We start from the raw sequence: 175,515 nt of genomic DNA on the forward strand, positions 1-175,515 counted from the left end.
GATTCGGCGGGATCGATACGGGTGCGCAGCACGACGCTGTTGGCGTACGGGCCGATCGCGTCGTCGAGTTCGCGCTCGTCACGGCCGCGGACCGAACTGCCGAGCACGATATCGCTGACCGCGGCCGAGCGGGACAGCAGCACCGCGAAGGCGGCGCGCACCACGATGAATTCGGAGACTCCGGCGCGGCGCGCGATATCGGCGACCCGGCGATGGGTGCGGGTCCCGATCTCGAATTCGTGCACGCCACCGCCCGCCGCCCCGGGCTGCGGATCGGCGGAGGCGAATTCCAGGCGCGGCGGCAGACCGGCGAGCTGTTCGCGCCAGTAGGCCAGACCGGTCGCCGCGGGTGACTCCGGGTCGGCGATATCGCCGAGTTCGGCCCGGCGGGCCAGGTAGTAGTCGAGGTACTGCACCGACAGCGGCTGCCACAGCGGCCGCGAGCGATTACGGCGGCCCAGGAAGGCGCGCAGCAGATCCCGCAGCAGCAATCCGGCCGAGACCTCGTCGGCGAGGATCCGGTGCACGACCACCGCGACGATATGGTCGCGGGGCCCGATCTCGGCCAGCGCGAAACGCACTGGGACCTGTTCCGGGTCGGCGACGTCGAAATCGGTACGCGCCAGCGCGGCCAGCCAGTCCGCCACCTCGTCGGCGGGCAGCGGATCCGCGACGACCTCCGGTACCGCCTGCTCCCGCGGCAGCACCACCTGATGTGGCTCCCCGCCGGCGGCCGGCGGATACACCGTGCGCAGCGTCTCGTGCCGGTCCACGACATCGGCGACGGCCGCCTGCATGGCCGTGGCGTCCAGCGTGCCGGACAGTTTCATCGCGGCGGTGACGGTATCGGCGACGGTGTCCGGTGCCGAGTGGTTGCGTTCCCAGAGGCGGCGCTGGCCGGGGGAAAGCGGTATCGGATCCGGACGTTCCACCGGGGCTTCGGCGGCAGGTGCGGGGTCGGCGATCTCCGGACCCCGATCGGCCGGGGTACCGGGGCCCGGCCACAGCGGGCCCGGACCGGCGGGGGCGGCGCCGAACGGTGCGGCGGCCGAGATCGCGGTCGCCGAGCCGGCGGGCACCCCGGGCCGCGGGAGCCCGGGATCGTCGGGAGCGGGAATAGCGGGCGGCCGGGAATAGGACTCGGCCGCCGGTTCTTCCGGACCCGACAGCGGGTTCTCGTAGAACGCCAGGGCGTCACCCGCCGACCGGGACGGCGCCGGCGCGGTCGCCCGGCCCGGCACACCGGCCGGTTCGCCCGGAGTCGGAAGCTGCCGGCCGCCGCTCAGCCAGTCGTCGGCGGCCGGCGGCCGGGGCGCGGCCGGTTCGTGGGCGGGCGCCGATTCCGGTGGGTTCGCGGCACTCCGGTGATCGCGTCCGCCCAGCGTCTGCTGCCGGTCGGGCATCTCCAGATAACCGCGTCCGGGCAGGTCCAGATCGCGCTTCGCCGAGGCGAGCCGGTCGTCGGGCTCCCGTTCCGGATAGGCGGCGGTGGCCTCGCGGATCGGCAGGCTCTCCTCGTAATCGGGTAGTGGGTCGTATCGCGCCGACCGGCCGGGCACGTCCTCGGGCAGGCCGGCACCGGCGACCGCCGCGGCCTCGGGGCCGTCCGGTTCCCCGGTACCCGGCGCCATCACCCGGCCCACATACTCCATTTCGCCGCCGGCGATGCGGCGCACCAGATCACCGGTGCGGTAGAGGCGGGACCCGTCCGCGGCCAGCGGATCGGCGACCAGCAGTTGCGCGGTCCGGCCGGGACGCCGGCGATAACCGCGGGCCAGCTGCGGCCCGCCGAGGTAGAGCTCGCCCACGGTGCCGTCGGGTACCGCCGCCAGCCGCTCGTCCAGGATATGGGCCGTCACGCCGCGGATCGGCGTACCGAGCGTGGGCGGGCCGCCGGGCGCCAGCGGGGAACTGATATTGGTCATGATCGTGGCCTCGGCCGGACCGTAGCCCTGGTAGAAGGCGCGGGTCAGGCCGCCGCCCACCGGGATCGCCCAGCGCCCGACCAGTTCCGGCGGGCACGGCCGGCGACCGGTCACCACGACGCTCAGTTCGTCGAGCCCCGCCGGATCGATCGCGGGTAACGCCTCCGCGGGCAGATACGCATGGGTCACCCCGGTGCGCCGCAGCAGGGCGGTGAGTTCGTCCGGCGCGTTCACCAGCGGCGACACCACGACCATGGTCGCCGCGCCGCCGAGAGCCAGCAGCAGTTCCAGCACCGCCGAATCCGAGGGCAGCGGGGCGAAGTTCAGGGTGCGGTCCTCGGGTTCCACCCGGTAGCGGCCCTGCTGTTCGGCGCACAGCCCGGAGAGGCCGGCCTGGGTGACCACCACACCGTCCGGTGAGGTCTCGCCGTCACTGGCGTAGCTGATGTAGGCCGGATGCTCGGCCCGCAGCGGGCGGATGCGATCGGCATAGGTGACCGGGTCGGCGGAGAACTGTTCCAGCGTCCGGGCGGCCTCGATCGTGTCGACCTGCAGCCATTCGACCTCATCGGGCAGCTCGTTGCGCACCCAGGACACCGCCAGGCCGTAGACCGCGCCGGCGTCGACCAGCAGATGCGCGAACCAGCCCGGCGGATAGGCCGGGTCGATGGGGACGAACCCGGCCCCGGTCTTGGCGACCGCCCACACTGCCAGCACCGCGTCCAGCGAACGCGGGATGGCCACCGCGACCAGATCCTCCGGGCCGATACCGCGGGCCATGAGCGCCCGGGCCAGCCGGCTCGACCAGGCATCCAGATCGGCGTAGCTGACCTGCTCCAGGGGACCGGTGCCGTCGGCGAGAACGAGTGCGGCGCCGTCCGGATTGGTCTCCACGGCATTGGCGATCAGCTGCGGCAGAGTGGTCACGCGGGGCCGCCGGGTTCGGTGGGGCCGGGTCCGGACTGGCCGCGTCATACCGACTTCGCCCTCCGGACGTGGTCACACCGCGCACCGACTACCGCATCCATCTGTCCGCCTCGCCTGCCTATCGCACTTCACCGCCGCGCCGTACCGTGGCCGCGGCTTGGATGCAGCCTGCCACAATGCGCCGCCGCCCGGTATGGCACCCGGCAGGTTACCGGCCCGGACCGCCGACAGCTACACGTCATCGGGCGTCGTCGCCGCTCGGTGCCCGTTTCGCCCGGTACCGCCCGGGCCGGGCCCGCCCCGGCGCGACGCTATTTCAGCCGCTCGGCCAGCCACGGGCCGATGATCGACAGGGCATCCGGTGACGTCATCCCGGCGTGCGGGACAGGCACCGGATATTCGGTGACCGTGCCGGAGACATAGGGCTGCCAGTCCTGCGCCCGGGGCGCCGGCCCGCCGGGCCCGGGGGTCGGGACGGCGGCGCCGAAGTAGTCCACCGCGCCGTCGAACACTCCGGGCCGGTATCCGGCGATCAGCTCGGCCGAACGCACCGCCACCCGGTACACCTGCCGCAGCCGCTGCGGGGTCATCCCCACGAGGTCGGCCGGGATCAGCGCGTGCAGCCGGGCCAGCGCCTCGTCCGAGAGTTCACGGATATCGGCGCCGGCGCCCAGTATTTCGGCGCCGATGCCCAGTTCTCCCAGCGCTTGACGTACCGCGTCCTCGAAACCGGCGGTATCGGGGTCGGGATGGCTGTCCAGCAGCGCCAGCAGTTCGACGGTCTGCCCGGACTGCTGCAGTCCGGTCGCGATCGCGTGCGCCAGCACCCCGCCCAGCGACCAGCCGAGCAGCCGGTAGGGCCCCTCGGGCTGGACGCGCCGGATCTCGGCCAGATAGCGGGCGGCCACGTCGCCGAGCGAATCGGGTGCGTAGTCCGGTTCGGTGAGCGCCGGCGACTGGATACCGTAGATCGGCTGCCCGGCCGGGAGTTCCCCGGCCAGTCCGGCATAGCACCAGGCCAGACCGTACATCGGGTGGATGGCGAACAGCGGCGCGGCGGAACCGGTTCCGCGGATCGGCAGCAGCACACCCAAACCGGCCTCGGCGGCATCGGGTTCCGCGTCGCCCGTGAGCCGGGCGGCCAGCCCGGCCACCGTGGCGTCGCCGAAGAACCACTGCACCGCAACGGGAATCCCGGTCCGCTCGCGCAGCGCCGCGACGGCGCGGGTGGCGAGCAGCGAATTGCCGCCGAGCCCGAAGAAATCGTCCTCGGCGCCGATATCCTCGGCGCCCAGCAGATCGGCGAAGGTCGCGGCCACCAGCTGTTCCATCGGCGATTCGGGGGCGCGGGCGCCCGCGCTCCCGACGACCGCCGGCGCCGGCAGCGCCGCGCGATCGAGTTTGCCGTTCGGGGTGAGCGGCAGGGCGTCGAGCACCACGACGGCGTCGGGAACCATGTAGCCGGTCAGGAATTTCGCGACCGCGTCCCGGATCTGCGCCGGATCGAGCACCGCCGGCCCGGCGGGGACGACGTAGCCGACGAGCCGGTCCCCGGCCTCGCCGCCGCGCACCGTCACCACGGTCTGGTCGACGCCCGGGCAGCGCAGCAACGCCGCCTCGATCTCCCCCAGCTCGATCCGGAAACCACGCAACTGCACCTGCTGATCGCCGCGGCCCGCGTATTCCAGCCCCGGCCGGTCCGGCCGGGGTGACCAGCGGCCGAGATCACCGGTGCGGTACAGCCGGGATCCCGGGGCGCCGTAGGGGTTCGCGACGAACCGGGTGGCGGTGAGTCCCGGCCGGCCCAGGTATCCGCGCGAGAGCTGCGCGCCGGAGACGTACAGCTCGCCCGGCACGCCCACCGGGGCGGGCCGCAGCCGGTCGTCGAGGACATAGGCGTTCAGGCCCGGCAGTGCCCGCCCGATCCCGCTGCTGCTCTCGGCGGTTGCCGTCTCGTCCAATTCCAGGAAGGAGACGTGCACGGTGGTCTCGGTGATGCCGTACATGTTCACCAGCTGCGGGGCGCCGGCCGGATGCCGGTCGAACCAGCGCGCGAGTTTGCGCGGATCCAGCGCCTCACCGCCGAAAATCACATAGCGCAGCGCGAATTCGGCGGGCGGGGCCTCACGGTCGGCGGCCTCGAGTTGATAGAACGCGGAGGGGGTCTGATCGAGCACGGTGACCCGTTCCCGGATCAGCAGATCGCGGAACTGTTCCGGCGAGCGCGAGGTCGGATAGTCCACCACCACGACCGAACCGCCGGTCGCCAGCGCCGCCCACAACTCCCATACCGAGAAGTCGAACGCGTAGGAGTGGAACAGCGTCCACACATCGTCGGCGCCGAAATCGAAGAGCGGCCGGGTGTTGGCGAACAGCTCCACCACATTGCGGTGCGCGACACCCACGCCCTTCGGGACTCCGGTGGAGCCGGAGGTGTAGATGACGTAGGCGAGGCTGTCGGGCCGCAGTGGCGCACGGCGGTCGGCGTCGCGGATCGGATGGTCGGCGAACTCCCCGGTCTCGGCGATCAGCACCACCGGCAGGTCACCGGCAGGTACGAACGCCTGTTCGGCCGCGGTGGTGAGCAGGCAGACGGGCGCGGCGTCGGCGAGGACGAATTCCAGGCGTTCGGCCGGATACCCGGTGTCCACGGGCAGATACGCCGCACCCGAGAGCAGAACGCCGAGCAACGCGACCGGAAGATCCGCGTCGCGCCCGACCGCCACCGCCACCAGCGATTCCGGACCCGCGCCCCGGGCGATGAGCGCCCGCGCCACCCGGTTGGCCCGGCGATGCAGTTCGGCGTAGGTCAGGGTGGTGTCACCGGCGCGGATCGCGGTGGCCGCCGGCCGCCGCCACAGCTGTTCGGCGATCAGATCGGGCAGGGTGGCGCCGGGCACCCACGCACCGCGGGTGTTCCAGGCGCGCAGGACCCGGTCGGCCTCGCCGGGCGCGAGCAGATCGATATCGCCGGTCACCGTCGCCGGATCGGCCGCGATCGCGGTGAGCAACCGCACGAACCGGTCCGCGATACCGCGCACGGTGGCGGCGTCGAAGAGATCGGTGGCATAGGTGAACAGGGCCGTCATCGGCCCCTCGGCGGCGGCCTCGGCGATGGTGACCTGCAGATCGAACTTGGCCGGCGGTTCCCCGGAATCGAACCCGGAGACGGTGAGTCCCGGCAGTTCGAGGTCGGTACTGCCCAGGTTCTGGAAGGTCAGCATCACCTGGAACAGCGGATGCCGGGCCGCCGAACGGACCGGGTCGAGCAGTTCCACCAGCTGCTCGAACGGCAGATCGGCGTGCCCGAAGGCGCCGAGGTCGGTGGTCCGGGTGCGGGCGAGCAGATCGGAGAAGCTCTCCCCCGGATCGACTTCGGTGCGGAGTACCAGCGTATTGACGAACATGCCGATCAGATCGTCGAGTTCGGCCTCACCGCGCCCGGCCACCGGGGTGCCCACGGCGATATCGCGTGTTCCGGACAGCCGCGCGAGCAGCAGTGCGAGCGCCGCGTGGATCACCATGAACGGAGTGGCGTTGTGCTGGGCGGCCACCGTTTCCAGCCGCGCCCGCAGCTCCGCGCCGATCTCGCGGCCGAGGGTTTCGCCCCGGTAGGACGCGACGGCGGGCCGGGCGCGGTCGGCGGGCAGCGGCAGTTCCTCGGGCAGCCCGGCCAGGGTCTCGCGCCAATACCGGGATTGCGCGCCGAGCACGCTGCCCGGATCGGTCTCCGCGCCGAGCATGGCCCGCTGCCAGACGCTGTAGTCGGCGTACTGCACCGGCAGCGGGGTCCAGGCCGGGGCCGCGCCGCCGCGACGGGCGGCGTAGGCGGTGATGAGGTCGCGGGTCAGCGGGCCCATCGACCAGCCGTCGGTGCTGATGTGATGGGCGACGAAGACCAGGACGTGATCATCGGCCGCCAGGCTCAGCAGCCGCACCCGGAACGGCAGTTCCCGGGTGACGTCGAAGCCCTCGGACACCGCCGACCACACCGCCCCGGGCAGCACCGTCTCGTTCACCGGCAGGGCCGGCAGCTCCACCGGGACGGCCGCGGCGATCCGCTGGACCGGACCGTCACCGGTCTGCGGGTAGGTGGTGCGCAGGATCTCGTGGCGGCGCACCAGATCGGCCACCGCGTCGCGTAGCGCGCCGGTATCGAGATCACCGGTGAGCCGGATGACCACCGGGATGTTGTAGACGGCGGAGGTGGTGTCGAACTGGTTGAGGAACCACATCCGCTGCTGGGCAAGCGACAGCGGAACCGGGTCGGGCCGGGCCCCGGCGACCAGCGGCGGACGTCCGCCCTGTCCCGCCTGGGACTGCGCGCGAGCGGCCAGGCCGCTCACCGTGGAGGCCTCGAACAGGGTCCGCACCGGCAGCCGGGTGTCCAGCGCGGCGCCGAGCCGCGCGACGATCCGGGTGGCCAGCAGGGAGTTTCCGCCGAGTTCGAAGAAATCGTCGTCGGCGCCGACCCGCTGGGCGCCCAGCACCTCGGCGAACACGCCGGCGACCAATTCCTCGACCGGTGTGCCCGGCGCCCGGAACCCACGCGCGGCGAATTCCGGGGCCGGCAGTGCCTTACGGTCGAGTTTGCCGTTGCTGTTCAACGGCAGTTCGCCGAGCACCACGAACGCCGCCGGCACCATATAGGAGGGCAGCGCCCGGGTGAGCGCGGTGCGCACGGCGGCGGTATCGATCTCCGCGCGCGCCCCGTCCCGCTCCGCGGCGACCAGATAGGCCACCAGCCGCTCACCGGCGCGGGAATCGGCCACCGCCACCACGGCGGCCCGGGCGATATCCGCCGACGCCAGCAGCGCCGCCTCGATCTCGGCCGGTTCGATCCGGAATCCGCGGACCTTCACCTGGAAATCGGTGCGGCCGCGGTATTCCAGTTCACCGGCCGCGTTCCAGGCGGCCAGATCACCGGTGCGGTACATCCGCGCACCCGGGGTGCGCGGATCCGCGACGAATCGCTCCGCGGTGAGTTCCGGGCGGCCGAAGTAGCCGCGCGCCAATTGCGCACCGGCGAGGTACAACTCGCCGGTCACACCCGGGGGCACCGGGTGCAGGCGCGGGTCGAGAACCTGGACCCGGCTGTTCCATTCGGGCACCCCGATGGCCACGCCGAGTTCGTCGGCGGCGGTGACCCGGTGGACGGTGATCGATACCGCCGCCTCGGTGGGCCCGTACAGGTTGTACAGCGCGGTATCCGGGCGGTCCGCGAGCACCCGCTGCGCGGTGGCCGCGGGCAGGGCCTCACCGATGGCCAGGATCCGGCGCAGCGATTGCGGGATGCCGTCGGCGGCGAGGGCGTCGAGCATCGACGGCACCACGTGCAGGGTGGTGACGCCGGTCCGCCGCATGAGGTCGTTGAGGTACACCGGATCGCGATGGCCGTCGGGCGCGGCGATCACCAGCGTGCCCGCGCAGGCCGGCCCGGACCAGAACTCCCAGACCGACAGGTCGAAGGTGGCGGCGGTCTTGAGCAGGAACGTATCCACCGAGCGCAGCCCGAATTCGGCCGTCTTCCAGGCCAGCTGGTTCACGATGGCGGAATGCGGGACCGCGACGCCCTTCGGCCGGCCGGTCGACCCGGACGTGAAGATCACGTAGGCGGTGTTGTGCGATCGCAGCGCGCGCACCCGGTCCCGGTCGGTGATGGGCGCGTCGTCGCCGTCGTCCGGCTCGTCCACGGTGAGCACCGGCGCCACGCCGGTCGTGAAACCCGTGGCGGTATCGGTGAGCACCGCGACCGGTGCGGCGGTCTCGAGGATGTAGTCGATCCGTTCCACGGGCTGGTCCGGATCCACCGGGACATACGCGCCCCCGGCGGCGGTGACGGCGTACATACCCACCACCAGATCGGCCGAACGCCGCATGGCCAGCGCGACCCGGTCCTCCGGGCCCACCCCCTGCGCGATCAGCCGCCGGGCCAGTCGCCGCACCCGGCCGCCCAGCTCGGCGTAACCGATCCGGGTCCCGTCAGCGGTGACCAGCGCCGCGGCGTCGGGCCGGGCCGCGACGGCGCGGTCCAGGACACCGGCCAGGGTGTCCGGGGTGTCGACGGCGTGCCCGGTGGCATTACGGCCCACCAGCAGTTCGTCACGTTCGCTCGGGTCGAGTAGATCGATATCGCCGACCACCGACTCCGGATCGGCGACCAGGGCGCCCAGCAACCGGTGCAGCCGCGCCACCAGGGTTTCGACGGTGGCGGCGTCGAAGAGGTCGGTGGCATAGGTGAGGAACCCGCCGATACCGGCCGGTTCGCCCGCGGCGTCGTAACCGTCGCCGACGATGAGATGCAGATCGAACTGGGAGACCCGCAGTTCCGCGTCCACCGGGGCCACCGAGAGACCGGGCAGTTCCAGCGCTTCACGGGCCACGTTCTGGAACGACAGACCCACCTGGAACAGCGGGTGATGGGCGGTCGACCGCGGCGGGTTCAGCACCTCCACCAGCCGTTCGAACGGGATATCCGCATGCCCGAAGGCGGCCAGATCGGTGACCCGCTGCCGTTCCAGCAGCGCGGCGAAGGTCTCGCCGCGTTCGATCCGGCTGCGGAATACGACCGTGTTGACGAACATGCCGATCAGGTCGTCGAGTTCGCGTTCGCCGCGTCCGGCGACCGGGGTGCCGACGGCGATATCGTCGGACCCCGACAGCCGTGCCAGCAGTACCGCGAACGCGGTGTGCACCACCATGAACAGGGTGGCGTTGTGCGCGCGGGCCAGCCGCAGCAGCGCGGCATGCGTATCGGCGTCGATCGCCACCGCGACCCGGTCGCCCGCCATCGACGCGACCGCCGGCCGGGGCCGGTCGGTGGGCAGTTCCAGGACATCCGGTACCCCGGCGAGGGTTTCGCGCCAGTAGCCGATCTGCCGGGCGGCCACCGATTCCGGATCGTCGTCGGAGCCGAGCACCGCGCGCTGCCACACCGCGTAATCGGCGTATTGCACCGGCAGCGGCGCCCAGCCGGGGGCCGAACCGGCACTGCGCGCCGCGTACGCGACCATCACGTCACGGACCAGCGGCGCCATCGACGAGGCGTCCGCGGCGATATGGTGCACGACCACCGCGAGCACGTATTCGGGCTCCGAACCGGCCGGGAGGTCGGCGATCTCGAGCAGCCGCACCCGCACCGGAACCTGTTCGGTGACATCGAACGACGCGGCGGCGAGGGCATACACCTGTGCCGGCACACCGGCCGCGTCCACGCGATGGGCGGCGGTATCCAGCCGCACCCGCCCGGCGGGCAGCACCGACTGCACCGGGCCGTCCGCCGTTTCGGGGTAGACGGTGCGCAGCACCTCGTGCCGGGCCGCGACATCGTGCAGCGCCTCCCCCAGCGCCGCGATATCCAGGCTGCCGGTGAGGCGCAGCGCGAACGGCAGGTTGTAGGCAGCCGATCCCGCGGCGGCGGCCGCGTCCTCGCCCTGATCGAACCGGTTGAGGAACCACATCCGCTGCTGCGCCAGCGACAGCGGCAAGACCTCCGGACGTTCGATACCGGCGAGGGTGATTCCGCGCCCGTCGTGGGTCTGCGATTCCACGACCGCCGCCAGCGCGGTGACGGTCGGGGTTTCGAACAGCGCGCGAACCGGCACCGTCGCGCCGACCGCCGCGCCGAGCCGGGCCACCGCCCGGGTGGCGACCAGCGAGTTACCGCCCAGCGCGAAGAAGTCGTCGTCGGCGCCGACCCGGGTCACGCCCAGCACCTCGCCGAACACTCCGGCGACGATCTCCTCCACCGGAGTGGCCGGCGCCCGGAAATCACGTCCGGTGAATTCAGGGGCGGGCAGCGCCTTGCGATCCAGCTTGCCGCTCGGGTTGAGCGGGAAGGCGTCCAGCACCACCAGCGCGGCGGGAACCATATACGCGGGCAGCACCTCACCGAGCCCGGCGCGCACCGCCGTGGTGTCGATACTCGCGCCGGGTGCGGGCACCACATAGGCGACCAGCTGGTCACCGAGGTCGGAGGCGGTCACCAGCGCCACCGCCTGGCTCACCACGGGCTCGGCCAGCAGCGCGGTCTCGATCTCGCCCAGTTCGATCCGCTGGCCGCGGAACTTCACCTGGAAATCGGTGCGGCCCTGGTAGTCCAGCACCACCGATCCGGTTTCCGGATGGACGCGCCAGGTGACCAGGTCGCCCGTGCGGTACATGCGGCGGCCGGTATCGAACGGGTCGGCCACGAACCGGTCGGAGGTCAGATCGGGGCGCCGGGTGTAGCCGCGGGCCAGCTGGTCACCGGCCAGGTACAACTCGCCGGGCACACCCACCGGAACCGGCCGCAACCGGCCGTCGAGGACGTAGACCCGGCTGTTCCACTGCGGCAGGCCGATCGGGACCGAACGGGCCGGCGACCGCTGCGCCGGCCAGTAGGTGATGGATACCGCGGCCTCGGTGGGCCCGTACAGATTGTGGACCGCGGCGCCGGTGACGGCGCCCACCGCGGCCACCGTCTCCGGCGGCAGCGCCTCCCCGATCACGAAGATATCGCGCAGGGTCGGGCAGCTACCGGGCGTGGTGTGCGCGGCGAAGACGGTGAGCATGGACGGGACGAAATCGGTGACCGTGACACCGTGCGCGGCGATGGCCTCGGCCACGTAGACCGGATCGCGATGGCCGTCCGGGGTGGCCACCACCAGCGCCGAACCGTCTCGCAGCGGCATGAAATAGCCCCACAGCGAGACGTCGAAGGTGGTCGCCGTCTTCTGCAGGTACACATCCCCCGGACCCATCGGGTACTCGTGCAGCATCCAGGCGATCTGGTTGGCGATGGCGGCATGCGGGACGGCCACACCCTTCGGGCGCCCGGTGGACCCGGAGGTGAAGATGACGTAGGCCGGATGCTGCGGACGCAGCGGACCGCGCAGTTCCGCCGGCCGGATGGGCCCGGATTCGTAGGGCGCGGTATCGAGTTCGTCGAGCGCGAGCACCGGCGCGCCGGACGGCAGCCCGGCGGCGGCGTCGGTGGTAGCGAGCACCACGAGCGGGCGGGCGGTATCGAGCACATGGGCGATACGTTCGGCGGGGTGGTCGGGGTCGAGCGGAACGTAGGCGCCACCGGCGGCCACGATCGCGTACATACCCACGACCAGGTCCAGCGACCGCCGGATCGCCAGCCCCACCAGGACTTCCGGCCCCACACCGCGCTCGATCAGCAACCGGGCCAGCCGGTTCACACGGGCGTCGAACTCCGCGTAGGTGAGGCGTTCGGATTCGTAGACCACCGCCACCGCGCCGGGATGAGCGGCGGCCGCGCGCCGGTAGCCGTCGAGCAGCAGTTCCGGAGGCAGCGGATGCGCGGTGTCGTTCCACTCGCGCAGGATCCGCAGCCGTTCGGGCTCCGCGAGGATTTCGATCTCGCCCACCGGCCGGTCCGGGTCCGCGAGCACCGCGTCCAGGACGCGCAGCAGCCGGTCGGCGAACTCCGCGACCGTCGCGCGGTCGAAGAGTTCGGTGGCATAGGTGAACATGGCGCCGAGGCCGCCGTCGTCGCGCGGGCCGATGGAGAGTTGCAGATCGAATTTGGCGACGGCGCCGTCGAATTCGACCGCCTGCACGGAGAGCCCGGGCAGTTCCAGTGCCGGGGTCTCCATGTTCTGGTAGAACAGCGCCACCTGGAACAGCGGGTGATGGGCCTGCGACCGCACCGGGTCCAGGGCCTCCACCAACCGCTCGAAGGGGAGGTCGGCGTGGGTGAACGCGGCGAGGTCCGATTCGCGGACCCCCGCCAGCAGCTCGGCGAAACCGCGCGCCGGATCGACCTCGGTGCGGAGCACCAGGGTGTTCACGAACATGCCGATCAGATCGTCGAGTTCGCGTTCGCCGCGGCCCGCGACCGGGGTACCGATGGTGATATCGCCGGTCGCGGACAGCCGCGCCAGCAGGACCGCGAGCGCCGCGTGCACCACCATGAACACCGAGGCGCCGGCGGCCAGGGCGAGTTCTTCGAGCCGCGCGCCGGTCGCGGCGTCCACCTCGAACCCGTGGATCGCGCCCGCTCCCGAGGCCACGGCGGGCCGGGGGCGGTCCGCCGGGAGGTCGAGGCGGTCCGGGATACCGGCCAGCCGCTCCCGCCAGTAGGCCAGCTGCGCCGCGGCCACCGAACCCGGATCGTCCTCGTCGCCGAGAACGGCCCGCTGCCACAGCGTGTAGTCGGCGTACTGCACCGGCAGCGGCGCCCACTGTGGCGCGTCTCCGGAGGTCCGGGCCAGATAGGCGGTCATCAGATCGCGGACCAGCGGTCCGATCGACGAACCGTCGGCGGCGATATGGTGCACCACCACCGAGAGCACATAGCCGGGTTCGGCGCCCTCGATACGGGCCAGCGCGATCCGCAGCGGCACCGCGGCCGCCACATCGAATCCGGTGAGCGCCTGGCCCACGATCCAGGTGTCGAGTTCGTCCGCCGCGATCGGCCGCGGGGCGAGTTCCGGAGCGACCCGTTCGGCGGGCAGCACCACCTGATGCCCGGCACCGTCCACCTCCGGGTACACGGTGCGCAGCGATTCGTGCCGCCGCAGCACATCGGTGAGCGCGGCCTGCAGCGCGGCGATATCCAGCGCACCCGAGAGCCGCACCGCGAACGGGATGTTGTTGGCCGCCGACGCCGGATCGAACCGGTTCAGGAACCACATCCGCTGCTGCGCCGGGGAGAGCGGGACACTGTCCGGGCGTTCCTTCGCGAGCAGCGCCGGGCGCCCACCGGTACCGCTCAGCTCGGCCAGTTTCGCGGCCAGTGTCGCCACGGTGGACGCCTCGAAGATCATCCGCGCCGGGACCCGGGCGTCCACCGCCGCCCCGAGCCGGCCCGCGACCTGGGTGGCGATGAGCGAATTACCGCCCAGCTCGAAGAAATCGTCGTCGGCGCCGATCGGATCGGCCGGGTTCAGCAGATCGCCGAATACCTCGGCGACCCGCTTCTCCAGACCGGTTTCCGGCGCCCGGTAGGTCTTGGTGCGCAGTTGCGGGGCGGGCAGCGCCCGGCGGTCGAGTTTGCCGACCGGGGTCAGCGGGATCTCCTCCAGCACGGTGATTCCGGCCGGAACCATATGCGCGGGCAGCCGGCTCGCCGCCAGCGCGAGCAGCTCCTCGGTATCGACGGCGTATCCGTCGGCGGCGTGCACATAGGCCGCCAGTACCGTCGCCCCGCTGTCGACCTCGTGGCCGACGGTGACCGCGAAATCCACCGACTCGTGGCTCGCCAGGACCGCGTCGATCTCGCCGAGTTCGATCCGGAACCCGCGGATCTTCACCTGGAAATCGTTGCGGCCCAGGTATTCCACGGTCCCGTCCGCCAGGCGGCGGACCAGATCACCGGTGCGGTAGAGCCGCGATCCGTCCTCGCCGAACGGATCGGCCACGAATCGCGACGCGGTCAGGCCCGGCCGGGCGTGGTAGCCGCGGGCCAGCTGCGCGCCGGTGATGTACAGCTCGCCGGTGACACCGGTCGGCACCGGTGAGAGCCGTTCGTCCAGAACGTATTCGGTGATCCCCCGGGTCGGCGCGCCGATGACCACCGTATCGCCGGGGGCCAGCGGATCGCTGATATTGGTCATGATGGTGGTCTCGGTGGGGCCGTACCCGTTGTAGAACTCGCGCGGCCGGCCGTCGGCCAGGGTCCCGGCCCAGCGCCGCACCAGATCCGGCGGGCAGGCCTCGCCGCCGGCCACCACGACCCGCAGCTCGTCCAGGTTCGCCGGATCCAGCGAGGCCAGCGCGGCCGGGGTGATGAAGGCATGGGTCACCCGCTCGCGGCGCAGCAGCCCGGCCAGTTCGTCCCCGCCGAACACGGTCGGCGCGGACACCACCATGGTCGCGGCGCCGCCCAGCGCCAGCAGCAGTTCCAGCACCGACGCGTCGAAGGACGGCGAAGCGAAATGCAGGGTCCGGGAGGAGGTGTCGACCCGGTAGCGGTCGTGCTGCTCGGCGCAGAACCCGGCCAGTCCGGCCTGGGTGACCACGACGCCCTTGGGGGTTCCGGTGGAACCGGACGTGTAGATCACATAAGCGGGGTGTTCGGCGCGCAGCGGGCGCACCCGATCGGCGAAGGTCACCGGATCGGCGGATTCGGCCGCCAGCCGCTCGGCGGTCTCGGCGGAATCGAGCCGCAGCCACTGCACCTGGTCGGGCAGGCCGGCACCGGAGTCGCCCGCCGACAGCCCGAAGACGGCACCGGAGTCGGTGACCATATGCCGCACCCGGTCGATCGGGTAGTTCGGGTCCACGGGCACGTATCCGGCGCCGGTCTTGGCCACCGCCCAGACCGCGACCACCGAATCCAGGGACCGCGGGATCCCGACGGCGACCAGGTCCTCGGGACCGATCCCGCGGGCGATGAGCAGCCGGGCCAGCCGGTTGGACCGTTCGTCGAGCTCGGCGTAGGTGAGGGTCGCGAGGGTGGCGCCGGCGTCGGCGTGCACGACCGCGATACCGGTCGGGTTCGTCTCCACCGCGGTGGCCATGAGCTGCGGCAGCGCGGTGAGCCGGGGCCGTCGGGTGCGGGTGGGCCGGGTGCGTGCGGGGCGGGTCATACCTGCCTCACACCCTGGACGTGCTCACACCGCTGTCCGACTACCGAACCCATCTACCTGCCTCGTCTGCCTCGTCGCCACCGCGGCGCACCCGGCGCGGCACAGCGCCGCCGCGGTACTCGCGTCGTGTTCACGCTCGCTGTGTTGTTCGCTCGCGTCGCTATCATTGCATCGGTCCGGTCCCGGACGGCCGTTACCGGCCGCCCCGGACCGCTATCGGCCCAGCAGTGCGGGCAGAGCCAGCACGGTCTCGATCCCGGACCACGCCCCACCGGGGTTCTCGTCCTCGTCCAGGATCAGCGCGGTGAGATCCTCCAGCGCGTCCGGGTCGAGCGCGCGCAGTCCCGCACCGCCGGTCCACAGATGGGTCACCCATTCACCGGCGGGTGTGGTGGTCCCCGGCTCGCCCGGGGTCAGCACCACCGAGGCGCCCGCCGCGCCCGCCGCCACGATCTCGAGCACCGCGGCCGGATCGTCACCGCGACCGTAGCGATAGGTCCGGGATTCGTAGCTGAGGTCCGCGGCCGCGTGCACCTGGGCGACGGCCGCCGCCAGCTGGTCGTAGCCGGCCCGCCATCCGGCGGCGTCCACCGCGACCGGGTCGGTGCCACGCAGCGGACGCACCCGGTGCGCGTAGGTCACCGGGCGCGGCGATTCCGCGGCGATTTCGGCGGCCACCGCCGGATCGTCGAGGACCAGCCATTTCACTCCCGGCACCGCGGGCGCGGGTCCGGCGGCCATCCCGGTCTCCACCACCAGATCGGCCACCGCCTCGGTATCCACGGCATCCGCCGGAACCAGCGCCGCGCCCGCCTTGAGCACGGCCCAGGTGGCGATCACCGCGTCGGTACCGCGCGGCAGCGCGGTCACCACCCCGGTGCCGGGACCGCAGCCCCGGGCGATCAGCACCCGGGCCAGCCGCGAGGACCTGGCATCCAGTTCCTGGTAGGTGAGCAGTTCCTCACCCCACACCACCGCCGGACCGTCGGGATCGTCCTCCACCGACGCGCTCAGTGTCTGCGCGAGCGCGGTACCCGCGGTGGCGGCCGGAGCGGCCGGTTCCGCGGTCGCGGCGGGCCGCTGCCGTTCGGCTTCGTCGAGGATATCGATATCGCCCACCGGCATCCGCGGATCCGCGGCGACCGCGGCGAGGATGCGTTCCAGCCGGCGCCCGAACGAGCGGGCCGTCTCCTCGTCGAACAGATCGGTGGCGTAGGTCAGCGCGGCCTGCAGTTCGCCGGGGGTGCCGTCGGCTTCGCGGCCCGGGTCGATATCGATCTGCAGATCGAATTTGGCCGCGAGGGTGCCCTGCCCCAGCCCGCGCACCGTGAGCCCCGGCAGCTTCAGCGTGGCCTGCTCGTTGTTCTGGAACGACAGGACCACGCCGAACAGCGGGTTGTGCGCGGTGGCCCGGCCCGGCGCCACCACCTCCACCACCCGTTCGAACGGGATATCGGCGTTGGCGAACGCGGACAGATCCGTTTCCCGGGCGGCGTCGAGCAGTTCGGTGAAGGTGAGCGTCGGCCGCACCCGGGTACGCAGGGCGAGGGTGTTGACGAACATGCCCACCAGGTTGTCCACCGCACGCTCGCCGCGCCCCGCGATCGGCGTGCCGACGGCGATATCGTCGGACCCGGTGAGCCGGTGCAGCAGCACACTCACCGCGGCGTGCATCACCATGAACAGGGTGGCGCCGCGATCGCGGGCCAGCTGGTCCAGCGACCGGTGCACACCGGCGTCGACCGCGAACCCGACGGCGCCGCCCCGCATGGACGGCAGCGCCGGGCGGGGCCGGTCCAGCGGCAGTTCCAGTTCCCCGGACAACCCCCGCAGCTGTCCGCGCCAGTAGTCCAGCTGCCGGGCGGCGACGGAGTTCTCGTCGGCGTCGTCGCCGACCACCGCGCGCTGCCAGATCGCGTAGTCCGCGTACTGCACCGGCAGGGGCGCCCAGCGCGGCGATTCACCGCTGACCCGCGCCAGGTACGCGGTCATCAGATCGCGTGCCAGCGGTGCCAGCGAGGCGCCGTCGGCGGCGATATGGTGCACCACCAGCGCGACCACATGCTCGTCCTCGCCGGTGGTGAGCAGCAGGCCGCGGATCGGTGCCTGGGCGGTGACATCGAATCCGGACCCCAGCAGTTCGCCGATCCGGCTCAGCGCGTCGTCGGTTTCGGTGACCTCGAGACCGCCGCGCAGCACCTGGGCGACCGGCAGGATCTCCTGATAGGGCAGCCCGTCCGGACCCACCGGGTAGCGCGTGCGCAGCGATTCGTGCCGTTCCAGCACATCCGACATGGCGTAGCGCAGCGCCGAAATATCCAGTGCCCCGGTGAGTCCGATGGCCAGCGGGATGTTGTAGGCGGCCGACTCCTGGTCGAACTGGTTCAGCAGCCACATGCGGTGCTGGGCCAGGGAGAGCGGGATCCGTTCCGGCCGGTCCACCCGGTCCAGTACGGGCCGCGGGGTCGCCGGGCCCTCGCCGGGCACCACCGCGGCGGCCAGCGCCGCGACGGTCGGCGTCTCGAACAGTGCCCGCACCGCGATATCGGCCGACAGCGCTTCGTTGATCCGCGCCACCGCCCGGGTCGCCAGCAGGGAGTTACCGCCGAGGGCGAAGAAATCGTCGTCCGCGCCGACCCGTTCGGCGCCGAGCAGATCGGCGAAGACCTCGGCCACCACCGTTTCCACCCGGCCCGCGGGCGCGGTGTAGGGCACCTGGCTCACGACCGCGGAATCAGGCAGCGCCGCGCGATCGAGTTTTCCGTTGGGGGTCAGCGGCAGGGCGTCCAGCACCAGCACCGCGTCGGGAACCATGTAGTCGGTGAGGAATTCCGCGACCTGTTCGCGCAACCGGGCCGGATCCGGCGCGTCTTCCTGATCGGCGGCGGGCACCACATAACCGAGAAGCCGGTCCCCGGCGTCGCCGTCACCGCGCACCAGCGCGACCGCCTGGCCCACGCCCGGGCAGCGCAGCAGTGCCGCTTCGATCTCGCCGAGTTCGATCCGGAACCCGCGCAACTGCACCTGCGCGTCGCCGCGACCGGCGTACTCCAGATTGGCCCGGCCGCCGAACGCGGCCCAGCGCCCGATATCGCCGGACCGGTACATCCGGGAACCGGGCTCGCCGAACGGGTTCGCCACGAAACGGGTCGCGGTCAGGCCCGGGCGATCCAGGTAGCCGCGGGTGAGCTGGTCACCGGCGACATAGATCTCCCCCGGCACCCCCACGGGCGCCGGATGCAACCGGTCGTCCAGGACGAAGGCGTCCAGGCCGGGCAGCGCCCGCCCGATCACGCTGGCCGGGTTGTCGATGAGCTGATCGTCGAGCGCCAGGAACGAGACGTGCACCGTGGTCTCGGTGATGCCGTACATATTGACCAGCCACGGGGATTCGGTGCCGCCCGCCGCGGGTCCGCCGTGCCGCTCGTACCAGCGCCGCAGCTGGCGCAGGTCCAGCGCCTCGCCGCCGAATACGATATAGCGCAGCGCCAGCGCGCCGGCCGCGTCTCCGGCGCCCGCGACCCGGTCGGCCTCGGCGAGCTGATAGAACGCCGACGGCGTCTGGTTGAGCACCGTCACCTGTTCGCGGACCAGCAACTCCCGGAACTGTTCCGGCGAACGGGAGGTCAGGTAGTCGACCACCACCACCGAGCCGCCGCTGGCCAGCGCGCACCACAGTTCCCACACCGAGAAGTCGAAGGCGAAGGAGTGGAACAGCGTCCAGACGTCGGCGTCGTCGAATTCGAACAGCAACTGGGTGTTGGCGAACAGCTCCACCACATTGCGGTGCGCGACGCCGACACCCTTCGGGACTCCGGTGGACCCCGAGGTGTAGATGACATACGCCAGGTTGCCCGGACGCAGCGGCGCCCGCCGATCCGAATCGGCCACCGGGGCCGGGGAATGGTGGGCGGTGTCCTCGATGAGCACCACCGGGGTCTCCCCGGCGGGGACCGCGTCCAGCTCGGACCCCGTGGTGAGGATCGCGGCCGGGCGGGCGTCGGAGAGAATGAATTCCAGCCGGGCCCTCGGGTAGGTCGTATCGATCGGCAGGTACCCGGCCCCGGCGAGCAGCACACCCAGCAGCGCGACCGGCAGTTCCTCGGTACGCGGCATCGCCACCGCCACCAGGGTTTCCGGGCCCGCGCCGGCCTCGATCAGCCCGCGCGCCACCCGCGCCGAACGCGCCAGCAACTCCTCGAACGTGACGGTGGTGTCGCCGAAGCGCACCGCTCGCGCCCGCGGCCGCAACCGGGCCTGGGCCTCGATCAGGTCGACGAGCGTCACCGGCGGGACCGAGGCCCCGGCGCTGTTCCATTCCCGCAGTACGAGTTCGCGCTCGCCGGGGGCCAGCAGGTCGATATCGCCGACGGTGGTCCCGGGGTCGGCGGCCACCGCCGCCAGGACCCGAAGCAGCCGGTCGGCGTGATCGCCCACGGTCGCCGCGTCGTACAGATCGCGGGCATAGGTGAAGGTCAGGGTCGCGCCGGCGCCGGTATCGATCAGGTCGACCCGCAGGTCCAGGGTGCCGGGCAGATCGCCGGGCTCCTCGTCGGCGGCCAGCAGGACCTGGAAGGGCGGATGCCCGGCGACGGTGCGCACGGTGTCGATCAGCGACCCGAGCCGTTCGCCGCCGCGCCCCATGGTGCCCAGCGCCGCGCCACGCGCTTCCCGCGCCGAGGTCAGCAGCGCGTCGAAACTCAGCGCCGGATCCACCTCGGTGTGCAGAACGGCCAGGCCGGCCGCGGAATCGTGCGCGGTGAACGCGCCCACGGCGATATCGCGGGCGCCGGAGAGGCGGGCGAGCAGTGTCGCCAGACCGGCCTGGACCACGGTGAACGCGTTGGTGGCCCGCTCCTGGGCCACGGCGTTCAGCGCGTCGAGCAGGCCGGCGTCCAGTTCCCGCGACACCTGTCCGCTGCGCCGCGACGGCGCGGCCGGACGCGGCCGGTCGGCGGGCAGTTCACCGTGCCCGCCGAGGGCGCCGGGGGCGCGCCACCAATCGGGCGCCGGCAGTGCCATCGCTTCCGCGGGCACCGCGAGCAGCTGACCCACCAGCGCGTGCAGCAGGGCGCTGAGCGCCTGGGCCGCGGTTTCGGCGACGGTATCGCGCCGGTACCACAGCCGCAGCAGGAGCCGGTCGGCCGCTTCCACCACCAGGGTCACCGGGTAGTGGGTGAACGTCTGGGAGGTGAGATCCAGGATCTCCAGGCCGTCGATACCGCCGCCCGCGGCCCGCAGACCTTCCGCGTCCACCGGATAGGACTCGTACGCCAGCAGCGTGTCGAACAGCCCGGCGGTCCCCGGGGAGATATCGGCGAGCCCGAGATAGTGGTGTTCGAGCAGGGTGGCCTGTTCGGACTGGATACGGGTGAGCAGATCCCGCACCGTCCACCCGGGCTCGAAACGCACCCGCACCGGGATGGTGTTGGTGAACAGGCCGGCGATCTCGTCGACCCCGCTCAGCTCCGGCGGCCGGCCCGAGACCACCGCGCCGAAGACGATGTCCTCGCGGGCGGTGAGACTGGCCAGCAGCAGCGCCCACAGCGCCTGGACCACGGTGTTCACCGTGACCCCGGCCTCCGCGGCGTAAGCGGTCATCGCGGCCGTCTCGGTCTCGCTCAGCGCGAGATCGAGTTCCCCGACACCGGTTTCCGGTTCGGCCGGGGCGGCGAGGACCGCGGCGAGTTCGGTCGGCCGGGCGCCCACCAGAACTTCCGACCAGCGGTGCCGGGTGGCCTCGGCGTCCTGGCGGGCCAGCCAGGTGAGGTAACCGCGATAGGCGGGCGCCGGCGGCAACGCCGAACTGTCGCCGCGCAGCGCGTAGATCGTGAGCAGATCCTTCAGCAGGATCGGCATCGACCAGCCGTCGAACAGCAGGTGATGGGCGGCCAGCGCGAAATGGGTACGCCCGGACACCGTGCGGAACACTGTGATCCGCAGCAGCGGCGCGGTCCCGATCTCGAACCGGGTGAGCCGCTCGGCCTCCAGCAGTTCGGGCATCTCGTAGTCGCCGACATTGTCGACCACCCGCCACGGCACCTCGGCGTGCTCGGTGACCAGTTGCACCGGACTGCCGTCGGCGGCGGTCACGAACGCGGTGCGCAGTACCGGATGCCGGTCCACCAGCCCCTGCGCGGCGGTATGCAACCGCTCCAGGTCGACGGCGCCGCCGAGTTCGATGGCGAACAGCATCACGTAGTCGTCGGGGCCACCGACGGTGAGCTGGGAGTGGAAGAACAGCCCGGCGCCCAGCGGCGACAGCGGCAGTACCTCGGCCAGACCGGGATAGGCGGCGCGCCACGTGTCGAGTTCCCCCTGCCCGACCCGCACCAGCGGCAGATCGGACGGGGTCAGACCACCCGCTTCCGGGTCCTGGGTGTGGCGGGCGATCGCGGTGACGGCGGCGAGCCATTCGTCGGCCAGATCGCGGACCGCGGGCTCGTCGAGCAGATCGGCGGCGTAGGCGAAGGAGACGCTGATCCCGCCCCCGGCCGCGGCGATGGCGTTGATATCGATCACCATGCCCGCCGGCATGCCGCGATCGAATTCGGCCTCGAATTCACCCAGGTCACCGGTGGGCAGCCAGGCCGTATCGTCGATTCCCGCGGGAACATCGCCGGCGGAGACCCGGCCCAGGTAGTTGAAGCCGATCTGCGCGACCGCTCCGGCCCCGAGATCGTCGCCGGTTTCCGGCGCGAGCCCGCGCAGCAGTCCGAAGCCGATACCGCGTTCCGGCACCGCCACCAGCTGTTCCTTCACCGAACGCAACAGCGCGGCGGTCGATTTACCGCCTGCCAGCGCCGCCCGCGGATCGATATCGGAGAGGTCCAGCGCCACCGGATACGCGGTGGTGAACCAGCCGACAGTGCGGGTGATATCGGACCCCGGCAGCACGGATTCCTCCCGGCCGTGCCCTTCCAGGCGGATCCGGGTGACCGCGCTGTCCACGCCGCGCCGGATGCGCCAGTTGCGCACCGCCAGTGCCAGTGCCGCCAGCAGCGGGTCGTTGACGCCGGTCCGGTACAGCCCGGGAACCTCGGTGAGCACCGTTCCGGCGATATCGGCCGGCACCTCCACCGCGAACCGGCGCACGGTCGCGTAGGTGTCGACGGCCGGATCCAGCGGGCGGGAGCCGATCAGCGGATCGGGGGTGGCGAGCACCTTGCGCCAGTAGGGAAGCTCACCGGCACGCTCGGCATCGGCGGCTGCCTCCACCAGACCGTGCGCCCAGCGCCGGAACGAGGTGCCGACAGCGGGCAGTTCGGTGCGCAGCCCCTGCGACACCTGCGCCCACGCCAGCACCAGATCGGAGATGAGGATGCGCCACGACACCCCGTCCACCACATAGTGGTGCACGGCGATGAGCAGCGCGTCGCGCGCGTCCGGCCGGCGCAGCCAGGTCACGGCGACCATCCGGCCGCCCAGCGGATCCAGTTGCGCCACGGTCGAACTCATCGCTGCGCCGGCCAGTTCGGTCACCTCGGCGGCACCGCTGCCCGCGGGCACCTCCACCTCGGAGACCAGCGCGCCCGCCGCCGTCGGCTGCGATTCGGGCACCTCGAGCCGGTACCGCCCGTCCTCGGCGACCAGTCGCGCACGCAACATATCGTGGCGGTCCATCACCGCGCCCAGCGTCGCGGCCAGGCCGGCGCGATCGATACCGTCGGGCAGTGCCAGCGCCATACTCTGCGCGAATCCGGGATGAACCCCCTCGCCCAGGTATTGGGCGAGGATCGGGGTCAGCGGCACCTCGCCGAGACCGCCGCCGGGGAGTTCGGCGAGCCGCTGCACCGCGGAGGCGTCGCCGGATACCGCGACCTTCGCGAGTTCGGCGACCGTCCGATGCTCGAACACATCCTGGGGGGTGAACAGGATTCCCGCGTTCCGGGCCCGCGATACCAGCTGGATGGACAGGATACTGTCGCCGCCGAGCGCGAAGAAGGGATCGTCCGCGCCGACCTCCTCCAGCCCGAGTACCTCGGCGAACAGGGTGGCCAGGCGGGTTTCGAGCTCACCGGCCGGCGCCCGGGAACCACTCGATTCGAAGACCGGTTCCGGCAGCGCCGCGCGGTCGAGTTTGCCGACCGGGGTCAGCGGGATCTCGTCGAGCACCACGAACGCGGCCGGGATCATATAGGAGGGCAGCGATTCGGCGAGGAACGCCGACAACTCCTCGCCGCCGACCGTGGCGCCCCGCCGCGGCAGCACATAGGAGACCAGCGCCGTCGACCCCGACGGCAGCGTCTTGCCCATGGTCACCGCGTAGTCGAGACCGGGATGGCGGGTGAGCGCGTTGTCGATCTCACCCAGCTCGATCCGGAATCCACGCACCTTCACCTGGAAATCGGTGCGGCCGAGGTATTCGATGTGCTCCCCGTGCGGGGTGTCGATCCGGCGCACCAGATCGCCGGTGCGATACATCCGGGTACCCGGCGCCCCGAGGTCGGCGCCGAACGGCCCGGCGACGAAACGTTCCGCGGTGAGCGAGGGGCGGTTCAGATAGCCGTGCGCCAGCGGCGGACCCGCCAGGTACAGTTCGCCGACCACGCCGGAGGGCACCGGGCGCAACCGCGCGTCGAGTACGAAGACCGCGAACCCGCTCAGCGGGGTGCCGATGGTGATGGTCTCGTCCGGATCCATCACGCCGGTGCTGGTCGCGAGGATGGTGGCCTCGGTGGGGCCGTAGGAATTGACGAACGCGTGTTCCCGCGACCAGCGGCCGACGAGTTCGGGCCCGAACTTATCGCCCACCGCGACGACCATCGTGAGATCGGTGAGCCCGGTCGGGTCCACCGATTCCAGGGCCGCGGGGGTGGAGATCATATGGGTGACCCGCTCGCGGCGGGCCAGATCGGCCACTTCCTGCCCGCCCAGCACTCCGGCGGGCACGATCACCAGGGTCGCGCCGCTGGTGAAGGTGAGCAGCAGCTCCAGGACCGAGACATCGAAGTTCGGGGAGCACAGATGGGTCACCCGGGAATCGCTGGTGATCCCGTAGTGCTCGTTGGCCGCCGCGACCACCAGCGCCAGGCCGCTGTGCGAGACCAGCACGCCCTTGGGCTTACCGGTGGACCCGGAGGTGTAGATCACATAGGCCGGATGACGTTCGTCGAGCAGGCGCACCCGGTCGGCATAGGAGATGGGGTGACTCGGCCGCTGCGCGATCCGTTCGGCCTGCACCGGATCGTCGAGTTCGACCCAGTACAGGGACCGGCCGAGGGCGGACCGGTGTTTCGAGGTGGTGAGACCCAGGACGGCGCCGGAGTCGGTGGCCATATGGTCGATCCGGTCGGCGGGATAGCTCGGATCGATGGGGACGTAGGCCGCGCCCGTTTTCGCGATGGCCCAGACGGCCAGCACCGATTCCAGGCTGCGCGCGATACCGATCGCCACCACATCGCCGGGACCGATACCGCGTTCGATGAGGTCGCGCGCGAGCTGCGATGACGCCTCGTCGAGCTGCTGGTAGGTCATTTCCCGCTGATCGGCGGGTTCACCCGTCGGGTTGTAGCGGATCGCCACCTCGGAGGCGGCGGATTCGACCGCGGCGGTCAGCAGCTGTCCGAAGAGCGGGCTGCCCGAGCGGCGCCGACGGCTACCACGCGAAGAACGACGGGCAGTTTCCATTCGAGTGCAATCACCTCTCGCGTCGAGCCAGGACCCCGGCCACCCCTGCGTGCCCGTATGACGGAGGGGCATCTCGACAGGGGCCGGCGCGGTCTGGCCATCATATCGGGAGCGCCCGGTGTGGCCGCCCGGGGAACGAAACCGGCGGACGCTGTCTGCCTATCCCGGCACGCGCCCGCCGAATCGTTTCCGCGTGCTACATCGTCGCCGCGTCGCCCGGTGTTGCAAACCGGCCGCTACCGGTGAATCAGGTCACAACCAGCCGCGGCGAATCGCCTGTACCCCGGCCTGGAACCGAGTGCTGGCGCCGAGGCGTTCGAGCAGGCGCGCGGTGCGCCGGACCACCGTACGCCGCGACATCCCGAGCCGGCGCGCGATCGTATCGTCGGTCGCGCCCATGCTCATCATGGTGAGGATCGCCCGGTCGCGTTCGTCGAGTTCATCGGCCGCGGGCCGCACCGAGATCGGTGCGGACAGGGTCCACAGCACGTCGAAGCTGCGCGTCAGCATGTCCAGCAGCGGCGAACCGCTGATCCGCAGGGCCATCGGATCCGGCCGGCGTTCGTCGGTGTGCAGGACGAGGCTGGCGCGTTCGTCGTCGGCGATGATGAGTTTGAACGGCGGATCGGGCAGTGTCCGGGCCTGGGCTCCGCGCGCGTTGGTGGCCAGGGTGTGGCGCAGCCGGTCCGCGTCCTGGTAGATCGTGTCCTGGTAGAGGATCCGGTATCGGACGCCCTCGGCCATCCGGGCCTGCTTCAGCTCGGAGATCCGGCTGTCGCGTTCGGGATCGCTCAGATGCGGACTGCGGTCGACCATTTTCACGGATTCGCCGGCATTGGCATGCAGCGCCTCGAAATCGGCGAGCAGTTCGGCCCGTTCGAAAACGGGTACCACCACGCCGTTCCAGCCCTGCGAGCGCCGCACCGAGCGGAAGGTCTCGCTCAGCCGGGCCGCCGCGGCGTGCATGGTGCTGATCTGCTGACGCCGCCGCCGGGCCTCGGCCTCGGACAGCGATTCCGGTGCGTGCGCGTCCCAGCGGGCGGTCCCGTCGGGATCGGTGATCCGGACCGCGGCCCGCAGGCCACACAGCTCGGCCAACGCGGTTTCGGTATCGGTTTCCGGCAGCCCGGTGTGCCGGGCGATCTCCACGAGTGCCGACCTGGGCCGATGCACCAGGGTCGCGTAGACGCGACCGTGGATCGAGTCGGGTTCGAAGATTTCGGCCAGTTCGGTCACGCCGGGAGTTCGCAGTTCTGCCTGCAACCCCGTGGGGGTGGCAAGTATCGGACGTTCGAGGGAGCTCGTCGAGCTCAGTGCGAGGGACCCCACTCCAGCGGCACCCCCTTGGAAACCATCCAGTTCATCGGATCGATCTTGTTGCCACCCTGGTCCCAGATCTCCAGATGCAGATGCGGGCCGGTGGAGTTGCCGCGGTTGCCGACCGTGGCGATCACATCGCCGGCCTTCACCCGCTGCCCCTGCGTGACATACATATCGTTGACATGGCCGTAGACACCGGTGGTGCCGTCGTCGTGCAGCACCCGGACCCACATACCGAAACCGGACGCGGGCCCGGCCTCGATCACGGTGCCGTCCGCGATCGATTTGATGGGCGCGCCGAGCGCGTCGGCGAAATCGAGGCCGTAGTGCATCGAGCCCCAGCGGCTGCCGTACTGCGAGCTGATGGCGCCGGCCACCGGGCGCACTACGGTGGCGGGCGCGAACTGCTGCTGCAGCTGATGCAACTGCTGTTCGGCGTGTGCGAGCGGGGCGGCGACCTCGGGCGGCAGGTTCTGCAGACCGAACGGCGCGGACACCGGCGCCGGGGCCGCGATCGGCGCGGCCCGCACCGGCGCGGGATCCGCGGTGGGGGCGGGCGCGGCCATCTTCGCGGCGACCGGTGCGGCCTGCTCGGGCGCCGGGGCGACCGATTCGGCTTCGAGGGTGTCGTCGTGCCCGCCGCCGGGCAGCAGCGGCGCGGCGTAGGCGAGCGCGGGAGCGAGCTGGGAGGCGGTGCCGATCAGCGCACCGGCCGCGACAGCGGCGCCGGCGGCGGCACGAACCTTTTCTCCCTTGGTGGCATCGGCTCGGTGGCGACGCGGACGGGCGGTGACTTCGTCGCCGATCAGGCTCATCACGGTGATAGAGCTTGGGCCTAGTCGATGATGCGCCAAAGGTCCGTCCTCGCTATCCGGTCAACATGATCACGAATGCCGTGTACGACCCCAGCTACTTCGGCAATTGCTCCGACTTCTGGTGAACGTAACGTTTCGGCATCCGCTGTGACGGTAACTCTACCGCCCCGTGACCATATCGCAACCTTTCCGAAAAACAAGCTGGTCAGAGCGGCGGAAACGAATGTGAAACGGTTACGATCGCCCCATTTTCCGTGATATTTCCACACCCCTGGACAGCGCCGCCACCCACCCCGGGAACGGGGCAGCAACCCCGCCCCCGTGGCGCACCCCGAACCCACACGGCGGGTGTCACACCACCCCCGGGCACCACCCGCGAATCACGGGCAATAGCTCCGCTACCACGAAAAACATGACCCTCGAACAACTTTCGCCGCCGATTCACTGCTATTGACAACCAATTTCGATTAGACTCGGCCGGGCAGATCTGCCGCGGAGTTCCGCACCACCAGTCACAGACCCAGTGCACCCAGGAGGTCACCGTGTCCCTAGATGTCCCCACCGCTTTACTGGAACGCGCCGAGCGCGGCGAGATCGACGACGCCGAATTCGTCGAATGCGTCCGCACCTCGCTGCCCTACGCATGGGAGGTCGTGAGCCGCGTCGCCGGCGAACTGGGTTCCGGCACCGCCGAATTCGCCGACAACGAGACCGAACCGCCGGACGAGACCGCCCGCGGTCAGCTGCTGCGGGCCCTGGCCTCCGATGCCATCCGCGGCGGCCTGGAACGGCATTTCGGCGTGAAACTGGCGTTCCAGAACTGCCACCGCGTGGCCGCGTTCCCGCTGGCCGCCGTCGGCGGCGAGACCTACAACCGGTTCATCAGCCCCCGGAACCAGCTCCTCAACCAGAGCCCGGAACTGCGTAACTGCTGACTGCGTCCGTTCCCCGGCGCGAAGGGATTCGCGCCGGGGAACGCCCCGCCCGTCAGCGAACGGTCGTCACCTCCAGCTCACCGTCGGCGTGCCGCGCCCGCAGCACCTTCTTGTCGAACTTGCCGACACTGGTCTTGGGCACCTCGGCGATGAAGGTCCAGTACTCCGGCAGCTGCCATTTCGCGAACTTCCCGGAGAGGAATTCGCGCAGTTCCTCCGGAGTCACCGTCGCCCCCTCGGCCGCCACGATGGCCGCCAGCGGGCGTTCGTCCCATTTCTCGTCCGGGATACCGATCACCGCCGCCTCGGCGACCGCCGGATGCCCCATCACCGCGTTCTCCAGGTCCACCGAGGAGATCCACTCCCCGCCCGACTTGATCACATCCTTGGACCGGTCCACCAGCGTGAGGTAGCCGTCCGCGCTGATCTTGCCGACGTCACCGGTGCGCAGCCAGCCGTCGTCGAACTTGCCCGGATCCACCTCCACCCCGTCGGGCGCGTAGTAGGAACCGGTGATCCAGGCGCCGCGCACCTCGACCTCGCCCAGCGCCTGCCCGTCGTTGGGCACCACCGAGCCGTCGTCACCGACGAGGCGGGCCTGCACGCCGGCCGGGAACCGCCCCTGAGTGACCCGGTACGCCCACGCCTCCTCGCCGGTCACCCCGTGCGGCGGTTGCGCGACACTGCCCAGCGGTGAGGTCTCGGTCATGCCCCAGGCGTGGATCACTTGCACGCCGTGCTTCTCCTCGAACGCCTTCATCATCGCCGGCGGCGCGGCCGCACCGCCCACCACCACCGAGCGCAGATGCGTGATGTCCTGCGGCGCCGCGTCGAGCGCCGCGAGCACCCCGCCCCAGATCGTCGGCACCGCCGCCGCGAACGTCGGCTTCACCTGGGCCATCATCTCCAGCAGCGGCGCCGGCTGCAGGAAGCGGTCCGGCATCAGCACATTCGCGCCCGACATCAGCGCCGCGTAGGGCAGCCCCCAGGCATTGGCGTGGAACAGCGGCACGATCCCGAGCATGGTGTCGCCGTTGCCGATTCCCATCGAGGACGGGGTGGTCGCCTGCATGGCGTGCAGCCAGTTGGACCGGTGCGAATAGACGACCCCCTTCGGGTCGCCGGTGGTGCCGGAGGTGTAGCACATGGCCGCGGCCGTCCGCTCGTCGAGCACCGGGAAGTCGTAGGTGGCGGGGTATTTCGCCAGCAGTTCGGCGTAATCGTGCACCGTGACGCCCTCCGGCGCCGCGACCGCCGCCACATCGCCGTTGACCACGATCACGTGCCGGACCGTTTTCAGATGCGGCAGGTACTGACCGAACATCGGCACCAGGCTCCCGTCCACCAGCACCACCTGGTCTTCGGCATGGTTGGCCACGAAGATCAGCTGTTCGGCCGAGAGGCGGATGTTCAGCGCGTGCAGCACCGCGCCCATGGCCGGGATCGCGATATAGGCGAGGAAGTGCTCGTTGTTGTTCCACATGAAGGTGCCGACCCGGTCGCCCTCGCCGATGCCGAGATCGGTCAGCGCGTTGGCCAGCCGGGCCGAATCGGCGCCGACCTCGCGATAGGTGGTGGTGCGGACGCCGTCGCCGGTCCAGGTGGACACCGTGGAATCACCGAGGAATGTGGACGCGTAGCGCAGCAGATTCGCCAGCGACAACTGGTCGTCCATCATCGTGCTCAACATCGGGAAAACCCCTCACTATCTCTGGGTGGCGGACGGTGGTGATGTGAGCCGGCCCGCTTCCGGGTGAGACATAGAAGTGAGCATGACTCACATCACACAGCCGCAGACTACCGTGCAGTAGCCACCCGCGGTGACGGTAGGAGGAAACGGGGGAATATCTCGAGCGCGCAGGTCAGCGGGGGTGAAAGTGAGGCGGGTGCCCGCAATATCGGACACGGGATGAGACGCAGCACCCGCGACGCCCCCTGCGGGCCACCGGCACTGCGCCATCGCCGCCGAGCACTCGTCTGTGATAGCCGGGATTTCGGCTCACTGCCAAGTCAGATAACGGAATGACATCCAAACGAGACACAGTCCGGACACGTGTACCAACTGGTAGGACGAATTCCGCCCAGCGGAACACTCCGACCACCCGTTATTGCGAGGAGACACCAAAGTAGTACTTAAGTCTGCCCTCGCTTACATATGCACGGGCACCCGGAAATCGTGGCCGAAAATATGGATTCGTTGTCCGTGCTTCTCTTCGATCGGCACCCCCGCCGCCCTACCCTTGGAGAATGACATCGCCGTCGATCATCATCATCGGGGCCGGGTTCGGTGGCCTCGGCATGGGGCTCGAGCTCCTGCGTTCCGGTATCAGCGATTTCACCATCGTGGAACGCGCCGAGGACTTCGGCGGCGTGTGGCGGGAGAACACCTACCCGGGCGCCGCATGTGACGTCCCCTCCCCCCTCTACTCCTGGTCGTTCGAACCCCGCAGCGATTGGCCCCGGCGCTTCTCCGAGCAGGCCGATATCCACGACTACATGCGACGAGTCGTCGGCAAATACGACCTCGAACGCAAAATCCGCTTCGGCACCGAGATCAGCGACGCCGAATACGACGAGAAAACCGCCACTTGGCAGATCCGCACCACCGCCGGCGATACCCTCACCGCCGACGTCCTGATCTCCGCCGTCGGCCAGCTCTCCCGCCCCGCGATGCCCGCCATCCCCGGAATCGACACCTTCGCCGGCCCCGCCTTCCACTCCGCCGAATGGGACCACACCGTCGATCTCACCGGCAAACGGGTCGCCTGTATCGGCACCGGCGCCAGCGCCATCCAATACATCCCCCGCATCCAGCCGCTCACCGAACACCTCACCCTGTTCCAGCGCTCCGCCGCCTGGGTGCTGCCCAAGGCCGACGCCGCATACGAACCCCGCCACCACGCCGTCTTCGAATACCTCCCCCCGATCCGCTGGGCCGAACGTTTCGGCTGGTGGATGTTCTTCGAGGTGATGGCCCTGGCCCTCACCGACCTCCAGGGCATCCAGAAACCCGTGGTGAAGGTCGCCGACGGCCACCGCGCCCGCCAGGTCCCCGACCCGATCCTGCGCGAAAAGCTCACCCCCGACTACGCCCCCGGCTGCAAACGCGCCCTCTTCTCCAACGACTATTTCCCCGCCCTCGCCCGCCCCAATGTCACCGTGGAAACCAACGCGATCACCGAGATCACCCCGACCGGCGTCCGCACCGCCGACGGTATCCACCACGAGGTCGACGTCATCATCTACGGCACCGGCTTCAAGGGCACCGAATTCCTCGCCCCCATGAACATCTACGGCACCGAGGGCCGCAAACTCGCCGACACCTGGGCCGCCGAAGGCGCCCGCGCCTACCTCGGCGTCTCCGTCCCCAAATTCCCCAACCTGTTCATGATGTACGGCCCCAACACCAACGTCGGCTCCGGCTCGATCGTCTACATGCTGGAATCCCAGGCCCGCTACATCCGCCAAGCCGTCGAATACCTGGCCGCCAACCCCCGCCGCGGCGTCGCCGCCCGTGCCGAAACCGAACAGCGCTGGGACGCCTGGCTCCAGAAACGCCTGAAGGACACCCCCTGGAACTTCTGCTCCAGCTGGTACCGCAATGCCTCGGGCCGCATCACCAACAACTGGCCGGGCGCCACCGTCCTCTACCGCTGGAAAACCCGCCGGTTCGACCCCTCCGACTACGAAACCACCCTCGCCTCCTGAGGGGTCCGGGCCGGTCGGGCGACGATGCGGCCCCCGGCCGGGTCACCCGGTAGACTCCTGCCCACTGGCCGTCGGCCGGGCCCTCGTAGCTCAGGGGATAGAGCACCGCTCTCCTAAAGCGGGTGTCGCAGGTTCGAATCCTGCCGAGGGCACAACATCTACGCAGGTCGGGCGGGCTTCTTCTCGGAACCTTCCACGCCCGACGCTCCCCTAGTCCGCAGCGAATCCAGTTCGGGCCGAATCAAGGGCGACGGCGCTGCGCGCCGCCGCCGCATTACGGCCCGCAGCGGCTGGGCTACGCAGGCTCCGCCCACCGGCGCGCCGGTGCGTCGGCCACGCGCTACGCCGTCACCACCTGAACCGAGATTGCTGAATTTTCGATAACCGAGAAGTGTGGGCACGACGAGCGCCGTACCCGGCCTACCTCCCGCAGTCCAGGCGTGGTCCTACCGACCCCTCGGTCGACCGGCCGTGGTCCTATGTCAACGACCGGACAACGGCGTCTGTGGAGCTCGCGTCGCGCAAGTTCGGTACTGACCCGGGCTTCACCAGTGATTCTGATGCTCTCCCCAGTCTTCCTGCTCGGTCCAGTGCGGAGACAGTACTTCACCGGATCTGTTGATTTTCAGAGGCTTTCGCTTGACATAGAAGTGGGGGGTTCTTACCTTAGAAAGGTCGCGCCCGACAACTGCGGGCACTGCACACTGGGAACCGTCCGAGTGGCCCTTCTGGGGCCGGGGAGACGGCTGGGCAAAGCAGTCAATGCTGTGGATGCCCCGCCGGTCACCGCGTGCTGTGCATCAATGGTGACGAGACGCAGCGCGGACGATGCAATGCCCCCGCGTGCCGCTAATGAGCGGGCAGGGCTTCCGGATTTAGCCGGAATGACCTAGTGGCAAGCAGGTTTGGAGCTATCATGGCGACGCTCATTTTCTCCGATTCCGGCGACTCTCAGCACGAGTCAAATCCTCATCAGCAAGGTGCGGTTCCCGCTGCGGTACAGACGGTCTCGCTCGATGTCGGCGGAGAGCCACTGGAAGTAGTGAATTTCAAGAGCACACTACCGATTTCGACTACCGCGAAGGATCGCAATACCTTTGTTCGCGCCGCGGAAGCGGTGGGATTGCTCGACGAAGATGGTCGACACGCGGTGGCGCGGGCGCTGGTCCGGCCGGAAGCTGCCGCCCCGTTGATCAAGAATGGCCTGTTGGTTACTGAGACAGTCGAGAAGGCCACTCTCAGCCAGGTTCCCGGACATGTATGGACGACAGAATTGTGGCCATTGCTGCAGCCTCGGACCGAAGCCGAGTCGCTGACCGTGGCACGGCCGAAGGTGTCCGGCACTCTCGACTGTGCCGGTAACCCGCTGGCCGAGCTGGCACTCACGTTCAAGAACGTGCAGCACCTCGCCGACTATATGCACCAGACGATCGTTCACACACGCCGGACGGGAAACGATTACGCACCATCGATCCTAGCGAGACGCGTCGGCAGGCCAGTCTTGGCGCATGTCGTGCGGCTGGAGTTTGAGGACGGTTTCCACCCGTTCCAGGTCTTGGCCGTGCGCGATGGCTTGACTCGGCTCGTCTGTGCGATCGCAGCCCGCTTGGGCGATGATGCCGCTCCGGATGAAATTGCCGCCCGAATGATCAGCGATTTGCTTGCCACAGCACCCCCAAGGGCCGGCAAGGCGCCCGACCCCTCGCAGGATCACGCTCGCGGTCGCGAACGAGTCGCCAGCGAACTGCGGGCCCACTTCACCGCTGGGGTCGCGACCGGCTCCCCGACCGAGGATGCGGTGCGGATCGGGCAGACGTTCACGCTTCCGGCGCAGATCTATGTCGACGTCAAGGCGACGCCGACCGCGATGCTGCCAGCGGATGAGGTATTCGCTGAGGCGATCAGAGCGGTCGTCGGCTCTATCCACACGGAGTTCCGAAGTTGGGACACCGCCGCGCAGGCTATCGATGTCGGCGAGAGAGCGCTGGTACGAGCCCAGCACACTGGTCATCTCGAACAGGACGTAGTCAAGCTCGCGACAGGAGTGCTCGGCCCGGAGTACACGAGTCGAGTGTTCGGCGACAACACCATTCCCAACACTGCCCTCTGGCGCGCGACCTACTTGATCAGTGCTGTGTCGCAACCCAAAGCATACGAGGCACTCAAGAACCAGCTCCGATCGCTGCTCGGAATGACCAAAATCCACAACAAGCGATTCGCCGGCTATCTCGGGCCGTTGGTAGACATTCCATGGCGATCCACCAAGGGCCGCAGCCTCCAGCCCGCTCGACGCGCATGGAGCAGTGGTGGCCCAATCCCATTCACCTTGTTCGGGACCGATTGGGAGCCAGTGCCAACAGATGATTTCCTCTCCCTGGTACCACGATCACTGGACGGCGATGCGAATGCTCGACGAACCCTCCAGGTAGCCGGCGGCGTGGCCCTCGTTGCCGATCGGCTGCTCGCGAGTAACATCGGCAGTGCTCTGAACTCCGGCACAGTCCCGTTCCGCGCCGAACCGAACGACATCATCGCGAAGTTGAGTGCACTGGACAACGTTGTCGGCCTCTATCAGCTCGCCTATGCTGCCAATCTGTTCCGGTCCGACCAGCCGGCCGTAAACTCTTTCAGCGAAAGAGACTTTCGGGATCAAGGCAACCTCCCTGCCAACATCTACATGGTGCCATCGGTCAATCCTGCGGACCCGAGCCAAGTTCTCCTTGATGCCGCTGGGCAGCCCAGACCGCTGACCCAGTTCGAAGTCGTGCGCATGTCCGACCCCGAACGAGCTGCCCAAGCAGTCGCCGAGGCCAATGTAGAGAGCCAAGAACTTTACACGGTGCCGCAGAGCCCAGAAGCCCGGGCAAAGGCCCTCCGGCTAAAGCTGAGGACAGACTTGGAAATCCTCGACGACACCCTGTCCAGCTTGCTCGGACTCGCTGTGGGTGGGTCGGTACTCGGCAGTCGAGACGACTGGTCCGAAATGTCAACTCGGGCACAGAAGATAAGTTCACAGATCACCGTTCACGAACCCCCCGAGGAAGACGACTACCACTCCAGCGAGACCGACGACGACTACGATGATGATGATGATCTGACGGAGAACTAATGGAGTGATTGCGGATCCCTCCTCATCGAGAGGGATCCGCAATCCGAAGCGGTCGTGACCAGACGAACTGCGACGAATCCGCGAACTTGTCTCACCGACAACTGCAGGCTTGACCGCCGACAATCGACTCGATATCACTTGGAGGTTCGGTGTATCCCGGCCGTGCAGGTCACCGCTGTCACCAAGCACGCAGCGACCCTGTTCCCAGCGCAAGAAGAAGGCCAGTTGCCGACCTCGGAGGGTTGCTCACATGGCAGTTCTCGGCGGTGAGTGCGGTGCGTCTTCACGTTCTGACGATGCCGGTGATCCCAGGATTCGACATCGGCCACGGCGCTCTGTCGGTGCTGACGGTCGACTCCCCGGTCAGCGACGCCTCCGAGGCCCAGGAATTCGTCGATGCAACGCAGATAGCCGCTCCAACCGAATTTCAACTGGCAGGTCAGTTAGCCCAGGAGGAGTGCATCGAGCCATTCGACCGTAACGAGCCAACCTGCACTTCCGAGACCCAAGGCCTCCAAGCATCTCTGAAGAGACTCAGCTTCAGTTCGCTACAGCCCCCACTGAAGATCATCGACCGTTGTCTGTGTGAAGGCACACATCAGGTGGCGATCATGCACCATTTCGGCGACAGTGACCGCGAGCTTGACGGACTCGGTCTAATCTTCATCTGCAGCATCGCCCACGAGCGGTCGCGGGTTGATACAGAGTCCGGCGAGAAATGGGACCACGTTGAGTAAGCCGGCACGACCGACTCCATTGACGGCGCGGCGACCGGGCCGTCCTACTGCACGACCGGACCGCAAGCGGGAATCCGAGGACCACTACCAGACTTTCATCCGCTTCGATTCCGACCGAACATCCATGGACTTCATTGTCCGCGAGTTCAAGGAATGGGTGCGGAGCAAGGGATGGCAGCAGCCAGTCGCCGAACCTGGCGTACGAGAACAGGATGAGTACCGCCTGGGCGTGACTCGACAGTCACTGCCCACAGACGAGCTCATCCGGTTCCGCTGGTCCGAGACCCGAGCAGACAACACTTGGCGCACCGAACTCGCTGCCCATACCAGCCGATCAGGTGACGGATGGTTCCTGCTGCAGGTCCGTAACCAACACGGCTGGTTTGTCGACGCACCAAGGATCGCCCGAGAACTCGTCGAAGGCTTGACCATCAAGCCCAGCGAGTCGCTACAATTGGCCCGCACCGCGCAGCAGGTGCCCTACTCGGGAATCGTCGAACTCGTCGCGCGCATCCAGGCGCCCAAACGTCACGGCCTGATATTCGTCGCCGGAACTAATGACCAGCTGCCTTTCGATATTTTCCTTGAGAAAGCCAGGAAGTGGTCGAAGGAGCTCACCGCGCAAGCTGAATTCGCGGTGCTCGATCCCGTCGCCACTGCGGAGTTCCGGCGTCTCGCCGGCGAGCAACATGCGGTGGCGGCAGGCACGATCCGTAACTTTCTGCCGGGTACCGACTTCGATGACCCCGACGATGCCCTGAGGCATCGCTATTTGGCAACCGCTACTCTTACCAAACTTCCTGACCGTGCACTGCAACAGTTGCTTGGGCGGATTGCCCGCCGGCACGCCGCGACCCACAAACTACCCAGAGACCTGGTTGCAGGCCTGCGCACTCTGGACCGGCTTGAGAACAAACTCGTCCTCAAGGGCAGCATAGCCACGGACTACGATAATCCTTCGGCGCTGCCCCTCACGAACCCGGCTATCGAGCCGGCCTCGTCCTTACTTCCTACTGCACCTCTTATAACGTCGACCGCAGCGGCACAGACCACAGCACGGGTGCCAGTCAAAGACCTCGATACCGGTGATGATGCATCGACCGATAACGACACGGAAAGAATGCTGCCCGAACCGACCGCGGGCTCGGTCCATGCCGCTACATCGGCGACAACGCTCAGCGATCCCGAGCTCGCGCTGGTTCGGGAGGTCTTCGGACTCACCACCGTCACTCGAGACGCACTACAAGCAATTAAGATTCGTGCCGATGCAGACCACAATACAGCTACCCTGCTACGTGCCGACCGGCTGGTCGACGAGAAACAAGAAGAGATCAACCATCTTGAGGACCTCCTAAGCGAACGCAACGACGGCATCGAGCAATTGGAATACCAGCTGGGCCTGGAGACTGAGGAACGTCAGAGACTCACCGACACCACCCAGTCGCAAAAGCTGGAAATCTCCTTTCTGCGACGGCAACTCGCCGAGGCCGGTGCCTATAACGTTGTCGTTCCGGCGCCCGAGCGCACCGAATACCCTGGCTCCTACCTGCAATTGCTGGACCAGCTGGAGCAACTCTCACCGAATGGGATCATATTTTCTGGCGACCAAGACATCTGTGGCAATCTCGATCGTCACGACGCACACGGCACGACTGCCAACGTCGCCTGGGAAGTGGTCTTGACCCTCCGCGACTACCTCCGGGCCCGCACCGACAACCTTTCCTACAGAAACGTCCATGCGTATCTGAGCGACCCGCCTCCCGGCTATCGCACAGTTTCGTTAGGAAAATTCGCTTCCAGCGAGTCCCCGAAGACGATGCAACAGTGGGGCTATGAACGCATCTTCCCTGTGCCCACATGCGTGTCGCCATCCGGAGACATCACCATGCAGGCCCACTTCCGCCTCGGACGCGGCAGCCAGATCAGTCCTCGCCTTTACTACCTCGACAACTGGTCCACAGACCGCAAAATCTACATCGGTTATATCGGCCCCCACCTCACCAATACCAAAACAAGCTGAGATCTCTGACCTCCAGCCTATCCAACGTGCAAGGAAATCCGGCATTTCCGCGCGACCGGAGCGGCCGCGCCCGATCGACGATCGAGACCTCGATCAGAGGAAGGAAAAAGATGCCAGGACGCAATGTTGCCAGCCATAACGTACGAGCTGAAGAACCTAAACACGGGGGCTACTGTCCGACGCATCGTCCACCAGCGGGATTTTCCCTCGCCCGAGGGTATCGATCGAAACGTCGTGATATGCAAGTACTCAGACCATATACATATCGACAATTACCAGGCGTTTTCCAGTTGCCCATGTTCTGTGTGTCCTGCCGAGGGCACAACCCGTCAGCGCCTTTGCGCAGATCAGTGCGGAATTGTCATGTCGCAGCTTCGATTTCTGAGGGATTCCAGTTACCGGTTCAGCTCAAGATTTCGACCTCTATGCCGGGCAAAGCCCTAAGTTCATTATCTCGCATGCCACCGGTCTTCTTGAGAGCAACGCCATCGAGTTACTTGATTCAGTGACAGATGCCTTCCCTGCGAACGCCTACCCAGGAAACGTATTCAAGAACCGTACCCGGGTCGACGAACCACTAAAGGATGCAGGGATTGCCTAGGGACTTGCCATGCATGCCTTACGGCATCGAAGATCATATCGAACGATTTCAGCCTGTGAGCCGGACGCGACACGCAGCCGGAGTCTTTACCAGCAGCAAACACGCCAACGTACGAGCGCGGGCTGCCCTCTAAGTACCATACCGAGCGCGCGTGGTCAGACAAGAAGTCTAGCGGTCCTCGTCTACCAGGTTTTGCGTCAATTCACATATGCACCCTGGCTGCGAAATCGTCTAGCGCGCGGACAGCCTGACATTCCTTCCATGGCGTGAGCAACGTCCGAGTTTCGCGGTAGACCTCACGCAGGCGCGGTGACGTATTCACTTTTGCCAGCTCCAGTGAATATGCCATCGCGTCGCAGGCGCGTTCCAGATCGTCGGGTGCGACCAGCTTCGCGAAGTGCAGGTGTGCCAGTGCCCGGTCTCTCGTGTCGGTCTCGGGGATCCGGCCGATAGTCGATTCGATGGTTGATACTGCCGCCTTGGATTCTCCAGCCATCTCCAAGCTTCGGCTGGACAGAAAGCCGGTGAGCCACGCGCTGTGGTAGTAGGTGTAGGACTTGTCCGGGGTGGTTTGCTCAATATGCTCACCGGAGATTCGGTCGAGTAGCTGCCACGCTTCACTGGTCCGGCCGACGTATGCGTAGGCCTGTGCTGTCTGAAGCCGCCGATAGTCGGCCACTCGGGGGTCGGCGACAGGCAGCCGCATGGTCGCTTCGGCGAGGTCGGCGGCGAGTCGGTGACGGCCGGTCCATAGTGCGAGCTGCACCCTATGGCACATAAGGCCTGCCGCAACGTCGATGCTGCGGGCGGCGGTGGCGTGATCGTGGGCATCGGTGAAGAGACGATCGGCGTGCGCGTATTCCCCGGTGTCCCACATTGCCCACGCTTGCGAGCCGATCGCCTCGGCGGTCAGCGACTGCACATCCTCACGCAGCGGTGACGGACAGTCGCGCAACAGGGCCAGGCAGGTTTGGACATGTGCCGTGATGATGGGTTGCGCTGCAGCCGAACCGAGTTGATCATCCAGCAGCATCGCTGCGTGCACCGTCGTCCGAAGATGCTCGACAGCGGCAGCCGCGGTCCCGGACGTGCCGGGCAGCGCGGCGGCCCCGATTCCCAGTGCGGTCGCGAGACCGAATTGCCTCCGGTTGATCATGTCGTGCTCCTCCAGTAGGGCCTGGAACCGATTTTGCTCGCTATGCGGTGCGGTCGCCAGGACACGGTCCAATCCGGCCGAACCCGCAGCGCTGACCTCGGTGTCGTGCGCGCGCTCCCACGTACTGACGGTTCGCTGGTCGAACTCGACGGCTTCTGCCAATTGGCGCTGGGTCATCCGGCGCGCTTTACGCAGCAGCCTGACCGTCGCGCCTGTCCAGACAACTACCTCCACACTTCCCCCATTGGTAGGAATTGGTCAGAGCTTCCGACTCCTTACCTTCCCCCGAAATACCCGGTTCCGGCAACGTTTTCAGCCATGAACAGGGCAATCGGAATGACTCGGCGAGATGTGTATGGCGGTGGCGTGGATATCCATAAGGTGGCCGAACGCCACGACTTCCGGCTCGTTTGGACGATCTGGCTCGACACCGGGCCACTAGCGACTGCGCTGATTGTGTCCGCCGCGATCTATGAGCACGACGCCGCCGCTGTTGTCGTTCCGTCTTTCGAGCATGCCGACGCGGTTCGGCACACCATCACAGACCTCGCGGCGCTCGTGACCCCGATGCAGGTCTATCCGCGCGGATACCGTTGGCCGGTGGTCGAGCTGTGACCGTGGCCGACCTCGTCCTGTGGCTGCTGGTGCTCGCACTCCTCGCCCTGACCGTCATCTGGTTTCGGCCCACATAGCGGCAGCGATGTCCCTGCCGCGTGGTCCAGCAGACGAAATCACGACATACTCGGCGGGGCCAGGCATTCTGGTGCGCCGATCTGGAAGGTATCGGATGCCCACCACCGCACGCGCCCATCCGAACCAGTTGCCGAACGCCTCGAGCGAAGGGCGTATGGCACGGTGACGCACGATTCGCGTCGAAATTCGCTGTCCTCATCCGCCGGCCCCGAGCCCGCGTGGGAGCGCCGCCTGGATCTCCGCGACCGCGGCCAGCTGCTCGTCGAATACGGCGGGGTCGACCGCGGCGATTCGCAGGAGGATGTGCCGCGCACCGGCTTCGGCGAACCGTCCGAGCCGGGCGACTATATCCGGGCCGGTCATCATCACCTGGATTCGTGAGACGGACTCCAACGGCATGCGATAGGTGGCCTGGCAGTACTCGTCCAGCGCCTTCGCGCCCCGCTGCGCGTCGTCGTCCACGAACACGGTCGCGAACAGAGCCGGGGTGACCGGCCGCGTCGCGGTGTCACTGATCGTGCGCAGTGCGGTCGCGTAATCCGCCGGGTCGGGCGGGTAGGGCAGCCAGCCGTCGTACAGTCGGGCTGTGCGACGCAGCGCGGCTGGGGTGATGCCACCGAGCCAGATCGGCGGGCCGCCCGGGCGTGCGGGTGCGGGCACTTCGGGCAACCAGTCGTAGTGCAGCACCTTGCCGTGGAACGACCCCGGATTCCCGGTCCACAGTTCACGCCACAGCGCGACCGTATCGTCGAGCCGGGAGAAGCGGGTACGGAAATCCACCCCGACCAGCTCCAGTTCCTGCTCGCTCAGGCCCGGAAAACCGGCACCGACGCCGACCACGAGACGACCCTCCGACAGCAGGTCGAGAGAGCTCAGGGTCACCGCCGCGTGCACCGGGTGCCGGTAGGCGGGCATCAGGACCGCTGTACCGAGCGTGATCCGTTCGGTCGCCTGGGCGACGGCGGACAGCAGTGTGAGCGGTTCGATCCTGGCGCGGACGAGGGAGTCGCCGGCCCAGACGGAGTCGAAGCCGAGCCTCTCGGCTTTCACAGCGGTCTCGACCAAGGCTTGTGTGGAGCCGCCCGCACGGAGTTGGGCCTGGCCCGCCGGAAGGAGAAGTCCGTATTCCATGTGGTCAACCGTCGCCCGGCGAGGGCATGCGTTCAATTCCCTGGAGGGAATATGCTTCGCTCTGCTCATGAATGCTTTCGGTGCCGCTCTGAAGGACTGGCGGTCGCGGCGGCGGCTGTCGCAACTCGAGCTCGCGCTGCGGGCGGGCACCACGCAGCGGCATGTGAGCTTCATGGAAAGCGGGCGGTCCTTGCCGGGGCGCGGCATGGTGGTGCGGGTCGCGGAATCTCTGCAACTGCCGCTGCGGGAACGGAACGCACTACTGCTCTCGGCCGGCTACGCACCGAGTTATCCCGAGACCGACCTGAACGATCCGGCGCTGCGGCCGGTGATGGGCGGGCTGCGGCGGCTGCTCGCCGGGCACAGTCCGTATCCGGCGATCGTGGTGGACCGGTTCGGCGATCTGGTCGCGGCCAACGACGGGATCGGCATACTCACCGAGGGCGCCGCGCCGGAACTGCTGGAGCCACCGGTGAACGTGCTACGCCTGGCATTACATCCACGCGGTATGGCGCCGCGGATCCTGAACTTCGACGATTGGGCGCACCATGTGCTCGAACGGCCGAGGCAGGACAACGCCCGCGCCCCGCACGAGCGGCACCTGGCGATGCTGGCCGAACTCGCGAGCTATGTACCGCGCCCGCCCGCGACCGGCACCGGGCATCTCGGCTTCGCGGTCCCGATCCGCCTTCGGTCTCATCTGGGCGAGCTGAGCCTGATCACCGCGATCACCACTTTCGCCACCGCGGTGGATGTCACCATCTCCGAGTTACGGCTGGAGACCTTTCTGCCTGCCGATTCCCGAACCGCGGACGCATTCGAGCGAAAAACCAGGGAGGTCGGCTGATTCGAGTGCGCCGGCCGGTGGCGTTACTCGGGCGTGGGCGGCAGCGTGAGGCAGAACGGGTGACCGGAGGGATCGAGAAGCACACGCCATTTGCCCGGTGCGGGCTGGACATCCGGCTTGGTCGCACCTATGGATATTGCCGCGGACTCCGATTCGTCGAGATCGGTGACGAACAGGTCGAGATGCATTTGTTTGGGGATCGTATCGTCCGGCCAGTCCGGAGCTCGGTGATCGTGAACGCGTTCTATCGTGATCGCCACCCCTTTCGCCTGCAGCACCACCAGTTCCGCCGATTCGTGGATGGGTTTCAGATCGAGGAGGTCGCGATAGAAGTGGCCGAGCATGATCGGATCATCGCTGTCGAGTGATATCGCGGCCAATCGCGCTATCGCCATGGATGCCCCCTGCAGGAATCGAAGATCGTTTCGAGGTCGACGTATCGAACGATTGCAACCCGCATACCGGCCGCACCATTCCGGCAGGACAGACGCCGACCTCACCACCCTGCGCGCCCGCGACCTCACCCCCGCGACCAGGGTGCTTCTCGTCCTGCAGAAAATCGCACCACACAACCCAGGGCTGGGCCGCGATATGCTGGACTGGCTCGAAGACCTGCGCGCATTGGAGTCCGGCCCGGACCCCCTCGGCGACTACCTGACCGTCCTGACCTACATCATGACCGTCGGCGACACCGCCGAAACCGAGCTCGCGACGGTATTCGAACAACTCGGCCCGCGCGCGAAGGAGGCGATTGTGACCACAGCCGAAACCATCGAAGCTCGCGGAGAGGCGCGCGGCGAAGCTCGCGGAGAGGCGCGCGGGCGCGTGCTGGGGCGTGCCGAAGGTAGGGCCGAACTGCTGATCGAGCAGATGACGGTCAAATTCGGCCCACTTCCCGCCGCCGCGGTCCGCCGAGTACGCTCGGCCGATCCGGACCAGGTGCGGACCTGGTCCGCGCGGATACTGACCGCCGCCACTCTCGACGAGACGCTCGCCTGATCCCGAACCGATGTCGCGGGTTCCGGCGTCGCCATGACCGTCACGGTCCTGCTGGGCGGTGACGTCATGCTCGGCCGCGGCGTCGATCAGCTGCTGCCGCACGCCGGGCGCCCGGAACTACGGGAGCCGGTTGTCCGGGATGCCCGGCGCTACGTCGAGTTGGCGGAGCAGGCCAACGGGCGGATTCCGCGGCCGTACCGGTTCGCCGACCCCTGGGGCGAGGTGCTCGGCATCCTGGATGCGCTCGCGCCCGATGTGCGCCTGGTCAATCTGGAGACCGCGATCACCGCGGGCGGTGATTTCGCGGCGGGCAAAGGGGTCCACTACCGGATGCACCCCGGCAATCTCCCGGCGCTGACGGTGTTGCGGCCCGATGCGTGCGCGCTGAGCAACAATCATTCGCTGGATTTCGGTATCGAAGGGCTGACCGGCACTCTCGGCGCGCTGGCCGGTGCGCATATCCGTACCGTGGGTGCGGGAGCGGATCTTGCTGCCGCCCGGCGGCCGGCGACGGTACCGGCCGCCGGTGGGCGGGTACTGATCGCATCGGTATCGACGCTGTCCAGCGGTGTACCCGCGGACTGGGCCGCGGGCGGCGACCGTCCGGGCGTGTGGTTGATCGACCAGCCCTCGGTCCGGCACGCCGACGAGGTGGCCGCGCGGTTGTCGGCCGACTCCCGCCGCGGCGACGTGACCGTCGTGTCGGTGCACTGGGGGCCCAACTGGGGCTACGGCACCGGCCTGAGTGAGCGGCAGTTCGCGCACCGGCTGATCGACTCCGGCGTCGATATCGTGCACGGGCACTCCGCGCACCACCCGCGCGCGATCGAGTTCTACCGGGGCAGGCCCATCCTGTACGGCTGCGGCGATGTCATCGACGACTACGAAGGTATCGGCGGCCACGGTTCCTACCGGCCGGAGCTGCGGTTGCTGTATCTCGTCACCGTCGAGCCCGGCGGCCCCGCCGCGGTGCGGATGTTGCCGCTGCGCGTCCGGCGGGTCCGGCTCGAGCGGGCCGAGACGGCCGAGGCCCTGTGGTTACAGGCCGTGCTCGCCGATATCGGACGCCGCTTCGGTACCCGGATCGGGACCGGGCGGGACGGCTTGCTCACCGCATACCGCGCGGGGTGAAACCACAGCGCGGAAGTCGATGCGCTGTGAGCGAGCACCGATCTCGCGAATTGGTTGGCGGTCAACGGAATCGGCGGTCGATACTGCTCGGGATCTGGTGTGCCGAGGATCTGTCGAATCGAGGGTGAGTACGTGAGGCCGCTGCTGGCATTCGTCGTGACCGTGCTGGTCGGTAGTGCGTCGCTGGTGGGGCAGCTACCCCACGCATCCGCGGAGCCGCCGGGAGTCTCGGCGCCGTCGCCGCTGCAGGAGTGGATCGACTCTACGATTCCGGCTCCGCCGCAGATCGCGGGCGCCGAGGCCGAGACGTCGTTGTGGCGCGGGGTGTTGCCGTCGGCGACCGGCGACCCGGTATTCGATACGTGGCCCGCCGACCTCGCGGCCTTGTCGCCGGGGCAGATCATCGAAACCCATGACGTCACCCCGACGACGGCCGTGCGAATGGCCACGCCCATCGCGCGGGCGACGCTGCTGAAGTTCCGGTCGACCTCCGCGTCGGGCGGCCCGTCCTTCGGGACCGCGACCCTGATCGTTCCGGCGGCCGCGTGGCCCGGGCCCGGGCCACGGCCGGTGGAGGTGAACGCGATGCCGATCAATTCGCTCGGCACGCACTGCACCCCCGGGTTCCAGTTGTCGCACGGACTCCTGGATCGGCCCAACAACGATTTCCCGGTGTTCCTGCCGTCGGTGTGGTGGGCGCTGAGCAAAGGTCACGCGGTCCTCATGCCGGATCACGAGGGCCCGCTGATGGCCTATGCCGAACCCAATATCGCCGGGCACGTGATGCTCGACGCCATCCGGGCCGTGCGCGCCCATGCGCCGGCCGAATTCGGTACCAGCCGATACGTGGCCATCGGCTACTCCGGTGGCGCGATCGCCGCCTACGCGGCGGCGATGCTGCTCGACGAGTACGCGCCGGAGTTGCGCGATGTCCTGACGGGCGCGGCGGCGGGTGGTCTGGTCACCGACAACGCGAGCGTGGCCCACCAGTTCAACGGCAATATCTCGTCCGGGATCCTGCTGACGGTGGCGCTGGCGGTCGCGCGCGAACGGCCCGAGATCCTGCGGCAGATGAACCACCTCGGGCAGTGGGTCGCGACCTCGCCGGTGCGCGATATCTGCGGCGACGCCTCCGGCCCCCTGGGCGTGGTCGGCATACCGATCGATGTCGCGGCCAACAGCGCGAATGTGCTCGACAGTCCGTTCGCCGCCGATATTTTCGAGCGGATGGACCTCACCGGCCGGACCTCGGCCGTACCGCTGTACATCTATCACGGCCTGCACGATCCGTGGATACCGCTCGACGACGCCGAAACCATGTACCGGCAACAGTGCGACCGCGGTGTCTCCGCGCTCTTCCGCGTCGTCGGCGGTGAGCATCTGATCGGTTACCTCAGCGGCTACCCCGAACTCGGCGGGTGGATCGACGCGCGCCTGCGGGGCGCACCCGCGCCGAGCGAATGCTGAGGTAGCGGCCGCCCGGACCGGCGCGTGGCCGCGCGCCGCCCCGGGGGCCGGGGAGGCGGATATCCGCTACGTCAGTACGGGTAGTCCCGGAACGTCATCACGCCGCCGACCAGCACGATCACCGCCGTGAGGATGTAGACCGTGACGCGGAACCACATGGGGCCGTAATAGCTGACCGCCATCGACGCACCGAGCGCAGCGAGAATCAGCACCACTCCGTAGAGAGGTGTGCGTTGCTCCCTGTCGGCCATACCAACAGTGTCCTCCGCCCGCGCTACGGGTGGCAACATCGCATCGGCGCAGGTGGTGGCCATTCCGGCGATCGGATCACCAGGCCACGGTGCCCGCGTCGTCGAAGAAGCCGCCGCGGGGGCCGTCGTCGGGCAGGGTGGCGAGGCGCAGGGCGATCGCGGCACCCTGTTCGGGCGTTCGCGGCGCGGCGAAACCGGTGAAATCGGTGGCGACATAGCCCGGGCAGGCCGCGTTCACGATCACTTTCGTATCCGCGAACCGGCGGGCGTACTGGGTGGTGATGCCGTTGAGCATCGACTTCGACGGTGCGTAGGCGGCCATGATCGGACCGGTCCGCAATGTCAGCGACCCCATATTGCTCGACATGTTCACGATGCGCGGCGAGGTCGCGCGGCGCAGCAGCGGCAGCATCGCGTTCGTCACCCGAACGACCCCGAATACGTTGGTATCGAGCACGGTTCGGAGAACATCGAGGTCGAGGGTGGTCGGATCCTGCGCGGCGTGCTCGGTGCGCCCGCCGATACCCGCGTTGTTGATGAGCACGTCCAGCCGGCCGGGCGTGCGGTCGAGTGCTGCCGCCGCGGCGGTGACGCTGTCGTCGGAGGTGACGTCCAGAGCGACGCCGAACGCGTCGAGACCCGCGGCCCGCAGGCGTTCGACGGCGGCCGCGCGCCTGGCATCGTCGCGGGCGCCTACCGCGACGGTGAATCCGAGCGCTCCGAGCCCCTGTGCGATGGCGAAGCCGATTCCCTTGTTCGCGCCGGTGACCAGCGCGATCTTCGTATCGTTCACGCTGTCCATGCTCGGCACACCGAACGGGGCTGTCCAAGACCGGTTGAATCCGCTGTGATACCCACCGGGTATCAGCTTGCTAGACTGCCGGTGTGCGCGATCTCGAAACCCGCGAACTCCGGTACTTCGTCGCCGTCGCGGAGGAACTGCATTTCGGACGCGCAGCGGTGCGGCTGGGGATCGCGCAGCCGCCGCTCTCCCGCGCCATCCGCCTGCTCGAACAGCGACTCGGCGTCCGGCTGCTCGACCGGGACCGCCGGGGTGTCAGGCTCACCGACGCCGGTGCGGTGCTGCTGCGTGAGGCCCGGTCGGCCCTCGACGCGGTCGCGGCGGCCGCGCGGCGAACGCGGCGAGCCGGTGATCCGCGGCGGTCGCTGGTGCTGGTGACGAAGGCCGGGGCGTCGCACGAACTGCTGCGACGCCTCCTCGACGCGGCCGCCCGGGAACCCGACGCCGCGCCGGTCGATGTGCTGCTGTGCGAGGTCGGTGAGCAGGCGCATCGGTTGCGTGACGGGAGCGCCGACGTGGCGATCATGCACCGGCCCGTCGACGACCTCGCCGGGTTCGACACCGAGGACCTCCACACCGAGGACCAGGTCGCGATCGTGCCCGCGGTGCATCCGCTCGCGTCGCGCGCCCAGCTGACGACGGCGGAGGTGAGCGCAGTACCGGACCTGCCGATCGCGCGCTGGCCCCGGCTCGACGGGTCCTACCCGGACGGGCCCGGGCCCGAGGTGCATACCCAGTCGCAACTCGCCCAGCTCGTGGCGCTCGGCCGGACGCTGCTGGTCATCCCGGCGTCCAGCCGGGCCTGGCAGTGGCCGGAACACGTCGCGGTACCCGTCGTCGACGCGCCTCGCATCACCACGGTGATCGCGTGGCCGCCGAACAGTACGTCACCGGATATCGCCGCTCTGGTACGCACCGCGGCCGGACTCCGGGATGTACCGCTGCCCACCTGAATCGGCGGAATCAGCCGAGTACCCGCGCACCGAGCACCGACAGCATGCGCAGTTTCTCGTGACTCTCGGTGCCGGGAATCGCGGTGTAGACGAGCAGTGCGTGGGCCTGCCCCGGATCCACCAGGCGCTGGCAGGTCAGTTCCAGGGCGCCGACCTCGGGGTGCACGAAGTGTTTGACATCGCGCGGCCGTATCCCGACCTCGTGTTTCTCCCATACCGTCCGGAACTCCGCGCTCTCGGCGCGGAGCAGATCGGCGAGGTACTGGGCCCGGGAATCGGGCCCGCGCAGGGTCGCGATCTCACGGAGCCCCGAGACGTACATGCGGGTGAGGAATTCGTGCTGATCGGGGGCGTAGAGCTGCCGGGAAGCCGGATCGGTGAACCATCGGTAGCCGATACTGCGGGCGTTGCCCGTGTACCGTGCGGCGTCGCCGTTGAGCGCGATACCGGGCGGGGTCTGCCGCAGGGTCTCGCCGAGTTCGGTGACGATCTCCGCGGGGGTGTCGGTCAAGCGGTCGAAAACGCGGAGCAGACCCGGACCGATGTGGTCGCTGGTTCCACCACGGGCGGGCGGATTGTGGCCCGCGAGCCGGAACAGATGGTCTCGCTCGTCGAGCGAGAGGTGCAGGCCCTGCGCGATCGCACCGAGCATCTGGCTCGACGGCTGCGGCCCGCGCTCCCGTTCGAGCCGGGAGTAGTAGTCGGCCGACATATTGCACAGCGCCGCGACCTCCTCGCGGCGCAACCCGTCGGTCCGGCGGCGGGAGCCGCGCGGCAGACCGACGTCCTCGGGTTGCAGGGCACGGCGGCGGCTGCGGAGGAAATCGGCCAGCCCGACGCGATCGATCATCGGCACGTTCCTCTCTCGCGGTCTGATTGCGTTTCTACCACCTGCGAGAACAGCCGGCCTCGGCCTGACGATCCCCCCATCGGCGGGCGCGGCGGTGGCCGGCCGAGCCTGGGATCGGCAGGCCGTGGATGCGGTCCCGGCGATGCGGAAACCTCGGGGTACACGCCATTGGCCGCAGCACGAAGGAGACCCACCATGGCTCGCGATACGGATATCGCCATCCCCGGCCTGTCCGGGAAACTCGCCGTCGTCACCGGTGCGAGCGACGGGATCGGGGTCGTGATCGCGCGCCGGCTCGCCCAGGCGGGCGCGGAGGTGATCATGCCGGTCCGCAACGCGGCCAAGGGCGAGAACGCCGCGGGACGCCTGCGTGCTCTCGTCCCGGGCGCGACAGTCACCACCCGGCCCCTCGATCTGTCCTCGCTCGACTCGGTCGCCGCCCTCGCCGACCGCCTCGTATCGGAGGGCCGGCCGATCGATATCCTCGTCAACAACGCCGGTGTGATGACACCACCGAACCGGCAGGTCACCGCCGACGGTTTCGAATTGCAGTTCGGCACCAACCATCTCGGGCACTTCGCCCTCACCCGGGGACTCCTGCCGCTGCTGCGCGAGGGGCGGGCCCGGGTCACACAGCAGACGAGCATCGCGGCGCGCAGCGGAGCGATCAACTGGGACGACCCGAACTGGGAACACGAGTACGACGGCCGCGAGGCCTACAGCCAGTCGAAGATCGCCGTCGGCCTGTTCGCCCGGGAACTCGATCGGCGCAGCACCGCCGCGGGGTGGGGAATCACCGGCACCCTGGCCCACCCGGGGGTCTCGCCGACGAATCTGCTCGCCGCACAGCCCGGGATGGGCCGGCAACGCGATACCGTCGCGGTCCGCGCCATCCGTGCGCTCTCCAGGATGGGCGTTCTGGTCGGCACCGTCGAGTCGGCCGCCCTGCCCGCGCTGCTCGCCGCGACCGGCCCCGATGTACGAGGCGGTGAGTTCTACGGACCGAGGGGCCCGGGCAATCTCGGCGGGCGGCCCGGCCGGCAGGAGCTGTGGCCCCCGCTGCGCCCGATGGACGAGGCCCGCAGGCTCTGGGAACTCTCCGAGCAGCTGGCCGGCGCCCGATTCCCCGCCTGATCTCCGAGGGTCCGGGCCCGCGGCACTGCCCGGCCGGGGCCGTTCGGCCTAGGATTTCGTGAGTGGGACTGCTGTTCGGGACACGGGCGTCGGATTCGGCGTGGGTCGAGTCCGTGTGGACGTGTCGCAGCGAGCAGGTCTCGGAGATGACCTCGGTCGCGTCCGAGACCTGGGGGCTGGTGTTCTGGGAGCAGTCCGGGAAAGCCCACGCGGTGATCACCGGCCCCGAGAGCCGCACCGGGACCGCGCCGGTACCCGAGGGCGCGGGGTTCGTCGGGATCCAGTTCGCGGTCGGTACGGCCCTGCGCACCACCGCGACCTCGGCGCTGGTCGACGGCGGGATCGTGCTGCCCGAGGTGACCGGCCGGACATTCTGGCTCGACGGCGCCCGCCGGGAGACGCCGGGACCCGACGACGCCGAGGCCTTGGTCGACCGGCTCGTCCGCGAGGGCGTCGTGGTCCGGGATCCGGTGGTGGCCCGGACTCTGCGCGGTTCGCCGCCGGCGGTGGGTGAGCGCACGCTCGAACGCCGCTTCCGGGCGGCGACCGGACTCACCCAGGGCGCGGTCCGGCAGATCGGGCGGGCCCGCACCGCGGCGCTGCTGCTGGCCTCGGGCGAAACGGCGGCCGATGTGGTCGGCAAACTCGAGTACTACGACGAACCCCACCTGGCGCGGGCGCTGCGGCGCTACGTCGGGCGGACGGCCCGGCAACTACGGGCCGGAACCGGCGGCGCGATCGCCCTCGACCCGGGTCAGCGCACGACCTCGTAGACGAGTTTGGACACTCCGTTGGCATAGCTCGCGGATTCGCGCAGCCGCAGCGTCTGCTTCTCGCGGTCGGATCGGTCGAACAGGCTCTTCCCCGCGCCCAGCAGCACCGGGAAGACGAGCAGGTTGTAGCGGTCGATCAGATCGGCGGCCGACAGCCGCCGGGCCAGTTCGGCGCTGCCGTGGATGTAGATCGGGCCGCCCTCGGTCTGCTTCAGTTTCGCGACGTCCTCGGCCGATCGCAGAATCGTGATCTCACCCCACCCGTCGATCAGGGCATCGTCGGTCATTTCGCTGGACACCACGTATTTCGGCAGATCCTTGTACGCGGCGTGGTCCTCGGAATCCCGCCAGATCGGGGCGAAGGCCTCGTAGCTGCGGCGGCCGAACATGAGCGCGGTGGTGTCGGCGAGTTCTTCGCCCTTGAGCGCGAACGCCTCGGGCACGAATTCGGTCTCCATCACCCAGCCGCCGCTGCGATGCCCCTCGACCGTGCCGCCCGGCGAGTCCACGACGCCGTCCAGCGACATGAAGCCCGTGTAGACGAGTTCGCGTGTCATCAGTTCCTCCTGAGTGTGGGGCATCGGATTCTGCCTGTGGTCAGCCTAGGAACCGCTGCGGCCGATGTCTTGGACGAAACCGACACCGTCTGTCACACCCTCGGGGTTGACTGAGCGCACCAGCACGAACGACCCACTGCTCGGACCGGCACAGGAGGCAGTATGAGCACACCGGCGGCGGATACTCCGGCGGCGCGGCATCGCGAGGACGCGGCCCGGTTCACCGAACTCGTCGAATCGGCTTCGGACCGGGATTGGGCGCGGCCCAGCCCGGTCCCGGAATGGACGGCGCTCGATATCGTGGCGCATCTCGTCGAATGGTCCCGGGGTTTCCTCGGGGGCGCGGGGCTGGAGTTCGCGTCGCTGGATATCGCGGCCGATCCCGCCGGGGCGTGGAAACAGCACGTCACCGATATCCAGGCCGTGCTCGACGACCCGGGCGGGCGAATTCTGCGTAACCCCAATACCGGCGACCTGCCCGTGGACGAAGCGATCGACACCTTCTACACACCGGATATCTGGATGCACACCTGGGATCTGGCCAGAGCCCTCGGCCGCGAGCCCGATCTCGGTGAAGAGCGCTGCCGCAGTGCGCTGGCCGGTATGGAGCCGATGGACGCGGTACTGCGTGCGAGCGGACAGTTCGGTCCCGCCGTGGCCGTCGACGACACCGCCTCCGCTCAGGACCGGCTGATGGCGTTCATCGGCCGGGATCCGGCCTGGCGGGCGCTCTGAACCGGCCCCGGAGGAATGGATCTACGTGAAGGTCACCCGAGACGTCGGAGAACGATATCCAAAAGCGGTGCAAACGCCGTACTCGTGGCCGAAAGCGACTACAACTCGCTGATGGATCGTTGTCGTGCAGGTGGGCGCGCACTACGAGGGCTGATTCGGGCCCGACCGGCGTCCCGGGCCCGGCCGGTTCCGAGCCGGAGTCCGCGCCGATCAGGGATACATCGACGCGAGTAGTGAGCCTTCCCGGGGAAGCAGTCGCTCGGCGCCGCGGGCGATAACGGGGGCATCGCCGGTGAGAACGACGGTGCAACCGGTCGGCAGGGCCAGGTAACCGATGACGGCCGGTTTCACCATCGCGAGTTCGTAGAGGGTCGCCGCGCGCAGGGTGTTGTCGGTGTGCCGGTGGATCGCGCCCGAACAGCCGATGAACCAGCCCGATTCCGAATCGTCGTGCGGGTAGCGCTGCATCAGAACGGAATCGGTGGTCGCGCCGAAGGCCTCGCAGGTCATGGCGAGCTGCTGATGGTTCGGGAAATCCAGTTCGGGTTCCAGTCCGACGCTCCTGGCGACCTCGCGCTGGAACCACAACTGCTCCAGGGCCTGTGCCGCGCCCGCGACCGGCGCCGGGGGAAGTCGCGCGAAGTCGGGTTCGCACAGCCCGAGGGTGCCGTCGCCGCGGTCCGTCACGGAACAGTCCAGCCAGCCGATACCGACGGTCTCGCCGACCGGGAACCGGCTACCTTCCCGGATGGACTCCTCCAGCCCGGACAGCAGCCATTCGACACCCGGACCGTAGACGGGGTCCGGCCGGTACTCCAGGGTGAACTCGGCGTGGCCGGCGACACCGGCTGCCGTCCTCCGCTGCTCCACGGTTCTCCGATCTCGCGGGATCCGGTCGGATTCGGGTGCGGCGATCGCGCCGAAGCCGACATCTCACTACGAATCATGCCGGAGGACAGCCCATCACGCGCGTCGGTCGCGCGAATATCGGCAGCGGGCCGGCCGCGGGTATGCCCGGTAGCGGGTCAGGCCGGCGGCGGCGTCCAGCAGGTCCGCAGCCCTGATTCGGCGCGGCGGTCGACGAGTTCGATCCGGAAGCCGGCCGGGTTGGCGAGGAAGGCGAAGAACAGGCTGCCGTCGGGCATCCGGCGCGTGGCCTCGACATCCCAGCCGTGCTCGACGAGCCCGGTGAGGTCGCCGACGACATCGTCGGAGAAGTAACCGATGTGGTGGACCCCGCCGCCGGGGACCGGCTCCCACAGGGTTCCGGCGATCGCGCGTACTACTTCCAGACGCGGTTCGTCGATCGAGAACACGCAGGTGAGGTCGAACTTTCCGGGGCCGTCCGGACCGGAGGCCTCGATGGTGCTGCCGACGGTGCGGCCCCAGCGGTAGCCGAGGGTCGCCGTGAGCGCCGCCGTGGTGGCCTCGATATCGGTGGTCACGATGCCCACATGGAACTGGTCCCGGGGCTTCATTTCCCGCACCTGCCGCGCACCGGTCCGGGAGCTACCGGAGGTCTGTTCAGAATTGCATTCTTGAGCACAAGAAGCATATTCTCACTTCAGGAGAAGGGTTGCAACGGTACGGCGACCTGCCGTGCCGGTACACCTTCGCGCACACCACACCGGACGACGTGAGGCGGCAGATGCAGACGAACCCGACCCCGGAGTCCGCCGGGACAACACTGGCCGGAAAGGTCGCGTTCGTGGCGGGAGCCAGCCGCGGTATCGGGGCGGCCATCGCCGAGCGGCTGGCCGGGGCGGGAGCGGCGGTCGCGGTCGCGGCCCGTTCCGAGGCCGAGGGCACCGTACCGGGCACGATCCACGCGGTGACCGAACGAATCACCGCCGCCGGCGGCCGGGGACTCGCGGTGTCCTGCGATGTCACCGATCCCGGATCGGTCGAGGACGCGGTGGCGCGGACGGTAGCCGAACTGGGTGGTATCGACATCCTGGTCGCCAATGCCGGGGTGCTGTGGCTGGGTCCGGTCGAGACGACCCCGCTGAAGCGGTGGCAGTTGTGCCTGGATGTGAACCTCACCGGGGTGTTCTCGGTGACCAAGGCGGTGATCCCGCGGCTACGGGCCCGGGGCGGCGGGTCGTTGATCGCCATCACCACCACCGGCGTCGATATGGTCGACCGCGGCGCGAACGCCTACTGGGTTTCCAAGGCCGCCGTCGAACGGCTGTATCTGGGTTTGGCCGCCGACCTGCGCGCGGACAATATCGCGGTCAACTGCCTGAGCCCGAGCCGAGTGGTACTCACCGAGGGCTGGCAGGCGGCGGGCGGCACCCGGGAGATTCCACCGGAGATGGTGGAACCGGCCGAGACCATCGCCCGGGCGGCGGTCCTGCTCGCCGCCCAGGACGCCGCCGGTATCACCGGTACGGTCCAGCGGTCACAGACCCTGATCCCGGACTGAACCGGCCCGCGGACTATTCGGCCCCCTCGGCACGTGCGGCCAGAAACTCCTCGAAGGTGATCCGTCCGTCCGCATGCTCCACAGCGAGGTGCAGGCCGGAGCGGAAATCGCGAATCACCTTACCGGGCAGCGGCACCGCCACCACCGGACGGCGACGGCCGATGATCCGCAGATACGCGCGCGCCAGGTCGGTGACGGCGCGGACCTGCGGACCGCCCATATCGGGAACCCGCTCGCGGGGTGGTCCCTCCGCGAGGGAGACGAGGCTGTCGGCCACCTCGAGGACGTCGATCGGCTGGAAGGACACCTTCGCCGGCACGGCGAGTACGGGCGCCCACCGCTGGATATCGAATATCTCGGCGATCAGGTCGTGGAATTGGGTGGCCCGCAGGATCGTCCACGGGAGTTCCGAGTGCTGGATGAGCGCTTCGCATTCCGCTTTGGCGCGGTAGTAGCCGAGGGCGTGACGGTCGATGCCGACTATCGACAGGTACACCAGATGCGGCGAGCCGGAGGTTCGCGCGGCCTCGATCAGGGCCTCGGTCGCGGCGATATCGCCGCGGCCGTTCGTCGTCGCCAGATGGACGACCGTATCGATACCCGCGACCGCCGCGTCCAGCCCGCTACCGGTGCCCAGATCCCCCACCGCCCAGGTGTGTTCCGCCGGAGCGTGTTCGGACCGGGTCAGGACCCGGACGTCGTGCCCCGCGGCGAGCAGCCGCGGCACCAGGGCCCGCCCGAGCCGTCCAGTTCCACCGGTCACCAATATCCGCTTCGTCATCGGCACCTCCGTGAGGGATGCGAACAGCCTCGCAGGACGGGCGGCCGGACAGCGGGCGCCGCGCCGACGCATCCGCGGGCCGGCCGGGCCGCCGATGCCCGTATGCGGATCGCCTCAGGCGAGTGAGTCGTCGTATTCGGCGGTCAGCGGCCCGCCGGCGTCGCCGGTGTTGACCACCCCGGCAGGCTCCACGAGTACGGCGTGTACCTCCCCCGTCGCGACCGGGCAGTGTTCGACGCCCCTGGGTACCACATACAACTGGCCCGGGCCCAGGTGGACGTCGCCGTCGCGCATCCGGATGGTGAGTTCGCCCGCGACCACGAGGAAGAGTTCATCGGTGGTTTCGTGGCGGTGCCAGACGAACTCACCCTGCAGTTTGACCACTTTGATCTCGTAGTCGTTGAGCCGGGCCACCACCTTCGGGGACCAATGCTCGGAGAACGACGAGAGTTTGGCGGCGAGATCCACGGCAGCTTTCGACATGATCCGATCCTGACACCACTCGGGTCCTCGTGCTCCGGCGGCTAGGCTGGCCGCGGAATATCCGCGAGCGGGAGCAGATGAATTGAGCACCAGTCCGGGCGGGTGGCCGCCGCAGCAGCACACCGCACCCAACCGCCGGCTCCTCGTCGTCCTGACTCCCGTCCTGGTGCTGGTGCTGGCCGTCGCCGCGATCGGTATCGGGCTGGTGGTGCGCACCGCGACGGCCGAGGAGATCCCCGGCCTCGCGATCCCCGCGGCCGGCGAAGCGGCCCCGGCGAATGTCACCGCCGACGGCGCGGTCGTGGTCGGCGACCCGGGTGCGAAGGTGACGGTCCGGGTCGTCATGGATCTGCAGTGCCCCGTCTGTCAGGCCTTCGAGGAGTTCAACGGGGCTGTGCTGGCGGACGCGGTCCGCGACGGCACCGCCGCGGTCGAATACAGCGTCATCTCCTTCCTCGACCGGGCCAGTACCACCGAGTACTCCTCCCGGGCCGGTAACGCGTCGTTCTGCGTCGCGAACACCGGCGTGCGGGACTATCAGGCCTGGCTGGCGGAGATGTTCGCGCAACAGCCGCCCGAGTACAGCGAGGGCCTGCCCGACAGCGATCTGATCGATATCGCCGGATCGACCGGCTACACCGACCCCGCGGTGGCCGACTGCGTCACCGGCCGGTCCTACGACACCTACCTGAAGGCGAAGACCCAGGAGGTTCTCGACGGCGGCGTGAGCGGCACGCCCACCGTCTATATCAACGGCGCGGAGGTCACCGACCGGACCGCCCTGATGACCCCGAACGGCCTCGCCCCCCTCCTCGCCGCCGCCCGCTGAGTCCTCCTCACCTTCGACGCGCGCCTCGCGAAAGGTGCTGCGCAAACGATGCCCGAGGTCGAGATCACCGTCTTGTGAGCCGGGGAACGCGGATCCGGCCGATCCGCGCGATCCCCGCCGGCGGCGTACGTATCAGGCCGGCGTCAGCTTCGTATCAGGGGCGCCGCCGACAGTGTTCCCATGAACACCACAGCGATCGCGGCTTCGGGGCTGCGGAAGGCATACGGGGACAAGACGGTCCTCGACGGTATCGATCTGACCATCGGTGCCGGCACGATTTTCTCCCTGCTCGGCCCGAACGGGGCGGGGAAGACGACGACGGTGAACGTCCTGACCACCCTGTTGAAGGCCGACGGTGGCAGCGCGACGGTCGCGGGGCGCGATATCGCGTCCGAGACCAGGGCGGTGCGGGCGTCGATCGGGGTCACCGGGCAGTTCGCGGCGGTGGACGACCTGCTGACCGGCCGGGAGAACCTGGAGCTGATGGCGGATATCCACCGGCTGCGGGGTGGCGACCGCAAGCGGGTGGTGACCGAGCTGCTGGACCGGTTCGAACTGGCGGATGCGGCGGGTAAGCGGGCCGCGACCTATTCCGGTGGCATGCGCCGGAAACTGGATCTGGCGATGACCCTGGTCACCCGGCCGGAGATCGTTTTCCTGGACGAACCCACCACCGGGCTGGACCCGCGCAGCCGGCGCACCATGTGGGAGATCGTGCGCGACCTGACCTCCGAGGGTGTGACGATCTTCCTCACCACCCAGTACCTGGAGGAAGCCGATCAGCTGGCCGACCGGATCGCGGTACTGGACCAGGGCCGCATCGTCGCCGAAGGCACCGCCGACGAACTGAAACGGCAGATACCCGGGAGCTATATCGGACTGCGGTTCACCCGGGCCGGTGAACTGGACATCGCGGCCCGGATCCTGCCCGACGGCGCCCGCGACGACGAATCCCTGACTCTGCGGGTACCGGGCGACGGTGGATCGAAATCGCTGCGCCGCATTCTGGACCGGCTCGACGAACACACGCTCGAGGCGGCCGAGATCTCGGTGCACACCCCCGATCTCGACGACGTTTTCCTCGCTCTCACCGGACACTCGACCACGGAGGTCACCACATCATGAGCACCCTCACCGCGCCGCTGGCCGATTCGTCGATCATGCTGCGCCGCAACTTCAAACATATCGCCCGCACACCCGTCACGGTGTTCAACGCAGCGTTCATGCCGGTCGTGATGATGCTGATCTTCGTGTACGTATTCGGCAGCGCGTTCGACGTCGGCGGCGACTACATCGACTACGCGGCGCCGGGAATGCTGCTGCTGGCCATCAGCTACGGACTGTCGGGGACCGCGGTGGCGGTGAGCTCGGATATGTCCAAGGGCATCATCAACCGGTTCAAGGTCATGGACGTTTCGCGGGGCGCCGTCCTGACCGGCCATGTCGCGGCCACCATCCTGACCAACGCGGTGGCGATCGTGGCGATCCTCGCCGTGGCGTTCGCACTGGGGTTCCGGCCTCCGGCGACCGCGCTCGACTGGCTGGGGGCACTGGGCATCCTGGCGGCCACATCGTTCGCGGCGTCCTGGCTGACGGTCGCGCTGGGGATGGCGGCCAAGACCCCGGAATCCGCGGGGATGGGCGTGGTGCCGCTGATCATGCTGCCGTTCCTCAGCACCGCGATCGTCCCGGCCGAGAAGATGGGCCAGGGTGTGCGGCAGTTCGCGCAGTATCAGCCGTTCACACCGATCATCGAATCCCTGCGGGGATTCCTCGGCGGCAACCCGTCCGGCGGGTACACCGCCGCCGCGCTCGGCTGGTGCGCGGGGTTCGCGATTCTCGGTTATCTGTGGTCGCGGTCGACGTTCAACAAGCGAGCGTAGTCTCGGCCAGCTCCGGCCAGCTCGCCCGCGCACCCTCCGCCATCGCCTCGGTGAAGCCCGCTTCGCCGAGGCGATCTCGTGCGATCCGCTCGATCCGGGCGATATCGGGACGGGACAGATCGGGCAGGCCGCGAACGGTGGCGCTCGCCGCGAGCAGCCGTGCCGCCTCCTCGTTCTGCCCGGATCGCAGCGCCAGATCGGCTATACCGACCAGAATCCCGGCGATCAGGGGCGCATGGCCGGATTCGACGGCCTTCCGGAACGCGGTGGTGTGGTGTGCGCGGGCATCGCCGATCTCGTCGGCGAGGTATCCGAGCAGATCGTGGATCGCCGCAGCGTTATGCGGTTGGCCGGCCTCCTCGCCGAGGGCTGTGGTCGCGACCTCGATCTGCCGAAGCGCCTCCGCGGTATCGCCGGTCCAGCGCGCCAGTTCCGCCTTACCGAGCGCGAGTTCGGCCAGGGCAGTGGACCACGAGGCCCGGTCCGCGCACTTCTGTGCCTCGTCCATCGCGGCCGCGCTCGCATCCGAATCACCCAGCATCCGGTACAGCTGGGCTTGGCGCACCCGCATCCGCACCGCGTCCTCCACCGCGCCGACCTCGGTGACCACCGCGATCGCCTCGTCGTAGAGTTCGCACGCACCGGCGAAATCACCGCGGATGCCCATCCGGTCACCCAGTTCGCTCAATGCGAACGACATCCCCCACCGCTCACCCAGCGCCCGGAACTCGGCGAGGGCCGCCGCGAGATGGTCATCGGCCTCCCGCCCACCGTGACCCAGTACAGTGCGCAATTTACCCAGTTGCAGCCGGGCCAGCGCCCGGACCCACGGATCGTCATCGGTGACCAGGGGTTCGAACGCGGGCAGCAACTGATCGGGACCCGCCAGCATCCGTTCCAGCGCACCGGTGAACGCCAGCGTCGGATGCCCGGACCGCCGGCCCCGGCCGAACCGATAGGCCTTGTGGATCCATTCCTGCACCTGGGCCTCGCCACTGCGCCCGGAACTCTCGAAATGTACGACCAGCCCGTACACGATGGCCCGGATATCGTCATCCACGTCGCCGGGCATATCGGCGGCGGCCTTGACCAGCTCCGTGCCTTCGGCCTTGTGCCCGCCGAGCCACCAGTACCAGCCGGCGCCCGCCGCGAGCCGCAGCGCTCCGGCCCCGTCGCCGGCGGCGAGCGCCCCACGCATCGCGACCCCGATGTTGTCGTGTTCGGCTTCGAGCCGGGCCAGCCACTCCAGCTGTTCGGCCCGGCGCAGATGTGGTTCGGCGGTGGTGGCGAATTCGACGCAGTACGCCAGATGTGCGCGGCGCGCGGCCTCATCCTCCCCTGATTCCACCAGCCTGTCGCGTGAGTACTGCCTGATGGTGTCGAGCATCCGATAGCGCGGCTCGCCGTCGGCCGTGCCGGGGAACCCGGTCGGTGCCGCGCCGGTCACCAGCAGCGATTTCTCGGTCAGGGAGGTCAGCAGGTCGAGAACCTCCCACGGTTCGATGTCCCGCGCGCCGCCGCCCTCGCCGCTCGGTTCCGCGCAGACCCGTTCGGCCGCTTCCAGACTCGCGCCGCCGGAGAACACCGACAGCCTGCGCAGGACCTGGCGTTCGGCGTCGGTGAGCAGCTCCCAGCTCCAGTCGACCACCGCGCGCAACGTCCGGTGCTGCGGGATCGCGGTACGGCTGCCACCGGTGAGCAGGCGGAATCGATCGTCGAGCCGGTCGGCGAGCTGTTCGAGCGACATGGTGCGCAACCGGGCCGCGGCCAGTTCGATCGCCAGCGGTATTCCGTCGAGGGCGCGGCAGACCCGGGCCATGGCCGCCATGACGCGGTCGTCGGCGCCGAGGTCGGTATGCACGGCTCGGGCGCGGTCGCGGAAAAGTCGCACGGCCGGGGATGATTCGATCGCCGCGGTGTCGGCGTCCGCGCCGGGCAGTTCCAGTGGCTGCACCCGCCACAGTGCCTCACCGGTGATACCGAGCTGTTCCCGGCTCGTCGCGAGAATCCGCAGCCGCGGGCATTCCCCGAGGATCCGGTGCGCGAACGCCGCCGCGGATTCGATCACATGCTCGCAGTTGTCCAGGATCAACAAGGTTTCGCGGTCGCGGATCGCGGCGATGAGCCGGTCGATCGGTTCCGCGTCGGGCGCCCCGCCCAGCAGCGCGTCCCGCAGGCCGAACGCGGCGAGGGCCGAGCGGGCGATATCCCCGCTCGCGCCCAGCGATGCCAGTTCCACCACCCAGGCGCCGTCCGGTAGATCGTCGAGCAGGGTCCGCGCGGTTTCCAGTGCCAGCCTGGTTTTCCCCGACCCGCCCGGTCCGGTGAGCGTGGTGAGGCGATGGCCCGCGATGAGGTCGCGGACCGCGGCGATATCGGCGTATTTACCGATGAATTCGGTCAGTTCGGCGCGCAGGTTGGTCCGGCGTTCGGTATCCCGGGCGCCCACTTCGCCACGCAGCAACGCGACGTGCAGTTCGGAGAGCTCCGCCGAGGGGTCCACGCCGAGGGTGTCGGCGAGTTCCTCGCGGGCACGCTGGTACACCGTGAGCGCCTCGGTGCCCCGGCCCGCGGCGCCGAGCGCCCGCATCAGCGCGGCGACCAGCCGTTCCCGGACCGGAAACCGGGACACCAGTTCGGTCAGCTCGGCCACCAGGTCCGCGCCCTTGCCGAGCCGGACCTCCGCCTCGTACCGGTCCTCCAGCGCGGCCAGGTGCATCCCCTCGAGCCGGGTGATCACCGCGTCGACCGCCGCACTGTCGCGCACCTCGACATCCTGCATCGGCGTCCCGCGCCACAACTCCAGGGCCTCCCCCAGCAGCGGGGCCCGGCGCGCGTCGTCGCCGCCGCGGGCGCGTTCCAGCAGCTGTTCGAATCTGACGGCGTCGACGTCATCGGGCCGCACCGCCAGCCGGTAGCCGCCGGCCTGCCCCTCGAGCACTCCGTCCGGGAGCACCCGGCGTAACCGGGACACCAGGGCCTGCAGGGCGTTCGCCGCATCGGCGGGCGGCTGCTCCCCCCAGATCCAATCGACCAGTGTCGCCTTCTGGACCACCCGTCCGGGTTCCAGCGCCAGCGCGATCAACAACGCCCGAAGCCGGACACCCGGTATCTCGACCGATTCACCTGCATCCGCCCGGACATCGAGCGGTCCGAGCAATCCGATCTGCACCGGACCATTCTGCCGTGCACGGCCACCGGGCGGTGCCCAGCCCCGCGACCACCACCGGGAACCGCCGAACCAACCCTCGTGAGCAGGGAAAACGCCGTATCAGAGGAGATGTCAGATCGCTGTCAGGGCGGTATCAGGGCGGCGGGCGAAAGTTTCTCTCATCACCGGCACGGCACCACCGCCGGCAGCAGACCCCGCTACCGAGGAGAACCACGATGACCACCTTCACCACCCCGGATCCGATCACCGCCACCATCGACGTGATGTCGGGCGAGGTCACTGTGATCGCCTCCGACCGCACCGACACCGTGGTCCGGATCCGGCCCACCGACGAGTCCAACCGGGCCGATGTCCGCGCCGCCGGGCAGACCCGCGCCGAATTCACCGCCGGTGTCCTGACCGTGCACACCCCGAAGGATTGGCGGACCTACGCCCCGTTCGGGGGTAACCCGTCCATCGAGGTGACCGTCGAGGTGCCCACCGGCTCCCGGTTGAAGGCCACCGCCGGTGTGGGCCGCCTGGTGAGTGTCGGCGAACTCCAGCGCAGCGAGCTGAATATCGCGGCCGGGGAGATCGTCGTCGAACGACCGGGCGGCGCGGTGACCGCGAAAACCGCCAAGGGCGATATCCGCATCGAGGACGCGGTGCGCGGCGAGCTGCGCCTGGAGACCTCCTACGGCGACCTCCAGGTGGGTATCCGGCCCGGCAGCGCCGCGTGGCTGGAAGTGAACGCCACGCAGGGGACCGTGCAGAACCTGATGCAGCCGGTCGAGGCGACGACCGGCGACACCGTCCGGGTCCACGCCCGCAGCGCCTACGGCAACGTCGTCATCCGGCACGCCGACGCCCTCGTCCGGCCGGAGCGGTAACCGATGGACATCGATATCGACCGGGAGCGCTGTATCGGCGCCGGAATGTGCGTACTGACCGCCCCCGATGTCTTCGACCAGGACGAAACGGACGGCCGCGTGCTGATCTCGACCACCACCCCCGCACCCGGACAGGAACCGGCCGTCCGTGAAGCCGCCGGGATGTGCCCGGCCGGTGCGATCATCCTCCGCGCCGCCGGCCGGTCCACCCACCACCACGAAAGGAACATCCGATGACCGAGACGACTTCCATCCCCCAGGGCCTGCCCATGGATCGCGATGCCGGTCCCTTCGACCCGCCCCGCGAGATCACCCGGCTGCGCGAAACGCGCCCGGTGTCTCCCCTGGTCTTCCCCGACGGGCACAACGGCTGGCTGGTCACCGGCTACGACGCGGTCCGCGCGCTCATGGCCGATACCCGGTTCAGCTCCCGTCAGGACATCGGTGTCCTGCACGTGCCCTACGAGACTCCCGGCATCCCCGCCGCCACCGAACCGTCCCCGCAGATCCCGGGCCTGTTCATCGCCATGGACCCGCCGCAGCACACCCGGTTGCGGCGCAAGCTCACCGGCGCCTTCACCGTCCGGCGCATGAAAGCGCTCGAGGAGCGCATCGTCGAGATCACCGAACGGCAGCTGGACGCGATGTCGCGGCTCACACCGCCGATCGATCTGGTGAAGGAGTTCGCGCTCCCGGTGCCTTCGCTGGTGATCTGCGAACTGCTCGGCGTCCCCTACGAGGATCGGGAGACCTTCCAGGCCAATTCCGAGAAGTTCCTGATCAAGGACCAGGAACTCGAGGAGAAGATGGCCGCGTTCGGCGCCATGAACATGTATCTGGCCGGACTGGTCGCCCGCAAACGCGCCGAACCCGGTGAGGACATCCTGTCGGATCTGGCCCGCGACGCGGATCTGAGTATCGAGGAGCTCACCGGAGTCGCCTTCCTGCTGCTGCTCGCCGGTCACGAGACCACCGCGAACATGCTGTCGCTGGGGACCTTCGCACTTCTGGAGAACCCCGGACAGCTGGCGGAACTGCGCGCCGATCCGGACCTGATGCCCGACGCGGTCGAGGAGCTCATGCGTTATCTGTCGGTCGCCGATATCTTCTACCGCTACGCCACCGAGGACATCGAACTCGGTGGGGAGATCATCCCCGCGGGGTCCACCGTCGTCATCTCGCTGCTGGCCGCCAACCGCGACCCCGGTCGCTTCGACGACCCGGACACCCTCGATGTCCACCGCCGGGCCCGCGGCCACCTGTCCTTCGGGCACGGCGTCCACCAGTGTCTCGGCCAGCAGCTGGCCCGGATCGAGATGCGGGCCGGTTTCGCCGGGTTGCTGCGCCGCTTCCCCACGCTCGCGCTGGCTGTCCCCGCCGGGGAGGTGCCGCTGCGCACCGATATGAACATCTACGGTGTGCACGCGCTGCCCGTCACCTGGGCCGATACGGACGGGTGATCCCCGGCGGCGGAATACTTCCGGTCAGCGGTCGCGGAGTCGGGCGAGTTCGCCCGGCTCCGCGCGCATGGCGGCGCTCAGCGCGCCGAGTGCGTCCAGGAACGGCTCGTGGACCGCCCGCCACCGGGCCGAGCCGGATTCCGCGGGCCCGACAACCAGGGCTTCGGCGATCATCGCCTCCCGGATATCCCGGAGCCGCTCGTAGACGGGCCGGGCGCGGTCACAGACGGACTTCGGTGCGATCAGTTCGAGTTCGTACATCGCCGCCACCAGCTGATGGGAGCGGAACGCCGCGGTGGCGGCGGCCCGCGCCAGCGGTGTGGGTCCCTCGATCGCCAGAGCCTGTAGCGCGCTGTCGGTCTGGGTCAGCGCCGCCAGGAAGCGCACATAGACCTGGCGCCGGGTCTCCTCGATCCGGACCGCGCGTTCCCGGCGCGCCCGCAGGGATTCGACCAGCATCGTGGAAGCCGCCCCCAGGAACGCGCCACCCAAGGTCCCGACTACCGCCACCCACTCCAAGCCCACCCTGTCACTGTAGACAGCGCAACGACTTTCGAGCACCGGGCCGAGCCGTCAGCGGCTCCAGCCGTAGGTCTTGGTGACGTGCTCGGCCAGATCCTCGATGGTCATCATTTCCGGGTGACTGTAGTAGATCAGCTCGAATCGGCGCTGCCGCCACGATATCGGGTCCGTACGCCCGTTATCGCTGGTGTCGCAGAGGGTTTCCAGCCGATCGAGATCGAACGGTTCCTTGCCGCGTGCGTGCGCGTCGGCCTTCACGGCTGCCAAGCGTTCCATCTGGGACAGATCCGCTCTTTTCCATACCCCTGCCGCGAACCGGCGCGCTTCTTCGAGGTCCAATGACACTCCCTACTTGCCCGTGGGCCCCGGTCCACCCGGAACACTGGTTTAGCCACGAGTAGTTCTGGGTACAAGATTACGTCTACGCGCCCGGGGGCGCATCGTCGCCGTCTCGGACCGGACACTTTCGCAGGTCCCGGGCATCCTGCCGGAATCGATGGACGGATACCGGCCCTGCGACGGTGCAGTTGCCGGAACGAGCGGGCGGGCAGAATATTTCGCCACACCCCTGTGTACGCCACTCCAGTATGCCCGGTCCGGCCGGGGTGGAGGCGGGCATGGGGAATCCGGGTCCCGCGAGGATCGGTTCGTGGCGCAGTTCCGCCAACCCCGGTTACCGGTCCGGGCGGGGCGCGCCGGGCAGGAATCCGCCGCGATCCACCACCGCGACCCCCTCCTTCAGCACCAGCAGGATCTTGGCCGGATCGCCCAGCGCCTCGATATCGTCGAGTGGGTTGCCCTCGGCCACCACCAGATCGGCGGTTTTACCGGCCTCCACCGTGCCGAGTCGATCGCCGAGTCCGCACAGGCGGGCGGAGGTGCGGGTACCGGCGACGATCGCCTCGGCGGGGGTGAGCCCGCCGAATTTCACGAGGAGGCCGAGTTCGGCGAGGTTGGTACCGTGATCGGGGCTCAGCCCGGCATCGGTGCCTACCGCGATCGGGATCCCCGCGGCCACCGACTCGCCGACCGCCCGCTGTGCGACCTCGTGCCAGTGCACGCTTTTGCGGTACGCGGCCGGTGAGGTGCGGTGCGGATCCAGATCGTGCATGGTTTCCAGCAGTGTCGGCACCAGGAACGTGCCCTGACCGGCCATGCGCCGGCGGAGTTCGTCGTCGAGGGCGTAGCCGTGCTCGATACTGCGCACCCCCGCTTCGACCGCCGCCCGGATACCCGCGTAGCCGATGGCGTGCGCGGCGACCGGTATCCCCCCGTAGGCACTGCCCTCCGCCACCGCGGCGCGGATCAGGTCGGGATGCAGACCCAGCCATTCGGGGCGGTCGTTCGGGCTGGTGACCCCGCCGCTGGAGGCCACTTTGATCACGTCGGCGCCGAGCGCGATGAGGCGGCGGACGGTGCGGCGCATCTCGTCGACGGTGTCCACCCGGTACGACGGGGCCTCGGCGGCGGCCAGGTACGGAGTGGGGTCGAACCCGGAGCGCAGGGTGAAATCGGCGTGCCCGGCGGTCTGGCTCAACATATCGATCGCTACCAGCAGTCGCGGGCCCTCGATGAGACCGTGGTCGATGGCGTCACGGAATCCGGTGTCGATCCCCATGAGGTCGCGCGCGGTGGTGACACCGTTGTGCAGGGTCACCCGGAGGCGGTCCAGCACAGCGAGCGTGCGGTAGGAGGCGGGCTGGGCGAGGCCGTCGTAGAGGGTGCCCTTGGTGCCGGGCAGCGCGAAATGCACATGGCAGTCGAAGAATCCGGGGCAGACGGCGTTGCCGCGCAGGTCCACCGGTTGCGCGTCGCCGGGGTCGGGGGCCGCGCCACGCGGACCGGCCCAGACGAATACGCCGTCGCGGATGAGGACCGCGGCGTCGCGGACCGGTTCGCCACCGTTGCCGTCGATCAGCCGCGCGTTGTGCAGCAGCAGCGCGGGCGCCGTGGCGTTCACGGCGCGGCCGTTTCGGCCGGCAGCCGCAGTGCCACACCGACTCCGAGGTCGAACCAGGTACCGCCGGGTGTCTCGGTGATACGCAACAGGACCCGGGCACACCGGGCGCAACGCGCGACCCGGCCCGGGCAGCGGGTGTAGACCAGCGCGGTCGCCAGCGGGGCGGTGTGGCCGCAGAATCCACAACGGCAGTCGTGGACCGTGATATCGACGGCGAAGATCCGCGACAGCGGCCCGGCCAGCGCGTTGCCGTCGAGATGGTCGGCACCGAGATGGTCGGGGCCGCCGGCATAGTGCGGGCCGGGGCCGTGCGGGCCGGAATCGTCTTGGGTCGGCACTGTCACCCTCCGCTCGGTCCGAAACGTTCGGTGCGCACCGCGGTCGCGGCATGCCCGGCGGCCACCAGCAGCGCGGCGGCCGATTCCACGAAACCCGTGGGCCCGCAGACATAACAGGTGGTCTCCGGGCCCGCGGGGAGACCACCGGCCCGGAGATCGGCCGGGCCGAGCCGGCCGGCGGGCCGCCCGGACCCCGCGGGCGCCCGGCGGGTGTAGACGTACTCGATCCGCACGTCGCCCTGGTCGGGCCGGTCCAGCTCGGCGCCGTAATACCGCAGACCGGGATCGCGCAGGGAATAGATCAGGCGCAGCGGAGCGCGGCTGCCGGCCCTCCGGTAGGCCCGGAGCATCGCCATCAGCGGGACGATCCCCGCGCCGCCGCCGATCAGCAGCACCGGCCGGTCGGCGGGTTCCCAGACGAACCATCCGCCCACCGGACCGCGGACCTCGACGAACGCGCCTTCCGGCAGATCGTCCACCAGATAGGAGGACACCTCACCGCCGGGCACCCGCTGCACGGTCAGCTCGATATCGTCGCCGTCGGCGGGTGCGGCCAGGGAGTAGCTGCGCTCGGCGTGATAGCCGTCGGGCGCGGTGAGCCGCACATCGAGATGCTGTCCGGGCAGATGTCCCGGCCAGCCGGCGACGCGCAGGGTGAGGGTGCGCGCGCCGGGAGCTTCCGGCGTCGCGCGCACCAGTTCCGCGGGCAGCCAGCGCGGCGGCGCGGTCAATCGTCCCGGTATCGCTGTTCGCGCCACGGGTCACCGTAATCGTGGTAGCCGGCCGACTCCCAGAATCCGGGTATCTCCTCGTCGAGCAGCGTGATCCCCTCGACCCATTTCGCGGATTTCCAGAAGTACAGGTGCGGGACGAGCAGGCGGGCGGGGCCGCCGTGCTCGGGGTCGAGTTCACGGCCGTCGTAGCTGTGCACGATCCAGGCCCGGCCGCCGGTGAGGTCCTCGAGCGGAATATTGGTCGTATAGCCGCCGTGGGCCCGGATCAGGGCGTAGTCGGCCTGGGTCTCGATCTCCTCGAGCAGGGTGTCGACCGAGACCCCCTGCCAGTCGGTGTCGAGTTTGGTCCAGCGGGTGACGCAGTGGATGTCCACATGGGGCGTTTCCTGGGGTAGCGCGCGGAACCGCGCCCAATCCCAGACCACCTTCGCACCGGTTTCGGCGACGATGGTGAATGTCCAGTTGCCGGTGCGGACCACGGGTGTGGGACCGGCCGAGAGCACCGGGAAATCCTCGGTGAGGTACTGGCCCGGCGGCAGGCGGGTATCGACGGCGGCGGCCCGGCGGCGGCCACCGAAACCCGGCGAGAAATCCGGCATCCCTGTCTCCTGTCCAGGAGCGGTGCGAGCGTTTCCGGCACAGTCACGGCCAGTAGCCGACAGTTAGCCAATATTCAGTGCCGGGCGGCAGGTGTCAAGCAGGGCACACAGCGCGGATCGGTATCGCGGTGCCCGTTCCTCGCTACGACGGGCAGCCGGCCTCCTCCCCGGTGACGGCGGCGATGATCTCGGCCTGGAAACGGGGGCACTGCGTGAAGTCCTCGTAGCGGCAGGTGAGCACGTGGGCGATGAGGTTCTTGGAGGTCCGCAGGCGGGCGATCTGCGCGTCGAGAGCATCGAGCTGCGATTCCAGAATGCGCCGGCGCCCCCTGCCGTCGCAGGCATCGAGGAGGTCCCCGGTCTGGGCGAGAGTGAGACCGATCTGTTTGCTGCGCAGGATCATCGCCACCCGGGCCAGGTGTGCCCGTTGATAGCGGCGACGGCCGCCGACGCGGGTCGCGGGGGCGATCAGGCCGACCGACTCCCAGTGCCGGAGCACATGGGTCGCGAGGCCGAAGCGGCCGGCCACCTCGCCGATCGAATAGGTGGCGGTGTCCCGCTCGGCGGATCCGTCCGGGCTTGACTTCATGTTCACATTAACTTGCACAGTGGGGTGGGCCGTCAAGCCCGCACCGACCCCGAGAGGTGACCGATGGAAACACGCACCCAGGCCGAACTGTGGAACGAGCGCTACACGCGCGCGTTCGAGTCCTACGGCACCGACCCCAACGACTATCTGCGCGAAGTCACGGACCGGATCCCGGACGGCCCGGTCCTGTGCCTGGCCGAAGGCGAGGGCCGCAACGCGGTCTTCCTGGCCGGGCGCGGGCATCCGGTTACCGCGGTGGATCTGTCCGAGGTGGGCCTGGCCAACGCCCGGGAACTCGCCGCGGCGCACGGGGTCACCGTCGACACGGTGGTCGCCGATCTCGCCGCCTATGAATTCGGTGACTCCCGGTGGGCGGGCATCGTCTCCATCTGGGCGCACGTACCGTCCGCGCTGCGCCCCGGCCTGCACGCGGCCTGCGTCCGGGCCCTGCGCCCGGGTGGGGCGTTCGTCCTGGAGGCCTATACGCCGCGGCAACTGACCCGGCCCGGAATCGGCGGACCGCCGTTCGCGGACGCGCTGCCGACCGCCGCCGAACTCTCGCGCGATCTGTCCGGGTTGCGTCTCGAGCACTGCCGGGAGGTCGACCGCGAAATCGGCGAAGGGCGATATCACCGGGGCCCGAGCAGCACGGTGCAGGTGCTGGCCTTCAAACCCTGACAGGACCGCGGCCGCGGAGAGGAAGGGTCAGCGGGATCGCGCGCCGTCCGGGCCGGCGGGCACGTAGCGGATCGACCAGCCGCCTTCCCAGCTCGCGCCGGGATCGATCCGGCGCAGGCCCTCGCCCGAGTTCAAGGCATCGGGTGGCGCGGTCATCGGCTCCAGCGCGACAGCGAGCCCGCGCCCCTCGGGCCTGGGGAAATCCGCGGCCGTGAAGACTTGGAGGTAGTGCCACCCGTCGCCGTGGACCAGCGATACCGAGGACCCGTCCGGCGCGGTCAGCGTCGCGGCGATGCCCGGCTCCACACCCCCGAAGGGGGTATCGAGGGTCAGCTCCCGCAGAACCACCCCGGCGCGCAGATCGTAGGGCGTACCCGCGACCGGATGCGCGGCGACGGGATTCATCCGCGAGTCCAGCTCGTAGTAGGTGTCCGCGGCCACGGTCAGTTCCAGCCGCTCCACCGGGAAACCGCCGACCCGCAGGTACGGATGCGCGCCCGCCGCGTACGGCGCGGGCCGGTCGCCGTGGTTCACCACCCCGTGGGTCACCGCCAGCCCGTCCGGGCGCAACTCGTAACGCACCCAGGTATCGAGCAGGAACGGCCAGCCGTGCTGGGGCGGGACGAGCGCGCCGAGGGTCACCGAGGCCGCGGCGTGCTCCCGCACCTCGTAGTCGGTATTGCGCAGCAGCCCGTGGATCGCGTTGGACCGGGACACCTCGGTGATATCCAGCAGCTGGGGTTTGCCGTCGAGTGTCCAGACGGCATCACGAACCCGGTTGGGCCACGGCACCAGCACGATCCCCGACGCCATCGGCGGCGCCGACCCGGCGGCCAGCGGTTCGGCCACCGCGACACCGCCGACGGTGAGGCTCCGCAGTACGGCCGCGACCGTGCCGATCTCGGCGCGCACCCCCGCCGACTCCAGAACGATCGAACGACCGGTCGCGGTGGTCCCGGCGGCGGTGAACTCGGAGGCGGTCACTCCCCCACCCTAGAGTCCGGTGGCCGCGTCCCGCGACGACCCGGCCCGGCGGCGAGCCGCGCGTCCGCGCCGGACGTGCACTGTCCGGCGGCCCCGATCAGTCCGGGCGGATCGACAGGGCGTGCCGGAACACTCCGCCCGCGTCCCACTGCGCCTTGACCTGCTGCAACCGCGGATAGTTCGGGCCGTAATACAGGGTGGACCAGGGGGTCGCGGAGGTGTTGTGGGCCGGATCGGCCAGATCCGGATCGGGATAGTTGATATAGCTGCCGCCGTCGCGTTCGCCCGGCACCGGGACCCCGCCGGTGCCGTCGTAGAGCTCGCGGTAGAGGCGGCGCGCCACCCGGATATGCCGCTCGTCGTCGATGGGGAGCCGCCACGCCGCGTGGATGAGCATCTTCATGAACGAATCCCGGGCCGGCATCGCGGTGGCGTCGGGGGCGCGGTCGTTGATCGCGCCGCCGAACGGCAGGAACTCCAGCGCCGATTCGCCGATGAACTCCGGCGACGCGAGATTGCGGTAGCAGGCGCGCAATTGGTCGTCGGTATAGGGCTGTCGCAGATAGGCGGCCTTCGTCTTGACCCGCGGCGGCATATCGGTGCCCGGATAGTAGGTATTCGCGACAGTGTCGGCATAGCTCGCCTCGACCACCGGATGCACCACCGCGCCCGGCAGTACCCCGGCGGTGACGGTATCGACGAATTCACGGATCCGGTTGTGCGCGTCCGGATCACCACCGCTGTCCAGGATGAGCATCTCGCCGGTCCCGGTGAGCCGGGGCCGGAACTGCACGGGTGCGTACAGCCCGGCGAATCGGTTACCGGGCTCGCGGTGGGTGTCGTAGAAAGCGAGGTAGTTCCGCATGAAGCGGACGAAGGAATCCTCGGTGGTCAGCGGGAGATCGAGCCGGCCGGTGAGTACGGTCGCCGGCGGCCGGGGCAACGCCGATTCCGGCGCCGATCCATCGGAATCCCGCGAACGCAGCAGAAAGCGGGTCACCACACCGAAATTCCCGCCGCCACCGCCGGTATGCGCCCACCACAGATCCCGATTCGGCCCGTCGGCGGTGGCCGTGGTCAGGCGCACCGCGCCGTCGGCGGCCACGGTGGCGACCTCCACGCCGTACAGATGGTCGGCCATCAGCCCGAAACGCCGGGACAGCGGCCCGTATCCGCCGCCGATGATATGGCCGCCCGCGCCGACGGCCTTGCAGATACCGCCCGGCACGGTCACTCCCCAGCGGGCGAGTCCGGTGTACACGTCCGCCATGGTGGCGCCCGGCCCCACCGAGAACGCGCGATGCTCGGCGTCCCAGCCGATATCGCGCAACCGTTTCAGATCGACGATCACCTGATTGGCCGGATCGTCCACGAAACCCTCGAAGCAGTGCCCGCCGGAGCGGACCGCGATCCGCAACCCCTCGTCCACCCCCCGCGCCACCGCACGCCGCACCTCCTCGGCGGAGGCCGGGACATGAAAACGCTGCGGGCGGGCCACGAATCGGCGGTTGTAGCCGCGTAGGGTCAGCGCGCGATAGTCGGCCCCACCGGCGACGACGGTGGGCTCGGCGCGGGCGGTCCCGATCCCCGGGGCGCTCAGGGCAGCGGTCAGCGCGGTGGTGGCGAGGAAACGACGGCGAGACAGTGGCATCGGAATTCCCTGGTGCGGCGTCACGATCGGCACCCCACCCTAGCCTCGCGGCGGAAGTCTCCCGGCACGAAACGCGGACGGATCAGGTCAGATTCGTGATTCCCCGGATGGTGAACAGCGCACCGAACCCGAACAGCACGCCCATACCGATGCCGCGGCTGTGCGCCAGGATCCACTGCTCCGCGCGCTCCAGTCCCGCGCGGGCCCGATCGCCCAGCGCCAGGTACACCCCGATCGGAATCAGGAAATCCAGCGCCGCGGCCAAGAGCAGGACGGCCGTGGCCAGCAACGCCCGCCCCGGCCCGACATGCGAACTGGCGATCACGCTCATACCCGACATCATGATGAACAGATTCGGGTTGATGACCGCGAGACCGAGCCCGGCCACCAGCACCCGTCGCGGTCCGGCGTCACGCAATTCGTCCAGCAGTCTCGGCCGCCCGTTGCCGGTGCGCCGGGGGCGGCGGAAGGCGATCACGGCCCCGCCCGCCAGGAACAGCAGGCCGATCAGCAGACCCACCACCGCCGACGCGCGGTGCGAGGTCGATCCCTCGCCGGTGGCGCCACCGAGCAGCGCCGAGAGCGCGATCAGGAGATAGACGAAGACGAAGGCACTGCCGAACACCAGTGGGTTGCGCACCGGCCGGCTCGATCGCAGCAGCAGAATGCAGCCGGCGATGGCGCCGGGGGTCACCAGCAGACCCAGTACCTCCGGTAGCAGCTGCCGCGCCAGGTCGCTCATACCGACTCCTCGTCTCGGCCGCACGCCGCGCAGTCGCGGAGCCCGACCGGCCCGCGCTCACGACTGTCGCGCGCGGGTCGCCCGGGCGCCTCACCCGAACCGGGTGAGCGGGGCGGCCGCGGCGGTTTCACCCGAATCGGATGAGGCGAACGCACCGGTCCCGGGCGGAGGGTGGCGGGTATGACGAATGAGCGCCTGGGCCCCGTCGAACTGGCAGTACTGGCATTTCCCGGTAGCCGGATCGCGACTCCGGTGGTCGACGCGCTGCGGGAGGTGGTGGCCAATCGGGACGCCACCATCATCGATCTGATCTACCTCGCAAAGGCCGAGGGCGGCGATATCCTGCAGCTCGAGGTGGATGAATCACTGGCCGACGTCGGTCTCGACGGCCTCGATGTCGATCCGCGCGGCCTGGTCAGCGACGCCGACCTCGATATCGTGCGCGAGACCATGGAACCGGGCACGTCGGCGGTGGTTGTGGTCTACGAGCAGACCTGGGCCCGCCGGCTCGGCGCGACGGTCGCCGAAGCCGGTGGTGAACTCGCCCTGCACGTCCAGATCCCGCGCGACGCCGTGGAAGCGGCGCTCGCCGCATCCTGAGAGGGGAATCCGATGGTCTTTCGCGGCGGACGGGTGGGCCGGCCGGGATTGCTCGGCACCATGGCGCGGACCGCGGTCGTGGCCGGTACGGCCCGCGCCACCACCAACGCGTTCGACCGGCGCGCCCAGCGGCGCGGCGCCGAACAGCAGGCCTACGCCGAACAGCAGCAGGCCTACGCGGCGCCCCCGCCGCAGCAGTACGCACCGCCCCCGCAGGCCGCGCCCGCGCAGGGTGGCGACGATATGGTCGCCAAACTGGAGAAGCTCGGGCAGCTGCACCAATCGGGTGCGCTCTCCGACGAGGAGTTCGCCGCCGCGAAGGCGCAGCTGCTCGGCTGACCGCCCGCTCGGGGCTACAGCCCGTTGACGATCACCGCGTTGCAGTCCGCGGCGGCCTGGCGCAACGGGATCGCGGCCTGGTACTCCTCGGAGTCGTACCAGGCCCGCGCGGCCTCGGGTGATTCGAATTCCAGCACCACCGTCTGGGTGGCCGGCCATTCCCCTTCGAGAACCTGGGGCTTGGTGTCGATCGCGAGCACGGTGACGCCCTTGGCCATCGCTTTCGCCGCCGCCTTGCCGTACTCGGCCATACCCGCCGGGTCCTTGATCGACTCGGTCACGATGACATAGCCCTTGGCCATCCTGGTCTCCTTCACACACAGCGGAGCCGCGGCCGGCTCCCCGACGACCATACCCATAACCCTGTTTACGATTACGGAAATCCCATATCGTGAAACGGGAAGTGGTGATCCGCGCCGGCTGTCAGCTCTTGCCGTTGCGGCGCAGCAGATGTGGCCGCAGCCGGTTGAACCCGCGGACCCGGACGCTGCGCAGGTTCTTGATGTTGAACTCGGCATCGTCGGCGAGTTCGGCCGCCGCGCCGTCGTCGACCAGGATCGTGCCCGGCCGGGCGACACCGGTGAGCCGGGAGGCCATATTGACCGTGGACCCGTACAGATCACCGAATCGCTGCAGTACCGGACCGTAGGCGAGCGCCACCCGGAGTTCCGGGGTGGTGCCCACGGTCATCGTGGACTCCTGGATCTCCAGCGCGATCCGTGCCGCGACGGCCGGGGTCTCGGACGCGAACATCACTTCGTCGCCGACGTTCTTGATCACCCAGCCGCCGTTCTCGGCGATCGCGGCGGTGGTGGTGGATTCGAACGCCTCCAGCAGCGTGGACAGCTCGTCGGGGTGCAGGTGGCGGGTGAGGCGGGTGTAGCCGACCATATCGGCGAACCCCACGGCCAGGGTCCGGGTCGAATCGTGGGTGGGCCCGGTCTCCTCCAGCTGGCGGGTGAGCGCCGCGTCCAGATGACGCCGCCACGCGTAGGAGAGCAGCGTTTCGATCAGTTCCACCGTCTCGGCGGTCGCCGTGCGGACGACTTCGTCGGGGTCCGCCCCGGGTTCGGCGGTGGCGATCCGCCGGTCGATCTCCTTCACGACGAGATCGACCTGCCATTCGGCCAGCCGCGCCAGGGTCTGGCCGATGGTGCGCGCGGTAGCGGCCTGCTGCCGGATATCGGCGGACGCCAGGGCGCCGACCTCCTTGAACCGGTGGATCGCGGCGATATCGGCATCGGTGTAGTCGCGGGCGTCGTCGCTGTCACTGGAGGGGAAACCCAGCGAGACCCACAGCCGCCGCGCCGTCTCCGGCGTGACCCCGGCCAGTTCGGCCACCTCGCGACGGTTGTAGCGGCGGCTGCCGGAGAGCAGATGCTCCTCCGCCGCCGTCCGCACCAATTCTGACCTGTCCCGCGACGACACCATGGCCGAAACCTTACGACGCGCCCGTCTCCCGGACCGCGACCTCGAATTATCGGCCGGTGATCTGCGTCATGTTCCTCGTCCGGGCCGGGGCGCCCTAATGCGCCGAGGCCACCGGACCGGCGTCGGGAACCGGGATCTCGGCGGGCGGTTCGACCGGCCGGACGGTGACGCGCGGCGCGACCGGAGGCGTAGTGGGGGCGGGTGCGGGCGCCTGGGCCGGTTGCGGGTTCGGTGTCTCCGGGCGCGCGGACGGCGCTGCGGGGGCGGGGGTCTCCGCGAGCGGCGGCGCGGCGGGCCCGGAATCCGGCACCGGCGGTGTCCCGGTGTTCGCGGGTTCGGAGGGTATTCCGGGGCTCGGCGTGGTGGGCTCCGCATCCGCTCCGGGCACCGGGGCCGGCCCGGATTCGGGAGACGGGGTGGTCCCGGACTCGGGCACCTGCCCCGGCGCGGGTGCGGGTGGTACCTGGGCCTGGGCGGGGGCGGGGGCCGGTTCCGGGAACAACGGGCGATCGGTGGGCAGGTTGATGAAGCTCGGCGCGGACGGGTCCAGCGCCAGATGCTGCGGTTTGAGCTCGGTGTCGTTGAGCATGGGCCGGAAGGCCAGCGCCTTGGGCGCGTTGGCGGCGAAGACATCGAGCCGCAGCCGGTGTCCCGGTTCCAGGGCCGCCTGGGTGGGGATCACCGCGATATCGAGCGCGACCGGCTCGCCCGGGGTCACGGGCAGCACGCTGTCCAGCGTGATCGGGTTGTGCGGGGCGGTGAGGTCGCCGTTCGGTGAGCGCGTGCTGCGCGCTTCGTCGACGGCCCGCAGCGAGGCGGTGAGCTGGCCGGTGCTCAGGACTTTGGACGCGCCGTCGGGCGCGACATCGTTGACCGTCACGCTCCAGTAGCCGTCGGAGGCATCGTGGACGGTGTTCAGGTGCACATTGATCGGACCCGACAGCACGGTCCGCTCGGCCACGGGGGCGCTGGTGAAGGTGAGCGCGCCGAGTTCGGCGATCCGGGAATCCTTGGCACACGCGTCGATCACCGCCGCCAAACCGGCCGACCCCTGCGCGGTATCCCGCGAGCACACCGTCGACAGGCCCGGCGCCACCGTCAGTTGATCCTTCGCCCCGGGTTCGGGGATCAGCGACCCGTCGTGCAGGCTGGCGTCGGTCGAACCGCTGGGGTCGGCGGACAGATAGACCCGCCGGTGGGTCATACCCGGCTGCGGGAACTCCTTCAGCACGACCCAGCCGCCGCCCTGCTCCCACACGATCACCGGCCCGTATCCGGTGATGCCGTTGTCGACATCCTTGAGCCAGTGGTCGAACCACGCCCGCTGCAGCACATCCAGGCGCGGCGGCGAGCCCGGGTTCCCGGTGCCCGCACCGGGATTGGCGTGATAGGTATCGCCGACCAGCAACTGCTTACGGCCCGGCGGCAGCGGGATGTCGTTGTAGAGGGTGGTCGCGCTGTTGGCGAAGATATCGTGCCAGCCGCCGTAGACGAAGGTGGGCACGGTGATCTTCTCGGGTTGTCCCATGATCCCCTGCCGGAACGGACTGTCGTCGTCCAGCGCCGCGGCCAGCGTCGGCGGCATATTCCGCAGCGAGGGGGTGAGCAGTGACTGCGCGAGCAGATCGTAGTTGGTCGCGGGGTCGGCCAATCTGTCCCGCAGCCACTGCCAGTCGAAGGTGCCGTTGAGAATGGCCTGGAAATCCGGCATCAGCTTGGCCTGATTCACCTGGTTGAGCCACAGCGGCAGGAAGGTCACCCCCACACCGCCACCCGGGGCCACCACATCGCGCATGAGATCGCTGCCCGGTTCCACCGGGAAGATGGCCTGCAGCGGTTTCGGGGCGTTCTCGGCGGCCCGCAACTGGTTGATCCCGGAGTACGAGCCGCCGCTCATGGCGACCCGGCCGTTGGACCACGGTTGCGCGGCCGACCATTCGATGACCTCCCGGGTGTCGAGCTGCTCCCGGGCCCCGAGGGTGTCCCACAACCCCTGCGACTGACCGGTTCCGCGGACATCCACCGAGACCACGGTGTATCCGCCGTGCACCAGTTTGCGGTCCAGTCCCAGCACGGTGGCCACGGTGCCGCCGTCCAGCGCGTGCAGCAGATCCTCGAAGCCGCTGATCGGTGTGCCGGACAGGTTGATCCGGCGCACCAGGTCCATGGTGAAACGCTGCGCCTCGGCATTGTTCATCGCCGAATCGATGAGGTTGCTCATCATCTTCGAATAGGGCGTCATCGTGACGATGGTGGGCAGGGGTTTGGTCTCCACCTGATCGCCGGCGTGCGCGGGCCGGTACACATCGGCCTTGAGCACCACCCCGTCGCTCATGGTGAGGTGCACATCCTTGTCGATATGCACCTCGGGGTAGGGCTGTGGACCGTCGTGGGTCTCGGTCCACTGCTGTGCCATCTCCGCCGGGGAGACAGCGGGTGTGGTGTCGCGGTGCACCGGCCGGTGGCCGGGTAGCACCAGGATCAGGACAGCGGTCAGGACCATCACGGTTCCGGCGGACGCGGCCGCGATCCCGTGAACCCGGTACAGCCGCATGAAAAAACCTCCACCTCGTGGTCCGGTTTCGCGCACAGGTGCCGCCGACGATAGCAACATGCTCTTGCCGGATCGGGTACCGACGCGCGGTCCCGCCGGAACGAGAGTTCCGGCGGGACCGGGGATCACAGGGGAGGCCGGGGGTCCGGCGGCGAAAGACGCTCCGCCGGAACGGGTTCAGTTCGCGCGACGCGCCCGCAGGACCAGGTCCTTGATCTGATGGCCGGCGGCCGGGCGGTTGCGGTCGCGCCGATCCTCGACCTCTACGGTCCAGTCGTCGCCGAGCAGCGCGCGGATCTCGGCGGGCGCGTAGAAGGCGTAGGGGTCGAAGCGCTGCTCGTGTTCGTGCTGCGGCGGGAATTCGGTGGGGTCGTGGCCGACGAACAGCAGCGTGCCACCGGGCGCCACGGTGTCGAGCAGACCGCGCACGGTCGCGTGATCGGTTTCGCGCACGATCGGGAAATAGTGCGCCGAGACCAGATCGAACGCGCCCGCGGGCAGCGGGTCGGTGGTGATGTCGGCGCGTTTCCAGGTGATCTCCGGATGCCCGGGCGACGCCCGATCCAGGGCCACCTGGGAGATGTCCACGGCGGTCACCTGCCAGCCCTGCTCGGCGAGCCAGTAGGCGTCGGCGCCCTCGCCGCATCCGAGGTCCAGCACCCGGCCGGGTGTCATCCCGGTCACCTCCGCGATCAGCGCGTCGTTGGGGAGGCCGCTGAACTTCTGGCCGCTCTCGCTGTACATATCGTCCCAGAACCGCTGGTCCATGCCTGTTTCTCCTGCTCTCGTCGAGGGGTCGCCACCCAGCATCCGGAAAACCCGGCAACTTGACAAATTTATTTGCCGAATCTGCAATAGAGGGATGAATCCGGAGTTCGGCGATGTCATCAACGCCATAGGTCCGCGCCTGCGCGACCTGCGCCGCCGCAACGGCACCACACTGGCGGCCCTCTCCGAGGTCACCGGGATCCCCGTGAGCACCTTGTCACGGCTGGAGTCCGGGCAGCGCAAGCCCAGCCTCGAACTACTCCTGCCGCTGGCCAAGGCTCATCATGTTCCGCTCGACGAGCTGGTCGACGCGCCCGAGACCGGCGATCCGCGCGTCCACACCAGACCGGTCACCCGCGGCGGGCAGACCTTCATTCCACTCACCCGTAAACCGGGCGGCCTGCAGGCCTACAAACAGATCCTCTCCGGCCGCGCCTCCGCCGAACCCGATCCGCGCACCCACGAGGGTTACCACTGGCTTTACGTACTCAACGGCAAACTCCGCCTCATCCTGGGCGACCGGGATATGACCCTGATGCCGGGCGAGGTCGCCGAATTCGACACCCATCTCCCGCACTGGTTCGGTAACGCCGACGAGAACCCGGTGGAATATCTCAGCATCTACGGCCCGCAGGGCGAGCGGTTCCACATCAAGGCGCGGTATCGCCCGTCGTAATCCGAATACGGCCATTACGCAGGGAGAACGCCGATAGTTATCTTTTCGTTATCGCGGGCGGCCGTGTCGTTTCCGGATCAGCGCGCGATAACGCGAAATATGGCTTCCCGGGTTTGCAGGACCGACATATAGCTGTGGTGCATTTCCAACGCTGTTCGAGCAGTCGGTGAATATCCACCGCGCGGAAGCGGTGAAAGTCGTTGTGATCCACCGGCGCTCGACCTGAGCACGGAGGACCGCAATTATGGATTCTGTACCGATACGTCAGCGCTGTGCCGCATTGGCCATTTTCGCCGCCGCGGCCGGCGCCATTCTCGGAACGATCACTCCCGCACCCGCCCAGGCCAAGCCGGTCAGCGTGCCCGGCCTCGGCACCTTCGAAGTTCCCGATGAACTCCCGTTGCCGGCCGGGTTCCCCGGTTTCGGCCTCCCTCCCATCCCGCAGACCGCCCCCGCCCCTGCCACCGGCGACCTCGCGGTCGCGGCGGCACGCAGCAAACTCGGGGCGCCCTACGTCACCGGCGGCACCGGACCCAACAGTTTCGACTGTTCCGGGCTGGTGCAGTGGGCATACCAGCAGGCGGGCGTCCAAGTGCCGCGCACCAGCTGGTCCCAGCTCTCGGCCGGGACAGCGGTTCCACTGGATCAACTACGTGTCGGCGATGTGATCTCCTACAGCGGTGGCGGTCATTCCGCCCTGTATGCCGGGGAAGGTCAGGTGATCCACGCCGCCACGTCGACGGTGGAAATCTCTCCGATGTCCTATTCGCCCGTGGTCGGAGCACGCCGCTTCTGACACGGGCCGCGTCGTGGCCCCGGTTACCGGCGGCAAGCCCAGACCACAGCCACGGGCCCACGGCGCAACGGATATACCGTCCGGCAGATACCGGGCGGTATATCCGTTTCCGGGGTCAGAGACGTTCGATGATGGTGGCGTTGGCCAAGCCGCCCGCCTCACACATCGTCTGCAGGGCGTAACGGCCCCCGGTCTGCTCGAGATGGTTGACCATGGTGGCCAGGATCCGCACCCCCGAGGCGCCGAGCGGATGCCCGAGCGCGATCGCCCCGCCGCGGGGGTTCAGCTTCTCCGGGTCGGCGCGCAGTTCGTGCTGCCAGACCAGCGGCACCGGCGCGAACGCCTCGTTGACCTCGTAGGCGTCGATATCGTCGATGCTCAGACCGGCCCGGTCCAGCACCTTCTTCGACGCCGGAACCGGCGCGGTGAGCATGAGCAGCGGATCGTCGCCCACCACCGCGAACGAATGGAACCGCGCCCGCGGCCGCAGCCCCAGCTTCGAGGCCGTCTGCTCACTCATGATCAACGCCGCCGAGGCGCCGTCGGTGAGCGGCGAGGAGTTACCCGGCGTGATGGACCATTCGATCTCCGGGAACCGCTGTGTGTACTGCTCATCGGCGAAGGCCGGTTTCAGGCCCGCCAGTTTCTCCGGCGTGGACCCGGCCCGGATGGTCTCGTCGGCGGTGAGTTCACCGGCGGCCACCAGTTCGTTGTCGAAGCCACCGGCCGCCGCGGTCTCGGCCGCCAGCCGGTGCGACCGCGCCGCGAACGCGTCCAGGGTGGCCCGGTCGAACTTCCACCGTGCGGCCAGGATCTCCGCGGCGATCCCCTGCTGCACCAGCCCCTCGGGATACCGGTGCGCGATCGGGCCGCGATTGGCGTCCTGACCCTGCGCGTTGGAGAACATGGGCACCCGGCTCATCGACTCCACACCGCAGGCGATCGCGATATCGTAGGCGCCCGACATCACGCCCTGGGCCGCGAAATGCGCCGCCTGCTGGCTGGAACCGCACTGCCGATCCACCGTGGTGGCGGGCACGGATTCCGGGAATCCGGCGGCGAGCACGGCCGTGCGGGAGATATTGAACGCCTGCTCCCCGCTCTGCGTGACGCAGCCGCCCACGACATCGTCGACCAGCGCGGGGTCGAGGTCGTTGCGTTCGATCAGCTTCTCGAGCACTCCGGCGAGCAGGGTCGCGGGATGAACCCCCGACAACCCGCCGCCCATCTTGCCCTTCCCGGACGGCGTGCGAACCACATCGACGATGACGGCGGACTGCATAGTCCCTCCTGAAATGCTCGTTCCGGCCGGTCAAGTTAATGACCGTTCGATGCTAAGTTAACACGGATTCGCATCTCGGGACCAGAGCCCGTCGCGCCGGACTCCACGGCCGGGTACCGGCCATCGCAGCCGGTGACCAGCGCCCCGCTGTCGCGGGTGACCGACCGACCGGTCATGACCGAACCCCTACCTCACCCCTCGGGCTATACGGCCGGGCGATCTCATCCCGCGCCCGAATAAGGATCGGCGAGCGTGGCCGGCGTCCGGGCGACCTCCAGGACTTCGCGGGGAAAGCGGGAACCGGCAACGTAGTACCTGGCCCGGGTGCGGCCCACCGGTTCCAGAATTTCTCGGCGAGTGAGGTCACGGAGGTCCCGCTGAGCCTGCTGCAGATTCAGGGCTTCGTTCTGCTCGTAGCGACCCCGGCGAACCCGGCCCGACATCGCGACATCGTGCAGGGCACTGACCAAACGCTCGTCCAGCACTTCACCGGCCGCGAAGTCGGCCAGCCGTTCCCAGACCCGCCCCGACCGGATGACACGCGCGTGCACAGTCTGCGCCTGCTGGTGGTATGCGACGAGGCTGAATCGGATCCATTCCGAAACATCCTGATCCGGCCGATAACTGCTACCCCGTCGCTGCAGGACCTGGTAGTACTCCCAGGTGTTGCCGGGTCGGCCGAGCCATGCCTCGACGGAGGAGAACTCGGGCGCGAGCACCCCCTCCCGCGCGATCATCAACGTTTGCAGTGAGCGCGACATTCGTCCGTTTCCATCGGCCCACGGATGGATCGATACGAGATGCAGATGTGCCATAGCGGCGCGGACCAACGGATGCGAGCCGTCATCACAATTCAGCCAGTCCACCAACTCGGCCATGAGCCCGGGCACCGCTTCGGCATCGGGACCTGTGTACGCAGCGATACTGGGATCTCGGGCGTCGGTCACATAGACCGGCCCGTGTCGCCACTGCCCGGCCGGCTTTCGGTGCGAGTGCCGGTGCCCCTGCAGCATCCAGTGCAGGGCATTGAGCAGACCCTTTCCGAAGGCGAAATCCTCGGCATCGTGCAATGTCTGGATGTAGGTCATCATCTGCTCGTAGGCGAGGGTCTCGGCCCGGTTCTCCTCCGAAACGTCCACATCGCGCTCCCCGGCCATCAGGTCCTCCACATCCACAGTGGCGACCCTGAAGCCTTCGATGGAGTTCGACGCTGCCACCGCATCGGCGGTGAGGAACTTCCGCAGTCCACCCGCCCTTCGAGCCGGTACCTTCTGCAGCTGATGGCGCAGACTTTCTCTCATATCATCGACCTCGGACAGCACCCGTTCGTCGTGGCCGGTAAGCGCCGGGACGGAAAACAGCATTCACCCACGATAGGTTGACGTAATCATTACGTCATCGCGCGTTGCCCGGAGCGGTGTTGCATCATTACGCAAACCTGAACTCGAAGCCGGTCACACACCCAGGTCGACCGACTCGGCAACCAGCCGTACCAACGCTCTCGAGATGGCCGGGTTCGCGGCGACTGTATGGCGAGCCCGGATACTGTGGTCCGTGCCATCGGAGTCGGTGACCACCGCTCCGCTCTCACGGGCGATCACCACACCAGCTGCCATATCCCACGGCTTGTTGGACAGGATTACGCAGCCGTCCGTCCGGCCTTCGGCCACCCAGGCCAGGTCGAATGCGGCGGAACCGAACATCCGGATCCGTTCGGCATCCGCAGCGAGACGCCGGGTGAGCGCGAACCGGTCCTGATTCGCGAGGGCCGCGTCGGCCCCGACCGCGTAATCACCGATCGAGACGATCGCCTCGCCGATGTGTCCGGCCCTGCCCACCGCGAGTGGTTTGCCATTTACGTACGCGCCGCCGCCCTCGGCGGCGTAGTACTCCAGCCCGAGGAGGGGAGCGCTGATGACGCCTACCCTCGGCCGCCCGCCGCGAACCAACGCAAGCGAAACAGCACACAGCGGAATGCCGTGAACGAAGTTCGAGGTCCCATCTATGGGGTCGAGGATCCACACCTGATCGTCCTCTGGATCGGCCGGGCTACCCGTACCCGCTTCCTCTCCGAGGAATCCGATCCGGGGCGTAGCCGCGTGGAGCTGTTCCTGGACAGTCCGCTGGATCTCGAGATCCAATTCGGAAACGAAATCGCGATCGTCCTTCGCATACACCGCGCCCGGCATCGCGTTCGACAGCAGTGCCGCCCCCGAAGCCGCCGCATCGCGAGCAACGGCGAGTAGACCGGCAAGCTCGGTCATGCTCGAACCTCCCTTCCTCGCGACCACATACCCTCGAATACACCGGCAAATGTATCGAAGATTCCGGTTTCCTCAGACTTCCGCGCAACGAAGGTGGGCGAATCCAGCCCACGAGTCATCGGCAGGTAGGGCTGCACGACCAAGAGAGACGCGTCGACAATGACGATATTGAATCGAGCGGTTTCGTCATAGGTGCGTATCCGCAGCCTGCCCGGTCCGGCACAGCTCGAATTCTCGTTGATCCGCCGCAAAACCCCGATGTTCAGTGCCGTGAGCCCGGATAAAGCACCCGGCTCTTGTCCTTCCTCCGCTTCACGTCGCGGCGTCTCCTCCCCTTCGGGGTCCAAGAAGAGGCACCTCAATGTGGTACCGGATTCGAGCAGTCGGATGACTTCGCGCTCCGAGTACTGCTGGGACAGCATGTTCAGCGAGATACCGACGATATCGATTGTTTCGGCGCCCTCGAACAGTTGCTGCGGCGATATCTCCCGAGTGAACGCGATCCGGCTCGGGAATACCGATTCGACATCAGCGGTGCGATGCCGTGCCTGTTGCAAATCCGGTTGATCCACGGGTCGGCGCCCGCCCGTCGGGATACTATCGCTCGCCGCGTCCTGCGGGCCGAACAGCTCTTCGACCGGACGCTCCGGGAACATCGCCTGCAAAATGCGGCAGTGATGTGGGTACGGCAGTCCGGTGATCTCCCCTGATAGCCAGCGGTAGAACTGCGCCTTCTTCGGACCGCACCCGACAAGCGTCGAGTCGATCCTCTTCGCGTGCCTGTCGTACTCCCGGTTGAACGCCGAGAGCGTCTGAATATGACGCTGCTGCAGAAGCGCTTTCAGGACAGTAGACATCTCCACACCCCGGGTTCGACGGTCACCCACTCCAGAAGAGACACAGAAGATACCACCGCGCTGCAAGAGAGACATCGGTGGCGACGCGAAGGTCCCCGCCTTCCAGCGATTCTCGATTCCGGCCCCGCCGTCGAGTCGAACTCATTTCCCCGGCGGTGGGTGTCAGCCAATTCAAACGGCCACAGAACCTGCAGGGGAGCTGTCATGAAACCACAGCCGAGGGCGATCGGCTATATCCGGAGGGATCTGCGCGGCAGTGCATCCTCTTTGCCCACCATCGCGGAGAAACAGGGCTATCGGCTCGTTTACACGGTCTTCGCCGACACCGGGCCGTTGATCTCGGGTTTGATCATTGCCCAACACCTACATGAGCACGACGCTGAAGCGGTCGTGGTGCCGGGGTTCGAACATGCAGAGATGATCCGCACTCTGATTACCGATCTCGCCGTCCTCATCACTCCGGTGCAGGTCTACCCATTCGGCTACCGCTGGCCGAACCCGAATTCCGGCAGCGAGGTCCGATGATGTGGGATCTTCCGCTGACTGTCATGGCACTCGGGTTGGTACTTCTCACCGGCTTTCTGGCCAGGCCTGGAAAATGACGAGGGTCCGGTGGGAGCGGCTAACGCACCCGCTCCCACCCCCGCCGCTCCGGTCGCGACCCCAGCTCCCGGTCCCGGCTCCGGTAGACGATGTAGGGCCGGGTGAGATACCCGATCGGCATGGAGAAGACATGCACCAGCCGGGTGAACGGCCAGAACGCGAACAGGAGCCAGGCGGCGATCGCGTGGAGCTGGAAACCGAGGGGGGCGGCCAGGATCAGATCGGTATCGGGGCGGAAGGACAGGATGGAGCGGAACCACGGGGATACCGTCTCCCGGTAGTCGTGCGGATGGTTGTTCGCGTTGTTGACCACGGTGGTGCCGAAACCCAGGAGCAGGGTGCCGATCAGCAGGACGTACATGATCTTGTCGTTTCCGGTGGTCGCGGAGAAGACGGGGCCGACGGTGCGGCGGCGGTAGATCAGGATCGCGGCGCCCGCGAGGGTGGCGACGCCGGCCAGTATCCCGAGGATGGTCGATGCCGCGTGGTAGACGGAATGGTTGATGCCGATGCCCTCGGTCCAGCCCTCGGGGATCAGCAGGCCGACGATATGGCCGAGGATCACCAGCAGGATCCCGTAGTGGAACAGCGGGCTGCCCAGCCGCAGCAGCCGGTTCTCGTAGAGCTGCGAGGAACGGGTGGTCCACCCGAACTTGTCGTAGCGGTAGCGCCAGTAGTGGCCCACCAGGAATACCGCGATGGACGCGTAGGGCAGGGCGACCCACAGCAGGATGTCGAACGCGGTGAGGTCCTCGCCCGCGGCCGCCGACAGCGAGTTCACCGCACCTCCTCGATATCCACGCGAGGCCGGCCCACGACCGGGTCGGGAAGGTCCTGCGCTGGGGTGAAGGGCGCCAGGCCGACCGCCTCCTCCGGTGGGCCTTCGGCGATGAGCCGGGCCACGGCGTCCGATTCCGGGCCCGCCAGGGCGGGCAGGGTCGCGGTGACCGATTCGAGCACGTCCGCCCAGGGCGATCCGGCGTCGAGCAGACCCCGGCGCATCACTTCCAGACCGGCACGATGCTCGGTGAGCAGGCGTAACCCGGTTTCGGCCTGCCCCGAGGCGGCGAACTCGAGCACCACCGACAGATGATCGGGTAGTTCCTCCTCGGAGAGTTTCATCCCGGCGTCGCGGTAGGCCTGTTTGAAACGCAGCAGGGCGACACCGCGTTTGCGGGTATCGCCGTAGGCGAAATAGGTAAGGTACGGGCTGAACTTCTTGTGGTGATCGAAGGTCGCCACATATTCGGCGGCGAGTTCGAATACCGACCGGGTGCGCACATGGCCCAGGAAACGGGTGAGCGGCGCCCCGACCGGCGGCGGCAGGGTCGCCGATACCGCGCCCAGCAGATCCATGGTGCGCCGCAGCGATTCGTCCGGATAGCCGAGTAGCAGCGATTGCACCTGCCAGGCGGCGGCGCGGGTGGCCGGATCGAGGGCCTTCCGCCCGGCCGCCCTCATCGCGGCGGCTCCTCGGCGCCGGTTTCCGGACCGGGCCCCTCCGGCGGGAACAGCCCGTCGGGGACCTTTCCGTCCCAGTTGAGCAGGTTCACCCGGCCGCGCCCGCCGACGCTGGTCGCGGTATCGGCGGTCTGCCGGTTGCGCAGCATCCGGAAGTTCTCCACCGCGATGGGCGAGACCCCGCCCGAACTCTCCCCGAACGGTCCGGATCCGGTCATTCCCGGACCGCCCGCGTAGTCCAGGCTGCATTCGGTGGCGAGCTCTTCCAGTCCGTGCGCCGATTCGGTGTGCGCGGGCGGGATCACATAGCGCTCATCGTATTTGGCCAGCGCGAGCATCCGGAACATATCGTAGATCTGTTCCCCGGTCATTCCGGCGGCCGCCGCGATCGTTTCCTGCGGTTCCCGGCCCAGGTTGATATCGCGCATATAACTGCGCATGGCGGCCAGCCGCCGCAGTACCGCGGTCACCGGGCCGGGATCCCCGGCGGTGAACAGTTGCGCGAGATAGTCCACCGGAATTCGCAGCGCCTCGATCGCGGCGAAGAGGTTGCCGTAATCCTCCGCGTCGTGCCCGGTATCGCGGACGATATCCACCACCGGCGACAGCGGCGGGATGTACCAGACCATGGGCATGGTGCGGTATTCCGGATGCAGCGGCAGCGCCACCTTATAGGTGTTGATCAGCGAATAGATCGGCGAACGGCCCGCCGCCTCCACCCAATCCCACGGGATACCGGCCCGCTCGGCCTCTCGCCGCACCTCCGGATCGGCGGGGTCGAGGAAAACCTCGCGCTGCGCCTCATAGAGGTTCTGTTCATCCGGTGTGGACGCGGCCGCCAGCACCTTGTCGGCGTCGTAGAGGACCAGTCCGATATAGCGCAGCCGGCCCACGCAGGTCTCGGCGCAGACGGTCGGCAATCCGACCTCCACCCGCGGGAAACAGAACGTGCATTTCTCGGCCTTGCCGGTTCGGTGGTTGAAATAGACCTTCTTGTACGGGCAGCCGGAGACGCACATCCGCCAGCCCCGGCAGCGGTCCTGGTCCACCAGCACTATTCCATCCTCACTGCGCTTGTAGATCGCGCCCGAGGGACACGACGCGGCGCAGGACGGATTCAGGCAGTGTTCACAGATACGGGGGAGGTAGAACATGAAGGTCTGCTCGAATTCGAAGCGCACCTTCTCGGCGAGTTTGCCCAGCAGTGGGTCGCGATCGCCGAATTCGGGTGCCCCGCCGAGATCGTCGTCCCAGTTCGCCGACCACTCGATTTTCGTATCCTTGCCGGTGATGAGCGATTTCGGCCGGGCCACCGGAGTATGGCGCTGAGCGGGCGCGGTGGTGAGATTCTCGTAGTCGTAGGTCCAGGGCTCGTAGTAGTCGCTCAGCGCGGGCAGGATCGGGTTACTGAATATCGTGAACAATTTGCGCAGCCGGCCGCCGCCCTTCAGTTCGAGCCGGCCCTTCCGGTTGCGGACCCAGCCGCCGCGCCATTTCTCCTGGTCCTCATAGGTGCGCGGATAGCCCTGGCCGGGCCGGGTCTCCACATTGTTGAACCACACGTATTCGACACCGGACCGGTTCGTCCACGCCTGTTTGCAGGTGACCGAACAGGTATGGCAGCCGATGCATTTGTCGAGGTTCATCACCATCGCCATCTGTGCCATCACACGCATCAGTAGGTCACCTCCTGGCTGCGACGGCGGATCACGGTCACCTCGTCGCGTTGATTACCGGTCGGGCCGAGATAGTTGAACGCGAAACTGAGCTGGGCGTAACCGCCGATCAAGTGGCTGGGTTTGATGAGCAACCGGGTCAGCGAATTGTGGATACCGCCGCGTTTACCGGAGGTCTCGCTGATCGGCACATCGATCAGGCGGTCCTGGGCGTGGTACATGTACACGGTGCCGGCGGGCATCCGGTGCGAGACCACCGCGCGGGCCACCACCACCCCGTTGCGGTTGACCGCCTCCATCCATTCGTTGTCGGCGACCCCGATCGTCGCCGCGTCGCGCGGCGATATCCAGATCGTCGGCCCACCCCGGGACAGGCTCAGCATGAACAGGTTGTCCTGGTATTCGGAGTGGATGGACCATTTGCTGTGCGGGGTGAGATAGCGGACGGTGACCCCGAGTTCGCCGGTGGAGCCGAGCAGCGGCTCACCGAAGAGCGCGGCCATGTTCAGCGGCGGACGGTACACGGGCAGACCCTCGCCCAGTTCGGCCATCCAGTCGTGGTCCAGGTAGAAGTGCTGACGGCCGGTGAGGGTGTGCCAGGGCTTGCGGCGTTCGATATTGATGGTGAACGGCGAATAGCGGCGACCGCCGGTCTCCGATCCCGACCACTCCGGCGAGGTGATCACCGGAACCGGCGCGGCCTGGGTATCGGCGAAGGTGATGCGTTTGCCCTCGTGTTCGGCGGCCAGATCCGCCAGTCGCACACCCGTGCGCTGTTCCAGCTCCCGGAAACCCTCGGTGGCCAGGCGGCCGTTGGTGGTACCCGACAGCGCCAGAACGGCCTCGCAGGCCTGGATCCCGCGCCGCAGCGACGGGCGCCCGTCGGCCGGGCCGCCGCGTTCGGTGCCGTTCTTGTGCCGCAGGTACTCGACTTCGGGGCCGAGATCGAAGGTAACGCCCTTGGTGGTGGCGCCGAGTTTCTCCGCGAGCGGTCCGAGGGCACGCATCTTGGCCGCGACCGCACCGTAATCGCGTTCCACCACCACCAGTTTCGGCATGGTCAGGCCCGGGATCGGTTCGGCGTCGCCGTGTTTCCAGTCGAGCACCCGGCCGTGCGGGGTGGCCAGCTCGTCGGGGGTGTCGTGCAGCAGGGGCACCGCGACCACGTCCTTGCGCACGCCCAGGCGCGGCCCGGCCAGTTCGCTGAACTTCTCGGCGATGGCCTGGAAGGCGTCCCAGTCGCTGCGGGTCTGCCAGGGCGGGGCGATGGCCGGATTGAACGAATGCACGAACGGGTGCATATCGGTGGTGTTCAGGTCGTGTTTCTCGTACCAGGTCGCGGCGGGCAGCACGATATCGGAGAACAGGGTGGTGCTGGTCATCCGGAAATCCAGGGTGAGCAGCAGATCGAGTTTGCCGCGCGGGGCGTCGGGCCGCCACACCACGTCGCGGGGGCGCGCGCCCGCCGGGGTCTGCGCGGCCCGCAGCGACGATTCGGTGCCCAGCAGATGCTCCAGGAAGTACTCGTTGCCCTTGGCCGAGGACCCCAGCAGGTTGGCCCGCCACACACTGAGCACACGGGGGAAGTTCTCCGGGGCGTCGGGATCCTCGCAGGCGAAACGCATCCGGCCCGCGCGCAACTCCGACACCACGTATCCGGCCAGCGATCCGCCCGCGGCCTCGGCGGCCTCGGTGAGGTCGAGCGGGTTGCGGTCGAAGGTCGGATAGGAGGGCATCCAGCCCAGCCGGGCGGCCTGCGCGATGACATCGGCGGTGGTCATACCGGCCAACCGCCCCCCGGTCCGCGCGGCGGAGAGTTTATCGGCGCCGAACCAGTCGTAGCGGAACTGGTCGGAATGCAGGTACCAGTACGCGGTCTGGATCATCTGGCGGGCCGGGCGCGACCAGTCCAGCGCGGAGGCCAGCTGGGTCCATCCGGTGATCGGACGGCATTTCTCCTGGCCCACGTAGTGCGCCCACCCGCCTCCGTTCACGCCCTGGCAGCCGGTGAGGGTGGTCAGGGTGAGGAAGGCCCGGTAAATGGTGTCGGAATGGAACCAGTGGTTGGTACCGGCGCCCATCACGATCATCGAACGCCCGTGGCTGTCCTCGGCATTGGCCGCGAACTCCCGGGCGATCCGCAGCGCGGTCGCCGCCGGCACGCCGGTGATCGACTCCTGCCAGGCGGGAGTGCACGGCTGCGAGGGGTCGTCGTAGTCCAGCGGCCAGATCCCCGGCAGACCGTCGCGCCGCACCCCGTACTGGGCCAGCAGCAGATCGAAAACGGTGGTCACCAGATGTCCGTGCACGCTGCGCACAGGTACGCCGCGCTCGACGGTCACATCGTCGCCGACCGGGTTGTCGAAGCGCGGCAGCACGACGGAGACCACGTCGCCGCCGAGCATCGTCAGCCGGGGCCGCACACCGTCGAGGTCGAGATTCCAGCTGCCCATACCGGTTTCGCCGTACCGATGGCCGAGTGAACCGTTGGGGACCACGGCGGCGCCGTCGGCGTCCAGCAGAACCGTTTTGAAGGCGGCGTTCTCGACGCCGGCGAACTCCTCGATATCGGCGGCGGTCAGGAATTTGCCCGGGACGTACCCCGCTTCGGACTTCTCCATCCGCACCAGGAACGGCAGATCCGTGAACTGGCGGACATAGCTGCCGAAATACGGGACCTCACGTTCGACGAAGAACTCCCGCAGCACCACATGCCCCATCGCCATGGCCAGCGCGCCGTCGGTCCCCGGATGGGGGGCCAGCCATTCGTCGGCGAATTTCACATTGTCGGCGTAGTCCGGCGACACCGCGACGACCTTCTGCCCCCGGTAACGGGCCTCGGCCATCCAGTGCGCGTCGGGGGTGCGGGTCACCGGCAGATTGGAGCCCCACATGATCAGATAGCCGGCGTCCCACCAGTCTCCGGATTCCGGGACGTCGGTCTGGTCGCCGAACACCTGCGGCGAGGCCACCGGCAGATCGGCGTACCAGTCGTAGAACGACAGCATCGCCCCGCCCAGCAGCGAGACGAACCGGGACCCGGAGGCATGCGAGACCATCGACATCGCCGGGATCGGTGAGAAACCCGCGATCCGGTCGGGGCCGTAGCGGGCGATGGTGTGCACATGGGCGGCGGCGATCATCTCGGTCGCCTCGTCCCAGGTGGCGCGGACCAAACCGCCCTTACCGCGCGCCGATTTGTACCGCGCGGCCGATTCCGGATCCTCCACGATCGACGCCCAGGCGCGCACCGGGTCGCCGGTGGCCGCCTTGGCCTCGCGGTACATCCGCAGCAGCACGCCCCGGACGTACGGGTACCGCACCCGGGTGGGCGAATAGGTGTACCAGGAGAAGGCCGCGCCGCGCGGGCACCCGCGCGGTTCGTACTCGGGTTTGTCCGGGCCCACCGACGGATAGTCGGTCTGCTGGGCCTCCCAGGTGATGATCCCGTCCTTGACGTAGATCTTCCACGAGCACGATCCGGTGCAGTTGACTCCGTGCGTGGACCGCACCACCTTGTCGTGACTCCAGCGGTCCCGGTAGAACTCGTCGGCCTGCCGCCCGCCCTGTTCGTACATCGCCCGCCGGTCCGGCGAGATCTCGGCGCGGGTGAAGAACCGGCGGGTACCCACCAGGGCGTCGGTCAGCTCGTCGTCCAGCCGCGGGCCGCCGGAGCCGTGGCGGGCATGCGACATCGGTCCTCCTTCTGCGTTCGGGCTATCGGGTTCGTCTCCGGGCGACCTCGCGGCGTACCACGGTGAGGGTGAACACCAGCGCGGCCAGCGCCACCACGGCCAGCGCCAGCAGACCGGGCCCGTAATCGGCGGTGGTCTCGTAGATCGCGCCCATCACCAGCGGCGGCACGAAACCGCCCAGACCACCGGCGGCGCCGACGAAACCGGTCACCGCGCCGACCTTGCCCGGCGGGGCGATCAACGCGACCAGCGCGAAGGTGGCGCCGCTGCCCGCGCCCAGTGCCGCGGCCATGGCGAGGAAGGCGATGGTGCCGATCGGCATCAGAGCGGGAGTGGCGGACTGCACGACGGCGCCCACCACCACGACGGCCAGGGTCACGGCGAGCACCAGCGGAGCGCCGAAGCGGTCGGCGAGCCACCCGCCGATCGGCCGCATGACCACCGCCAGCAGCACGAATCCGGCCATCCGGTTGGCCGCGTCGGTCTGCGAGAGGTCGTAGGCGGTACGCAGATAGGACGGCAGATACACCGAGAACGCCACGAATCCGCCGAACGCCACCGCGTAGAGCGCCGAGGCCGCCCAGGTCGCCGGTAGCCGCACGGTCTGGGCCAGGCGGGCCGTCATCGATTCGGCGGGCGGGGTGCGACCCGGTGCGTCGCGCAGTAGCAGCCAGGAGACGATCGCGTAGACCGCCAGCGCCGCCGCGCACAGCAGGAACGGTGTCGCGGTATCTCCCGCGTCCACCAGCGGCACGGTGCTCAGCGCGCTGATGGCGGTACCGCCCATACCCATGCCGTAGATACCGATCGCCAGACCCTGCTTCTCCGGCGGGAACCAGGCGCTCACGAACGGCACCCCCACCGCGAAGACCGTGCCGCCCAGCCCCAGGAAGAACCCGCCGATCAGCAGGGCGGCCAGTGCCGAATGGCCGACCAGGCCGAGGAACAGCACCGGGAGCACGGTGATGATCGAGATCACCGGGAACATCAGCCGCCCGCCGTAGCGATCGGTGAGCGCCCCGACCGGAATCCGACCGAGCGAGCCCACGATCACCGGCACCGCGACGACCAGCGACTCCTGGAACGAGTTGAGACCCAGCTCTTCGCGCAGCCGCGGCGCCAGCGGGCTGAGCAGCGCCCACGCCCAGAAGTTCAGCGCGAAACCCACGGTGGCCACGATCAGCATCAGGGTGCGGCCGCCCACCGCGACGCGCTCACCGGTCGCGGCGGTGTTCAGCGGAGTCGAAGCGGCCACCATCACTCCAGGGAGTAGGTCCGGTATGGCGTCGGCGCCCGCCGGAACCCACGACAACCGGTCCGACAGGCGTGCCTTCGGTCTCGCGCGGCCGGACGGTCACACACCGGCCCCCGTGTAGCGATATCACCGGCCCACCGGCGGTCCGAAACCTCATCCGGCCGGTAGCCGTACCGACGTCATTGTGCCCCCACGGTGGTGGAGTGGGCGGCCATCCGGGTTTCCGGGTGTTTCGCGGTCCACGGGTACGACTCCGGTAGCGCGGGGTTCATTAGGCTCGACCGGTGGATATCGACTGGCCCGCTCTGCGCGAACGCTGCCGAATCGAGGAGGACGAGGCGATCCTGGCGCTGAACAAACCCGCCGGGATCTCGGTCACCGGGGAACGGCACGATATCGATATCGTGACCGCCGCCGAAGCCACCGGCGAGACCCTGTACCCCGTGCATCGGATCGACAAGGTCACCTCGGGTTCGGTGCTGCTGGCCAAACAGTTGCCCGCGCACGGCCGGCTCACCCGCCAGTTCACCAAGCAGACGGCGCACAAGACGTATCTGGCCGTCGTCGCGGCCGGCGAGACGCCGTTGCCCGACCACGGCACGATCGACCTGCCGCTGAGCGTGGGGCGTAAGAACCGGGTCCGGATCGCCGCCCCGCGCGAGGCCATCCACCGCACCGGGGACCACTGGTCGGTCGCCGAGTCCGATCTGCTGAACACCAAGAACTACCCCTCGCGCACGGAGTTCGCCGTGGTCGACCGCCACCCCGATCTCACCGTGCTGGCCCTGCACCCGCGCAGCGGCCGCCGCCATCAATTGCGGGTGCACCTGGCCTGGATCGGCCACGAGATCCTGGGCGACCCCCTGTTCGACCGGTCCGGCGCCCACCCGCGCACTTATCTGCACTCCTGGCGGTTGCGGCTCACCGCCGACTGGCGCCCGGACGGCCGCCTGGACCTCGAGGCGCCCCCCGACGACGGCTTCTGGGCGCCCCTGCCCCACCCGCCCCGCACGCTGCCGGACTGATCCGGGCGAGACGGCGGGTGGCCTCGGTCATACCGGCGGCCACCCGCCCGTCCGTCTGCCCTAAGCTGGCACTGTGATCCTGGTGGCTCAGGTCAGCGATACCCATTTCGACCTCGGGACCCGTAACGCCGAACGCGCGCAACGGGTCATGGCCTATCTCGCGGATCTGCGGCGGCGGCCCGATCTGATCCTGGTGACCGGTGACATCACCGATTCGGGTAAACCCGAGCAGTACGCCGAGGCGAGGATGGCACTGCAGGCCGATCTGCCGGTACTGGCCATTCCCGGTAACCACGACGAACGTGCCGCGTTCCGGGAGGTGCTGCTCTCCGCGCCGCCCTCGGACGAACCGTTGAACCAGGTGCACCGGATGGCGGGTCTCAGTGTGATCCTGCTCGATTCCAGCGTGCCCGGGCAGTCGGGCGGGCACCTGACCGACCGGACCTACGACTGGCTCGGCGAAACGCTGGCCGCGACCCCCGGGCACGACGCCGTACTCATCGCCCTGCATCATCCGCCGGTCTTCCTGCACAGCCCGATCGTCGATCCCATCGCCCTGGACGAACCGGAACGGCTGGCGGCGGTGGTCGCCGGTGACCCACGGGTGATCGCGACCGTCACCGGGCACGCGCATACCTCGGGCGCCGGGACCTTCGGCGGCCGGCCGCTGCTGATCGGCCCGAGTACCGCGTCGGTACTGGGCGGCGAATGGGAGCTCGCGCCCCCGGAGCGGGTAATGGACTACGCGCCGGATCCGGCGATCGCGCTGCACGTGATCGATGACGACCACCGCCTCATCACGCATTTCCGGAGTGTGCCGATGGGCGGCTGGATCGCCGACCCCGCTCTGAGCGGCGGTCAATAACGGCCCGCCCGGGTGCGCCGGTAGGCGGCCGGGGTGCCGCCGGTCCAGCGTTTGAACGCGTAGATGAATGTCGACGCCTCCGCGTACCCGAGCCGGATCGCCACATCGCTGACCGAGAGCGGGGTGGCGGTCAGCATCTCCTCCGCCAGGGCCCGGCGCACCTCGTCCAGTAGCGCGCGGTAACTGGTGCCGGCGGCGTCGAGGTGGCGGCGCAGGGTCCGGGTGCTCATATTCAGGTCGGCGGCCACGGCATCGATACCCGGCGGCGCGGTGAGACCGTCGGTACCGCCGCGCGGCACCAGCCGCGCCCGCACCTCGGCGGCGATCCCGGTGCGGGCCCGGCGCCGGTGCACCAGATCGCGGCATTGGGCCAGACAGATGGCGAGCGTGTGCTCGTTGGCCTGTGGAAGCGGCTGATCGAGGATCGCGGGATCGATCGCGACCAGGTTCTCCGGCCGCCCGAATCGCGGGGTCGCCACGGTGACCTCGGCGATGAGGTCGGCGTAGGACGGTTCGGGAAAGGTGAATTCGGCCCGCAGCAGCGCGAGGTGGCGCCCCAGCAGATCGCTCATCACCTGGTGCATGGCGGTGACATCGCGTTCCACCAGGAACTGCCGGACGTCGGCGGGGACGGCCCGGTCGTCGATGCGGCCGATGAACTCGCCCTCCTCCCACTGGGTCACCGGGAGGCAGAAGGTGAAGCTCAGTTCCAGGTAGCGCAGCGCGAAATCGATGGCCTCGGCGAGGGTGGGACTGCTGACGCAGGCGAAACCGAAGATTCCGAAGGTGGTGATGCGGTAGCGGCGGCCGATCTCGATACCCATACCGGGCCGGTCGAGTTCGTGCACCAGGTTGCGCACCACGGTGAGTTCGGTATGCGCGTCGATCTGGGTGTCGGGATCGTGCAGGCGGGGCTCGGTGAGCTCGGTACCGCGCAGCAGCGCCGCCACCGGGACCCCGTGTTCGGCCCCGTAGCCGGCCATGAGCGCGACGCTGGCGACACCACGCGGGAAATCCCAGTCCCGGATCGACGGACGCTGCACCATGACGTCATTATGGCCGAATATCTCTATCGGACCGCCACCCGGCCGCTACCAGGACAGCTGGGCGCAGCGCCGGGCCGTATCGGTGGTCTCGACCTGCAGCGTGGCGTGCTGGATATGGAAACGCTCGGCCAGCAGATGCTGGCACGCCCGCAGGATCTCGTCGCCGGAATCGGCGCCGGTGGTGGTGATATGCGCGGAGGCCACCTCCATTCCGGAGGTCAGCGTCCAGACATGCAGATCGTGGACATCGCGGACCCCGGGTACCGCCCCCAGCGCGGCCGCGACCTCTTCCACGTCGAGTTCCTCCGGACTGTGCTGGAACAGGATGCGCAGCGACCGCCGGGCCAGCAGATAGGTGCGCGGCAGCACCCAGACGCCGATGGCGACGCCGACGAGCATATCGGCGTAGTACCAGCCGGTGGTCAGGGTGATCGCGGCGGAGAGGAGCACGCCGAAGGAGCCGACCATATCGGCGAGGACCTCGAGATAGGCGCCGCGCACGTTCAGGCTCTCCTCCGCGCCCCGGCGCAGCAGCAGGAACGACACGATATTGGCGAGCAGGCCGATCACACCGGCGACCAGTACCGGCACCCCGGGAACCTCGGGCGGCTCACCGAATCGGCGCACCGCCTCCACCAGCACGTAGCCGGCCACGCCGAACAGCAGCACCGCGTTCGCCAGGGCGGCGATCACTTCGGCCCGGTAGTAGCCGAAGGTGCGGGTGTAGCTGGGCCGGGTATTGCGCGCCAGCACGATCGCCGAGAGCGCCATCCCGATACCGACGACGTCGGTGAGCATATGGGCCGCATCGGATAACAAGGCCAGCGAACCGGTGACCAGCGCGAACGCCAGTTCGATCAGCATGAATCCGGCGCCGATGGCGAGGGCCAGGCCGAGCCGTCCGACGTACTTCCCGGAGGCGCTCTCGGGTGATACCCCATGCGTATGATCATGTCCCACCCGAACAACATATGCGTCCATGCGCATGCTTGCAACACCTTCGATTCGACTCTCTCCGCCGGGCTGGCAGACTTGATTCCGTGAGTGCCCAGCCCGCAACCACCCACCTCGGGGAAACCGGCCGATATCCCGGCGGTCCCCCCGGCTCCGCCGCCACCCTGCGGCCGATCGAACTCGCGAACGGCGCGGTACTCGGCGGCGTCACCGTCGGCTTGGTCACCGTGGGGGCGCTGGTCCCCTTCGCCGCCGCGCTACAGCTGGTCGCGGCCGTCCCGATGGGCCTGCTCGCGCATCGCTACCGGTTCCGCGCGGTCGTCGTCGCCTCCGTTTCGGCGGCCCTGGTCACCTTCGTCGCCGCCGGGCTCACCGCGGCCATGGCGATGGTCGCCACGGCCACCATCGGCGGAATCGTGGGTACGGTCAAACGCCGCGACGGCGGCGTCATCGCGGTCACCGGACTGTCGATCCTCGCCGGTATCGCCTGGAGCGCGGTATCCATCGGGTTCCTGCTGGCCTTCTCCGCGACCCGCGAACTGCTCTTCGACACGGTCCGCAACACCGCGACCGGGTTCGCCGAACTCACCTCCCGCCAGGCGCAACTGGCCCCGCTGGGCCGTGGTGTCCTGGATATCGCGGAGGTGGTGCTGGACTGGTGGTGGGCCTATATCGGCGGGACCGTCCTGTTCGGCACGGTCCTCACGGCACTGGTCTCCTGGTTCGTCCTCGGCTCGGTGCTGGACCGCCTGACCTGGCTGCCGGGCAGCGACCGGCTCGACGCCCCCGCCGACGACCGGCCGATCGAGCCGCTTCCGGTGACCCTGCGGGCCGCCGGATACCGCTACCCGGGCGCGGCCGCCGATGCCCTCACCGGAATCGACCTGCGGGTCGAGGTGGGCGAATTCGTGGCGGTGGTCGGCCACAACGGGTCCGGCAAATCCACCCTCACCCGGCTGCTGGCCGGGCTGCCGCCGACCACCGGCACCGTCGAGCGGCCGGGTTCGGCCGGACTCGGCCACCTGGGCGGGACAGCGCTGGTGCTGCAACGCCCGGAAAGCCAGACCCTGGGTGTGCTGGTGGCCGACGATGTGGTCTGGGGTCTGCCCGCCGGACCGGCGGCGCAGGTCGATATCGACGGCCTGCTGGCCGAGGTCGGGCTCGCGGGGATGGGCGGTAAGGAAACCGCGGCGCTGTCCGGCGGTCAGCAGCAGCGACTGGCGGTCGCGGCGGCCCTGGCCCGCCGCCCGGCCCTGCTCATCGCCGACGAGGCCACCTCGATGATCGACCCCGAGGGCCGCCGCGAACTGGTGGCCCTGCTCGCGCGATTGCCGCGCCGGCACGGCATGGCGGTGGTTCTGGTGACCCATCACGAGGCCGACGCGCATGCCGCCGACCGGGTGATCCACCTGGCGGGCGGCCATACCGTCGGCCATCTGCCGGCCTGGCCGAAACCGGCGGGCGCCCGGCGCCGCAGGCCCATGGGCGACACCCTGCTCGAACTGCGCGGGGTCCGCCACACCTACAACCGCGGCACCCCGTGGGAGGCGGCCGCGCTGCACGGCATCGACCTCACGGTGCGACGCGGGGAAGCGCTGCTCGTGGTCGGCGGTAACGGGTCCGGGAAATCGACGCTGGCCTGGATCATGGCCGGGCTCATCGCACCCAGCTCCGGGTCCTGCGAACTGGCCGGCAAACCGGTCGGCAAACAGATCGGCAGGGTGGAGCTGGCCTTCCAGCATTCCCGGCTGCAACTCCAGCGCCATACCGTCGGCGAGGAGGTGGCCGACTGGGGCGGCGAGGGCACCGGCTCCGGCACGGTCGGCAAAGCTCTGGACGCGGTCGGCCTGGATCGTTCGCTGACCACGCGGTCCATCGAGGAACTGAGCGGCGGCCAGGCCAAACGGGTGGTGCTGGCGGCCATCGTCGCGAGCAGCCCCCAGGTGGTCGTGCTGGACGAACCCCTGGCCGGGCTCGATCCGGAAGGCCGCGCCGATATCGTCGAACTGCTGGCCGGATTACGCGATTCGGGTCTGACGCTGATCGTGATCTCCCACGATGTGGAGGATGTGGCGGCCATCTGTGATCGGACCGTTCATCTGCGGGCCGGGCATATCCCGGAAACCGAGACCGCGCAGGTACCGGTCCCCGATACCGCGCCCCTGCCACCGGCTCCACACCCCCGGCCGGATACGGCCTGGCGACTGCGCGGCGGCGATACCCCCGGGATGGAAGGCGGAGGTCCCCGATGAGCACCGTTCTGCTGCGACAGGTTCCGGTGGCCAGTCCGGTGCACCGGCTGTGGGCGGGCACGAAGATGATCGGGGTCTTCCTGATCAGCCTGCTGCTGATGGTGCTGCCGAGCTGGCCGATCCTCGGCATCATGATCGTGTTCCTGATCGTGATCGGCGCCGTCGCCCGCCTGCCGCTGGGTGTGCTACCGCGGCTGCCCTGGCCGTTCTGGTTGCTGATCGCCCTCGGGGCCCTGCTCGCCGCACCGGTCGGCGGCGCGGCACTCCTGCGTTACGCGCAGGTGGTGACGTTCGGGTTGATCCTCATCGCGGCCTCCATGCTGATCGCCTGGACCACTCCCATGAGCGAGATCGCCCCCGCGCTCGCCACCCTCGGCCGGCCACTGCGCAGACTCCGCGTCCCCGTGGACGAACTCGCGGTGGTGGTGGCGCTGACCCTGCGCGGCCTGCCACTGCTGCTCGAGGAGATCCGGATCCTGCGCGCGGCCCGGCGGCTGCGCCCGAAACCCGATCTGCTGCATCGCACCACCGATCCGGTGATCGATATCCTCACCGCCGCGATGGCCGTATCCACCCGCCGCGCCGGGGAACTGGGTGAGGCGATCACCGCACGCGGCGGCACCGGTCAACTCACCGCGCGCCCGGGCGCCCCCGGCCGCGGAGACGCGATCGCACTGGTCGTGGTGATCGCCGTCTGCGCCGGCGCGCTGACGCTGGAGCTGCTGCTGTAACCAGGGCGCCCGGCCGCGACGCGGCCCGGATCTACTTGTGTCCCGGATCCCGGACGGCCTTGCGGGCGGCCTCCTGCGCCTTGTCGACCTGGCTCGCGTATTTGCCACCGGTCTTCTTGTCCACCGCGTCACCGACCTTCTCGATCAGCGGGTCCACCTTGCCGGCGTTCTTCCGGGCCAGGCCCAGCGCCTTGTTCGCCAGTCCCTTGAAATCCATTGCCGCTCCTCGCTCGAACCCATCGACCAAGATCCAGAGTACCCAGCGGGGAGCGTGCGCGCGGCGCCGAACGGGTGGCGCCCACCCTCACGATTCGCCCAGCCAGGCCGGATGCCAGAAGCGGCCGCCGTCGGTCCAATCCATGTACCGCACACTGCCTTCGACCTTCGGGGTCACCCACATCACATCGCGGCATTCGTCCGCGGTCATCTCATTGGTGAACGGGCTGGTCTTACGCTCCAGGCGGCGCAGGCGGCCCGCCAGTTCCGCCATCGCCGCGTCACCGAAACCCGTACCGACCCGCCCGGTGTACACCAGCCCGTCCGGCCCGGGCACCCCCACCAGCAGGGAAGCGAACGCGCGCGCCTTACTGCGCCGCATACCGCCCACCAGCACCTCCTGGGTCCGCCAGTTGCGGTATTTCACCCAGGCGTGCCCGCGTGTCCCCGGCAGGTACACCGAGTCGAGCCGTTTGGCGACCACCCCCTCGGCGCCCTCGGCACGGCTCTGCCGCAACGCGTCCCCGCCGCCGCCCTCGTAGCGCGGCGGCACCCGCAGCGCCGGACTCGTCGCGGCCAGCGCCTCCAGCACCCGCCGGCGGTCGCTGTAGCGTTTGCGCAGCAGCGAGGTGCCGTCCAGGTACAGCAGGTCGAAGGCCAGGAACTCGGCCTGTCGCGGATTCGCCTTCAGCAGTGCGATGTTCACCGCGCCGCCGGGTCCGCGGACGATGATCTCCCCGTCCAGCACCGCCTGGTGATCGGCGAGTTCCTCGGCGAGCACCGCCAGTTGCGGATAGCGTTCGGTCACATCGTTACCCGCCCGGCTGCGCAACCGTAGTTCACCCGCGTCGATTTCGACCAGCAGCCGGTAGCCGTCCCATTTGCGCTCGAACGCCCACTCCGATTCCGGCAGGTCCTCGACCTCGCCGCCGGTGGCCAGCATCGGGGTGAGCCCGCGCGGGAGTTCACCCAGCGCGGGCTGTTCCTTCATCAGATGCATCAGCCACTGATCGCCCTCGGTGCGGATCAGCGCGTACCGGCCGCGCAACCGGTCGCCGCGCAGCACCACGATCACCTCGTCGTCGCGCCATTTCTCGGCGCGGTAGGTGCCGGTGTCCCAGACCGACATCTCCCCCGCCCCGTACTCCCCGGCCGGGATGGTGCCGTGGAAATCCAGATACTCCAGCGGGTGGTCCTCGGTGTGCACGGCGAGCCGGTTCTGTCGCGGGCTGTCCGGCGGGCCCTTCGGCACCGCCCATGACACCAGCACCCCGTCGCGTTCCAGCCGCACATCCCAATGCAGCCGCCGCGCGTGGTGCTCGTGCACGACATAGCGGTTGTCCGGCCCGCTGCGCGGCGAATGAACGGGTACCGGTTCGGGGGTGCGGGCGGGATCCCGCATCGAGCGGTACCTGGTGAGCGCGTCGTCCATCGGCGGATCCAGCCCGGCCAGCGGATCTCCGCCGGACCGGTAGCGTTCGAGCACCTCGTCGAATCGCAGCTGCCGCAGCTCACCCGGGTTCTCGAGCTCGTCCCAGTCGCGCGGGGCGGCGGCGTTCGGCTGTTCGCGCCCGCGCAGTGAGTACGGCGCGATCGTCGTCTTCGCCGGGTTGTTCTGACTCCAGTCCAGGAAGACCTTGCCCGCCCGCACCTTCTTGGCCATGGTGGCGGTCACCAGCTCGGGCATCAGCTGTTCGAGGTTGGTGGCCACCTGCCTGGCCACCGCCGACGCCCCGCCCGGCCCGAGAGTCCGGTCCAGCGGAACGTAGAGGTGGATACCTTTGCTCCCACTGGTCAGCGGATAGGCGCGCAGCCCGATCTCGCCGACCATATCCCGGACCCCGAGGGCCACCCGAGCGCATTCGGCGAGACCCGCGCCGGGGCCGGGGTCGAGGTCGAAGACCAGGCGCGTGGCCGGGCCGGCGTCGTCGCCGTCGAACCGCCACTGCGGTACGTGGACCTCCAGCGCCGCCTGCTGACCCAGCCACACCAGCCCGGCCTGTGACGAGATCACCGGGTAGGTGACGGTGCGCCCGGAATGCCGCTGCGCCCGGCGCGGCAGCCACTCGGGGGCGCCCGTCGCGAGGTTCTTCTCGAAGAAGGAGGATTCGCCGACACCGTTGGGCCAGCGTTTACGGGTGACGGGCCGCCCCGCCATATGCGGCAGCATGGCCGGGGCGATCTCGGCGTAGTAGTCGATCACCTCGCCCTTGGTGGTCCCGGTCGCCGGATAGAGGATTTTGCCGAGGTTGCTCAGCCGAACCTCGATATCCGGCTGCCCCGGTTCACCCCCGAAACTCCGGTTCACGGCGGATCACCGCCGCGGGCCGCCGGCCGGGACCGGCGGGCCGCAAGGGTTCACGCCGGTGTCCGGCCGTGGGTCACGGACGCGGGCCCGAACCCGGGGCCGGCGGCTGACCGGGGCCGCCCGGCTGGTCCGGGGGCACCACCTTGCGGGCGGCCTCCTTGCCCTTCTGGATCTTGTCGGAGTACTTGCCCTTGGTCTTCTGGTCGACGAAATCGCCGGCCTTGTCGACCGCTTGGTTGATCTTGTCGGAGTTCTTGGCCGCGACTTCCTGGCCCTTACCGACCAGATTCTTCAGGTTGTCCATCAAGCTCATTGCCGGATTCCTTCCCTGTCACCGTGCGGAACCGTTCACTCCATATCTTCCCACCACGAACGCGCCGGCGGGAGGTCGGCGATATCGAGCCGTTGCCCGGGTTGCGGTACCGCGATCGCGGTCCCGGCCGGGCCGGCGGCGTCCACCAGCCGGCGGACCGGCTCGGCCCACGGGTGCGGCGCCAGATTGAAGGTCGCCCAGTGGATCGGGACCAGCACCCCGTGGGACGGATCGCCCTGGCAGAGGTCGGCGTGGGCGCGCACCGCCTCCTCCGGGTTCATATGGATGTCGGACCAGTGCGGGTCGTAGGCGCCGATCGGCAGCAGGGTGAGGTCGAAGGGCCCGGACTGCGTCCCGGTCGCGGCGAAAGCCTTGGTGAAACCGGTGTCACCGCCGAAATAGACCCGGTGCTCCGGGCCGATCAGCGACCAGCCCGCCCACAGCGTGGTGTTGCGGACCAGCCCGCGCCCCGAGAAATGCCGGGCTTCGGCGCAGGTGATGGTCAGGTCACCGCGGCCGCCCTCGGGATCGGCGATCGAATACGAGCCGCCCCAATCCAATTCGATCACGCGCGCTTCGGGCACACCCCAGTGCCGCAGATGCGCGCCGACGCCCAGGGGCACCACGAACACCGCGCGCTGAGTGGCGACCAGGGTGGAGATGGTATCGGCGTCGAGGTGGTCGTAGTGATCGTGGGAGATCACCACCGCGTCCACCTGCGGCAGGTCCACCAGCTCCACCGGGACCGGATGGATACGGCTCGGGCCGACCAGCCGCGACGGCGAGACCCGCTCGCTCCACACCGGGTCGGTGAGCACTCGGTACCCGTCGATCTCGACCAGTGCGCTGGCATGCCCGTACCAGGTGACGGCCAGCGCGGCGGCCGCGGTCGGACGTTGCGGTTCGGCCAGTGGCACCGGAGCCTTCGGCCGGCCGGCGCGCAGGGCCGCCACCATCGACAGCAGACCGGCGGGGTTGTCACGGACGACGATCGGCGACGCGGGTTCGGTGTTGTGGAACTGCCGGTCGCGGTAGCTGCGGGCGCCGGTGGCGGTGGGCGCTATCGCCGACACCGAGGCGCCCAGCGCCGCCGGTAACCCGTCCAGGGCGCGCACCACCCAGCCGGCCACCGTCATCCCCGCCAGTCCCGCGAACGCGGCGGCGACGGTCCGGGTCCGCATCAGCGCCCCTGGAATTTCGGGGCCCGCTTCTCCTTGCGGGCCAGGCGGCCTTCTTCGGCATCCGCGCTGCTCCAGGCCGCCTCCAGCGCTTTGTGCTGGATCTGGTTGGCCGCGGCGCGGGTGCCGTCGTCGTTGAGCACGAGTTTCAGATGGCGCAGCGACAGCGGCGCGAGTTCGGCGATGGATTTCGCCCAGGTCTGGGCATCGGCGACGGTGCCGAGCCGGTTGGCGAAACCGAACGCGTAGGCATCGGCGGCCGAGATCGGTTCCGCGCCCAGCAGCAGCGTGCGGGCCGGACCGGCGCCGATCAGCGATACCAGCCGGCGGATGGTCCAGCTGTCCACGGAGATGCCGAGTTTGGCGGCGGGAATCGCCAGGTACGAGTCCGGCGGCAGGACACGCAGATCCGACGCCAGCGCCAGTTGCACCCCGGCCCCCAGAGCGGGCCCGTTGAGGGCCGCGATCACCGGCTGCGGCATCGACTCGATTTCGTGCAGCATATCCAGCAGGGCGTCGAGGAATTCGGTGGAGTACACACCGCCCAGGTCCGCACCGGCGCTGAACACCGGGCCGCGGCCGCTGATGACCACCACCCGGGCGTCCCGCTGCGCCTGGGCCAGCGCGTCGCGAAGCTGTACGACGAGGTCCAGATTCAGTGCGTTACGCCGGTCTTCCCGCTGTAGTTCGATCGTGACGACGTCGCCGTCGCGGCTGACCCCGAGCATGTGTGTCCTTCCCCGCTGAACGAATCCGATACAACAGCCGATAACGATGGGTTACTGCCCACTCTGCCACAGCGGCGGCAACGGCTCGCGTAAGCCGAAGCGGGCGACCCGGGCCCGGAGCCCGGCTCGGCGGGGGTGGGACCTCAGTTCTCCAGGCCGGCCGCGAAGGTCTCGGGATCGGGCCCGATACGGGTCCCCGTGTCGAGTCCGGAGACGGCCGCCATCTGCTCGGCCGACAGTTCGAACCCGAAGACGTCGAAGTTCTCCTCGATCCGCGCGGGGGTCACCGATTTCGGGATCACCACATTGCCCAGCTGCAGATGCCAGCGAATGATCACCTGCGCGGGTGTGCGGTCCACCTCGCCGGCGATCCGGGTGACCACCGGATCGCCGAGCAGCGTGCCCTGCCCCAGCGGGCTCCAGGCCTCGGTGGCGATGGCGTGCTCGGCGTGGTACTCGCGGAGTTCACGCTGGATCAGCCCGGGGTGCAGCTCGATCTGGTTGACCGAGGGGGTCTGCCCGGTTTCGGCGATGACCCGCTCCAGATCGGGCACCCGGAAGTTGGAGACACCGATGGAACGCACCAGTCCGTCGGCTTCGAGCCGCTGGAAGGCGCGGAAGGTGTCGACGAAGCGGTCCGCCGCGGCCGCCGGCCAGTGGATGAGATACAGGTCCAGATACTCCAGCCCCAGCCGCTTCAGGCTCGCGTCGAAGGCGCGCAGAGTGGAGTCGTAGCCCTGATCGGCGTTCCAGAGCTTCGTGGTGACGAAGACCTCGTCGCGGGGCAGCCCGAATTGCCGGATGGCCCGGCCGGTGCCCTCCTCGTTCTGATAGACCGCGGCGGTATCGATACTGCGGTACCCGGCCCGCAGGGCGGCCGTCACCGCATCGACGACCTCTTCGGCCGGAACCTGGAACACCCCGAACCCGAGCTGCGGCATCAAGCTGCCGTCGTTCAGGACGATGGGAGGAACAACACCGGTCTCACGTCTGGTGGTCACTGTTCCGACGGTAGAAGCGGTTCGGCGGCAGGTCAACGAAGACCCGGCTCGTGTTCGCGCCGCGGCGTAGCTCTGAACAACTTGACAGATCGTTGTGTTTTTACAACACTTCATTGTGTGAGCCCAGTGAGACGCGGGGAAACTCTGCCGATATTCAACCGGATCGCCGTACTACGCGCCGAGCACCGGATGTCGCGGGCGGCCCTGGCCGAGGCCGTGAACGTCAACCCGCAGACGATCGGCGCCCTCGAACGCGGCAACCACTACCCGAGCCTGGACCTGGCCCTGCGCATCTGCGAGGTGTTCGGGCTCCCGGTGGAGGCGGTGTTCTCCCGGACCGAGTTCACACCCCTGTCGGCCGAGCTGTACTCCCGTGAGAAAGGACAGCCGTCATGACTGCCGCCACCGAACCCACTTCCCTGCTCGACCGATACCGGGCCTACCGGATCCGGCGCTGGCTCGTCCGGGAGAAGCAGATCGCCGGCATGCTCCCGGGCTGGCGCACCACCCCGCGCCGCAGAATCCTGGTGGGCACCACGGTCGCGGCGCTGGTCCTGACGTTCGGCGCCGGTGTGCTGTGCGCGTTCGGGCTGGAGTGGGCCGCCCTGCTCGGCGGATTCGCCGTACTGGTCTTCCTGCCCTCGTGGACGATGGTGCGAATCGTCGCCGACGCGCAGGACAACGCACCGGCCGATACCCTCGACGAGCTGGAATTCGCCCAGCGCGAGACCGCCCGGTCGCTGGGGCTGACCGTCACCCAGGTCCTGTCGGTGTTCCCGATGATGTACCTCGTATGGAGCGGCGCGCTGTTCCCGGAAGCCGATGCCTCCCGCACCGCCTACGCGGGCGGGGTCATGATCCTGGCGACGCTGCTGGCCGGCGGTTGCGCGCCCGCCATGATCCTGGCCTGGACCGAACGAGATCCCGAACCGGAGAACTGACCCGGGATCAGGCCCGGAATCCTGATCCCGGAACCGATCCCGGCAGGGTGGGCGCGTCCCCGGGTGTCCCCAACCGGCGATATCGGCGGCTTCGGTCGGCTCGCAGCTCGGCAGGCGATCGCCCGGCCAATCCGGCCAGCTCTTCCGCGATCGCCGCCACCATGCGGCGCGCGAAATCGACCGGTTCGTCGGCGGCGTCGGGATATTCGGGAACGATCCGGTCCACGATCCCGTCGGCCAGCAGATCGGCGGACCGGATGCGCTGTGCCGCGGCCAGTTCCGGAGCATGCCCGGTATCCCGGTGCACGATGGCACTGGCACCCTCCGGCGGCAGCGGCGCGAGCCATCCGTGCGTCGCCGCCAGCACCCGGTCGGCGGGTAACAGCGCCAGCGCACCGCCACCGGTTCCCTGGCCGAGCAGCACCGATACCGTGGGAGTATCCAGTGTCACCAGATCGGCCAGGCAGCGGGCGATCTCCGGAGCCAGCCCGCGCTCCTCGGCCTCCTTCGACAGGGCGGCGCCGATCGTATCGATCACCAGCACCAGCGGAAGCCCCAGTTCGGCCGCCAGCTGCATACTGCGGCGGGCCTCCCGCAGCGCGGCGGGCCCCATGGTGTGCTCGGGATCCTGATTGGTGCGATCGTGCCCGAAGACGACACACGGCCAGCCCCGGAACCGGGCCAGCGCCAGCACCGCCGTCCGGTCGGTATCCCCCTGACCGGTGCCGCTGAGCGGGACACGCTGGGTGGCCCGGCGCAGCAGTTCGCGCATCCCCGGGCGATCCGGGCGCCGCGAGATCAGCACCGACTCCCAGGCCGCCGCGGGCGCACCGCGCGCGGCGGCGACCGGGTGCCGGACCGCCGGAGTGTCCGGTATCCGCACCGCCCCGCTGAACACACTCAGGGCACGGTGCGCGATACGCCGGAACACGGTCACATCGACGACCCCGTCGATCACCCCGGTGCGGTACAGGTTCTCCGCGATCTGCACGCCCTCCGGAAACGGCCGTTCGTACAGCGCCTCGTACACCCGGGGCCCGAGGAACCCGATGAGCGCCCCCGGTTCGGCGAAGGTGATGTGCCCGAGCGACCCCCAGGACGCGAACACCCCGCCCATGGTCGGGTTGCGCAGGTACACCACATACGGATGACCGGCGGATTTGTGCGCGGCGACGGCGCCCGCGATCTTCACCATCTGGACGAAGGCGAGCGTGCCCTCCTGCATCCGGGTCCCACCGGAGGTCGGAGACGCGACCAGCGGCAGCCCCGACGCGGTCGCCCGCTCGACAGCCGACACCACCCGTTCGGCCGCGGCGACCCCGATCGACCCGGCCAGGAACGCGAATTCGCACGCGATCACCGCGATACGGCGTCCCCGGAGCAGGCCCTCACCGGTGAGTACCGCCTCATCGGTACCCGCCGCGGCGGCGGCCCCGGACAGCGCCGACCGGTAGCTCTCGGTCCGCGCCACCGGTGGCGGCGCGACGTCCCAGCTCACGAACGTGCCCGGATCGAGCAGCGTATCGAGGAATTCCCGGGCCCCGAGCCGCCCCGAGCCGCGCGTCATCCGGCGACCGCCGGGTCGCCCGGTACCGTCACAGTCCCTACCGGCACGCCGACCAGTATGGCGCGGGCCGGCTCAGTAACCGCGGGTGACCTTCTGCAGCGCATACTCGGTCAGCCGGACGAGAGCTTCCTTGGCCGGTTCCCGGCGCCGCGCGTCGATCGGCATGATCGGCACGTCGGCGGGGACCGCCAGCGCCTGCCGGATGTCCTCGATCGGGTACTGCGGGGCATCGTCGAACTGGTTGAGTGCGACGAGGAACGGCAGGTTACGCGCCTCGAAGTAATCGACGGCGGCGAAGCTGTCCTCCAACCGGCGGGTGTCGATCAGCACCACCGCGCCGATCGCACCGCGGATCAGGTCGTCCCACATGAACCAGAATCGGTACTGACCCGGGGTACCGAAGAGGTAGAGCACCAGATCCTCGGCCAGGCTGATCCGGCCGAAGTCCATCGCCACCGTGGTGGTGGATTTGCTCTCGATACCCGCGAGACTGTCGATCCCGGCGCTGGCGTTTGTCACCAGAGCCTCGGTTCTCAACGGGACGATTTCCGAAACTGCCCCCACCAGCGTCGTTTTGCCCACGCCGAACCCGCCTGCCACCACGATCTTCGCCGAGGTGGGCTTGCTGAGGCGGGTATCGACCTGCGCCGTCGAATCATATACGCCGGAGTCCACTGAGAACCCTTTCGATCAGCTCGCGACGTTCATCGTCGCTGGAATCGTCTTTCAATGTCGCCGAAACGCGGACATGCCCGGCTTCGATCAGGTCCGCTACAAGTACCCGCGCCACCCCGATCGGTATACCCAGTCGAGCCGCTAGTTCGGCGACCGACGGCGACTCCCTGCACAGCTCGACTATCGAGTTTTCGATATTGCTCAGTTCGTACTGGCGTTCGAGCGATATGGGATGGGACGCGACGAGAGCCTCGAGCGCCAACTCGACCTTGGGTCTGGTCCGACCGGCAGTCAGTGAGTACGGGCGCACGAGACTGGGCTCGGAGCCTCCCACGCGGTGATCCTCTATGTCCATCCCACCATCAGGAACCCATTGTGACGCGCGGAGTGGCCTGAACTGTCTGGCCTACGCGTTCGACCAACAACGCCATCTCGTATCCGACCTGTCCGATATCGCAGGACGTATTGGTCAGAACCGCGAGATATGACCCGTCGCCCACCGCCATCAGCAGCAGGTAGCCGTGCTCCATCTCGACGACGGACTGCAGTACCGTGCCGCCTTCGAACAGATTGGACACACCCACCGAGAGACTGGCCAGACCGGCCGTGACAGCGGAGAGCTGTTCGGCGCGATCGACCGGTAGCTGGGCACTCGCCGCCATCAGCAGGCCGTCGGCCGAAACCAGAACGGCATGGGCCACGCCAGGAACCTCGCCTGCGAAGTTCGAAACCAGCCAATCCAACTGACGGTTCGTACCACCTAGTTCGGGGTTCATCGGTCTCCTTTGTCTCCGGTTAGGTTCATTGCTCTCATTGCACGGCCATCCCGAACACCTTGCTGGTGCCGACTCAAACTAGACCGGATCGTGTCGGGATTGCGACTCGGCGTACGCTCCTGGGCCCCGTTGACGGCGCCCGGGACCAACCGGCCGCCCGGATTACGCTGCGGCAAACCGGCCGCGGTACGGGTCTCGGGCTCGGCCTCGCTGGCCCGGCGGGCCGCCGTCCAGCCCTCGTCACCGGGAGAGTCGAAGGATGCCGCGGCCTGGGAGCGATCGGTATCCGAATCCGACAGCCAGGCCGACATCATCTCGGCGAAGATGGGCGTTCCACCCATGATGCTGTCGGGTTCCTCGGCCGGTTGCAGCCGGGTCTGGAAGAACGAGGCGGCCTTCGCCGGATTCGACTTGTAGCTGTGCCGGCCCGGCTCCCGCGGGGACGCGGTGTCCTTCCCGGTCTCGGCTTCCCGGGGTAGAGCCACCCCGGGCGGATTGTCGAATCGTTCGGCCGTATATCCACCCGGCTCACGCTGCGGCAGACCACCGGGTTCGGCCGGACGCCGGCGCGGAGCCGCGTCCCGCTGCGGCAGACCACCGGTGGATTCCCGGGTGGGCAGACCGTTCTCGACCGGCGCGCCACGCTGCGGCAGACCGCTCGAATCACGCTGCGGCAGGCCGCTGGAATCCCGCTGCGGCAGGCCGCTCGAATCACGCTGCGGCAGGCCGCCACCGGGGGCCGGACGCCGGGGCACGCCGTTACCGGGGGTATCGCGCCGGGAGGGCAGGCCCCCCGAGGGATCGCGGTGGGCGGGCAATTCACCGGAGGACTCCCGGGCGGGCAGACCGTTGGGCCCGGGTTCCCGCCGAGTCGGCAGACCACCGGACGCGGTATCGGCCGCGGGCCGCGGATCCTGATCACGCCGGGGCGGTTCGGCCGGAGCCGACCCACGCTGCGGCAGACCGGAACCGCCCGCATCGCGGGTGGGCGCACCGTTCGCACCCGGAGCCCGCTGCGGCAGGCCGCTCGAATCACGCTGCGGCAGGCCGCTCGAATCACGCTGCGGCAGACCACCGGAGCCACGCTGCGGCAGACCGCTCGGACCCGGCTGGCCCGGTTGACGCGACGGCAGCGGCCCGGCCGGACGCGGCGGCGCCGCGGCGGTATCGGACGGGGACTCGACAGGGCGCTCGGTCTCCGGTCGCGCCGGAGGGGCCTGCCGGTTCGCCGGCGCACCGTTCACACCCGGCTGCCGTTGCGGCAGCCCACCCGAACCCGGCGCGGCCGCGCCGCCGGCGCCCGGCTGCCGCTGCGGCAACCCGCCGGAGCCGGTCGAGGTCTCCCGGGGCGGGGGGCCACCGGCGGACGAATCGCCCGGAGTGCGTGGCGGGAGGGTCGGGGTGGCGCCGGTGCCACCCGGACCCACATTGCGTTTCGGCAGATTGGCGGCGGCCAGTTTGCCGCGCTGCGGAGCGCTACCCGCGCTCGCCTGCCGGAGACTGGTGACCCCTTCGTTCTGGGCCGTTCCAGCGGGCATCGCGTTACCGGGCTGCCGCTGCGGCAGTCCACCCGGACCCGTCGGCGCGGGGCCGGCCGGGCGCTCCGGCGGCTTGGGACGTTCGACCGCGGGCAGCGGGCCGCTCATCCCGGGGTCGACGGTGACCATCATGTTCCCGGCCGCGGTGCGGCTGATCCCACGGGTCTGCATCGAACCACCGGCGTTGCGCAGCGCGGCGGCCGCGGCCTCGTCCGGCGACTCCTCCTTCGCCTTCTTACCGGTATCGGCCGGCACCAGCGGCTGCGGCCCCGAACCGGTGGCCAGCGGCAGGATCTGGGTCTCGCCCGCCACGATCAGGCTCATCGGCACGTGCACGGTGACCGTGACGCCGGGATCGCGCGCGGTATCGAAGGTCGGGCGCAGCCGTACGTTCAGGCCGTGCCGTTCCGCGAGGCGGCCCACCACGAACAGACCCATATGACGCGCGGTATCGGGACCGGGCTCGGCGGTGCTCTCCAGACGGCGGTTGATCTCGGCCATCTCGCTGGGCGGCATACCGATACCGCGGTCGGCGACCTCGATCAGCAGACCCTGATCGTGCGCCTGCGCGAAGGTGAACTTCACATCCGTTTCCGGCGGAGAGGCACGCAGGGCGTTGTCCAGCAGCTCGGCGAACAGATGCGCCATATCGGAGGCGGCCGGTTCGATCAGCGCACCACGCGGGGTGGCGCCCAGCTTGACGCGCTCGTAGTCCTCGACCTCGGAGATCGCGGCGCGGAGGACGTCGGCGATCTCGACGGGGGCGGATTTGGCACGGCGCTGTTTGGTACCGGCCAGAATCAGCAGGTTGTCGCCGTTACGGCGCATACGCGCGGCGAGGTGGTCCAGCCGGAAGAGGTTCTCCAGCAGGCGCGGATCCTTCTCGTCGTACTCCATCGCCTCGATGAGGCTGAGCTGATGGTCGACGAGCGATTTACTGCGCCGGGCCAAGGTCTCGAACATATCGTTGACCTGGGAACGCATCTGCGCCTGATCACTGGCCAGGCGGAGCGCCTGACCGTGGATATCGTCGATGGCGCGGGCCAGCTGGCCGATCTCCTCCTCCGAGCGGATCGGCATCGGCTCCAGCGGGACCTCTTCGGGCGAGGCTCCGGTACGCAGCTGCGCGACCTCGTCGGGCAGATCGCTCTCGGCCACGCGCAGCGCGGCCAGGCGCAAGCGGTGCAGCGGCACGATCATCGACCGCGCCACGAATACCGCCAGCAGCAGCGCCGCGAGAATCGTCAGCAGCACGACGATCGAATAGACCACCGCGTCGGACAGCGCCTTGTCGGCCAGGCCGCGCACGCCGTCGTCGATCGCGCCGGTGGCCTCGCTGATCAGTTTGTCGGTGGTGGCGGTGCTGTCCAGCAGCGACTGCCGGGCCTCGCCCAGCGGCAGGCGGCCGGCCTGCGCCTCCGGGGTCTGCAGCAGACCCGCGCGGTAGTCGATGCCCTGGCGCAGCACCGTGATATCCGGATCCTCGGCGTTGTAGCGCTGGCTGAGGATGTTCAGCTGCTGACGTTCGGTATTGGTCGCGGTCAGGTAGGCCTGCTCGCCGGTCTCCTGGTTGCGCAGCAATTCGGCGGCCGCGGTGATCTCACCGACCATGGTGGCCCGCAGGTTCAGCGCGTCCGCCAGACGCAGCTTGTCCGGGTCGATGGACGAATCGCTGACCTCGCCGAGGATGGACTCCACCGCGCGGACACCGGCGTTACGCGCCGAGTCGAGGACGGCCACCGCCTCGTCCGGCGGCAGGTTCGACGGCGCCGTGCCCCCGGAACGTACGCCCTTGGCCTGATCGATCATCTCCGACAGCGCCTGATGGGCGGCGGGGACGTCGTCGAGGTCGCCGAGCGCGGACTCGGCCGCCGCGAGGGTGGCGTCGAGGGTCTTCAGGTTGTCCTCGGTGACCAGCGACCGGCCCGGAGCGATGGAGATGGCCTGGGAGCCGGCGACCGTCGAGGTGGCCGAACTCAGATCGATGACGGCGGGGACGAGACTGACGTTCTCGGAGGCCGAGCCCAGCCGGTTCGCCTCGCTCCACTCCGCCGATATCCTGGACACGCCGAGCCCGACCGCAACCGCCAACGGCACGGCCAGCACGGCCGTAACCTTCCAGCGAAGGTCCCAGTTACTCAGCGCCCAGCGCTTCGTGCCGGACCTAGCGGCGTCACGCATTCCCACTCACTTTCCAACCTGGCCCCAGCCATGCACCATCAGCGAAACTCCACACTCGCATGGTGGCTCGACGGGTGGAGCTGCCCGTGGGTCGCGGCTGGCCGAGAAATTGCGTCTACGACGGACCGAATTTGTGTCATCAGATTCTAACGGATCAATAACTTCTTGGTGTACTCAGCCCGGGTTCGCGCACATTGACCAGCCGGTTACAGGCATAAGCCATGGTCGCGACACCCGACTGGGGGTCGCGTGAAGTCTGCCACAATCGTGCTGATCTATCGAGGCGAGGATTGCGGCGAGCTAGGGAGCACGGGTGAACGCGAGGAACGAGTATCGACCGGTCTATCAGACCAGCCTGGTCGATCCGGCCGAGTTCTGGTCCCGCGCGGCATCCGCCATCGACTGGGATATACCCCCCGAGAAGGCAATCGACACCGATCGCAAGACATCACGCTGGTTTCCCGACGCCCGGCTCAATACCTGCTACAACGCCCTGGACCGCCATGTGGCGGCCGGACTGGCCGAGCAACCGGCGCTGATCTACGAATCCGTGATGACCACCGGCAGCCGGATCTACAGCTATGCCGAATTGCTCTTCGAGGTGGCCCGGTGCGCCGGGGCGATGCGAGATCTCGGCGTGACCGCCGGTGACCGGGTGGTGATCTACCTGCCGATGATTCCCGAGGCCGTGGTCGCGATGCTGGCCTGCGCCCGGATCGGGGCGGTGCACTCGGTGGTGTTCGGCGGTTTCGCCGCACCCGAACTCGCCGCCCGTATCGACGACGCCGAGCCGGTGCTGATCGTGACCGCCTCCGGTGGGCTGGAGCCCGGTCGCACGATCGAATACCCGCCGATCGTGCGGCGGGCGCTCACGCTGACCGAAACCCACGCACCCCGCGCGGTCCTGGTGAAACACCGCCCGGGATTCGCCGCGGCCGAACCCGGGCCCGCCACCGACGGGGCCGTGCGCTGGCTGGACTGGGACCTGGTCATGGCCGGCGCCGACGAGGCCGCGCCCGTCTCGGTCGCCGCCACCGACCCGCTGTACGTGCTCTACACCTCGGGCACCACGGGCAAACCGAAGGGCGTGGTCCGCGACAACGGCGGGCATGCGGTCGCACTCGCCTGGTCCATGCGCAACATCTACGACGTCGGGCCCGGCCGGGTCATCTGGGCCGCCTCCGATGTGGGCTGGGTGGTCGGCCACTCCTATATCGTCTACGCGCCGCTGCTGGCAGGTGCCACCACCCTGCTCTACGAAGGCAAACCGGTCGGCACCCCCGATGCCGGCGCCTTCTGGCGGGTTATCGCGAAGCATCAGGTGAATGCCCTGTTCACCGCCCCCACCGCGCTCCGGGCCATCCGCCGTGCCGACCCGTCCGCGGTCATGGCCCGCGAACACGATCTCACCTCGCTGCGGGCGCTCTTCTGCGCCGGCGAACGGCTCGATCCGGCCACCTACCACTGGGCGGCGGAAACCCTGCTGGACGGCCGCGACGACTGCCCCGTGGTCGACCACTGGTGGCAGACCGAGACGGGCTGGCCGATCTGCGCCAACCCGCTCGGACTCCAGCGGCTGCCGATCAAACCCGGATCGGCGTCGGTCCCGGTGCCGGGTTACCGGCTGCGCGTACTGGATTCCTCCGGCAACCCGGTGGCGGCCGGTACCGAGGGCACGATCGTCATCGGCCTCCCCCTGCCGCCCGGCGCGCTCACCGGACTATGGCACGACGAAGAACGGTACAAACGTTCCTATCTTTCGGCCTATCCCGGCCATTTCCTCACCGGCGACTCCGGCTATTTCGACGAGGACGGTTACCTTTTCGTCCTCGGACGCAGCGACGACGTGATCAATATGGCCGGACACCGCCTTTCCGCGGGCAGTATCGAAGCCGCCGTCGCCGGACACGAAGCCGTCGCCGAATGCGCCGTGATCGGACTTCCCGATGAGCTCAAAGGACAACGGCCCATCGCTTACGTCGTACTCAAATCCGACGCAGTGATCGATATCGAAACTCTGCGTGAGGAATTGAGCGAACGGGTCCGCACCCAGATCGGCCCGATCGCCGGACTCCACGACGCGGTGGTGGTTCCGGCCCTGCCCAAAACCCGTTCCGGCAAGATTCTGAGAAAGACCCTCCGGCAGATGACCGCGGGCGAAAACATCGAAACTCCCTCCACCATCGAAGATCCCACCGTTCTCGACCTACTCGCCCGGATCGTCCGGCGCCCGCAAGACACAAACTCCTCTTAAGAAAACCTCAGAGATCGGCCAACCCCGGCCAATACGGTCTGAGGAGTCCGCGAGCCGAGCACGGCTCGACACGACACGTAGGAGGCAGTAACCCCCATGGCACTCTCCACGACCCGCAAGCGCGGCACCTTCGGCCTCACCGCCCTCACCCTCGGCGCGGCGGCCGCGGCATTCCTCAGCCCCGCCGTCGCCTCGGCGGGCCCACTGGAAATGGCCGAACCGCTGCTGACCAGCGAATGCTCCTTCGCCCAGGTCGACGCCGCCCTCCACGACCAGGCCCCCGAACTCGCCGCGATGCTGGACAACAACCCCGACCTCAAGTCCCAGCTGCAGACGAAGTTCGACCAGCCGGTCGAACAGCGCCGCGCCGAACTGCAGCAGTACATCGAACAGAACCCGCAGGCCGCCCAGCAGGCCCAGGACGACCCCCGGTCCCAGCAACTGCGAGCCACCCTCCAAGGCGTAGCCGACACCTGCCAGAGCTATTAATTTTGGAGCTGTAATTTTGGAGCAGCTCCGCTGCTCGAGGTTCGGCCCTCCTGAGCGTCGGCTGTCAGCGCTCGAGACTCGTGGCTTCGCCACATGCGCTTCGAGCACTGACAGCCGACGCGGGCCGAACCAGGGCCTCGCGGGGCGAGGCGGGCGGGGGGACTTCGCGACGGAAGGCGAACTGTGGACGTCGAGCTGATCGGTGCGGGCCGGGCACGGGGAGGCTCGGCGCATCCCATCGGCGCCGAGTTCAGCGAGGCCATCAATGGGTTTCGGGCCGTCCCGTGTTTCAGCCCTCGAAGCGAGGCGGCGAAGCCGCGAGTCTCGAGGGCTGAAACACGGGACACAAGGGGCCCGAAACCCCGCGGCGCCGCAGGCGCCGCCAATAAACCCTGCAGAATGAAGTTGTGAGCGATCGGAACTCCAAGCCCGCCGTGCTCGTGGTCGACGACGACGAGGATGTTCTCGCGTCCGTCGAGCGGGGGTTGCGGTTGTCCGGGTTCGAGGTGAGCATCGCGCGGGACGGGGCCGCCGCGCTGCGCGCGGTGTCCGAGCGGGCTCCCGACGCGATCGTGCTGGATATGAACATGCCGGTGCTCGACGGGGCGGGTGTGGTGACCGCGCTGCGGGCCATGGGCAACGAGGTGCCGATCTGTGTGTTGAGCGCGCGTAGCTCGGTGGGTGACCGGATCGCGGGGCTGGAGTCGGGGGCCGACGACTACCTGGTCAAACCGTTCGTGCTGGCCGAGCTGGTGGCCCGGATCAAGGCGCTGCTGCGGCGGCGCACCGATACCGCGCCGGCGGAGGCGCCGGACACCATCACCGTGGGGCCGCTGCAGGTGGATACCGCGGGGTACCGGGCGCTGGTGAACGGGCAGGAGATCGAGCTGACCAAACGGGAGTTCGAACTGCTGTCGACGCTGGCTCGTAACGCGGGGGTGGTGTTGAGCCGGGAGCGCCTGCTGGAGCTGGTGTGGGGCTACGACTTCGCCGCCGATACCAATGTGGTGGACGTTTTCGTCGGCTATCTGCGCCGGAAGCTGGAATCCGACGGTACGCCGCGGCTGCTGCACACCATTCGCGGTGTGGGGTTCGTGCTGCGGGAAACGAAGTGAGCGACGGGAACCCCCGCAGGCGCCGCCGGTCCTATTCGCTGCGGACCCGGGTCGCGGGGGCGGCCGCGGCGGGGGCCGTACTCATCGTCGCGCTGGTGAGCGCGATCGCGGTACCGGCGATCGAACGCAACAATCAGCAGCAGACCGATCAGCAGCTGCGGATCGCGTCGCGGCTGGTGGTGATCGATCCGGTGATCGCGGTGGGGGTGGTGAACCTGGTGGGCCCGGACCGGGATATGGCGCTGACGGTCCGCAACGACGGCGCGGTGGTCGCCTCCAGTTCCACCCGGTTGCCGGAGCTGGAGCCGGGGTCGCGGACTGTCGATGTGGACGGAACACCGTATCGGGTGCTCACGACCACGGAGAACCAGCCCGCGGGCCGGACGGTATCGCTGGGTATCCCGGCCACCGAGGCGGCGGAGGCGACGGCCGATCAGCAGCGGTGGGTCCTGGTCGGCGGACTGCTGGCGATCGCGGCGTCGGCGGGGCTGGGCTGGCTTTTCGGGGGCCGGGCGGTCCGGCCGATCATGGTGCTCACCCGGCAGGTCGGGGCTCGCACCGGGTATCGCGACGCGACTCCGGAGCCCGTGGACAGTTCCGGTGTGCTGGAGGCCGAGCAGCTGGCCGAAGCGGTGAACACCATGCTGGGCCGGGTCGATCAGGCCCAGGCCGATACCGCGGCCGCGCTGGAGACGGCCCGCGATTTCGCCGCTGTGTCCGCGCATGAATTGCGCACCCCGCTCACCGCCATGCGCACCGATCTGGAAGTGCTGGCGACCCTCGACCTGGACGAGTCGCAGCGCACCGAGATCCTGGCCGATCTGCAGCGCAGTCAGGGCCGGGTGGAGACCACCCTGGCCGCGCTGGAACGCCTGGCCTCCGGGGACCTGACCTCCGAACGCGACCATATCGACACCGATATCGCCGAACTGTGCGATCAGGCCGCCCACGACGCGATGCGCCACTATCCGGGACTCGCGGTCCGTATCGATACCGACGCCGAGCTGGTGACCCGGGGTCTGCCCGCGGGCCTGCGCCTGGCCGTGGACAACGCGATGAAGAATTCGGTGAAACACGGCGGCGCCACCGAGATCGTGCTGTCGGCGCACCGCCACCCCGACGGCACCATCGTCGTCTCGGTCGACGACAACGGCCGCGGCCTGCCGGTCGAGGAGCGGGAATCGGTTTTCGCCCGGTTCGCCCGCGGCAGCAATGCCCGCAAGGGCGGTTCGGGCCTGGGTCTGGCGCTGGTGGCGCAGCAGGCGCAGCTGCACGGGGGCCGGGCCTATTTCGACGACGGCGTGCTCGGCGGAGTCCGGCTGGTATTGCTGCTACCGCAGCGGCGGGGCTGATCGTCTTCTGTTCTCCGGGCCGCGCGGAAAACAGAACACCCCCGCGATTTCCGCGGGGGTGTTCTGTTCGGCCGGGTGTTACTTCACGCCGAGCAGATCGATCACGAAGACGAGGGCCTTTCCGGACAGCTGGTGCCCGCCGCCCGCGGGACCGTAGGCCAGTTCCGGCGGGACCGTGAGCTGCCGGCGCCCACCGACCTTCATTCCCGGAATACCTTCCTGCCAGCCCTGGATCAGGCGGTTCAGCGGGAAGGTGATCGATTCACCGCGATTCCACGACGAATCGAATTCCGCGCCGGTATCGAACTCCACACCGACGTAGTGCACTTCGACGGTCCCGCCGGGTACCGCTTCCGGCCCGTCACCGACGGTGATGTCCTTGATGGCCAGTTCGGTGGGCGCGGGGCCCTCCTGGAATTCGATCTCCGGTTTGCTCATGCCTTGAATCCCCTTCGATTCAATCGGTGTCAGCGGTTGGTGATTTCCGCGTAGTCCCGTGCACCATAGCCGGTGTAGATCTGCCGCGGACGGCCGATCTTGATGGCCTCGCTGTGCATTTCCCGCCAGTGCGCGATCCAGCCGGGGAGCCGGCCCATGGCGAACAGCACGGTGAACATACGGGTCGGGAAGCCCATCGCCTTGTAGATGACGCCGGTGTAGAAGTCGACGTTCGGGTAGAGCTTGCGCTCGACGAAGTAATCGTCGGTGAGCGCGGCTTCTTCGAGCGCCTGGGCGATATCGAACAGCGGATCGCTGCCGAGCTTGCTCAGGATGGTGTCGGCGTGCTTCTTGGCGATGGCGGCGCGCGGGTCGTAGTTGCGGTAGACGCGGTGCCCGAAGCCCATCAGCTTCACGCCGTCTTCCTTGTTCTTGACCTTGCGGATGAACTCTTTGACATCCCCACCGGCGGCGAGGATGCTGTCGAGCATTTCCAGCACCGCCTGGTTGGCGCCACCGTGCAGCGGGCCCCACAGGGCGTTGATACCGCCGGAGACCGAAGTGAACAGGTTGGCGTCGGAGGAGCCGACGAGCCGCACGGTGGAGGTGGAGCAGTTCTGCTCGTGATCGGCGTGCAGGATGAGCAGCATATCCAGCGCGGACGCGATCTCCGGGTCCACCTGGTAGGGCTCGGCGGGGAATCCGAAGGTCATCCGCAGGAAGTTCTCCACCAGCGACAGCGAGTTGTCGGGGTAGAGGAACGGCTGGCCGACCGACTTCTTGTACGAATAGGCGGCGATCGTGGGCAGTTTGGCCAGCAGCCGGATGGTGGAGAGTTCGACCTGCTCGGGGTCGCGCGGGTCCAGGGAGTCCTGGTAGTAGGCCGACAGCGCGTTCACCGCGGAGGAGAGCACCGGCATCGGGTGGGCGTTGCGGGGGAAGCCGTCGAAGAAGCGCTTCAGATCCTCGTGCAGCAGGGTGTGCCGGCGGATCTTGTCGGTGAAGTCCTCGAGCTGATCCTGCGTGGGTAGCTCGCCGTAGATGAGGAGATAGCTGACCTCGATGAAGGTCGAATTATCGGCCAGCTGCTCGATCGGATATCCGCGGTAGCGCAGAATGCCCTGTTCACCGTCGATATAGGTGATCGCCGATTTGGTGGACGCGGTGTTGACGAAACCCGGGTCATAGGTCGTATATCCCGTGCTCGCCAGCAGCTTGCCGAGATCGATACCGTCGTTTCCTTCGGCGGCCTCGGCGATCGTCATGGGGTATTCGCCACCCGGATAGGTGAGAACCGGTTTGGCGTCATTGATGTGATTCTCGGGCACGGAAGGTTCCCTCTCAGGCTTATGACCATCGGCATCGCATGCGGTCGGCACACGGTGCGTTACCGGTAGACGCTAGACCTTGCTCCGGCGGGACCGGCGGGGAGGGTACCCGCGCGTCGATCTCACAATCGGTGCGCGAACGCGTGAGATTCGCCTGGTCTGGCACCCTCTGTTACGGCCGTGACCGGCCGAATCGGCCGAGCGGGCCGGACCCGGAGGGCGGAGTCCGGCAGGGTTCGGGCCACATCGGTGCACCGCTCGCGCGGCCGCGTAGGCAAACGTACCCATGTCACATCCGCCGAAACCGTGCCGAATGTCACCTCCGTGGCACGCCGGGCGGCCACCACCAGGGATGGGGAGGCGGCCGCCGGGTTCACGGCTGCAGCCGCACCACCGTCATCTCCTGCTCGGCGATCCGCACCACGATCCGGTTGTGCAGACGACCCCGCCGGCCCTGCCAGAACTCCACCTCACCGGGCCGCAGCAGATACCCGCCCCAGTGCGGGGGTACCGGGATCTCGGCCGCCCCCGCGAATCGCGCGGTGGTCCGCATCAACTGCCGGTCGAGTTCGTCACGGGAGCCGATCGGCCGGGATTGCGCCGACGCCCACGCGCCGAGCTGGGATTCCCGGGGGCGCGATCGCCAGTACATCTCGGTGACCGCGGCCGCGACCCGTTCGACCCGGCCGCGCACATGCACCTGCCGGGCGAGATGGGTCCACAGGAAGGTCGCCGAGGCGTACGGGGACCCGGCCAGTTGCTCCCCCTTGGCCGAGTCGTAGTTGGTGTAGAAGACGACACCCTCGGGCGAGAGGCCTTTACACAGCACCGTGCGCGTCACCGGACGGGTGTCGGGGCCCGTGGAATCGAGGGTGGCGAGCACCATCGCGTTGGGTTCGGCGACCCCGGCCGCGGTGGCCTGTTCCATCCATTGCCGCAGCAAGGGCTCCCAGCCGCCGGCCACCGAATTCTCGTCGAGCTCGCTGTCGTGCACGACCTGCCGCGCCCCCGGATCCCCCGGGCCCGGATGCCTCGCACCGTATTCGGCCCGCATGGCCGCGAGATCGGCCCGGGTTTCCTCCACCTCAGCCATGGGCCAGACGTTACTCCTGAGTAGGAAAGCGCTAGAGTTCTGTTGAAAGGAGAGTCGCGTATGACCACCAATTCCGCGGTTTCGGGGGCCGGCGGGGTCCCGGAGGATTTCGTCAGCGGCCTCGAGGGGGTGGTCGCGTTCACCACCGATATCGCCGAACCGGACAAGGACGGCGGCGCCCTGCGCTATCGCGGCGTCGATATCGAAGACCTGGTCCGCAACCGGGTCACCTTCGGTGACGTCTGGGCCCTGCTGGTCGACGGCGAGTTCGGCCACGGCCTGCCCCCGGCCGAACCCTTCCCGCTGCCCGTGCACACCGGCGACGTCCGGGTCGACGTGCAGGCGGGTCTGGCCATGCTCGCGCCCATCTGGGGCTACCAGCCGCTGCTGGATATCGATGCGGCCACGGCCCGGGAGAACCTGGCCCGCGCCTCGGTGATGGCCCTGTCCTATGTGGCCCAGTCGGCTCGCGGCATCTACCAGCCCGCGGTCCCGCAGCGCCGGATCGACGAGTGCACCACTGTCACCGAACGCTTCATGACCCGGTGGAAGGGCGATCCGGACCCGCGCCATACCGAGGCCATCGACGCCTACTGGGTGTCGGCGGCCGAGCACGGTATGAACGCCTCCACCTTCACTGCCCGCGTCATCGCCTCCACCGGCGCCGATGTGGCGGCCGCGCTCTCCGGCGCGATCGGCGCGATGTCGGGCCCGCTGCACGGCGGCGCCCCGGCCCGGGTGCTCCCCATGATCGAACAGGTCGAACGCAGCGGCGACGCCCGGGCGCTGGTCAAGGGAATCCTGGACCGCAAGGAGAAGCTCATGGGCTTCGGCCACCGGGTCTACCGGGCCGAGGATCCGCGGGCCCGGGTCCTGCGCGATACCGCGCGCCGCCTGGCCGCCCCGCGTTTCGAGGTGGCCGCGGCCCTGGAGCAGGCGGCCCTGGCCGAACTGCGCGAACGCCGCCCCGATCGCGCCATCGAGACCAATGTGGAGTTCTGGGCCGCGGTGATCCTGGACTTCGCCGAGGTACCCGCCCATATGATGCCCGCGATGTTCACCTGCGGCCGTACCGCGGGCTGGTGCGCGCACATCATGGAGCAGAAGAATCTGGGCAAACTGGTCCGTCCGGCCGCCATCTACACCGGCCCCGGCCCCCGCACTCCGCAGGAGGTCACGGGCTGGAGCGAGGTGGCCGTCTGATCAGCGCGTCCTCGGCGCGTCCGGTTCGGCCTCCCAATCCACGGCCACCGACTCCCCCGCGTCGACCGTGAAGAACGCGACTTCCAGCCGGGCCCCCAGGTCCAGCAGCCCGATCGCGGACAGCGGCACCGGCTGCACCACCCGGACCCGCCAGGCGCCGGGTTCGTCCCAGGTTCGCAGTTCCAGGTCCAGTCGCATCACCGGGTCGTCGCATCCGCAGTAGTCGGCCGCCACCGGGGTGACCGCCAGGACCGTACCGGTCGCCCGCCGCCCCTCGGCCAGGATCTTGGCGAGCCCGGCGCGGCCGGGATCGGTGTCGCCGGGCAGGTACAGCACCATCCGGTCCCGGTCGCGGGGGTCGATCCGGCAGCACACCAGGTCGCCGGGGCGCATCCGGTCCAGTTCGGCGCCGGATACCCGCTGACGGACCTGGGCCTCGTAGGGGGCCGTTCCGGGCACCCGCACCCGTACCCGGAAGGTGTAGCCGGGTTCGCGTTTGCGGGTGCGCGCCGCGAGGACCGTCGCCGAGCCGACGGTGCCGTAGGTGAGCAGATCACGGCGTTCCGCGCCCGTCGGCGCTTCCCCGCGACGCCGGAAGCGCCGCGGCAGCAGGTCGCGTGCCCGCCGGGAACGGGCGGGTAGGGCGGGGCCTTCACCCGCACCACTCCCGCCGTTTTCCTCGAATCCACCGCCGGCAGCGCCCCGTGACGACCGCATGCTCATACCCGGTCACGTTAGCCGGAGTGTGTTACGGGGCACAGCAGCCGCGCGGCTACGCTGTTCGCCATGACCAGTGCGTTCCCGACCATCCCCGATGACCTCAAGCCCGCCGACGGTCGTTTCGGTTGCGGCCCGTCCAAGGTACGCCCGGAGCAGCTGCAGTCCCTGGTGGAAGTGGGTGCCTCCGTTTTCGGCACCAGCCACCGGCAGAAACCGGTCAAGGATGTCGTGGCCCGGGTCCGGTCCGGGCTGCGCGACCTGTTCTCGCTGCCCGACGGCTACGAGGTGGTCCTCGGCAACGGCGGCACCACCGCCTTCTGGGATGCCGCCGCGTTCGGCCTGGTCCGCGAGCGCTCCCTGCACCTGACCTACGGCGAGTTCAGCTCGAAATTCGCCAGTGTCACCAAGAAGAACCCCTTCCTCGGCGATCCGATCGTGGTGTCGGCCGATCCGGGCAGCGCGCCGGAGCCGGTCGCCGACCCCGCCGCCGACCTGATCGGCTGGGCGCACAACGAGACCTCCACCGGCGTCTCGGTGCCGGTGCAGCGGCCCGCGGGCTCCGGTGACGCGCTCATCGCCATCGACGCCACCTCCGGCGCGGGCGGGCTGCCGGTGACCATCACCGATGCCGATGTCTACTACTTCGCCCCGCAGAAATGCTTCGCGGCCGACGGCGGGCTGTGGATCGCGCTGATGAGCCCGGCCGCGCTGGCCCGCGTCGAGGAGATCAAGGAGTCCGGCCGCTGGACCCCGGACTTCCTGTCGCTGCCCATCGCGGTGGAGAACAGCCTCAAGGATCAGACCTACAACACCCCGGCGCTCGCGACGCTGCTGCTGTTCGCCGATCAGATCGACTGGCTCAACCGCAACGGCGGTCTGGACTGGGCCGTGAAGCGGACGCTGGATTCCTCGTCGCGGCTGTACTCCTGGGCCGAGGCCAGCGAGTTCGCCACTCCGTTCGTCGCCGATCCGGCGCATCGCTCGCAGGTGGTCGGCACCATCGACTTCGCCGAATCGGTCGACGCCGCCGCGGTGGCCAAGACGCTGCGGGCCAACGGCATCGTCGATACCGAGCCCTATCGCAAGCTGGGACGCAACCAGCTGCGCGTGGGTATGTTCCCCGCCATCGACCCCGAGGACGTCTCGCAGCTCACCCGCAGCATCGACTGGGTGGTCCAGAATCTGGGCTGATCCGAGATCACCTGCGAATTCGGGCCCGTCGCGCGTGTTGCGCGGCGGGCCCGTTCGTGTTCACCCCGCTGTCCCCGGAAACGACTTGATACACAAGGGAATAGAGCAGATTAGCGGTAGGTGACGGCTACGGGGTAGATTTCGGTGCCGCGTGTCTTGCCGCACGAATCCCAGAAGTGCACTACTGTTCCAGAACGTGGGCGGTATCGCGAGCGACGCGATAAGGAGGTTACGGTGCGTGAACTTCGAGTGATCGGGGTGACGCCCGACTCCGCCCACATTGTGTGCGTCGACACCGAAAGTGGTCAGAAATTCCGGCTTCCCGCCGATGACAAACTCCGCGCCGCGGCCCGCGGCGATCTTGCCCGATTCGGCCAGATAGAGATCGAAATGGAAGCGACTATGCGTCCTCGCGATATCCAGGCTCGAATCAGGGCCGGTGCGTCCGTAGAACAGGTGACCCAGGAATCCGGGATGCCGACCAGCCGCGTCGAGCGGTTCGCCTATCCCGTTCTGCTGGAACGGGCCCGCGCGGCCGAACTGGCGCAGAAGGCCCACCCCATCAGGCCCGACGGTCCGGCCGTGGAGATCCTGATCGATGTGGTGACCGCCGCGTTCAGCGCCCGCGGGCACACACTCGACAACGCGGAATGGGACGCCTGGAAGGACGAGAAGGGCTTCTGGGTCGCCCAGTTGCAGTGGCAGAACGGCCGATCCGAGATCGCCGCGCACTGGCGCTACCAGCCGGACTCGCATGGCGGTACCGTTTCCCCGCTCGACGATCCGGCCACCGATCTCATCGACCCCGATTTCGGCCGGGCCCTGCGCGGGCTGGCCTCGATCCTGCCGGTCGAAGCCGAAGCTCCCGCCGCCCCCGAACCGGTGGCCGAACCACGCCGCGAACCGGCCCGGCCGGCCGCGATGGACGAGTTCTACGAGCAGCGCGCGGTCGCCGCGGGCGGTACCACGCCGCTGCCCGCCGCGGCGCCGATCTCCCCCGGCGGTAGCCGGCCGGGTGGCGCGCCCGCGCTGCCCGCCGCCACGTCGGGCGCTCCGGCCGAGACCCAGCGTCCGCCGGCCGAGCCTTATCGGCCTCCCGCCGAACCCTATCGGCCTCCCGCCGAGACCTATCGTCCGCCGGCCGAAACGTACGCGGTCCCGGTGGAACCGCCGCACCAGCCGGTGGCCCGCCCCGCGGCCTCCGCGCCCGCGACACCGGCCCCGCCCGAGCAGCCGGCTCCTGCCCCACCGCCGCCCGCCCCGGTCGACCACACGCCGGCGCATACCCCGCCCGCGGAACCGGAACCCGCGCATACCGCACCCGCGGCATCCGCACCGGTGGATACCGCGCCCGCCGAGGCCGCACCCGCCGAGGCCACGCAGCCGGCACCCGTGCGGCCCGCGGCACCGGAACCCGCGGTCGCCGCCGCCGAGCCCGCTCCGGAACCGCCCGCGGACATCGCGAACGAACCGGAGCAGGCCGAAATCCCGGCTGCCCCGGCAACCGCCGAGAACGCCGACAGCGCGGTGGCGGCGAGCGAACCCGAACCCGAAGCCGCGGAACCGGATACCGACACCCCGGAACCGGAGCCGGAACCCGCGGCGAAGCCCGCGGCCAAGAAGGCGCCGGCCAAGGCGACGAAATCGGCTCCCCGATCCAAGCGCGGTAAGGCGCCGATGCCGTCCTGGGAAGATGTCCTGCTCGGGGTCCGCAGCTCCGGCCACTGACCGGCCGACGGCGTGTTACCCCCGGTAACGGCTCGATTCACCCGTTTCTGCGAGTAGATTCCCCTGTGCGGCGACGCGGTTCGGCGGTCCCGGTTCGACCGGGCCGCCGGCGGCGACGTGCGCCGAGAGATTCGCGACCCGGTTCGTGCTATCGGAGGTGGGCGGATGCTGTCCAAGGTTTCATCGGTGTGGTACGTCGATACCCCGGACCCGCCTGCGGTCCTGCGCGCCGGGCCGGACCCGGACGCGGACGCGGCGTATGCCCTGGCCCGCCAGCTCCATCCCGATCTGGACGTGGAGCCGACCCTTTCGGCCACTCTCGGTGAGGCGGTCGGGCCCGAACCCGACGAGCTGTTCATCGGCTGCTACCCCGGACTCACCGTACTGTGCAGCACCTACGCGTCCCGGGTCCATCCGACCGCCATCCCGGATCTGCTGGTGCGCCCGCTGGCCGAGGAGCACACCTACCTGGTGTCGTTCGATCTCGAATTCGGCTGGGGTTCGTTCGCGCACTGGGAGCGCGGCGAATTGCGCCGCGCGTTCAGCTCCACGCGCCTGAACATCCTGCAGGACCAGGGGCTACCGCATATCTGGGAGCGGCCGCACTGGGCCGGTGAGCATCCGATCCAGTGGCGGCTCGGCGAACTGCCCGACCCGCTGGTCCTGCCCTTCGATCCCCCCGGCTTCGCCGATACCGCGAACCGGGAATGGCTCGGATTCCGCTACTTCCCGCTCACCCCGGAGCACCCGACACCGACGGACACCGGCACGCCTCCGGCCGCGGTGGTACCGGACGATATCCGGGTCTGCGGATTCCGCTTGCACCCCAAAGGAGACGAGCGAGGTCCGCAGGGGCAGCCGCAGCCGCCGCACAACCGGGTCACCCACGAACGCAAAGGTCTGCTGTCGTGGCTACGCGGTCACGACACCGCGGTGGGTATCGAAACACGCATCAGGCCATGACCAGCAGGCCCGTCCAGCCCAGGAGCACGCCGGCACCCGCCCCGGCCAGTACCCAGCGGGCCACCGGACGGTCGCGCCAGCGCCACGCCGTGGGCGCCACCCCGCCCACTGCGACCAGATTCACCGCCAGCGACAGCAGCGGATGCACCTGGGCCAGCGCCGCGCCGAACGCGTAGACCCCGACGGCGGTCAGCACCGCGATCAGACCCGCGACCGTGAGACCGACCGCCCACGGTGTGGGCTCGACGGGCGGATACGGGATCCGGGAACGACCGGCCGGATTCACGATGCCCGCACCCTCTCGTAGAACGCCATCGCCGCGGCGGTCGCGACATTGAGCGAATCGGTGCCCGCCGACATCGGGATCCGGGCCCGCACATCCGCTGCCGCCATGGCCTCCGCGCTGAGTCCCGGCCCTTCGGCCCCGAGCAGCAGCGCCACCCGGTGGCCGGTGAGGGCGGCGGCCAGCGTCGGCGCGGCCGGATCGGGAGTCAGCGCGATCACCTGAAAGCCGCTACGCCGCAATTCACCCAGCCCATCCGGCCAGCGCGGCACCGGGGCGAACGGCACCCGCAGCACATGCCCCATGGAAACCCGCACCGAACGACGGTACAGCGGATCGGCACACCGGTCCCCGAACAGCACCGCGTCCACACCGAGCCCGGCGGCGTTACGGAACATCGCCCCCAGATTCTCGTGATCGTTCACGCCCTCGAGCACGGCCACCGTCTTAGCGGACGCGACGAGCTCGGTGAAATCACGATCGGGCGGCCGGTGCGCCACCGCCAGCACACCCCGGTTCAGATGGAATCCGACCACCTCGGCCATCACCTCGGCCGAGGCCCGGTAGAACGGGATATCCAGGCCGGCGAGTTCGGGCGCCAGCTCCTGCCACCGTTTGTCCACCCCGAGCAGCGCGTGCGGCCGGAACGGGGAATCCAGCATCCGCCGCACCACCACGGTGCCCTCCGCGATCACCAGTCCGCGACCACCGGGACGGTCGGGCCGCCGATCCGCCGCCTTCAGATCCCGGAAATCGTCGACCCGCGGATCGGCAACACTGTCCACCTCGACAACCACGGCCACAACGCCCATCCTGCCAACCCGGCCACCCGCGCCGCGCCGTGGGTGCGCCCACCGCCGCGCTCGGGCATGCTGGAGGTATGAAGCCGATCCAGCTCCTGCTCAATATCCTCTGGCTGATCTTCGCCGGGTTCTGGATGGCGCTGGGCTACGTCGTGGCGGCCCTGATCTGCTTCATCCTCATCATCACGATCCCGTTCGGCGTCGCCGCGCTGCGCAACGCCGCCTATATGCTCTGGCCCTTCGGCCGGACCACGGTCGAGAAGCCCGGCGCCGGGGCGGGCGCGCTGCTTGGCAACATCATCTGGTTCGTGGTCGCGGGCTGGTGGCTGGCACTGGGCCACCTCGCCACGAGCATCGCCCTGGCGGTCACGATCATCGGCCTCCCCTTCGCCTGGGCCAACCTCAAACTGATCCCCCTGGCCCTCTTCCCCCTGGGCCGCGAAATAGTCCCCAGCGACCGCCCCTTCGCTTGAGCTGTAATTTTGGAGCTGGAATTTTGGAGCGGCTCCGCCGCTCGAGGTTCGGCCCTTCTGAGCGTCGGCTGTCAGCGCTCGAGACTCGTGGCTTCGCCACATGCGCTTCGAGCGCTGACAGCCGACGCGGGCCGAACCCGGTTGCGGGCCTCACCTGACTCCGGCCGCGCGTTGTTGGGGTGGTGCATGCCGGGCGCGTCGTGTGGTGTGGAGGGCTGCGTACGAAGCTCGCGGGAGCGTCGGGGATTTACTCCGAGTCGGCGACTATTTGGTTCATGATTCCGACCGCGTGCTCGAGGATTTCGAGTTGGCCGGGGTCGAGGGCGGCGAGCTGGGCGCTCATCCAGGCCTCGCGGGCGCTGCGTTCGTCGGCGAGCAGGGCGTGGCCGGCGGGTGAGAGCGAGACGATGATCTGGCGGCCGTCGGTGGGATGCGGATTACGCGCCACCAGACCGAGATCGGTCAGGGAGGCGATCACGCGAGTCATGGAGGGCGGCTGGACGCGCTCCTTGGCCGCCAGGGCACCGGGGGTCATCGAACCCTCGTTGCCGAGGGTCGCCAGAACGGAAAGCTGGGTCAGCGATATCTGCGATTCCGCACGCCGCCCGCGCAGATGCCGCGTCAAGCGCACCACGGCCAGCGAGAGGTCGCTGGCGAGCGCCCGCACATCCGAGTGGGTATTCACAAAGTGAACCATACGTGACACGCTTCCGATCGGTGCGCGTACCGAGGTTACGCTGAACGAATGAATCCGCAGCTCCCACAGTTTCCGTCGTGGCTGACCGATCCGCGTCCGGTGCTGGCGCTGGGCTGTGTGTTGTTCGCCGTCGCCACCGTGGTGGTCTGGCTCTCCGGCGACCGCTGGGAGTCCGCGCGCCCGGTCTGCCTGATGGGTTTGGCCGTCGGGGCGCTGGGTTATCTGATCTTCGCGGTACAGCGGCGCAGCGCCCGGCGCGGCGACAAGGGCGCCCAGACCGGACTCTGACGGCGCCGCCGCATCGTTCGAGGCCACGCGGGGCGTGGGTATACCGCGTCCGCGACCCCGCCGACCTCGGCCGTCCCGCATTCCGGGAATTGACTGTTGGGGTGTATCCCGCCAAACTCGCTCAGGTGTCCTCCCGATTGAGCGTCGAAGAACGACGGGCCCATCTGATCGAGGCCGCGATCGGCCTTGCCGAGAAGAAGGGGGTCGCGGGTGTCACCACCCGCGATGTCGCCCAGGCGGCCGGGGTCTCGCTGGGCGTGGTGCACTACTGCTTCGAGAACAAGGACGCGCTGATGACCGAACTGGTCAAGGCGCTATCGATGGAATTACGCGATTCGGTGGATGCCAACGAGACGGTGTGGCAGGAGGCCGGTACCGGTAAGAACGCGCTGCGTGATCTGCTGCGGGCCGGACTGGAACTCATGTGGCTCAATATCGAGGCCACCCCCGAACGCCAGCTGCTCACCTACGAGACCACCACCTACGCATTGCGCGAGGGCGAGCAGACGCCCGCCAAACTGGCCATCGCCCGGGAGCAGTACAACTTCAACGATTCCACCGTCGCCGATGTGCTCGATCACGCCCGCGACGCCACGGGTAGCACCTGGGCGGTACCGGTGCAGCAGCTCTCCCGGTTCACCCTCAGCGTCATCGACGGCATCGTCCTGCGCTGGCTGGTCGACAACGACAGCGAAAGCGTCCGGATCCAACTGGATCTGCTGGCCCACGCCCTGGCCGGTTACGCGGAGTGAAACACCGGCGCGGCCGCTGCCGCGCCCGCGTCACGATTCCGGAACCGGCCGCAGGACATGGGTCGTCTCGCCGTCCTGCCACCACGGCACCGAGACGGTGCGCGCCACCGCACCGGAAAGACGCACCCGGAGTTCGTCGTGCACGACCAGCGGTCCGTCCTGCGCCGGGAGACCGAACAGCCGCCGCAGTACCACTCCCAGTGGTTCGCGTGCCCATTCGGTTTCGCGGCCCCGGCCCAGGATCTCCGCCGTCACCTCTTCCGAGACCAGCGGTAGATCGAGCAGGGCGGCCAGATCCGCCGCCGTGTCCGGATCCGCGACCACCAGCCGGTCGGGCGGCACCGCGAGACCGAAACAGGCCTGATCCAGCACCAGCGCGTCGGACGCGTCGATCACCGCACCGGTGAGCGCCCGCACCCGGTCCGGCGGGTCGATGGTGGTCAGATCGAGTCGCCCCACGGCCGCCCCGAGCCTGGTGTGGATCAGTGAAACCACTTCGGGGGCGGGCGTTCTGCCACCGTCCGCCAGCGCTTCCAGCAGCATCGCGGCCAGCGGCTGATCGATGGTGTCCGGGTCGGCCAGACAGCCGCGCAGCGCATCCAGATCGGTGCGGGACAGTCCCGGGATCGGCAGTTCCGGTAGCAGTCCGGCGAATTCGGCATCCGCGGGGTGCCGGTAGCCGCCCAGCGCGATCCCGTCGATTCGCGCGTACCGGCGCAACCACCACGCGGTATAGCCTTCCGGGTCGGCCAGCAGCGGTCGGATGTGTGCGGTGCTCAGCAGCCGCCACAGCGCCTCGGGCCAGGCCGCGTCGTCCACCAGATCGAGATCGCGCACCGCCACGATCTCCGGCGGATCCTCGGAAAGCCCGGCCCACCAGGTCTCCTCGTCGTCGAGATGGTGATCGGGTCCGGTGGGATCGGTTTCGGCGACGATCCCGAAATCCCGGCCCACACCGATCGCCTCGAGCGCCGGCGTGCCGTATTCGGCGACCACTTCGCGTGCGACCACGCCGAAGGGCGAATCGGCGACCAGGAGTTCGATCAGCGGCGCGTCCGGCAGCAGCAGTTCGTCGGCCGGGCGCGATTCACCGGCGTCATCGGGCAGTTCGAGTTGTCCGAGCCAGGCGGGTAACGCGTCCGTCTCGGCCACGGCCGCCAACCGCAGCACCGCGTCGACGGTATCGGGATCGCCGGGACGATCGGCCAGTTCCGCTCGCAACGCCGGATCCGACAGCAGATCCGCCACCCGCGCCCGCAACGCGCCCAGCCGGGCCAGCAGCGGATGGGAGGCCCCCGGATGCACCAGCCGGGCCCAGTGCACCGGCACCGGATCGGACAGGGCGGCCAGTTCGTCGTCGAGGACGACCGTCCGCGGCCCGGTCACCGTCCGGCCGTCGGCCAGCGGCACCGCCAGCGCGCCCAGTTCCTCGACCGACAGCGGATCGGTGGCGAAGGGTTCGAGCGCGGTATAGAACGCGAACCACCATGACGGTGGACGGTCCAGCCCACTCGACAATTCCGCCAGCCGCGCGAGCCCCAGCCGATGGACACCGACGGCGGCCAGCGCCTCGGCCTGCCGGGATCCCGACCATTCGGGGAGCACCAGCGGATCCAGCACGCCTGCGAGCAGATCGGCGAGATCGGAGGTCAGGCCGGGAAATACACTCGCCCGCGTGGGAACCGCGACGCGATCCGGCGCCCCGCCGGGATCGCCCGGGACTCCGGATTCCCCGGCGGGTACCGGCACCACCGGAACCCAGGGACTGTCCCGCAGTTCGGCCAGCAGTGCCTCGCGCAGCAGCCCGTCGGCCTCGCTGCGGGCGAACCCAGGCGTGGGCACCAGTACCAGGCGTGCGCTCGGCGGCAGCGCCCGCGCGAAATCCGCGTACCCGGACGCCAGGCCCGAAAGCCGCGCACCGGGCAGCAGTCTGCGGCGATCCGGCTGCATGGCGATATCCGCGATGAGCAGTGCCGGCAGCGACAGCTCTTCGTCGGACCGGGTGGGCGCCCGCAGTACATCGGGTTTCGCGGCGACCGGGACACCGCCCCGCACCGGGACCAGCCAGCGGGCGTGCTCGGTGCGGTACTGCCACCACACCTGCTCGACGTCACCGGCGGTGACCCGCAGTTCGGTCAGGCCTGCCGGGTCGAGCTCCCGGGTCTCGGCGCGCACGGTGTACTCCCCGATCCGGATCTCGCGCAGCGCCGGTAATTCCAGCAGCAGGTCCACGGCCTCGGCGCGCATGGAATCCAGCAGTGCCTCCGGATCCACATCCGCCCGCAACGACAGCACGATCTCGGTATCGGCGCCCGCCCGGGGCGCCGCGGGATCCGGCCAGGCCAGCCGCAGGACCGGCGGGAGGAAACCGTCGGGCGGGGCCGGGACGGAGATGCCGGTCGCGGTGAGCGCGGCCCGGGTATCCGCGCGGGAGAAGCGCAGCGATCCGCTGGTGGAACGGAACTCGATCTCGTCGCTGACGGTCAGGACGGCGGTGAACCCGACCCCGAACCGCCCCACCGCCGCGTCGCCGCCGGTTTTCCCGGACGAACGCAGCGCCGTCAGCGCGTGCACCCCCGGCGTATCCAGCGGGGCGCCGGTATTCGCTATCGACAGGGTCCGGCCGCTGCACCGCACCTCGACCCGGCCGGGCACACCCGCGGCACGCGCGGCGTCCGCGGCGTTCTGGGCCAATTCGGTGAGCAGGCGGTCGCGGTAGCCGGCGGCGACGAGATCGGCCTCGGTCGCCGCGTCCTCACGCAGCCGGGTCGGCGAATCGCGCCACGCGGCAAGGACCGCGTCGCGCAGCCGGGCCGTCCCGAACGGGTCGGCGCCGCCGGGTCGCGGGTCCGCGGATGTTTCCACAGTTGCGAAGGTATTGCCCGCCGCGTCGGTCTCGCTCACCGAAACAGCCTACGTGCCGGGGACGGACTCGCCGTCCGGCTACGCTCCGGCGTCCGGCTCTCCCGCCGCTCCGGCATCGGCGGCGTCCGCCTCGTCGCGAGGCCCTTCGGCGGCGTCCGCTCGGTCGCGCACAGCCCCTTCGGTGGGGCCCCCGGTCTCCGCGACCTGTTCCGTCTCGTTCTCCGCGGCCTGTTCGCCGGTGCCGTCGCCGGATTCCGTCGTATCGGGCCCGGGGGTTTCCGGCGCGGTATCCGGTTCGCCCGCATCCTCCGCCGCTCCGGGCGCCGGCACCTCGGCCGCGCTCGCCGGGGACCCCGCGGAGGTCTCGTCCCGGCCGCCGGTTCCGCGCGGGGTGCGGGCCTCCGCCGGGACGATCTCGACCGCGGCATCGTCGTAGGCCTCGTAGATCGGTGAACCGGCGCCGGTCGGCATGGTGGTGTCCGAATGCGCACCACATCCGTAAGCCGCGTTCACCACCCGGCCGTCGGCCCCCATGGCATTGGCGCAGACCCCGAACGCGGCCCGCAACGCGCCGGCCAGGGGAACGTAGAAGCCACAGGTCTCACAGGTGCCCGGTGCGGCCTTGGCCATCTCGGTGTCGGGACCGTGCTCGGCGTACCAGCGCTCGGCGGCGTCGGCCCGGCCTTCGGGGCTCAAGACCTGCTTCCGGCCGAGACCGACCTGACACGCCACCTCGTCGACCTCGGGATCGCCGGTGGCGGTGTAACCGGGGGCCAGCCGTGGATCGTCGGCGGGCGGCGCGAGCAGATCGCCGGGGGCCAGGTCGCCGGGCCGCACCCGCTGCTCCCAGGGCACGAAATCCGGCGCGATCAACGCGTCGGGACCGGGTAGCAGCGCGGATTCGCTCACCGTCACCCGGTCGGTGTCCGGCGCGGCCGCCACCACCACGGCCCACTGCCAGCCGTGGTAGCCCGGCAGGGTGGCCTCGAAGCGGTGGGTGGCCGCGCATTCGTCCTCGGCGCGGACTCCGAGATGCGGTCCGACTCCGGTCGGTTCCAGGTCCAGGAGCGCACGACGAGCCAGGTCGACGGCCCCTGCCAGGATCGTCCGCACCTCGGTGTCCGAAACAGATACTGCGCTCACGGTCTACATTTTGCCGTATGAAGCACACTCGGCGTACCTGGGTCGGTGCCGCGCTGCTCTGCCTGCTCGCTCCGAGCGCGTGCGGGGACGCCGACGGAGCCCCGCCGGGCCTGAAGGCCGAGGTGCTGGCGACCCGTCCCCACGACCCGTCCGCGTTCACCCAGGGCCTGGAAATCGACGGTGCCGTGCTGTACGAGAGCACCGGAATGGTCGGGCGGTCCGGGGTACGCGCCACCGCCGTCCCCGACGGCGCCGAACTCGCGCGCGCCGAGGTGCCGCTGCCGTATTTCGGGGAAGGCGTCACTCTGGCCGGCGACACGCTGTGGCAGATCACCTGGAAAGAAGGGGTGGCCTTCGCCCGCGATCCGCGGACCCTGGCCGAGAAGAACCGGGCCCACTACGAAGGCGAGGGCTGGGGTCTGTGCGCCCGCGACGGGCGGCTGGTCATGAGCGATGGGTCGGCCACCCTCACCTTCCGCGACCCCGTCACCTTCGCCCCCACCGGTTCGGTGACACTCACCGACCGCACCGACGCCCGGCTGAACGAACTCGACTGCGCGGCGGACGGGTCGGTCTACGCCAACGCGTGGCCGACCGACGAGATCTTGCGTATCGATCCGGACTCCGGGCGTGTCCTCGGGGTGATCGACGCGTCGGGCCTGCTGACCCCCGCCCAGCGCGCGGGCACCGACGTGCTGAACGGCATCGCCCAGATACCCGGGACCGACCGCTTCCTGATCACCGGAAAATACTGGCCGTCGATGTTCGAAGTGCGTTTCGTCCCGGCCTGAGCGCACCCGTGTCCGAAGCGACACATCTCACTTTCCACCCGCACCGAGCAGGGCGGGGTTTGCGCCGTCGCGGCGTGGGCCAGAATTGAGGAGTGCCCACTTCCCGCGAGCCCTCCGGTTCCGATCGCGGTCGGTGGCCCGCCGGCGAGTCTCCGCCACCCCAGCGGCATCCAGGTTTCGACCGCTACCCACCGCCGAACGTGCCACACCGCGACAGCGAACCCGACGCCGGCCACACGCGCCCCGCGCCGCCGCCGACCCGGCCCTACCACCTGGACGACCCCGGGCCCGGTCGCGAATCCGGCGGCCCGGCGCCGCGTGGCGGCGACCGGGTGCCGCCGCGCGCGGCCGACGGGCCCCATGCGCCGGAGCGCGGCAGCCGGTTCACGCGCGTCTTCGGTTCGCTCGGCCGGACCCGGGCCACGGCGCCCCCGGCCGGTCGCGACGCTTCCCGGGTAACACCGCGGCAGGCCGCGCCGACCCCACCGCGGCAGGCCGCGCCCACTCCACCGCGGCAGGCCGCGCCGTTCACCGAATCGGCTCCGATCACCGCGTCCCACCGAATCGGCGAGGGCAACGGCGCCGCCCCGCAATCCCGCGCCTCCGATCGCGGCGCGTTCCGCCGGCCTCCCGAGCCCCGGCAGCACCGGACCCCCGATCCCGGCGAACGGCCGGATCGCCCCGACCTCACGAAACCGGCGCCGACGGTGGAGTATCCCGCGGCCGAACCCGGCCCGGATACCGATGACGGCCGCCGCGCCCCACGCAAACTCACCGTCACCCGGGTGGCGGCGATGCGCGGCCGCGAGCTCACGGGAAAGGGCATCGCCACTTTCCGCCGGGCCGCCGAAGCCGACGGCGCCGACAAATCGGGACTCACCGCCCTGACCTACGCCACGATGGCGAACTTCGCGCTGGACGCCGCGATCGCGGTCGCGCTGGCCAATACGCTGTTCTTCGCCAGCGCGACCGCGGAGAGCAAATCCAAGGTCGCGCTGTATCTGCTGATCACCATCGCCCCCTTCGCGATCATCGCCCCACTGATCGGCCCCGCGCTGGACCGGCTCCAGCGCGGGCGCAGGCTCGCGCTGGCCAGTTCCTTCGCGGCGCGCGCGGTGGTCGCGGTGGTATTGATCTTCAGCTTCGACAGCTGGGTGCTCTACCCGCTCGCGCTGTGCATGATGGTGCTCAGCAAATCGTTCGCGGTGCTCAAGAGCGCGGTGACCCCACGGGTGCTGCCCCCGGATATCGACCTGGTGCGCACGAATTCCCGGCTCACGGTTTTCGGGCTGGTCGGCGGGACACTGGGCGCCGGCGGAATCGCCGCGGTCGTCGCGGCGGTCGCGGGTTCCACCGGCGCCCTGGTCTTCGCGACCGGTATCGCGATCGGCGGCGCCTATCTGAGCTGGAAGATCCCGCGCTGGGTCGAGATCACCGAGGGCGAGGTCCCCACCACGCTGGGCTACCACCGGCACCGGCCCGAGGACGGCTCGCCGGAGGACGGGGACGCCGCGGTTCCGGCCCGCAAACGCCGTCAGCCGCTGGGGCGGGCCGTGGTCACCGGGCTCTGGGGTAACGGCAGCATCCGGGTGCTGACCGGATTCCTGACCTTCTACGTCGCGTTCGTCGCGAAGGCCACCGAGCATCGCCCGGTGCAGCAGGCGGCGATGCTGGGGTTGGTCGGCGCGGCCGCCGCCGTCGGCAACTTCGCCGGGAACGCCACCGGTGCGCGGCTCCGGCTGGGGCGGCCGTCCCTGATCGTGGTCAACTGCACGATCGCGTGCACGGTCGCCGCGGTGACCGCGCTGGTCCTGGACAATCTGCTCGGCGCCGCGCTGGCGGCCCTGGTCGCCGCCGGGGCGAGCGCGCTGGCCAAGGTCTCACTGGACGCCGCGATCCAGGACGATCTCCCACCGGAGTCGATCGCGTCCGGATTCGGGCGTTCGGAGACGGTGCTCCAGCTGAGCTGGGTGATCGGCGGCGCGGGCGGCGTCCTGCTGCCGACCGACTACTGGAAGGGTTTCGCGGTGGTCAGTGCGGTGCTCGCCGCGGGCCTCGTCCAGACTGTGGTGAGCTACCGCGGGCACAGCCTGCTCCCCGGCCTCGGCGGCCACCGTCCGCTGCACGCCGAGCAGGAGGTCTCGCACCACGACCATCCACCACGAGGAGACGCCGCCCGGTGAGTACGAACAAGGTCCGCACGACGCTCGCACTGGCCCTGGCCGGGGTGCTGGTCCTGGTCGCCGCGACCGCCGGCGTCGTGTGGCTGCTGGCCCGCGACGCCGAACCGCACGAGCCCGAACTCACCGCCTATTCACACGGGACCACCGTCACCGTGCCGCCGTTCCGCTACTGCACGGTCCGGATGCAGGACTGCCGCCAGGGCGAAACCGTGTTCCTGGAGGTCCCGGCGGGTAATCCGCTGCAGATCTCGCTACCGGACGAGATCGTCGGCACCCCGTGGGAGTTGCTGCCGCTGTACGCCCGCGAAGACGGCGAGGTGGTCGAGCAGCCGAGTTCCTACCGCGATCATCCCCAGGATGTCCGGGCGCTCACGGTGGACTCCCGGCCCGAGCCCGGGCTGGAGCTGATCGGAGTGGAACTGCAGGTGATGATCATCGCCATCGACGAGGCCGGGAACGAATTCCCGATCCCGCACGCCGTCTGGTCCATCAAAACGGCCTGAGACGATCACGGGCCGGCCCCGGATCCACCGGGCCGGCCCCTGATTTCGCCGCTGTCGGCGCTCAGCTGTCCAGTTCGCGCGCGACCGCGCGGACCACCTCGGAGATACGCTGCGCGGTCTTGCGGTCGGGATAGCGACCCTTGCGCAGATCCGGCTGCACCTTCGCCTCCAGCAGCGTGATCATGTCCTCGACCATGCCGTGCAGTTCGTCCGGGCTGTGTTTGCGGGCGGGCGGTTCCTTGCGGGAGTTGCGCTCCTGGTTCTGCCGGACCGAGGGCGGCGCCTCGACCAGTTTCAGGCTCAGCGCCTGCGGGCCGCGGCGACCGGCGGCCATCCCGAACTCGACCCGCTGGCCGGGCTTCAGCGCCTCCACACCCTGGGGCAGCGCGGACGAGCGGACATAGACGTCCTCCCCCTCGTCCTGGGAAAGGAAGCCGAAGCCCTTTTCCACGTCGTACCACTTCACCTTGCCGGTCGGCACTGCGCTCACCCGTTCGTCTGTTCGGCACCCCGGCCCTGCGGGCCCGGACACACACGTCTGCCGGGACCCGCCGGTGGCGGGCCCTGCCATTACTCGAAAAACGCGCCCCGCAAGCATGCAGGACGCGAGATCGTTCCCGAGTCTACCCCGGTGGGCATGGCACCAGCACATCGGTTTTACCGTCGAACAGTGACGAACCCCGCCGATCCCGGCCCCTCCACCCCGCCTCCCGGACGTCCGTCCGGCAACTGGTTGCTGCAGGTGGCACTGGGCCTTTTCACCATCGGGCTGCTCGCCGTCGTGGCGATCTTCCTGACCCCGATCCTCACCGACGGCGAACCGGGACTCTGGTTGTACCTCGGGGCGATGCTGGCGCCGGTCGGTTTCGTCCTGGCGCTGATCTTCGCGCTGCGGTCGGGACGCCGATCCAGGTGACTACTGTTCAGTACCCTTCCCGGTCGCGACCCAAGCGTTATGTGATCCTGATCACATAACAAGACGGTAACGGGGCGGGTGTCGGGGTCGCGCTCCCGTAGCGCGGCGTCACTAGCTGCGCAGAGTCGCTGACCTCGGCCCGAGACCGTTCCGCAACCGCTCCGCACACGCCGGTTACCAAATAGTGATTTTTCGGCGGGAACGTCGTACCGTCTATCCCAGCCGGGGCCTCCCGGCCCACCGGCCCGCCGCACCGAACCTCGCCCCGCGGGTACCGGACCCCGACGGAAAACAGAGGGGCGAGGGCGGGACGGGCACCCTCTCAGCCTGGACCCGAGCGAATCCCTCGCAGGTGCGTACGAGAGGAAGACGAACCCGAATGAGTGGACGCCATCGCAAGCCCACCAATACCGGTCGCACTGTCGCCAAGGTCGCCGTCACCGGCGCCATGATCAGTGGTGCGGGCGCAGCCCTCGCCGGTACCGCCAGCGCGGCACCCGACTCCGACTGGGATCGACTCGCACAGTGCGAAGCCGGCGGTAACTGGGGCATCAACACCGGCAACGGTTACCACGGCGGCCTGCAGTTCTCGCCGAGCACCTGGAAGGCGAACGGCGGTGGCGAATACGCCCCGACCGCCAACCAGGCCTCCCGCGAACAGCAGATCGTCGTCGCCGAGAAAGTACTCGCCTCGCAGGGCTGGGGCGCTTGGCCCTCCTGCTCGTCCTCGCTCGGCCTGAGCAGCGGTGCCACGCCGCGCGAAACCCCGGCCGACACCCCCGCCGTGCAGACGGAGGCCCCGAGCACCCAGAGCACCCCCGCCGCGCCGCAGGTCCAGGCTTCGCAGCCCGCCGCCCCGACGCAGTCGCAGGAGGTCTACACCGCCGTGGATCGCGCACTCGCCGCGGTTCAGGCGCAGGGCGTTCAGGTCCCGCAGCCCGCGCTGGATCTGTTCCAGGCCGTCAAGGCCAACAACCCCCAGCTGGATCCGGGCATCCTCGGCTTCTACGAGACCCACAAGGGCATGCTGCCTTCCTGAGCGGCGCCACCCACAGCTACGAAAGAACCCCGCATCCCATCATCGGATGCGGGGTTCTTTCGTTCGTCCGCTCAGCGGTTGATAACCGTGTTCGGATGGATATACGGCAGCTGTTCGGCAGCCACCGGGAACTCGGTGTCCTCGCCGAAGGGCGAGAGATTACCGGAACGGGCCGACGACAGTTCGGTGACGGCGTGCTCGCCGTCGGCCACCTCGGGCCATCCGTTGTCGACGTAGGGTTTCTTCGATTTGTTCACCACATCCTCATTCTGGCATGCGAGCACGCCGGGGTGACCCATGCCGGTACCACCCGCGCCGGTCACGGCTAATCTGGACCGGATGACCGGGTCCAACACCTATACCGCCTGGCTCGGCGGGCGATCCGATGCCCAACTCGTGGCTCTGCTCGAACGGCGGCCGGATCTCGCGGTACCGCTGCCCTCCTCCATGTCCGTACTGGCCACCCGCGCCGAACAACGCGCCTCGGTGCTGCGGGCCGCCGACGATCTGGACACGGTGGCCTTCGGGATCGTGGAAGCCCTGGCGATGCATACCGCCGCTGGAAACGAGCCGATGACCCGCACCGAACTGAAACGTTCGCTACGCGGACGGGCCAAGGCCGCCACGGTGGACGCGGCGCTCACCGAACTGGGCGACCGGGCGCTGGTGTGGCCCGACGGCGACCGGCTGCGCCTGGTCCCCGCCACCGCCGAAGCCCTGCCGTGGCCCCTGGGCAGCGGGGCCCGGGCCGAGGCGCTGACCGAGGCGGAGATCGCCGCCGCGTTGCCCGGCCTGCCCGCCGCCGAACGGGCCCTGCTGGACAAACTCGCCGAAACCGGCCCCCGCGGGCGCACCCGCGACGCCGCACCCGATGCCCCGGCGGATCGCCCGGTCCCCCGGCTCCTGGCTCGGCAGCTACTGCGCCGGGTCGACGACGAGACGGTGGAACTACCGGCGGCGGTCGGCGCGGTACTGCGGTCGGAGCCGGTCGTCGATCCGTACCATCTGGCACCGCCCGAACCCGCGGCGACAGTGCATCCCATGAGCGAGGTGAACGGCGTCGGAGCCGGTGAGGTCGGCGAACTCCTGCGGCACTGCGCGGCGATCCTGGAGGTTCTGGGCCAGGCGCCCGCGCCGGCGCTACGGGCGGGCGGGCTCGGGGTACGGGAGCTGCGGCGCGTCGCCAAATCGGCCGGCGTCGACGAGACCCGGGCCGGGCTGCTGGTGGAGTTGCTGGCCGCCGCGAAACTCATCGAGAAGGGATTTCCCGACCCGCCGCCCGAGGCCGATGCCGAAGACTTCTGGGCGCCGACCCCCGCCACCGATTCCTGGCTGGAGGCGCCGCCCGCTCGCCGCTGGATCCCGCTCGCCCTGGCCTGGCTGGAAATGGACCGCTATCCCTGGATGATCGGCTCCCGCGACAGCGCGGACAAACCGATGGCGGCACTCGCCCACGAACTCCGGCTCCCCTACGCCGTGCGCGACCGTCACACGATTCTCGACGCCCTCACCGAGCAACCTTCCGGCACTGCCGTACCACCCGCCGATATCGCCAGGCTGCTCGCCTGGCGGCTGCCCCGGCGCCGGCGGCTCTATCGAGGCGGCGCCGTCGACCAGACAGTGCGGGAGGCCGCGACGCTCGGACTCGTCGGCCGCGGCGCGCTCACCGCGGCCGCGCGGGCGCTGCTGGCGGGATCCGCGGCGCGAGCCGAAGCGGAACTGGAGTCGGCGCTTCCCGAACCGGTCGATCATGTCCTGGTCCAGGCCGATCTGACGGTGGTGGCGCCCGGTCCCCTCACCGCCGAACTGAGCCGCCGGATCGAACTGGTCGCGGATGTGGAATCGGCGGGCGCCGCGACCGTCTACCGGATCGGCGAGGCATCGCTGCGGCGGGCACTCGACGCCGGGTTCACCGCCGCCGAACTCCACAGTCTGTTCGATCGCCATTCCCGGACTCCCGTCCCGCAGACCCTCACCTACCTCATCGACGATGTGGCGCGCCGGCACGGCCGACTGCGGGCGGGTATGGCGCAGTCGTTCGTCCGCAGCGAGGATCCGGCACTGCTCGCCCAGGTGCTCGCCTCTCCGGTCGCGGACGTACTGGCCCTGCGCGGTATCGCACCGACCGTGGCGATCTCCCAGGCCCCGCTCGGCGAACTGTTCGAGGAACTGCGGACCGCGGGGTTCAGCCCCGCGGGTGAGGATGCCTCCGGCGCCATCGTGGATCTGCGGCGGCGCGGCGCGCGGATCAATATGCGGCCGCTGGCCCGGCAGCCGTACCGGCCCGCTCCCCCCAGCACCGAACAGCTGGAAGTACTGGTCACCGAACTACGCGCCGGAGACCGGGCGGCCACCGCCGCCCCCGGCCAGGCCGTGCGCAGCGATGGCAGCCGCACCAGCACCGCCGCCGCGCTGGCCCTGCTGCAACTGGCCGCGCGGGTCCGCCGCCAGGTCCATATCGGCTACGTCGACGCCAAGGGCACCGCGATCCAGCGCGTGGTCGAACCGGTGCGGGTCGGCAACGGTCAGCTCGAGGCCCTCGACCCCGTCACCGGAACCCTGCGGCAGTTCACCCTGCACCGGATCTCCTCGGTCGCGCTGCTCGAATAGCGCCCCGTGGTCAGCCGCGCAGATTCCCCGGGTACAGGTACTGGTCCGGCGGCGGGGTGGTGCCGAGCAGCCAGGCATCGAAGAATCCGGCGAGATCCGCCGGCGATTTCGACTGGATGAAGGCCCGGAATTCCGGCATCGACGAATGTCCGTAGGCATGCGCGGTCGCGAATTCCCGCAACGCGCCGAAGAACACCGTATCGCCCAGTTGCTTACGCAACGCGTGCAGGAACAGCGGCCCGCGGTAGTACACCGAGGTGAACATACGCTCGGGGCCCGGATTCTGCAGCGCCACTTCCCAGAACTTCGGCTTCGACAGCACCCGGCGCACGGTGTCGCGGTACTCGGCGTCGACGTCCTTGCCTTCTGTTCGCTCGGGCCACAGATAGTCGGCGGTGTAGCTGGCCAGGCATTCGTTGAGACAGATATCGGACCAGCTGTACACCGAAACCGAATCGCCCCACCACTGGTGGGCCATCTCGTGCACCACGGTGTTCAGATCCGCCCAGTCGGCATACGTGGGCCGGGTCTGGGTCTCCAGCGAGAACGGCAGCGGCGCGGACAGGTAGATCCCGCCCGCGGTATCGAATGGATAGGGGCCGTAGAGGTTTTCGATGAAATCGAGCACCTCCGGCAAACGCTGCTCGTGCTCGCGCAGATGCCCCACACCGGGAGCGAACCCGCTCAGCAGCGGGGTGCCGTTCGCCCGGCGCTGCTCGAGGTAATCGAAATGGTCCACGGCCACCGTGGTGAGATACCCGATCACCGGCTTGCGCTGCTCCCAGGTGACCGTCCGCGAGCCGTCGCGCACCTCGTCCCGCACCCGGACCCCGCCCGACATCACCTCCCATTCCGCCGGGACCGTGGTGTGCAGCGTGAAAGTCGCCTTGTCCCGGGGAGAATCGTTGAGCGGGTACCAGGTCGTCGCCGAATGCGGTTCACCCGCGGCGAAGGCCCCACCCGTCGGTGCGTAGGTCCAGCCCTCACCCTCGGTATCGGCCGCGACACCCGCGTAGTCGACGGTGACGGTGAACGGCAGTCCCGGCAACAGCGGTAGCGACGGACGCACCACCAACTCGTGCGGTGCGCGCGTCTCGAACCCCGCGGGCAGGTTGTTCACCCGCACCGCCCGCACCGGCGGACCGTTGAAATCCAGGTTGAACGAGGTGAGCGGCTGAGTCGCCAGCGCGTCGATCCGGGTCGACCCGGTGAGCTGATGATCCGCCGGGTCGTACCCCAGGGTCACCTCGTAGTGCTGCGCGTCGTACCCGCCGTTCCCGTCCTGCGGGAAATAGGGATCACCCAATCCGTCCGACCCCGCCAGCACCCCCGGCGCCTCGGCCCCGGCCGGTGCGAACGATAAACCGGACAGCACCACCACCCCGGCAACCAGCCAGCGGGTGAACCCCATACGAAACCCCTTCCACAGTCGAGTGAGGGCAGCAGTAACCCCCGCCCGACGACGTTAGCCGTTGTGATGATCACCGCGCCTCCGCCGCGCTGTGTCGATGGAGCAGCTCCGCTGCTCGAGGTTCGGCCCTCCTGAGCGTCGGCTGTCAGCGCTCGAGACTCGTGGCTTCGCCACATGCGCTTCGAGCACTGACAGCCGACGCGGGCCGAACCCTTTTCGTGCGGCGCTTTCGCCGAGGGTGTGGGGTGTTTTCGGCGGGAGATGTCTTGGGGAAACCCGCGTGGATATGCGGGTCGGGAAAAGGGCGCCCCCGGCGTCTATCACCATTGTCCAAATGGTCGCACCCCATGGGCGGGGCCCGCCCCGGTTCTGCAGCGACCAGAGGGAGGGAGCGCAGCGACCGACCGCCGGGAGTGAAGAACCGGGGTTAATAGGGCCCCGCCCTCGAGCGGCGGAGCCGCTCCAAAATTACAGCAGCAGGCGGTTGGTGGGGCTGCGTTGGACTTGTTCGGCGAGGGTCAGGTTGTCGGTCAGTAGGCGCCATTCGTTTTCGGCGATGGCGGCGCGGGCGCGGGCGATGACGGCGATATCCGCTGTCCCCCAGGCGATCGGCATGGCGTCCACCGGGAACCAGCGCTGTCCGATCGTGCGGCTGGTGAGGTCGCCGCGTACCGCGATGGCGGGGACGCGTTCGCCCGTGGTGATCCGGTGTCCGGGCAGTGTGCGGACTGTTTTGGTGACCAGGGCGTAGCGCGATTCCCCGGTATCACGCCGCGCCACGTTCACCAGTGCCAGCAGAACCGCGCCCCGCTGATCGGTGTGCGAGACGACGGCCGGTACCAGTTCGCCCTCGGCGTAGAGTCGCGCGATGCCGGCTCGCCGTGGCGCCCACAGCGCCACCCAGAGTGCGGTGGCGGCGCCCAGGGCGCAGGCCAGGGCGAGGGGGTAGGACCAGGGGTGGCCGAGGCGGATCAGGTAGGCGGTGGCCGCGGTGGCGAGCAGTGCGGCGGGGACGGCGGCGAGACGCACCCGGCGGCGTCCGGCGAGCACTTCGTTGACCGCGTGGGCGTGCCGGCGGTCCACCGCGAATTCGAAGCGTCGCACGTCGCCATTCCTAACACAGTTCGCCGGGCTCGGACCGCCCCTTATTGATCGCCCTGGCCGATGGCGGGTCCCAGCAGATCGTCGGCATCGGTGATGCGGTAGGCGTATCCCTGTTCGGCGAGGAAGCGCTGCCGGTGGGCCGCGTAGTCGGCGTCGAGGGTGTCGCGGGCGACCACCGAATAGAAATGGGCCTGGCCGCCGTCGTGTTTGGGGCGCAGCAGGCGACCGAGCCGCTGGGCTTCCTCCTGCCGCGACCCGAACGTTCCGGAGACCTGGACGGCGACCGACGCTTCCGGCAGGTCGATGGAGAAGTTCGCGACCTTGCTCACCACCAGCACCGGAATCTCGCCGCGCCGGAACGCGTCGAACAGCGCCTCTCGTTCCTTGTTCTTCGTGGAACCCTGGATCACCGGCGCGTCCAGCGCGGTGCCCAGTTCCTCCAGTTGTTCGAGGTACGCGCCGATCACCAGGGTCGGTGCGCCCTGGTGGCGGGCCAGGATGGATTTCACCACCGCGATCTTGGTGTGGGCGGTGGAGCAGAGTTTGTAGCGTTCCTCGGGTTCGGCGGTCGCGTAGCTCATCCGCTCGGCGTCGGTGAGGGTCACCCGGACCTCGACGCAGTCGGCCGGCGCGATCCAGCCCTGGGCCTCGATATCCTTCCAGGGCGCGTCGTAGCGTTTGGGCCCGATCAGCGAGAAGACATCGCCTTCGCGGCCGTCCTCGCGGACCAGGGTCGCGGTGAGACCGAGCCGCCGCCGCGACTGCAGATCCGCCGTCATACGGAAGACGGGGGCGGGCAGCAGATGCACCTCGTCGTAGATCACCAGGCCCCAGTCGCGGCTGTCGAAGAGTTCGAGGTGTTTGTACTCGCCCTTGGATTTCCGGGTGATGACCTGGTAGGTGGCGATGGTGACGGGGCGGATCTCCTTGCGCTCCCCGGAATATTCGCCGATCTCCTCGTCGGTGAGCGAGGTCCGCGCGAGCAGTTCCCGCCGCCACTGCCGACCGGCGACGGTATTGGTCACCAGGATGAGGGTGGTGGCCTTGGCCCGGGCCATCGCGGCGGCGCCCACCATGGTCTTGCCCGCGCCGCAGGGCAGCACCACGACTCCCGATCCGCCCGCCCAGAACGAATCGGCGGCCATCTCCTGATAGTCGCGCAGTTGCCAGCTCGCGCCCTGGAAGTCCAGGTCGATGGCATGGGCCTCGCCGTCGACGTAGCCCGCGAGGTCCTCGGCGGGCCAGCCGATCTTGAGCAGTTGCTGTTTGATGTGGCCCCGTTCCGACGGATGCACCAGCACGGTGTCCTCGTCGATCCGCTCGCCCAGCATGGGCGCGATCTTCTTGTGCCGCAGCACCTCCGCGAGGACCGCGCGGTCCAGGCTCACCAGCGTCAATCCGTGGGCCGGATGTTTGACCAGCTGCAACCGGCCGTAGCGGGCCATCGTGTCGACGATATCGACCAGCAGCGGCTGCGGGACCGGGAACCGCGAATGCCCGACCAGCGCGTCGACCACCTGCTCCGCGTCGTGTCCCGCCGCCCGCGCGTTCCACAGGGCCAGCGGGGTGATCCGGTAGGTGTGGACATGCTCGGGCGCCCGCTCCAGCTCGGCGAACGGCGCGATCGCCTGCCGCGCCACATCCGCGAGTTCGTGATCCACTTCCAGAAGAACTGTTTTATCGCTCTGCACGATAAGCGGCCCGTCCGCCACGGGGCACCTCCTCACCTCGGCTGGCGTCCATTGTCCCCGAACCCTCCGACAGGGGCCGTGGCCCGGGTGCGGGAGCGTGGCCAGTGCCGCCCGACTGGACCGAGACATCGCCGGCCGGCCCGGCCACGATGGAATCCATGATCGAGTACTCGGCGCTGGCCGGGGTGGCGGCGGCCGCGCTCGGGCTCGTCCTCACCCCCGGTCCGAACATGATGTATCTGGTCTCCCGGACCATTTCGCAGGGCCGCCGGGCGGGCCTGATCTCGCTGGCCGGGGTGGCGGCCGGTTTCGGCGCGTACCTGACGGCCGCGACCACCGGGATCACCGCCGTGTTCACCCTGGTCCCGCAGCTCTACACGGCGCTGAAGCTCGCCGGAGCCGCCTATCTGCTGTGGCTGGCGTGGAAAACCCTCCGCCCGGGCTCGGCCTCGGTGTTCGCCCCGGATCCGCTACCGCGCGAGTCCACCGGACGGCTGTTCACGATGGGCCTGGTGACCAATCTGCTCAATCCCAAGATCGCGGTCATGTACCTGGCGCTGATACCCCAGTTCGTCGCGCCCGGCGGCGCTCCCGTGTGGTGGCAGAGCCTGTGCCTGGGCTCGGTGCAGATCTCGGTGGCACTGGTGGTGAACGCGCTCATCGTCTGCACCGCGGGCACGGTCGCCGGTTTCCTGGCCGGTCGTCCCGTCTGGCTGCGGGTACAGCGGTGGTTGATGGGCACGGTCCTGGGCGCGATGGCGACCCTGCTGCTCGTGGACCGCACCCGCCCGGCCCCGGCCTGACCGCGGTTCCGCTGCGCGGCCGGCGGCGGTCAGGCGAGCCGGATACCGGTCAGCTTCGCCGGGTTGGCGACGTCGTAGGCGCCCCTGATCCGGCCGTCCACCACGGTGAATCCCATCACCCGCGACGGATACCCCGGATACCCGCCGCTCGCCGGGCGGCCGTGCAACAACGCCCCGAGCTGGCCGTTCACCCGCACGAACTCGACCCCGGATTCCAGGAACTCCGCTCCGGGCCGGTCCAGTCCGTAGCGGCGGATGAGCCCGAAGAACAGGCGGGCCACCTTGTCCGGCCCGACGATCACATTGCGGGCGGTCGCGGTGGTGCCACCGCTGTCGCCGATCATCACCGCGTCCGGATGCAGCACCGCCGTCACGGCGGCGGCGTCGCCGGTGTCCAGCGCCACCATGAGCCGCTGCACCGCCGCCTCGTGCTCACTGTCGGCCACCGCTTCGGGGGTCTGTTCCCGCACCGCCTTCCGGGCCCGGGCCGCCAGCTGGCGCGCGGCTTCCGCGGTGATATCCAGGATGGACGCTATCTCCCCGTACGGAATGTCCAGACCCTCGTGCAGAACGAAGGCGACGCGCTGCGGTGGGGTGAGCCGGTCCAGTACCACCAGCGCCGCCAGCCGGAATTCCTGGCGTGCCACCACCGTCGCCAGCGGATCGGGTTGCGCGGGCCGCGCGAGCGGGGTCACCACCGGCTCCGGAAGCCACTGTCCCACATAGTTTTCCCGGCGCACGGCCGCGCTGCGCAACCGGTCCAGACACAGCCGGGACACCACCGTGGTCAGCCAGGCCCGCAGATCCTGGATCTCCGATTGCGAGGTACCGGCCAGCCGCAGCCAGCTCTCCTGCACCGCGTCCTCGGCATCGGCGACACTGCCGGTCAGCCGGTAGGCCACTCCGAGCAGATGCGCGCGATGCGATTCGAACAGGTCGGCGAGAAGCGCGGCTACCACCGCCCGGATTCTACGGACCCACCCGCCCGGGCCCTGCGCCGACCCGGTGCGGCGGACCAGGAAAAACAGATGCCGCAACGGGACTCGGCTGCCACCATGTACCAGATGGAGGAGTGCACGCTGACCGATGGCACCGTCTGGCTGAGCCGGCCGGTGGAGTCGGATCTGGACGCGATCACCGCATGCTGCCAGGATCCGGCGATCCGCGAATGGGTGACGATCCCGTGGCCCTACGGTCGCGAGGACGCGGTCGACTTCGTCACCGGCACCGTCGCGGAGGGCTGGGCGGGTCGCAGCCCTATCTGGGGTATCCGGCTCGCCGAGCACGGCCGGCTGCTGGGCACCGTCAGCCTGGGAACCCGGCCGCGCGACGACACCGCCGCCGAGATCGGTTTCTGGCTCGCACCCGACCATCGCAAGCAGGGACTGATCTCCCGGGCCGTGACCCTGGCCTGCGATTTCGGCTTCGATCCGAACGGTATGGGGTTGATCCGCATCTTCTGGCGCGCTTTTGCCGGCAACCATCCCTCGGCCGCGGTCGCCCGCAAACACGGGTTCCGCTACGAGGGGCTGGCCCGCCTCGGCAGTGAACATCGAGGGGTCCGGCGGGACCACTGGATGGCCGCCCGGCTGCGGACCGATCCGCCCGGCCCCGCCGACAACTGGCCGGCCGGGATCTGAGACGCGAGACCGGCGGTTACGACGATCGCCGCGCCCCGGTGCGACACCCGCGCCGCCGCCCGCGCACGCGGACCCCACGGTCCGCGTGGCGCGGCGGCGTGCACCGTGCGGCGGCCGTCACCGCCGGTCAGCGCCGGCGCCGCTGCGCGACCGCGTCGGCCAGACGGTTCAGCTGGGCCGCGGTGGTCTCCCAGTCCATGCAGGAATCGGTGATCGACTGTCCGTAGGTGAGATCCTCGGCCCGGCCCAGGGTCAGGTCCTGGCGACCGGCGGCCAGGAAGCTCTCCAGCATCACGCCCACCACACCGGGCTCTCCGGCGGCGAGCCGCTCGGCGATATCGGCGACCACGATCGGCTGACGCTTGTGGTCCTTGTTGCTGTTGCCGTGGCTGGCGTCCACCACGATCCGCTGCGGGAGTTTCGACTTCTCCAGCCGGGCGCGGGCGTCGGCCACCGACGCGGCGTCGTAGTTGGGACCGTTGGACCCGCCGCGCAGGATCACATGGCAGTCCTCGTTACCGGCGGTCTGGATGAGCGCCGAGCGGCCTTCCAGATCGGTACCCGGGAACACATGGCTGGCGGCGGCGGCACGGACGCCGTCCACCGCGACCTGCACATCGCCGTCGGTACCGTTCTTGATCCCGACCGGCATGGACAGGGCGCTACTGAGCTGGCGGTGCACTTGGCTGGCCGCGGTGCGGGCGCCGATCGCGCCGTAGGACACCAGATCGGAGATGTACTGCGGGGTGATCGGGTCGAGGAATTCACAGGCCACCGGCAGTCCCAGCGCGGTGATGTCGAGGAGCAGCTGCCGGCCGATTCCCAACCCGGTGTTGACGTCGAAACTGCCGTTGAGGTGCGGATCGTTGATCAGGCCCTTCCACCCCAGGGTGGTGCGCGGCTTCTCGAAGTACACCCGCATCACCAGATGCAGCCGGTCGGACAGGTCGGCCGAGACCGCGGCCAGGCGCCGGGCGTAGTCCAGGGCGGCCGCGGGATCGTGGACCGAGCACGGGCCGACGATCACCATGAGGCGGTCGTCGGTACCGTTGAGCACGTCGACGGTGGACCGCCGGCCGGAGCGCACGGTGGCGGCGTGGTCGTCGGTGATGGCGTGCACCCGGCGAACCTCCGCCGGGGAGCGTAACGGGCTCACACTGAGTGTGCGTTGATCGTCGAGATCAGAATGAATGGCATCGATATCGACTGCGGTTGTCATCGTGGGTGTCCTTCTCGTTCATGCCGACCCACGGAACGATCCCCGTCGAGCCGGTCGTCCGGCTCGGGGTGAACTGGTCAGCGCGCGTGGTTGCCGCAGACCGACCCGCCCCGGGCCGGCTTGCTAAACCAGAAATACACGCGCTGCACGATTGATCAGGCTACCAGGCAGTGAACCGGCGAGGTGTATCCGGGGCGGAATCATCCGAATAAGAGTGATAGACAACACAATTCCGCCCCGGAGCTGATTCAGAACTGACCGGGCTCGTAGCTGCCGGCCGGGGTGTGCGCGATGGCGTTGAGCCGGTTCCAGGTGTTGATGGCCGCGATCGCCGCCATCAGTCCGCCGATCTGCTCGTCGTCGTAGTGCTTACGGACCCGCTGCCAGCTCTCGTCGCTCACGCCGCCGCCGTCGGCCAGCCGGGTGGCGGCCTCGGCCAGTTCCAGGGCGGCGCGTTCGGGTTCGGTGAACACCGTCGCCTCCCGCCAGGCGGCCACCAGGTTGATCCGGGTCTGCGACTCCCCGGCGTGCGCGGCGTCCTTGGTGTGCATATCCACGCAGAACGAGCAGCCGTTGATCTGGCTGACCCGGATCTTCACCAGTTCGTGGGTGGCGCCGGGCAGCCCCGAATCGGTGACCGCCTTCTCGGCGGCGATGAGCCGCCGGGCGAAGCTCGCGGTGACCTTGTTCTCGAAGACGTTCATACGGGGTTCCATGTCGGTGTCCTTTCATCGCTGCGTTCTCATCAGGAAGACGACGCTCAGCGAGAAGGTGTGACAAACCCTCGAAATGTTTTTCCGGCCCCCGGCAGTCGGGCCCGTCAGGCCGAGAAGTCGAACTTCACCCCGGTCAGCCGTTCGGACAGATCCCACAGCGAACGCGCGGTGAGCTGATCCTTCGCACGCTTGGAACACCCCGACGGACCGGGATGGCCGCGGGTCCCGCCCAGACCGGTGGGCCCGTAGTAGGCGCCCGGGTCGACGGCGGCCGTGGCGGCATACAGTTCCGGCAGCGCGCCCATCTCCGCGCTCTGGGCGGCGAGCTTGTTACCGACGGCCATCACCTTGTCCAGGACGGATTCGGTATGCGACTGCAGATCGGTGGCCGCGTATCCCGGATGCGCGGCGACCGCCAGTTTCTCCGAGCCGGCGGCGGTCAGCCGCCGCTGCAACTCGAAAGCGAACAGCAGGTTCGCGAGTTTCGACTGCCCGTAGGCGGCCCAGCGCTTGTACGGCCGGCGTTCCCAGTTCAGATCGTCCAGGTCGATGGCGCCCATATTGTGGGCGCCACTGGAAACCGTGACGATCCGGTCGCTGATCTTGCCCAGCAGCAGGCCGGTGAGCGCGAAATGACCGAGGTGGTTGGTGCCGACCTGCATCTCGAAACCGTCGGCGGTCCGGCGCAGCGGTACCGCCATGACGCCGGCATTGTTGATCAGCACGTTCGCGTCGCCGACCTCGGCGGCGAAGGTCCGCACCGAGGACAGATCGGCCAGATCGAGGTGCCGGACGGTGGCCCGCTCCCCGATCTCGTCGGCGACACCCCGCGCCTTGTCCAGATTCCGGCAGGCCAGGACGACCCGTGCCCCCGCCCCTGCCAGGGCCCGGGCGGCCACCGCGCCCAGTCCGCTGTTCGCTCCGGTGATGATGAAGGTCCGACCCTGCTGATCCGGGATGTCCCCGACGCCCCAACCACTCATGGGCCGAGTCTAATGCGCGCGGGCCCCGCACACCGGACACGACGATCGCGGTGCCGCGGCGGCGGAACCGGGGATCCGGATACCGGTCGCGACCAGCGGTTGCGATACCCGCCCCTTTTCAAATTAGGTAGGGTTGCCTAACCTATTCTCAGACCAGAAGCGCGCCGCACACGCATTCGGGTCCCAGTTTCCAAGAGGCATATCGTGACTTCCACCGCCGCCGGCACTCATCGTGACGGTTACGTTCCCTTCCCGGCGGACTTCGCCGACGCCTACCGGGCCGCCGGCTACTGGAGCGGCACCACCGTGGGCGAACTGCTGCGCGAGACGGCACGCCGGCAACCCGCCCGCCCGGCGCTGCTGGGCGACCGGCCGCTCACCTACGCCGAACTCGACGCCGAGGCCGACCGGATGGCCTACGGGTTCCTCGCGCTCGGCATCGCCCCCGGTGACCGGGTGGTGGTGCAACTCCCCAACGCGCCGGAATTCGCGATCGCGCTGTTCGGCCTGCTGCGGGCCGGGATCATCCCGGTACTCACGCTGCCGGCCCACCGGCGCGCCGAGATCGAGCACCTGACCGCGCTGTCCGGTGCGGTCGCCTACCTGATCGCCGACCGGCTCGGCGATTTCGACTACCGGGAACTGGCCGCGACCGTTCGCGACGCCGTCCCGGCACTGCGCCACGTCCTGGTGCTGGGTGAGCCCGGCGAGTTCACCGATCTCATGTCCGTTCCCCGGGATTCGGGCACGCTGCCGGACCCCGACCCCGCCGATATCGCGCTGATGCTGGTCTCCGGCGGCACCACCGGGCTGCCGAAGCTGATCGCCCGCACCCACGACGACTACGTCTACAACGCCACCGCCAGCGCCGCGGTCTGCGAGCTCGGCGAAACGGATGTCTACCTGGCCACCCTGCCCGCCGCGCACAACTTCCCGCTGGCCTGCCCGGGCATTCTGGGCACCGTGGCAACCGGCGGTGCGCTGGCCTTCGCCGCCGATCCCAGCCCGGAGAGCGTGTTCGCGACGATCGAACGCTTGCGCGTCACCGTCACGGCGGTGGTGCCGCCACTGGCGCAGCTCTGGTCGGCGGCGGTGGAATGGGAGGACGCCGATATCTCCTCCCTGCGCCTGCTGCAGGTGGGCGGCGCCAAATTGGCCGAGGTGAACGCCCGCGAGGTCGCCCCCGCGCTGAACGTGACCCTGCAGCAGGTCTTCGGGATGGCCGAGGGGCTGCTCAACTTCACCCGCCTCGACGACAACCCGGACCTCATCTGCACCACTCAGGGCCGGCCGCTGTGCCCGGCCGACGAGATCCGGGTGGTGGACGAGGACGGCGCCGATATCGCCGACGGCGAGGAGGGCGAACTGCTCACCCGGGGCCCGTACACCCTGCGCGGGTACTACCGCGCGGCCGAACACAATTCCCGCGCCTTCACCCCGGACGGCTACTACCGCAGCGGCGATCTGGTGCGCCGCCTGCCCAGCGGGCACCTGGTGGTCTCCGGCCGGATCAAGGACGTGATCAACCGCGGCGGGGAGAACGTCTCCTGCGATGAGCTCGAGGAGCATCTGCTCGCCCATCCCGCGGTGCGGCACGCCGCGGCGGTCGGCCTGCCCGATCCCGGCCTCGGGGAGAAGGTCTGCGCGGTACTCGTCGTCACCGAGACGATGCCGACGCTGGCCGAGATCAAGGAATTCCTCACCGACCGCGGCCTGGCGACCTTCAAACTCCCCGATGTTCTGCGCCGCGCCGAGACCCTGCCGGTGACCGCGGTCGGCAAGATCGACAAGAAGGCGCTGCGCGCGCAGGGGTAGACCCGCCGGAAGTGGCGGCGCCGTTCCCGGCGCCGCCGCCCGCCTACCGGGCCCGCACCACGTACGGTGCGACGCTGTTGAGCTTCTCGCAGGTCTCCTCGAATTCACGCTCGGGCCGCGACTGCGCCACCACCCCGGCACCGGCCCGCAGCCAGGCCCCCGTGTCGTCCTGGTACACCGCGCGCAGCACCAGGGCCGCCTCCATCGCACCGGTCGGCGAGACCGTCAGCACCGCGCCCGAGTACAGCCCGCGCGGCGGGTCGGAACGGAAGATGGAGTCCACCCCCGGCCGTTTCGGCACCCCCGAGGCGGTGACCGAGGGGAAGAGGGCGTCGAGCGCGTCCCAGGCGCTGCGCCCGTCGGCCAGCCGGCCCCGGACCGTCGACGCCAGATGCTGGACGCTGCCGCGTTCGCGGACGGCCATGAAATCGGAGACCGACGTGGTATCCGGTTCGGCGATCGCCGCGATCTCGGCGAAACAGGTCTGCACGCTCATGGCGTGCTCCACGATCTCCTTCGGATCGTTCACCAGGTCCGCCCGGGCCGCGCTGTCGACCTCTGCGCCGAGACCGAAAGCGCGGGTGCCGGCGAGCGGTTCGGTGGTGACCGTCCGGTCGTCGCTCACCGAGAGCACCAGCTCCGGGCTGAACCCGGCCGCCTGCAACCCGCCCAGACCGAGCAGGAACGAGCGCGCGGGGGTGTTGTGCGCGCGCCCGAGCCGGTAGGTCGCGGGGATATCGACGGTGAAGGGCAGATCCACCTTCCGCGAGAGGATGACCTTGCGGTACCGGCCCGCTTCGATCTCGCCGACGGCCTTCGCGACCCGCTCGTGATAGCCGGTGTCGTCGGCGCGGATATCCACCGGAAACGGCTGCGGTAGCGGCAGATCCCGCGAGCACGCGACGGTATCGAGCAGGAAGGTGGCCTCTTCGGCGGCGGCCCCGGTGACCCAGACCTTGCCCGCGGTATCGATGCGCACCTCCACCCGGGGCACGATCAGGCGCACCAGCGGGGTCGCCGGGCGCAGGTACTCGACGGCGCCGAGCGAGTACGCGCAGAATTCGAATCCGACCCAGCCGTAGGCATTGCGCCCGGTCATGGGCAGCCCGGCGAGCACCTCGTCCATCACCGCGGCCGGGCTCCCGCTCCACGGCTTCGCGGTGGCCTCTCCCGCCCAATGGATCCGCAGCTCGTCGCTGTCCAGTTCGACGGCGCCGAGCGGATCGGCGGCGTAGACCCATTCGCCGCCGCGTTCGTAGACTACGTATTCGCCGAACCGTTCTTCGGCGGCCAGGCGGGACATCGCTGCCGCCGGGTCGGTGACATATTCGACGCGTAAGCGTTCGTCAGTGGTCGACAAAGATCCTCCAAGGCTAACCGACCCAACTAGAAAGTAAGGTTAGCATTACCTTTTCTGGGTAGGGGTTGCTCGGCCGAAGCGGAAACCACCCAAACGACCCGGACAGCGCGTCGGCCGTCCATAGTTGTTGCATCGAGTAATTTCACAGGCTGCGGCCGCCCGGTGCCACGCCCGTTGGGTCCCGCCCGCCACGATCACCGACACGCCGCGAACCCACCCGTCCGACGCAGAGGATCCACAGCATGATCGAGCACAGCGGAGGAGTGTCCGCGCCACCCGAGAGCCCGCCGGAATCCGTGGTAGCACTGGTGGATTCGACATCGGGAACCGAGCGCGAACTCATCGGCCGCTGGATCGCGGACGGCGGAATCGCCGCCGAACTGGGCGTGGACGCGCCGGTGACCCAGCTCGACCTCGACGCCGCGGCTGTCGCCGGCCGTCTGACCGGACGCGTCGACGATCCCCTGGTCGTCCCGGTTCGGGTGCTGTGGCTGCCGCCCGAACGCGACGGGGTGCGACGGGTCACATTCGGCGATATGGCGTTGTTCACCAACCCCCGCAAGCCGAACCGGCTCGCCCAGCGGCGCCTCGTCGCGACCGCCCCGGATCGCCATCTGGTCCTCACCGGCAGCCCGGCCCGGCTCAGCGAACTGCGCGCCAACAACCCCGAGGCGGCCGCCCTGCAACGCGCCGGCACCACCGAACCGTTCGCGCGGGCCGTGGTGCGTGCGGCCGTGGTCGCGCTGGAACGCGCCGAACGCACCGTGATCGGCGACCGGTACAAGATCCCGCGGCTGGTCGCCGAGGAGATCCTGGACTCCCCCGATTTCCTGCGCCGCCTGGAACTGATCGCCGACGAGACCGGCGCCGACCCCCAGGATGTGCACCGGCGCGCCGAGAAAGCCCTCAACGAACTGGTCGCGGCGCAGAGCCGGACCGTCTCGGATCTGTTCACCCAGGCGATGCGGCCGGTGCACGCGTCGACGTGGAATGTGGACTGCGACGAATCCGGGCTGGCCGCGTTACGCGAACTCAACCGCAGCCATCCGCTGGTGTTCCTTCCGTCACACCGGTCCTATGTGGACGCGTTCGTCCTCGGCGACGTCCTGGCCCGCAATGATTTCCCGCCCAATCACGTGGTCGGCGGCGCGAATCTGCGGTTCTGGCCGATGGGCCCGATCGCGCGCCGGACGGGCACCATCTTCATCCGCCGCAGCTTCGCCGGCGACACCGTGTACCAGGCGGTGGTCGAGGAGTATTTCGGCTATCTGCTGTCGCGGCGGTTCAACCTGGAATGGTATTTCGAGGGCGGCCGCACCCGCACCGGCAAACTCCGGCCCCCGCGCTACGGCCTCCTGAACTATCTGGCCGCGTCCGTGCGCCGCAACCGGGTCGCCGACGCACTACTGGTCCCGGTGTCGATCACCTACGAGCGGCTCAACGAACTCGGCGCCATCGCCGACGAACAGGTCGGCGGCCGGAAGAAACCCGAGGGGCTGGCGTGGCTGGCCCGCTACGTCCGTAACCAGCAGCATTCGGCCGGGCACGTCTACGTGCGATTCGGCGCACCGCTGTCGGCACGTGACCGGCTCGCCGCCCACGGTGATCCGCTCGCCGAACCGCCGGTCACCATCCCGCTGCACCACACCGACCCCGCCGCCCGGCCCGCGGCGGGAGCCGAACTGGACACCCTGGACGAACATCTCGGTGAGAAGGAGCGCCGGGCGGTACAGCGCCTCGCCTTCGAAGTGGCGGTGGGCATCAACGCGGTCACCCCGATCACGGTGAACGCGCTGGTCGCCCTGGCGCTGCTGGGCGTCCATCAGCGTGCCCTGACCCTGGCCCAGGTGTACGAGGTGCTGGGCCCGGTCCTGGACTACATCGAAGCGCGCGATCTGCCCCGCGGCGAGATCGCCCAGCTGCGCAACGAGCAGAGCCTCGCCGTCGTCCTCGAACAGCTCTCCCTCGCGAAGGTCGTCACCGTCTACCGCAGCGGGGTGGAGCCGGTGTACTCCATCGAGTCCGGCGCCCATCTCGAGGCCGCCTTCTACCGCAACAGCGCGGTGCACTGGTTCGCCGACCGCGCGATCCTGGAGCTGGCGATCCTGGCGGCCGTCGAAGCCGCGCCCGAGGACCCGACCGGTGCCATCGGACCGGATACCGATGCCCTCGGCGTCGGCTGGGAGGAGGCCTACCGGTTGCGTGATCTGCTGAAATTCGAATTCTTCTTCCCGGACCGGGCGGAGTTCTCCGAGCGGATCATCGCGGAAATGCTGCTGGTGGACCCCGGCTGGCGCACCCGGCCCCGCGACACCCTCGGTAGCGACGTCCTGGCCGCGCTCACCGGCAGCGGTTTCATGATGGCCCACCGGGTGCTGCGCTCGTTCTTCGATGCGCAACTGGTGGTGGCCGAACGCTTGGAGGCCCGGGAACCGGCGGCGACCATCGACCGCAAGCAGTTCGTCTCCGAATGCGTTTCGGTGGGCAATCAGATGCTGCTGCAGCAGCGGCTGCACAGCACCGAATCCGTATCCACCGAACTCTTCGGCAGCGCGTTGAAGCTGGCCGACAATTACCGGCTCCTCGAACCCGCCGATCCGGATTCGGCGGAATCGGCCGCCGAACTCGCACAGCGCCGCCGGGAATTCGCCGACCGGCTGCGGACCATCGGTCTCCGCATATCGCGGGCCGCCGCACTGGATCCCTCCAACCTCCCCGCGGGCGGCCCGCGATGACCGGCGCCGCGGCGGCCGAACCGGCGCGCAGCGCGGGCGGTGGGAGTATCGACGGGGTCGTCGCCGCGATCCGGTCGGGCCCCCGGGGACCCGGTATCGCCGCGATCGTGGATCTCTCCGCGGCCGCGCAGCTGCGATCCGACGCCGGCCGGCGTATCCGGGGCGCCGACCGGGAGTTGATCGACGCCTTCCTCGGACAACTGCGCCGGGCCGGGGAGCGCGCCGGCGCCGATGCCGTGGAATCCGCCGTCGCCCGGGCCGCCGGGCGGACGCCGGAGGAACTGAGCGCGCTGGGCGAGCGCATGTTCAAACGCGGCTGGTACGACCAGCTGTATCCGGAGGTCTGGCGGCTGGTCCAGGAGCATCTCGCGGCCGGGCATACGGTCGTGCTCACCGGGTCCGCCACCGAACAGCAGTTGCGGCCCGCCGCTGCCGCACTGGGGATCACGGAGGTCCGGGGGTCGCGGCCCGCGGTCGACGCGGGCCGGCTCACCGGGACCCTGAACGGACCGGTGCCCTTCGGGCCCGACAAGGTCGCGGCTGTCGCCGAATTCGCCGACGCCCGGGGAATCGACCTCGCCCGCGGCTACGCCTACTCCGGCAGTGCCACCGATCTGCCGCTGCTCGCCCGCGCCGGGACCGCCGTCGCGATCGCCCCCGACCCCGCCCTGGCCGCCGCCGCGGACGAGCACGGCTGGCCGGTGCCCGATATCGCGCCCCGGACGGCCCCGGCCGCCCGCGATCGGCTGCGGACCCTCCTCGGATTCGCGGCCCTCCTGGGCGGTGCGCTGTTCGGCGTGCTCAGCAAACTCCATACTCGCGATCGCCGAACCATGGCCGACGCCCTCCTGCGATACGGCGCGTCGTGGCCGCTGCGAATCTGCGGTATCCGGCTGCGGGTCACCGGCGCCGAGCACGCCCGTACGCCGCGGCCCGCGGTATTCCTGTTCAACCACCAGAGTCAGTTCGATGTGCTCATCGTCCCGGCGGTGCTGGGCGCGGGAGTCACGGGCGTCGGCAAGAAGGAATTGATCCGCAATCCCGTATTCGGACCGCTCATGCGGTTCGTGGGAGTCACCTTCATCGACCGTTCCGATACCGACCGTGCCAAGGCCTCGCTGGCACCGGTCGTGCACACCCTGCGCGACGGCCTGTCCATCGCCATCGCACCGGAGGGCACACGCTCCTACACCCCGCATCCGGGCCGGTTCAAGAAGGGCGCGTTCCATATCGCCGCGCAGGCCGGGGTTCCGGTCATCCCGGTGGTGATCCGCAACGCCGCCGATATCGGCCGGCGCGATTCGATGATCGCGCGTCCCGGCACGGTGGATGTGACGATCCTGCCGCCCATCGCTGTCGGCGATCCGGCGAACCTCGACGACACCGTGGCCGGCGTGCGGCGGCGCTATCTGGACACGCTGCTCGGCCTGCCCGCCGGCGGGTCGCTAGAGAGCGCGCCCGAACAGCAGCTTCCAGGGCATGAGGGCTGATTCCAGCTGCACCGACAGACTCATCTTGGATGCTCCGAGCGTGCGCTCCTCGAACCGGATCGGCACCTCGGCGATATCGATGCCCTGCTTCTTGGTCCGGTAGTTCATCTCGACCTGGAACGAGTAACCGTTGCTGCGGATCGACCCGATCTCGATGGCCCGCAGCGTATCGGCCTCCCACGCCTTGAAACCGGCGGTGGCGTCCTTGATGCCGAGCCGCAGGATCGCGTTGACGTAGAAATTCGCCCAGGCGGAGAGTGCCTTGCGGTACCACTTCCATTCGGCCGCGGTCGAGCCCCCGGGAACATAGCGCGATCCCAGGACCACGCCGGTGCCGGGCCGCTTCAGTTCCTCGAGCATCGCGGGGATGACCTCCGCGGGGTGGGACAGGTCGGCGTCCATCTGGATCACCACTTCCGCGCCCTCCTCGAGGGCTCGGGTGATGCCCGCGATATAGGCGCGGCCGAGACCGTCCTTCTCGGTGCGGTGCAGCACCGACACCACGTTCGGCAGCTCCAGGGCGAGTTTGTCCGCCACCTCACCGGTACCGTCCGGAGAGTTGTCGTCCACCACCAGCACACGCAGGCCGGGCACGGGCAGCGCGGTGAGCCGCTCCACCGCAACCGGCAGATTGTCCCGCTCGTTGTAGGTCGGCACAACAACGGTAACCCTCAAGGGTCGCCCTCCCTGCTCACCTGGTTTCGCCCGTCAGCCGGTCCACGGGCCGCGAGCTTCGCTACGTATTACCCGTGAACGGTAGCCCAACCGCCGACCCCGGGCTGCAGCGCACCGGTCATAGCCGCCGAAAGCAGGGCGAACCGGGCATATGCGCTGATCAATCCCCTTCGCGCCAGGATCGATCGGCCGCGTCCTGAGCGTCGTTGCGCTGCCGCACGATATCGAGGGCGCGTTCGGCGGTCGCGCGATCCGGATACGGACCCATCCGGTCGCGGAACCAGCACTGACGACCACGCTCGGCGCGCTGATGCTTCAAGCAGTAGTACCACCGTTCGGCCATACCTCCAGCATGGCATCCACGGCGGGCCCGAACGAGCAGAAACCCCCCGATCACGATGATCAGGGGGTTGATTGTGGCCAGGGCCGGGATCGAACCGGCGACCTTTCGCTTTTCAGGCGAACGCTCGTACCAACTGAGCTACCTGGCCGCAGGCACCCGGAACGAATGCCATCCGATGGAGCCGGATTGCTCCGGCATCCACTGGCGACCCTGACGGGACTCGAACCCGCGACCTCCGCCGTGACAGGGCGGCGCGCTAACCAACTGCGCCACAGGGCCTTGCTGTTTACGACCTACTCTCATAGGTCGTACCCCCTACGGGATTCGAACCCGCGCTACCGCCTTGAAAGGGCGGCGTCCTAGGCCGCTAGACGAAGGGGGCTCGTCCCGGATTTCTCCGGACCGGCTTTTCAACGGTTGTCCGTTGGGAGCTCGCATAGCTTATGACAGGGTGGAGTAATTTCCCAAATCTGCTGGTCAGCTGGGCGAACCCAGTTCTTCCAGACGCGCGCTCGCGCGCCACCCGTGCTGCCCGAAGGTTTCGGCCCATGCCGTGGTGCAGCAGGCCTGCACCACCATTTCCAGCGATTCCCGGAACCGGGTACGCAGCTCGGGCCCGCCCTGGTGCGCGTCGACGATGTAGCGCTGACCGATGAGCGCGCCGGCGAGGGTCCGGGTGAACCGATCGGGGTCGGTATCCGGGCGCAACTGCCCCTTCTCGATCGCGCCGACCGTCAGGGTCCGGATGGCCGCGGAGAGCATCCGGCAGCCGCCGCGGCCCTGACGCTGGAACCCGGGATCGATCACCAACCGGAATTCGGCCTGCACGATGATGTCGTGTTCCAAACGCAGCGCCAGCTCGTCCAGGACGCCGTGCAGAATATCGAGTGGCCCCAGTTCGGTGCGGAGCAACCAGCGATCGATGGTGAGCCCGTACCGCTCGATGGCCGAATCGAGTACGGCCCGCGCCAGATCTTCCTTCGAATCGAAATGGAAGTACATGGCGCCCTTGGTCGCTCGCGACCCTTCCAGAATACGGTTGAGCGAAGCCGCGGCGTAGCCGCTCTTCCCGAACTCAACGGCGGCGGACCGGATAATCGCTGCCCGTGTCCGACGGGCCCGCTCTTGCTGCCGTGCCATGCTCGAAACGCCTCCGAAGCCTTGTGCAATCCGCCGGGGTTTTTCCTGCGGAATGCCCGCGACCGATCAGCTTCCTTTGACGAGGGGCCGAAGTCGCGAACTTATCCTGTTGTTGCAAATCCGACTTTTGGTCGGTTTTTAAGCCCTGTCTCAAACTTTCGGTACGAAAACCCGCCGGGAAAAGAAACACACCGGCTGGTATAATTCGATCGCCCGGGTGCGCCGCAGGGGGTGCGCATCCGGGCATTCCGTTGCGCTCTACCTCGTCCCCGATCCGCCTCCCGCAGCGTCGACTCGCGTCACACCCCGAATTCGCTGAATTGTCACGGTACTCGGAATCTCGTACCGGCACGCGGTAATCCGGGGTTGCCGACCGCCGTCGCGGCGCCCGGAACCGGTTCGCGCGATTCGCGGCCCGCAGCGGCCACGGATACGACGATTCCCCTGGCAGTGCTGGATATTCGCCACCCGGACGGTAAGGGGCCGGAACTCAGTCGGCCACTCCCGCTCCGCGACCCATTCCACCGCGCCCGCGAGCGCTGCCGAACCGGCCGTACCCCGGAAAAAGCGGCCCCGGAACCCACCCCTGGGAGAAAGCCGCCTTTACCGATCCAAAGGCATTGGTATCCAACATCTTTGAATCGTATCGTGCTACCCGTTGTATCAACAATGCCGCAGGTACCGCGTTTCGGAACCCGCGAGTATGGTCCAGCGGCCGGAACTGCCCGCACGGACCGCTCGCGCACCCCCGCCACCTGGCCAGATGACATCGGACCGGCCGGGTGCCGCGAACTCCGGTGGCGGCCCCGAGTGACAGAAAGCACCAGCGTGACGGCCCGATTACGAGAAAGCCCGGTCATCCCATTACACTTGCGCCCGCGCCCCTATAGCTCAGTTGGTAGAGCTACGGACTTTTAATCCGCAGGTCCCAGGTTCGAGCCCTGGTGGGGGCACATATCGGGTGCCCGGTCCGTGGACCGGGCACCCGGTCTCTTCTCCGGGACCCCCTGCCCGCACCGGCACTGTGAGTTCCGACAGGCTCTGCCCGCACACACTGTGACCGGTGCCGATTCATTCGATCCCGAGCCGGCCGCCCCTCCGGCCCGGCCGCGCCGGGAGACCATCGCGCCGGCCCGCCGCTGAGCAGCACGCCGCGGCGCCATTCCGCATTTCCCGCCACACGCCGCGCGATCATCCGCTGTGGCATTTCCCACCGGCGGTAACGTGATCCGATGACTGTTCGATAATTCCTTGACCGGGTTCCGGGTCATACACTCGAGGTCGGCCGCCCGTGACAGAAACACGTGCCACCGTGCACTCTTTCTCGGTCGGATGCGTTTCGCATCACACCTACGGTGCCGTAAGGTAGGGCCGCATCGGCAACGGTCTACAACAGGTGACCCGCACGAACGCAACATATGAAGGGCTTGATCACATGGCAAGGGATCTGACTCAACTCGAGCTGCTCACAGAGTTGGAGCCGGTTGCCGAGCAGAACGTCAACCGGCACCTCTCCTTGGCAAAAGAGTGGCATCCGCACGACTACGTCCCGTGGGACGAGGGTCGCAACTTCGCCGCGATGGGCGGACAGGATTGGGACCCCGAACAATCCAAGCTCAGCGAGGTCGCCAAGGCGGCCATGATCACCAACCTGCTCACCGAGGACAACCTGCCCTCCTATCACCGCGAGATCGCCGAGAACTTCTCGCAGGACGGGGCCTGGGGTACCTGGGTCGGCCGGTGGACCGCCGAGGAGAACCGCCACGGTATCGCCATGCGCGACTATCTGGTGGTCACCCGCGGCGTCGATCCGGTCGCGCTCGAGCAGGCGCGCATGGTTCATATGACCAACGGTTTCGCGTCTCCCGCCGAAGCCGATGCCGGGTTCCTGCACTCGGTCGCGTACGTGACGTTCCAGGAACTGGCCACCCGCGTCTCCCACCGCAACACCGGCAAGGTCTGCGACGACGCGATCGCCGACCGGATGCTGCAGCGCATCGCGGCCGACGAGAACCTGCACATGATCTTCTACCGCAATATGTGCGGAGCGGCCCTGGACCTGTGCCCGGACCAGGCGCTGGACGCCATCACCCTGATTCTGGAGAACTTCCAGATGCCGGGCGCCGGTATGCCGAATTTCCGGCGCAACGGTGTGCTGATGGCCAAGCACGGAATCTACGATCTGCGCCAGCACCTCGAAGAGGTCGTGCAGCCGGTCCTCAAGAAATGGGACATCTTCGGACGCAGCGATTTCACCGCCCACGGCGAGGAGACCCGGGAGCGGCTCGGCAATTTCCTGGACAAGCTGTCCAAGGACGTCGTCAAGTTCGAGGAACAGCGCGACAAGATGCTCGCCCGCGAGGCGGCCAAGCGCGAGAAGCAGCTCGCCTCCGTCAACGCCTGATCGGGCCGCGCTCCGCGAACACACGGAAGCCGCCGGGATTCGTCCCGGCGGCTTCTTTCGTACCCGGTCCGCGCGGACGCGCGATCAGGATCACTTCATCGGCAGCGCGCCGTCCACTCCGCCGACATCGGTGATCTGCCATCCCGCGTTCTCGTCCACACTCACGGTGTAGGTGACCGTGGTCTGGGTGCCGTCCGGATTCTGGGCGTTGGTCGAGGTCACGTCGACGAATACGTTGACCTTGTAGACGCCGTCCTGCTCCGACATCACCTTGGCGGTGATCGGCGTGGCGGTCGAGGTCCACTGCAGCGGCACCAGGATCTGCTCCAGTTTCGGCGCCGTCTCGTCGAACTTGCCCGCGAGCTGCGGGGTGGTGTTCTTCTTCAGTCCGGTGATCCATGCGTCGAGGTCGCGGAAATTCACCGTCGCCGCGCCGACCGCGTAGTCGGTGGCCACCTGCTCGGCGTGCCCGTTGTCGGCCGCCTGCCGGTCACGGTCGGCCAGGTCACCGCGAGCCGTGAAATAGAGGACGGCGAACACCACCGCCAGGGCCGCCAGGGCGATCACGAGCGCACCGCGTACCAAGGTGGATACGCGGACGGAGACGGTGCCCGGCCGATCGGCGCCGGTCGCGGGGCGACCGGGCGCCGGGTCGTTTCCGTCGCCCGGGGTGGCCGCGGCATCGCTCTGATCGCGGCCGGCGTCTTCGGTGTTCTCGGCCATACTGTCCTATCCTCTTCCGCTCGTTGTCCCGCTGCTCGTACCCGGCCGTGTCCAGCGGAAACGGGAGGCGGGCATTCCGGCGCACCCGAGGCTAGTGCCGTCCGGTGAGCCACCCGATAGTGACCCCCGCCCGTTCCACAGGGAAAATGGATTCTCGTGCAGGCAGAAGTAGAACAGGAGACAGGTTTGCGGATCGGCCCCTACCCGGTCGACCCGCCGGTGGTGCTCGCCCCCATGGCCGGGATCACGAACCTGGCCTTCCGCAAGCTGTGCCGGGAATTCGGCAGTTCCTCGGCGATCTACGTCTGCGAGATGATCACCGCCCGCGCGGTGGTGGAGCGCAATGAGAAAACGCTGCACATGATGTCGTTCGACGAGGGCGAATCGCCCCGCTCGATGCAACTGTACGGCGTGGACCCGAAAACTCTCGGCGAGGCCGTGCGCATCATCGTCGGCGAGGGCTGGGCCGACCATATCGATATGAACCTCGGCTGCCCCGTGCCCAAGGTCACCCGGCTCGGCGGCGGGGCCGCCCTGCCCTACAAGCGCAACCTCTTCGCCTCGATCGTCCGGGAAATGGTGCGCGCCGCCGAACCGGCCGGCGTTCCGGTGACGATGAAATTCCGGATCGGTATCGATGACGATCACCGCACCTACCTCGATACCGGCCGGATCGCCGCGGCCGAGGGCGCCGCGGCGGTATCCCTGCACGCCCGCACCGCCGCCCAGCGCTACTCCGGCACTGCCGACTGGTCGGCGATCGCCCGGCTGAAGGAGGCCGTCACCACGATCCCGGTGCTCGGCAACGGCGATATCTTCGCCGCCGCCGACGGAGTCGCGATGATGGCGCAGACCGGATGCGACGGCGTGGTCGTCGGCCGGGGCTGCCTGGGCCGGCCCTGGTTGTTCGGAGAGCTGAGCGCGGCGCTGCGCGGCGAACCGGCTCCAGTTCCCCCGGATCTCGGCGGGGTCGGCACCATCCTGGCCCGGCACGCCGGACTCCTCGCCGAGCATCACGGCGAGGAGAAGGGCATGCGTGATCTGCGTAAACATATGGCCTGGTACTTCATGGGCTTCCCACTCGGGGCCGAGCTGCGGCGCAGTTTCGCGACGGTGTCCACGCTCGCCGAGCTGGACGGGCTGATCGCCCAGCTCGATCCCGCTGTCCCCTTCCCGAAGGACGCGGAGGGCCCGCGGGGACGGCAGGGATCACCCGGCAAGGTCGCGCTACCGCACGGCTGGCTCGACGACCCCGACGATCACACCGTCCCGGCCGCGGCCGATGTGATGCACAGCGGCGGCTGACCCGCTCGACACGCCGGAGCCCGCTGCACCGACACACCGGCTATCACGTGGAAACATAATCGCAGGCAACTTTCCAGCATCACCTTCGTCACAGACCCTCGCGTAATGTCCGAGTGGCCCTCGGTGGCGAAATCGTTATCATTGCGGAATCCCGCGCAGCCTTTCGAGCACGGCTGTGGCGGCAGCGAGTTGCGGAAAAGCGAGGTTCATCAGTTGGGTGACGATCGGCACGGGCGTTCTCCAGGGCCCGGAGGTCGCGCACCGTGGGAGCGGTATCCCGCGGCGGAGTCCCCCGAGATGGACGGCGCGCAGGGGGCGCGGCGGCAACGCCGGCCGGAGCCGGAGAGCCAGGCTCCGCTGACGGTTCAGGATCTGGTCCAGCGCGTCGACAGCGAGCGCACCGTGCGGCGGCGCGAAGGCGACTCCGGCCGCCACACCGCGCCGGTGGGCCCGCCGCCACAGTCCGCCCCACCGCAGCAGCCTCCCGGACGTCCGGCGGGCCCGCCGCGCGGCGAACAGCGTCCTCGACCGGATCGGCCCGCACCCGATGCCGGTCCCGGCCGGCCGAACCGGCCGCCCGCCCCGCCGGCGCCTCCCGGTCGCCCCGGCGCTCCGGGCCAGCCGCCGACCGGCGGAACACCGGCACAGCCCGGACCCCGGCCGTCCGGTCCACCCCCCGGGACCACACCGCCACCCGGCCCCGGCCCGCGCCGGCCGGACCGCCCGCAGCCCCCGGCGGGCCGCACCGCACCCCCACCGCCCCCGCCACGCGGCGGCGAGCAGCAGCAGCCGCCGCCCCCACCGCGGCCGGCCGGCGGCAGGCCCGCCGACGGTCGCCCACGGCCCCCCGCCGAAGTCCCGCCCGCCGCGACCGGCGCCCGGCCGGCGACGGACAACCGGCCACCGGCCGGCGCTCCCGCCGAACCGGCGCCCGAGGGTCCCGCCAAACGTCCGCCGACCGGACAGCGACCCGCCGCGGCCCCGCCCGCGGATCCCGAGGCGACCACGGCCGTTCCACAAACGCCCGACCCGGCGCGCGGAGGTCCGCGGCCCGGTAGCGAGCCGGGCCGTAAACGCTTCCGGCAATCACGCAGCACACCCGGCCGTGGAAACAAGGCCGCGGCCGCCGCGGCGCCGGGCGCCGAGGTCGTCACCGATGTGATGGCGCCGGTCGGCGAGGACGACGCCCGGGTCAACGGCCGTACCGATACCGGTGGCTGGCCGACCTCCGAACCCGCCGCACCGGAGACCGTAGGGAAACCCAAACGCGCCGCGCCCTCGCGCGGCAACCGGCGGCTGCGTATCGCCGGCCGGGCGACCGTCGCCTTCTTCTCGGTCTTGGCGCTGCTCATCACCGGTGGTGGGTGGAGCTACCTGCGGGCGACGAATAACGGGTTCACCCAGGTTTCGGCGCTCGGCGAGAACGAAGACGACGTCATCGACGCCGGTGCGCAGCTCGGTGACGAGAACTACCTGATCGTGGGCACCGACACCCGGGCCGGCGTGAACGGCGATGTGGGCGCCGGCACCGTCGAGGACGCCGAGGGCGCCCGCGCGGACACCACCATGCTGGTGCACATCCCGAAGAACCGCAGCCGCGTGGTCGTCGTCTCCTTCCCGCGCGACCTGGACGTCACCCGTCCGGAGTGCGCGCGCTGGGACAACGACGCCGCCAACTACACCGAGGAGATGTACCCCTCGGCGATGGGCGACAAGCTCAACGCCGTCTACGCCCTCGGTGGCCCCAAATGCCTGGTGACCACCGTCCAGCGGCTCACCGGCAGCACTATCAATCACTTCATCGGTATCGATTTCGCCGGTTTCGAGCAGATGGTCAACCAGGTCGGCGGGGTCGAGGTCTGCGTCTCCGAGCCGCTGGAAGACGGTGTGCTCGGCACCATCGTTCCCGAGGCCGGACGGCACCGGGTCGACGGCGTCACCGCACTCAAGTACGTCCGCGCGCGGCATGTCTACGGCGAGGAGCGCAGCGACTACGACCGGATCAACCGGCAGCAGAAGTTCCTGGCGTCGCTGCTACGTGGCGCGCTGTCGGGCCGGGTGCTGCTGGACCCGGGCAAACTCAACGGGTTCATCAAGGCCTTCACCGCCGCCACCTTCGTCGACAAGGTCAACCCCAACGACCTGCTGATGCTGGGCCGGTCGCTGCAGGATCTGGAATCCGGTGCGGTCACCTTCCTGACCGTCCCCACCGCGGGCACCACCTCGTACGGCAACGAGATCCCCCGCACCTCCGATATCCAGGCGATCTTCCGGGCCATCCGCGACGATCAACCGCTGCCGGGTGAGAAGACCGCGCCCGCACCGCCGCCGACCGCGGAGGTGGAGGTGCCGCCGTCGCTGACGGCGGTCGATCCGAGCACCCTGTCGCTGCAGGTCTCCAACGGTTCGGGGATCTCGGGCCTGGCGAGCACCGCCGCGAGCCAGCTCTCGAATGTGGGATTCGGCATCTACAACGTCGGTAACTACACCGAGGGCAACGCGGCCGAGACCAAGGTGCGCTACTCCACCGGGCACGAGGCCGAAGCGGCGACCGTGGCCAGCGCCATTCCCGGCGCCGCGATGGAACTCGACGATTCCCTCGACAGCATCGTCGAGTTGGTTCTCGGCGAGAACTACCAGCAGGTCGTGAACGAGCCGACACCGGTCGGCAACCCGATCACCCAGGTTCCGCCGACCACCGCCGGACCGGTGGAACTGCCGAGCGACCTCGAGCATGTCAACGCCGGGGACGACGCGTGTGCCGCACCACAGTGAGGTCTACCAGGACGGTCGCCGGGTTTATTCACCCGGCGTTGGTGACGTAGTCAGGACCGAGAACTAGGCTTCGGACTCATGCGTGTCATCTACAACGAGCAAATGGCCGATCTCGCCCACCTCCTGGGCGAGATGGCCGGTCTTGCCGGTTCGGCCATGGATCGTGCCACGCAGGCTCTGCTCCAGGCCGACCTGACCCTGGCCGAACAGGTCATCAGCGAGGGCGACCGGATCGCCGAGATGATCTCCGGCGCGGAGGAGAAATCGTTCGCGCTGCTGGCGCTCCAGGCGCCGGTCGCCGGCGATCTCCGGCAGGTGGTCAGCGCCATCCAGATCGTCAACGACGTCAACCGGATGGGCACCCTCGCCCTGCACGTGGCCAAGGTGGCCCGGCGCCGGCATCCCAACCACGCGCTGCCCGAGGCCGTGAACGGCTATTTCGCCGAAATGGGTCGTATCGCGGTGAGTATGGGCAGCGGCGCCCAAGAAGTACTGGACACCCGTGATCCGGAACGCGCGGCACAGCTGAACCAGGACGACGAGGCGATGGACGATCTGCATCGCCATCTGTTCACCCTGCTCATGGACCGCGAATGGAAGTACGGCGTGGCCTCGGCGGTCGACGTCACCCTGCTGGGCCGCTACTACGAGCGTTTCGCCGATCACGCCGTGGAGATCGGCCGCAGGGTGATCTTCCTGGTGACCGGTGTGCTGCCGCCCGACGAGGACGTCGAGGCCTGACCAGGCGAATCTCGAACAGCTACAGGCACGGGCCGAAGGATTTCCTTCGGCCCGTTGTCGTCGTCCCGAGCAGTGCGCCCCGCGGATACGACTCCGCGAGGGCCCGATAGCGGCCCTCGCGGAGTTCGTGCGGAGAGAAATCAGCCGAAGCGGCCGGAGATGTAGTCCTCGGTGGCCTTCTCGCCGGGGTTGGAGAAGATCTTCTCGGTATCGTCGATCTCCACCAGCCGGCCCGGCTTGCCCTGCGCCTCCAGGTTGAAGAAACCGGTCTTATCGCTCACCCGCGCCGCCTGCTGCATGTTGTGGGTGACGATGACGATCGTGTATTCCTTCTTCAGCTCGGTGATCAGATCCTCGATCGCCAGCGTGGAGATCGGGTCCAGCGCCGAACAGGGCTCGTCCATCAGCAGCACATCGGGTGAGACCGCGATGGCACGGGCGATGCAGAGCCGCTGCTGCTGACCACCGGAAAGGCCGCCGCCGGGCTTGTCCAGGCGGTCCTTCACCTCGTTCCACAGGTTCGCGCCGCGCAACGAACGTTCGGCGACCTCGTCGAGTTCGCCCTTGTTGCGCACGCCCTGCAGCCTGAGCCCGGCCACCACATTGTCGCGAATGGACATGGTGGGGAACGGGTTCGGCCGCTGGAACACCATGCCGATGGTGCGGCGCACGCCCACCGGATCGACCTGCGAGGCGTAGATGTCCTCGCCGTCGAGCATGACCGAACCCGAAACGCTGGCGTTGGGGGTCACCTCGTGCATCCGGTTCAGCGAACGCAGCACGGTGGACTTACCGCAGCCCGACGGTCCGATGAAGGCGGTCACGCTGCGCGGCAGGACGTTCAGCGAGACATCGGCGACGGCGTGGAACTTGCCGTAGAAGATGTTCAGTTCTTTGATGTCGATGCGCTTGGCCATCTATTTTCCGTTTCCGCCTTATCGGTTCCGCATCAGGAACTTGTTGACACCCGCGGCCGCGAGATACAGCAGTGCGATCAGCAGGATGAGGGTGAGCGCGGCGCCCCATACCCGCTGCCGGCCCGCGTCCTCCGCGTTCGCCAGTTCCTGGTAGATCAGCAGCGGCAGCGAGGCCATATTGCCGTCGAAGATGTTCATATTGATCGACTTGCTGTAGCCGACCAGCACCAGCACCGGTGCCGTTTCGCCCATGACCCGGGCCAGCGCGAGCAGGATGCCGGAGATCATGCCGGGCAGGGCGGTCGGGATGACGATCTTCAGAATCGTCTTCCACTTCGGGATCCCGAGCGCGTAGGACGCCTCACGCAACTCGTCGGGAACGAGTTTCAGCATTTCCTCGGTATTGCGGACGACCACCGGCAGCATCAGCAGCACCAGGGCCAGCGCCACCGCGAACGAACTCTGCGGGAATCCGAGGGTGGCGATCCACAGCGCGAAGATGAACAGGGCCGCCACGATCGAGGGCACACCGGCCAGGATGTCGACCATGAAGGTGGTGATCTTGGCGAACCGGCCGGTGCCGTACTCGATGAGGTAGACCGCCGCCATGATGCCCAGCGGCACCGCGATCACGGCCGCCACCGCGGACTGGACGATAGTGCCGTAGATGGCGTGGTAGACACCGCCGCCGGTCTGGTCGGGCAGGACGCCCTTCTGCGAGTTCTGCCACCAGTCCAGCGACATGATGGCTTCGAAGCCGTTGATGAGCACCATCCCCAGCACCCAGCCCAGCGGGACGAGGGCGATGAGGAAGCACAGCGCGAACAGCACGGTGGCGATATTGTTCTTGATCCGCCGGCCGGTGCTCACCTGGCGGAAGGTGGGCGCCTTGATCGGCTGATTGAACTTCGTCAGGGTGGTCATCAGCCGTTCACCTTTCCGCCCGCCGCGAATCGGGCCAGCGCGTTGACGACGAAGGTCAGCGCGAAGAGCACGAAGCCCGCCGCGATATAGGCGCCCGTCGGCAGCGGCGCGCTGAACTCGGCGGCGGCCGAGGCGATCTTGGAGGCGAAGGTGAAGCCGCCGTCGAACAGCGACCAGTTGCCCGCGTCCGCCGAGGTCTTCAGGATGAGCAGCACCGCGATGGTCTCACCGAGAGCGCGACCCAGACCCAGCATGGAACCGGCGATGACACCGCTGCGCCCGTAGGGCAGCACGGTCATCCGCACGACCTCCCATTTGGTGGCGCCCAGCGCCTGGGCCGCCTCGATATGCGAGACCGGCGTGAGCGCGAACACCTCGCGCGCCACCGAGGTGATGATCGGCAGGATCATCACCGCGAGCACCACGCCCGCGGTGAAGATCGTGCCGCCGCCGGCGATCGAGACATTGCCGTCGGAGAAGAGGAAGAACCAGCCCAGGTTGTCGTTGAGGAATTCCTGGATCGGCTTCAGGTACGCGGCCAGCACCAGCAGGCCCCACAGGCCGTACACGATCGAGGGCACGGCGGCCAGCAGATCGGTCAGCATGGAGAAGGGGCGCGCCAGCTGTTTGGGCGCGTACCGCGTGAGGAACAGCGCGATACCGACGCCGATCGGCACCGCGATGAGCAGCGCGAAGGCGGAGCTCAACACCGTCACCATGAACAGGTCACGGATACCGAAGCGGAGATTGCCCGCATCGCCGGTGTTGAACTCCGTACTGGTGAAGAAGTTCACCTGGTCAGCCCGGAGCGAAGGCACCGCACGAATCAGCAGGAACAGGGCGATCAGGGCGATGGACGCCACGATGATCGCCGCGGCGGCGGTGGCCAGCGATTTGAAGATCACCTCGGCCCGCCGGCCGCTGCCCTTGCTCTCACCACCTAGCGGCGGTTTGCTCGGATGGCTCGACATTGTTGCGGGGGCTCCCGCCTTCGGCAGGCCCGTCCCTCCGGACGAGCCCGCCGAGGCTACCTCAGGGTTGACTGTCATATTCGCGCTATCAGGAGATGGCGTTGATCGCCGTGGTCAGCTTGGTCTTGAACTCCTCCGGGATCGGCACGTATCCGTTGTCCTCCAGTCCGTCCTGACCGTTGCTGACCGCCGAGCTCAGGAACGCCTTGACGGCGGTCGCGATCTCACCGTCGGCGTACTTGGAGCACACGATCTCATAGGTCGGCAGGATGATGGGGTACGCACCGGTCTCGGTGGGCTTGTAGAACGACGAGGTGTCGAGCACCAGATCGTTGCCCTCGCCCTTGATCTTCACCCCGTTGATGGCCTTACCGGCGGTCTCGGAGGTGAGCTCGACCGGCTCCGGGCCGGCGGAGGTGATGACGCGGGTCACCGACAGGTTCTGCGCCTTGGCGAACGACCACTCGTTGTAGGAGATGGAGTTCGGGGTGGACTTGACCGCGGCCGAGGTGCCCTCGTTGCCCTTGGCGCCCTCACCGACACCGCCGTTGAAGACCTTGCCGGCTTCCTTGCCCCAGGCGCCGTCGGAGGCGGCGTCCAAGTAGAGCTGGAGGTTATCGGTGGTACCGGATTCGTCGGACCGGTAGATGACCTTGATCGGCTCCGCGGGCAGCTGCGCGTCCGGGTTCAGGGCCTTGATCTCGGGGGCATCCCAGGTCTTGACCGCGCCGTTGAAGACCTTGGCCAGGGTCGGGCCGTCGAGCGCGAGATCGGTGACACCGTTGATGTTGTAGGTGATGGCGATCGGGCCGAAGACGGTCGGCAGGTTCCAGGCCGGGGAGGCGCAGCGCTTCTCGGCGTCGGCGACCTCGCCCTTCTTCTCGCTCAACGGGGAATCGGAGCCGGCGAAATCGGTCTGGCCGCCGAGGAATTCCTTCACGCCCGCGCCCGAGCCGCTCGAGGTGTAGTTGAGGGTCTGGCCGTCGCAGTTGGTCTCGAAGGCGGCGGTGAAACGCTCCACGGCGTTCTTCTGGGCCGACGAGCCGCTGGCCTTCAGGGCCTCCTTGCCACCACAGGTGACGTCGGCGTTGGCCTCGACCCCGGTCGCTCCGGCGTTGTCGTCGCTGCCGCAGGCGGCCAGCGGCAGGGTTACGGCGGCGAGTACACCGACGAGGGCACTGCTGCGCTTGAACTTCACTCCAGTCCTCCGGATACGTCCTACTCGCCCGGTCCCTCACCGGCCCGGGCGCGTGTGGTGGGTGCGGCCGTTCGCGGGGAACTTGCACACCGGGCGGCCCACTGCCGCCTGGAATCAAACTAGGGCCCGTCGGTAGCCAGCCGGACCAGGGCAAGTGAACGGAGGGTGAACAGGGCGGTGCTGATCCGCCCGATATGTGTGATGTTTGCCGCGTTGTTACTCAGCGCACGCTATTCGGCCCATTTCCGGCTGCCCGAGCGGCACCCCGGACAGCGGGCGCCGAACTCACTCGGGGGCGGTGTAGGCGATATCGATATGCGCCGGAGCGAAGCCGAGCCGGCGGTAGGTACGGACCGCCGCGGTGTTGTCGGCCTCGGTGTACAGCAGGACCTCACCCAGCCCCGCGTGCCGCAGGTGATGCAGCCCGATCAGGGTGAGCAGACCACCGAGCCCGCGCCCCTGCGCGGCCGGATCGACTCCCACCACATAGACCTCACCGGCGGGCGGATTCTCGTCGTGATGGACCTTGGTCCAGTGGAACCCGAGCAATCGCGACGGATCCTGCGCGTCGAAGGCGAGAAAGAGACCGTCCGGGTCGAACCACGACTCCGCACGCCGCTGCGCGATCTCGTCCTCGGTCCAGCCGCCCTGCTCAGGATGCCAATCGAAGGCCGCGTTGTTGACGCGCAACAGTTCCGGATCATCGGCCGGACCGGCGTAGGTGCGCACGACCAACCCGTCCGGCAGCGCCACCGAAGGTAGCTCGGAATTTGCCAACTCGCGGCGCATCTGCCAGAGTTCGCGGGCCGCTACCAGCCCCAGCCGCGCCGCCACCGCCTCCGCGGCGGGCAGTTTCCCGTGCGCCCAGACCCGAGTTCCGGAACCACCGGAGTCCAGCGCCGCCGACACCAGGCCGCGCCCGATCCCCCGCCCCCGGAACTCCGGGGCCACGGCCGCCTCCGCCATCGCGGGATGCTCACCGTGCGCGGGCGTCAGGCTCGCGTAACCGGCCACCGTGCCCTCCGACAGCGCCAGCAGATGCCGGACCCGGGACGGCCGGCGCAAGGCCAGCACGGCCTGTTCGGACACCGGGGCCACACCGTCGGTCGCGGCGGCCTTCTCCAGCAATCCGGTCACCCGATCGGCCTGACCGGCCGGCGGCTCGTCCGTCCACTCCAGCTCGAAGCCGGCCGTCTCGCCCGGATTCACTGCGCAGTGCCGTTGACCGGCGCCATGGAATCGTCCTCCACGCCGTCCTTATCGCCGTTCGCCGACCGGTTGTCGCCGTCGCCCTTGTTCGACGAACGGGCGGGCCGAACGGCCTTGTACCCGACATTGCGGACGGTCCCGATCAGCGACTCGTACTCGCTGCCCAGTTTCGCCCGCAACCGCCGCACATGCACATCGACCGTGCGGGTGCCGCCGAAGAAGTCGTAACCCCAGACCTCCTGCAGCAGCTGGGCGCGGGTGAAAACCCGGCCGGCGTGCTGCGCGAGGTACTTCAGCAACTCGAATTCCTTGTAGGTCAGATCCAGCGGGCGGCCGCGTAGCCGGGCGGTATAGGTGCCCTCATCGATCACCAGCTCACCCAAGGTGATCTTCCCGCTGGCCTCGGGACTGGCCGCGCCCCCCGTACGACCGACCAGCAACCGCAGCCGGGCATCCAGTTCCGCGGGCCCGGTACTCGGCAAGAGGATATCGTCGAGACCCCAATCGGCGTTCACGGCGACCAGGCCGCCCTCGGTCAGCACGGCGACCACCGGAACCGACGACCCCGTACTGCCCAGCAGCCGGCACAGACCGCGGGCCGCCGCCAGATCGGAGCGCGCGTCCACCAGCGCGATATCGGCGGTACCCGCCTCCAGCAACGACGCCACCTCGGTCGGCGCGGGCCGCACATTGTGCGCGAGCAGCGTCAACGAGGGCAGAACCGATTCAGGATCGGGGTCGGAGGTCAGCAGGAGCAGCTCCACAAGCACTCCTCCCATCTCGTAGCTACGCGAAAGCCAGCTTCGTCGCCGTCGCCACGTTGCTCATCCACAACTGATCCGTGCAAGATTAGCGCGCTGTATCCATGGTGGCGTCTCCGACGCCACCAATCTCGGAGCGGCTCCGCCGCTCGAGGGCTGTAATTTTGGAGCGGCTCCGCCGCTCGAGGGCGGGGCCCTATTAACCCCGGTTCTTCACTCCCGGCGGTCGGTCGCTGCGCTCCCTCC

At 69.0% G+C, this 175,515-nt stretch carries 141 protein-coding genes, 5 tRNA genes and 1 pseudogene (1 of these 147 cut by a window edge); 61 read left to right on the forward strand and 86 right to left on the reverse strand.

Going from position 1 to position 175,515, the window contains the following annotated elements:
• The 5 genes and pseudogenes from ACZ6SF_RS21620 to ACZ6SF_RS21640 all read right to left on the reverse strand — a co-directional run.
• Positions 1-2,852, reverse strand: the beginning of a protein-coding gene (locus tag ACZ6SF_RS21620; protein ID WP_466063947.1) for an AMP-binding protein. 5,935 nt of this gene lie to the left of the window's left edge; only the first 2,852 of its 8,787 coding nucleotides appear in the window; its start codon is at positions 2,850-2,852; its stop codon lies off the left edge, out of view.
• Positions 2,853-3,163: 311 nt separating this feature from the next.
• Positions 3,164-15,334: pseudogene (locus ACZ6SF_RS21625) on the reverse strand (amino acid adenylation domain-containing protein); the annotation flags it as partial.
• Positions 15,335-15,604: 270 nt separating this feature from the next.
• Positions 15,605-25,021, reverse strand: a complete 9,417-nt coding sequence (locus tag ACZ6SF_RS21630; RefSeq protein WP_466063948.1) for an amino acid adenylation domain-containing protein — start codon at positions 25,019-25,021, stop codon at positions 15,605-15,607.
• Between the two features lie 252 nt (positions 25,022-25,273).
• Positions 25,274-26,257, reverse strand: a complete 984-nt coding sequence (locus ACZ6SF_RS21635; protein WP_466063949.1) for a LuxR C-terminal-related transcriptional regulator — start codon at positions 26,255-26,257, stop codon at positions 25,274-25,276.
• A 74-nt stretch (positions 26,258-26,331) separates the two neighbouring features.
• Positions 26,332-27,156 carry a M23 family metallopeptidase gene (locus ACZ6SF_RS21640; RefSeq protein WP_466064086.1) on the reverse strand — a complete coding sequence of 275 codons (825 nt, stop codon included), beginning with the start codon at positions 27,154-27,156 and terminating at the stop codon, positions 26,332-26,334.
• Between the two features lie 542 nt (positions 27,157-27,698).
• Here ACZ6SF_RS21640 and ACZ6SF_RS21645 point away from each other — a divergent pair.
• The gene (locus ACZ6SF_RS21645) at positions 27,699-28,091 is read left to right on the forward strand and encodes an SCO5389 family protein (protein WP_449996264.1); all 393 of its coding nucleotides are present in this window, start codon (positions 27,699-27,701) and stop codon (positions 28,089-28,091) included.
• A gap of 52 nt (positions 28,092-28,143) precedes the next feature.
• Here ACZ6SF_RS21645 and ACZ6SF_RS21650 read toward each other — a convergent pair whose 3' ends face one another.
• The gene (locus tag ACZ6SF_RS21650) at positions 28,144-29,781 is read right to left on the reverse strand and encodes a long-chain fatty acid--CoA ligase (protein ID WP_466063950.1); all 1,638 of its coding nucleotides are present in this window, start codon (positions 29,779-29,781) and stop codon (positions 28,144-28,146) included.
• Positions 29,782-30,338: 557 nt separating this feature from the next.
• On the opposite strand from ACZ6SF_RS21650, the gene ACZ6SF_RS21655 reads away from it, so the two are divergent.
• The 5 genes from ACZ6SF_RS21655 to ACZ6SF_RS21675 all read left to right on the forward strand — a co-directional run bounded on the left by ACZ6SF_RS21655 (position 30,339) and on the right by ACZ6SF_RS21675 (position 37,665).
• On the forward strand, positions 30,339-31,799 hold the full coding sequence (locus ACZ6SF_RS21655) for a flavin-containing monooxygenase (protein WP_466063951.1): 1,461 nt from the start codon (positions 30,339-30,341) through the stop codon (positions 31,797-31,799).
• 79 nt (positions 31,800-31,878) lie between these two features.
• Positions 31,879-31,951, forward strand: a tRNA-Arg gene (locus tag ACZ6SF_RS21660).
• A 764-nt stretch (positions 31,952-32,715) separates the two neighbouring features.
• Complete coding sequence (locus tag ACZ6SF_RS21665; protein WP_466063952.1) at positions 32,716-34,908, forward strand: hypothetical protein; 2,193 nt, start codon at positions 32,716-32,718, stop codon at positions 34,906-34,908.
• A 296-nt stretch (positions 34,909-35,204) separates the two neighbouring features.
• Complete coding sequence (locus ACZ6SF_RS21670; RefSeq protein WP_466063953.1) at positions 35,205-35,645, forward strand: hypothetical protein; 441 nt, start codon at positions 35,205-35,207, stop codon at positions 35,643-35,645.
• Positions 35,646-35,769: 124 nt separating this feature from the next.
• On the forward strand, positions 35,770-37,665 hold the full coding sequence (locus ACZ6SF_RS21675) for a hypothetical protein (RefSeq protein WP_466063954.1): 1,896 nt from the start codon (positions 35,770-35,772) through the stop codon (positions 37,663-37,665).
• An 803-nt stretch (positions 37,666-38,468) separates the two neighbouring features.
• On the opposite strand, the gene ACZ6SF_RS21680 is transcribed toward ACZ6SF_RS21675, so the two are convergent.
• Entirely contained in the window at positions 38,469-39,656 is a 1,188-nt protein-coding gene (locus ACZ6SF_RS21680) for a hypothetical protein (RefSeq protein ID WP_466063955.1), read from the reverse strand.
• A gap of 132 nt (positions 39,657-39,788) precedes the next feature.
• On the opposite strand from ACZ6SF_RS21680, the gene ACZ6SF_RS21685 reads away from it, so the two are divergent.
• Complete coding sequence (locus ACZ6SF_RS21685) at positions 39,789-40,037, forward strand: hypothetical protein (protein ID WP_466063956.1); 249 nt, start codon at positions 39,789-39,791, stop codon at positions 40,035-40,037.
• A 273-nt stretch (positions 40,038-40,310) separates the two neighbouring features.
• On the opposite strand, the gene ACZ6SF_RS21690 is transcribed toward ACZ6SF_RS21685, so the two are convergent.
• Complete coding sequence (locus ACZ6SF_RS21690) at positions 40,311-41,420, reverse strand: LLM class flavin-dependent oxidoreductase (protein WP_466063957.1); 1,110 nt, start codon at positions 41,418-41,420, stop codon at positions 40,311-40,313.
• On the opposite strand from ACZ6SF_RS21690, the gene ACZ6SF_RS21695 reads away from it, so the two are divergent.
• Positions 41,314-42,093, forward strand: a complete 780-nt coding sequence (locus ACZ6SF_RS21695; RefSeq protein ID WP_466063958.1) for a helix-turn-helix domain-containing protein — start codon at positions 41,314-41,316, stop codon at positions 42,091-42,093. The two genes, ACZ6SF_RS21690 and ACZ6SF_RS21695, sit on opposite strands and share 107 nt — an antisense overlap.
• 23 nt (positions 42,094-42,116) lie before the next feature.
• On the opposite strand, the gene ACZ6SF_RS21700 is transcribed toward ACZ6SF_RS21695, so the two are convergent.
• Positions 42,117-42,488, reverse strand: coding sequence for a VOC family protein (locus ACZ6SF_RS21700; protein ID WP_466063959.1), 372 nt, complete (start codon positions 42,486-42,488; stop codon positions 42,117-42,119).
• A gap of 52 nt (positions 42,489-42,540) precedes the next feature.
• Between ACZ6SF_RS21700 and ACZ6SF_RS21705 the strand changes: the two genes are divergently transcribed.
• The 3 genes from ACZ6SF_RS21705 (at position 42,541) to ACZ6SF_RS21715 (ending at position 45,690) form a co-directional block, all read left to right on the forward strand.
• Positions 42,541-43,092: a hypothetical protein gene (locus tag ACZ6SF_RS21705; RefSeq protein WP_466063960.1), complete on the forward strand. Its 552-nt coding sequence runs from the start codon at positions 42,541-42,543 to the stop codon at positions 43,090-43,092.
• A gap of 33 nt (positions 43,093-43,125) precedes the next feature.
• Entirely contained in the window at positions 43,126-44,223 is a 1,098-nt protein-coding gene (locus ACZ6SF_RS21710) for a CapA family protein (RefSeq protein WP_466063961.1), read from the forward strand.
• A 132-nt stretch (positions 44,224-44,355) separates the two neighbouring features.
• Positions 44,356-45,690, forward strand: a complete 1,335-nt coding sequence (locus tag ACZ6SF_RS21715) for a lipase family protein (RefSeq protein ID WP_466063962.1) — start codon at positions 44,356-44,358, stop codon at positions 45,688-45,690.
• Between the two features lie 71 nt (positions 45,691-45,761).
• Here ACZ6SF_RS21715 and ACZ6SF_RS21720 read toward each other — a convergent pair whose 3' ends face one another.
• Complete coding sequence (locus tag ACZ6SF_RS21720) at positions 45,762-45,941, reverse strand: hypothetical protein (protein ID WP_466063963.1); 180 nt, start codon at positions 45,939-45,941, stop codon at positions 45,762-45,764.
• A gap of 76 nt (positions 45,942-46,017) precedes the next feature.
• Entirely contained in the window at positions 46,018-46,743 is a 726-nt protein-coding gene (locus ACZ6SF_RS21725) for an SDR family oxidoreductase (RefSeq protein ID WP_466063964.1), read from the reverse strand.
• 83 nt (positions 46,744-46,826) lie between these two features.
• Here ACZ6SF_RS21725 and ACZ6SF_RS21730 point away from each other — a divergent pair, with 83 nt between their 5' ends.
• The gene (locus ACZ6SF_RS21730; RefSeq protein WP_466063965.1) at positions 46,827-47,696 is read left to right on the forward strand and encodes a LysR family transcriptional regulator; all 870 of its coding nucleotides are present in this window, start codon (positions 46,827-46,829) and stop codon (positions 47,694-47,696) included.
• A gap of 10 nt (positions 47,697-47,706) precedes the next feature.
• Here ACZ6SF_RS21730 and ACZ6SF_RS21735 read toward each other — a convergent pair whose 3' ends face one another.
• Positions 47,707-48,546: a helix-turn-helix transcriptional regulator gene (locus tag ACZ6SF_RS21735; RefSeq protein ID WP_466063966.1), complete on the reverse strand. Its 840-nt coding sequence runs from the start codon at positions 48,544-48,546 to the stop codon at positions 47,707-47,709.
• A 195-nt stretch (positions 48,547-48,741) separates the two neighbouring features.
• Here ACZ6SF_RS21735 and ACZ6SF_RS21740 point away from each other — a divergent pair, with 195 nt between their 5' ends.
• Both ACZ6SF_RS21740 and ACZ6SF_RS21745 read left to right on the forward strand, forming a co-directional pair.
• Positions 48,742-49,680 carry an SDR family oxidoreductase gene (locus ACZ6SF_RS21740; protein ID WP_466063967.1) on the forward strand — a complete coding sequence of 313 codons (939 nt, stop codon included), beginning with the start codon at positions 48,742-48,744 and terminating at the stop codon, positions 49,678-49,680.
• Between the two features lie 146 nt (positions 49,681-49,826).
• Positions 49,827-50,453 (forward strand): helix-turn-helix domain-containing protein, encoded by a 627-nt coding sequence (locus ACZ6SF_RS21745; protein WP_466063968.1) that lies wholly within the window; start codon positions 49,827-49,829, stop codon positions 50,451-50,453.
• Here the strand turns inward: ACZ6SF_RS21745 and ACZ6SF_RS21750 are convergent.
• On the reverse strand, positions 50,435-51,010 hold the full coding sequence (locus ACZ6SF_RS21750; RefSeq protein ID WP_466063969.1) for a dihydrofolate reductase family protein: 576 nt from the start codon (positions 51,008-51,010) through the stop codon (positions 50,435-50,437). The two genes, ACZ6SF_RS21745 and ACZ6SF_RS21750, sit on opposite strands and share 19 nt — an antisense overlap.
• A 162-nt stretch (positions 51,011-51,172) precedes the next feature.
• Here ACZ6SF_RS21750 and ACZ6SF_RS21755 point away from each other — a divergent pair, with 162 nt between their 5' ends.
• Positions 51,173-51,745, forward strand: a complete 573-nt coding sequence (locus tag ACZ6SF_RS21755) for a maleylpyruvate isomerase family mycothiol-dependent enzyme (RefSeq protein ID WP_466063970.1) — start codon at positions 51,173-51,175, stop codon at positions 51,743-51,745.
• A 210-nt stretch (positions 51,746-51,955) separates the two neighbouring features.
• On the opposite strand, the gene ACZ6SF_RS21760 is transcribed toward ACZ6SF_RS21755, so the two are convergent.
• Entirely contained in the window at positions 51,956-52,615 is a 660-nt protein-coding gene (locus ACZ6SF_RS21760; protein WP_466063971.1) for an immunity protein Imm33 domain-containing protein, read from the reverse strand.
• A 155-nt stretch (positions 52,616-52,770) separates the two neighbouring features.
• Positions 52,771-53,223 (reverse strand): VOC family protein, encoded by a 453-nt coding sequence (locus ACZ6SF_RS21765; protein ID WP_466063972.1) that lies wholly within the window; start codon positions 53,221-53,223, stop codon positions 52,771-52,773.
• Positions 53,224-53,393: 170 nt separating this feature from the next.
• Here ACZ6SF_RS21765 and ACZ6SF_RS21770 point away from each other — a divergent pair, with 170 nt between their 5' ends.
• Entirely contained in the window at positions 53,394-54,170 is a 777-nt protein-coding gene (locus ACZ6SF_RS21770; RefSeq protein WP_466063973.1) for an SDR family NAD(P)-dependent oxidoreductase, read from the forward strand.
• A 13-nt stretch (positions 54,171-54,183) separates the two neighbouring features.
• On the opposite strand, the gene ACZ6SF_RS21775 is transcribed toward ACZ6SF_RS21770, so the two are convergent.
• Positions 54,184-54,951 (reverse strand): SDR family oxidoreductase, encoded by a 768-nt coding sequence (locus ACZ6SF_RS21775; protein ID WP_466063974.1) that lies wholly within the window; start codon positions 54,949-54,951, stop codon positions 54,184-54,186.
• A gap of 114 nt (positions 54,952-55,065) precedes the next feature.
• Entirely contained in the window at positions 55,066-55,434 is a 369-nt protein-coding gene (locus tag ACZ6SF_RS21780) for a cupin domain-containing protein (protein ID WP_466063975.1), read from the reverse strand.
• 82 nt (positions 55,435-55,516) lie between these two features.
• Between ACZ6SF_RS21780 and ACZ6SF_RS21785 the strand changes: the two genes are divergently transcribed.
• The 3 genes from ACZ6SF_RS21785 to ACZ6SF_RS21795 all read left to right on the forward strand — a co-directional run bounded on the left by ACZ6SF_RS21785 (position 55,517) and on the right by ACZ6SF_RS21795 (position 58,146).
• Complete coding sequence (locus tag ACZ6SF_RS21785; RefSeq protein ID WP_466063976.1) at positions 55,517-56,263, forward strand: DsbA family protein; 747 nt, start codon at positions 55,517-55,519, stop codon at positions 56,261-56,263.
• Positions 56,264-56,443: 180 nt separating this feature from the next.
• Complete coding sequence (locus tag ACZ6SF_RS21790; RefSeq protein WP_466063977.1) at positions 56,444-57,388, forward strand: ATP-binding cassette domain-containing protein; 945 nt, start codon at positions 56,444-56,446, stop codon at positions 57,386-57,388.
• Positions 57,385-58,146 (forward strand): ABC transporter permease, encoded by a 762-nt coding sequence (locus ACZ6SF_RS21795; RefSeq protein ID WP_466063978.1) that lies wholly within the window; start codon positions 57,385-57,387, stop codon positions 58,144-58,146. The genes ACZ6SF_RS21790 and ACZ6SF_RS21795 overlap by 4 nt, the downstream gene beginning before the upstream one ends.
• Here ACZ6SF_RS21795 and ACZ6SF_RS21800 read toward each other — a convergent pair.
• The gene (locus ACZ6SF_RS21800; protein ID WP_466063979.1) at positions 58,130-61,318 is read right to left on the reverse strand and encodes a BTAD domain-containing putative transcriptional regulator; all 3,189 of its coding nucleotides are present in this window, start codon (positions 61,316-61,318) and stop codon (positions 58,130-58,132) included. The genes ACZ6SF_RS21795 and ACZ6SF_RS21800 overlap by 17 nt on opposite strands.
• Positions 61,319-61,533: 215 nt before the next feature.
• Here ACZ6SF_RS21800 and ACZ6SF_RS21805 point away from each other — a divergent pair, with 215 nt between their 5' ends.
• From ACZ6SF_RS21805 to ACZ6SF_RS21815, 3 genes are read left to right on the forward strand one after another with little or no spacing between them, the layout of a single operon-like run.
• Positions 61,534-62,187, forward strand: coding sequence for a DUF4097 family beta strand repeat-containing protein (locus ACZ6SF_RS21805; RefSeq protein ID WP_466063980.1), 654 nt, complete (start codon positions 61,534-61,536; stop codon positions 62,185-62,187).
• Between the two features lie 3 nt (positions 62,188-62,190).
• Positions 62,191-62,424, forward strand: coding sequence for a ferredoxin (locus tag ACZ6SF_RS21810; RefSeq protein WP_466063981.1), 234 nt, complete (start codon positions 62,191-62,193; stop codon positions 62,422-62,424).
• Positions 62,421-63,647, forward strand: coding sequence for a cytochrome P450 (locus ACZ6SF_RS21815; protein WP_466063982.1), 1,227 nt, complete (start codon positions 62,421-62,423; stop codon positions 63,645-63,647). Before ACZ6SF_RS21810 ends, ACZ6SF_RS21815 begins: the two co-directional genes overlap by 4 nt.
• Before the next feature lie 24 nt (positions 63,648-63,671).
• Here ACZ6SF_RS21815 and ACZ6SF_RS21820 read toward each other — a convergent pair whose 3' ends face one another.
• From ACZ6SF_RS21820 to ACZ6SF_RS21850, 7 genes are all read right to left on the reverse strand, one after another.
• Entirely contained in the window at positions 63,672-64,172 is a 501-nt protein-coding gene (locus ACZ6SF_RS21820; protein WP_466063983.1) for a hypothetical protein, read from the reverse strand.
• Positions 64,173-64,220: 48 nt separating this feature from the next.
• On the reverse strand, positions 64,221-64,445 hold the full coding sequence (locus ACZ6SF_RS21825; protein ID WP_466063984.1) for a hypothetical protein: 225 nt from the start codon (positions 64,443-64,445) through the stop codon (positions 64,221-64,223).
• A gap of 397 nt (positions 64,446-64,842) precedes the next feature.
• Positions 64,843-66,129: a metal-dependent hydrolase family protein gene (locus tag ACZ6SF_RS21830; protein ID WP_466063985.1), complete on the reverse strand. Its 1,287-nt coding sequence runs from the start codon at positions 66,127-66,129 to the stop codon at positions 64,843-64,845.
• A complete protein-coding gene (locus tag ACZ6SF_RS21835; protein ID WP_466063986.1) occupies positions 66,126-66,467 on the reverse strand; it encodes a DUF6510 family protein in 342 nt (113 codons plus the stop codon). The genes ACZ6SF_RS21830 and ACZ6SF_RS21835 overlap by 4 nt, the downstream gene beginning before the upstream one ends.
• Positions 66,468-66,469: 2 nt before the next feature.
• Complete coding sequence (locus ACZ6SF_RS21840; protein ID WP_466063987.1) at positions 66,470-67,198, reverse strand: ferredoxin reductase; 729 nt, start codon at positions 67,196-67,198, stop codon at positions 66,470-66,472.
• Positions 67,195-67,800 carry a molybdopterin-dependent oxidoreductase gene (locus tag ACZ6SF_RS21845; RefSeq protein ID WP_466063988.1) on the reverse strand — a complete coding sequence of 202 codons (606 nt, stop codon included), beginning with the start codon at positions 67,798-67,800 and terminating at the stop codon, positions 67,195-67,197. The genes ACZ6SF_RS21840 and ACZ6SF_RS21845 overlap by 4 nt, the downstream gene beginning before the upstream one ends.
• Before the next feature lie 142 nt (positions 67,801-67,942).
• A complete protein-coding gene (locus ACZ6SF_RS21850; RefSeq protein ID WP_466063989.1) occupies positions 67,943-68,389 on the reverse strand; it encodes a helix-turn-helix domain-containing protein in 447 nt (148 codons plus the stop codon).
• A gap of 63 nt (positions 68,390-68,452) precedes the next feature.
• Between ACZ6SF_RS21850 and ACZ6SF_RS21855 the strand changes: the two genes are divergently transcribed.
• Positions 68,453-69,067 carry a class I SAM-dependent methyltransferase gene (locus ACZ6SF_RS21855; RefSeq protein WP_466063990.1) on the forward strand — a complete coding sequence of 205 codons (615 nt, stop codon included), beginning with the start codon at positions 68,453-68,455 and terminating at the stop codon, positions 69,065-69,067.
• A 27-nt stretch (positions 69,068-69,094) separates the two neighbouring features.
• Here ACZ6SF_RS21855 and ACZ6SF_RS21860 read toward each other — a convergent pair whose 3' ends face one another.
• From ACZ6SF_RS21860 to ACZ6SF_RS21870, 3 genes are all read right to left on the reverse strand, one after another.
• Positions 69,095-70,051, reverse strand: coding sequence for an aldose 1-epimerase family protein (locus tag ACZ6SF_RS21860; protein WP_466063991.1), 957 nt, complete (start codon positions 70,049-70,051; stop codon positions 69,095-69,097).
• Between the two features lie 97 nt (positions 70,052-70,148).
• The gene (locus tag ACZ6SF_RS21865) at positions 70,149-71,702 is read right to left on the reverse strand and encodes an FAD-binding oxidoreductase (RefSeq protein WP_466063992.1); all 1,554 of its coding nucleotides are present in this window, start codon (positions 71,700-71,702) and stop codon (positions 70,149-70,151) included.
• Between the two features lie 82 nt (positions 71,703-71,784).
• A complete protein-coding gene (locus tag ACZ6SF_RS21870; RefSeq protein ID WP_466063993.1) occupies positions 71,785-72,444 on the reverse strand; it encodes a GAP family protein in 660 nt (219 codons plus the stop codon).
• Between the two features lie 180 nt (positions 72,445-72,624).
• Here ACZ6SF_RS21870 and ACZ6SF_RS21875 point away from each other — a divergent pair, with 180 nt between their 5' ends.
• Positions 72,625-73,044 carry a DUF6325 family protein gene (locus ACZ6SF_RS21875; protein ID WP_466063994.1) on the forward strand — a complete coding sequence of 140 codons (420 nt, stop codon included), beginning with the start codon at positions 72,625-72,627 and terminating at the stop codon, positions 73,042-73,044.
• Positions 73,045-73,056: 12 nt separating this feature from the next.
• Entirely contained in the window at positions 73,057-73,383 is a 327-nt protein-coding gene (locus ACZ6SF_RS21880) for an SHOCT domain-containing protein (RefSeq protein ID WP_466063995.1), read from the forward strand.
• Between the two features lie 14 nt (positions 73,384-73,397).
• Here ACZ6SF_RS21880 and ACZ6SF_RS21885 read toward each other — a convergent pair whose 3' ends face one another.
• The 4 genes from ACZ6SF_RS21885 to ACZ6SF_RS21900 all read right to left on the reverse strand — a co-directional run bounded on the left by ACZ6SF_RS21885 (position 73,398) and on the right by ACZ6SF_RS21900 (position 78,136).
• On the reverse strand, positions 73,398-73,685 hold the full coding sequence (locus ACZ6SF_RS21885; RefSeq protein ID WP_449999371.1) for a DUF1330 domain-containing protein: 288 nt from the start codon (positions 73,683-73,685) through the stop codon (positions 73,398-73,400).
• A gap of 121 nt (positions 73,686-73,806) precedes the next feature.
• Complete coding sequence (locus ACZ6SF_RS21890; RefSeq protein WP_466063996.1) at positions 73,807-74,814, reverse strand: adenylate/guanylate cyclase domain-containing protein; 1,008 nt, start codon at positions 74,812-74,814, stop codon at positions 73,807-73,809.
• 94 nt (positions 74,815-74,908) lie between these two features.
• Complete coding sequence (locus tag ACZ6SF_RS21895) at positions 74,909-77,368, reverse strand: CocE/NonD family hydrolase (protein WP_466063997.1); 2,460 nt, start codon at positions 77,366-77,368, stop codon at positions 74,909-74,911.
• A 177-nt stretch (positions 77,369-77,545) separates the two neighbouring features.
• A complete protein-coding gene (locus tag ACZ6SF_RS21900) occupies positions 77,546-78,136 on the reverse strand; it encodes a class I SAM-dependent methyltransferase (protein ID WP_466063998.1) in 591 nt (196 codons plus the stop codon).
• Positions 78,137-78,230: 94 nt separating this feature from the next.
• On the opposite strand from ACZ6SF_RS21900, the gene ACZ6SF_RS21905 reads away from it, so the two are divergent.
• Both ACZ6SF_RS21905 and ACZ6SF_RS21910 read left to right on the forward strand, forming a co-directional pair.
• Positions 78,231-78,812, forward strand: a complete 582-nt coding sequence (locus ACZ6SF_RS21905; RefSeq protein WP_466063999.1) for a helix-turn-helix domain-containing protein — start codon at positions 78,231-78,233, stop codon at positions 78,810-78,812.
• 244 nt (positions 78,813-79,056) lie between these two features.
• Complete coding sequence (locus ACZ6SF_RS21910) at positions 79,057-79,608, forward strand: C40 family peptidase (protein WP_449999359.1); 552 nt, start codon at positions 79,057-79,059, stop codon at positions 79,606-79,608.
• A 115-nt stretch (positions 79,609-79,723) separates the two neighbouring features.
• Here the strand turns inward: ACZ6SF_RS21910 and ACZ6SF_RS21915 are convergent, their stop codons facing one another.
• The 4 genes from ACZ6SF_RS21915 to ACZ6SF_RS21930 all read right to left on the reverse strand — a co-directional run bounded on the left by ACZ6SF_RS21915 (position 79,724) and on the right by ACZ6SF_RS21930 (position 84,011).
• The gene (locus tag ACZ6SF_RS21915; protein WP_466064000.1) at positions 79,724-80,890 is read right to left on the reverse strand and encodes a thiolase family protein; all 1,167 of its coding nucleotides are present in this window, start codon (positions 80,888-80,890) and stop codon (positions 79,724-79,726) included.
• Between the two features lie 221 nt (positions 80,891-81,111).
• Positions 81,112-82,254 (reverse strand): Fic family protein, encoded by a 1,143-nt coding sequence (locus ACZ6SF_RS21920; protein WP_466064001.1) that lies wholly within the window; start codon positions 82,252-82,254, stop codon positions 81,112-81,114.
• Between the two features lie 90 nt (positions 82,255-82,344).
• Entirely contained in the window at positions 82,345-83,154 is an 810-nt protein-coding gene (locus ACZ6SF_RS21925; protein WP_466064002.1) for an inositol monophosphatase family protein, read from the reverse strand.
• Positions 83,151-84,011, reverse strand: a complete 861-nt coding sequence (locus tag ACZ6SF_RS21930; protein ID WP_466064003.1) for a DUF5919 domain-containing protein — start codon at positions 84,009-84,011, stop codon at positions 83,151-83,153. The genes ACZ6SF_RS21925 and ACZ6SF_RS21930 overlap by 4 nt, the downstream gene beginning before the upstream one ends.
• Positions 84,012-84,215: 204 nt before the next feature.
• Between ACZ6SF_RS21930 and ACZ6SF_RS21935 the strand changes: the two genes are divergently transcribed.
• On the forward strand, positions 84,216-84,536 hold the full coding sequence (locus tag ACZ6SF_RS21935) for a hypothetical protein (RefSeq protein WP_466064004.1): 321 nt from the start codon (positions 84,216-84,218) through the stop codon (positions 84,534-84,536).
• A 97-nt stretch (positions 84,537-84,633) separates the two neighbouring features.
• On the opposite strand, the gene narI is transcribed toward ACZ6SF_RS21935, so the two are convergent.
• Genes narI through ACZ6SF_RS21960 form a run of 5 tightly spaced genes read right to left on the reverse strand, consistent with a single transcriptional unit; the run spans position 84,634 to position 92,701 of the window.
• Positions 84,634-85,395, reverse strand: coding sequence for a respiratory nitrate reductase subunit gamma (gene narI / locus ACZ6SF_RS21940; protein WP_466064005.1), 762 nt, complete (start codon positions 85,393-85,395; stop codon positions 84,634-84,636).
• Positions 85,392-86,075: a nitrate reductase molybdenum cofactor assembly chaperone gene (gene narJ, locus ACZ6SF_RS21945; RefSeq protein WP_466064006.1), complete on the reverse strand. Its 684-nt coding sequence runs from the start codon at positions 86,073-86,075 to the stop codon at positions 85,392-85,394. Before narJ ends, narI begins: the two co-directional genes overlap by 4 nt.
• The gene (narH, locus tag ACZ6SF_RS21950) at positions 86,072-87,751 is read right to left on the reverse strand and encodes a nitrate reductase subunit beta (RefSeq protein WP_466064007.1); all 1,680 of its coding nucleotides are present in this window, start codon (positions 87,749-87,751) and stop codon (positions 86,072-86,074) included. The genes narJ and narH overlap by 4 nt, the downstream gene beginning before the upstream one ends.
• On the reverse strand, positions 87,751-91,446 hold the full coding sequence (locus ACZ6SF_RS21955; protein WP_466064008.1) for a nitrate reductase subunit alpha: 3,696 nt from the start codon (positions 91,444-91,446) through the stop codon (positions 87,751-87,753). The genes narH and ACZ6SF_RS21955 overlap by 1 nt, the downstream gene beginning before the upstream one ends.
• A gap of 22 nt (positions 91,447-91,468) precedes the next feature.
• Positions 91,469-92,701, reverse strand: coding sequence for an MFS transporter (locus tag ACZ6SF_RS21960; protein ID WP_466064009.1), 1,233 nt, complete (start codon positions 92,699-92,701; stop codon positions 91,469-91,471).
• A 284-nt stretch (positions 92,702-92,985) separates the two neighbouring features.
• Between ACZ6SF_RS21960 and ACZ6SF_RS21965 the strand changes: the two genes are divergently transcribed.
• Both ACZ6SF_RS21965 and ACZ6SF_RS21970 read left to right on the forward strand, forming a co-directional pair.
• A complete protein-coding gene (locus tag ACZ6SF_RS21965; protein WP_466064010.1) occupies positions 92,986-93,726 on the forward strand; it encodes an RluA family pseudouridine synthase in 741 nt (246 codons plus the stop codon).
• A gap of 73 nt (positions 93,727-93,799) precedes the next feature.
• Positions 93,800-94,591 (forward strand): metallophosphoesterase, encoded by a 792-nt coding sequence (locus ACZ6SF_RS21970; RefSeq protein WP_466064011.1) that lies wholly within the window; start codon positions 93,800-93,802, stop codon positions 94,589-94,591.
• Here ACZ6SF_RS21970 and ACZ6SF_RS21975 read toward each other — a convergent pair.
• Positions 94,585-95,637: an AraC family transcriptional regulator gene (locus ACZ6SF_RS21975; protein ID WP_466064012.1), complete on the reverse strand. Its 1,053-nt coding sequence runs from the start codon at positions 95,635-95,637 to the stop codon at positions 94,585-94,587. The genes ACZ6SF_RS21970 and ACZ6SF_RS21975 overlap by 7 nt on opposite strands.
• Positions 95,638-95,682: 45 nt before the next feature.
• Positions 95,683-96,597 carry a cation diffusion facilitator family transporter gene (locus tag ACZ6SF_RS21980; RefSeq protein ID WP_466064013.1) on the reverse strand — a complete coding sequence of 305 codons (915 nt, stop codon included), beginning with the start codon at positions 96,595-96,597 and terminating at the stop codon, positions 95,683-95,685.
• Between the two features lie 158 nt (positions 96,598-96,755).
• On the opposite strand from ACZ6SF_RS21980, the gene ACZ6SF_RS21985 reads away from it, so the two are divergent.
• Together ACZ6SF_RS21985 and ACZ6SF_RS21990 are read left to right on the forward strand one after the other, a co-directional pair.
• Complete coding sequence (locus tag ACZ6SF_RS21985) at positions 96,756-98,843, forward strand: ABC transporter ATP-binding protein (RefSeq protein ID WP_466064087.1); 2,088 nt, start codon at positions 96,756-96,758, stop codon at positions 98,841-98,843.
• Positions 98,840-99,574 (forward strand): CbiQ family ECF transporter T component, encoded by a 735-nt coding sequence (locus ACZ6SF_RS21990; RefSeq protein ID WP_466064014.1) that lies wholly within the window; start codon positions 98,840-98,842, stop codon positions 99,572-99,574. Before ACZ6SF_RS21985 ends, ACZ6SF_RS21990 begins: the two co-directional genes overlap by 4 nt.
• A gap of 31 nt (positions 99,575-99,605) precedes the next feature.
• On the opposite strand, the gene ACZ6SF_RS21995 is transcribed toward ACZ6SF_RS21990, so the two are convergent.
• The 6 genes from ACZ6SF_RS21995 to ACZ6SF_RS22020 all read right to left on the reverse strand — a co-directional run bounded on the left by ACZ6SF_RS21995 (position 99,606) and on the right by ACZ6SF_RS22020 (position 105,318).
• Complete coding sequence (locus ACZ6SF_RS21995) at positions 99,606-99,791, reverse strand: antitoxin (RefSeq protein WP_466064015.1); 186 nt, start codon at positions 99,789-99,791, stop codon at positions 99,606-99,608.
• Between the two features lie 87 nt (positions 99,792-99,878).
• On the reverse strand, positions 99,879-102,098 hold the full coding sequence (locus ACZ6SF_RS22000) for an ATP-dependent DNA ligase (protein WP_466064016.1): 2,220 nt from the start codon (positions 102,096-102,098) through the stop codon (positions 99,879-99,881).
• Positions 102,099-102,171: 73 nt separating this feature from the next.
• Positions 102,172-102,411 (reverse strand): antitoxin, encoded by a 240-nt coding sequence (locus tag ACZ6SF_RS22005; protein ID WP_466064017.1) that lies wholly within the window; start codon positions 102,409-102,411, stop codon positions 102,172-102,174.
• Positions 102,412-102,446: 35 nt separating this feature from the next.
• Entirely contained in the window at positions 102,447-103,592 is a 1,146-nt protein-coding gene (locus ACZ6SF_RS22010; protein ID WP_466064018.1) for an MBL fold metallo-hydrolase, read from the reverse strand.
• Entirely contained in the window at positions 103,592-104,317 is a 726-nt protein-coding gene (locus ACZ6SF_RS22015; protein WP_466064019.1) for an enoyl-CoA hydratase, read from the reverse strand. Before ACZ6SF_RS22015 ends, ACZ6SF_RS22010 begins: the two co-directional genes overlap by 1 nt.
• A 143-nt stretch (positions 104,318-104,460) precedes the next feature.
• Complete coding sequence (locus tag ACZ6SF_RS22020) at positions 104,461-105,318, reverse strand: aldo/keto reductase (RefSeq protein ID WP_466064020.1); 858 nt, start codon at positions 105,316-105,318, stop codon at positions 104,461-104,463.
• Between the two features lie 117 nt (positions 105,319-105,435).
• Between ACZ6SF_RS22020 and ACZ6SF_RS22025 the strand changes: the two genes are divergently transcribed.
• Positions 105,436-105,714, forward strand: a complete 279-nt coding sequence (locus ACZ6SF_RS22025) for a helix-turn-helix transcriptional regulator (protein WP_466064021.1) — start codon at positions 105,436-105,438, stop codon at positions 105,712-105,714.
• Complete coding sequence (locus ACZ6SF_RS22030) at positions 105,711-106,259, forward strand: hypothetical protein (RefSeq protein ID WP_466064022.1); 549 nt, start codon at positions 105,711-105,713, stop codon at positions 106,257-106,259. The genes ACZ6SF_RS22025 and ACZ6SF_RS22030 overlap by 4 nt, the downstream gene beginning before the upstream one ends.
• A 7-nt stretch (positions 106,260-106,266) precedes the next feature.
• Here the strand turns inward: ACZ6SF_RS22030 and ACZ6SF_RS22035 are convergent, their stop codons facing one another.
• From ACZ6SF_RS22035 to ACZ6SF_RS22055, 5 genes are all read right to left on the reverse strand, one after another.
• Entirely contained in the window at positions 106,267-107,826 is a 1,560-nt protein-coding gene (locus ACZ6SF_RS22035; RefSeq protein ID WP_466064023.1) for a carboxyl transferase domain-containing protein, read from the reverse strand.
• 72 nt (positions 107,827-107,898) lie between these two features.
• Positions 107,899-108,501 carry a GTP-binding protein gene (locus ACZ6SF_RS22040; protein WP_449999332.1) on the reverse strand — a complete coding sequence of 201 codons (603 nt, stop codon included), beginning with the start codon at positions 108,499-108,501 and terminating at the stop codon, positions 107,899-107,901.
• On the reverse strand, positions 108,482-108,856 hold the full coding sequence (locus tag ACZ6SF_RS22045; protein WP_030522783.1) for a DUF742 domain-containing protein: 375 nt from the start codon (positions 108,854-108,856) through the stop codon (positions 108,482-108,484). The genes ACZ6SF_RS22040 and ACZ6SF_RS22045 overlap by 20 nt, the downstream gene beginning before the upstream one ends.
• Positions 108,857-108,863: 7 nt before the next feature.
• Positions 108,864-109,277 carry a roadblock/LC7 domain-containing protein gene (locus ACZ6SF_RS22050; protein WP_030522784.1) on the reverse strand — a complete coding sequence of 138 codons (414 nt, stop codon included), beginning with the start codon at positions 109,275-109,277 and terminating at the stop codon, positions 108,864-108,866.
• Positions 109,274-112,996, reverse strand: coding sequence for a sensor histidine kinase (locus ACZ6SF_RS22055; protein ID WP_466064024.1), 3,723 nt, complete (start codon positions 112,994-112,996; stop codon positions 109,274-109,276). The genes ACZ6SF_RS22050 and ACZ6SF_RS22055 overlap by 4 nt, the downstream gene beginning before the upstream one ends.
• A gap of 313 nt (positions 112,997-113,309) precedes the next feature.
• Between ACZ6SF_RS22055 and ACZ6SF_RS22060 the strand changes: the two genes are divergently transcribed.
• From ACZ6SF_RS22060 to ACZ6SF_RS22075, 4 genes are all read left to right on the forward strand, one after another.
• A complete protein-coding gene (locus ACZ6SF_RS22060) occupies positions 113,310-115,250 on the forward strand; it encodes an AMP-binding protein (RefSeq protein ID WP_466064025.1) in 1,941 nt (646 codons plus the stop codon).
• A gap of 96 nt (positions 115,251-115,346) precedes the next feature.
• The gene (locus ACZ6SF_RS22065) at positions 115,347-115,739 is read left to right on the forward strand and encodes a hemophore-related protein (RefSeq protein ID WP_466064026.1); all 393 of its coding nucleotides are present in this window, start codon (positions 115,347-115,349) and stop codon (positions 115,737-115,739) included.
• 407 nt (positions 115,740-116,146) lie between these two features.
• Complete coding sequence (locus ACZ6SF_RS22070) at positions 116,147-116,854, forward strand: response regulator transcription factor (RefSeq protein ID WP_466064027.1); 708 nt, start codon at positions 116,147-116,149, stop codon at positions 116,852-116,854.
• On the forward strand, positions 116,851-118,206 hold the full coding sequence (locus ACZ6SF_RS22075) for a sensor histidine kinase (RefSeq protein WP_466064028.1): 1,356 nt from the start codon (positions 116,851-116,853) through the stop codon (positions 118,204-118,206). The genes ACZ6SF_RS22070 and ACZ6SF_RS22075 overlap by 4 nt, the downstream gene beginning before the upstream one ends.
• Before the next feature lie 78 nt (positions 118,207-118,284).
• On the opposite strand, the gene ACZ6SF_RS22080 is transcribed toward ACZ6SF_RS22075, so the two are convergent.
• The 3 genes from ACZ6SF_RS22080 to pdxH all read right to left on the reverse strand — a co-directional run bounded on the left by ACZ6SF_RS22080 (position 118,285) and on the right by pdxH (position 121,065).
• Positions 118,285-118,644 carry an FKBP-type peptidyl-prolyl cis-trans isomerase gene (locus ACZ6SF_RS22080; protein ID WP_450003681.1) on the reverse strand — a complete coding sequence of 120 codons (360 nt, stop codon included), beginning with the start codon at positions 118,642-118,644 and terminating at the stop codon, positions 118,285-118,287.
• A 29-nt stretch (positions 118,645-118,673) separates the two neighbouring features.
• On the reverse strand, positions 118,674-119,972 hold the full coding sequence (locus ACZ6SF_RS22085; protein WP_466064029.1) for a citrate synthase: 1,299 nt from the start codon (positions 119,970-119,972) through the stop codon (positions 118,674-118,676).
• A 373-nt stretch (positions 119,973-120,345) separates the two neighbouring features.
• Positions 120,346-121,065, reverse strand: coding sequence for a pyridoxamine 5'-phosphate oxidase (gene pdxH, locus ACZ6SF_RS22090; protein WP_466064030.1), 720 nt, complete (start codon positions 121,063-121,065; stop codon positions 120,346-120,348).
• 60 nt (positions 121,066-121,125) lie between these two features.
• Here pdxH and ACZ6SF_RS22095 point away from each other — a divergent pair, with 60 nt between their 5' ends.
• On the forward strand, positions 121,126-122,268 hold the full coding sequence (locus tag ACZ6SF_RS22095; protein ID WP_466064031.1) for a citrate synthase 2: 1,143 nt from the start codon (positions 121,126-121,128) through the stop codon (positions 122,266-122,268).
• On the opposite strand, the gene ACZ6SF_RS22100 is transcribed toward ACZ6SF_RS22095, so the two are convergent.
• On the reverse strand, positions 122,269-122,991 hold the full coding sequence (locus ACZ6SF_RS22100; RefSeq protein ID WP_466064032.1) for a hypothetical protein: 723 nt from the start codon (positions 122,989-122,991) through the stop codon (positions 122,269-122,271).
• 63 nt (positions 122,992-123,054) lie between these two features.
• Between ACZ6SF_RS22100 and serC the strand changes: the two genes are divergently transcribed.
• From serC to ACZ6SF_RS22115, 3 genes are all read left to right on the forward strand, one after another.
• Positions 123,055-124,179 (forward strand): phosphoserine transaminase, encoded by a 1,125-nt coding sequence (gene serC / locus ACZ6SF_RS22105; protein ID WP_466064033.1) that lies wholly within the window; start codon positions 123,055-123,057, stop codon positions 124,177-124,179.
• Between the two features lie 234 nt (positions 124,180-124,413).
• Positions 124,414-125,907 (forward strand): septation protein SepH, encoded by a 1,494-nt coding sequence (gene sepH, locus ACZ6SF_RS22110; protein ID WP_466064034.1) that lies wholly within the window; start codon positions 124,414-124,416, stop codon positions 125,905-125,907.
• A gap of 165 nt (positions 125,908-126,072) precedes the next feature.
• Complete coding sequence (locus tag ACZ6SF_RS22115; protein ID WP_466064035.1) at positions 126,073-126,870, forward strand: DUF6928 family protein; 798 nt, start codon at positions 126,073-126,075, stop codon at positions 126,868-126,870.
• Here the strand turns inward: ACZ6SF_RS22115 and ACZ6SF_RS22120 are convergent.
• Positions 126,860-127,156: a DUF2537 domain-containing protein gene (locus ACZ6SF_RS22120; RefSeq protein ID WP_466064036.1), complete on the reverse strand. Its 297-nt coding sequence runs from the start codon at positions 127,154-127,156 to the stop codon at positions 126,860-126,862. The two genes, ACZ6SF_RS22115 and ACZ6SF_RS22120, sit on opposite strands and share 11 nt — an antisense overlap.
• Positions 127,153-127,956 (reverse strand): TrmH family RNA methyltransferase, encoded by an 804-nt coding sequence (locus ACZ6SF_RS22125; protein WP_466064037.1) that lies wholly within the window; start codon positions 127,954-127,956, stop codon positions 127,153-127,155. The genes ACZ6SF_RS22120 and ACZ6SF_RS22125 overlap by 4 nt, the downstream gene beginning before the upstream one ends.
• Positions 127,957-128,033: 77 nt before the next feature.
• On the opposite strand from ACZ6SF_RS22125, the gene ACZ6SF_RS22130 reads away from it, so the two are divergent.
• Positions 128,034-128,429 carry a YccF domain-containing protein gene (locus tag ACZ6SF_RS22130; RefSeq protein ID WP_466064038.1) on the forward strand — a complete coding sequence of 132 codons (396 nt, stop codon included), beginning with the start codon at positions 128,034-128,036 and terminating at the stop codon, positions 128,427-128,429.
• 247 nt (positions 128,430-128,676) lie between these two features.
• On the opposite strand, the gene ACZ6SF_RS22135 is transcribed toward ACZ6SF_RS22130, so the two are convergent.
• Positions 128,677-129,126, reverse strand: a complete 450-nt coding sequence (locus tag ACZ6SF_RS22135) for an Rv0880 family HTH-type transcriptional regulator (RefSeq protein ID WP_466064039.1) — start codon at positions 129,124-129,126, stop codon at positions 128,677-128,679.
• 48 nt (positions 129,127-129,174) lie between these two features.
• Between ACZ6SF_RS22135 and ACZ6SF_RS22140 the strand changes: the two genes are divergently transcribed.
• Both ACZ6SF_RS22140 and ACZ6SF_RS22145 read left to right on the forward strand, forming a co-directional pair.
• The gene (locus tag ACZ6SF_RS22140; RefSeq protein ID WP_466064040.1) at positions 129,175-129,414 is read left to right on the forward strand and encodes a DUF2530 domain-containing protein; all 240 of its coding nucleotides are present in this window, start codon (positions 129,175-129,177) and stop codon (positions 129,412-129,414) included.
• Positions 129,415-129,539: 125 nt separating this feature from the next.
• Positions 129,540-130,166: a TetR/AcrR family transcriptional regulator gene (locus tag ACZ6SF_RS22145; protein ID WP_466064041.1), complete on the forward strand. Its 627-nt coding sequence runs from the start codon at positions 129,540-129,542 to the stop codon at positions 130,164-130,166.
• A 30-nt stretch (positions 130,167-130,196) separates the two neighbouring features.
• Here the strand turns inward: ACZ6SF_RS22145 and ACZ6SF_RS22150 are convergent, their stop codons facing one another.
• Both ACZ6SF_RS22150 and ACZ6SF_RS22155 read right to left on the reverse strand, forming a co-directional pair.
• Positions 130,197-132,974, reverse strand: coding sequence for a sacsin N-terminal ATP-binding-like domain-containing protein (locus ACZ6SF_RS22150; protein WP_466064088.1), 2,778 nt, complete (start codon positions 132,972-132,974; stop codon positions 130,197-130,199).
• Between the two features lie 135 nt (positions 132,975-133,109).
• Entirely contained in the window at positions 133,110-134,174 is a 1,065-nt protein-coding gene (locus ACZ6SF_RS22155) for a DUF3027 domain-containing protein (RefSeq protein WP_466064042.1), read from the reverse strand.
• A 17-nt stretch (positions 134,175-134,191) separates the two neighbouring features.
• On the opposite strand from ACZ6SF_RS22155, the gene ACZ6SF_RS22160 reads away from it, so the two are divergent.
• From ACZ6SF_RS22160 to ACZ6SF_RS22170, 3 genes are all read left to right on the forward strand, one after another.
• Positions 134,192-134,965 (forward strand): glutaminyl-peptide cyclotransferase, encoded by a 774-nt coding sequence (locus ACZ6SF_RS22160; protein WP_466064043.1) that lies wholly within the window; start codon positions 134,192-134,194, stop codon positions 134,963-134,965.
• 545 nt (positions 134,966-135,510) lie between these two features.
• On the forward strand, positions 135,511-137,148 hold the full coding sequence (locus tag ACZ6SF_RS22165; RefSeq protein ID WP_466064089.1) for an MFS transporter: 1,638 nt from the start codon (positions 135,511-135,513) through the stop codon (positions 137,146-137,148).
• Entirely contained in the window at positions 137,145-137,651 is a 507-nt protein-coding gene (locus tag ACZ6SF_RS22170; RefSeq protein WP_466064044.1) for a DUF2771 domain-containing protein, read from the forward strand. The genes ACZ6SF_RS22165 and ACZ6SF_RS22170 overlap by 4 nt, the downstream gene beginning before the upstream one ends.
• Positions 137,652-137,712: 61 nt before the next feature.
• On the opposite strand, the gene ACZ6SF_RS22175 is transcribed toward ACZ6SF_RS22170, so the two are convergent.
• A complete protein-coding gene (locus tag ACZ6SF_RS22175) occupies positions 137,713-138,132 on the reverse strand; it encodes a cold-shock protein (RefSeq protein ID WP_466064090.1) in 420 nt (139 codons plus the stop codon).
• Between the two features lie 189 nt (positions 138,133-138,321).
• On the opposite strand from ACZ6SF_RS22175, the gene ACZ6SF_RS22180 reads away from it, so the two are divergent.
• Positions 138,322-138,567, forward strand: a complete 246-nt coding sequence (locus tag ACZ6SF_RS22180) for a hypothetical protein (RefSeq protein WP_449999408.1) — start codon at positions 138,322-138,324, stop codon at positions 138,565-138,567.
• Between the two features lie 379 nt (positions 138,568-138,946).
• Positions 138,947-139,606: a transglycosylase family protein gene (locus ACZ6SF_RS22185; protein WP_466064045.1), complete on the forward strand. Its 660-nt coding sequence runs from the start codon at positions 138,947-138,949 to the stop codon at positions 139,604-139,606.
• A 71-nt stretch (positions 139,607-139,677) separates the two neighbouring features.
• Here ACZ6SF_RS22185 and ACZ6SF_RS22190 read toward each other — a convergent pair whose 3' ends face one another.
• Positions 139,678-139,866 carry a hypothetical protein gene (locus ACZ6SF_RS22190; RefSeq protein WP_466064091.1) on the reverse strand — a complete coding sequence of 63 codons (189 nt, stop codon included), beginning with the start codon at positions 139,864-139,866 and terminating at the stop codon, positions 139,678-139,680.
• Between the two features lie 79 nt (positions 139,867-139,945).
• Between ACZ6SF_RS22190 and ACZ6SF_RS22195 the strand changes: the two genes are divergently transcribed.
• Positions 139,946-142,216: a helicase-associated domain-containing protein gene (locus ACZ6SF_RS22195; protein ID WP_466064046.1), complete on the forward strand. Its 2,271-nt coding sequence runs from the start codon at positions 139,946-139,948 to the stop codon at positions 142,214-142,216.
• A gap of 10 nt (positions 142,217-142,226) precedes the next feature.
• On the opposite strand, the gene ACZ6SF_RS22200 is transcribed toward ACZ6SF_RS22195, so the two are convergent.
• The 3 genes from ACZ6SF_RS22200 to ACZ6SF_RS22210 form a co-directional block, all read right to left on the reverse strand.
• Positions 142,227-143,627 (reverse strand): M1 family metallopeptidase, encoded by a 1,401-nt coding sequence (locus ACZ6SF_RS22200; protein WP_466064047.1) that lies wholly within the window; start codon positions 143,625-143,627, stop codon positions 142,227-142,229.
• A 468-nt stretch (positions 143,628-144,095) separates the two neighbouring features.
• A complete protein-coding gene (locus ACZ6SF_RS22205) occupies positions 144,096-144,731 on the reverse strand; it encodes a DUF3239 domain-containing protein (RefSeq protein ID WP_466064048.1) in 636 nt (211 codons plus the stop codon).
• A 41-nt stretch (positions 144,732-144,772) separates the two neighbouring features.
• Positions 144,773-146,443, reverse strand: coding sequence for a DNA repair helicase XPB (locus tag ACZ6SF_RS22210; protein ID WP_466064049.1), 1,671 nt, complete (start codon positions 146,441-146,443; stop codon positions 144,773-144,775).
• Positions 146,444-146,580: 137 nt separating this feature from the next.
• On the opposite strand from ACZ6SF_RS22210, the gene ACZ6SF_RS22215 reads away from it, so the two are divergent.
• Positions 146,581-147,225, forward strand: a complete 645-nt coding sequence (locus ACZ6SF_RS22215; RefSeq protein ID WP_466064050.1) for a LysE family translocator — start codon at positions 146,581-146,583, stop codon at positions 147,223-147,225.
• Positions 147,226-147,254: 29 nt separating this feature from the next.
• On the opposite strand, the gene sigJ is transcribed toward ACZ6SF_RS22215, so the two are convergent.
• Complete coding sequence (sigJ, locus tag ACZ6SF_RS22220; RefSeq protein WP_466064051.1) at positions 147,255-148,184, reverse strand: RNA polymerase sigma factor SigJ; 930 nt, start codon at positions 148,182-148,184, stop codon at positions 147,255-147,257.
• A 69-nt stretch (positions 148,185-148,253) separates the two neighbouring features.
• Here sigJ and ACZ6SF_RS22225 point away from each other — a divergent pair, with 69 nt between their 5' ends.
• Positions 148,254-148,865, forward strand: coding sequence for a GNAT family N-acetyltransferase (locus ACZ6SF_RS22225; protein WP_466064052.1), 612 nt, complete (start codon positions 148,254-148,256; stop codon positions 148,863-148,865).
• Between the two features lie 127 nt (positions 148,866-148,992).
• Here the strand turns inward: ACZ6SF_RS22225 and ACZ6SF_RS22230 are convergent, their stop codons facing one another.
• The 3 genes from ACZ6SF_RS22230 to ACZ6SF_RS22240 all read right to left on the reverse strand — a co-directional run bounded on the left by ACZ6SF_RS22230 (position 148,993) and on the right by ACZ6SF_RS22240 (position 151,783).
• Positions 148,993-150,084, reverse strand: a complete 1,092-nt coding sequence (locus ACZ6SF_RS22230) for a 3-deoxy-7-phosphoheptulonate synthase (protein WP_466064053.1) — start codon at positions 150,082-150,084, stop codon at positions 148,993-148,995.
• A gap of 248 nt (positions 150,085-150,332) precedes the next feature.
• A complete protein-coding gene (locus ACZ6SF_RS22235) occupies positions 150,333-150,800 on the reverse strand; it encodes a carboxymuconolactone decarboxylase family protein (RefSeq protein ID WP_466064054.1) in 468 nt (155 codons plus the stop codon).
• A gap of 104 nt (positions 150,801-150,904) precedes the next feature.
• Positions 150,905-151,783: an oxidoreductase gene (locus ACZ6SF_RS22240; protein WP_466064055.1), complete on the reverse strand. Its 879-nt coding sequence runs from the start codon at positions 151,781-151,783 to the stop codon at positions 150,905-150,907.
• A 204-nt stretch (positions 151,784-151,987) separates the two neighbouring features.
• Between ACZ6SF_RS22240 and ACZ6SF_RS22245 the strand changes: the two genes are divergently transcribed.
• Positions 151,988-153,598, forward strand: a complete 1,611-nt coding sequence (locus ACZ6SF_RS22245) for a (2,3-dihydroxybenzoyl)adenylate synthase (protein ID WP_466064056.1) — start codon at positions 151,988-151,990, stop codon at positions 153,596-153,598.
• Between the two features lie 43 nt (positions 153,599-153,641).
• On the opposite strand, the gene ACZ6SF_RS22250 is transcribed toward ACZ6SF_RS22245, so the two are convergent.
• Positions 153,642-154,958 carry a salicylate synthase gene (locus ACZ6SF_RS22250; protein WP_466064057.1) on the reverse strand — a complete coding sequence of 439 codons (1,317 nt, stop codon included), beginning with the start codon at positions 154,956-154,958 and terminating at the stop codon, positions 153,642-153,644.
• A 242-nt stretch (positions 154,959-155,200) separates the two neighbouring features.
• Here ACZ6SF_RS22250 and ACZ6SF_RS22255 point away from each other — a divergent pair, with 242 nt between their 5' ends.
• Together ACZ6SF_RS22255 and ACZ6SF_RS22260 are read left to right on the forward strand one after the other, a co-directional pair.
• Positions 155,201-157,693 carry a glycerol-3-phosphate 1-O-acyltransferase gene (locus tag ACZ6SF_RS22255; RefSeq protein ID WP_466064058.1) on the forward strand — a complete coding sequence of 831 codons (2,493 nt, stop codon included), beginning with the start codon at positions 155,201-155,203 and terminating at the stop codon, positions 157,691-157,693.
• The gene (locus ACZ6SF_RS22260) at positions 157,690-159,183 is read left to right on the forward strand and encodes a 1-acylglycerol-3-phosphate O-acyltransferase (RefSeq protein WP_466064059.1); all 1,494 of its coding nucleotides are present in this window, start codon (positions 157,690-157,692) and stop codon (positions 159,181-159,183) included. The genes ACZ6SF_RS22255 and ACZ6SF_RS22260 overlap by 4 nt, the downstream gene beginning before the upstream one ends.
• Here ACZ6SF_RS22260 and ACZ6SF_RS22265 read toward each other — a convergent pair.
• The 6 genes from ACZ6SF_RS22265 to ACZ6SF_RS22290 form a co-directional block, all read right to left on the reverse strand.
• A complete protein-coding gene (locus ACZ6SF_RS22265) occupies positions 159,139-159,858 on the reverse strand; it encodes a polyprenol monophosphomannose synthase (protein WP_466064060.1) in 720 nt (239 codons plus the stop codon). The genes ACZ6SF_RS22260 and ACZ6SF_RS22265 overlap by 45 nt on opposite strands.
• A gap of 160 nt (positions 159,859-160,018) precedes the next feature.
• On the reverse strand, positions 160,019-160,201 hold the full coding sequence (locus ACZ6SF_RS22270; RefSeq protein WP_466064061.1) for an SPOR domain-containing protein: 183 nt from the start codon (positions 160,199-160,201) through the stop codon (positions 160,019-160,021).
• A gap of 74 nt (positions 160,202-160,275) precedes the next feature.
• A tRNA-Phe gene (locus tag ACZ6SF_RS22275) sits at positions 160,276-160,349 on the reverse strand.
• 54 nt (positions 160,350-160,403) lie between these two features.
• A tRNA-Asp gene (locus ACZ6SF_RS22280) sits at positions 160,404-160,480 on the reverse strand.
• Between the two features lie 30 nt (positions 160,481-160,510).
• A tRNA-Glu gene (locus tag ACZ6SF_RS22285) sits at positions 160,511-160,583 on the reverse strand.
• 95 nt (positions 160,584-160,678) lie between these two features.
• Positions 160,679-161,341, reverse strand: coding sequence for a TetR family transcriptional regulator (locus ACZ6SF_RS22290; RefSeq protein ID WP_466064062.1), 663 nt, complete (start codon positions 161,339-161,341; stop codon positions 160,679-160,681).
• Between the two features lie 880 nt (positions 161,342-162,221).
• On the opposite strand from ACZ6SF_RS22290, the gene ACZ6SF_RS22295 reads away from it, so the two are divergent.
• A tRNA-Lys gene (locus ACZ6SF_RS22295) sits at positions 162,222-162,294 on the forward strand.
• Between the two features lie 482 nt (positions 162,295-162,776).
• A complete protein-coding gene (locus tag ACZ6SF_RS22300; protein WP_449997527.1) occupies positions 162,777-163,745 on the forward strand; it encodes an acyl-ACP desaturase in 969 nt (322 codons plus the stop codon).
• A 90-nt stretch (positions 163,746-163,835) separates the two neighbouring features.
• On the opposite strand, the gene ACZ6SF_RS22305 is transcribed toward ACZ6SF_RS22300, so the two are convergent.
• Positions 163,836-164,468, reverse strand: a complete 633-nt coding sequence (locus tag ACZ6SF_RS22305; RefSeq protein WP_466064063.1) for a hypothetical protein — start codon at positions 164,466-164,468, stop codon at positions 163,836-163,838.
• 156 nt (positions 164,469-164,624) lie between these two features.
• On the opposite strand from ACZ6SF_RS22305, the gene dusB reads away from it, so the two are divergent.
• The 3 genes from dusB (at position 164,625) to phoU (ending at position 169,289) form a co-directional block, all read left to right on the forward strand.
• Entirely contained in the window at positions 164,625-165,773 is a 1,149-nt protein-coding gene (gene dusB / locus ACZ6SF_RS22310; protein WP_466064064.1) for a tRNA dihydrouridine synthase DusB, read from the forward strand.
• 1,161 nt (positions 165,774-166,934) lie between these two features.
• Positions 166,935-168,548, forward strand: coding sequence for an LCP family protein (locus ACZ6SF_RS22315; RefSeq protein ID WP_466064093.1), 1,614 nt, complete (start codon positions 166,935-166,937; stop codon positions 168,546-168,548).
• 78 nt (positions 168,549-168,626) lie between these two features.
• Positions 168,627-169,289: a phosphate signaling complex protein PhoU gene (phoU, locus tag ACZ6SF_RS22320; protein ID WP_466064065.1), complete on the forward strand. Its 663-nt coding sequence runs from the start codon at positions 168,627-168,629 to the stop codon at positions 169,287-169,289.
• Positions 169,290-169,429: 140 nt separating this feature from the next.
• On the opposite strand, the gene pstB is transcribed toward phoU, so the two are convergent.
• The 6 genes from pstB to ACZ6SF_RS22350 all read right to left on the reverse strand — a co-directional run bounded on the left by pstB (position 169,430) and on the right by ACZ6SF_RS22350 (position 175,272).
• Positions 169,430-170,206: a phosphate ABC transporter ATP-binding protein PstB gene (gene pstB / locus ACZ6SF_RS22325; protein WP_466064066.1), complete on the reverse strand. Its 777-nt coding sequence runs from the start codon at positions 170,204-170,206 to the stop codon at positions 169,430-169,432.
• A gap of 18 nt (positions 170,207-170,224) precedes the next feature.
• On the reverse strand, positions 170,225-171,130 hold the full coding sequence (gene pstA / locus ACZ6SF_RS22330) for a phosphate ABC transporter permease PstA (protein ID WP_466064067.1): 906 nt from the start codon (positions 171,128-171,130) through the stop codon (positions 170,225-170,227).
• Complete coding sequence (pstC, locus tag ACZ6SF_RS22335) at positions 171,130-172,101, reverse strand: phosphate ABC transporter permease subunit PstC (protein WP_466064068.1); 972 nt, start codon at positions 172,099-172,101, stop codon at positions 171,130-171,132. Before pstC ends, pstA begins: the two co-directional genes overlap by 1 nt.
• A gap of 88 nt (positions 172,102-172,189) precedes the next feature.
• A complete protein-coding gene (pstS, locus tag ACZ6SF_RS22340) occupies positions 172,190-173,299 on the reverse strand; it encodes a phosphate ABC transporter substrate-binding protein PstS (protein ID WP_466064069.1) in 1,110 nt (369 codons plus the stop codon).
• Between the two features lie 285 nt (positions 173,300-173,584).
• Complete coding sequence (mshD, locus tag ACZ6SF_RS22345) at positions 173,585-174,478, reverse strand: mycothiol synthase (RefSeq protein ID WP_466064095.1); 894 nt, start codon at positions 174,476-174,478, stop codon at positions 173,585-173,587.
• Positions 174,479-174,504: 26 nt separating this feature from the next.
• Positions 174,505-175,272, reverse strand: a complete 768-nt coding sequence (locus ACZ6SF_RS22350; protein ID WP_466064070.1) for a winged helix-turn-helix transcriptional regulator — start codon at positions 175,270-175,272, stop codon at positions 174,505-174,507.
• Positions 175,273-175,515: the final 243 nt, after the last annotated feature.

The organism is Nocardia sp. NPDC049935 (assembly GCF_055586645.1).

Excerpts from the sequence above, each read along its gene's own strand:
- ACZ6SF_RS21630 (WP_466063948.1), bottom strand. The coding sequence starts at position 25,021 with ATGGAAACTGCCCGTCGTTCTTCGCGTGGTAGCCGTCGGCGCCGCTCG.
- ACZ6SF_RS21640 (WP_466064086.1), bottom strand. The coding sequence starts at position 27,156 with ATGAGCCTGATCGGCGACGAAGTCACCGCCCGTCCGCGTCGCCACCGA.
- ACZ6SF_RS21650 (WP_466063950.1), bottom strand. The coding sequence starts at position 29,781 with ATGTTGAGCACGATGATGGACGACCAGTTGTCGCTGGCGAATCTGCTG.
- ACZ6SF_RS21655 (WP_466063951.1), top strand. The coding sequence starts at position 30,339 with ATGACATCGCCGTCGATCATCATCATCGGGGCCGGGTTCGGTGGCCTC.
- ACZ6SF_RS21665 (WP_466063952.1), top strand. The coding sequence starts at position 32,716 with ATGGCGACGCTCATTTTCTCCGATTCCGGCGACTCTCAGCACGAGTCA.
- ACZ6SF_RS21670 (WP_466063953.1), top strand. The coding sequence starts at position 35,205 with ATGCCGGTGATCCCAGGATTCGACATCGGCCACGGCGCTCTGTCGGTG.
- ACZ6SF_RS21675 (WP_466063954.1), top strand. The coding sequence starts at position 35,770 with ATGGACTTCATTGTCCGCGAGTTCAAGGAATGGGTGCGGAGCAAGGGA.
- ACZ6SF_RS21695 (WP_466063958.1), top strand. The coding sequence starts at position 41,314 with ATGAATGCTTTCGGTGCCGCTCTGAAGGACTGGCGGTCGCGGCGGCGG.
- ACZ6SF_RS21690 (WP_466063957.1), bottom strand. The coding sequence starts at position 41,420 with ATGAAGCTCACATGCCGCTGCGTGGTGCCCGCCCGCAGCGCGAGCTCG.
- ACZ6SF_RS21700 (WP_466063959.1), bottom strand. The coding sequence starts at position 42,488 with ATGGCGATAGCGCGATTGGCCGCGATATCACTCGACAGCGATGATCCG.
- ACZ6SF_RS21710 (WP_466063961.1), top strand. The coding sequence starts at position 43,126 with ATGACCGTCACGGTCCTGCTGGGCGGTGACGTCATGCTCGGCCGCGGC.
- ACZ6SF_RS21720 (WP_466063963.1), bottom strand. The coding sequence starts at position 45,941 with ATGGCCGACAGGGAGCAACGCACACCTCTCTACGGAGTGGTGCTGATT.
- ACZ6SF_RS21725 (WP_466063964.1), bottom strand. The coding sequence starts at position 46,743 with ATGGACAGCGTGAACGATACGAAGATCGCGCTGGTCACCGGCGCGAAC.
- ACZ6SF_RS21735 (WP_466063966.1), bottom strand. The coding sequence starts at position 48,546 with ATGATCGATCGCGTCGGGCTGGCCGATTTCCTCCGCAGCCGCCGCCGT.
- ACZ6SF_RS21740 (WP_466063967.1), top strand. The coding sequence starts at position 48,742 with ATGGCTCGCGATACGGATATCGCCATCCCCGGCCTGTCCGGGAAACTC.
- ACZ6SF_RS21745 (WP_466063968.1), top strand. The coding sequence starts at position 49,827 with ATGACCTCGGTCGCGTCCGAGACCTGGGGGCTGGTGTTCTGGGAGCAG.
- ACZ6SF_RS21750 (WP_466063969.1), bottom strand. The coding sequence starts at position 51,010 with ATGACACGCGAACTCGTCTACACGGGCTTCATGTCGCTGGACGGCGTC.
- ACZ6SF_RS21755 (WP_466063970.1), top strand. The coding sequence starts at position 51,173 with ATGAGCACACCGGCGGCGGATACTCCGGCGGCGCGGCATCGCGAGGAC.
- ACZ6SF_RS21765 (WP_466063972.1), bottom strand. The coding sequence starts at position 53,223 with ATGAAGCCCCGGGACCAGTTCCATGTGGGCATCGTGACCACCGATATC.
- ACZ6SF_RS21770 (WP_466063973.1), top strand. The coding sequence starts at position 53,394 with ATGCAGACGAACCCGACCCCGGAGTCCGCCGGGACAACACTGGCCGGA.
- ACZ6SF_RS21775 (WP_466063974.1), bottom strand. The coding sequence starts at position 54,951 with ATGACGAAGCGGATATTGGTGACCGGTGGAACTGGACGGCTCGGGCGG.
- ACZ6SF_RS21780 (WP_466063975.1), bottom strand. The coding sequence starts at position 55,434 with ATGTCGAAAGCTGCCGTGGATCTCGCCGCCAAACTCTCGTCGTTCTCC.
- ACZ6SF_RS21790 (WP_466063977.1), top strand. The coding sequence starts at position 56,444 with ATGAACACCACAGCGATCGCGGCTTCGGGGCTGCGGAAGGCATACGGG.
- ACZ6SF_RS21795 (WP_466063978.1), top strand. The coding sequence starts at position 57,385 with ATGAGCACCCTCACCGCGCCGCTGGCCGATTCGTCGATCATGCTGCGC.
- ACZ6SF_RS21805 (WP_466063980.1), top strand. The coding sequence starts at position 61,534 with ATGACCACCTTCACCACCCCGGATCCGATCACCGCCACCATCGACGTG.
- ACZ6SF_RS21810 (WP_466063981.1), top strand. The coding sequence starts at position 62,191 with ATGGACATCGATATCGACCGGGAGCGCTGTATCGGCGCCGGAATGTGC.
- ACZ6SF_RS21815 (WP_466063982.1), top strand. The coding sequence starts at position 62,421 with ATGACCGAGACGACTTCCATCCCCCAGGGCCTGCCCATGGATCGCGAT.
- ACZ6SF_RS21825 (WP_466063984.1), bottom strand. The coding sequence starts at position 64,445 with ATGGAACGCTTGGCAGCCGTGAAGGCCGACGCGCACGCACGCGGCAAG.
- ACZ6SF_RS21845 (WP_466063988.1), bottom strand. The coding sequence starts at position 67,800 with ATGCCGGATTTCTCGCCGGGTTTCGGTGGCCGCCGCCGGGCCGCCGCC.
- ACZ6SF_RS21850 (WP_466063989.1), bottom strand. The coding sequence starts at position 68,389 with ATGAAGTCAAGCCCGGACGGATCCGCCGAGCGGGACACCGCCACCTAT.
- ACZ6SF_RS21855 (WP_466063990.1), top strand. The coding sequence starts at position 68,453 with ATGGAAACACGCACCCAGGCCGAACTGTGGAACGAGCGCTACACGCGC.
- ACZ6SF_RS21865 (WP_466063992.1), bottom strand. The coding sequence starts at position 71,702 with ATGCCACTGTCTCGCCGTCGTTTCCTCGCCACCACCGCGCTGACCGCT.
- ACZ6SF_RS21870 (WP_466063993.1), bottom strand. The coding sequence starts at position 72,444 with ATGAGCGACCTGGCGCGGCAGCTGCTACCGGAGGTACTGGGTCTGCTG.
- ACZ6SF_RS21875 (WP_466063994.1), top strand. The coding sequence starts at position 72,625 with ATGACGAATGAGCGCCTGGGCCCCGTCGAACTGGCAGTACTGGCATTT.
- ACZ6SF_RS21880 (WP_466063995.1), top strand. The coding sequence starts at position 73,057 with ATGGTCTTTCGCGGCGGACGGGTGGGCCGGCCGGGATTGCTCGGCACC.
- ACZ6SF_RS21885 (WP_449999371.1), bottom strand. The coding sequence starts at position 73,685 with ATGGCCAAGGGCTATGTCATCGTGACCGAGTCGATCAAGGACCCGGCG.
- ACZ6SF_RS21890 (WP_466063996.1), bottom strand. The coding sequence starts at position 74,814 with ATGGTGTCGTCGCGGGACAGGTCAGAATTGGTGCGGACGGCGGCGGAG.
- ACZ6SF_RS21895 (WP_466063997.1), bottom strand. The coding sequence starts at position 77,368 with ATGCGGCTGTACCGGGTTCACGGGATCGCGGCCGCGTCCGCCGGAACC.
- ACZ6SF_RS21900 (WP_466063998.1), bottom strand. The coding sequence starts at position 78,136 with ATGGACCAGCGGTTCTGGGACGATATGTACAGCGAGAGCGGCCAGAAG.
- ACZ6SF_RS21905 (WP_466063999.1), top strand. The coding sequence starts at position 78,231 with ATGAATCCGGAGTTCGGCGATGTCATCAACGCCATAGGTCCGCGCCTG.
- ACZ6SF_RS21910 (WP_449999359.1), top strand. The coding sequence starts at position 79,057 with ATGGATTCTGTACCGATACGTCAGCGCTGTGCCGCATTGGCCATTTTC.
- ACZ6SF_RS21915 (WP_466064000.1), bottom strand. The coding sequence starts at position 80,890 with ATGCAGTCCGCCGTCATCGTCGATGTGGTTCGCACGCCGTCCGGGAAG.
- ACZ6SF_RS21920 (WP_466064001.1), bottom strand. The coding sequence starts at position 82,254 with ATGCTGTTTTCCGTCCCGGCGCTTACCGGCCACGACGAACGGGTGCTG.
- ACZ6SF_RS21925 (WP_466064002.1), bottom strand. The coding sequence starts at position 83,154 with ATGACCGAGCTTGCCGGTCTACTCGCCGTTGCTCGCGATGCGGCGGCT.
- ACZ6SF_RS21930 (WP_466064003.1), bottom strand. The coding sequence starts at position 84,011 with ATGTCTACTGTCCTGAAAGCGCTTCTGCAGCAGCGTCATATTCAGACG.
- ACZ6SF_RS21935 (WP_466064004.1), top strand. The coding sequence starts at position 84,216 with ATGAAACCACAGCCGAGGGCGATCGGCTATATCCGGAGGGATCTGCGC.
- narJ (WP_466064006.1), bottom strand. The coding sequence starts at position 86,075 with ATGAGGGCGGCCGGGCGGAAGGCCCTCGATCCGGCCACCCGCGCCGCC.
- narH (WP_466064007.1), bottom strand. The coding sequence starts at position 87,751 with ATGCGTGTGATGGCACAGATGGCGATGGTGATGAACCTCGACAAATGC.
- ACZ6SF_RS21955 (WP_466064008.1), bottom strand. The coding sequence starts at position 91,446 with ATGTCGCATGCCCGCCACGGCTCCGGCGGCCCGCGGCTGGACGACGAG.
- ACZ6SF_RS21975 (WP_466064012.1), bottom strand. The coding sequence starts at position 95,637 with ATGGTGCAGCGTCCGTCGATCCGGGACTGGGATTTCCCGCGTGGTGTC.
- ACZ6SF_RS21990 (WP_466064014.1), top strand. The coding sequence starts at position 98,840 with ATGAGCACCGTTCTGCTGCGACAGGTTCCGGTGGCCAGTCCGGTGCAC.
- ACZ6SF_RS21995 (WP_466064015.1), bottom strand. The coding sequence starts at position 99,791 with ATGGATTTCAAGGGACTGGCGAACAAGGCGCTGGGCCTGGCCCGGAAG.
- ACZ6SF_RS22005 (WP_466064017.1), bottom strand. The coding sequence starts at position 102,411 with ATGAGCTTGATGGACAACCTGAAGAATCTGGTCGGTAAGGGCCAGGAA.
- ACZ6SF_RS22010 (WP_466064018.1), bottom strand. The coding sequence starts at position 103,592 with ATGCGGACCCGGACCGTCGCCGCCGCGTTCGCGGGACTGGCGGGGATG.
- ACZ6SF_RS22015 (WP_466064019.1), bottom strand. The coding sequence starts at position 104,317 with ATGCTCGGGGTCAGCCGCGACGGCGACGTCGTCACGATCGAACTACAG.
- ACZ6SF_RS22030 (WP_466064022.1), top strand. The coding sequence starts at position 105,711 with ATGACTGCCGCCACCGAACCCACTTCCCTGCTCGACCGATACCGGGCC.
- ACZ6SF_RS22035 (WP_466064023.1), bottom strand. The coding sequence starts at position 107,826 with ATGACGCGCGGCTCGGGGCGGCTCGGGGCCCGGGAATTCCTCGATACG.
- ACZ6SF_RS22045 (WP_030522783.1), bottom strand. The coding sequence starts at position 108,856 with ATGGACATAGAGGATCACCGCGTGGGAGGCTCCGAGCCCAGTCTCGTG.
- ACZ6SF_RS22050 (WP_030522784.1), bottom strand. The coding sequence starts at position 109,277 with ATGAACCCCGAACTAGGTGGTACGAACCGTCAGTTGGATTGGCTGGTT.
- ACZ6SF_RS22055 (WP_466064024.1), bottom strand. The coding sequence starts at position 112,996 with ATGCGTGACGCCGCTAGGTCCGGCACGAAGCGCTGGGCGCTGAGTAAC.
- ACZ6SF_RS22065 (WP_466064026.1), top strand. The coding sequence starts at position 115,347 with ATGGCACTCTCCACGACCCGCAAGCGCGGCACCTTCGGCCTCACCGCC.
- ACZ6SF_RS22080 (WP_450003681.1), bottom strand. The coding sequence starts at position 118,644 with ATGAGCAAACCGGAGATCGAATTCCAGGAGGGCCCCGCGCCCACCGAA.
- pdxH (WP_466064030.1), bottom strand. The coding sequence starts at position 121,065 with ATGGCTGAGGTGGAGGAAACCCGGGCCGATCTCGCGGCCATGCGGGCC.
- ACZ6SF_RS22095 (WP_466064031.1), top strand. The coding sequence starts at position 121,126 with ATGACCACCAATTCCGCGGTTTCGGGGGCCGGCGGGGTCCCGGAGGAT.
- ACZ6SF_RS22100 (WP_466064032.1), bottom strand. The coding sequence starts at position 122,991 with ATGAGCATGCGGTCGTCACGGGGCGCTGCCGGCGGTGGATTCGAGGAA.
- serC (WP_466064033.1), top strand. The coding sequence starts at position 123,055 with ATGACCAGTGCGTTCCCGACCATCCCCGATGACCTCAAGCCCGCCGAC.
- ACZ6SF_RS22115 (WP_466064035.1), top strand. The coding sequence starts at position 126,073 with ATGCTGTCCAAGGTTTCATCGGTGTGGTACGTCGATACCCCGGACCCG.
- ACZ6SF_RS22130 (WP_466064038.1), top strand. The coding sequence starts at position 128,034 with ATGAAGCCGATCCAGCTCCTGCTCAATATCCTCTGGCTGATCTTCGCC.
- ACZ6SF_RS22135 (WP_466064039.1), bottom strand. The coding sequence starts at position 129,126 with ATGGTTCACTTTGTGAATACCCACTCGGATGTGCGGGCGCTCGCCAGC.
- ACZ6SF_RS22140 (WP_466064040.1), top strand. The coding sequence starts at position 129,175 with ATGAATCCGCAGCTCCCACAGTTTCCGTCGTGGCTGACCGATCCGCGT.
- ACZ6SF_RS22160 (WP_466064043.1), top strand. The coding sequence starts at position 134,192 with ATGAAGCACACTCGGCGTACCTGGGTCGGTGCCGCGCTGCTCTGCCTG.
- ACZ6SF_RS22185 (WP_466064045.1), top strand. The coding sequence starts at position 138,947 with ATGAGTGGACGCCATCGCAAGCCCACCAATACCGGTCGCACTGTCGCC.
- ACZ6SF_RS22195 (WP_466064046.1), top strand. The coding sequence starts at position 139,946 with ATGACCGGGTCCAACACCTATACCGCCTGGCTCGGCGGGCGATCCGAT.
- ACZ6SF_RS22200 (WP_466064047.1), bottom strand. The coding sequence starts at position 143,627 with ATGGGGTTCACCCGCTGGCTGGTTGCCGGGGTGGTGGTGCTGTCCGGT.
- ACZ6SF_RS22215 (WP_466064050.1), top strand. The coding sequence starts at position 146,581 with ATGATCGAGTACTCGGCGCTGGCCGGGGTGGCGGCGGCCGCGCTCGGG.
- ACZ6SF_RS22225 (WP_466064052.1), top strand. The coding sequence starts at position 148,254 with ATGCCGCAACGGGACTCGGCTGCCACCATGTACCAGATGGAGGAGTGC.
- ACZ6SF_RS22230 (WP_466064053.1), bottom strand. The coding sequence starts at position 150,084 with ATGACAACCGCAGTCGATATCGATGCCATTCATTCTGATCTCGACGAT.
- ACZ6SF_RS22235 (WP_466064054.1), bottom strand. The coding sequence starts at position 150,800 with ATGGAACCCCGTATGAACGTCTTCGAGAACAAGGTCACCGCGAGCTTC.
- ACZ6SF_RS22240 (WP_466064055.1), bottom strand. The coding sequence starts at position 151,783 with ATGAGTGGTTGGGGCGTCGGGGACATCCCGGATCAGCAGGGTCGGACC.
- ACZ6SF_RS22255 (WP_466064058.1), top strand. The coding sequence starts at position 155,201 with ATGATCGAGCACAGCGGAGGAGTGTCCGCGCCACCCGAGAGCCCGCCG.
- ACZ6SF_RS22260 (WP_466064059.1), top strand. The coding sequence starts at position 157,690 with ATGACCGGCGCCGCGGCGGCCGAACCGGCGCGCAGCGCGGGCGGTGGG.
- ACZ6SF_RS22270 (WP_466064061.1), bottom strand. The coding sequence starts at position 160,201 with ATGGCCGAACGGTGGTACTACTGCTTGAAGCATCAGCGCGCCGAGCGT.
- ACZ6SF_RS22290 (WP_466064062.1), bottom strand. The coding sequence starts at position 161,341 with ATGGCACGGCAGCAAGAGCGGGCCCGTCGGACACGGGCAGCGATTATC.
- ACZ6SF_RS22300 (WP_449997527.1), top strand. The coding sequence starts at position 162,777 with ATGGCAAGGGATCTGACTCAACTCGAGCTGCTCACAGAGTTGGAGCCG.
- ACZ6SF_RS22305 (WP_466064063.1), bottom strand. The coding sequence starts at position 164,468 with ATGGCCGAGAACACCGAAGACGCCGGCCGCGATCAGAGCGATGCCGCG.
- ACZ6SF_RS22315 (WP_466064093.1), top strand. The coding sequence starts at position 166,935 with ATGGCGCCGGTCGGCGAGGACGACGCCCGGGTCAACGGCCGTACCGAT.
- phoU (WP_466064065.1), top strand. The coding sequence starts at position 168,627 with ATGCGTGTCATCTACAACGAGCAAATGGCCGATCTCGCCCACCTCCTG.
- pstB (WP_466064066.1), bottom strand. The coding sequence starts at position 170,206 with ATGGCCAAGCGCATCGACATCAAAGAACTGAACATCTTCTACGGCAAG.
- pstA (WP_466064067.1), bottom strand. The coding sequence starts at position 171,130 with ATGACCACCCTGACGAAGTTCAATCAGCCGATCAAGGCGCCCACCTTC.
- pstC (WP_466064068.1), bottom strand. The coding sequence starts at position 172,101 with ATGTCGAGCCATCCGAGCAAACCGCCGCTAGGTGGTGAGAGCAAGGGC.